This window comes from Kribbella sp. NPDC051936 (assembly GCF_040680955.1).
Taxonomy (GTDB): domain Bacteria; phylum Actinomycetota; class Actinomycetes; order Propionibacteriales; family Kribbellaceae; genus Kribbella.
The window spans coordinates 1-226,549 of sequence record NZ_JBFAXS010000009.1 but is presented as its reverse complement, the minus strand read 5'-3'; the positions used below and the strand labels follow the sequence as shown (position 1 = coordinate 226,549).

Sequence of the window (226,549 nt, the reverse complement as noted above, 5' to 3'; positions counted from 1 at the left end):
GCGAACAGCGCGGCCGCGCCGCGGTCGACGGTGTCCTTGCGCGCGTTGCCGCTGCCGGGCCCGGCGCCGGCCGCGAAGATCGCCACGTCCGCGCCGGACAGCACCTCGGCCACGGCGCCTGCGTCGGCCTGTTCGAGGTCCAGGACGGCGGCCTGCCCGCCGGCGGCGGCGATGTCGGCCTCGTGATCCGGGTTCCGCACCACGCCGACGACCTGGTGCCCGTCGGCGCTCAGCAACCGCGTCAACCGCAGGGCGATCTGACCGTGTCCACCAGCAATCACGACTCGCATACCTGCACACTATCTCTGTGCCACACGCGGCAGCTGTTGACGGGACGAAGATCGCCTATCAGATTCGTGGCGAGGGGCAACCACTTGTCCTCCTGGCCGGTCAGTCGAACAACCACACGTGGTGGGATCCGATCCTTCCCGATTTCGGAGGACGGCGGCTGATCACCCTGGACTGGCGCGGGACGGGTGACAGCGACAAACCCGACGAGCCGTACAGCACGCGCGGGTTCGCGCAGGACGTGATCGCCGTACTCGACGCACTCGGCCTGGACCGCGCGGACATCTACGGGACCTCGATGGGCGGCCGTGTCGCGCAGTGGCTCGCCATCGATGCGCCGGATCGGGTCGGCACGCTGGTCCTCGGCTGCACGTCACCAGGCGCCGAGCACGGGTACGAACGCAGCCAGCAGATCCGCAAGGCGCTGGCCGATCCGGCGCGCAGCGACCGTGTCCTGCTCGAGCTCATGTACACACCGGAATGGCTCGCCCACAACCCCGGCCCGTACTACGTGCTCGGTGACACGGGCATGCCGCCGTACGCCAAAGGCCGTCATCTGGTGGCCAGCAACCGGCATGACGCGTGGGACGGGCTGCCGAGCATCACGGCGCCCACGCTGATCCTGCACGGCACCGACGACAGCTTCAGCCCGGTCGCGAACGCGCAACTGCTCGCCGACCGGATCCCGGGCGCACGGGCCGAGCTGATCCCCGGCGCGCGGCACGCCTACTTCCACGAGTTCCGGTCGGTGGCGAGTCCCGCCGTTCTAGCCTTCCTGGCCGCGCAGGACCGGGCGTAGCGCGTCGAGCACCGCGGCGTCCTCGATCGTCGACGGGACCGGCTCGTCGCGGCCGTCCGCGATCCCGCGCATCGTCCGGCGCAGGATCTTGCCCGAGCGGGTCTTCGGCAGCGCGTCGACCACCGACACGTCCCGGAACGCGGCGACCGGCCCGATCTCCCGGCGTACGGCGGCCACGAGCTCGTCGCGCAGCACCTCCTCGGGGACCGTCGCACCGGCCTTCAGTACGACGAACGCGCGCGGCAACTGACCCTTCAGCGGGTCGTGCACGCCGATCACCGCGCACTCGGCCACCGCCGGGTTCGCCGCCACGACGGCCTCGATCGATCCGGTCGACAACCGGTGGCCGGCCACATTGATGACGTCGTCGGTGCGGCCCATCACGAAGATGTAGCCGTCGTCGTCGATGAACCCGCCGTCACCGGTCAGGTAGTAGCCGTCGTACTCCTTCAGGTAACTGTCGATGTAGCGCTGGTCGTCGCCCCACAGCGTCGGCAGCGCGCCGGGCGGCAGCGGCAGCTTGATCGCGATCGCGCCTTCCTCGTGCGGCAGCAGCTCCTTGCCGTAGCCGTCGAGGATCTGCACGTTCCACCCCGGCATCGGCACCGTCGCCGACCCCGGCTTGGTCGGCAGCGGCTCCAGCCCGCGCGGGTTCGCGGCGATCGGCCAGCCGGTCTCGGTCTGCCACCAGTGGTCGACCACCGGTACGCCGAGGTGCTGGTGCGCCCAGTGGTACGTCTCCGGGTCGAGCCGCTCCCCCGCCAGGAACAGCGTCCGGAACCTGTCGATCGGGTACTTCGCCAGCTCGGCGGCCTCCGGGTCGACCTTCTTGATCGCCCGGAACGCGGTCGGCGCGGTGAACAGCGCCTTCGCTCCGTGCTCGGAGATCACCCGCCAGAACGCGCCCGCGTCCGGCGTACCGACGGGCTTGCCTTCGTACAGGATCGTGGTCGCGCCGACCAGCAGCGGTGCATAGACGATGTACGAGTGCCCGACCACCCAGCCGACGTCGGAGGCGGTCCACCACACGTCGCCCGGGCCGATGTCGTACACGTTGCGCATAGTCCAGGCCAGTGCGACCGCGTGGCCGCCGTTGTCGCGGACGACACCTTTCGGCCTGCCCGTCGTACCGGAGGTGTAGAGGATGTAGAGGGGGTCGGTGGCCGCGACCTGCACCGGTCCGGCCGGCTGGGCCCTTGCGGTGAGCGTGGTCCAGTCGATGTCGCGCTCACCGAGCTCGGCCGGGGCCTGCTCGCGCTGGAACACGATCGTGTGCTCCGGCTGGTGGGAGGAGATCGTCAGCGCTTGGTCGATGATCGGCTTGTACTCGACCACGCGGGTCGGCTCGATGCCGCACGACGCCGCGACGATCACGCGAGGCCCGGCGTCCTCGATCCGGGCCGCCAGTTCGCGTGGCGCGAAGCCGCCGAACACCACCGAGTGGATGGCACCGAGGCGAGCGCAGGCCAGCATCGCGACGACTGCTTCCGGGATCATCGGCATGTAGACGATCACGCGGTCGCCCTTGCCGACCCCGAGCGACGCGAGCGCGCCGGCGAACTCCGCCACCTCGTCCCGCAGTTGCGCGTAGGTGTACGCGCGGCCGCTGCCGGTGACGGGCGAGTCGTAGATCAGGGCGGTCCGCTGTCCGTCACCGGCCTCGACGTGCCGGTCGAGGGCGTTGTACGACGTGTTCAGCTCGCCGTCGGGGAACCAGCGGAAGATCGGGGCGTGGGCGGCGTCGATCGCGCGGGTCGGCGGCCGCGTCCAGGTGATCGCCTCCGCGGCTTCGAGCCAGAATCCGTGCGGGTCGTCCAGGCTCCGCCGGTAGCTCTCCTCGTACGCGCCCATCCCAGCCATTGCCTGGCCTCCCAACCGTCGGCTGATTCCCATCGTGGCAGGGTTGGGGCATGACAGTAAGCCTCGACGACGTCCAGCGCGCCGCGGAACGGATCGCCGGACGGGTACGGCGTACCCCGGTGATCCCGCTGGCGCCCGGCCTCACGTTCAAGCTCGAACTGCTCCAGCACACCGGCTCGTTCAAGCCGCGCGGCGCGTTCAACCGCCTGCTGACCGCGAAGGACAGCGGCGAGCTGACCGGCCAGGGCATCGTCGCGGCCTCCGGCGGCAACCACGGGCTGGCCGCGGCGTACGCGGCCCGCGAACTCGGCGTACCTGCGCGGATCTTCGTACCGGAAACGACGCCGGCCGCGAAGCTCGGCAAGCTGCGCACGCTCGAGGCGGACATCGTGCAGGTCGGATCCGAGTACGCCGAGGCGTACCAGGCGGCGCTCGCCGAGCGGGAGGAGACGGGCGCACTGCTGGTGCACGCCTACGACCAGCCCGAGATCGTCGCCGGCCAAGGCACCGTCGGTCTCGAACTGCTCGAGCAGGCCGGCGGCTTCGACACGGTCCTGGTCGCCGTCGGTGGCGGCGGCCTGATCGCAGGCATCGCCACCGCGATCGGTGCCAACGCCCAGGTGATCGGCGTCGAGCCGGCGCAAGCACCCACGATGCACCGCGCCCTGCGTGCAGGGCAGCCCGCGGATGGATCGGTCGGCGGGGTCGCTGCCGACTCGCTCGGAGCCCGCCGCTTGGGCGATCTCGCGTTCGAGGCAGTCCAGGGCCATCGCGTGCAGTCCGTCCTGGTGGACGACGAGGCGATCATTGCCGCCCGCAAACAGTTGTGGCACACGTACCACCTGGCGGCCGAACACGGCGGCGCCACGGCGTACGCGGCCTTGACCTCGGGGGCCTACGAACCAGCGGCCGACGAGCGGGTCGTCGTGGTGGTCTGCGGGGCCAACACGGACCCGAGCACGCTTATTTGACGCGCTGCTGCTTGTCGTCCGCCAGCACCCAGGCCGCGAGCACCCCGGCGATACCGCCGAACAGGTGGCCCTGCCAGGAGATCCCGTCCTGCGGCAGCAGCCCGCCGAGCAGCGCGCTGCCCCACACCATCACGACGAGGATGCCCAGCAGCACCTGACCGAGCCGCCGGTTGAACAGCCCGCGGAGGATCAGGTACGACGCGTACCCGAAGACCAGGCCGCTGGCGCCGATCGTGATCGTGTTCGGCGGTGAGATCAGCCAGGTGCCGAAGCCGCCGATCACGGTGACGATCGCGGTCACCGCGAACAGCCGGGCCGCGCCGCTGACCGCGATCAGCGCGCCGAGGGTGACCAATGGCAGCGTGTTCGAGATCAGGTGCCCGAACCCGAGGTGCAGGAACGGCGCAGTGAGGATGCCGACCAGGCCGCGCGGCTCACGGGAGATGATCCCGTACTGGTCCAGCGCGCCGTTCATCGCCGTGTCGACGACCTCGGACAGCCACATCAGCCCCACCAGCGCAACGAGCAGCTTCAGCCCGCTACCGATCCTGGCGGCATCCACACTCCGCCCAGATCGCTTCGCCGGGGTCTGAAAGCTCATGTCTCTACGATGCCGTACTCCCCCAAGTCTCAGCCCGAGACAGGCGCGGCGACAGCGGACAGTGATATCTGTGATACTGCGAGTGGCACTCGTCGCAGTGAGGGGGAACGATGCCGATCGCTGTCTATGTCCTTGGGCTGAGCATCTTCGCGCAGGGCACGTCCGAGCTGATGCTCGCCGGACTGCTGCCCGAACTCGCGAGCGATCTGCACGTCTCGATCCCCCGGGCCGGGCTGCTGATCTCGGCGTTCGCGCTCGGCATGCTCGTCGGCGCGCCGGTCCTCGCGGTCGCCACGCTCACCTGGTCCCGCCGTACGGCGTTGCTCGTCTTCCTCGGGGTCTTCGCGCTCACCCACGTCGCCGGCGCGCTGACCTCGAGCTACGCGGTGCTGCTCGCGACCCGGATCGCCGGCGCGTTCGTGTACGCCGGGTTCTGGTCCGTCGCCGCGGTGACCGTCGTCAACCTCGTACCGGCGACCAGCCGCGCCCGCGCAATGAGCATCGTGACGGGCGGCCTGACGATCGCAACCATCGTCGGGCTCCCGCTGGGCACTGTCCTGGGTCAGCATCTGGGGTGGCAATCCGCGTTCTGGACCGTCGCCGGCCTGTGCGTCCTTGCGATGGCCGGCGTGCTGGCCACCGTCCCGGCCGACCGGCTCGATCCCGCGAGCGCACCCCGGCTGGCCGACGAACTCCGGGGCCTCCGCAATGCACGACTCTGGCTGGCCTTCGCCACGACAGCCCTGGTCACCGCCACGATCCTCGTCGTCTTCAGCTACCTGGCGCCGCTGCTCACCCGGACCACCGGCCTGCCGGACGGCGCGGTCCCCGCCGTCCTCGCGCTGTACGGCCTCGGCTCCTTCATCGGGATCACCATCGGCGGCCGATTCGCCGATGCGCTGCCGTTCCACACGTTGTTCATCAGCATCACAGGGCTGATCCTGCTGTCCGCCGTACTGGCGCTGGCCGCCGGCGTCCCGGCCGCGGCGATCACGGTGACCGCGCTGCTCGGCGGCTTCGGGTTCGCTGCCAACCCGGCTCTGAACGCCAGGGTGTTCGGCCTGGCCGGTGACGCGCCGACGCTCGCGACCGCGACGAACTTCTCCGCGTTCAACGTCGGCATCACGGCCGGGCCGTGGCTCGGCGGCCTGGCGATCGACGCCGGTGCGGGCTACCCCGCACTCGGCTGGATCGCTGTCGCCACCGGAGCCCTGGCCCTGGTGACCGTGGTGGTCGCGGCGTATCTGCCGGTCAGTTCACCGGCCCCTGTTGATCGAGGTGCGACGGGTCGAAATCGGCGTGCCGGTTGAACACGTACTTGTTGAGCAGCCACGTGAGCGCCCACAGCCCGACGCCGACCAGCATCAGCCAGCCGGCGATCTTGTAGTCGGCCGACGCCCGGCCGGACAACGGGCTCGCCAGGTAGACGCACAGCACGGCGCCCAGCACCGGCAGCGCGGTCGGCGCATGGAAGTGCTTGTGCTCGACCGGGTCCCGGCGCAGCACCAGCACCGCGACGTTCACGATCGCGAAGACGCAGAGCAGCAGGAACGCCGTCGTACCGCCCAACGCCGCAAGGTCGGCGTACCCGATCAGGGCGAAGGCGAGCAGCGTTGTGAACAGGATCGCGATGTACGGCGTCCGGCGGCGGCGCAGCACCCGGCCGAGCGGACCGGGCAGCACCTGCTCGTGCGACATCCCGTACAGCAGCCGGCTGGCCATCAGCATGTTGATCAGCGCCGAGTTCGCGACCGCGAACATCGTGATCCACGCGAACACCTCGAGCGGGAACCCTGGCGCACCGGCCTGGACGACCTTCAGCAGCGGCGTGGCGCCCTTGTTCAGCTCGTCCGGCGAGACCAGCGCGACCGCTGAGATCGCGACCAGCACGTAGATGACACCGGTGATGCACAGGCCGATCAGCATCATCCGCGGGAAGATCCGGACCGGGTCCTTGGTCTCCTCGGCCATGTTGACCGAGTCCTCGAAGCCGACCATCGCGAAGAACGCCAGCGCGGTCGCGGCGGTCACCGCGCCGAACCCCGACTCGCCCTCGGGGACGTGGAACTCGGTCAGCCGGGAGGTGTCGCCGTCGCCGCCGATCAGCGCCCAGGCGCCGATCCCGATCACGATCAGCAGACCGCTGAGCTCGACGCAGGTCAGGACCACGTTCGCCTTCACGCTCTCGCCGACGCCGCGCAGGTTCACCAGCGCGATCAGGGTCATGAACGCGAGCGCGGTGATCATCAGCAGCGCGCCGCGGTCGGGGTCGATGTGCGCCGCGGAGAAGAAGTTCGCCGCGAACGCCTTGGACGCGCTGGACGCCGAGGTCAGGCCCGAGCACATCACCGCGAACGTCAGCAGGAAGGTCAGGAAGTGGATGCCGAACGCCTTGTGCGTGTAGACCGCGGCGCCGCCTGCCTTGGGGTACTTCGTGACGAGCTCCAGGTAGCTGGTCGCGGTCAGCAGGGCGACCACGAACGCGCACAGGAACGGCAGCCACACCGCGCCGCCGACCTCGCCGGCCACCTTGCCGGTCAGCGCGTAGACGCCGGTGCCGAGGATGTCGCCGACCACGAACAGCAGCAGGAGCCCGGGCCCCATCACCCGCTTCAGCTCGGGACGCTCGCCGGCCTTCGGCTCGGCGGCAGCCGTACCGTCACTCATTGTGCCTCCCTGGATCCGGTGCGTCAGTGGACCATATCCGGGGGTGCATGGGCGAGGCCATGACCGGAAGGTGACCGGCGGCCTGACAGCATGTGGCCCGTGATGCACCTTCGTCTCATCGTCCCATCGGACCGCAGCGAGCGCGTCCTGGACACGCTCGTCGCCGATCCGCGGGTCACCAGCATCGTCCGCCTGCCCGGGGCCGCGCACCGGCCAGAGGGCGATGTCATCGAATGCGATGTGACCCGCGAGGCCACCTCGGACGTCCTGGCCTTCCTCAAGTCCGAGGGCCTGTACGACGACGGCGCGGTCGCGGTCAGCGTGGTCGACGCGGCGCCGTCGCGGAACGCACAGGCCGCGGAGAAGGCGGCGCCCGGGGCGCCCGACGACGCGGTCATCTGGGACGCCGTCGTCGACCAGGCCTACAACGAGGCCGGCGGGTCCTGGTCGTACTACGTGTTCCTCACGCTGGCGACGATGATCGCGTCGGTCGCCGTGATCACCGACTCCTCGATCCTCGTCGTCGGCGCCATGGTCGTCGGCCCCGAGTTCGGTGTCGTCGCCGCGCTCGCGGTCGGCCTGTTCCTGCGCAAGAGCGGTCTGACCCGGCGGTCCCTGGCACTCCTGGTCAAGGGCTTCGTCATCGCGATCGCCATCACGGTGGTGGCCGCCTTGGTGGCGCGGGCCGTCGGCTGGGTCGACACCGGCGACGTGACGGCGGACCGGCCGCTGACCGGCTTCATCTGGCGACCGGACCGCTGGTCGGCCGTCGTCGCCGTCCTGGCCGGGTGCGCCGGCGTCCTGTCGCAGACCGCGGGCCGGGGCAACGCCCTGGTCGGTGTCTTCATCTCGGTGACGACCGTCCCGGCCGCCGGTGACCTCGCCCTGTCGATCGCGCTCTGGGCGCCGCACCAGATCGGCGGATCGGCGGCGCAGCTCGGTATCAACCTGGCCGGGATGACGGCGGCCGGGGTGGTCACGCTGATGCTGCAGCGGATGATCTGGCGCAGCTACCTGCGGGTGAAGCGAAGGTCGGGCGCGCGCGTTGAGGCTTGACCGGACGTCCCCTGTCCGATCCGCGCGCGCCCGGCACCGTCAGACATACCCCACCTGAGGGGTCCGTGCACCTGGCAGCACCGGACAGTGCGCTGACGTATCCCAGACATGGCGCGAAGTCGCCAAACCGGTCGAGGCCGTCCAACCGACGAGATAGCCTGTTCGAATGCTGGAGTCGGTTGGGGTGGACGGCCCCGATGAGGAGGCCTACCGGGCGCTGCTGTCGGCCCCGGGCTGCGACATCCGTGAGCTCGCCGAGCGCCTCGGCCGGGACGAGCAGGACGTCGTCGCCACCGTCGGCCGTCTCGAGAAGCTCGGTCTGCTGACGAGCACCTCCGACGACCCGGTGCGGCTGTTGCCGACCCGTCCGGACGTCGCGGTCGACGCGCTGGTCGCCGTACGGCGGGCCGAGCTGGACCGTGTCCGCGCCGAGGCTCGGGTGCTGCTGTCCGAGCTGAGCACCCAGGAGCAGTACCGGCCGGAGAATCTGGTCGAGGTGATCGTCGGGCAGGAGGCGATCGCCGCCCGGTTCGCACAGCTTCTCAACGGCACCAGTCATCAGCTCCTGGTCCTGGACCGGCCGCCGTACGCCGCTCAAGCCGACGAGTCGGACAGCACCGTACGAGGACTCCTCGGCGAGGGCGTTGTCGTGCACGGCATCTACTCCCCCGACTCGCTCGATATCCCGGGCGGTGTCGACGAGGCGTACAGCGCGGCGGACGCCGGTGAGACGTCACGCGTGCATCCGCAGGTGCCGATGAAGCTGGCGGTGTTCGACCGGAAGATCGCCCTGCTGCCTCTCTCAGTTGACCAACTGGTCGACAGCGCGCTGGTCGTGCATCCGTGTGCGCTGCTGGACGCGCTGATCGAGATGTTCTGGCTGCTCTGGGACCAGGCCGTGCCGGTGGTCCCAGCCGCGAAGGCCGACCCGACCGACGCCCGGCTGATGACGCTGCTGGCCGCCGGGTTCAAGGACGACGCGATCGCGCGGCAGCTCGCGTTGAGCAGCCGCACGGTCGGCCGGCGGGTGGCCGAGTTGATGGAGACGCTGGGCGCGCGGACCCGTTTCCAGGCCGGCATCCACGCCCAGCGCCGCCACCTTCTCGAGGACTAGCAGGTGCCGAGCATCTGCGTGAGGGCCGTCTTCTCCGCGGACTGCAACGACAGGCCGTAGGTGTACTTCACCCAGATCCACTCGCGCGCGTAGATGCAGTGCACCGACGTGTTGGTCGGCTTCCACTCCGACGGGTCCGAGTCACCCTTCGAGCGGTTGCTGGACGCCGAGACCGCGATCAGCTGCGCGATCGTCAGGTCGTTCGCGAACTGCTGCCGCCGGGCGGTCGTCCAGGCGTTCGCACCGGACTTCCAGGCCTCGGCCAGCGGCACGATGTGGTCGATGTCGACCGACGAGGAATCGGTCACCCACACCGCGTCGTACACGCTGTACCACTTCCCGGCGGTCGGGTGACAGCTGCTGTCGACAGTGACGCCGGTACCGTCGCGCTTCAGCACCTGCTCGCGGGTGTCGCAGGTCCCGGACTGGATGATCCAGTGCGGGAAGAGGTCCCGGCTGTAGCCGCTCGTCGAGCCTTCCGTCTTCACGGTGAGACTGGCGAGCTGACTGGCCGCGGTGCTCGCCGACGGCGGGGTCGGCGGGTAGGCCGGCGCCGGCTGGACGCCGACAGCCCAGGCGGTGGTTGCCACCACGAGGGTGAGCACAAGTGTGATGATGCGTCGCATCGGTCAGGCCTCCGAGGTAGGGCGGAATCCCCCCTGAACGTTGCTGCCCTCAGCCTTCCCCGGTCACGCACCGTAGAAAACCACTCACCAGTTACAGTCCAGTGAACGTCAGTCGTGTTCGACGACGGTCAGGGTCCACCCGGCCGCCGCGCGGTCCAGCTCGGCGTTCCACCGCTCACCGATCAGCTTGTGCAGCGACTTCGGCGTACCCGGGTCCTTGCCGGACTCCAGCAGGTGCCGCGCCACCAGACCGCGGGTGTGCTTGGCGTTGTGCGAGACGACCGAGCGCACGCCGCCGCGTTCCCGGACGACGTTCACCGACACCCACTTCTCCGCCTGGTCGCCGCTCGGCCGCCATGCCGCGACGTACGTCGAGGAGCGGCAGTCCACGATCACGCCGTCCAGGTCGGCCAGCGCGGCGCTCAGCGGATCGCGCCACACCGACGCGAGCGGTCCGTGGCCGGGCAGCGTCGTCCCCATCGAGAGCCGGTACGGCGGGACGCGGTCGCCCGGTCGCAGCGCACCCCAAGCGGCCGAGATGACCAGCAGCCGATTCGCGGCCCGGCGCTTCGAGCCCGCCGACAGCGTCGAGTAGCCGAGGGCGTCGTACAGCACACCGGAGTACAGCTCGGACACCGGCACGGACGGCTCGGTACGCCAGCGGGTGTTGCGCTCGACCTCGTCGCGCAGCGAGGCGCCGACCTCGAGAACATCGTGCGCGTCGGCCGACGCGGACACCTTCGCCAGGGTCTCGAGGACCTGCTCGCGGACCGGGTTCAGCTCCGGGAACGACAGCGTCGCGAAGTCCACCGCACGACCGCGCGACTGTCCGGTCTTGCCCTCGGACGGCGGCAGGAGAATCAGTGTCACGTCAGGTCGTCCAGCGCGGCGAGGTCGGCGGCCGTCGGCTCCCACAGGCCGGCCCGGACGTTCTGCGCGATCTGCTCGGGGCTGGTGGCGCCCGCGATCACCGAGGCCACCGCCGGCTGGGCCGCGAGACCGCCGATCGCGACCTCGATCATCGTCAGGTCGCGCTCGGCGGCGAACGTCTCGAGGGCCTCGATCTTGTCGAAGTCCGCGTGCGCCAGTCGCTCGGGCTGTGTCGCCAGCCGGGTGCCTTCCGGCGCCGTCGTACCGCGCTTGTACTTGCCGGTGAGCAGACCCGACGCGAGCGGGAAGAACGGCAGGATGCCGAGGCCGAGGTGCTCGCAGGCCGGGACCAGTTCGTCCTCGACGTCGCGCTCGAGCAGCGAGTACTGGTTCTGGGCGCTGACGAAGTGCTCCAGACCGTTCGTCCGGGCGGTCCAGTCGGCGTCGACGACCTGCCAGGCCGCGAACTGCGAGCTGCCGATGTACCTGACCTTGCCTTCGGCAACCAGCTCGGACAGCGCCGCCAGGGTCTCCTCGATCGGCGTCACCGGGTCGGGGAAGTGCAGCTGGTAGAGGTCGATCCAGTCGGTGCCGAGCCGCTGCAGGCTCGACTCGACGGCCTTGCGGATGTACCGGCGGGAGCCGCGGACGCCCCAGTCGGGGCCGTTCACCCCGCCCATGTCGCCGCCGAACTTGGTCGCGATCACGACCTCGTCGCGGCGCGACCCGAGCGCCTTGCCGAGCAGTTCCTCGCTGAACCCGTGCTCGCCCCGGTAGATGTCCGCGGTGTCGAACAACGTGATGCCCGCGTCGACCGCGGCGTTCACCACGGCCTCGGTCCGGCCCGCGTCGAGTCGCCGGCCGAAGTTGTTGCAGCCCAGCCCGACAACGCTCACCGTGAGACCGGAGTCGCCCAACTGCCGGTACTCCATAGCACTCATCCACGTCCTCGCTTCGCTCCGGGCGCGGATGAGGCACGAAGCCGCCTGTGCTTGATGATGACCTCGCTCCGCTCGCTCATGTGCTCAGCCTAATCACGGCATACAGTGACCCCCATGCCGAGTCTCACCGTCGACGGCGCCCGCACTCGGGCCGCCGCGCTCTCCGTCCAGTCGTACGACGTCGATCTCGACCTCACCCAGGGCGATCGGACGTTCGGGTCCACCACCACGATCAGGTTCACCGCGTCGGACGCGTCGAGTTGGGTGGACGTGAAACCCGACGAGCTGATCTCGGTGACGCTGAACGGTACGGCGGTCGACGTCGCCGGACTGAACGACGGACGGCTCGAGCTCACCGGCCTGCAGCCGGACAACGAACTCGTCGTGGTCGCCTCGATGCTGTACTCCAACGACGGCGAGGGGCTGCACCGTGCGGTCGACGCCGCCGACGGCCTCGCGTACACCTACGCGATGTCGTTCCTCGACGCCGCACCGCGGATCTTCGCGTGCTTCGACCAGCCCGACCTCAAGGCGCCGTACCGGTTCAAGGTCACCGCGCCCGAGGAGTGGCTGGTGCTCGGCAACGGCGCCGCGACGCAGGTCTCCCCCGGACGCTGGGAGCTCGCGGAGACCAAGCCGCTGTCGACCTACTTCGTCACCGTCGTCGCCGGCCCGTACCACCAGATCACCGACGCGCACGACGGCATCAACCTCAGCGTCGTCTCGCGGCAGTCGCTGAAGGATGCCCTCGAGCGCGAGGCCGCGGACATCTTCGAGGTCACCAAGCAGTCCTTCGACGCCTACCACCGGATGTTCGGCTACCGGTACCCGTTCGGCGAGTACCACCAGGCCTTCGTGCCGGAGTTCAACGCCGGCGCGATGGAGAACCCGGGCTGCGTCACGTTCCGGGACCAGATGGTGTTCCGCTCCGCGGTCACCGACGGCGAGCGCAGCAGCCGGGCCCGGACGATCGTCCACGAGATGGCGCACCAGTGGTTCGGCGACACCGTGACGATGAAGTGGTGGAACGACCTCTGGCTGAACGAGTCGTTCGCCGAGTACATGGCGCACCGGGTCTCGACCGAGGCGACCCGGTACACCGACAACTGGATCGACTTCGCCTACATCCGCAAGTGGTGGGGCCTGCAGGCCGACCAGCGGTCCTCGACGCACCCGGTGGCCGCCGACGCGGTCAAGGACGCGCTCGCGTCGCTCGACGACTTCGACGGCATCTCGTACGCCAAGGGCGCCGCGGTCCTCAAGCAGCTCGCGGCGTACCTCGGCGACGACGTCTTCCTGGCCGGCGTCAACGCGCACATCGCCGCCAACGAGTTCGGCAACGCCACCTTCGCCGACCTGCTCGCGAAGTGGACCGAGGCCGGCGCGACCGGTCTCGACGACTGGGCGCAGGCCTGGCTGCGCACGCCTGGCCTCGACACGATCAGCGTGTCCCGGACCGCCACCGGCATCAAGCTGCACCGCAAGGCGCCCGCGGCGTACCCGGCGGCGCGGCCGCACAAGCTCACCGTCGGCGGGTACGACGCCGATGGGAACCGGACGACGGCCGACGTGCTGATCGACGCCGACGAGGTGGACGTCGACCGGGACCCGGCGCTCGCGGTCGTGATCCCGGACTCGGGTGACGACAGCTGGGCGAAGATCCGGCTCGACTCCGTCAGCCTGGAGAACCTCGCGGCGCTGCTGCCGAAGATCGACGACGGCGTCACGCGCGCCGTCATCCTGAACAGCGTGCGGGACGCGGTCGCCGACGCGGAGCTGGATCCGAAGATCGGATTCGACGTCGTGCTCGGGATGCTGCCGACCGAGACCAGCGACATCGCGGTCGGGACGCTGCTGAACTGGTCGAGCACCCACCTGCTCGGTGTCTACCTGCCGTACGAGCCGTACCGCGGGCAGCTGGCCGACGTACTGCGTGCGCGGCTGGAGACCGTCGAGGCCGGCAGCAGCGTGCAGCTGTCGGTGGCGCGCGGGTTCACGCGGTTCACCGACGACGCCGACCTGCTGAAGGGCTGGCTCGCCGGTGACGGCGTACCCGATGGCGTCACGATGGACGCCGACCTGCGCTGGATCGTGACGCTGCAGCTGGCCCGGCTCGGCGCGATCGGCGAGGCCGACATCGACGCCGAGCTCGAGCGGGACTCCTCGTCCGAAGGTGTCGTGCACGCCACCCGGTGCCGGTCCGCGCTGCCGACGGCCGAGGCCAAGGAGCAGGCCTGGACGCAGATCACCACCGATGCGGACCTGGCGAATTACGAGCTGTACGCCGCGTGCGAGGGGTTCTGGCATCCCACGCAGGCCGCGGTCACGGCGCCGTACGTCGACCGGTACTTCGCGGAGATCGCCGGCACCGAGAAGCTCCGCTCCGGCTGGGTCGTCGCGACCAGCGCGAAGCTCGCGTTCCCCCGGTACACGGTCGAGCAGCGTGTCGTCGACCGGGCCGCCGACCTGATCGCCGACGAGTCCGTGGCGGCCGGCATCCGGCGGTCCGTCGGCGACGGTGCGGACGACCTGAAGCGTGCGCTTGCGGTGCGTTCGGCCTTCACGAACTGACAAGTCGGTTAGCTGTCACACCGTGTTGTGACTAGTGTGACTGGTGTGATCAGGAGGACCCTGGTGACCAGGCAAGATGTGTTTTCGTGACGTAACCTCCACAATGACCGCGCGGCACGGCGCGCCGGTCTTGGTCAGGCCCAGCGTCCGGGAGAGACTGTCTAGAACCGCACAGGAGAACAAGGTCAATGCGCGAGGCGAGGCTCGTCGGTCTGAGCCAGGACGGAACCCAACTCGTCCTGGCGATGGCAGAGACGGGTGAGGAGTTCGCCGTTCCGGTCGACGACCGGTTGCGTGCGGCCCTCCGCGGCGACCGTGCCCGACTCGGCCAGCTGGAGATTCAAATGGAGAGCGCGCTGCGCCCACGAGACATCCAGGCTCGTATCCGCGCCGGCGAAAGTCCCGAGGCGGTCGCAGCCGTCGCCCAGATGCCGATGGAACGCGTGATGGCGTTCGCCGGCCCGGTCCTCGCCGAGCGCGATCACATCGCCAGCCTCGCGCAGCGCGCGTCCGTCCGCCGTCGTGGCGGGGGCGACGCCCCGACCCGCAACCTCGGTGCCTGGGTCACCGATCGGCTGCGCACGCGCCAGATCGACCCGGCGTCGGCCGAGTGGGACGCGTGGCGCCGCGAGGACGGCCGCTGGGCCGTCCGCGTGTCGTACTTCGTCGAGTCCGAGGACAGCGAGGACTCCGGGACGGAGCAGAAGGAAGAGAAGATCGCCATGTTCGCGTACGACGCCCCCGGGCGGTACGCGGTGCCTGACGACGACGAGGCGCGCTGGCTGGTCGGCGAGCAGGCGCAGGTGATGCCGACGCCGGTTCAGCCGCAGCCCGGTGAGCGGCGGCTGGCGGCGGTCGCGGACATCGACCCGCTGATCGCCCCTGACCACGGCGCCGACAGTTACGAGGCGGGCTTCGAGGACACCATCGCGCTACGGCGTCGAAACCACCCGGTTTCCCGCGACGGCCGCGAGTTCGGTCTGGAGACCCGTGAGGTCACTCGCGACAACGGTCGAGAGCAGCCGCGCGAATTCCCCCGGGAGGTCGCGCGGGACGCTTCACGGGAGGTGGAGCGCGGCCCGCGGCGCGTGCAGTCGGTTCCGGACCCGGACGAGGAGCCGACCCTGATCGACGTACCTGTCGACCAGCCTCCGGCGCCCCGGCCGTCCGTCCGCGCCGTCGAGCGTCCCGCGGAGCCGCCGGCGTTCGCCTCCCCCGCCACCCCGGACGACCGGGCCTCGGAGGAGCGAGCCGCGGACGAAGAGCCCGACGCACCGCAGGCGCCTCGCCCCGCAGAGCCGCGACCTGCTCCCGCTACTCCCGCTGCTCGCGCGGAGCAGCCGCGCCGTCCGCAACCCGGCCCCGAGGAGCGCTCGCCTCGCCCAGAGCCCGTTCGCAGCCCTTCGCCAGAGGCGCCGCGTCCCGAGCCTGTCGCCGCTCCGGCGGCACAGGAGGCCGTGCCCGACGCCGCCGAGCACGCTCAGCCCGCTGACGACACCCCGGTCGAGCCGAAGAAGAAGCCCGCCCGCCGCGGCAAGCGCGCCAGTGTCCCGAGCTGGGACGAAATCATGTTCGGCAAGAAGGCCGACTGAACCCCTGATCCAGTAGCTTCGCGGACCGTGCGCCCGGACCTCGAGCAAGCTGCCCTGACCGCAACCGAACTGGCTGTACGACACGACCCGGCAGCCGCCGACGCTGTCGAGAAGTGCCGCGAAGCGCTGGCCGAGCGCGTTCCTGATGGGCTGGGCCTCCCTGGCGCTCGACGAACCCGCCTCGGCATGGGAAGGAAGCCTTCCGCGCCGCCGCCAGCTCCGACCGAACCGTCGACTCCGGTCCTGACGCCGAACCGTCGGTGCTCGGCCGCGCCGCACTGCTCGCCGGGCTGATCCCCTTCCGTGTCGGGCCCGAGGTCTACGGCCTCGTCTGGCCGGACAACGAAAAGCTCCGATCCGGCGACCCGGTCCTCGCTCCGCTGCTGTCGGACTTCGACACCGCTCACCGGTCCCGGGCCGCGCTCGGCCTGCACACGCTGCACCTGATGCAGGACGAGGAGGAAGCCGCGGCCCGGACCGCCCAACAGGTCGTCGCGATCGATCACCCCGACTTCGTGGGCGCTGCCTGGCTCGGTCTGGCCGAGGTGCTGGTCTCGGCCGGTGCCAAGGCCGCCGCGGCGGAAGCCTGCGAAAGGTCCGCTGCCACCGCTCCCGGCGGGCGGCCGGTGTCTGCGATTCTCGGCGTCGAGGACGACTCGACCGCCGACGTACCCACACGCGCCAAGACTCTCCTCGGCATCCTGCAGCGCGAAGCGGGCGACGACGACCTGGCCGTACGGACGCTGACCGACGCCGCGCGCGGTGACGACCCAGAAGCCGTGTTCGCGTTGGCGCAGACGCATCCGCTGGTAGGGGTACACCTTGGCCAACACCGAAGTGCCCGAACTCGTCGAGGAGGCCGAGCAGCGTACCGCCGAGCTAACTGGCTAAGCGCCGATACGGCTGAGCGCCTGCATGGCGTTGCGTTCGACCTGGGCGACGTCGTGGAGGGCGGCGCCGGCTTTCACGAGGTACTGCGGGTCTTCTGATTCGCCGGCGCGGGTGATCAGTGCTGCGACCTCGGTCCACACGGTGGCCGCCTCGGCGTACAACTTGTGGCCGGTGCGGAGGTCGTTGTTGTCGAGGATCTCGGTGCACTCGCCGAGGAAGTCGCGGTAGAGATTGCGGAACAGCGCGCCGCCCGTGCCCGCCTTCTCCATGAGGAGTGCGGCTTGTGGCAGGTCCCGCTCCGGGGTGTCGGTTCGCTGCAGCCACGTCCGCACCAGCTTGCCGGCCTTCTCGATGCCTCGGTGCCCCACGTTGGCGATCGGGGGATGCAGGAACGCGTCCGCGCACGCGGTGATCGCCGGTACGATCCGGTCGGGTAGGTCCGGCATGCCTCTCGGGGCGATGAGGGTGAAAGATCTGTGTCTGGCCGTCATCGGTCCTCGCGCGGCCCTGGCCTCGGCGAGGCTGGTCAAGCTGGTGGTCACCTCGCCGCCCTGCTGGCGCGTGTCCACCAGATGTGCGGAGTGGTCGTCGTAGCCGTACATGGCCACGACATGACCGCCGAAGTGCACCTTCGAGCTGAAGTACTCCAGGTAGTAGCTGTCCAGCTGCAATCCCACCGGCTGACCGTCGTCGATCGACGCGGCGACGTTCTCCCAGGCCTTCCGCGGCGACGCCGTCTCCCGGACCACGAGCTCCAGCCCGAGCCTCTCAGCCAGGTTCCTGGTCAGCTCGAACGGCTTGATCCGCCCACCCAGAAAGGGAAAGTCCAGTTGCTTGCTGTCCCAGTAGATGAAGGACAGCGCGGATCCCAGGCCGAAGATCATCGGCTCGGACAGCGCGAGCCCCTGATGCCTGAGCAGCACACCCAGCGTTGTCGTCTCGCAGTGCTCGTCACCTGACACACCGGCATCATGGACCCTCCGGCAACCGGAGAGTCCAGCCCCCTCGCACCGTGCGGTGCTGTGCCGACACTGTGCCTGACACATCACGGACAGTCGTCCCAGATCGCGGACGGTGTTTGGTGCTCGGCCGTTCGTGCTGTCATGATCTTCGGCATGCAGATGCTGTGTTGTTGCTGTTGTCGCTGACGAGCGCCGGCTCCCGGCGCACGAGGCCCTGACCTTTCCGTGGCCCGCCCGCCGACACAGCACACACAGGAACATCGCATGAATCTCCCGGCTCTCGCCGATCTGCTCGCCTCTCGTGGTCTCCGGCTCCTCCCCGGCTCGTACGCCGTACCGGTCGAGCTGCTCGTCCAGTTGCCCGACGCCACGATCGCCCGCTTCACCGCCCGCGGCACGACTCTGCGCCTGCGCACCTACGCGCCGGACGCACTGACCGCGATCACGATCCCCGCCGAGTGCGGCTGCGGCGACCACCACCCGCAGACCGGCCCGTCCCGCGTGACACTCAGCCGGTACGCCGTACCGCTCGCGGAGCGCACGCTCGACGGCGAACTCGAGTTCGGCTGGCGCCGGAACGAAGCTGGCCTCCTCCGCCTCCCCGACGCGACCACCCACTTCCTCGCCCTGCTCGCCACCCTCCCCACCCGCGAACTCGTCGGCGTCGCCTGACCAGCCGGGCGGGACGGTGTGCACGGACGACAGGTAGTGCACCGGCGAGACACTGTACGCGCGGACGGATTCACGCTCAGGTGCACTACCTACCGGACTGATACGTCCTGTCCAGCTGACACGGCGGGGGTTCTCAGCTGGTACGCGACGGAAGAACCCCAAAGTCAGCGGATATCCCTGGCACGCAGCGGGGCGGAGCCGCGGCTCGCGGCGTGGGCCAGGAACGCCCGGCTCATCGGCGGCACAGGTCAAGGTGCGCGGATCAAGCCTGGGAGGCGGAGTGGGGCGCCGGCGATCCGACGCACGCGGCACGACCAAGACCGCGCGGGTCAGGTGCACGGCGGGTCAGGGGCACGGCGGGTCAGGGGCACGGCGGGTCAGGGGCACGGCGGGTCAGGGGCACGGCGGGTCAGGGGCGGCGGTGGGCGGGTTCGTGGGTGTCGAAGTGGTGGCGGGCTTCGGCTACTTTCGCCAGGTTCGGGGACCACTCGGCGAGGGAGTGGAAGAGCGGGGCGAGGCTGCGGCCGAGAGGGCTGATGTCGTACTCGACGCGGGGCGGGACCTCCGCGTAGTACGTGCGGGTGATCAGGCCGTCGCGCTCCAACTGCCGCAGGCGTTGGGTGAGCACCTTCGGCGTGATCACCCCGATCCGCCGCTGCAGCTCGATGAACCGCTGCCGCCCGTCCTCGTTCAGCGTCCACAGGATCGGCGTCGTCCACCGGCTGAAGACCAGGTCCACGACCGGCGCGATCGGACAGGCTGCGACCGGATCGACTGCTGTGTTCTCCTTCACAAACCCAATACTATCCTCTAGGTACCTACTATCCCGAGACCAGTAGCGTCCTCGTCATGATCGTGATCACCGGAGCAACCGGCAACGTAGGCCGCCCACTCGTCCAGACCCTGACCGCCGCCGGCGAAGACGTCCTCCCCGTCTCGCGGCACGGCGACGGACACCAGGCCGACCTGACCCGTCCCGAAACCCTGACCCCGGCCCTCGACGGCGCGAAGGCCGTCTTCCTCCTCACCTCCGCCGACTTCCTTGCCGGCGGCAACCTCCAGCCCGTCGTCGACGTGATCCGCGACGCCGGTGTCCCGCGCGTCGTGCTGCTGTCGTCGCAGGGCGTCGGGACCCAGCGCCACCCGGCGATCCACGAAGACGCCGTCACCGGGTCCGATCTGGAGTGGACGATCCTGCGTCCCGGCAACTTCGCCAGCAACGCGTTCGCGTGGGCGGAGTCGATCCGCACCCGGCGTGCGATGGCCGCGCCGTTCGCGGACGTCGGTCTGCCCGCCGTCGACCCGCAGGACATCGCCGAGGTCGCCGCTGCGGCTCTTCGCGAGCCCGGTCACGCGAACGCCGTCTACACCCTGACCGGCCCCGCCGCCATCTCACCCCGCCAGCAGGCCGAGGCGATCCAGACCGCGATCGGTACGCCGATCAGCTTCACGGAACTGACCCGCGACCAGGCACGCGCCGGCATGCTGACCTTCATGCCGGAGCCTGTTGTCGAGGCCACCCTCAACGTCCTCGGCACACCGACCCCCGCCGAGCAACAGCCGAGCCCCGACATCGAGACAGTCCTCGGCCGCCCACCACACACCTTCGCCGACTGGGTCGACCGAAACATCCACGCATTCCGCTAAACAAGCACAGCCGCCCCACGCCCCGCCGTCTGCCACCACCTCCCCGCTTCGTCCTTGCCACGGTTGGCGGCGGGACCGGAGCGGAGGGCAGTCCCTCGACGACCCGCCGCTCCCTGCCTGCCACAACCTCCCCCACTCCGCACCTGCCGCGGGAGGCAGCGGGACCGAGGCGCACGGCCAGCCTTGCGCTCCGTTGCCTGCCACACCCTCGCTCCCACCCCGTGCTCGCCGCGGGAGGCGGCGGACCGGAGCGGAGGGCGGGCGCTCGACGAGCTGTCGTTCCGTCGGCTGCCACAAGCTTCCCCGCCCCGTGCTTGCCGTGGGAGGTGGTGGGAGCGGAGTGCGGGCCTGTTGTTCAGTTGGCTGGGAGAACCTCTGCGGTTTCTTCCTTGCTGTGGGGGGAGGACGGGGCCGGGGTGGGGCGGGTTTCTAGTTGGTGGCGGAGGGTTTCGGCTACCTGTTCTGCTGCTCGTTGGGCGGCGTTGAGTGCGGCGAAGCGGTCCTCGGCGGCCTTCTTCACGTCGGCCAGCTGGGACTGATGATCGGCGCGTAGCTGCTCGCGGTCGGCACGGAAGTCGCTCCGGACCGCGTCGAGCTCGGCGCGGTGCCGCTCGCGTTCCTGGCGCAGCTCGGTGCGCAACTGGTCGGCCGACTGTTGCGCCGTCTGCCGCTCGGCTTCGGCCGCAGCGTGGGCGATCCGCGCGGCCTCGGCCTCGCCGCGCGCCTGGCGGAGCTGCTCCTCGGCCGTGGCCTGCAGGTCGCGGATCCGCTGCTCTGTCTCGGCGCGGACCAGCTCAACCTCCGCGGCTGCGGCCTCACCGGCAGCCGCGATCTCTTGCCGGGCCTTCTCCAGGTCAGCCGCCGCGCTCTCACGGACGGCCGCCGCGTCCAGCCGAGCCTGCTGTGCCGCTTCCTCGGCGACGGCTACATCGGCACGTGCTTCGTCGAGCGCGGCAACAGCTTCCCGTGCAGCCTCATCGGCCTCATCCCGGGCGTCCTCGGCCTCGGCCGCGAGCTGCTCCGCTTGGCGACGGCGATGCTCCTCCTGACCTCGCTGCCGCTCGACGTCAGCAAGCTGTGCGCGCGACGACGCCTGCAGTTGCTCTACCTCGGCCGCGACCGCTTCCGCATCGCCGTACGTGCGGACTGCTTCCGCGATCTGCGCGAGGTATCCCTCCAGCTCCTCCACCAGACGCGGCAGGTTGCCCTTCATCAGCTGCTCGAGCGTCATCCGGGCCGCAGTCACCGGACCCGTCGCCGGTTCGGAGCCGGCCGGCGCAGAGGTGTCACGCCGCACCGGCTGTCTGGCCAGACGGTTCTTCGCGGCCCACGCGTTCGCCTTGTTGTGCAGGACAGGCTTCCCGTCGACGCCCGCTCCCTCTCGCCCGCAGTACTTCGGCGGGCGGCCCGGCGTCCCGGGGTCCACCTGCTTCGGGTTCGCACAGCTCACACCCGGGAACTCGCACAGCCCTTGCCGACGCTGCGCGCCGAGATCCGTCTCCGTCATGACGCCACCCTACCGGTTTACGTCGATAAAGTTGCTCTTTTCGTTTGGTTTTCGCCCTCTACTTTTGACTGAACGAAACGGAACTGAAGTAGCGCATAATCCCCGTTATGCGCTAGTTTCTCTGTGTGGACGATCTGCCGAAACCGCTCGTATTTCGCCCAGCCGAGACTGCGGTCGAGCTGCCGGCGCCGGACCCGATCACCGAAGCTGCCGTACGGCGCTCCCTCGGACGACGCCGTCCGCTGCACGGCCAGGGGAACGAGCAGGTCGACCGCCTCGACCTGCTTGCCGAGGCACTCACCCCGGAGCTGACCGCGTTGGTCGTGCTGTGGCTCGGCGGCTCCCGGCGGGCCAGCCACGACACCCGGATCGGGTATGCCGACGACCTGCTGCTGTGGGCCGACTGGGCCCGTCGCGAGCTCGGCCGCGAGCGGTTCGGCCTGGATCTGCATCGCGGCGAGGTGACGATGTGGCTGACCTGTCAGCAGGACGTGGGAGCGGCCGCGTCGTCGATCTCCCGCCGGCTGTCGACGCTGTCCAGCCTGTACCGGTACGCCGCGGGCTGGGGTCTGCCGGCGGTCTGCCCGATTTCCGACGACGACCACCGGCCGAAGTTCCATCGCGGCCGGCGAGCCACGTCCGCGCGGGTGCTGGACGCCGACCAGGTTGAGGCGCTGATCGCGGCAGCGGGAGATGTTCGTGACGCGCTGATCGTCGGCCTGCTCTACACCGGTGCCCTGCGAGTCTCCGAGCTGTGCGGGGCCGATGACACCGACCGCCACGACGAGGGCCGGAGGACGTGGCTGGTCGTGACTCGCAAGGGCGGGAAGTCGGTTCGGGTTCCGCTCGAGACCACGGTCGCCGAGCTTCTCGATCTGTATCGCGCGACGCGCCCGGCCTGGACCGGCACGGGACCGGCTCCCCTCGTCGCCGATGCCAATGGAGGTCGGCTCGACCGGCACGACGTCACCCGACTGCTGCGCCGCCTGGCCCGGGCAGCCGGTATCCCCCGGCCGGAGACCGTTGGTCCGCACGCACTACGCGCTACCGCGATCACCGACCAGAAGCGCCGCGGCCACGGCGCCGAGGAGCTCCAGGAGCTGTCCGGTCACGCCGACGTCCGCACGGTCATGATCTACATCGACGACGACGGCCGCGCCGAGCGGGTCGCCGCCCTCACCGACGACCTCGGCCGCGTCATGACAGCCGTCCCCCGCCACCTCAAGTCCCCCGGCTGACCCCGACGAGCCGCTGCCCCATGGGGTTCGTGGGTGTGGACCGCGCGGGCAAATCGGCCGTCGCGAACTCACCGCGTCCGCTGCACGATCATCGCCGTCACGCCGGTCGTGCGGCTAATACACCTCCGGACCGACGTCCGGTGCCTCGGCCGTCAGCCCGCGGATCGTGTCCGGTCCGAGCTGGGTGAACAGGTCCGGCCTCTGCTGCAGCACTCCGCGCACATCACCGCTCGGGGACTCGATGTCCACCTGCGGAATGCGCTGCGCGACCAGCACGATCGGACCAGGCGTTCTCGTTGTGCACCGTCGGCGTCAGGCTGCGCAACGAGAACGCACGTGAGCAGCAGCACCCGGATCGTGGGCCAGCTCGGCGGAGCGTTCGGTGGGGGCGACGCTCGTCGTCCTGCAGAGCAGGCCGCACCCGGGATCGCCTCCCTGCACGGCTTCGCATCGGCCGTCGGATTCAGCGTGCTTGGCCTCTTGTTCCCGGCCCTTGAATTAGTAACACGCTTGGTTTAACTTATCCGCGCAGCTGCAGACGCATGTACTTCCGGTCCGCCACCTGGAGGTTTCGACATGTCCAGACGCCTGCTCGCGCGGGTTCTCCCTGCCGTGTTTCTCGGCACCTTCCTCGTCGTCCCGGCGGCACACGCCGCCGTCATGTATCCCAGCGGCGTCGGCGCCGACCTCGGGCCGACGCCGACAACGCTCGGCGTGCAACCCGCCGCCGGCGACGACCCGGCCGGGCTGCGGACCGGCACCGAACAAGGCCGCACCTACTGGCAGACCGACCGGGCGGCCGGCACCGGCTACCTCGAGTTCGACGTCGACCACGACTATGTGGACGAGATCGGCACCGACGACGTCCTGGTGACGGTGACCTACCTCGACAGCGGCTCCGGCACGCTCGAACTGCAGTACGACGCCGCGACCGATCCGCAGCAGGACGCGACCGATATCCAGCTCACCAACACCGGAGTCTGGAAGACCGGCGTCTTCGCGCTCACCGATATCGCGTTCACCGATCGGCTCGGTGACGCCGACGTCCGGCTGTTCGGGGGCAGCAGCGACATCACGGTCGCCGGCTTGCGGATCAGTACGGCGGGCGCCTCCGTGCAGCTCGGCGCGGCGCCCGTACAGAACGGGATCAGCCCGCGGGCCGGCGACGACGCCTCGCACCTGATCACCGGCGTTCAGGGCGGTCGCCCGTACTGGCAGACCGACCGCACCGCGCCGTCGCCGGGGACGAACTTCTTCTACATGAACGTCGCCGACACGTATCTGTACGACAACCGCGCTCTCGTCCTGGTGAGCATCGACTACTTCGACGAGGGCAACGGCCAGTTCGGGCTGCACTACGACTCCCCCGGCGAGACGATCCCGGAGAAGTTCAAGAATTCCGAGGTGGTCCGGTACGGCGACACGAAGACCTGGAAGACGTACACCTTCGCGCTGCCCGACGCCGTGCTGACGAACCGCTCCAACGGCGGCGACTTCCGGATCCACAACGGCGACGGCGCTGTCGACCTCAAGGTCGCCGCGGTCCGGGTCGCCAAGGTCGCCACCACACTCGACGTCACCGAAGGCCTCGTCGACCTGATCGCCGAGGCCACCCGGACCGAGAAAGCGGCCCGCGAGGGGACACGCGACGGCCAGTACCCGGCGGGCAGCCGGGCCACGCTGCAGGACGCGATCGACAACGCTCAGGCGATCGCGTCCACTCCGGGCGTCACCGACGGACAGGTCAAGGACGCGCTCAAGTCGCTGCAGACCGCCCTCGACACATTCACGGCGTCCGTCGTGGACACGAACTTCGCCGACGACGGTACGGCGACCGCGAGCGGCGGAATCGGCGCTGCGAACGCGAACGACAACAACCACCAGACCAGCTGGACCGGTGCGGCCGACTCGTGGTTGCAGGTCGACCTCGGTGCCCCGCGACCGGTCAACGACGTACGCGTCGAGTGGGCCGAGGCGTACTCCCCCGACTACACCGTGCAGGTCTCGAACGACGGCAAGAACTTCGTCGACGTCGGACGGACCGGCTCGCCGGGCGGCAACCAGTTCAGCCGCACGCGGTTCGCGACGGTGAGCGCGCGCTACGTGCGGGTTGCGATGACCGGCGCCGACTCGTTCGGCGTCAAAGAGCTGCAACTGCGGCTCGTGCCTGTCGTGACGCCGGCGCCGCGGCTCGTGACCACCGGCAACCCGACCGAGGACGGTGTGGTCGCGGACTTCGACGCCACCCAGTACGGCGCCGACCGCAGCGGCCGCCGCGACTCCACGAAGGCGATCCAGCAGGCGATCTACGCCTGTCAGGACGCGGGCGGCGGCACGGTCTGGCTGCCGGCCGGGCGGTACAAGGTCACCGACACGATCGAGGTCCACGCGTTCTGCAGCCTCCGCGGCGACCACGGCCAGAAACTCGGCACGGGCACGGTGATCGTTGCCGACCTGCGATCCGGTGACGACGGGCCGAGCCTGTTCCGGATCGGCGGCAGCGCGGGCGTCCTCGGCGTGACGACGTACTACCCGAACCAGAACGCGACAGCCCCGGTCCCGTACAACTACACGTTCGAGATCCCCGGCGGCGCCTGGATCGGCAACGAGAACTACATGATGGCGACGGTCTCCGACGTCACGATGCTGAACTCGTACCGCGGTATCGGCGTCAGCACGATGCCGAACGACCACGGCAACGCCCCGAGCTCGGGGCAGGTGCACGAGTCCACGACGATTCGCAACGTCCGCGGCACCGCGCTGTTCGAGGGTGCTCGTGCCTACAACGGCGCCGACGTCGGCACCTGGGAGAACGTGGCGTTCAGCAACTCGTACTGGTCGGCCGCTCCAGCCGAGTTCCACCCGCCGGCCCGTGCGGCGCTGGACACGTGGACACGGACGCACGGCACCGGTCTGGTGCTCGGCGACCTCGAATGGGACCAGTTCTACCGGATCGCGTTGTCCGACTACGCGGTCGGCATCCACGTGGTCGCGGGCCAGCGGGCCCAGTTCACGGGCAGCTTCCTCGAACCCGACGTACGCCGCACCACGCTCGGCCTCAAGGTCGACGTGATGGACGACCGGTGGGGCCTGACCCTGGCCGGCGGCCACGTCGACGGCGGCATCACGAACAACTCCCGTGGCTACGTCAAGATCACCGGCACCGAGGTCACCGGCGCGCAGACCGGCATCATCCACCACATGTCCGGCACCGCCCCGACGTACACGCAGAAACCCCTGCCCAAGCCGGTGCAGAAGTTGTACGTCGTGGACGCGCCGCACGGAGTCGGCTACCTGCCGGCCGCGGACGCCACGCGTGCGGTGCAGAAAGTTCTCGACCGAGCCGGGCGTGAGGGCGGTGGGCTCGTCTACCTGCCCGCCGGGTGGTACCGGATCAGCACGCACCTGAACGTCCCGGCGAAGGTCGAGTTGCGCGGCGCTTCCGCCGTACCGAACCGGGACCAGGGCGGTGCGAGCGGCGGGACTGTGCTCCAGGCGTTCGAGCGGAACACGGACACGGCGTTGATCACGCTGCAGAACCGCGCCGGAGTGCGCGGACTGCGGGTCTTCTACCCGGAGAACAACCCCGGCCGGGCCGAGGGCGTGCTGCCGTACCCGTACGCGATCCGCGGGCACGCCGGAGCGAACTACGTCGTCAACGCCGGCTTCCCGAACGCCTGGAACGGCATCGACCTGAGCGGTGACGACGTGGTCGTCCGCAAGGTCGCGGGCGCGTTCTTCGACCACGCGATCGCGATCGGCCCGGGCCGCAACGGCCGCGTCGAGGGTGTGCTGTCGAACGGGAACGCGGTCACCCGGGTCGGCTACCAGCAGCCGTACTGGATGAACGAGGGCCGCATCTTCGAGCTCGTCATCGACAAGTACATGCGCCAGACCGCGAAGATCGTCACCGTCGACGGAGCCCGCGGGCTGACCCTGCTGAACGTGTTCGCGTACGGGTTCCACGACGGTCTCGTGGTGAACTCCGGCCAGGTGGACGCGTTCAACCTCGGTACCGACAACCTCGGCGGCGACGGGCACACCGTGCGGGTGGCGAGCGGCGACGTCGAGGCGACGAACCTCGCGCGCTACAACGGCGCCACGCTGAGCGGGCCGGCCACGCTGCGCAACGTGATGGTGATCAACGTCGTACAACGCAGCGTGTCCGTCCGGGCGGCCGGCAACGGCACCGTGGCGATCGCGGGAAACGAGTCCGAGCCCGGAACGTACGAGGTCGGCGCGCAGGTCACCGTGACGGCGGCGCCAGGATCGGATAGCGTTTTCCAAAACTGGACCGTGGACGGGACCGTGGTGTCGACAGCGCCGTCGTACACCTTCACGGTCGGCACGGACCAGATTCTGACCGCTAACTTCACCCCGAAGTAGGAGCGAGATGGCTGACACACAACAGCAGGTCGCGATCGTCGGGTGCGGCATCATCGGCCGCACCCACGCCCAGACCGTCGCGGAACGGCCGGACGCGATCGTCACCGCCCTGGTGGACGGTGACGCCGCGGCCCGGGAGGCACTCCGGGCGCACCTGGTCGAACTCGGCGAGCCCGAGCCGAAGGTGTACGACGACCTGACTGCGGCGCTGAGTGGGTCGGACGTCTCCCTGGTGGCGATCTGCACGCCCAGCGGCACGCACGCGGCGCTGGCCGAGCAGGCGCTGAACGAGAAGAAGCACGTCGTCATCGAGAAGCCGCTCGACGTCGACCTGGTCCGGGCCCGCCGGCTCGGCGCGGCGGCCACCCGGGCCGCGAACCACGGCGTGGTGTCGTCGGTGATCAGCCAGCACCGGTTCGACGCCGGCAGCGCGGTGGTCAAGCAGGCGATCGACGCCGGCCGGTTCGGGCAGCTGACGTCGTCGGTCGCGACGGTGGCCTGGTGGCGCAGCGACGAGTACTACGCGTCCGCGGGCTGGCGCGGGACCTGGGAGCAGGACGGCGGCGGCGCGCTGATGAACCAGGGTGTCCACACCGTCGATCTGATGCTGTGGTTCATGGGCCGCCCGGTGACCATCCAGGCCCAGGCGCTGCGCGCGGCTCACCACGCGATCGAGGTCGAGGACACCGTCGTCGCGACGCTGACGTTCGAGAACGGCGCCGTCGGAACGCTGCACGCCACCACGGCGGCTTTCCCCGGTGGCCGCACCCGCGTCTCCGTCCACGGCACCGAAGGCGGGGCCGAGGTAGAGGACGACCGACTTCGCCGCCTGAATGTGGACGGCGACAAGAACGACGCCCCCACCGACGCCGGTGACCCGGGCGGCCACAAGGCGCAGTACGACGACATCCTCACGGCCATCACGGACGGTTCCCAGCCCGCGATCACCGTTCAGGACGCGATCGACGCGCTGGCGACGGTGCGAGCGGTCTACATCGCCTCCACGCTCCAGCGCCCGGTCAAGTTCATCGACGTCCTCGAAGGTAGGTACGACGACGTCGACGTGTCCCGGGGTATCGGTCTCCCGCCCAACTGACGCTGAACTGATGCACCGGGCGAGCCGTCTCAGGCCGGCGGCTCGCCCGGTGCGCGCTTGTTGAGGATCCGGTGGTAGAGCTTGCTGTCGCGCCACTGGCCGTTGATGTGCAGGTACTCCGGTGCGAAGCCGTACTGCTCGAACCCGCACTTCTGCAGCACCCGCTGCGACCGGGTGTTGTCGTGGTTGGTGCTGGCCGCGATCCGGTGCAGCAGCAGCACCTCGTCGGCGAGCCGGCACACCTCGGTGAGCGCCGCCGTCGCCAGCCCCTTGCCGGCCTGCGCGACGTCGACCCAGTAGCCGATGTCGCCGTTGCGCCAGGCGCCGTGCACGATGTTGGTCAGCGTCGCCGTCCCGATCACGCGATCGCCCTCGGCCAGGACCCACGGGACGGCGTTGTCGAGCTTCAGCTGATCGGCGAAACGCGTCGCCTGGAACTCCGGGGTGTACCAGTGCTCCGGCCGCCGGGGCTCGTACGGCGCGACCTGCTCGCGGCTGCGCCAGATCGCCTCGCAGTACGAAGCCGCGTCCTCGGGGCGGACCGGGCGGAGGGTGACCGTGCCGGTGAGCGGAGCGGTCAGGGCATCGGTGAGGGTCGGATCCACCCGGGCATCCTAGATCGGCGCCGGGCGACCTCTACTTGGGCAGTCTCCGCGCCTGGCTGGAGCCCGACACCCGCGGCGTGAACGCGTCGTGGAAGATCGTCGACGCCGCGCCGACCGCGGCCGCGTCGGTCTGCAGCATGGACTCCTCGACCAGCACCGGCCGGGTCTCCCGTGCCACCGGGTGCGCGTTCACCGCACGCCCGATCTCGGTCAGGAAGATCTCCGAGATCTCCTGGCCGAACGCCGGTCCACCGAGGACGATCAGGTCGATGTCGAGCAGGTCCACGAGCCCGACCGCGCCTTGCCCGATCACCCGCGCGACCTGCGCGACCGCCTTCACGGCCGCCTCGTTCCCGTCGGCCGCCGCCTTGCACACGGCGCGGTACCGCTTGGCCTCGTCGGTGGCTCCGGCATCGGTCTCGACGTACCCGAACTCGCCCGCGATCACCGGCAGCGACGCCGTGGGGTTGCACTCCGGCACCATCCGCGGGCCGTTCTCCGGGTCCCACTCCCCCATCCGGAGTGCCGCGATCTGCCCGAACTCGCCCGCGTTCGCGGTGCCGCCGCGATAGATCGAGCCGTTCAGGATCAGGCCGCTGCCGACTCCGGTGCCGAGATAGAGGTAGGCGAAGTCGCGCGCCCGCGCCGACCGCCCGATCCAGCGCTCGCCGATCGCAGCCGCCGTGCCGTCCTTCTCCACCAGCACGGGGTGGTTCAGCTTCTGCTGCAGCAACTCACGGATCTTCAGCCCGCGCCAGGCCGGCTGCAACGGCAGCGCGAGCAGGGTCCCGTCCGCGTCGATCGGGCCCGGCACCGCGACGCCGACGCCGAGCATCGAGGCGAGGTCGATCTGGCTGATGCTGAGTGCCGCGGTGACCGTCGCCGCGGTCAGGTCGATCAGCTTGTCGGCCGCGAGACCGTCGGCGAGGTCGACCGTCTCGCGGCGCACGATCGTGCCGTCCAGGTCGACCACGGCGACGGTGAGCAGCTCGGGATCGATGTGGATGCCGACCGCGTGCGCGGCGTTCGACCGCAGCCGGACCGGCGTCCGCGGCTTGCCGAGCCGTTCGGCGCGCTCCTGCGCCTCCTCGACCAGCAGGCCCTGCTGGAGGAGGATGCGCAGGATCCGCGACACCGACTGCTGGGTGAGACCGGTCCGGCGGGAGATCTCGGTCCGGCTGATGATGCCGGCCAGCCGGATCGTCTCGATGATCACGGCCTCGTTGAACGAGCCCAGGTCGTACTGGTTCGCGCCCGCGCGCCGCAGCTCCGCGAGTCCCTCGACCGAATCGCTCATCGCCACCTCCCCGTCTCGTCCCTCACTGGCCGTGATCGTACTGCCGGACCGCCCGGATCACGGTGCCTCGAGCGCTCCGTCGATCCGCCGCACGCCGGCCGCCCACTCGTCGTGACCGGACAACTCCGCCGGATAACGGGCCGCCGCCTCCAGGTCGACGTCGATACCCCAGCCGGGCGCCTCGTTCGGCCGCAGCCAGCCGTCCTCGATCCGCAGCGTGCCGGGGAACACCTCGTACGTCGCCTCGTTGTAGAGGTGCCCCTCCTGGATGCCGAAGGCAACGGAGGTGACGTCCAGCGCCACGTTCGCCGCGGCGCCGATCGGCGAGGTGTCGCCCGGTCCGTGCCAGGCCGTCCGGACGCCGCAGAGCTCGGCGAGATCGGCCAGCTTCCGCGCCGGGGTGAGACCGCCGATGTCGGACACGTGCGAGCGGATGAAGTCGACGCCGTGCTCGCGGACCAGCCGGACGGCGTCCGTCATCGACGTGGTCAACTCGCCGACCGCCAGCGGCACCGGCGACGCCGCCCGCACCTCGGGCAGCCGGTCCCAGTGCTCGGGCGGCAGCACGTCCTCGAGGAAGAACAGCCCGTACGGCTCGAGGGCCCGCGCCAGCATGACCGCTTCCTTGGGCGTCAACCGCGAGTGCACGTCGTGGAGCAGCTCGATGTTGTCCGGCAGCGCCTGCCGCGCCTCCGCGAACAGCTCCGGCGTGGTGCGCAGGTAGTCGCGGGCCGACCAGCCGTTGCGGTACGGCGAGTCGGGGTAGAGCGTCGGCACCTGCGGAGCGCCGTACCCGCCGCCGCCCGGGGTGGAGACCTGCAGCCGGATGTGCCGCCAGCCCTGCGCGATCAGCTTCTGCGCGTGCTCGATCGTGTCCTCGATCGTCTTGCCGCTGGCGTGGATGTAGGTGTCGGCGGCGGCGCGGACCTTGCCGCCGAGCAGCTCGTACACCGGCATCCCGGCGCGCTTGCCGGCGATGTCCCACAGGGCCTGGTCGATACCGGAGATCGCGTTGTTGGTGACCGGACCGCCGCGCCAGTAGCCCGAGTACGACGCGAGCCGGGTGAGGTCGCCGATGTCACCGGGGTAGCGGCCGACGAGCAGCCGCGCCAGGTGCTCGTCGACGAATGTCTGGACCGCCTTCCAGCGCTGCGTGAACGTGGCGCAGCCGAGCCCGTACAGGCCCGGTTCGGTGGTGTCGATCTTCACGACCACCAGCGGGATGCCTTGCGGTGCCGTGACGATCGCCTTCACCTCGCGGATCCGGATGTCGTCGCGGACGGGCCACGGCTGGTCGAAGTTCGAGGGCATTCAGAGCTCCAGAGGAAGGGTGGGTAGGTCGAGTTCGTGCCGGGCCTCGAAGCCCAGCACGGTCCGTACGGCGGTCAGGTCGATCGGCACCTCGCGCCCGGCGAACGAGCGCGACCGCGGCACGTCCGGCGCGTACGCGTCGAGCAGGTCCTCGGTCGGGTACGGCGCGATCGTGGTGCTCGCGGTGACGAAGAAGGTGTGGGCGCCGGTCAGCGGCGCCGTCAGTCCGAGCTCGGCGGCGTACGCCGCGTCCCGGGTGTCGAGGTAGCTCCACGCCTCCCGCAACCCGCCGGCCGGGTGCTTGCGGACATGCTCGGACATCTCCTGCAGCACGTCCGGCGAGTTCACGTGCGGGAACCGGAACGCGACCACGTCGATCCCCCACCGCCGCCACGCCATCCGCGCGGTGTTCTCGTCGTTCTGCTTCGACAGCGAGTACGCGTCGCCGACGTCGCTCGCCGCCTGCTCGTCCCACGGGAAGTACGGCGGCCGGATCTCGTGCGGGTTGAACGGTACGCCGGTGGCGTTGATGCTGCTCGCGATGACGGCCCGGTCGATGCCGAGGGCGCCGGCCTGGGCCAGCACGTTGAACGTCGACACCACGTTGATCGAGTACACCTCGTACGGCGTGCCGGCCGACGGGTGCGGGAGCGCCGCCAGGTGGACGACGTACTCCGCGCCCTCCAGCGCGTGCGCGACGTCGGTCTCGGACCGGGTGTCGCCGATCAGCACCCGGTCGGCCTTCAGGTCCGGGTGCTCGACATTGCTCAACGCGGTCACCTTCGCACCCAGTGCGTTCAGGTGCTCGACCGTCGTCATCCCGATCCGCCCGGCGGCCCCCGTGACCAGCACGCGCCGCCCGTTCAGTTCGGAGGTGGATGAAGGAGTGATGCGTTGGCTCTGCTGGCCAGGCCGGAGATCATCCACGGGTACTCCGATCCGAGATCAGAAACTGTCCGTCCCTCGTGCTTGGCTTTCTGTCATGAGCCGGTTTCGGATGTACCCGACGCTTGCACAGCAAGTTGCCTTGCGCGAGCAGTGCGGGCATGCGCGGTACGTGTGGAATCTGGCGCTCGAGCAGTGGTCGATGTGGCGCAGGGACAAGGGCCCGACGCCGAGCTTTGCTGAGCAGTGCCGACAACTGACCAGCGCGCGGGCCGCGTCCGACTGGCTCCGGTCGGGTTCGCAAACCGTGCAACAGCAGGCGCTGCGCGACCTTGATCGAGCCATCAAGAACTTCTCTGCCGGGACCCACAGACGACCGACCTGGCGCAAAGCCGGGAGACGCGAAGGATTCCGGATCGTCGGTGGTCAGGCAACCCGGGTGGTCAGGGTCAGCCGGAAATGGGGGCGCGTGCTGGTGCCGAAGGTCGGCTGGGTCCGGTTCCGGCTGTCCCGCGCCGTGCCGACCGCGAAGTCGTACCGCATCAACCTCGATCCCGCAGGCCGCTGGCATATCGCGTTCGCTGTTGTTCCCGAGCCGATAGCTGCACCGGGCACCGGCGAGGTTGTCGGCGTCGACCGCGGCGTGGTCGTATCTGCTGCCCTTTCCACCGGTGAGCTCTTGTACTGTCCTGGTCTCTCGGAGGGCGAGGAGGCCCGGCTGAATCTGCTGCAACGCCGGATGTCCCGCAGCCGACGTGGTTCCAAACGGCGCGAGCGGGCCAGGGCCTCGATCGCCAGGCTTGCTGCGCGCGCTCGGGACCGGCGCAAGGATTGGATCGAGAAGGTCAGCACCAGCCTCGCGCGACGGTTCGACACCATCCGCGTCGAAGGTCTTCAGATCCCACAGATGACCAGGCGCCCCTATCCGAAACCCGATCCCGAGCGGCCCCGGGAGTTCCTGCCGAACCGGCGCCGCGCCAAAGCAGCACTCAACCGCGGTATCCTCACCAACGCGTGGGGCGCCGTTGTACGACGGCTCACGCACAAGGCCGCGGGGCGAGTCGAGAAAGTCAACCCTGCATTCACATCGCAGACCTGCAGCGACTGCGGGCACTGCGCACCGGAAAGCCGCGAGAGCCAAGCGGTGTTCCGGTGCGTCGCCTGCGGACACCGGGCTCACGCCGATGTGAACGCGGCAGTCAACATCGCGGCCGGACGGGCCGTCAGCGCACGCAGAGAGACTCCCGCGCGGGTCTCGCTGAAGCGTGAACCTCAACTCGCTACCTCTCCGTAGTAGTTGGAATCCCCGTCAGTACAGACGAGGAGGACGTCAATCCTTGATTCCTCCGGCCATTCCCACCCCGCGCAGGAATTGTTTCTGGAACAACAAGAACAGCACCACGGGGATCAGCACTGCGAGGAACAGGGCGCTCATCTGCAGCGAGATCTCTGTGGTTTTCTGCACCCGCGGCAGCGCCACCGAGATCGGTTGCAGCCGTGGATCCGGCAGCACCAGCAGCGGCCAGAGGTAATCCTTCCACGAGCCGATGACGGTGAGCAGGGCGACCACTCCGACGATCGGCTTCGACAGCGGCAGGATCAGTGCCGTGAACAGCCGCAGGTTGCTCGCGCCGTCGATCCGGGCGGCCTCGATCAGCTCGCGCGGGATCGAGTCGAAGTACCGCTTCATCACCAGCACGTTGAACGCGCCGGCCGCCGACGGCAACCAGACCGCCCAGAAGGTGTTCTGCAGGCTGATCCCGAGCAGCGGCAGCTTCAGCACCGTCATGTAGAGCGGCACCAGCGAGATGACACCGGGCAGGAACAGCGTCGCCAGCACCGCGCCGGTGATGATCGGTCCCCACTTCGGCCGCAGGATGCTCAGCACGAAGGCGCCCGTCGTACACACGAACAGCGTCGAGATCATCGAGCCGATCGCGATGAACGCGGTGTTGCCCAGGTACGCGCCGATCTGCACGCGGTTCCAGGCGTCGGGGATGTTCTGCAACTGGATGCCCGACGGCCACAGCTGCATCGGGCCGCGCACGATGTCCTGGCTCGTCGAGACACCGGACTTCAGCAGCCACAGCAGAGGTCCGACACCGGCGATCACCACGCCAATGAACAGCAGCACCTGGATCGCCGGCAACCCGTAGCGGACCGCCGAAACTTTCCGGTCGGCGAAGGAGATGATTCCACGTTCCGCGGAATTGTCACGGGTCATGTCGTACTCCAGCGGCGGGTGACGAAGTGGTAGACGACCGACAGCACGCACAGCACCCCGGCGAGCAGCACGCTGAGCGCGGTCGCGGCGCCGAAGTCGCCGTTGATGAACGCGTACCGGTAGATCAGCAGCAGGATCGACAGGGTGGCGTTGTTCGGGCCGCCGCCGGTGAACAGGAACGGCTCGGTGAACACCTGGAACGTGCCGATCAGCTGCAGCAGCATCATGATCAGGATGATTCCGCGGATCTGCGGCAGCGTGACGTGCCAGACCCGGCTCCAGATCCCGGACCCGTCCAGCTCGGCCGCCTCGTACAGCTCCGTACGGACGCCGGTCAGCGCCGCCAGGTAGATGATCGAGGTCGCGCCGGCGCCGGCCCAGGTCGCCTCGAGCACGATCGCGGGCATCGCCAGCGACTGCGAGTTCAGCCAGCCGAACGGCCCGATCCCGAACCAGCCGAGGATCGAATTGAACACGCCCGTCGTACTCGGGTCGTAGAAGAACTTCCACAGCAGGATCGCGGCCACCGGCGGTACGACGGCCGGCAGGTACGACAGCACGTTGTAGAGCCAGCCGGTGCGGCGCAACTCGCTGATGAACACGGCCAGGAACAAGGGCACCGGGAAACCGAAGACCAGTGCCAGGAAGGCGAAGTACAGCGTGTTGAGCGCGGCCTGCGGAAGCTGCGGGTCGGTCAGCACGTAGCTGAAGTTCGCCATCCCGACCCACTCCGGCGCCTGGACGAGATTGTTCTTCTGGAAGCTGAGCACCAGGCCGCGGACGATCGGGCCCCAGGAGAAGTACAGGAAGATCAGCACCAGGGGCACGGCGAACAGCACGGCGCTGAGCCCGCCGGAGCGGTACCAGGTGGCAACACTCCGGCCGGACTTCTGCGTTCTTTGCTGGAACATGGGGCTACCGCGCGAGGCGGGCGTCGATCTTCGAGGCGGCGTCGCTCACCAGCTTGTCGATGTCCGCGTCCTTCTTCGTCAGCACCTGCTGGACGACCGGATCGAGCAGCGAGTAGACCTCCTGGCCCTTGTTCGACGGCTCGGGCAGCAGCTTCAGGCTCGTGGTCGAGTCGATGTAGCCCTGGAACTGCTTGACCGGGACGTTCACGTACGGCTCGCGCCACTTGTTGTACTGGTCGTACGTCTCCTGGCTCAGCGGCGTGATGCCCGGTCGCCCGACGAAGCCCTTGTCCGCGATCGTGGTCTTCGCGTCCTGCACGGCGAGCGCCTCGGTCGTGTACTTGTCGAACTGGTCGAACTTGATCCACTTCAGCGCCGCGACGACCTCGTTCTTGGTCGCCTTCGGGCTGATCATCTTCAGCGAGCCGCCGGTCAGCGTGCCGTGCGGGCCGCCGTCCTGCGGCAATGCGCCCTCGCCGAAATCGGCGGGCTTCATGCCGAAGTTCTTGACGCTCATGTCGTATGCGTCCGGCGCCTGCAGGACCATGCCGATCTTCCCGGCGGCGAAGTCCTGCCGGATCTCCTCCTGGTTGTAGAGGAAGTTGCTGCCCATCGAGTTGTCGGTCCAGCGCATGTCCTTGAGCAACTGCAGCGCCTTCTTGGTCGGCGCGTCGTTGAACGTGCTCTTCTTCCCGTCCTGGCTCTCGACGGTGCCGCCCATGCTGTACGTCATCGTGGTCAGCATCCAGCCGCCGGTGTTGTTCGTGGTCAGCTGCGCGTAGCCGGCCTTGCCGGTCTTCTCGGCGATCTGCTTGGCGTACTGCCGGACCTCGTCCCAGGTCGTCGGCGGCTTGTCCGGGTCCAGACCGGCCTGCGTGAACAGCGCCCGGTTGTAGGCCAGGCCGACCGAGAACACGTCGATCGGGACGCCGTAGATCCGCCCGTTCGCGTCCTGGACGATCTTCAGCACGTTCGGATTCAGGTCCTTGGTCAGGTCGACCAGCTTCAGCTCGTCGGTGATGTCCGGGAGCTGCTTGTTCGGGATCATGTTGGCCGGCTCGGTGAAGCTGATGTTCATCACCGTCGGCAGCGTCCCGCCGGCCACCTGGGCCTGGAAGGTCTGCGCCTCCCACTTGGTCTCGGTCGACTTCACCGTGATGTTCGGGTACTTCGCCGTGAAGTCCTTGATCTTCTGCTCGAACGCCTTGATGTCGTTCGGCTTGTCAGGGGTCGGGCGGTCGCCGATCGTGATGGTGACCGGCGCCTTCTCGTCGATCTCGCCGCCGGCCGCTGCAGCGCCGCCGGACGACGGGTCCGTCGCCTTCGCGCAGCCGGCCGCCGCGAGCAGCAGCCCGGCCACCCCCAGGGCTGTCCCGTACCGGCCCCACCTGCTCACTCTCGTCATCGGAACTCCTCAGGTTTCCGGATGCCGCCGATGTGCTCTGAGCCACACACCGGCCAGGTCCCGAGTAAGTTAAACCAAGCGTGTTACTAACTCAAGACCTGACGCCCGGCTTTTGCCACAACGCTTTCGCAACATGTCGAGCCGCCGGCCCGGACACCGACGTACCAGGGACGAAAGGAGCCAGACATGGCCAACCAGATCGTGCACTTCGAGATCACCGGTACCGATCCCGCCCGGCTGCAGGCGTATTACCGCGGCCTCTTCGGGTGGAGCTTCGAGCTCGGCGACACCGTGTCCGGAAAGGTGTCGGAGCCGGGCCGGTACGGGTTCGTCGACGCCGGGGTCGCCGGGCTCAACGGAGGTGTGGGAGGCGGGGCGTCGCTCCGGGCGAAGGTGCTGTTCTACGTCGGGGTGGATGACGTCGAGGCGGCGCTGGGACGGGCCGAAGAGCTTGGTGGACAGCGGGTGTTCGGGCCGGAGGGCGTACCCGGGAAGCTGGTGGTCGGGCAGTTCACCGACCCCGAGGGCAACCTGATCGGGGTCGCCGGGGCGCAGTAAATCGGATGCAGGTCGATGCAGCCGGCGGGAAGGATGGGCGCATGAAGCTGCGACCGGCGACCGCTGCCGACCTTCCGTTCCTGCTCGAGATGTTGCTCGAGGCGTGCAACTGGGACGGGACGCCCTGGTACGACGAGGAGAAGGCGCGGGCCGACGACCACGCGTGGCGGTACCTCGACGGCTGGCCGCGCGAGAGCGACTTCGGCGTGATCGCGGAGCTCGACGGCTCCCCCGCGGGTGCCACTTGGGCCCGTCAGCTCACCGCGGACCGCCCCGGCTACGGATACGTCGGCGACGACGTACCCGAGCTCACTCTGGGCGTCTCCCCCGCATTTCGCCGGCGCGGTGTCGCGCGAGCAGTCCTCGCCGAGCTGATCACGCAGGCGCGCGCAGCGTCGTACAAGCGCCTCTCACTCAGCGTCGATCCGGACAACCCGGCCCGCGGCCTCTACGAGTCCCTCGGCTTCCGCAAGACCGGTGTGGTCGGCACCTCGGACACCATGGTCCTCGAGCTTCAGCCGAAGCCGCGGACGCGGAACTGCATGACTCGGTAGGGCCAGCCGTTCGCCGTGTTCCACTGGCTGACGGACAGGTGCATGTCCGAGAGCGTGGATCCGGGGATGACGTACCCGCCGTACAGCTGGGCGACGTGGTTGCCGTCCTCGGAACCCCAGGCGCCGCCGTAGATCAGGGTCTGCCGGTACGCCGTGTAGAGGTTGGACGTCGGCGTGTCCATGATCATGCCGTCGATCCGGTAGTCGCCCGCGTTGAACCAGGTCAGCACCCATTTGCCGCCGAGCGGACGCAGGCTCATCTCGCCGAAGCTCCCGGTCAGGATCGGCGTCGCGGGGTTGCCCCACGCCCAGACGCCGTCGCGGTAACCCCACGGCTCGTACGCCGCCGGGTTCGCGATCTGCTCCTGGCGGACGCGCTTCAGGATGATCGGCTTGTTGCGCTGGAAACCGGTCGAGTAGACGTACACGTACCCGTCGTTCCCGAGACCCCAGGTCAGCAGCTGGAACATCCCGCCGTCGATGTTCGGATCGAACTTCGCACCGGTGTGGTACCAGCTCGCGCCGGAGTTGTCCGACCGCCAGATCTCGGTCCAGACCACGTTGCCGAGCCCCTTGTTGACCATCGCGTGCAGGTACATCGACCCGCCGATCGTGATCACGTCCGACGGCAGCACGGTCGAGAACGTCGGGTTGTCGTGCGGGTAGTCCCACAACTGCTGCGCGGCGTCCCCGCCCACCGCGCCCGACCACTTCACACCGGTGCTGAGGTTCGAGGTCGTCGACCAGAGCGCGACGGGCGATCGCCACCAACCGCCGCCGACCCGCGCCTCCTCGAACGTGTCGCCGAACATGAACAGCAGACGCCCGTCCGGCGTCCGCGCCGGGATCCCGAGATCCGTGGCCGCCATCCGGAACCGATCAGTTAGGCCGGGCCCGGTCAGATCGGCGACCTTGTTCGTGAGCACGGCCTGGCTGCCTGCGAAGGCGCGGCCCGGTACGGCGGCCAGCACGCCGGCGCCGAGCGCGCCGCGGAGGAACGTGGATCGCTTCATCATCAGAACTCCCAACGGGGCGGTAGATGGGAAATCGATTTCTGGCTCACCCTCCCGCAGGTCCGATCCGAAGTCAACCCTTGAATCGGGCGCCGAAAGGCGTGGTGCAGCTCACGGTCACACGGGGCAGCGCGCCGGCATCTCTTGGGCATGACGAACACGACAGCGCTCATCACCGGCGCGAACAAAGGACTGGGTTACGAAACGGCTCGCCGGCTCGGCGAGATGGGATGGAAGGTCTTCCTCGGCGCACGCGACGAGCACCGAGGGCGAGAGGCCGCAGGGAAGCTTGCCGCTGACGGCATCGACGTCGTCTTCGTCCAGCTCGACGTCACCTCCGACACCTCGGTGGCCGGCGCGCTGGACGCCGTACGGCGGCACACCAAGCGCCTCGACGTACTGGTCAACAACGCCGGCGCACCCGGACAGGTGACCCACCCGTCCCAGGCTTCCGCCGACGAGCTCCACGCGGTGTACGACGCGAACGTCTACGGACCGGTGCGGGTGACGCGGGCGTTCCTGCCGTTGCTCGAAGCGGCGGACAACCCGCGGGTGGTGATGGTGTCCAGCGCGGGCGGCGCCTTCAGCGTCGTACAGGACCCGGAGCAGCCGGTCTCGAAGATGCACGAGCTCGCCTACAGCTCGTCCAAGGCGGCGCTGAACATGCTCACCGTCCGGTACGCGCAGGCGCTGCCGGGCATCAAGTTCAACGCCATCACCCCGGGCGAGGTCGAGAAGCAGACGTTCGCCGCCACGGACATGAACCAGCACAAGGGTCAGCTGACCGTCACCGAAGGCACCGACTCGATCATCCGGCTGGCGACGATCGGCCCGGACGGCCCGACCGGAACCTTCGAGGACCGGCTGGGGCCGATCGCCTGGTGATCAGTCCTTGCCGGTCGCTACCGGGCGGGTGGGGTCGGTGATCCACTCGGACCAGCTGCCGATGTAGACGGTGGCTGGGATGCCGGCGGATTCCAGTGCGAGGGCTTCGTGGGCGGCGGTGACACCGGAGCCGCAGTAGACGGCCACGTCGGCGCCTTCCGTGACGCCCAGCGCGGTGAACCGCTCGCGGAGCTCGGCGGGCGTCCGGAAGTGCCCGCTCTCGGTGACGTTGGCGCCGGTCGGCGCGTTCACCGCCCCCGGGATGTGCCCGGCCACCGGATCCATCGGCTCCACCTCCCCCGCAAACCGCTCCGGAGCCCGCGCATCCAGCAGAATCCCCTTCGCGGCCACCGCGGCGGCCCCTTCGGCATCCAGAACAGGAATATGCCCAGGAGTCGCCACGAACCCACCTGGCACACCTCCTGACGGGACCTCGGTTGTCAGGTGTTCGCCGGCGGATTGCCAGGCGGCGCGGCCGCCGTCGAGGACTCGGACGTTGGTGAGGCCGAAGTAGCGGAAGGTCCACCAGGCGCGGGCGGCCGACATGGCGTTGTTCGCGTCGTAGACGACGACGGGGGTGTCGGCAGAGGTGATGCCGAGGCGGGCGAAGGTGGCTGTCACGGTGGTTGCGGTGGGCAACGGGTGACGGCCGGGGCCGGGCGGGGCGGCGAGCTCGGTGTCGAGGTCGACGAAGTACGCGCCGGGCAGGTGACCGGCGTCGTACGCCTCCTTGCCGGGCGGACCGGCCAGGTTCCACGTCACGTCGACGAGCACCGGAGCGGTCTCCAGCGCGCGCAGCTCGTCCACTGTGATCAATGGGCTCATGAGGCAGCTCCTCCGAACGGCAGGACTTCGGGTGACAGGGTGGCTCGGGCGCGGGCCTGGGTGAGGCGGCGGCGGTGGTGCCGGCGGCAGAGCACCTCGTACGCGACCTCGTGGTCCCGTGTCTCGATGTCGCCCACCACCAGCTGCTCGCCCTCGGTCACCATCTCTCCACCGATCGTACGGGCGTTGTGCGTGGCCCGTTCACCGCACCAGCACAGCGCCTCGACCTGGAGCAGTTCCATCCGGTCGGCGAGCTCGACGAGCCGCGCCGACCCCGGGAACAGCGACGCCCGGAAGTCGGTCAGGATGCCGAAGCAGAACACGTCGATCTGCAGCTCGTCGACCAGCCGCGCGAGCTGCTCGATCTGCAGCCGGCTGTAGAACTGCGCCTCGTCGCACACCACGTAGTCGATCCGGCCGCCGCGGGTCAGCTCGCCGACGACGTAGTCCCAGAAGTCGAACTCGGTCCGCACCTCGACCGCGTCCGCGGACAGCCCGAGCCGCGACGAGAGCACCGACTCCCCCGCCCGGTCGTGGCTGGTGAAGATCCTGCCGAGCCTCCCGCGTGCCTTGTGGTTGTGATCCATCTGGAGTGCCAGGGTCGATTTCCCACAGTCCATCGTCCCGGTGAAATACAGGAGCTCCGCCACGGGCGAACATCCTGCCAAGTCAGAGGTCCGCACCGCACCCCGGGGTGTGTCGGAGGGGTGGCTTGGGTTCTGAGCCCCGGTTCAGCTTGAATGGATCGTGCGCAAAGCTCTGCTCGTCGTCCTCGCGGCCGTCCTGACGGTCGCCTCCGCCATGCTTCCGGCCGGTGCCGCGCCGGTCCGGTCCGAGGCGGGTCTGCGGGCGTACTTCGTGATCACCGCCCCCGGGCAGACCGGCAAGGTCACCGGCGCGATCACGCAGAACGGCGGCACGGTCTACGCGACGTACGACGCGATCGGCGTGATCGTCGCGCACTCGGCGACGGCCGGTTTCGCGGACCAGCTGCGCGGTGTCGACGGTGTCGAGAAGGCCGGCGCCACCCGGACGTCGGACCTGCCCGCGGACGTCGCGAACCCGGCGATCCCGCAGGCGGTCCCGGAGACCCAGACGACGCAGGCCGAGACCGACCGCTCCGACATGACCCAGATCGGGGCGGACCGCGCCTGGGCGAAGAACCCCGGCTCGAAGAACATCACCGTCGGCGTGCTCGACACCGGCGTCGACGACCTGCACCCGGACCTGAAGCCGAACTTCGACGCGACCCGGTCGGCGTCGTGCGCGTACGGCAAGGTCGACACCCGGCCCGGCTCGTGGCGGCCGGTCGGCGAGCACGGGACGCACGTGGCCGGCACGATCGCCGGTGCGAAGAACGGGATCGGCATGATCGGGGTCGCGCCCGGTGTGAAGGTGTCCTCGATCCGGGTGGCCGAGGCCGGCAGCCAGTTGTTCTTCCCGGAGAACACGGTGTGCGCGTTCATGTTCGCCGCCGACAAGGGCGTGTCGGTGACCAACAACAGCTACTACGTCGACCCGTGGCTGTTCAACTGCCCGAACGACAAGGACCAGGACGCGATCGCGGAGGCGGTCCGCCGCTCCGTCGCGTACTCCGACAGCAAGGGCGTCGTGAACGTCGCCGCGGCCGGCAACGAGGACTACGACCTCGCGAACAAGACCGACGACGTGTCCAGCCCCGACGACTCCACCGCGACCGACCGCGAGGTCACCAACGACTGCATCAGCCTGCCGACCGAGCTGCCGAACGTGACCGTGGTCGCGTCGGTCGACCCGACCAGCGCGAAGTCGCCGTTCTCGAACTTCGGCGACAACAAGATCAACCTCGCCGCCCCGGGCCAGGCCGTGTACTCGACGGTGCCCGGCGGCGGCTACAAGATCCTCGAGGGTACGTCGATGGCGTCGCCGCACGTCGCGGGCGTCGCGGCCCTGATCCGCAGCGCCGACCCGAAGCTGTCGCCGGCCCAGGTCCGCGCCCGGCTCGCCCAGCAGGCCAACGACCTGGCCTGCCCGCCGGCTGCCTCCGGTGAGTGCACCGGGTCCGCGGGCAACAACTCGTACTACGGTGAGGGCCTCGTCGACGCGGCCGAGGCGGTCGGCGCCGCGGAGGCCCAGCCGCAGGGCGCGATCTCGATCACCGAACCGTCCGAGCAGCTCGGTGTCGGCGGCATCCCGGCGATCCCGCTGCTGATGAAGGGCACCGGCGGCACGGGCGACATCAGCTACTCGGCGACCGGCCTGCCGCCCGGCCTGACGATCGACCCGGAGCGCGGCTGGATCACCGGCGTGCTGACCCCTGGCGCCGGTCGCTACAAGGTCACCGTCACCGCCCGCGACGGCGAAGCGAAGACCGCCAGCACGAGCTTCTTCTGGGACGTCTGGAGCTTCTAGTAGCCCGCGTCGACGAGGAGCGGGATCTCCATCTCGTCCGCGGTCAGTGAGCCGTGCAGGCCGATCAGCCCAGCCTCTTGCGCGGCGCGCTTGCTCGCGACCAGCGCGACCGGTCCGAGCGTCGCCACGATGACATCTCCGAGTCGTGGCGTCACCCGGTCCTCGACGAGCGGACCGAACCAGCCGCGCGCGATCGCCTCGGAGCGCGGGAGCACCAGCGCCTTCTCGCCGAGCCGCTCCCGGTAGACGGCGAGGACATCGGCCTCGGCGCCGGGCACGCAGTACAGGTGCCGGAACCGCGACTCGCCGCCGACGAGGGACACACCCTCGGTCAGTGCGGGCTCGAGGTCCAGGTCGACGCGGTGCTCGGGTGCGACATCGACCATGCCGTGGTCGGCGACGACGAGCAGCACGGCGTCCCGGGGCAGCGCCGACCGCACCTGCTGCGCGAATGTGTCGGCCGCGGTCAGCTCCTTCTGCCACTGCCAGGAGTCGCAGCCCTGCTGGTGGCCGATGTAGTCCAGCTGCGAGTCGTACACGTAGACCAGCGACGACTGGCCTTCCCGGCTCGCGAACCGGGTGGCGTCCAGGCGGTCCTCGACCGTGTCGGCCCCGCGGTGCGCGCTCCCCCGGAACGCGGCGGCCGTCAGCCCTGAGCTGTCGAACCGCGCCTTGCTCACGTTGCGCGTAGCGACGCCCGCCGCCGCGGCGCGGTCGAAGACCGTCCCGTGCGGCTGCCAGCGGCGGGGATCCACCGGGGCGTCCCAGGCCAGCGCATTCAGCAGCGCGCCGGTCTCCGGGACGATGGACGTGTAGCCGACGATGCCGTGCGCGCCCGGCGGCAGCCCGGTGCCGAGGCTCGTCAGGCTGACAGCGGTCGTCGACGGCACACCGGCGGTCAGGCTGCGGCCGGCAGGCATCAGCGACGACAAGTACGGCGCGGCGTCGCCGTAGCGCTTCAGGAGGTTCCAGCCGAGGCCGTCCAGCAGCAGAACGGCATACCGTGAGGCGGGTGGCAGGTCGAGCAGGTTCGTCTCGCCCGGCACCGACAGCGCGCCGGCCACCGAGGGCAGGACGTCGGCGAGCGCGCCACCGCCGTACTGCGGGGCAACCGGCAGGATCACGGCATTACCTGCTGGTCGCGAACGAAAGGGCCTTCGCGAACTCGAGCACCTGCTGGATTCCCGCCGGGCCGTCGGCCGCGGCGCTGATCCGCAACGAGATGTCGTCGGCGGCGACGGACCCGGTGTAGCCGTGGTCGGCCTCGCAGTTCGGGTCGGCGCAGACGGCCGGCTCCAGGTCGATCCGGTTCACCATGCCCCAGCCGATGGTCAGCACGACCTCGCCGCTGCCCGCCACCGCCGGATCGGCCTTGCCGGTGGCGTAGCCGGCCGGGTTCGGCACGACGCGGTTCACGACGACGGCGTTCACCCGGTGCAGCGGGATCGCCTCGGTCGAGGTCGACGCATACGGCGCGCGGATCAGCTCGTCGGCCGCGTGCTCGTCGGTGTGGCCGACGATCAGCCGGGTCGGGGTGAGCGCCAGGATCGTGATGTGCCGCCGGACCTCGTCGCGGTCGAACGTCGGCTCGTGCTGCAGCACGTAGGCCCGGATCGGCTCGCCGGCGATCGCCACCTCGAGCGAGTCGGTCACCACATCGGGGTAGTAGCCGCACCGATCGATCGCCGCGCGCAGGTCGGCGGACGCATCGGTGAGCTCCGGTGCATTCAGGTCACGCATACCCTCATCCTTGCACGACCGCGCCCCGGAGCGTTTCACCCAACACCTGCACCTGTGGACAACCGCGATCAGTTCGCACTTGCCTTCCGCAGCACGGGTGCACCGGCCGTACCGGCGAGCGTGACCAGGACGAGGCCCGCGACGACCTGTCCGAGCAGCAGCAACACACCGGAACTCCCGTCGGTCATCACCTTTCCGCCGCTCAGCGCCAGCCCGCACAACGCGCCGAACCCGACGACGGGCAGACCGACCCCCACGACCGGTACGACGGCCGCCAGCCGCGCGGCCCGCTCGATCACCGACAGCGGCACACCCGAGCGCCGCAACGCCCGTGCGGGAGCCGCCTGGTCCAGCGCCGTACCGACTGCGCCCGCGGCGGTCGAGGCGGCCACGGTGAGGAACACCAGCGACAACAGCAATGCCACACCGATCCGCATGTCGTCGAAGCTCGGGTCGTCCTTACCGGGCGGCATGAACACCGAGATGAAGCCGGTGACGAAACCGGACAGCACGAGTGCGGCCACGGGCCGGAAGGCGCCCTTCGGGTCGTCGACCAATCGCCGGCCGGCCAGCAACATCACCGGACCGTTCGCCGCCTTCGCCATTGCCTTGCCGACCAGTTGCACCGCCCACGGTCCGATGACGCGTACGGCGAGTGCGGCGAACCCGACACCGATCAGCAACGGCAGAACGGCCGCCTGCATGCCGTAGTACGCCAGGATCACCGGGCCGATGACCAGGAGCCCCAGCCGCAGCACGCTGAGGCCCTTGCGCGTCTGGCCGCGTACTACGCCCAGCGGGGTGATGCTGACGCGCCCGAGCCCGATCAGGGCGCTGATCACGGACAGAACGGGTACGGCGGCGAGTACGACGAGCACTGTCCACCACCGGACCGTGATGTCGCCGACGTACCAACGGCCGCCGCCGAGTGGGATCCGCGCGATCAGCGGACTCAGGACCGTGTAGCCGACCAGGCCGACGACGGCACCGGCCAGACCGAGCACGGCTTGTTCTATTGCGCTCAGCCACAGCACCTGGGTGCGAGTGGCGCCGGCGAGACGCAGTGCGGCCAGCCGGTGCTCGCGACGCTTCGCCGCGACACCAGCGGCCTGTCCGACGAGGCTGAGGATCGGGAACAGCACCAGGGTGATGCCGAACGCCACTGCGATGAGCAGGCCGAGCATGCGACTGTCCCAGACCTTCTCGTGCCAGCTGCTCACGTACTGCGGGTGCTCGTCGGCGGGGATGGTTTCGACGCCGCGGATGACGATGAACTCCTCCGGCGACGACAGTCCCTTGTCGCTGATCACACCGGTCGGCTTGTCGACGCCGTACTCCTTGCTGAGGCTGGACCAGTGCTTCGCGACCTCCGGGGACACGAAGACCTCTCCGGCCTTGGGTGTGTGGTCGAGGCCGGGCGGCGGCGCCAGCTCGTTGGGCTTGAGCGTGGCCAGTTCCAGGACTGTGAGGCGGTGGCCGTCGACGCGCTGGTCGTCGTCGAGCTTCATCGTTCCGATAGCGGTCGCCGGATCGGCCTTGTCACCGCTGCGCCACCCGATCCGCTCGGAACGCTGCGACAAGCCGAGCGATCCGGCGATCAGGAACGTGACGAGCAGCGCGACCACCGCGGTCGCCCCGAACGCGGCGAGGTTCGCGGCCCGCCCGCCCGGCCCTGGCCGCCGTACGAACCGCAGCCCCAGGTCAGTCATCGGGTTCACGGCCGCACCCCCGGCCCAAGCGGTCCGGCCGTCGGAGCGAAGCCGGTCCCGTCGCTGACGCGGCCGTCGACAATGTGGAGGGCTCGGTGGCAGCGAGCGGCAACCGCGTTGTCGTGGGTGACGACGACTACCGCGGCGCCGCGGTACGTGGCCGCCCCGACGAGCAGGTCGATGACCTGGGAGCCGGTGGCGGCGTCCAGTGCACCCGTCGGCTCGTCGGCGAACACCACTTGCGGCTCCCCGACCAGGGCCCGCGCGATGGCGACCCGCTGGGCCTGACCGCCGGACAGCTCACCGGGCCGACGGCCCACCTCGGCAGCGAGCCCGACCTGAGCCAGCGTCGTACGCGCCCGTCCGATCGCCTCATGCCGGCTCAGACCGTCCACCATGAGCGGAAGGGCGACGTTCTCGTCCGCGGGCAGCTCGGCGAGCAACTGGTTGTCCTGGAACACGAAGCCGAGACGACGGCGGCGCAGGACCGTCCGGGCCGCGTCGTTCAGCTGGTCGACACGTTCGCCGCCCAGCCACACCTCGCCCTGGTCGGGCGTGAGGATGCCGGCGAGCACATGCAGCAGGGTGGTCTTGCCGTTACCGCTCGGGCCCATGACCGCGAGCGCCTCGCCGGACCGTACGGCGACGTCGACACCGGCCAGGCCGACCACGCTGCCGTAGTACTTGACCAGGCCGTGACCGCTGAGCACGACCTGGGGCTGGGGACTCTGAAAGTTCATACCGCAGAGCCTTCCGGGAACGGCGACGGCGATCGTCGGCCCGCGGACCGGTCTTGCCGTCGCCTTCCGGCGCCTTTCGGCTGTGTGGCGTACGACCCAGGTCGTACGTCAGTCGGTCCGAAACGCCGACGGGTAGGCGTCGCGGTAGCTCGGGATCGCGCCCGCCGGCGTCTGCACGGACTCGGCGTTGAGCATCGCGTGCACGATTGCCCGCGACAGGGTCCGCGCGCCGGCGGCGAACAGGGTCTCCAGCTGACCGATCGCGGCCGGATCGGTCACGCCCAGCCGCGGCTCGCCGGCCGCACCCGTCGACAGCGCGAAGATGCTGTCGCCGTCGACCAGCGTGTGGATCGGGTCGATCGCCCGGGCCAGACCGTCGTGCGCGATCATCGCCATCCGTTGCGCGGCGGCCTTGTCCAGCGGTACGTCGGTCGCCACGACCGCGATCACCGTGTTCATCGAGGGCCCCGGGATCAGGTTGCGCCCGGGCGCGGCGGGCGGCGGCGGCTCGACCGGTGTCCGCAGGTGAGCGAACTCGGCGCCGAGACCGAGGCGGGCGCCGTACAGGTTGCCGTCGGCATCCACCGTGGAGCCGGCCGCGTTCACGATCACCAGCGCGCCGACCGTCGTGCCGTCGTCGAGCCGGACGCTCGCGGAACCGACGCCGCCCTTCAGGGACCGGGCCCGGGCACCCGCCCCGGCGCCGTGGTTGCCGAGGGCAACCGGTCCGGCGGTGGCGGCGTCGAACGCGTCCGCTCCCCAGGACGGCTCCGGGCGGGCCTTGAAGTCGCCGCCGCGGGCGAGGTCGAAGATCACCGCGGCCGGCACGATCGGCACCACGTCGTACTCGCCCTGGCCGACGCGGACGCCTTCGCCGCGCTCCTCGAGCCGGTGCATCACGCTGCCCGCGGTGTCGAGCCCGTACGCGCTGCCGCCGGTCAGGACGACCGCGTTCACCCCGTCGTTGGAGTTCACCGGTGCGAGCAGGTCTGTCTCGCGGGTGCCGGGCGCGCCGCCGCGGACGTCGACGCCGGCGACGGCCGTCCCGGGGGCGTAGACGACCGTCGTACCGGTCAGGTACGGCGGGTCGACGCGCTCGACCTGGCCGACCAGGATTCCGGGGACATCGGTGATCGCGTTGTGCGGGCCAGGTTGCATGCCGACGATCCTAAATCCGGTTGCGGGCCGCACTAGCGTGAAAGCATGAACGCCGATCAGCTCTGTGGTCTGCTGGCCGAACCGTCGAGGTTGCGGACGTACTCCGCGATCGTCCTCGGCGCCTCCACTCCCGAGCAGGTCGCCGGGAGCACGGGGCTCGCAGCGCCGGTCGTTGCGAAGGCGTTGCAGCGGCTGACCAAGGGCGGGCTGATCGCGGCGAGCAGGGACGGCTTCACGGCCGACGAGGGCGCGTTCAAGGACGCCGTGCGGGACAGCCGGCCGGAGTGGGTGCCGCTCGATCCCGACCCGGCGCGGGACAACGTGCTGAAGTCGTTCATCCGCGACGGGCGGTTGACGCACTTCCCGACGTTCCCGGACAAGTACCGGGTCCTGCTCGAGTACATCGTGCAGGACTTCGAGACCGGCCGCGCGTACCCCGAGCCCGAGGTCAACGAGATCCTCAACCGCCGGCACCCGGACCACGCGGCCCTGCGCCGCGGTCTCGTCGACGCCCGGCTTCTCAGCCGGAAGAACAGCATCTACACCCGGTCGGCCTGATCTGGGTGCCAGCTCGACAGGACGTATCCGCCCACGACGCCGGATCGCCCGTGCCGCTGAGCGTGAACTCGGGCGGGCCGGCCGGACACGTCCTGTCGAGCTGCCACATCAGGTGAGGCGGCGGGCGGGCGTGTCTTGCCTGGGCTTTTCGTTCGGGGCGATGCGGACTCTCGTGTCCAGCACGGTGGCGCCCTGGGCGGAGACCAGGACCGAGCGGAGGTCGAGGCGGACCACCTCCTCGAGGTCGAGGGTGAGCCTGGAGACGCGGTGCAGGAGGTTCTCGATGGCGGAGATGTCCACCGGGTCGGAGCCGCGGTAGCCGTACAGCAGGGGGGCCGCCTTGACCTCGCGGACCATCTCGGCCGCGTCCCGCGTGGTCAGCGGCGGCATCCGGTACGAGCGGTCGCCGAGCAGGTCGGTGGCCACGCCGGACAGGCCGAACGTGACGACCGGCCCGAACGACACGTCCTCGATCGTCGAGATCACCACCGGCACGCCGGGCGGCGCCATCTTCTGGACGACGAACTGCGCCCGCCCCGGGTCCGACGCGACCCCGAAGGTGTGGGTCATCTCGGCCCACGCCGCGCGCATGTCGTCCTCGTCGTGGATGTGCCGCCAGATGTCGGCGAGGTCCGGCCGCATCCGCCACTGCTCCGCGGTCGCCTTCAGGATCACCTCGAACCCGAGGTCCGCGGCCCGGTCGACCGCCTCGTCGGCGCTCAGCACCGGGAACGCCGGCAGCACCGAAATGCCGTAGAAGCTCAGCAGCCGCTGCCGATCGGCGTCATCGAGGTCCGCGCCGCCCGGGTGCCGCTGCAGGAACTCCGCGACGAAGTCCTCTCCCCCGGCGGTGTCGATGTCCGGCAGGTCCGGGATCCGGCTGTCCGAGCGCCGCCGCCACTCGGCGTACTGGGTCGCCTTCGCGAGCGCGCCGACGGCGTACTGCGGGTTGAGGAACGACGGGATCGAGCCGCGGGCCGCGCCGCCGTCCTCGTCCGGCACCCGCAGCTGTTCGGGCACGCTGCGGGAGGCGAGGAACGTCGACACCACGGGCTTGTCCGAGCCCGCGGCGGCCGCGGCGAGCACCTGTGCGACCTCGCCGCCGTTCGACTGCACCGGCGGCGTGTAGATCACCACGACCGAGTGCACCTTGTCATCGGCGAAGACCTCCGACAGCGCGAGCCCGAAGTCCGACGCGGTCGCGTCGGGGCTCAGGTTCCGCGGCTCGCCCGCCACGTCCAGGCCGCAGCCGGCCATGGTGTCGAGCGCGAGCAGGGTCAGCGCGTCGGAGTTCGAGACGATCGCGACCCCGCGGCCCTTCGGCAGCGGCTGGTGCGCGAGCAGCTGGGCGACGTCGAACAGCTCGCCGGTGGTGTCCACCCCGATCAGGCCGCTCTGCCGGAACATCGACTCGATCGTGGCCGGCGGCAACTGGCTGCGCCTGACCAGCTGCCCGACCGGCACACCCTGGGTCGCGCGGCCCGACTTCAGCGCGATCACCGGCTTGCGGCCGGCGAGCCGCCGGGACACCCGGCTGAACTTGCGCGGGTTGCCGAGCGACTCCAGGTACAGCAGGACGACCTCGGTGGCCTCGTCGGAGTACCAGAACTGCATCAGGTCGTTGCCCGACACGTCGGCCCGGTTGCCGGCCGAGACGAAGCTCGACAGGCCGAGGCCACGACCGACCATGTCCGCCAGGATCGGTACGCCGAGCGCGCCGGACTGGCAGAAGAACGCCACCCGGCCCTTGCTCGGCATCAGCGGTGACAGCGTCGCGTTCAGCGAGACGCCGCTCGCGGTGTTGATCAGCCCGAGCGCGTTCGGCCCGATCACCCGCATGCCGTACGAGCGGGCGAGGCCGACCAGGTACCGCTGCCGTTTGCGCCCCTCGTCGCCGATCTCGGCGAATCCGCTCGAGACCACGACCAGCCCGCGGACACCCTTGGCGGCACAGTCCAGAACGACGTCCGCGACCATCTCCGCCTTGACCGCGACCACCGCAAGGTCGACGGTGCCGTCGACCTCCCGGATCGTCGGATAAGCCGGCACGCCTTCGATCTCGGCTGCCTTGGTGTCAGTGTTGACGGCGTACAACCGGCCCGGGAACCCGCCGTCGCGCAGGTTGCGCAGCAGCGCGTTGCCGATCGTGCCCTCGCGGCGGCTCGCGCCGATCACCGCGACGCTCTGCGGCGTCAGCAGCCGAGCGATCGACAACGCCTCCGAGCGCTGCTCGCGGGCCTGCATCACCCCGAACGACGTGTCGGTCGGCGCGATGTCGAACTCGACCATGATCACGCCGTCCTCGAACTCGCGCGCGACCTTGTAGCCGGCCTCGGTGAAGACCGTGATCATCTTCCGGTTGTCGGGCAGCACCTCGGCGACGAAGCGGTGGATGCCGTTCTCGCGGGCGGCCTGGGCGAGGTGCTCGAGGAGCAGCTGGCCGAGCCCGCGGCCCTGGTGCGCGTCCTCGATCAGGAACGCGACCTCCGCCGTCCGGCGGCCGGTGCCCTCGTAGCGGCCGACGCCGATCATCTCGTCACCGACGGTCACGATCAGCGCCAGGCGCTGGTGGTAGTCGACCTGCGTGAACCTCGCCACATCCCGCTCGGACAGTTCGGGATACGGGGCGAAGAAGCGGTAGTACTTCGACTGTTCGGACACCCGGGCGTAGAACGCCACCAGCAGGCCCGCATCGGCCGGGGCGATCGGGCGCAGGTGCGCGGTCGCGCCGTCCCGCAGGACGACGTCGGCCTCGTACTCCGCCGGATAGCCGTCCGGCAGCTGCTGGTCATACTGGTCCGGCACCTGGCAAGCGTACTCAAACCCACCCGGTGGAGGTGATGAATTTGGTCGAGCGGATCGCGCCCGTGCTGGTGTTCCTGATCGCGGTGACCGTCATCGCCGAGCTGGCCGACCAGGCCAAGGTCTTCGACGTCGCGGCCCGCGAGGCGGCGCACCTGGCGCGCGGCCGGGTGTGGCGGCTCTGGCTGCTCGTCGTCGCGCTCGCCACCGGCCTCACGATCGTGCTGTCGCTCGACACCTGCGCGGTGCTGCTGACACCGGTCGTGCTCTCGATGGCCCGCCAGCTCGACGTCCCGCCGAAGCTCTTCGCGTTCACGACCGTCTGGCTGGCCGGGACGGCGTCGCTCCTGCTGCCGGTGTCCAACCTCACGAACCTGCTCGCCTTGCATCCGTTCCGCCGCCTCGACGTCAGCTACCTGTCGGTGAGCTGGCGTCCGGCGATCGCGGCGATCGTGATCACCGTCGCGGTGCTCGCGGTGCTGTTCCACCGCGACCTCCCACGCCGGTACCTCGTCCCGCCGACGCCCGCGGTCGACGACAAGGTCCTGTTCTGGGGCTCCGCGGCCGTCTGTGTGCTGCTCGGCCCGGCGTTCGTCTCGGGTATCGAGGTCGCGTGGCCGGCGAGTATCGGGGCGGTCGTCCTCGTCGTGCTCTTTGCGGTTCGGCGGCGCAGCGTGCTCAGGTGGTCGCTGATCCCGTTCAAGCTCGTCGGCACCGTCGTGGTGCTGTTCACCGTCGTCGGCTTCCTGAGTTCGCACGGGCTCGAGGACATCCTGCGCCGCATCGCCGGGACCACCTCCGAGCTGCGGCTGAGCGCGACCGCCGCCCTCGGTGCGAACCTCTTCGACAACCTCCCGGCGTACCTCGCCATGGAGCCGGTCGCCTCGGACAGCCCGCACCGCATGCTCGCACTGCTCATCGGCGTCAACTGCGGCTGCCTGCTGACCCTGTGGGGATCGCTCGCCACGCTCCTGTGGCGGGCACGCTGTGACGCCGCCCGGGTCGACATCTCCTGGTGGTCGTTCCTGTGGCGCGGACTGATCCTCACGCCACTCGTGGTGACCGGCGCCGTTCTCGCGCTGAATGGGTAGTGTGCGACTCATGGCGACGGAGCAGAGCACTTCGGAGGTCACCCGGGAGTTCCGGGCCGCGCGGGACTTCCTGGTGGCGCATCGCGACGACTACGAGACGGCGTACCGGGACTTCCGGTGGCCGGTGTTCGAGCGGTTCAACTGGGCGCGCGACTGGTTCGACGCGCTCGCCGTCGAGCAGCCCGAGGTGGCGGCGCTGACGATCGTCGAGGAGGACGGCGAGGTCAACCGGCGGACGTACGCCGAGATGGCCGAGCGGTCCCGCCAGGTGGCCGGCTGGCTGACCGAGGCCGGCTTGCGGCCGGGCGACCGCGTACTCATCGTGCTGGGCAACCAGGTCGAGCTGTGGGAGACCATGCTCGGCTGCATCCGGGCGGGGGCCGGCATGATCCCCGCGACCACGCTGCTCACCGACGCCGACCTCGCGGACCGGATCACCCGCGGCAACGTCCGCGCCGTCGTCACCAGCGGCGCCGACGCCGACCGGTACGCCGGGATCGCGGACCACTGCATCCGGGTAGCCGTCGGCGAGCCCGCCCAGGGGTGGCTGCACTACGCCGACTCGCTGACCTACGACGGCCCGGTCCCATCGGTCGACACCGCGGCCGACGACTCGCTGCTGCTGTACTTCACGTCCGGGACGACGAGTCAGCCGAAGCTGGTCGAGCACACGCAGGTCAGCTACCCGGTCGGTCATCTCTCGACGATGTACTGGATCGGTCTGCAGCCCGGCGACGTCCACCTGAACGTGTCGTCGCCCGGCTGGGCGAAGCACTCGTGGAGCAACGTGTTCGCCCCATGGAACGCCGGCGCCACCGTCTTCCTCTACAACTACACGCGGTTCGATGCCGAGAAGATGCTGCAGGTGCTGCAGGAGTACGTCGTCACCACGTTCTGCGCACCGCCGACGGTGTGGCGGATGCTGATCCAGGCGGACCTGTCCGCGGTCGAGGTCCAGATCCGCGAGTGCATCTCGGCGGGCGAGCCGCTGAACCCCGAGGTGATCGAGCAGGTGCGGGCCGCCTGGGGAGTCACGATCCGGGACGGGTACGGCCAGACCGAGACGACCGCGCAGATCGGCAACCCGCCCGGCCAGCCGGTGAAGCTCGGCTCGATGGGCCGCCCGCTGCCCGGGTACAGCATCGCGCTGATCGACCCGGCGACCGACGAGATCGGCGACGACGGCGAGATCTGCATCGAGCTGGCGCCCCCGCCGGTCCCGCTGATGCGCGGCTATCGGGACGCCGACGCGATGACCGCTGAGGTGATGCGGAACGGGTACTACCACACCGGCGACGTCGCGAGCCGGGACGAGGACGGCTACATCACCTACGTCGGCCGCTCCGACGACGTGTTCAAGGCCAGCGACTACCGCATCTCGCCGTTCGAGCTGGAGTCGGTGCTGATCGAGCACCCGGCGGTCGCCGAGGCCGCTGTCGTGCCGTCGCCCGACCCGGTGCGCCTCGCCGTACCGAAGGCGTACGTCGTGCTCGCGGCCGGGCACGAGCCGTCCCGGGAGCTGGCCGGGGAGATCCTCGCGTTCTGCCGCGAGCACCTGGCGCCGTACAAGCGGATCCGGCGGCTCGAGTTCGCCGAGCTGCCGAAGACGATCTCAGGCAAGATCCGCCGGGTCGAGTTGCGCGCGGACGAGGCGGCGAAGGTGGAGAGCGGGACCGGCGGCCAGACGTACGACGAGTCCGACTTCCGGTAAGTGTCCTTTCACACCGGACTCGGCTGGGCCGCCGTCGTCGTCCTGCCGCTGCTGATCGCGCTCGGCGTCGGGGCGTCGCGGTACGCCGGGCTCCGGCACGACAAGGGCATCGTCACGGCGGCGTTGCGCGCTGTCGTGCAGCTCGCCGCGGTCGGGGCCGTCGTCGGGGTCGCACTGCAGCACACCCTCGGCGCGATCGCGTTCGTCCTGCTGATGTTCGTGGTCGCGACGGTGACGAGCACCCGGCGGATCCAGCACACCGTGCGCGTCCCCCGCCAGTGGGCGTACTGTGCGGCGTCGATCGGCGGCGGCGCGTTCGTCGTACTGCTGCTCCTGATCCTGCCCGGTGTCGTCCCGCGGAACCCGGCAAGCATCCTGCCGATGGGCGGGATCATCGTCGGCGGGGCGATGACCGCGACCACCCTCGCCGGCCGCCGGGTGCTCAGCGAGTACCGCAACCGCTACGGCGAGTTCGAGGCGGGACTGTCGATCGGGCTGCTGCAGCCCGACGCGTTCAAGCTCGTCGCCGGGCCGGTCGCGGGTGACGCGTTGCTGCCCGCGCTCGACCAGACCCGGACGGTCGGCCTCGTCACGCTGCCCGGCGCGTTCGTCGGCATGGTCCTCGGCGGCGCCTCACCGACGCAGGCGGCCGCGCTCCAGCTGGTCGTTCTGATCGGGCTGGTGGCCGCCGAGGCGCTGGCGATCCTGGTGCTCACCGAGCTGCTGTCACGCTCGGCCCTTCCGGACGGGCGTACGGTTTCCTCATGAACGACGACAAGAGCATCTTCAGCCGGATCGACGAGCTGGTGTCGGAGGAGCACGAGCTGCGCTCCAAGCACGCCGCGGGACAGGTCGACAACTCCGACGAGCAGACCCGGCTCCGGGCGCTCGAGGTCGAGCTGGACCAGTGCTGGGACCTGCTCCGCCAGCGCCGCGCCAAGCGCGAGTTCGGCGAGAACCCCGACGACGCGCAGGCCCGTTCGAGCGACACCGTCGAGGGCTACCTGAACTAGAAACCCCTCAGTTTCCCGGGAGTGATCCGGACCAGCACCGAGTAGTCCTGGTGGAACTGGTCCGGAGTCATTCCGAGGCCGGCGATGTCCGCGGCGTACTTCGTGTTGTACGCCGTCAGCGCCGCGCCGTCGATCGGGTCCGTCTCGATCACCGCCGTCCCGGAGATCACGCCCACGTCTCCCCCGGTGTGCGTCGCGTTGAAGTGCACCGCGACCTGCGGATGGGCGGCGATGTTGCGCAGCTTCGCCGTGCCGGGCTGACTGCTGATCAGCAGCTCGTCGTCGTGCCAGAGGAACCACACCGGTGTCGGCGCCGGCGTCCCCGACGGAGCCACGGTGGTCAGCCAGATCACCCGCTCGTCACCCAACTGCCGCGCGATCCGCCGGCCGAACCCGGTAGAGGTGTCGATCGTGAACATCGGTACCCTTCAGGAGGTCGGTCCGAGACGGCCCCACTCGATCGCCGGGCAGTGATCCATCACCATCATGAGACCCGCGGCCGTCGTCCGTGCGTAGGCGTCCTGATCCACTACATCGAGCTGGAACCACACCGCCCGGGCGTTGATTCCCACCGTCTGGTCCGCGATCGCCCCGGCCAGCTCGGAGCGCACGAACACGTCCACACAGTCCACCGCGAACGGGATCTCCGCGAGGGTCGCGTACCCCTGCTCGCCGTGGACCGTCTCCGCGGCGGGATGCACCGGCACGATCCGCTTCCCGTGCCCCTGCAGGAACCGCGCCACGCCGTACGCCGCCCGGCTGGTGTTGTTCGAGAGCCCGACCACGGCCCAGGTGTCGCACTCGGCCAGGATCCTGCGGATCGCCTCGTCCATCACTAGCCCCTCAGGTAAGTCAGTACCGCGGACACGCGCCGGTCCAGTCCATCATCCAGCTGCAGCTTCGCGAAGATGTTGCCGACGTGTTTGCGGACGGCGGCCTCGCTCACCACGAGCTGCTCGGCGATCGACGCGTTCACCCGCCCCTCGGCCATCAGCGCGAGCACCTCCAGCTCGCGCGGTGTGAGCGCCGACAGCGGCCCGTCGTTGCGCCGCCGGGCCAGCAGCTGCCGGACCACCTCGGGATCGACCACGGTTCCGCCGTCCGCGACCCGGTCCAGCGACTCGAGGAACTCCGCGACATGGCCGACCCGGTCCTTCAGCAGGTACCCGATGCCGCCGGTCGTTGTCTCGAGCAACGACGAGAGGTAGGCGTCGGCGACGTACTGCGAGAGCACCAGGATGCCGATCGCGGGGAGCTCGGCCCGGATCGCCGCGGCCGCGCGCAGCCCTTCGTCGCTGTGCCCGGGCGGCATCCGTACGTCGGTGATCACGACGTCGGGCGGATCCTTGCGGACGACTGCCAGCAGGGTGTCCGCGTCCCCCACGGTGTCCCGTACCTCGTGGCCGGCGCGATCCAGGATGCTGGCCAGGCCCTCGCGAAGGAGCAGCGAGTCTTCGGCCAGCACGATGCTCAGTCGCCGAGTCGGCACGGGCACTCCATTCGCAGTCGGGTCGGCCCACCGGGTGGGCTGTCGACGTCGAGTGTGCCTCCCAGGGCGTCCAAGCGGGTCACGAGCCCGGTCAGACCGGTCCCGGCGCCGAGTCGCGCACCCCCGACGCCGTTGTCCTGGATCGTGATGACGAGCCGGTCGCCGTCCACCCGGCCGGACACTTCGCACGTGGACGCCCGGGCGTGCTTCGCGACGTTCGCCAGTGCTTCGCTGACGACGAAGTACGCCGCGGCCTCGATCGGGCCCGGCAGGCGCGCCGGGATCGACAGCTGCAGCGTGACCGGCAGCGGCATCCGGTCGGCCACCTCCTGGACGGCAGCCTCGAGCCCGTGATCCACCAGCACCCGCGGATGAATGCCCCGGACCGCGGCCCGCAGGTCCGCCAGCGCCGCCTCCGCCTCGGCGTGCGCCTTCATCACCAGTCGCCGCCCCTCGCCGTCCGGCAGGTCCAGCTCGGCCAGGCCCAGCGTCATGGTGAGCCCGACCAGCCGCTGCTGGACGCCGTCGTGCAGGTGCCGCTCGATCCGCACCCGCTCGGTCTCGAACGCGTCGACCAGATCCAGCCGGGAACGGCGCAGCTCGGCGAGATTGCGTTGCAGCTCTTCCTGCCGCGGGCCGAGCATGGCCTTCGCGAGGGACGCCTGGGCGCCCGCGACGACCCCGATCAGGTACGAGCTGACGACGTAGAACACCGGTCCGAACAGCAGCAGGAACAGCAGCCCTTCCCGCGCCGTGTCCATCGTCCACGGCCCCATCCCCATCTGGTCCCCGTCGGCGATGACCGGCGCCGCGAGCGTCGTCACCAGCACGGTCGCGCTGATCCCGGCGAAGAGGGCACTCAGCGGCCAGACGACGGTGCCGAGCACGAAGCCGTACCCCAGCGCCCGCATCGACGCCTGCTCGCGCCTGCGGAACGTCAGCTTCGCGCGGGCCGTCAGCCCGGCCGGCAGCTTCGCGTGCGGGCTCTTGATGCCGTCGATCAGCATCAGCCCGGCGCGCCGCCGCTCCACCGAGCCGATCGCCGCGCCGATCAGCGGGAACGCCGTCAGCATCAGGATCCCGATCAGGATCGGGCTCAGCAGCGCGCTCAGCCCGGCCAGCCCGACCAGGACCACGATCGACACCACACCCATCGGCACGGACGTGAACAGGTACGCATAGCTCCGCCAGGGCCACGAGGAGATCAGGTAGCGCGGCGACGCCAACGCGGCCCACACGGTCATGCCTCAACCCTAGGGCGGCGGCCGTCCGCCGGGCGGTAGCGTGCGCGCTACTCCAGGTCTCCCGCGCAGGCCAGGGCGCGAACCGTCGTACGGCGGTTGGCTGGCACCATGACCGCTACCGCGCCCATGTACACCTCCGCCGCGCCGATCGAGCCGCCTGCTCTGGTGCTGGACGGAATCACCAAGACGTACCGTTCCAAGGCCGGAGCGGTCGACGCGCTGCGCGGGGTGACCTATCACTTCGCGCGGGGCTCGTTCACCGCGGTGATGGGCCCGTCGGGCTCCGGCAAGTCGACGCTGCTGCAGTGCGCGGCGGGGCTCGACCAGCCGACCACGGGGACCGTCGTGCTCAACGGAGTCACCCTGCTCGGGCTGAACGAGGTCGAGCTCACGAAGCTGCGCCGGGCCGAGATGGGGTTCGTGTTCCAGGCGTACAACCTGCTGCCGTCGCTGACCGTGTACGACAACGTGGCGCTGCCGCTGCGGCTCACCGGTCGTCGCCCGGCGCGCAGCGACGTACTGCGTGTGCTGGAGCAGGTCGGTCTGGACGGGAAGGCGAAGCGGCGGCCGGCCGAGTTGTCCGGCGGGCAGCAGCAGCGGGTCGCGATCGCGCGGGCGCTGATCACCCGGCCGTCGGTGTTCTTCGCCGACGAGCCGACCGGCGCGCTCGACAGCGGCACCAGCCGCCAGGTCCTCGGACTGTTGAGAGAGGCAACCGACCGAGCCGGGCAGACCGTCGTGATGGTCACCCACGACCCGGTCGCGGCGGCGTACGCCGAGCGGGTGCTGTTCCTGTCCGACGGACTCCTCGCCGGCCACCTCGACCGTGCCACGCCCGCGCAGATCGCGGCGGCGATGAGCGAGCTGGAGCGGTGATGTTCTCGCTCAGCCGGCAGACCGTCCGCCGGAACTGGTCGCTGTACGCCGGATCGTTCGTCGCGCTGGCGGTCGGGGTGTTCCTGCTCGGGCTGGCCGCGACCGCGACGGCCGCGACGATCGCGTACCACGGACCCGCCTCGGCGAGTATCGCCGTCACCACGCTCGGCGGCGACGGTACGCCGCCCGAGCGGGTCAAGGTGCCGCTGTCCGACGCGGACGTGTCCGGTCTGCAGACCCTGCTCAGCATGGTCGGGACGCTCTGCGGGTTCATCACGATCTTCGTGATCGCCAGCACGTTCGCGTTCGCCGTCGCGTCGCGGCGGCGCGAGCTCGGGCTGCTGCGGCTGATCGGCGCGACGCCGCGGCAGATCCGGCGGATGGTGCTCGGCGAGGCACTCGTCGTCGCGCTCGTCGCTTCGCTCACCGGGGCGTTCTTCGCCCAGCTCGCGACGCCGTTGCTGCTGCGCAAGGCGTCGTACACCGAGCTCGCGCCGGTGAAACTGGAACCGGCGTCGCCCTGGGTTCCGCTCGCCATCGCAGTCGGGGCCGGGTTGCTCGTTGCCATGCTCGGCGCCCGTTCGGCCGCGCGGCGGGCCGCGCGGGTCGCACCGGTCGACGCGCTCCGCGAGGCCGCGCTGGAGCCGCCGCGGATCGGGCCGGTGCGGATCGTGTTCGGGGTGGTGTTCCTGGCCGGCGCGATCGCGATGCTGACGCTGATCCGGCCGTCGAGCGGCGAGGGCGCCGTACCGCTCGCGATGTTCACGCCGATGGTGCTGGTGATCGCGCTGACGCTCCTCGCACCCCTCGTCGTGCCGCCTGTGGCGCGCCTTTGGGCAGTCCCCGTCGTGGCGTGGACCCAGGTGTCCGGCCGGTTGGCGCGCAGCAACGTGCTGGCCGCACCGCGCCGGAGCGCCTCCCTGGCCGCCCCCATCCTGGCGATCTCAGCGATCGCCGGCTCGATGGTGCTCAGCCTGAGCTTCGCCGCGGACAGTGCCGAGGCGACGATCCGTGATGCTGTTCGCGCCCCGATCGTGGTCACCGGAGCGCCACCTGCTGACGGCCCCGGGCTGAAGGCGGTGGATGCCGGGCTGCCTGTTCAGCTGGTGCGAGTTGCGGTGGATTACGCGCAGCTGGAGGACGCGGAAGGGATCGATCCGGCGATCGCCTCGCAGGCGCGGGATCTGCGTGTGCTGTCCGGTGACCTCGGGAAGCTCTCCGGCAACACCGTTGCCGTCAGCAAGGAGATGTCGGGGTTCGAGGGGTATCGGGTCGGGGACGAGGTCTCGGTGGTGTTCCTGGACCGGGCGGCGGTCAAGCTGCGGGTGGTCGCGGTCGTGAAGGACGCGTTCGGCGTGAACCCGTCGTTCCTGATCCCGCTCGACGTCGCGCGTCAGCACTCACCGGCCGCGCAGGTCGAGCGCAGCTTCGTGCTGCCGGCCGACGGCACCGACCCCGCCGAGCTCGTACGGCGCATCCCCGGCGCGCAGCTGGCGACCGGCTGGGAGGCGGACCAGGCGGTCGGCGTACGGAAAGGAAACCAGCTCGGGCTGGTCATGCTCCTCGGCCCGGCCGCGCTCTACAGCGCCATCGCGATCGCCAACACGCTGCTCATGGGGAGCCTGCAGCGCCGGCAGGAATTCGTCACGTCCCGGTTGCTCGGAGCGACGCCGGCGCAGATCCGGCGGATGGTGCTCTGGGAGTCCGCCCTGGTCGGCGCGGTCGCGCTGAGTCTCGGGACCGCGATCACGGTCGCCGTCGGGATCCTGATCCGGCACGCGATGACGGCGGGCGTGGCCGACGTACCCGTCACGGTCCCGTGGGGCGTGCTGCTGGGGATCGGCGCGCTTTGTCTGACCCTGGCGGTAGGGTCCGCTCTGGCCCCGACGACGTACATCCTGCGCCGCTCCCAGCCCGCTGCCGCGGTCGAGTAATTTCTGGACCAGACCGCTCAGCGGGCGGAGATCGGACGCCGGGCGGGTCGTGGCCGGGCAAATCGCCGTTCACCAGGGACAATGGGCACGGCGCCGACCGTCGCGGCGCCGGACCGCTTGATCGAGGAGTTCGTAGACCCGTATGGCACGCCGTACCAGCACCGCCGAACCCGAGGACTTCGAGGAGCACATCCTCGACATCGACGTCTCCGACGAGATGCGCACCAGCTACCTGGAGTACGCCTACTCGGTGATCTACTCCCGGGCGCTGCCGGACGCGCGGGACGGGCTGAAGCCGGTCCAGCGGCGGATCCTGTTCTCGATGGCGGAGAACAACATCCGCCCCGACCGCGGCCACGTGAAGTCGGCCCGCGTCGTCGGCGAGGTGATGGGTAAGTACCACCCGCACGGCGACGGCGCGATCTACGACGCCCTGGTCCGGACCGCGCAACCATGGTCCATGCGCGTTCCCCTCATCGACGGACATGGCAACTTTGGAAGTCTGGACGATGGTCCGGCGGCCATGCGCTACACGGAATGCCGGATGGCGCCGCCCGCGATGGCGATGACGACCGGGCTGGACGAGGACGTCGTCGACTTCAAGCCGAACTACGACGGCCAGGAGACCGAGCCGTACGTACTGCCGGCCGCCTTCCCGAACCTGCTCGTCAACGGCGCCGCCGGGATCGCGGTCGGGATGGCCACCAACATGGCCCCGCACAACCTGGTGGAGGTGATCCAGGCGCTGCGGCACCTGATCAAGACGCCGGAGGCCGACCTCGACGACCTGATGCGGTTCGTCCCCGGGCCGGACCTGCCGACCGGCGGCAAGATCGTCGGCCTGGAAGGCATCAAGGACGCCTACGCGAGCGGCCGCGGCAGCTTCAAGATGCGCGCCACCGCCCGGATCGAGAACGTCACCCCGCGCCGCAAGGGCATCGTGGTCACCGAGCTGCCGTACTCGGTCGGCCCGGAGAAGGTGATCGAGAAGATCAAGACCCTGGTGCAGAGCAAGAAGCTCCAGGGCATCGCCGACATCAAGGACCTCACCGACCGCACCCACGGCACCCAGCTGGTGATCGAGGTCAAGAACGGGTTCGTCCCGGAGGCGCTGCTCGAGCAGCTCTACAAGCTGACCCCGCTCGAGGACGCGTTCCACGTCAACAACGTCTGCCTGGTCGAGGGGCAGCCGCGCACGCTCGGTCTCAAGGAGCTGCTCGAGGTCTACCTCGAGCACCGGTACGACGTGACCCGGCGGCGCAGCGAGTTCCGCCGGAAGAAGGCCCAGGACCGGCTGCACATCGTCGACGGCCTGCTGATCGCGATCCTGGACATCGACGAGGTCATCCAGGTGATCCGCAGCAGCGAGGACTCGGCCGAGGCGCGGTCCCGGCTGATCGAGATCTACGACCTGTCCGAGATCCAGGCGAACTACATCCTGGACATGCCGCTGCGCCGGCTGACGAAGTTCTCCAAGCTCGAGCTGGAGACCGAGAAGGGCGAGCTGGAGCGCGAGATCGAGGCGCTGACCGCGATCATCGAGGACCCGAAGCTGCTCCGCAAGATGGTCTCCGACGAGCTCGCCGAGGTCGCGAAGACGTACGGGACGCCGCGCCGGACCGTGCTGCTGGAGTCCTCCGGTGCGGCCAAGACGGCCGCCGTGCCGCTCGAGGTCAGCGACGACCCCTGCTGGATCCTGATGAGCTCGACCGGGCTGCTCGCGCGCACGAACGGCGTGGAGCCGTTCGGTTCCAGCGAGTCGCGCGCGAAGCACGACGCGATCGTGTCCGCGGTGAAGAGCACCGCCCGCGGTCAGTACGGCCTGGTCACCAGCGCCGGCCGGTTGATCCGGCTCGAGTCGCTCGACCTGCCCGCCGTACCGACGACCGCGAACGCGCCGAACCTGCAGGGCGGTGCGCCGATCGCGGAGTTCGTGTCGCTGGAGCCGGGTGAGCGGGCGCTGGCGCTGACGACGATGGATCCGGACTCGGTCGGTGTCGCGCTCGGGACCGCGGGCGGCGTCGTGAAGCGCGTCGTGCCGGACCACCTGAGCAACCGCGACTCGTGGGAGATCGTCGGGCTGAAGGACGGCGACCAGGTCGTCGGGGCGGTCGAGCTGACCACCGGCGAGGAGGAGCTCTGCTTCATCACGTCGGACGCCCAACTGCTGCACTTCCCGGCGTCCGCCGTGCGGCCGCAGGGTCGGACCGCGGGCGGTATGGCCGGCGTCCGGCTCGCAGCGACGGCGAAGGTGGTCTTCTTCGGCGCCGTCGACACTGCCCGCGAGGCACAGGTGGTGACGATCGCCGGCTCGTCGTCGGCGCTGCCGGGGACCGAGGTCGGCGCGGTGAAGGTGACGCCGTTCAGCGAGTACCCGGGCAAGGGCCGCGGGACCGGCGGAGTGCGCTGCCAGCGGCTACTGAAGGGCGAGGACGGGCTCCTGCTCGGGTACATCGGCACCGCGCCGGTGAAGGCCAGCGCGAGCAGCGGCGCACCGGTGGAGCTGCCGCCTGTCGACATGCGGCGGGACGGCTCCGGCGTGCCCGTGGCGCAGCCCATCGCTGCGTGCGCTTCCGATCTGGCAGGCTGAGTCCGTGAAGAGAGTGCTCGCGCTCGGCGCGATCGTTGTACTCGCGGTGGCGGGCTGCACCGACAAGAAGGAATCGGGCGGCGGGGGCCAGTCCGGTGGTGACGCGGTCGCGCTGCTGACGGACGCCAAGAAGACCATCGACGAGGCCTCCAGCGTGCACATCGTGCTGACCGGGCGCGACCTGCCGGACAACGCGCAGACGCTCGCCAGCGGTGACGGCGTCGCGACGCACGCACCGGCGTTCAAGGGCAAACTGACGGTCCGCTCGTCCGGTTCGCCGATCGACGCCGACGTGGTGGCGGTCGGGAGCAAGGTCTACGCGAAGGTGTCGTTCGCGCCGGCCTTCATCGAGCTCACGCCGTCGCAGCTGGCCGGGCTCGGCGCACCGGACCCGGCGGTCCTGCTCGATCCCGCGAAGGGCCTGACCGCGGTCCTGCCGGGCCTGAAGGACCCGAAGGTGAAGGGCGAGACCCGCGAGGGCTCGAAGGTCCTCACCGAGGTCACCGGCTCCGTCCAGGGCAAGTCCCTGCAGGGCATCTTCCCGAAGGCGCCGGCCGACCAGGACTTCCCGAGCACCTTCAAGATCGACAAGGACACCAAGCAACTGGTCTCGGCCACCATCACCGGCCCGTTCTACTCCGGTGCGACCAGCAGCTACGACGTCACCCTGGACAAGTACGGCGAGAAGGTCGAGATCACCGCGCCGTGAGCACGGCGAGGACCCGTCTCACGCTGGCGTCGGTCGCCGTCGCGTTCGCGGCGGCGGACACGTACGTCGTCGTGCTCGCGCTGCCGGACATGATGGCCGGGGTCGGGTTGTCGGCCGACGAGCTGCAGCGGGCGGCGCCGATCATCTCGGGGTTCCTGCTCGGGTACATCGCCGTTCTGCCGCTGATCGGCCGGATCGCGGACGTCGCCGGGCGCACCCCTGTGCTCGTCGGGTCGCTGTTGCTGTTCGCGGTCGGGTCCTTGATCACGGCCGGCGCCTACGACCTGTCCCTGGTGGTAACCGGTCGGTTTCTCCAGGGCGTCGGCGGTGGCGGGCTGGTTCCGGCCACGTTGGCGCTGGTCGCCGACCTCTGGCCGGCGGAGCGGCGCGGGTTGCCGCTCGGTGTCGTCGGAGCGGTGCAAGAGCTGGGCTCGGTGCTGGGTCCGCTGCTGGGTGCCGTCGTCCTCGCGGTGGCCGACTGGCGCTACATCTTCTGGCTGAATCTGGTGGTCGCCGTCGTCCTCGCGCTCCTGCTCCGCGGCCGCTGGCGCGCGCGAGTCTCGGAGGCGGTCGGCCTGCTCGCCTGTATCGCTCTCGGCCTGACGCTCACCGCGCCTGATCGACTCGCCTCCGGCGTCACGCTCGGACTGCCCTTCGTACCGTTCACCGGCACGTCCCGACTGCTCACGCCGATCGGAGTCGCCACGCTGGTGCTGGCGCTGATCTGGCTCGGCCTCGTGCTGCGGCGGGCTCGCGGCCACTTGGCGGAGGTGCTCTCGCAGGTCGATCTGGTCGGCGCGGTGCTGCTCGCGCTCGCACTGGCCGGTGTCGTGCTGGCGTTCGCGACCGCCGATCCGGAGCGGGAGCTGATGTCTCCCGCGGGGCCGTGGTTGCTCGTCGCGGCCGCGGTGTTCGCGGCCGGTTTCGCCTGGTGGCAACGGCGTACGGCGGCTGCGATCGTGCCGCGTGGGTTGTTGGGCGGTCGTCCCGCATGGGGTGCGCTGGTGGTCAGCTTCCTGATCGGCTGCGCGTTGATCGCGGCGCTGGTCGACGTACCGGTGTTCGCTCGCACGACCCAGGGCGGCGGACAGTTGGCGGCCGCGCTGGTGCTGCTGCGGTTCCTGATCGCGCTGCCGGTCGGCGCGGTCGTCGGCGGATGGCTGACCCGGCGGTACGGGCTCGGGCTGATCACGGGCGCCGGGCTCGGGCTGTCCGGGGCCATGTTCGTGGTGATGGCGTTCTGGAGCCGTACGGCGCTCGATCACTGGCCGGCGACCGTCGTCCTGCTCGTCTGCGGTTTCGGGTTCGGGCTGGCCTTGTCGCCGGTGAACACCGCGATGCTCGGCGCGACGCCCGCCGACAGCCACGGACTGGTCAGCGCGCTCGTGGTGGTCGCACGGATGGTCGGGATGCTCGTCGGCGTCTCGGCCCTTACCGCCATCGGCCTGCGCCGGTACTACGCGATTGCCGAGGGCATCAGATCGCCGAACGAGCTGTGCCCGGACTCCCCCGGCAACTGCCGGCCGTTCGTGGACGCGCTGCGCGACGCCGCCGTTTCACAAGTTCACGCGATCTTCGCCGGCGCCGCGGTCTGCGCGTTCCTCGCCGCCGTCCTCGGGGTCCTGCTGCTCGGCCGGCGCGGCGCCGGGCCTGGCGCCCGGCGTGGTGCAACGCACACATGATGATCATCATGAGGGACGGGCGTCTCAGGTCGCGTACCGTAAAGCCGTGACCGCTGCCCCTGGCCCCGATCTGTGCTCGACGTACTGTCGGGTGCTACGGGAGCCGTTACCCGGCACCGCGGTGGTGGCGACCGGATGGGTCGTCGTCGAGCAGCCCGGCCCGTGGGGCGCGAAAGCGCCGACGCAGAGTCACCTCGATCCCGCTTTCGGTGGATCCTTCGACGACAAGTGCAAGAAGGTCGACGTCCGCTTCGGGCTGATCCGCTCCCCCGGCCGGCACGCGGACTCGGTCGAGCGGTCGCACCAGGTCTTCGTGGCCTCGACGATCCCCGGCAGCACCTGGCTGCTCGGCGGACAGGTCGCGGACCCGTCCGAGCTCGCGGCCCTCGACCTCGGCGCGGTCGCACGTGGTGACCGTGCGGCGGTCGCCGCGTCACTGCCCGCGCTGGTGCCGGTCGACGAACCGATCGTGCTGGTCTGCACCAACGGCAAGCGCGACGAGTGCTGCGCGATTCTCGGCCGGCCGCTCGTGTCCGGGCTGGCCGAGCGGGCACCGGGGCGGGTGTGGGAAGCCAATCACCTCGGCGGGCACCGGTTCGCGCCGACCGCGACGTACCTCCCGGCCGGCACCATGCACGGTCACCTCACGGTCGAGACGGCGGTCGAGGTGCTCGCCGCGGCCGACCGTGGCCGGACGGTGCTGACCGGGTTGCGCGGCCGGTCCACGTGGACCAAGCGCGGCCAGGCCGCCGAGGTCGCAGTGCGTGAACTCACCGGGGAGCTCGCCCTGGACGCGTTGCGAGTCGTCGGTGAACGCGCCGACACAGTCACCGTCCAGCACGTCGACGGCCGGTCCTGGACCGTGCCGGTCACGAGTGCACCAGCTGATCCACCCCGACCTGACTCCTGCGGAAAGGAAGCATTCGCCATGTCTGTCCTGCAAGCCGGTACCCCCGTGTCAGGATCCGTGCGATGAGCGGCGGCTTCGACGACGTGCTCGCCGCCAACGCCGAGTACGCCGCGGACTTCCACTACGGCGGGTTCGACGGGATCGCCCATGCGGGGATCGGCGTGGTCACCTGTATGGACTCGCGGATCCCGCCGCTGGAGATGCTCGGCCTGAAGCCCGGCGACGCGAAGGTCCTGCGGTCCGCCGGCGGCCGGGTCACCGAGGTCACGATGACCGGCCTGGTGCTCGGCGTGCAGCTGCTCGGCGTCCGCCGGATCATGATCATCCCGCACACCCGCTGCGCGATGGCCGCGATGTCCGAGGACGATCTGCGCGCCAAGGTCGAGCTCGCCGCCGGCAAACCGGCAGGCTACCTGCCGATCTCGGTCATCCCCGACCAGCACGAGGCCCTCCGCCGCGACGTCGCCGCGGTCCGCGAACACCCCCTGATCGGCGACGAGATCCTGGTGGGCGGCTTCATGTACGACGTCGACACCGGCCGCCTCAGCCAGATCGACTGATCAACTCAGCACGACTTTGCCGGTGTCGAGCTCGTAGTACGCGCCGGCGAGCTCGACCTTGCCTGCCTTCTCGAGCGGGGCGATCACAGGTGACTGACGGAGCTTGGCCAGAGTCAGGTCGACGTTGGTCCGGATCGCGTTCGTCAGTCGGTCGCCCGGTTTGCCGGTGGCGCCCTGGACCGCCGGTGTGAGGGCCTCGACGACGTAGTCGATCTCGCCGTGGTCGGCTGTGCGGCGGGCTGAGTCGACGGCGTTCATCGCGGCGGTGAGGGCGCCGCACCGTTGGTGGCCGAGGACCATCAGGAGCGGGGTGTGCAGCTCGGCGACGCCGAACTCCACACTGCCGATGACCGAGTGGTCCAGGGCCTGACCGGCGCTCCGTACGACGACCAGATCGCCGAGGCCCTGGTCGAAGACGAGCTCGATCGGCACCCGGGAGTCGACGCAGCCCAGGATCGTCGCGAACGGGTGCTGTCCCTTGCTCACCGCGATCCGGCGGGCGATGCCCTCGTCCAGATCCTGTTCCTGAGCGGCGACGAAGCGCGCGTTGCCGGCCAGCAGTCGCTCCAGCACTGCGTTGCCATCAGCAACCACCGGCGGGGTTGCTGGGCTTGGCGCTCCGCCGGGCGCAGAACCCGAGGCGCCGCAGCCGGCTCCCAGTGCGGCCGGAATCGCCGTGCCGAGCACAGCAGCGAGAACTCGCCGCCGTGACCAGGCGGGCGTCGGGAGGCGGAAGGGGGAAGGCGTCATCGGGGAGCTCCTCACGCACAGACGGCGGGGCGGGACCGTCTCCTCGACCGTAACAGATTGCATACAGTCTGCAGTACCCACGACCGGTGAGGATCTCTCGGATCGCGGGCGAAAATCTGATAGACAGCCCTTATGAGACTCCGCCCCAGCTCATTCCATAGTTCCCTGGTCGCCGGCGCCTTGGCGTTGACCGCAGTCCTGTCCGGCGCGCCGGTTGCCCACGCGGCGTTCCCCGACGCCGCGCCCGCGTACCGCGGCGGCCCGGTGACCGGATGCCTGGATCAGTCGATCGTCGGTACCGTCGAGGAGCAGCGGCTCAGCCGGGGCGTCAACGGCGGTCCGTCAGTACCCGTCGAGATCCTCCGCCGCTCGGGCTTCGATCGCCAGATCGACCTGTTCACACAACTCCTGTGCCGGGTCCCCAACCACCAGGCCGCCACGGTTCTCGTGCGCACCCACGGCGAGGCCCTCTGGCGTGCGGCGACCCGCCGCGCGCAGCAGGCACCGCAGGGCTCCGACGCGCTACCGTCCACCGACGACCGCGGGCTGTACTGGGCGCGCATCTCGATGGCCCTCGCCCTCCGCCAGTGGCAACCCTCCTTCGGTCTCGGCACGGCAGAACGCGACAGCCTGATCCGCTCGTTCGAGTACGCCTCCCGCGGCATCACGAGCACCCGCTTCACCCCGGGCGTCCGGAAGATCCTGGTCACCGGATTCGACCCGTTCACGCTCGACGCGGACATCCGGATCGGCAACCCGTCCGGCGCCAACGCGCTCACCCTCGACGGCCGGCGCTGGACCGTGAATGGTACGACGTACGAGATCCAGACCGTGGTCTTCCCGGTCCGGTACACCGACTTCGACGAGAACATGGTCGAGAACGCGCTCGCGCCGCACTACCGCCCAGGTCCGCAGCACGCGGATCTCGTGATGACCGCGAGCCAGGGCCGGGTGGGCATCTTCGACCTCGAGGTCTTCAACGGGCGCCGCCGGTCCGTCAGCTCGATCGGCGACAACAACAACCTCTGGGGCGGCGGCACGATCAGCGCTCCGGTCGTCTCCCCCAGCATGCCGGCGGGACCGGAGTGGATCACCTCCAGCCTTCCGCTCGCACGGATGGCGCAGACCGACGTCACTCCGTTCCGAACGCGCGTCAACACGTCCGTCCTCGAGATCCCCGCCGGCCAGACCACGCCGGTGCGGCGGCCGGACGGCCCGACCGCCGGCTCGATCGCGTCGGAAGGGGCCGGCGGCGGCTACCTCTCCAATGAAGTTGCCTACCGCAACACTCTGCAGCGCGACCTGCTCGACCCGTCGATGCCGGCCGGCCACCTGCACGTCCCGGTGCTGTCCTTCGATCTCGCCAACAAGACCGCGATCACCGACCCGACGTACGAAGCCAACCGGGACGCAATCGTCGCCGGTGCACACGCGATCCTCCACAGCGCCTTGTGATGCTCAGAATAGTGGTCATGTGATCACTCTTCTGATCACAGCCTGAGCAGGTCGGACGTGTCGACGGGCAGGCCTGTCTCGAGGGAGCGGTTCGCAGCCAGGCCGGCTGGTAAATGTCGACTCTTCTACATTCAGTGCGAGCCGGCGCCCGGATCCGTTGAGCATCAGCCCACGCAGGAAGTGACTACCAAAGTGATCACCACCACGCCCAGGTGATCAGAATTGTGTTCATGAAGTACCGGCTGAACGGCGCCTCTGCCACGCGTTCAGGCCCCGACAGCCACGCCGAGCCCACCTACTCGATTCAGGCTCTACGGCGATCACCGTCGACGGCCGTGAGTTGGCACCTGGCCAGGTCGTCCCGCCGCGTGTCACTGAGTGACACGCGAGCCTGGTCAGCAGGCCCGCGACTCCCGGACATTTGGGGGACGCCCGCCGTCCGACGGGCACGCCTGGCTCGAGGACGCCTGGGGGAAGCTTGGCCACACGAACGTCCACCGACCTGCAACTGGGTCGGCAGGTCCGCGCTACACATGCCCTCGGGGCTCTCCAGCTGCTCCTCGCCGTCGCCGCGTCCGTGGTCGGCACCCTGCTCAGCAGCTTCTTCGACATCGGGCGTCCGGGCACGCTGATCGGCGCCGGGATCGCGCCGTTGGTGACTGCGGTCTTCACGACCCGGGGCAGTGGAGTCGCTCGGAGCATCGGCATCGGCGTACTCACGACGCTTGCACTGCTCATCACCGTCAGCGGCTTCACGATCTCCGACCTGCTGCGGGACGGCAAGTCTCCGGTCGCGAGCCGCGAGGGCACGTTCTGGAAACCTCCGCTACCGGGGCCGTCCTCGAACACGTCTGGGTTGTCGGTGCCTGAGGAGGTCACGTGCCCGGCAACCGAGGTGCACCACACCGCCGACTGCCGTTTCGGCGTGAAGCCCGCCGGCAGTTCGACCGTCAGCGTGAACGGCGCGGCGCTCGACGGGCGCGACCAGGACGACTTCCGCATCACGAAGCAGTGCAAAGGCACTCTCAAGCCCGGGACCGCCTGTTCCATCCGGCTGAAGTTCACCCCGTCCGCGGCGGGTGACCGGGAAGCCGAAGTCACCGTGCGGTTCGGGAGCGGCAGCACAGTGGTTCAGCTTGTGGGCAAGGGTGTCGACGGCGCGAACGGCTGCCGCGACGGGTTCGAACCGCGGCGCGCGACCGAGTCCGACACCGTCTGCGTGACGCCTGACGAGAAGGCAGCGGTACTCCAGCAGAACCAAGCGCACCAGGACGAGCATCGCGATCGCGGCGACGGCTACTGCGTCGACGGCTTCGTCTGGCGCGAAGCGACGTCGGCAGACCACATCTGCGTCACGCCGGCCGAGCGAACCGAGGCCGCACAGCAGAACGCGCAGAATTCCGAACGCTCGGCAGGTTAGGCGTTCTCGGCGAGGATCACCGCGAACGCCTCCACGACGGAGTCGACGTGGTGATCCGCGACCGGCGGATCGGCGGCGTGCTGGTTCCCGACGCGGATGGTTCGCAGGCCGGCCGCGATGCCACCCGCGACGTCGTACGCCGGGTGGTCGCCCACCATCCATCCGCCGTCGAGCTCGGCGCCCGCGCCGGCCGCCGCTCGCTCGAAGATCTCCCGCTGCGGTTTGCGCACGCCGACCGCGGACGAGATGCAGCAGTAGTCGACGGCCTGAGCGATCCCGGTGTGCTGCAATTTGCCTGTCTGCTGCAGCACGGTCCCGTTCGTCACCACGGCGACGCGCCACCCGGCCGCCCGCAGCCGCGCCAGTCCGTCCAGCACCGCGGGCTCCACCCAGGTGAACAACGGGTGCTCCCGGTCGTACTCCTCCACCGAGATCTCCACGCCGAACCGCTCCGCGAACCCGGCGAACAACTCCGGCCGCGGGCGGAACCCGCCGTTGTCATGAGCAACCAGCCACTCGACCGCGTCGCTCGCCAACCCGGCGCGCGCCACGAACCACCGGGCCCACGCCAGGAAGGCGCCGTCCCGATCGATCAGCGTGTTGTCGAGATCGAAGCAGACCAGGGCCACAGGCGTCAGACGTCGATGCGGTTCTCGTCGAGCTCGTAGGCGCCCTGGACGAGGAACTCCTTGCGCGGGGCCACGTCGTTGCCCATCAGCAGGTCGAAGACCTGGGCGGCTGCCTCGGCGTCGTCGACGGTGATCCGGCGCAGGGTGCGGTGCCGCGGGTCCATGGTGGTTTCGGCCAGCTGGTCGGCGTCCATCTCACCGAGACCCTTGTAACGCTGCGGCGGCTCCTTCCAGCGGACGCCCTTCTTCATCAGCTCGGCCGTCTTCCGCTGGTACTCCGCGTCGCTGTAGGTGTACAGGTACTTGTCCTGGCCCTTCTTCGGGTTCGTCAGCTCGAACCGGTGCAGCGGCGGGACGGCGGTGTAGACCCGCCCGGCCTCCACCAGCGGCCGCATGTACCGGAAGAACAGCGTCGCGAGCAGGCAGCGGATGTGTGCGCCGTCGGAGTCGGCGTCCGCCATAAAGATGATCTTCCCGTAGCGCGCCTGCTCGAGGTCGAACGTCCGCCCCGACCCGGCGCCGACCACCTGGATGATCGACGCGCACTCGGCGTTCTTCAGCATGTCGCCGACGGACGCCTTCTGCACGTTCAGGATCTTGCCGCGGATCGGCAGCAGCGCCTGGAACTCCGAGCTGCGCGCCAGCTTCGCCGTACCGAGCGCCGAATCACCCTCGACGATGAACAGCTCGGACCGGTCGACGTCGTTGCTGCGGCAGTCCGCGAGCTTGGCCGGCAGCGCCGACGACTCCAGCGCGGTCTTGCGCCGCTGCAGCTCGCGGTGCTGACGCGCGGCCACCCGTGTCCGGGACGCGGCGACGATCTTCTCCAGCACCGCGCGGGCCTGCGCCTTGTGCTCCCGTTTGGTCGAGGTCAGGAACGACTCGAGCTCGGTCTGCACAACCTTCGCGACGATCCGTGAGGCCGCCGGCGTGCCCAGCACTTCCTTCGTCTGCCCGTCGAACTGCGGCTCGGCCAGCCGCACCGTGACGACCGCGGTCAGACCCTCGAGGACGTCGTCCTTGATGATCTCCTCGCCGCTCTTCAGCAGCCGCGTGCCGTCGAGCGCGCTCGTGAAACTCTTCGACAGCGCCCGCTCGAAGCCGTTGACGTGGGTGCCGCCCTTGGGCGTCGCGACGATGTTCACGAACGAACGCAGCTCGGTCTCGTACCCGTCGCCCCAGCGCACCGCGACGTCGACGTCCAGGTCCCGCTCGACGTCGGTCGGGGTCATGTGGCCGGCGTCGTCGAGCATCGGCACGGTCTCGGTGAAGTGGCCGGTCCCGGTCAGCCGGACGACGTCGGTCACCTTCTGGTCGGTGGCCAGGAACTCGCAGAACTCCGAGATGCCGCCGTCGTGCTTGAACTTCTCCTCGGTGACCTCGTCGCCGCGCTCGTCGCGGATCACCAGCTCCAGGCCCGGCACCAGGAACGAGGTCTGCCGCGCGCGGGTGACCAGCTCGTCGTAGTTGAAGGTCGCGTCCTTGGTGAAGATCTGCCGGTCCGCCCAGTATCGGATCCGGGTGCCGGTGACGCCCTTCTTGGCCCGGCCGGCCTTCCGCAGGCCCTTGGCCGGCGTGAACGACGCGTTCGCCCCGTCGCCGTCGAACTCGCCGGCCACGCCGCGCCGGAACGAAGTGGTCCAGACCGTGCCGCCGCGGTCCACCTCGACGTCCAGCCGCGCGGACAGCGCGTTCACCACCGAGGCGCCGACGCCGTGCAGACCGCCGGACGCGTTGTACGACCCGCCGCCGAACTTGCCGCCGGCGTGCAGCTTGGTGAAGACGACCTCGACACCGCTGAGCTTGGTCTTCGGCTCGACGTCCACCGGGATGCCGCGCGCCCGGTCGATCACCTCGACCGAACCGTCCTGGTGGAGCACGACGTCGATCCGCTCGCCGTGCCCGGCCAGGGCCTCGTCGACGGCGTTGTCGATGATCTCCCACAGGCAGTGCATCAGGCCGCGACTGTCGGTCGAGCCGATGTACATCCCCGGCCGCTTCCGGACCGCCTCGAGACCTTCGAGGACGAGCAGGTGGCGGGCGTTGTACGTCGGGTCGATCTCGGTACTGCGAGGCGTCGGGGCGGCCACAGGGCTCCTTCACTGGTTCACACGCTGACGCGTACAGCCTATGCGGCCGCACCCCCAAAACGCCGCAGGCATGCCCTCGGCTGACATGCGGCCGGGTACCGGAGGTACGTGTCGCGGCAGGTATCGATCCGGACTCGATTCGAAGTGGTGTACGACACTCCGATTCCGAGCAGACGGTGACGGTTCCATGGCGCACAGTGAGAGAAGAAGCACTGCTCCTGCGTGACTCACCAGAAATCCGCCACTACCCGAAACGATTCCGCGTCAGCAAGCGTCATACGAGGACAGGTGGTTCGTCTCACATACGGACACGTTGTCCCCACCGGGAAGCGATCCGCATGTCAGGATGTTGCTATCTGGTGAGTACGGAACTAGATGAGATGAGGCCTCAATGACTACAGCACTCGCCCCGAGTTCGGCCCTGTCGGCCGCGGATCGTTGTGACCGCTGCGGTGCGCAGGCCTACGTCCGAGTCACCCTGACCAGCGGTGGGGAGCTGCTCTTCTGCGCCCACCACAGCCGGGAGCACTCGGAGAAGCTGCGCGACATCGCGATCACGATCCACGACGAGACCGGCCGGCTCGAAGCCACCCCCGCGATCGCCACTGAAGACGAGCGGTGACCCACAGGCTGTTCTAAACGCGCCAACGGCGGCGCCAAAGTCAGACAGGCTTCGATGGCGGTTCACCCGGAAGGGTGACCGCCATCCTTTTGTGCGCGAACAGTCCCTTACACGACAGGTACTCCGGGGCCGGGGCCGTGCCGCCGCAATTCCTGCCAGGCTCGTGACAGCCGGGCGACCGCATCGTCGAGCACTTGCTCCGAGTAGGCGAACGGCAGTCGCAGGTAGTCGTCGTGTGCACCCGACGGATCCATCGCCTGGCCGGCGACCACCTCCACCCCATGCCGCAACGCCACCTGCGCGAAGACCCGCGCGTCGGTGTCCGGCAGGCGGATCCACAGCGCCGATCCACCGGTCGGCAGCGACCACTCCCACTCCGGTAGCCGCTCGGTCAGCAGCTCCCCCATCAGCTTCTTCCGCGTGGTCGCGACCCGCGCCCGGGCCGCGGTCAGCTCGCCGAGCCGCGGCAGCAGCCTGGCCGTCAACGCCTGGTCGATGACCGGACTGCCGAGGTCGGCCAGGGCCTTGTGCCGGGCCAGCCGCTCGGCGACCGGCCGCGACGCCCGGATCCAACCGATCCGCAGCCCGCCCCAGACCGCCTTCGACACCGATCCGATCGTCAGGACCTCCGCGTCGTCCGGCGCGTACGCGGCGAGCGGCGGCGGGATGTCCGGGCCTGCCGGGTCCCAGGCCGAGTACGCGTTGTCCTCGACCACCACGACGCCGTGCCGCGCGGCCAGCTCGGCGACCTGGCGGCGCCGGTTCGCCGACATCAGCCGGCCGGTCGGGTTGTGGAAGGTCGGCATCACGAACAGCATCGCCGGCTGGTGCTCCGCGAACGCGGCCGCCAGCAGGTCCGGCCGGATCCCGGCGTCGTCCAGCGGTACGCCGGCCACCCGCCCGCCGGCCGCGCCGAACAGGTCGAAGCACCCCGGCCAGCTCGGCTGCTCGATGGCGACCGCGGCACCGGTGCGCAGGTACATCTGCGTCACCAGCGCGATCGCCTGATGCGCGCCGGTCGTCACCACGATCTCGTCCGCGGACGTCGGCAGTCCGGACTCGGTGAAGTGCTCCGCGATCCGCTCGCGCAGCACGGGCAGGCCGCGCGGGTGATAGCCGACGTCGCCGAGCAGGTCCGGCAGGTCGGTGGACGCCAGGTCGATCAGCTCCGACGCCAGCTCGGGCAGCCCGGGGTCCACGGCGTACGTGAGCGAGATGACCTCGCCCGGCCCGACCGTGATCCGGTGGAACAGCGAGTCGCCGTACCCGGACGGCATCCGCTTGTCCGCTCGTGAACGGCCACGACCCGCCGCGCGTGCGACCGTCGTACCGCTGCCGCGCCGGCTCTCGACCAGGCCGCGGGCGCGCAGTTCGTCGTATGCCGCGACGACCGTGGAGCGGCTGATCGCCAGCGCGTCGGCCAGCCGCCGCTCGGCCGGGAGCCGGGCGCCGACCGGAAGCTCGGCGGAGCCGATCAGCGCGGCGATCTCGTCGGCGAGCCGCCGGTACAGGCCGCCGCTGCGGCCGCTCAGCCGGTGGCCGATCAGGTCAGCCAGCGCGGCCGGGTCTCCAGAACGGTCCACTTCTCCTCGGATTGGCTCGGGTGGACTGCTTCCGACGCCGCCAGGCTAGTACGGCAACGCAGTCCAGTTCGAGGAGAAGACGATGGGTACCGGTCAGTTGGCGGGATTCGCGGGCGCGACGGCGGTGCTGGTCGGAATGCCCGGGCCGAACAACCTGTACATCTCGCTGCGCAGCCTCACCCAGGGCCGCCGGGCCGGTGTCGTCTCGGCCCTCGCGATCGAGACCGGCACGCTGGTCTACATCGTGGTCACCGCGCTCGGCCTCGCGACGCTCGTGCAGACGTCGCCGACGCTGTTCGCCGCGATCACCGTCGCGGGCGCGCTCTACCTGGCGTACCTCGGCCTCAAGATGCTCAAGGCGTCGGCGGGCGATCATTCGGCCGGCCTCGAGGTGGCACCGCTCGGGCGGGTGTTCCGGGACGGTGTCGTGGTGAACCTGCTCAATCCGAAGGCCGCGCTGTTCTTCCTCGCGTTCCTTCCCCAGTTCGCGACCCGCGGCGCCAGCGCGGACCAGCTGCGCAGCGAGCTGCTGCTGCTCGGCGTCGGCGCGCTGCTGATCGGTCTGGTCTTCGACCTTGGCTACGCGGTGGGCGCCGACGCCATCGGTCGGCGCTTCCGCTCGGTCCGTACGACGAGCCGCTGGCGAAACCTGACCGTCGCGGCGATCTACCTGGGGCTGTCGGCGTTCGCGCTGATCACTGCCCTCTGACGACGGTCGCCTCGCCGCCCTCCCACCGCACGGACAGCCGCTCGCCGCCGACCAGCAGTCCGTCGAGCTCGAGCTTGTCCCACGGCACCGACTCCGCCGGGTTGACCGCGAGCGTGCCGCCCGGGACGTCGGGCTCGATACCGAGCGCGGCCACGAGCACCGCGACCGCCGAGGCCGCGGCCCACGCCTGCGGGCGGCACGAGAGCGGGTACGGCGTCGGCGTGCTCTCCTCGCCCGTCCCGCGGCCGCCGTACAGCTCCGGCAGGCGGTACCCGAACGCCTCGGCGGCGCGCACCAGCCCTTCGACGTACGACGACGCCACCTCGGACTGCCCGCTGGCGAACAGGCCTTGCACTGTCATCGCGGTGTCATGCGGCCACACGCTGCCGGTGTGATAGCCGAGCGGGTTGAAGCGGGTCATTGCCGTCGACAACGTTCGCAACCCGAAGCCGCTGTTCAGGTCGGCGCCGGCGAGGATGTCGGCGACCGTCTGCTCCTCGTCCGCGTCGAGCAGTCCGGTGCCGAGCAGGTGGCCCATGTTCGACGCGCGGCCGATGACCGGGTTCTTCGCACCGTCGAGGGCGATCGCCGGGTAGCCGTCGACCCAGAACGCAGCGCGGAAGCGCTCCTGCAGTGCGGCTGCCCAGGCCCGCCACTCGTCGCCGGACTCTCCGTGCGCCTCGAGCAGCTCGGCGCCCTTGATCGCGGCGGCGTACGCGTATCCCTGGACCTCGCACAGCGCGATCGGCGCGACCGCCAGCGTCCCGTCGGGCCACTGCACCGCGTCGTTCGAGTCCTTCCAGCCCTGGTTCGCCAGACCGTGCCCCGACTCGTCGATGTACTCGAGGAAGCCGTCGCCGTCCGGGTCGGCGTACTCCTTCATCCAGGCGAGGGCGCGCCGTAGGTTCGGCAGCAGGTCACGCACCTCGTCGGCGGGCATGCCCCAGCGCCACGCCTTGTGCAGCGTCACGACCCACAGCTGGGTCGCGTCGTGTGTGCCGTAGTACACCGGCGGGAGGACGAGGCCGCCGCCGTGATCCGCGACCTCGGCGCGCAGCTCGTGCGGGATCTTGCCCGGCTGTTCCGCGGACCCGGCGTCGACCTTCGTGCCCTGCCTGGCAGCCAGCGCGCGCAGCGTGCCCGCGGCGAGCGTGGGATCGACCGGAATCATCATGCCGGACGAGATCAGCGAGTCGCGGCCGAAGAGCGTCAGGTACCAGGGCGGGCCGGCGCCGAGGTAGCGGTCGTCGTCCGCGGCCAGCTGCAGTGCGCGAACGTCGTCCAGTGACCGGTCGAGCCAGCGCCCGACGCGCTTGTCGTCACAGCGGACGCTGACGTCGTACGGCGCGCGCTCGGCCGGCGGCTCGATCGAGAAGCCGGTGTTCGACTTCGGGAAGTCCGCGGTCACGCGCAGGGTGATCGTGAACTCCTCCCCCGGCTCGACGTGCGGCGTCGCCGAGACCCCCGGGTCGGCGGTGACCACGACGCGGGTGTCGTCGTTCTCCCAGCGCGTCCGCTGGGGACCGTCGGGAAGCGGCGCGAGCTGCGGCAGGGTCGCGGCCGCGCCGCTGCGCACCGCGGCGGTCCCCGCGAGATCGGTGCCGAGGGCAACGTCCAGGCGGCAGTCGACGGCCGCCCGGGAGCGGTTGACGAGCGTGATCCGCTCGGTCATGCCCTCGGAGTCCACGGTGCGGGTCCGGTACAGCATCACGGTCGGGTCGTGCCGGGTGTCGCCGAGGCCTTCGAGCATCGCGACGTACTGATGGGTGGCCGCGTCCTGCTCGTCGACGTGCACCGGGAGCGGCTCGTGCCCGTCGACCGTCACGCTCAGCCGGGACAGGATCCGGCGGTCCCGGGCGTACACGCCCTCGGCGCCGGATCCGGTGAGCTGCCCGGAACGCGGCGACAGCACCACCCACGGAGCGGCGAGCGCGGTGACCAGTTCATGCAGTGGGGACGACATGTCTCCACCCTAAACGGCGCCGCGATGCGGTTAAGTAGGACTGTGGAGACTGGCGTGAACCTTCTGGTCGGCATCGCGATCTTCGTCGGGATCGCGGGCATCGTCGTGCCGATCCTGCCCGGCGCGATCCTCAGCCTCGCCGCGATCCTGGTGTGGGCGATCGTCGAGCACAGCGCGACCGGGTGGGTGGTGTTCGCGATCGCCGCGGTGCTGATCGGTGCCAGCCAGGTGGTCAAGTACGTCGTACCGGAGCGCCGGCTCCGGGAGGCCGGCGTACCGCGGCGGTCGATGGTCGTCGGGGTGCTGCTCGGCATTATCGGGTTCTTCGTGATCCCGGTGGTCGGCATGTTCGTCGGCTTCCCGGTCGGCGTGTACCTGTCCGAGCTCCAGCGCCAGCGCACGCACGCGGCCGCGTGGACCTCCACCAAACACGCGCTTCGCCAGACCGGCGTCTCCATCCTCATCGAGCTCATCGGCACATCGCTCGCCGCGGCTGTGTGGCTGGCCGCGGTCCTGTTCGTCGTCTGAACTGCCAGGGACCCAGAAGGCGCCCGATCACGACAGGGGCCCGCGGGACGGCCTGTTCGGTGCGTTGCACGGCGAGTTCGTCGTCCAGAAGGACGGCGGCGGGTACCAGACGGTCGGCACGCAGTCCGGCTCGGTCACGGCGGTCAGCAACACGACGATCACCGTGAAGAGCGCCGACGGGTACACCCGGACGTACGTCGTCAACGCGGACACCAAGGTGAACCGGGACGGCAAGATCGCCGACATCAAGACCGGCGAGAGCGTGCGGATCCGGGCCGTCGTGTCCGGGGACACCGCGACCGCGAGTTCGATCGACGACGGCAGCAACCGCCCGGCCCCGCCGGACGGCGCCAAGCCCGGCACGTCGAAGTAGTTCGAGCACACGGTGATGGCCGGTTGCAGCCGGTCCTCACCGCAGGCGACCTCGAAGGTCAGGTCGTCCATGCACGGTTCTTAGGTGATTGCCAGCTTCTTCTTAGGCCTGACGGAGGTTGGTCCAAGCTGGGTCGGTCATTGTGAGAAGCATCAGTGCCAGGTGACGTCCCGGCACGCAGTACGGAAGGCACAGCAGGATGAAGCTCTCACAGAAGCGGTGGCGGCTGCTCGGCACCGTCGCCGCCGTGGCCGTGACCACCACGGCCGGCGGGGTCGCCTGGGCGGCCAGCAACGCGGACCCGACGCCGTCACCGTCGGCCTCCCCGTCCAGCCCGTCGACGCCGGGTCAGCAGAAGCCGGGCGGACCGGGCAAGGGCGGTTTCGGGCATGGCGAGTTCGGGCTGGGCGGCGCGCTGCACGGCGAGTTCGTCGTACCGAAGGACGGCGGCGGGTACCAGACGGTCGCGACACAGCGCGGCGAGGTGACCGCGGTCAGCAAGGAGTCGATCACCGTCAAGAGCGAGGACGGCTACAGCCGGACCTACACGCTGACCGAGGACACGCTGGTCAACGCTGCCCGCGACGGCATCGACGACGTGAAGACCGGGAACACCGTGCGGGTGACCGCCGTGGTCACCGACGGCAAGGCGACCGCCAGCTCGGTCAACGACGGCACCGTCCGCGACGCGGCCGGTCAGAAGTGGGGCTTCAAGCACGGCCCGCGTTGAGTCACGTCGCGGACGACTCACAGCTGATTGCCAGGAACCTTCCAGGCTTCGCACGGTTCCCGGCTGCACACTGAGAGCATGAGTCCGCATCTGCTGGTCGTCGACGACGAACCGAACATCGTCGAGCTGCTCTCCGCGAGTCTGCGTTTCGCCGGGTACGACGTGACCACGGCGACGCACGGCGCGGAGGCGCTGCGCAAGGCCCGGGACGTGGAGCCGGACCTGGTGGTGCTCGACGTGATGATGCCCGGGCTGGACGGGTTCGAGGTCGTACGCCGGCTGCGCGGTGAGGACCGGCATGTGCCGGTGCTGTTCCTCACCGCCCGGGACGCGGTCGAGGACAAGGTCCTCGGGCTGCAGACCGGCGGGGACGACTACGTCACCAAGCCTTTCAGCCTCGACGAGCTGGTTGCCCGGGTGCGCGCGCTGCTGCGCCGGTCCGGTCATCGCGAACAGACCGCGACCGAGGCCGCCGTACTGCGCTATGCGGACCTGGAGCTCAACGAGGACAGCTATGAGGTGTTCAAGTCCGGCCAGGCGGTGCAGCTGTCGCTGACCGAGTTCAAGCTGCTGCGATGCCTGCTGGAGAACGCCGAGCGCGTGATGTCGAAGGGACAGATCCTGTCCGCGGTGTGGAACTACGACTTCGCCGGGGACGCCGGCGTGGTCGAGTCGTACATGTCGTACCTGCGCCGTAAGGTCGACACCGGCGACCAGAAGCTGCTCCACACCGTCCGCGGGGTCGGCTACGTCCTGCGTACCCCCCGAGGCCCCAACTGATGCAACTGAACCACCGGCGGTTCGCCGACCGGTACCCGTTGCGCGTCACGATCGTCGTCGTCCTGCTGACGCTCGTCGCACTCGCGCTGGTCGCGTCCGGGGTCCTGGCGACCACAATCATGCGCGGCTACCTGCTCGACCGCGTCGACGACCAGCTCCGGCAGGCCGCGATGCCGCTGTCGCACGTCGAGACGGACCGGCGTCCCGTGCCGCGCCCCGGCGGCGGACCGGGACCGCGACAGCTGCCGAGTGAGTTCGTCGTGCAGTTCAACGACTCCGAGGGCACGAGCGACAAGGGCCCGGTCGGTTCCCGGCTCGCCGAGGCCGAGCCGCTCCCCAAGCTGCCGACGCTCAACCTGAACCAGGTCCGCGCACTCGACGGGAAGTCGTTCGAGGTCGACGCCGAGTCCGGCGGGGCGACCTGGCGGGTGCTCGCGGTCCCGACCGAGGACCAGCAGGGCTCGGTCATGGTGGCGCAGAGCTTGAAGGACATGGACCACACCATCCAGCGGCTGATCGGCATCCAGGCCGCGGCCGGGGTGATCCTGCTCGTACTGCTGGCCGGCGTCGGGACGTACGTCGTACGGCGAAGTCTGCGCGGGCTCGAGGACGTCGAGCACACCGCGGTCGCCATCGCCGGCGGGGACCTGAGCCGCCGGGTACCGCAGCGGGACCCGCGGACCGAGGTCGGGCGGCTGTCGCTCGCGCTGAACCAGATGCTCGGACAGATCGAGACCGCGTTCGCGCAGCGTACGGCGTCCGAGTTCGCCGCGCGCCGGAGCGAGGACGCGGCCAGGCAGTCGGAGGAGGCGGCCCGGCAGTCCGAGGACCGGATGCGGCGGTTCGTCGCCGACGCATCGCATGAGCTGCGTACGCCGTTGACGTCGATCCGCGGGTTCGCCGAGTTGTCCCGGCACCGCGGTGATGTCGCGGACCCGGACACGATGCGCCGGATCGAGGACGAGGCGAAGCGGATGGGTCTGCTCGTCGACGACCTGTTGCTGCTCGCGCGCCTCGACCAGCAGCGCCCGCTGCGCGCGGAGTCCGTCGACCTGCTCCCGATCGCGGCCGACGCCCTGCACAACGCGCAAGCTGTGCAGCCCGACCGCCACATCTCGCTGCTGATCCTGCCCGACTCGGAGGCGCCAGTTGTCTCCGGTGACGAGGCTCGGCTGCGGCAGGTGCTCGGCAACCTGGTCAGCAACGCCCTCCACCACACCCCCGTCGACGCACCCGTCACCGTCTCCGTCGGCACCCGCGGCACCGAAGCCATCCTCGAAGTCAGCGACACCGGCCCGGGGCTCACGGATGAGCAGAAGGCCCGCATCTTCGAGCGCTTCTACCGAGTAGACACCGCCCGAACCCGCTCCACCGGCGGCTCCGGACTGGGCCTGTCCATAGTCGCCGCCTTGGTTGCCGCCCACAACGGCCACGTAACCGTCACCGACACGACTCCCCACGGCGCAACCTTCACCGTCCATCTCCCCCTCAGCACCTAAGCCCACCCACGCTCGGCTGATAGATCCGACCCACGCTCGCTACGCGGCCGCTACTTCGTCGCTCCGCTCCTCAACGCGCCCACTCCGCAAGCTCCCACCCACCCCCGCTTAGCGCGGTGCATTTGCTTCCGGCTGGCGCCGGGAGTTTCCGGCTAGCGCCGGGGTGCTGCCAGCTTGCGCCGGGAGTCTCCGGCTGACGCCGGGGTGCTTCCGGCTACCGCCGGGATACTTCCGGCTGACGCCGGGGTGGTTCCGGCTTGGCCCGGATATTTCCGGCCAGCGCCCGGACGTCTCCGGCTACCGCCGGAGGCCTTCGGCTGGCGCACCGCCTCGCGGGCCCAGGTGCCATACCCCGGGGTCGTGCCCCAGGTGCCACGAACTCAGGTCTCGTCGCCCACGGGTGCTGTGGCCCAGTGTGGCGCTCGGTGGGGGACGGGGCCCGGCTGGTCAGCATTCTCCGCGCGTTCTTAATCCGAGCGACAGTGCAAGACCACGCCGGTAGCCTGGCGAGGCCATGGAGATGACTGAAATCACGCGTGCGATCGCGGCTACGACGTCCATCGCCTCATCGCTCGGTCTGCCGGTCGAGGACGCAGTTGTTCTGCACAACTCGAACAAGTTGGCGCTGCGATTGACGCCGTGCGAGGTCTTCGCTCGGGTAGCACCAATTGGGCAAGAGGTTGCGCAGCTCGAGATTGAGATCGCTCGGCAGCTGACGGACCTCGGGAGCCCGGTGGTTGCGTTGGAGCCTCGGGTCGACCCGCTCGTGTACACGCGCGACGGCTTCGCAGTGACGCTGTGGACCTACCACGAACCCGTGACCCCCAGCGTCTCCCCGCCCGACTTCGCCAACGCGCTCGAGCGCCTGCACGCGGGTATGCGCAAGATCGACGTACCGACCCCACGGTTCACCGACCGAGTCGCCGAGGCCGAACAGCTCGTTGCCGACCCGGACCTTTCGCCCGAGCTGGCCGACGCCGACCGCGAGTTGCTCACCACCAGACTGGCAAGCCTGCGCCGAGCGATCGACGACCGAGGCGCCCCGGAGCAGCTGCTTCACGGGGAGCCGCATCCGGGCAACGTGCTCAGCACGAAGAGCGGCCCGTTGTTCATCGACTTCGAGACGTGCTGCCGCGGGCCGGTCGAGTTCGACCTCGCCCACGTACCGGAGGAGGTCTGCGCGTCGTACCCAGGCATCGACCACGAACTGCTGGACGACTGCCGCCAGCTGGTCCTCGCGATGATCGCCGCCTGGCGCTGGGATGCCGGCGACCAGTTCCCGAACGGAAGACTCTTCGGCGACGGACTCCTGCACATCCTGCGCGAAGGCCCGCCCTGGCCGACCCTCGACCAGGTGACCACTCGGCTGGGCGTTCTGTAGATCAAGCGACTTCCACCACCGCTGAAGCAGGCTGTGAGTCGAGCACCATCTGGGGCCGAACCGCCGCGATCGACACCGACCAGCTGTCCCTCATGGTCGACCCCGGCTGGGACCTCCCGTACGACAACGCCAGCACCGCACTCGTACGAGCTGACCCCGGTGCTCCCTGGAAACACTCGAGAAGCTCGCTCACCTGGTGCATCCAGGTGAGCGAGAGATCCACGGACCGCTGGCTTCGTGAGCTCGTCAACAGCCTCGCGGACGTCACCAAGGAGCGAGCCGAAACCGCCCTGCGGTAGCCCCATGACCCCTAACGAGGCTCGAAGTACTTCCAGGTTTTGCCGTGGTCGGTGCTCGTGATGGTCTGGTTGCCGTTGTACTGCATGCCGTAGACGAAGTCGCCTACCGCGGACAGGTGGCCCAGATCGGGCGGCGGAGTGTACGGGGCGCCGGCACCGGGACGGAGGAGTTCTCGCTTCTTGCCCTGATAGAGCGCGAGCCCCGTCCCGTTGCCGAAAGCAACCGGAGAGGACAGGTACGGAGCGTTCCGGCCGGCCACCGTCGTCCACTGCCGGCCGCCGTCGGTCGACAAGCGCACCGGCAGCAGGTCACCCGGCGTGCCAGGTTTGCCCGCGCGGGGCTTCATGCCCGGGATCACGACCAGCGTCTTGCCGTCGGGGCTGACGGCCAGTTGGCCGCCGGTCCGACCCGCGCCGATGATCGAGTGGTCCCAGGTCTTGCCGCGGTCATCGGTCCAGTAGATGCTGCCGACCCCGCTGTTCTTGGCGCCGACCATCCACCACCGTCCGGTGCTGTCGCGGAACGGCTCGTAGGCGTTGTCGACCCCGGGGATCTTCACCTCCCGCAGGACGCCGGTCTCCAGGTTCAAGGCTCGCAGGGTGCCGTACGCCAGCAGCACCTCGCCGTCGTCGAACTCGCTGGTCGGCGGAGCCCAGCGCAGCTGCTTCTCGATCCGGCCCTGATCGGTCAGGCGGACCATGACGGACTGCGGCCAGGTCGGATCGGTCCCCTTCATGCTCGTCGGCATCGACAACGCCAGGGCCTCGTCACCGGCCCGCAGTACGACGTACTGGTTCTTGCGCACCGGCGCTGTCGTACGGACACCGTCACGGCTGAGCACCGCGGCGTAGTTCCAGGTGTATCCCGGCTGAGGCAACAACCAGCCCGCCGCCCACCGCGTCGGTGTGACGAACGCGATGCCGGAAGCGCCCGACTTCTTGTTGTGGATCAGCTTCTCGGCCGCCTGGTCGACCGGAATCGACGAAGGGGTGCCGGCTGTCTTCTCCGTACCGGTCACGTTTCCCAGTGATAGAACGGCTGCCAGTACTGCGAGGGTCACCGCCGCGACGACTCCCAGCCCGGTCAGCGCGTGCCGACGGCGACGGCGGCGAACGCCACGCCGTTCCAGAGCCTCGAAGGGCAACGGCTGGACGGTCTCCTGGACGTCCCAGGACAGTTCTTTCAGCTCAGACATGGTTGACCTCCTCGACGTCGTCGGCGAACTCGTGGACCAGCGGGGCCAGGCGGGACCTGCCGCGCGACAGGCGGGCTTTCACTGTCCCCTCCGGGACCCGCAGCTGTACGGCGATCGCGCTCACCGGCAGGTCGACGATGTGGTGCAGCACGATCGCTTCACGCTGTTCGTACGGGAGCTGGCGCAAGGCCTCGACCAGAGCTACGCGGTCCGCGGAGAGTGCGCTCAGAGTGGTTTCGGGGACGCCTGCGCGGGAGAGCAAGCCGTGGAAGCGGTTCGCGCGGCGGTAGCGCCGGCGTACGGCGTTGAGCGCGACTGTGCGCAGCCACGCCTCCGGGTTGTCGAGCTGAGCGAACCGGCGGGGCTTCTCGACCGCCTGCACGAAGGCTTCCTGTACGGCGTCTTCAGCCTCGCCCAGGTTTCCGCAGATCGCGAACAGCTGCCCGACAAGCCGCCGGTAACACCCCTCGTACAACTCGCGCACCATGTCGCCGTCAGCCATCACCACTCCCCAGATCGGACCTTTGCCAGCACGAGTCCTGGCAGAACGATCCGGTTGCATCACCCGAGCACAATGCCCGAGATCCGGGTCTACACGGGGTCAGCGCCGGCGGAGCTTCACCGTGGAGTCGCGCCGGGTGATCGGTACGCCGTCACGCAGGACCTGCGCGCGGTCGTGTTCGCGGCTGACCAGCGTGTCCCACTCGCCGGCGGGCAGGGCGAGGCTGTCGATGACCTCGTCCGGTGCGGGAAAGTGGATGTCGGGGTGCGCGTTGTGCTCGCCCGACGGGAACCCCATGTGCCCCTCGATCAGCAGCACTCCCCCGGGTGCGACGGCGGCGGCCGCGCTGCGCAGGATGCCGTCGCGCGGCAGTTCCGTCTTCGAGTGCAGGAACTGCGCCGACACGAGATCGAACTCGCCGTCCGGGAACGACGTCCCGAGCTCGTGCTGCTGCCAGTCGATCCGGCCGGCCACGCCGGCGTCCTCGGCATGCTGTACGGCACGCCGCAGCGCGACCGACGAGATGTCGACCGCGGTCACGGTCCACCCGCGCTGCGCGAGCCAGATCGCGTCGGCGCCCTCGCCGCAGCCGAGGTCGAGGGCCCGGCCCGGCGTCAGGCCGGACACCTCGTCCACGAGGACCGCATTCGGTTTGCCGCTCCAGATCTGGTCGTGCTCCGCGTAGAACGCGTTCCAGTAGTCCTCGGGGAGTTGTTCCGTCGTCATGCCGACGATCGTGCGCCGGAACCACCGCAAAGAGCAAAGAAGTTTGCCAAGTCGGCAATCAGGTGTCGCGGACCGGCAGTGGTTCCGCGTTGCCGACCACGAACGCGTACGTCAGCGCGCCGATCACCGCCACCACGCCGGCACGCGCCGAGGATCAGGCCCTTCTCGGCGTTGCTCAGGTCGACGTGCAGGTCGTCCTCGATGAACGGCAGCGCCACGCTCAGGTTCGCGCGATCCAGGTAATTCAGTGAGAGTCCGACGAACGCCAGCCTAGGATCAGGTACCTCGTCCGGCTGGCTCCGGGTGGAGCTTTCACAGTTGTCATGGCGGTCACTCTGTGCCTCCGATCGACAGCGGATCGTGGCACGCTACCCCGGACGCCATCTTTGTGCAGACAAACGTTTCAGCCAGTGGAATGAGGGTGGAGTGATCGAGGACGGCGAGGAGATCCCGCTGCTCGGCGGCGACGTGACCGAGGGCCTGGTTCGCGTCGGCGACACCGTACGGCGGCCGCCCGGCGAGCGGGCCGAGCTGGTCCGGGACGTGCTGCTGTACCTGGAGAAGGTCGGGTTCGACGGCGCGCCACGGTTCCTCGGCATCGACTCGGCCGGCCGGCAGGCGCTCACGTACGTCGAGGGCGAGGTCGCCGGCCGCCCGCGGCCGTCCTGGATCGCGGACGAGGAGCGGATGGTTTCGGTCGCGCGGCTGCTGCGTGCGTACGACGACGCGGTGGAAGGGTTCGGCATCCCGGAGAAGCTGCCGGCGCCGATCGAGCCGCCGGGGCTGCCGGAGCTGGACGACCCGCCGGAGCTGGTCGGGCATCAGGACGTCACGCCGGAGAACGTGGTCTTCCGGGACGGTCGCGCGTACGCCCTGATCGACTTCGACCTCGCCCGCCCGGTGAGCCGGGCCCGCGAGTTCGTGAACCTGATGCTGTGGTGGGCCCCGCTCGGCGCCGAGGAGGATCTCGATCCCGAGTTCCGCGGGCTCGACCGCCCGCGTCGGTGCCGGCTCCTGGCCGACTCCTACGGACTCGCCCCGGCCGATCGCGTACGGGTGATGGATCTCGCGATCGCGCTGAACGAGCGCGCCTGGCACACCATGAAGTACCGGGCCGAAACCCTCGGCGGCGGCTGGCAACGCATGTGGTCCGAAGGCGTAGGCGACAAGATCCGCAACCGCACAACCTGGCTCGAGACCAACGCCGACTCCGTAACTTCAGCTCTGCTCGGCTGACCCACGCCGCCGGCGGGTGGTTGGCCCGCACCATCCCGCCGGCGTGCAACAGCCGTCAGCCGGCAGCGACGCTCTCGGGCTGCTCGGTGGTCGAGGTGGTCTTCTTCTCCCGGAGGAGGCCGAGTGCAATGACCGCGGATCCGAGGACCGCCAAGGCGCTCACCACGAACGTGCCGGACATCGCCTGCGCGAAGGCGTTGCGCGCGACCTGCGCCAATCCCGCGTCTCCCCCGGCCACCGCGAGCGCCTCGCCGATCGACCGACGTGCGGCCGTGGGCGCCGACTCCGGCATGTTCGCGGTGAAGTTGCTCGCCAGCGCCGACCCGAGAATCGCGATCCCCAGTGCCGCACCCGCCTGCTGCACCGTGTCGTTCAACGCCGACCCGACGCCCGCGTGCTCGTGCGGCACCGCACCCATCAACGCCGCGGTCGCCGCCGGCTGCGCCAGTCCCGCGCCGGCACCGAACACGCCGAGCGCCAGCGCGACCATGCCGAACCCGTCGCTCGCGGACAGCGTCGACATCACCCAGAACCCACCCGCCAGCACGACCAGGCCGGCAACGGTCATCGGCCGGTTCCCGATCTTCTGGCCGAGCGTCGCCCCGACGCCGTTCACCAGGATGACCGCGACCGCCATCGGCGCCATCGCCAGACCGGCCTTCGTCGGCGAGAAGGCGAGTACGAACTGCAGGTACTGCGTCAGCGCGAGCACCAGCCCGCCGTTCGCGATCTGCAGCAGGACCAGCGACAGGCTGCCGCCGCTGAAGTTCCGGTTCCGGAAGAGGGCAAGTGGCACCATCGGCGCCGGCGTCTGCAGCTCCCACCACACGAACAGTGCGAGCCCGGCCACGGCGACCGCCAGCACCGGCCACGAAACGCCGTGCTCGGGCAGCTCGATGATCACCCACACGAGCGCCACGAGCCCGATCATCGACAGCAGCGCACCGACCGGATCCGGCTTCCGCCACGGCCCCTTCGACTCCGGCATCAGCACCACCGCGGCGACGATCGCGATCACCACCACCGGAACGTTGATCAGGAACACCGAGCCCCACCAGAACTTCGCGATCAGCGCGCCGCCGAGCACCGGGCCGCCGATCAGCCCGACCATCAGCACCGAACTCCAGATCGACATCGCCGTCCGGCGCTCCGCGTCGTCGAAGACGGTGATCACGACCGACAGCGTGCTCGGCATCACGATCGCCCCGCCGATCCCCATCAGCACCCGTCCGGCGATCAGCATTTCCGGGGTTCCGGCGTACGTCGCGACCAGCGAGGCGGCACCGAAGATCGCCAGGCCGACGATCATCACCTTCTTGCGCCCGTACCGGTCGGACAGGCTGCCGGCGGTCAGCAGCAGACCGGCGAACACCAAGATGTAGCTCGCGACGATCCACTGGATCTCCTGCGCGGTCGCGCCGAGGTCCTCGGTCAGGACCGGGATGGCCACGTTCAGGACGCCGTTGTCCAGCACCAGCACCATCGTGCTCAGGCAGAGCACGACGAGAATCAGCCATCTGCGCGGCTGCCGAGCGGTCATCGCTCAACTCCTCGAATCGTTGTCCTGAACAGTGTTCAGCTTGCCTGAACAGTGTGCAATTTGAATTGAACACTGGTCAAGTCCTGCACGCTGTTCAGGAATCGGCTAGAGTCGGAGCGACGAGGAGGTACGACGATGGCGACCGAGGAGTACACGTCCGTCTGGACGCGGCCGAAGCGTGGCCGGCGCCGTGAGCAGCCCGCCCTCACCCAGGAGCAGATCGTCACCGAGGCGATCAGGCTGCTGGACGCCGACGGGCTGGAGGCGCTCACGATGCGCAAGCTCGGCGCGGCGCTCGGCGCCGTCGCGACGGCGGTCTACTGGCACGTCGCGAACAAGGACGAGCTGCTCGAAATGGTCGTCGACGAGGTGTACGGCGAGATCGAGGTACCCGAGGTCACCGATCCGGAGCAGTGGCGCCCGGCGGCGGAGGCGGCGGCGCGGAGCATGCGCGCGATGATCGTGCGGCACCCGTGGGTGGCGCCGACGCTCGCCGACGTCGGCATGAACTACCTCGGCCCGAACCTGATGCGGATCTCGGACGAGATGCTCGGTGTGTACCTGGCCGCCGGGTTCGAGCTCACCGAGGCGGACCAGGCGGCGAACACCGTGCTCGGCTACGTGATCGGCGTCGCGTCGGTCGAGGCTGCGACGATCACCAAACTCAAGCGCAGCGGCAAGGACATGGCCGCCTGGCAGGCCGAGGTCTGGCCGGCGGCGGTGAGGGCCGCCGAGCCGTACCCGCACACCCGGGCGCTGTACGCCGCCTACAGCAACACCGATCTCGAAGCCGGCGGCGAGGACAACTTCAGCTACGGCCTGGCCAGGACCCTGGACGGTCTCGAGGCCCGACTGGCCTAACCCGCCGGGTTGGTTGCCCGAGGCTACTACCTCGGGCAACCAGCCTGATCAGCGGGTGATCTTCACCTCGGCGCCGGTCTTGGCGCTCTCGTAGATCGCGGTCAGCATCCGGGCCATCTCCAGGCCCTGCGCCGCGGTGGCGTCGGCCGGGATCTCGCCCCGGCAGATGCTCAGGAAGTGGTCGATCTGGTTCGCGAACCCGACCTTGAAGTCGAACCCGAGCGAGTCGATCTGCGGCTGGACGTGCAGCAGCGTGTCGTGCCGCTCGGTGATCATCAGCAGCTGTGGCTCGATCTCCGCGCCGCCCTTGTCACCGTGGATCCGGACGCTGATCTCGTTGCGCGCGTGCAGCGAGAACGACGTGTCCACGTCGAGGACCGCCCCGCCCTCGAAGCGAATCTGCGCGGTCGCGTAGTCCTCGACCGTGTTCGGCCGGGCCGCCGACGCGGCCTTGTACCGGGTCAGGTTCTGGATGTTGTCGCGGGCGCCCAGCGGGGCGAACGTAGCGCCGGACGCCGACACCGCCTTCGGCATCCCCATCAGGTACCAGCACAGGTCGATGATGTGGACGCCGAGGTCGATCAGCGGACCGCCGCCGGACAGTTCCACGTCGCCGAACCAGCCGCCCGGGTTGCCGGCCGTCCGCAGCAGCGTGGCCCGCGCTGCGTAGATGTCCCCGAACTCGCCCGCGTCCAGGAACCGCTTCGTGACCAGGGCGTTCGGCGCGTACCGGCGTACGTACCCCACCTGCAGCGCCTGGCCGGTCTCCTCGACCGCCTTCACCAGCGCCTCGGCCTCCGGCACGTTCACCGTCATCGGCTTCTCGACCAGCACGTTCTTGCCCGCCCGCAGCGCCGCCTCGGCGATCGGGGCGTGCAGGGTGTTCGGCACGCAGACGCTGACCGCGTCCACGTCAGGGTCCGCGAGGATCTCCTGGAAGTCCCCGGTCACCCGCGCCACGCCGAACTGCTCGCCGCGCGCCTTCGCCCGCTCGAGGTCGACGTCGCAGACGGCGACCAGCTCGGCCCGGTCGTTGGCCTGGTACGCCTTCAGGTGCTCGACGGCGATCGAGCCCAGCCCGATCACCGCAATCCGCGTCGTCATGTCACGCCACGCTTTCGTTCAGTCGGATGATGTTCGCGAGCGAGCGCTCGATGGCGGGCAGCGGCGCCTCCATACCCTCGAACTCCAGGCTCACCGGTACGTCGGGCTTGGTCGCGACGAGCGCCAGCAGACCGGGGATGTCGACGTCGCCGTGGCCGGTGACCGTGCCGAGCAGGTAGTCGCCGGCCAGCGTTTTCAGCCAGCCCTCCCCCGCCGAGCGGCGGATGTGGAAGTCCTTGATGCCGATGGACGCGGCGACGTCGATCAGCCCGGCGGCGGTCTTGCCCGGCACCTCGCCGACACACAGGCCGTTACCGAGGTCGAGCGTGACCCGGAAGTTCGGGCGGTCCACCGCGTACACGAGCCGGGCCAGCCGCTCGCTGCCGTTCATGAAGAAGCCGTGGTTCTCGATCGTCGACACGATGCCCAGGTCCGCGGCGTGGTCGGCGACCGCGCGGCAGCCTTCGACGACCTGCGCGAAGGTCGACTCGAACTCGCCCGGGTCCTGCTCCCGCCACGCCCACGGCGCGACGTCGTGCCGGAAGACCGTGGCGCCGAACGCATGCGCGACGTCCAACTGCCGGCGAAGGCGGTCGACCTCGTTGCTGTCGGCGGACCGCAGGTCGCCGCTGACCAGGTAGTTCACGATCGGTACGCCGATCTCCTCGGCGTGCTTGGCCGTGTCGCGAACGACGGCCTCGTTCTCCAGGTAGTACTCACCGTCCATCGCGGCGATCTCGATATGCCCGGCCGGCGAGGCCGCGACCCAGTCGAGGACGCCGATCAGGTCCATCTCGCCGCTCGTCATGAGTTGGCGGAAACAGTACGAACTGACTCCGAGCTTCACGTGGTGGTCCTCTCCACTTCGTGAGTGATGTGGGTCCACGGACCGGGATAGTCGTGGACCCCGTAGATCGCTGAGCTGCACCGGTCGAACGCGTTGCCGACCGCCCCGAGCACCACTGCTTCCCGCCCCAGTGCGGAGGCGACGAAGGGTGGGCGCTCGGGGAAGACCAATTCCTTCTCGACCGCGGCGGCCAGGGGACGCAGCAAGGCGCCGCTGTCCTTCGCCGCTCCGCCGCGGACGACGACGACCTCTGGGTCGATGACCAGCAGGACGGTCGCGATCCGTGCGGCGATCTGCGCGCAGAAGTCCTCGAGCTCCGCCTGCGCGTCGGCGTCGCCGGCGGCGGCCGCGCTGAGGACCTCGGCGCTGGTAGGTCGCACCGACCACACCAGTTGCCCGCGCTGCGCGTTGCGCGTCCAGCGCATGCCGCGCTGCGCGCCGAGCTCGCCCGCCAGGCGGTGCCGGCCCTGCCGGATGACGCCGTTCAGCACGATCGACATCGACAGCCGGTGGCCGATCTGGAGGTAGACGACATCGGAGTACCCGCGGCCGGCGCCGCCGCGTTGCTCCGCGAGCGCGGCCAGCTTGATGTCGTTGTCCACGACGACGGGCTGCCCGAACTCCTTCGCCAACAGCTCTGAGACCGGAAGACCGACCAGTTCGGGCATCGCCAGGCTGGCCCGCAACTGACCGTCCGCCTCAACCACGCCCGGCAGCCCGACACCGACGGCCCGCAGCCGACCGAGGTCAAGTGCTCCTGCCCGTACCCCCGCAGCACGGTGGTCAGGTATGGGGGAAGCGGCGGCCGCTGCCAGCGCTCGGGGGATCAGCGAGAGTGCGTCGGGCTTGCGGGCCACGTCGGCGTCGCGGCGGGAAGTGCCGCCTGCGCCGGGTGCCCTGTGGGCGCGCAGCGGGCGGCGGGTGGCATCCGCCGGAAGTTCGGCGTACCCGACTCGGCGGCCTGACAGGTCGCAGATGATTGCGCGTGCACCGCGGGGGCCGAGGTCGACGCCGGCGACCAGACCAGCCTCGCGTACGAAGCGAAAGGCGCGGGCGGGCCGCCCCGGGCCGGCTGCCGCCGGGCTGGTGGACTCGACCAGCCCGGCGTCGGCCAGGTCGTCGAGAACAGCGTGCACGGTGGGTCGCGACAGACCGGTGGCCTCGCTGATCGCCCCGACCGTGCGCGCCTCGTCGGCGTCGGCCATGAACCGCAGGCACGCGACCTGATTGGCCGCCCGCTCTGCCTGGGCGGCTCCGCGTGCAGTGTCCATCGACCCCAACCTATTATGGAACCGGCTTTAATAAAGACGGTAACAGAACGCCCCACGCAACGGCAACGCCCATCTCGGCCCGACCACCACGAGTGGATATCCATCCGTGGTGGGGGTTCTCCGCTGGTACAAGAGCGAAGAACCCCGCAGCCCGACGGATATCCACTCGCGTTGCGGACTTCGGGTCGGCAACTACCGCTGGAGGATGGTGCGCTCGACGACCGTCCAGGTGGTGGTGGTCAGCACGTACAGTCCGGCCGCCAGCGGCACAAAGGCTGCCGTCAGCAGCGTGCCGTACGGCAGCAACTGCGCGAGCCGCCGCGACAACCGAGGCGCCGCCGGATCCAACTGCCGCAGTTGCAGCCGCGCCGAGAACCAGGCGACCACAGCAAGTAGCAAGGCGATCACGATGTACGCCGGGGTGCCGGTGACGATCGGCCAGTGCACACCGAGCGGCGCACCGAGCAGGCTCCCGCTGATCAACTGGTTCGACTCCCCCGCCACCATCGTCCGCGAGAACAGCGTGTACATCAGCCAGAAGAACGGCATCTGCGCGAGCGTCGGCAGGAACCCGGCGAACAACGACGTACCGGACTCCGTCTGCAGCTTCGCGACCTCACGCTGCAGGCGCTCCGGGTTGCCCTTGTGCCGCTCGGTCAACTGCTTCAGTTGCGGCATCAACTCCGCGCGGGCGCGCAAACCGCGATGCGCCCGGACACTGAGCGGCAGCAAGGACAGCCGAACGACGAGGGTGCACAGCACGATCGCGACAACGGCGGCATACGCACCGGCGAGCGGCTCGAGGACGGTGACGAGGGACGTGAGCAAGTGATAGGCACCGGCGACCGGTGCCTCCAGGAAAGAAGGCACAGCAGAACTCCACGAGTGAGAAGGAACGAGTAGGCGTGCGCGCTACCCGAACCGGCCGCGGAGGCGGTGGCTCGGCAGCGCGGGCGCTACAGTCCCGGTGCTCGTGGTCGGGGTCTCCCGGCTGCGTCGGGATCCCGGAGGGAGAGATACGCCGTACGCCGGGCGTTGGCCCGGGCGGCGCTGGAGCGAGCCGGCAGCGGCGAGGCGATGGGCGTGCGCGCTGCCGACCGGGCGGCCTGGAAGGCCACGAACAGCACGGCCGCCGCCGTGAACACGGCGACGGCCATCAGACCCGATTGCGGGCCGAGGGCAGGCATCGCCAGCGACCACACGCCGGCGAACACCTGCCCCATCGTCATCAGTCCAGGTAGTCCCGCAGGACCTGCGAACGCGACGGGTGCCGCAGCTTCGACATGGTCTTGGACTCGATCTGGCGGATCCGCTCGCGGGTCACGCCGTACACCTTGCCGATCTCGTCGAGCGTCTTCGGCTGGCCGTCGGTCAGGCCGAAGCGCATCGAGACCACGCCGGCCTCGCGCTCGGACAGCGTGTCCAGGACCGCGTGCAACTGCTCCTGCAGCAGCGTGAACGAGACCGCCTCGGCCGGCACGATCGCCTCGGAGTCCTCGATCAGGTCACCGAACTCGGAGTCGCCGTCCTCGCCGAGCGGGGTGTGCAGGGAGATCGGCTCGCGACCGTACTTCTGCACCTCGATGACCTTCTCCGGGGTCATGTCGAGCTCCTTGGCGAGCTCTTCCGGAGTGGGCTCGCGGCCGAGGTCCTGCAGCATCTGCCGCTGCACCCGGGCCAGCTTGTTGATGACCTCGACCATGTGCACCGGGATGCGGATGGTGCGGGCCTGGTCGGCCATCGCGCGGGTGATGGCCTGCCGGATCCACCAGGTGGCGTACGTCGAGAACTTGTAGCCCTTGGTGTAGTCGAACTTCTCCACCGCGCGGATCAGACCGAGGTTGCCCTCCTGGATCAGGTCCAGGAACAGCATGCCGCGGCCGGTGTAGCGCTTGGCCAACGACACCACCAGGCGCAGGTTGGCCTCGAGCAGGTGGTTCTTCGCGCGCCGGCCGTCCTCGGAGATCCACTCGTACTCGTCGCGGACCTTCTCCTTGAGCTTGGCCGCCTCGTCGGCGATCTGCTCCTCCGCGAACAGGCCGGCCTCGATCCGCTTCGCGAGCTCGACCTCCTGCTCGGCGTTCAGCAGCGGGACCTTGCCGATCTGCTTCAGGTAGTCCTTGACCGGGTCCGCGGTGGCACCGGCGACCATCACCTGCTGCTCGGGCTCGTCGGTCTCGTCGGCCTCGGAGACGATGAAGCCCTGGTCCTCGGTGAGCTCCTTCTCGAGCCCCTGGACCTCGCCCGGCTTGAAGTCGGCCTCGTCCACCTCGTCGAGCGCGCGCGGCTTCCCGGTCTTCGGGTCGATCGACAGACCCGCCTCGGACACTGCCTTCTTCGCCGGAGCCTTCTTGGCAGCGGCCTTCTTCGCGGGGATACCGTCCTCCTTGGTACCGGCGGGCTTCACCGCCGCCTTCTTCGCCGCCGCCTTCTTGGCAGCGGGGTCGGTCACTCGGGCGCTGGTCCTCGGAGCCGTGCTACGGGCCGTGGCGGCCACGGCCCGGGCCGGCTCGGCGGGAAGATTCTCGGACGAGCTGGACGACACGAATTACCTCTCGTCTGACGCAGGGTTTGTACGACGGTACGACGTTGTGTTGCTGAGTCTTTGGGTACTGCTGTTCGCGGCTGCTCGCTGGTCAGGCGGCGGCAACAGTCCATTGTAATCCGCGAACCAAGCTCAGGCGTCGCACGACCCCCCAGAGAGCCCCATTTCAGCCGGTCGTCCGTCGGTCCCGCTCACCCGTTCCGAGTCTGCCGCAGCGGTCTGGCCACCACCGGCCGCCGGACGAGTTGCTGCTCCTGCTTGAACTGCCGCACCTTCACCAGTGACGCGACATCGATGACGTCCGCGACGGACTTGAAGGCACCATCCTCACCGTACGGCTCGGAGGCCTCCCGCCAGCCGCGCGGCCGGACCTTCAGCTGCTTGCCGAGCAGTGCGACGAAGATCTTCGCCTTCTGCGCGCCGAACCCCGGCAGCGCCGACAGCCGGGCGAGCAGGTCGTCACCGGACTTCACGTCGGACCACAGACCCGAGGCGTTGCCGCCGTACTGGTCGTCCAGGTGCTTGGCCAAGGTCTGGATCCGGGCGGCCATCGCGGTCGGGAAGCGGTGCACGGCCGGCGGGCCGGCGACCACCTCGACGAACGCGTCCGGGTCGTAGTGCGCGACCGTGGCCGGGTCGAAGGGACCGATCATCCGCTTCGCGATGGCGACCGGGCCGGCGAACGCCCGCTCCATCGGAATCTGCTGGTCGAGCAGCATGCCCACCAGCAAGGCGAACGGATCTCTGCTCAGCATCTCGTCGGCGTCGGGCTGCTGGGCCAGGCACAACTTCCTGCTGCGTGTCGAAGTCACCTCAGTCCTCCCCTTCCTCGGCCTTGACGGCCAGCACCGGACACGGAGCATCGAGCAGCACCCGCTGCGCGTTGCTGCCGAGGATGAGCTTGCCGACCGGGGACCGGCGCCGGAGCCCGATCACGATGAACTCCGCGTGCACCTGCTCGGCGACGGCCACCAGGTCCTCCGCCGGGTCCAGGCCACGCACCAGCTGCCGCACCTCGTACGGCACACCGGTCGAGTCGAGCTGCTCCCGTACTTCCGTCAAAGCGGCGTCACTCGCCGCAGCCTCGTCGCTGTCGAAACTGCGCCCACCTCGATGCGAGTTCACCACCACCAGCTTGGCGTCCCGCAGCGTCGCCTCCTCCGCTGCGCGCCGAAGGGCCGCACGGCCTTCCGCCTTCGGCACATAACCCACGACGATGGTCGTCATCGCCCTGCCTCACCTCCGGGTGTGTGTCGACCCGTCTCGAACGATACTGCTCCCGACCGCGGTCGGCATCCGCTGCATTTGCACCTGTTGTGTCGCACCGGTGACGGAGGGCTGCCGGTGCCCGTGTACTACCCGCGGCGGGCCGACCTAACCTTCCGGTGGCCACACCTTTGCAGGGCTGTCACCGAAAGCGCCACCCCTGTAGTCCGGGTCGTTATCGAACTCGCCCGGGAAATCGCCGATCCCGTTGCCCAGGGCAAGATCGAAGCCGCCGCCCGAGGGTTCCGCCCGGAGGACCCGGGTTCCGCCGGCGGCTGTCCTACGTTGTCGTGCGGACGCCGGAGCACGCGAACCGGTTCAGTCCACCGGCCATTCGTGCACCGGCGTGTTGTCGTGCATGTGGTCGCGATACCGGCCGAGCATGCCGCGCAGGGCGTCCCGCCGGCCGTGCGACCCCTTTGTATACAGGCGGTGGAACTCCTCGGCCTGCCACGACGCGCCGTTGCGCCCGGTGAGGCAGCGCTGCTCGATGATCCCGAGCAGCCGGTCCCGCACCGCGACGTCCACGCCCCAGGCGTCCAGACCGCGAACCGCCAACGGCAGCAGGCGTCTGAGCACCAGCTCGGTCGCGCGCGCCGTACCGACGCCCGGCCAGAACACCTCGGCCTCGATGCCGTTGCGGGCCGCGGCGTGGAAGTTCTCCTCGGCTGCGCTGAACGACATCTGCGACCAGATCGGCCGCTCGTCGTCGGCGAGCGCGCGGACCAGGCCGAAGTAGAAGGCGCCGTTGGCAATCGTGTCGACCACGGTCGGGCCGGCCGGCAGGACGCGATTCTCCACGCGCAGATGCGGCTTCTCCCGGACAACGTCGTACACAGGGCGGTTCCAGCGATAGATCGTCCCGTTGTGCAGCCGCAATTCCGAAAGGGCCGGCGTGTCACCGCGGTCCAGGACCGCGATCGGATCCTCGTCCGAGGTGACCGGCAGCAGCGCCGGGTAGTAGCGCGCGTTCTCCTCGAAGAGGTCGAAGATCGAGGTGATCCAGCGTTCACCGAACCAGACGCGCGGCCGGACGCCCTGCGTCTTCAGCTCGTGGGTGCGGGTGTCGGCGGCCTGCTCGAACAGCGCGATCCGGGTCTCGCGGAGCAGCTCCTTGCCGAACAGGAACGGCGAGTTCGCGCCGACGGCGAGCTGGACGCCGGAGATCGCCTGCGCCGCGTTCCAGTACCGCGGGAACGCCTCCGGTGTGACCTGGAGATGGAACTGCGTCGACGTACAGGCGGCCTCCGGGACGATGGTGTCGGCGGTGACCTGCAGCCGCTCGACGCCGTCGATGGAGATCTGCACGTCCTCGCCGCGGGCGGCGAAGATCTGGTCGTTGAGCAGCGTGTACCGCGGGTTGGTGCTGAGCGACTCGCGGCGGATGTGCTCGGTCAGCAGCGTCGGCAGGATCCCGACGATCACCATCGACGACCCGGTCCGGGCCGCCTTGTCCTCGGCCGCGTTCAGGCTGTCGCGGATGTTCGACTCCATGGTGTCCAGCCCGAGTCCGTCGATCTGGCCGGGCGGCACGTTGATCTCCACGTTGAACTGGCCGAGCTCGGTCTGGAACGCGTCGTCCTCGATCGCGCTCAGCACCTCGGCGTTCTTCATCGCCGGGTCGCACCGCTCGTCGACGAGGTTCAGCTCGATCTCGATCCCGGTCATCGGCCGGTCGGGCGCGAACCGGTCCTCGCGCAGCATCCGCGCGAAGGCGTCCAGATTGCGATGGACCTGCTCGCGGAACGCGGTCCGGTCCGCCCGGGTGAACTCGACCCGGTCGACTTCCTCGCCCATCAGCGCCTCCCCTGGTGGCTCCTGTGCTCAGTGTGCCCGAAGGTGCCCTTCCGCGTACGGATCATTCGCGTCGCGGTTCAGACCGGGTACACGACGAAGTCGTCACGCACGATCCGCGCCGGTACGTCGCCCGCCGCGTCCAGCACCTGCAGCAGCTCGGTGAGTACGCCGGGCCGCAACTGCAACGCGTGCTCGTCCGGGTGCCGGTCCGCGCCCATCGCGTAGTCCCGGCCGGGCTGCCCGGTCATCTCGATGTGCGCTCCCAGTACCCAATCCACCGGATTGCCCTCAGCAACGAACGCGGCGAGCCGCCGGATGCTCGCCCGGTACGCCGCCCAGTCCTTCACGTACAGCCGTCCCGGGTAGAGCGAGTCCCCGGTGAACAACAGCCGGGTGGTCCGGTCGTACAGCGCGATGTCCGCGCCCTGGTGTCCTGGGATCGGGACGACGTCGACGGTCCGGTCGCCCAGGTCGATCGTCGCGCGTCCGTCCGGCCAGTCGAGGCCGAAGTACTGCGCGACCTCCTCGGCGGTCCGCCCGACGACGGCGTCGAACTCTCCGTCGCCGCCGACGTGATCCGAGTGCCCGTGCGTGTGGGCGACGACGAGCTCGTGTCCGGGCCGCGTGCGGTCCGCCAGGAGGTCGTCGACCAGCGAGCGGAGTGGAGCGTGGCCGGTGCCGGTGTCGAGGAGGAGGGCTCGCTCGGTGCCGAGCAGCAGGTACAGGAACGGGCCCTCGAAGTTGGTGCGGAGCGACTGGCGGATGATCGCCGTGCGGTCGTCGTACCAATGGACCTGATGGTCCGGGGCGGCCGGGTCGGTGCCGTCGGCCCAGTGCTCGGGGAAGGTCATCAGGCAATTGTCGGTGACGGCAGGGACACTGGTCGGGTGCGAAATGATCCGTCGGTGCTGCACGTCGACCTGGACGCGTTCTTCGCGGCGGTCGAGCAGCGGGACAAGCCGTCACTGCGGGGCAAGCCCGTGGTCGTCGGCGGGATCGGCGTGCGCGGAGTCGTCTCGACCGCGTCGTACGAGGCGCGCAAGTACGGCGTCCGCTCGGCGATGTCGACCGCCGAGGCCCGCTCGCGGTGCCCGCACGCGGCGTACCTCGGTCCCCGCTTCGAGGTGTACCGGCGCAGCAGCCGGGCGGTGATGGCCGAGATGCGGGCGCTGTCGCCGCTGGTCGAGCCGCTGTCGCTCGACGAGGCGTTCATCGACCTCGCGGCCAGCGGGCTGTCCGGGCTCACGGTCGACGACGTGGAGGCGATCGCCAACGACCTGAAGGCCGCGATCCGGAAGGTGTCCGGCGGTCTCACCGCGTCGGTCGGCGCGGGGACGTCGAAGCTGATTGCGAAGATCGCCAGCGACCTCGACAAGCCCGACGGCGTGGTCGTCGTGCCGGCCGGCACCGAGGCCGAGTTCCTCGCGCCGATGCAGGTCACGGTGATCCCGGGCGTCGGCCCGGCGACCGCGCAGCGGCTCGGCATGGCCGGCGTCCGCACGGTCGCGGACCTGCAGCAGCTCGACGAGGAGGAGCTGATCCGCCAGGTCGGCTCGGCGCACGGCACCAGCCTGCACCGGCTCGCGGTCGCGGCCGACGACCGTCCCGTGGTCAGCGACCGGGAGACCAAGTCGGTCAGCGTCGAGGACACCTTCGAGACCGACCTCATCGACCGCGCGCTGCTGACCGCGATCAGCGACCGGATGGCGCACCGGGTCGCCGAGCGGCTGCAGAAGGCGCAGCTGTCCGGCCGGACCGTCACGGTCAAGACGCGGATGCACGACTTCACCACGCACACCCGCTCGTCGACCCTGGCCGGACCGACCGACGACGCGCGGGTGATCGCACGGGTCGCGCGCCGGCTGCTCGACGACAGCGACATCGGCGGCGGCATCCGCCTGCTCGGCGTCGGCGTCTCGTCGCTCGCCGACTGGATCCAGGACGACCTCTTCACCGAGGACGAGCACGCCGAGAACCCCGTCGAGGTGATCGAGCTCCCGACCCGGCCACGCGACCAGCTCGGCTTCCACCCGGGCCAGGACGTCACTCACCCCGACTACGGCCACGGGTGGGTCTGGGGCTCCGGCCGCGGGCGCGTCACGATCCGCTTCGAGACCGCGGACACACCACCGGGCCCGGTCCGCACCTTCTCCGTCGACGATCCGGCGCTGACAAAAGTGCGGCACACCGGCACCGATGCAGACGACGAACCCCCGACTGACCACAATGTCTCGGGTGAATGAGGAGCGGCGGGGAGTCTACCCGTTCTGTGCGCCGTGTACGGCGACGTCCGAGGCATCGGAGGCTTGGCGGGCCGTGGCGACGGCGGGGCCGATCGGGACCAGGTTCTACGGGCACCGGAGTGTGTGCGAGAGCTGCGGGTCCTCGGTGCGCACGCTGTACAACACGGTGCTGTGGCTGCCGGTCGCCAAGGTCGGGCGGTTCCGGATCATCCCGACCGGCGGCCGGACGTACGTCGGCCGCAAGGTGATCGACCAGCCGGTGCACAGCGTCGTACGGCGGGTGCCGGCGTCGGCGATCGTGGAGCATCTGGAGCTCGAAGGCGCGCCGGACTACCGGCAGGCCGAGGCGCACTGGGACGAGCACGAGCCGGGACGGGCGCTGCCGTACTACCAGTCGGCGCTGGCCGAGCGGGAGAAGGTGCTGGCGGCCGACGATCCGGCGACGCTGCGCGTGCGGCTGCGGGTCGCGCAGGGGCTGCTCGCGACGGCGAACTACGGACGGGCGATCGCCTGGCTCGAGCTCGTGACGCCGCAGCTGGTCGAGGTGTTCGGGCCGCATCACGAGCTGACCCGGGCCGCGATCGAGGCCGGCACCGGCGCGCGGTTGATGGTCGGCGGTCCGCGGTCGGAGGCCCAGCTGCTCGCGGACATCGTCGCGGCCGACAGCCTCGGCACCGACGACCGTCAGCTGCTCCGGGACCGGGCCGCGCTCGGGAAGGCGTTGCTCGCGTGCGGAGACATCGCGGAGGCGGTCGACGAGTTGACCAAGGTCGTCCGCGACGCCACGCCGGGGCATCCGGACACCGCTGTCTACCGCGCGGCGCTGAGGGCGGCGTGCGAGGTCGCCGAGGCACGTGGCAAGCGGCGCGACGTACAGCTCGCGGCGGCGGCGCGGCAGTTGCTCAGCGGCGTAGACGTACCGACAAGCAGGTAACACAGCCCTCGAGCTTCTCGAACTCGCTGATGTCGACGACGACCGGCCGATAACCCAGGCCCGCGAACAACTCCGCCGACTTCGGCGCGGACGCGGCCATCAGCAGCCGGTCGTCGTCGAGCAGGACGACGTGTGCGCCCGCCTCCTCGGGCACCGGACGGAACGCTTCGAACGCGGCCGCATCGTCGACGAGCGGCTCGTATCCGATGACCGTGCCGTCCGGCAGGGCGGTCACAGCGGACTTCAGGTGCAGCACCTTCCGCACCGGAACGGCACGTACGTCGGCCCCGAGCGGCGCGAACGCGGCCCGCAGTTGCTCGAGCCCCGCCGCGTTCGTCCGGCCACCCTGCCCGACGTAGATCGTCGAGCCGATCTTCAGGACATCGCCGCCGTCGAGTGTGCCGGGCTCGACGATCCGCACGATCCGGTAGCCCTGCCCCGCGACGGTCTCCTCGGCCGCCGCCGCTTCCGCGCGCCGCTCGTCCGCGCCGGCCCGGGCGATCACCGCGACGTCGCCGTACACGACCATCGTGTCCTCGACGAACACGCCGTCCGGGCAGTCGTCGATCGCCGGGACCTCGACCGTTCGCCAGCCCGTGGCGTGCAGCGCGTCGACGTACTGCTGCCATTGCCGCAACGCCAGCGCGACGTCGACCGGGGTGCGCTCGATGTGCGTGACAAGGCCTTCGGCCAGGCGCGGGCTCGGAGGGCGGATCAGGGCTGACGGCATGTCCGCAGAGTATCCGGGGTACCTGCACGCATCCGAGAAAGGAGACGACGGATGCCGAAGATCCTTCCGGCAACGGGTGGAGACGTGGTCGAGATCATCCTCGCGGACCACCGGTGGTTCGAGGAGGCGCTGCGCGAATTGCGCGACGTCCGCAGTGACCGGGCGGCCGTGCTCGCCGACCTGGCCACGGTGCTGGTCGCCCACGCCGAGGCGGAGGAGTCGAAGGTCTACCCCGCCCTGCGGCGCAAGGACGCGATCGACGCCGACGAGGTCGAGCACTCCGAGCACGAGCACGCCGAGGGCAACGAGGCTCTGCTCGCGCTGATGGAGGTCGCCGACACGGCGAGCGAGGAGTTCAGCGAGAAGCTGCACGAGCTGTCCGAGGCCCTCACCCACCACCTCGACGAGGAGGAGCGGGACGTCCTCAACCCGGCGCGGACCGAGGTGGAGGAAGACGTCCGCCGCAAGCTCGGCGACACGTTCGCCGAGGAGCGCTCCCGGTTGATCGACTCCGGCTGCGGCGAGCTCGCGAACGTCCGGAAGATCGTGGCGGCCGAGCAGCACACCTAAGGTGGTGGCCGTGCGCGAACTCACTGCCCGGATTGAGCTGACGGTGCCGTCCGACGTCGCCTTCGAGATCTTCACCGACGAATTCGGCCGCTGGTGGCCGCCGGAGTTCTCCTGGTCGGGCGCCGGGCAGCTGACCGACATGGGCATCCTGGACGGCGTGCTGTACGAGCTGGGTCCGCACAACCTGCAGTGGGACTGGGGCCGTGTCCTCACCTGGGAGCGCGGCCGGCGGTTCGTGTTCAGCTGGCAGATCGGCCCCGATCGAGTACCGGTCCCCCGTGCCGAGGACGCGACCGAGGTGGAGGTCACCTTCGACGGGTCGGCCGTTCACGTCGTGCATCGCGGCTGGGAGCGGCACGGCGACGCCGGCGAGGAGTACCGCAAGAGCTTCGAGGAAGTCTGGCCCTACGTGCTCGGCCGGTTCGCCGAGTACGTAGGGCTCAGAACGTCAGCGTGAGACCTTCCTCGGCAGCGATCACTTCGCCGTCGAACACGCGCCGCGCCTCCGCCACGGACACCGACCGATCGGACCCGGGCCAGAAGTGCGTCAGCAGCAACCGCTCCGCCCCTTTGGCGCCTTGGGCTGCCTCGCTAGCCGTCATGACATAGCGGGGCTGGGTCTGCGGCGACTCGCCTTGAAGCGTCGCATCCGAAATGAACAGGTCAGTCCCGTCGGCCAGGCGCGCCAAGTCCGGCGACGGCCCGCTGTCACCTGTGTAGGCAACCGACACACCCGGCGCGCTCAGCCGCACCCCGAGGTTCGTCTTGTAGTGCGGCAGCTCCACCGTCTGTACGTCGAACGGGCCGATCCGCGTCGTCGACGCCAGCTCGTGGACGGCGAACACGTCTGCCGGATCCGGGTGCGGCTCCAGGGCCCGCAGTACGTCGAGGACGCCCGGAGCGCAGTGCAGCGCGACGGGAGGCTCGCCGGGCGCCTCGTAGTACCGGACCCTGGCCAGACCGCTCACGTCGACGCAGTGGTCAGGGTGCTGGTGCGTGACCACAACCGCATCGACCGCGCCCTTCGGGCAGTGCTCGAGCAGTCGCGGCAAGGCGGCGTACCCGAGATCGAGGACGACGCGGAAGCCGTCGTACTCGAGCAGGAAACCCGCGCACGCCCGGCCCGCTTCCGGCCAGGCGCCGCAGGAGCCGAGAACCGTCAGCGCCCTCACGCGAACGGCCGGTCGGTCGGCACGATCGTCTTGCCGAGCGGGACCAGCGACACCGGGATCAGCTTGAAGTTCGCGATGCCGAGCGGGATGCCGACGACGGTCAGGCACAGCGCGATCCCGGTGGCCAGGTGACCGAGCGCCAGCCACCAGCCGGCGACCAGGATCCAGATCAGGTTGCCGATCAGCGCGCCCGCGCCGGCGCTGCGCTTGTCGACGATCGTCCGGCCGAACGGCCACAGCGTGTACGCCGCGATCCGGAACGACGCGATACCGAACGGGATCGTGATGATCAGCACGCAACAGATGATCCCGGCGACCGCGTACCCGACCGCCAGCCAGAATCCGGCCAGCACCAGCCAGATCAGGTTGAGGAGCGTCTTCATGTCTCCCAGCGTGCCACCTTGCGGGTGTGATCCCGTACGAGGCCGGCGACAAGTCCGGGATCGTTCCGGGGCATCCAGTGGCCACCCCTGATCACCTTGACGGTGAGGTTCGGGGCCCAGGCCTCGATGCCGGTCTGCAGCGGGGTGGTGACGAACGGGTCGGCGTCGGGCGAGACCGTGAGCACAGGTACGCCGGTACGGCGCGGCGCCGGGCGGAGGAGCCGCGGGACGACGTTCGCGCGGTACAGCTTGATGCCGTGGACGCAGACCAGCACCGGGGCGCCGCTTTCGCCGTACGTGTAGATCGCGAGGCGCGTCCCGTCGGAGCTAGTAGCTGTCGACTTCGAGGGTGGCAAAGGTCAACCCCGCTCTCACCAGCCGCTCGCGCAGAGCGGGTCCCATGGCCGCGGCCGTGGTGGTCTGGCCGGCCGTCTCCGGCAGGTCGTCGAGCGCCAGGCACAGGGCGCTCTCGCCGAGCATCTTCGCGGTCTCGTCGTACCCGGGGTCCCGGCCGGCCACCTCGGCGATCACCTGCTTGCCGCCGCCACGCCCGACGAACCGGACGTTGAACCACGACCGCGCCCGCTGCTCAGCGCTCGGACCGTCACCTGGCTGCAGCCGGCCCAGCAACGCCTTGCGGACCGGCGGGATCTGCGCGCCCGCGATCAGCAGACCGACACCGCCGATGCCGGCGGCAACCGTCGGGAGGTGCTTGACCGCGGCGTAGTGCGAGTACCGGAAGTCCGGTCCGTAGCGGTCGAGCAGCCGCGCCGAGTACCCGACGATCTGCGGGTCGATCGTCGGCAGCGGAACCGCCCAGAACCCCTGCTGCCGGTGCATCGTCCCGGCGACGGCTCGCGCCGTGCGGCCGGTCAGACGCGGCTCGGCCGAGCGTCGCGCGCGATGCGCGTCCAGGTTCTGCTTCGGCCGGGAGAAGGCGGTGATCGCGGTGTGGAACGTGCCGCCGGACGGACGGCCGCCGGCGCGCAGCAGGCCGTCGACCTTGATCGGCACGTTCTGCGGCAGCTGTTCGACGGTGTACTGCACGCCGAGGTCGTACGGGATCGAGTCGAAGCCGCACGCGTGGATGATCCGGGCGCCGGTCTGCGTCGCGCGCTCGTGATGGCGCACGTACATCCGGTCGAGGAACTCCGGCTCGCCGGTGAGGTCGAGGTAGCCGGTCCCGGCCTCGGCGCAGGCCGCGACGAGCGGTTCGCCGTACCGGATGTACGGCCCGACCGTGGTGGCGACGACCTTCGTCGACTCAGCCAGTTCGCGCAACGACTTCGGGTCGGTCACATCGGCGTACAGGATGTCCTCACCGAACTGCTCCAGCTTGGACTTGTTGCGTCCGGCAACCGCCCAGCTCAGGCCCTCGGGCGCGTTCTTCCGCAGGTACTCCGCGGTGAGCGCTCCGGTGAACCCGCTGGCGCCGAGCAGGACGACGTCGTACTCGCGGCTCACCGGCGCGCAGCCTTCTCGGCGTCGGCGAGCCCGCCCGCGCCCGTAGGCCGGGACGACTCGGCGGCGCCGCGCGCCCGGACGTCGGCGAGCGCGGCCGCGTCGGCCTTCGGCACGCTGAACCGCGAGCCGGCCTCGATGACGTGCGGGATCACCCAGCGGAACACCTTCAGCGCGCCGATCCAGCCCGGCACGTGCACGGTCCGCGAGCGCTTCTTGATGCCGTCGACGAACTTCCCGACGGCGAAGTCCAGCGGATACGTCTTGCTCACCATCGGGATCCCGGTCCGGACCTTCCCGAACACCGGGTGCGTGTCGACCCCGCGGACCATGTCGGTGTCGACGAAGGTCATGTGCGCGACGCCGACCCGCACACCGAGGTGCTTCAGCTCCGGCCGCAGCGTGTCCCCCATCGCCTCCACGCCGGCCTTCGACACGTTGTACGACGCGAGGCCGGGGATGTGCACGATCGCGGCCAGGGACGAGACGAGCAGCAGGTAGCCCTTGCTCTCCAGCAGGTAAGGCAATGTCAGGTGGACGGTACGCCAGACGCCGAGCAGGTCGACGTCGAGGACGCGCTCCCACACCTGCGGGTCCATGCTCCGGGTGAAGCCGGGCGCGGCGATCCCGGCGTTGGCCATCACGACGTCGATCCGCCCGTACCGCTCGGCGATCCCCTCGACCGCCGTCCGCAGCGAATCGGTGTCAGTGACGTCGGCCTCCCACCAGCCGGCGTCCGGGCCGCAGTCCTCGGCGACCTTCTTCAGCTCGTCCGGCTCGAGGCCGACCAGCGCGAGCTGCGCGCCGTCCTCCGCCAGCTTCCGGGCGACCGCGGCGCCGATCCCCCGCGAGGCGCCGGTGATGAGCACGACTTGACCGGCCAACGGACGCATCTGGGACCTCCAGCTTGTTGAGTGGATACTCAACAGTAAGTGCTTGTTGACCGATTACTCAATAGACTGGCCGGGTGAGCCAGACCTCTTCGTCCGGGGCCCGCCTGCGGCCCGAGCAGCGGCGTACCCAGATCCTGGAGGCCGCGCGCCGGGTGCTGGTCGCGGACCCGCACCGCGAGCTCACCGTGGAGCTCGTCGCCGCCGAGGCAGGCGTCTCCCCCGCGCTGCTGTTCCACTACTTCGGCTCGAAGAAGAAGTTCCAGTACGCCGTCATCGAGGAAGCGGCCGCCGAGGTCATGCTGCGCACCGCGCCGGACCCGTCGCTGCCGCCGGACGAGCAGCTCCGGTCCGGGATCCGCGCCTTCGTCCGCGCCGTCCTCGAAGCGCCCCAGCTCTACCGGGCGACGCTGCTGATGTCGGCGGCCGGCGACCCGGAACTCCGGGCGCTGCACTCCGAGCTGCGCCGCGTCTTCAGCCAGTGGGTCATCGGCGCGGTCGCTGAGCGTGGCATCGAGGTCACCCCCGTCGTCGAGCTCGCGTGCCACGGCTGGCAGGGTTACGTCGAACAGACCCTGCTGGTGTGGATCGACAACCCCGACGTCTCGCCGGAGGCCCTCGAACGCCTCTGCGAGGAGTCGCTGGACGCGATCCTCTCGACGACCTCCGAGTGAGCGTGATGAACAAGTTCTTCCTGACGGTCCACATCCTCGCGGCCATCCTCTGCGTCGGCCCGGTCACCGTGGCGGCCAGCATGTTCCCGCCGATCGCGCGCCGGATGCTGCAGTCCGACGCGCCGGACGCGGGCGGGCTGGACGTCCTGCACCGGATCACCCGGGTGTACGCGTGGGCGAGTCTCGCCGTTCCCGTGTTCGGCTTCGCGGTCGCCGGCGGCATGCACGTGATGGACGAGGCGTGGCTGATCGTCTCGATCGTGCTGACCCTGGCCGCGGCGCTGGTGCTCGCGTTCCTCGTCGTGCCCGCGCAGTCCGCCGTACTCGCGGCCGCCGGTCAGCCGGCCGAGGTGCGCAGCGGTGTGCTGTCGAAGGCCAAGCTGTTGTCGATGACGAGCGGCATCTTCGGGCTGCTGTGGCTGGTCGTCCTGGTCCTGATGGTCGTCAAGCCCGGGCACACCAGGGGGTAGGGTTCGGCCGTGCTGACGGTTGCCACGGTGAATGTGAACGGGATCAGGGCCGCGTTCCGGCGCGGGATGACGCCGTGGCTGGAGAGCACGGATCCGGACCTGGTGCTGATGCAGGAGGTCCGCGCCTCCGACGACGTACTGCGGGGACTGCTTGGCAGCGAGTGGAACATCGCGCACGCCGAGCCCGCCATCGACGGGCACAAGGGCCGCGCTGGTGTCGCGGTCGCGAGCCGGCGGCCGATCAAAGACGAGCGCGGCGACATCGGGCCGGAGCGTTTCGCCGGGAGCGGGCGCTGGGTCGAGGCCGACGTCGTCCTGGACGACGGGTCGACGTTGACGGCGGTCAGCACGTACGTGTTCACGGGCGAGTTCGAGACGCCGCCGCGGCAGGCGGAGAAGTACGCGTTCCTGGACGCGATCACGGCCCGGCTGGCTGAGCTGCGCGCGGACGGGCGGCACGTGCTGATGTGCGGCGACCTGAACATCGCGCACCGCGAGGTCGACCTGAAGGCATGGAAGGCGAACCGCAAGAAGAGCGGCTTCCTGCCCGCGGAACGCGCCTGGCTGGACCGCCTGTTCGAGACCGGCTGGGTCGACCTCGGCCGCCGCTTCGGCGGCGAAGGCCCCGGCCCGTACTCCTGGTGGTCGTGGCGCGGCAAGGCCTTCGACAACGACGCCGGCTGGCGCATCGACTACCAGATCGCCTCCCCCGAACTCGCCGCCGCCGCGACCGGCTGCGTCGTCCACCGCGCCCCGACGTACGCCGAACGCTGGAGCGACCACGCCCCGGTCGTCGCGACGTACGACATCTGAATAGTCCTTGTCCGACGGCGCGGGTAGTCTCGCCGCATGGCTGAGACTTCTTCCGTCACGCCGCCGGTTGCTGCCCGGAAACCGGTCGAGCGGGTGCATCACGGCGATACCTTCGTCGACGACTACGAGTGGTTGCGGGACAAGACCGACGACGAGGTGCTGGCGTACCTGCGGGCCGAGAACGCCTACACCGAAGCCCGCACGGCCCACCTCGAATCGTTGCGCGAGGCAATCTTCAAGGAGATCTCGGACCGCACGCTGCAGACCGACCTGAGCGTGCCCGCGCGGCGCGGCGAGTACTGGTACTACACCCGCACCATCGAGGGTCAGCAGTACTCGCTGCACTGCCGGGTCAAGGTGGACGGCGACGAGCCGCCCGCCACCGACGGCGAGATCGCCGGCGAAGAGATCATGCTCGACGGCAACAAGGTGGCCGGCGACTCGGAGTTCTTCTCGCTCGGCACCGTCGACGTCTCCCCCGACGGCCGCCTCCTGGCGTACTCCGTCGACCTCAATGGCGACGAGCGGTTCACCCTGCGGATCAAGGACCTGGACACCGGCGAGCTGCTGCCGGACGAGCTGCCCGAGGTGCACTACGGCTCGGCCTGGTCCGCGGACGGCTCGACGATCTTCTACACCAAGGTCGACGACGCCTGGCGGCCGTACCAGGTCTGGCGGCACGCGCTCGGCGCGACCGACGACGTGCTGGTCATGGAAGAGCCCGACGAGCGGTTCTGGGTCGGCGTCGACCTGACCCGCAACGAGCAGGCGATCATCATCGCGCTCGGCAGCAAGCTCACCAGCGAGGCCTGGCTGCTCGACGCGCACAACCCGGCCGGCGAGCCCGTCGTCGTCGCGGCCCGCCGCGAAGGCGTCGAGTACGACGTGGAGCACGCCGGCGACCGGCTGCTGATCACGCACAACGCGGACGCCGCGAACTTCTCGCTCGCCTCCGCGCCGCTGGACGCCCCGGGCGACTGGACCCCGCTGATCGAGGGCGACAAGACCAGCCGCCTGCTCGGCACGGACGCCTTCGCCGACCACGTCGTGCTGCACCGGCGCCGCGACGCCCTCACCGAGCTCGCGATCATGCGGCGCACCGCTGACGGCTTCGATGACCCCGAGCTCCTGGAGTTCGACGAGCCGATCCACACGGTCTCCCCCGGCCGCAACGACGAATGGCACGAGACCCGCTACCGCTTCGGGTACACGTCACTGGTCACGCCGGGTTCGACGTACGACGTGGACGTCGCGACCGGCGAGCGGCGACTGCTGAAGCAGCAGCCGGTGCTCGGCGGGGTCGACCTCGGCGACTACACCCAGTACCGCGAGTGGGCGACCGCGCCGGACGGGACCAAGGTTCCGCTCTCGATGGTCGCGCGCAAGGACGTCGCCAAGGACGGGAACGCGCCGGTCGTGCTCTACGGATACGGCTCGTACGAGAGCTCGATGGACCCGTGGTTCTCGATTCCGCGGCTGTCGCTGCTCGACCGCGGCGTGGTGTTCGCGATCGCGCACATCCGCGGCGGCGGCGAGCTCGGGCGACACTGGTACGACGACGGCAAGATGCTGACCAAGCGGAACACCTTCACCGACTTCGTCGCGGCCGCCGAGCACCTCGTCGAGGCCGGCTGGACCCGCCCGGAACGGATCGTCGCGCAGGGCGGCAGCGCCGGCGGCCTGCTGATGGGCGCGGTCGCGAACCTGGCCCCGCGGGCCTTCGGCGGAATCGTCGCCGAGGTCCCGTTCGTGGACGCGCTGACCACGATTCTGGACCCGTCGCTGCCGCTCACCGTGATCGAGTGGGAGGAATGGGGCAATCCGCTCGAGAACGCCGACGTCTACGCGTACATGAAGTCCTACTCGCCGTACGAGAACGTCACCGCGCAGCACTATCCGCGCATCCTCGCGATCACCAGCCTGAACGACACCCGGGTGTTCTTCGTCGAGCCGGCGAAGTGGGTGGCGAAACTCCGGGCGACCGCGGCCGGCGATCCCGACGTGCTGCTGAAGACCGAGATGGAGGCGGGCCACGGCGGCCGCAGCGGGCGGTACGACGCCTGGCGCGAGGTCGCGTTCGCGCTCGCCTGGGAGCTGGACACCCTCGGCCTGAGCTGAAAAAGGTGGAATATCCGTCCCCGGACGTGTGTTGTGCAACACATCCGGGGCACCGGAACGGCGGATTTCTGTACGGATTCTCAGGTTGTGTCCCGGAGTGTTACGCCGAATAGGCCGTCAACGCCCCGGGACACCGGTTTCCACGGCGGATTCGCTGCCGGGAACTCTCAGGGAACCTTCAGGGTGTTTACACACTGGTACCGGAATCTTGAACCCTACTCGAGCGTTGCTCTCCATGTAACGACGAAGGGAGTTTCGGTGGCTCGCACGACTCGTGTCCGGAGCACGGACGACGGTATCGACGGCAAGGACAGTGTCGGTCTCTATCTCGAAGAGATCGCGCGCACACCCCTGCTGACGGCTGAGGAAGAGGTCGAGCTCGCTGAGACGGTCGAGGCAGGACTCCTCGCGGAGCAACTGCTGGCCGAGGGGCGGGTTGGACGCAAGAAGGGCGGAGCGCCCAAATATGCCACGGAAGAGGAGCTGGAGTGGCTGGCCGAAGAGGGCCGGCGCGCACAGCAGCGGTTCGTGACCGCGAACCTCCGGCTCGTGGTGTCGATCGCCCGCCGGTACGGACGTTCCCAGATGCCGCTGCTGGACCTGGTCCAGGAGGGCAACACGGGACTCATCCGGGCGGTGGAGAAGTTCGACTACCGGAAGGGTTTCAAGTTCTCGACGTACGCGACCTGGTGGGTGCGGCAGGCCATCACCCGCGGTATCGCGCAGCAGGCCCGCGTGGTCCGGCTGCCGGTGCACGTGGTGGAGCAGCTGAACCAGATCGGGTCCGCACGGCGCACGCTGGAGCGCAAGCTCGGGCGGGAGCCGGAGATCGACGAGATCGCAGCCGAGCTGAACCTGGACGCGGAGCGGGTCACCGAACTGATCCGCATCGGCCGGGACCACATCAGCCTGAACAGCCCGGTCGACGACGAGGGTGAGACCTCGCTGGGCGACCTGATCGCGGCCGAGACCGCGCCGGGTCCGGACCAGCTGGTCGCCGACGCGTCCGACCGCTCGGGACTGTTCAGTCTGGTCGACCAGCTCGACCCGCGGTCCGCGGACGTGATCCGGCGCCGTTACGGCCTGCACGACGGCCGCCAGGCCAAGCTGGCCGACATCGGCGCCGTGCACGGTATCTCGGCGGAGCGGGTGCGCCAGATCGAGCGTGAGGCGCTGGGCCGCCTGCGCCTGCTGGCCGACCCGACGCTCGCCGCGTAACACACCGACCGAAACCCCTCAGGACCCCCGGGCCACGATCTGGCCCGGGGGTCCTTCGGTTTTACCGGCCGAGCTCGATCCAGGACTCGACCGGCAGATGGTCGCTCGGGAACTGGCCGTCCTTGCTGAAGGTGTTGATACCCGCCTTCGGGACCCGCAGGCCCGGTGTGGTGAGGATCCAGTCGATTCGGTCACCGTTGGGCGTCAGCGGCTTGTAGCCGTGGAAGGTGGCGTAGAGCGCACTGCGGCGCTCGGCGGTCAGCCAGGTGTCCTGGAAGGTCCCGCTCGTCACGAGCTTGTCGTAGACCGTCAGACCGGGCTTCGCCGCCTCGTTGAAGTCGGCCGTCATGATCACCGGCAGGGCAGGGTCGAAGCCGGCGATCCGCTGCAGGATCAGGTCGGCGGACTTCGACCGCGCCGTCGCGTCGTACGCCTCGAGATGGGTGTTGACCGCGTAGAACTGCTTCGACGTCGCCTGGTCCTCGAACCGGACCCAGGTGACCATCCGTGGGCAGCACCCGCCCCAGGTCTTCGAGCCGATCACGTCCGGGGTGTCCGACAGCCAGAAGTGGTCGAACTCGAGCGGCCGAAGACGGCGCTGGTCGAAGAAGATCATCATGAACTCCCCCTTGCTGCCGCCCTCCCGCCCCAGGCCGATCGAGCCGTACGACGGACCGAGGTCCGCGGCGATGTCCTGGAGCTGGGAGTACAGCCCCTCCTGGGTCCCGAGCAGCTGCGGGCGCGCCTGCCGCAGCTGCTCCCGCATCACGGGACGCCGGTCCGCCCAGGTGTTCGGCGGGGTGTCGCTCGCATACCGCAGGTTGTACGACATCACGTGCAGCGGGCCGCTGGTGGCAGCGGCCCGCTCCGAGGCTGGGGCGGCCTGCGACACCCCACTGGCGAACGTCAGGCCGGCAACGGCGGCCGCAACGAGCGCGGCGAGCCGACGGCGCGTGGTGAACATGTCAAAAACCTCCAAGGGCGGATGACAAGGAGGTTGGACGTTAACCAGATCCGGTGAACGGTTGCCAGCCGTAGCGCGTCGCGCACGTGAGGTCAGGCTGCCGCTTCGTTCCAGGAGTCGATCAGCGGGGGCAGCTCGGCCAGGCGCTGGACAGTCGCGTCCGGCGTGCCTTCGGTGTGCCCGATCTGCTCCTGCGGGATCGCGCTGTGCGGCAGGTGGGCGGCACGCATGCCGGCGTTCTGCGCGCCCCAGACATCGTCGAAGAGCCGGTCACCGACGAACAGGCATCGAGACGGCTCGGACACCCCGACCGCCCGCATCGCGGCCAGGAAGGCCTCCGGGTGCGGCTTGGTGTGCGCGATCTCGCTGGTGTAGACGGCGCCGTCGAGCAGGTCGAGCACGCCGTCGCGCGCGAAGACCTCCTCGTGCCGTCGCCGCGGCCAGAGCGTGTTCGACAAGACGCCGACCTTCAGGCCGCGATTGCGCAGCGCCTGCAGTGTGTCGACGGCGTCCGGCTCCAGCTCGGTGTGCGGGTCCCATTGCCGCTCATACTCCGCGAGGGCCGCCGGGGTCATCACGACCTCGGCCAGCGCGCACACCTCCTCGAGCGTGCTGCTGCGGTGCTCGTCGCGGGAACGCCGCCAGACCGTCCCCTCGGCCGCGACCAGCCGGGCCGCGAGCTCGTCGGCGTTGCCGGGGTTGTCGGGGTGGAGCAGCGCAGTCACCGCCCGCCAGGTCTCGTACAGAGAAATGTCGTGCCAGGTCGCCAGCGTGCCACCCCAGTCGAACAGGACGGCTTCGATCTTCGCGTTCGTCACCCGGCACAGCCTGCCAGAGCCGACCGACAGTTCTCGCCTGCTTTTCAGCTCAGCCGGGCGATCTCCTGCCGGCGGGCCAGCCAGGCGACGGCGATCGCGTAGAACGCCAGGCACGGGATGTCCGCGACGAACAACGTCCACGGCGCGCCGCCCTGCACGTCCCACTGGTCACCCCGGCCAGTTGCCGCGGGCAACAGAAAGGCGATCAGGTTGTTCAGCGCGTGCAGCGCGATCGCAGCTTCCAGTCCCCCGGTCCGGACCGTCAGCCAGCCGACCGTCACCGCGAACAGGAAGATGTCCGCCATCGCCCACCCGCTGTACCCGTGTGCCGACACGAACGCGGCGCCACCGATCACGATCCCGGGCCACGGCGAGCGGAAGACGGTCCGCAGCCAGTGTGCCCGGCCGTTCGGGTCGTCCGGGCCGTACGCGCCGACCGCCTGGATCAGCCAGCCGCGGAACACGAACTCCTCCGCCGCCGACTGGAACGGCACCAGCAGCACGATCACCAGCGCCGGAACGACGAACGCGCTCCAGCCGATCCAGTCCCCGCCGCTGGTCCCGATCGCGTCCTCGGGCGGGAACACGGCGTCGACCAGGAGCCCCATCGCGAACGACAGCACGATGTACCCGAGCGCCGGCAGGCAGCACCACAGCAGCCAGCGCCAGCGGATCCGGTTCAGCACCGAGGCGACACTCCAGAACGGCCGGCGCTGCACCAGCCACGCGGTCAGGCCGACGAGCGGCGTCAGGACGGCGAGCATCACCAGCGTGACGGCGAGGTTCTCGGTGTCGCTCGGGAAGATGTCGGCGCCACTCGGCGCCGGGAACGGACCGGCCAGCAGGCGGTGCGCGATCGCCCAGACGACAGCGACGAGCGATGTCACGAAGAAGCCGAGCGCGCCGAGCAGCAGCGTCCCGACGACAGGCCGCCACCAGGCGTGCTTCGGCGTCCGGGCGAGGCGGTGGAACGGCGTCCCCGCGGGCGCCGGGACGATGCGCGGCTCGCGGTACGCCGCCGGCGGGTAGCCGCCGTACGGCTGGGGGTACGGCGGTGGGTACGGCGGTGGGTACTGCTGTGGGTGCGGCGGCGGGTACTGCGCCGGATACTGGGGCGGCTGCTGACCCGGATCTTGCACCGGCCGGCCGTACGGACCCGGAGGTGGGTAGGGGCCGGGGTGGGGCGGCGGCGGTGGAGGCTGCCCCGGCTGGGAGTATGGGCCCGGTTGCGGAGACGGCCCGGGCTGCTGCGGGTCCATGACTGGACTCTAGAAGATCGGGCCAACTGGACGGAGGGAGAACACGGTGGTTACTGAACCGACGCCGGACACGAGCCGGGCGACGAGCGCTCTGCCGCAGTCCGTGCTGATGCCGTTGAGCGGTTCCGCCATCTTCCTGGTGGTGCAGGTCGAGCCGGGCGGCGAGGAGCGCACCCGCGACCTGCTGGAGCGGTTGAGCGGCCTGGTCCGCTCGGTCGGTTTCCGGGTGCCGGCCGGCAACCTGTCCTGCGTCACCAGCATCGGCTCGGAGGTCTGGGACCGGCTGTTCAGCGGCCCGCGCCCCGCCGAGCTGCACCCGTTCGCCGAGCTCAAGGGCGCCACCCACCACGCCCCGTCGACGCCCGGCGACCTGCTGTTCCACATCCGCGCCGCCCACCAGGACCAGTGCTTCGAGCTCGCCGCCCAGATCATGAACGCCCTGGACGGCGCCGCGACGGTCGTCGACGAGGTGCACGGCTTCAAGTACTTCGAGATGCGCGACCTGCTCGGCTTCGTCGACGGCACCGAGAACCCGGCCGGTGACGAGGCCCGCGACGCCGTACTGATCGGCGACGAGGACCCGGACTTCCGCGGCGGCAGCTACGTGATCGTGCAGAAGTACCTGCACGACCTGAAGGCCTGGAACGGGCTGACCGTCGAGCAGCAGGAGCTCGCCGTCGGGCGGACCAAGCTCGACGACATCGAGCTCGACGACGCGCGCAAGCCCGGCAACGCGCACATCGTGCTGAACGTGATCGAGGACGAGGACGGCAACGAGCTGCAGATCCTGCGCGACAACATGCCGTTCGGCACCGTCGGCACGCAGGAGTTCGGCACGTACTTCATCGGGTACGCCAAGACGCCGGCGGTGACCGAGCTGATGCTGCGGCGGATGTTCATCGGAGTGCCCGAGGGCAACCACGACCGGCTGCTCGACTTCTCGACCGCGGTCACCGGCGGCCTGTTCTTCGCCCCGCCGGCGGACTTCCTCGACGACCTGCCGCCGGCGCCCTGACCGTACTTCGCCTATTCGCCGAACAGCGGCGCGTCGACGACGCTGCCCCAGCTGTAGTCCACCGGGTCGGTGAAGGTCGCCGGCACCTTGCCGAGGCTGTTGATGACCGTCGCGGTTCCGTTGGCGTGCCCAACGGCGTACAGATATCCGGAGCCGGAGTCCTCGTCGATGCCGAGCAGCAGCGTGCCGTACTGACCGCAGCGGCTCGCCATCAGCGTCTCGAACCCTTGCCAGGTGCCGGTCCGCACCGGCTTCACGACGGGCTTCATCGGCTGGCTGAGCGGAATGTGGATCGTGTAGAGCGCGCCGCCCCGCGTCGTCGCCAGCAAGGTGTCGTACGTCGACGTACGGCTGAGCAGGGTGACGGCCTTGACGGCGGAGAAGCCGGGATACGAACCGGCGGCCTCCCAGTGCTCGACGCCGTCGTTCGTCGGGTTGACGTGCCAGCGGAAGAGCGTGCCGTCGTTGCGAAGGGCGTACACCCGCCAGCTCGGATCGTCGAGCGACCAGGACTGCGTCAGCGTGCGGAACACGTCCCAGCCGCCGCCGATCCGGGTCATACTGCTTCTGAGGACCTTGCCGCCGGTCCCCTTCTCGACCCACTGGTTCGCCTGGTACATCGCGCCGCCGCTCACGACATGGCCGTTCAGCGACATCTCGTCGCCGAAGTCGTCGTCCCACACCCACTGGCTGCTGAGTGAGATGCTGCGACCGCCGAAAGCCTGCTTGGCCATGACGGTTGCCGGGCTCGCCGTGACCGGCGACGTCGCGACCACGTACCGGTTCACGGTGTCGCCGCCCGCCGTCAGCGCACCGGCCTGCACCTGACAGGTGCTCGCCGTTGGCGCCGCTGACGCCGGAGCCATGCTCGTCAGGACCGGAACAGCCAATGCCAGGCCCGCCGCTACTGCAATCGTCCGCCGCATCTCGACTCCCCCTTCGACAACCGCTCTCCCGGACAACGATGCGCACCGCTGCGTGGAAGTTGCGTGATCGGGGATTGTCGGCGCGATGCGACAGACTGGGAGCATGTTGCTCACCGAGGTGGTCCAGACGTCGGCCGCGCTGGCCGGGACCCGGTCGCGGCTGAAGAAGGCCGAGTTCATCGCCGACGTGTTGTCCAAGGCCACGGAGCCGGCCGAGATCGAGATCGTGGTGACGTACCTGTCCGGTGAGCTGCGGCAACGGCGGACAGGGGTGGGCTGGCGGACGCTGACGGAGGTTCCGGAGCCGGCCGCCACGCCGTCGTTGACGGTCGAGGAGGTCGACGCGGCGTTCGCCGGCCTCGCCGAGATGTCTGGCACCGGCGTGCAGGCTCGGCGCCGAGCGGCTGTCGACGCGCTGTTCGGTCGGGCGACGGCCGACGAGCAGCGGTTCCTGCGGCTCCTCGTCGGCGGCGAGCTGCGGCAGGGCGCACTCGACGGCGTGATGGCCGATGCGGTCGCCCGCGCGACCGGCATCCCGCTGGCCGGGATCCGGGCCGCGACGATGTTGCGCGGGGCGGCTGCTCCGGTCGCCGTCGCCGTACTGACCGAGGGCGAAGCGGGGCTGGCGCAGTTCGGGCTCGAGGTCGGGCGCGGCGTGCAGCCGATGCTGGCGCAGTCCGCGACGAGCGTCGCGGAGGCCCTGGCGAAGACGGGGACGCCGGCCGCGCTCGAGTGGAAGCTGGACGGGATCCGGATCCAGGCGCACCGCGACGGCGACCAGGTCGTCGTCTACACGCGGACGCTGGACGACATCACCTCCCGCGTGCCGGAGGTCGTCAGCGCCGTCCTCGCGCTCGACGCCCAGCAGGTCGTCCTCGACGGTGAGCTGATCGCGCTGCGGGCCGACGGTCGGCCGGAGCCGTTCCAGGTGACCGGGTCGCGGACGGCGACGCGCGCCGCGACGGGGCCGGATTCGGTGCCGCTGACGCCGTACTTCTTCGACATCCTGCACCAGGACGGGCAGGACCTGCTCGGGCTCGACGGGGCGGCGCGGCAGGAATGGCTGGCGAAGCTCGTGCCCGAGGAGCGGCGGATTCCCCGGCTGGTGACCGAGGACGCCGAGGCCGGGCAGGCGTTCTTCGCGGACGCTGTGCGCCGCGGCCACGAAGGCGTGGTGGTGAAGTCGCTGACCGCGCCGTACGAGGCGGGCCGGCGCGGGTCGGGCTGGGTCAAGGTGAAGCAGACCCACACCCTCGACCTGCTCGTGCTGGCTGCGGAGTGGGGCCACGGACGGCGGACAGGCTGGTTGTCGAACCTGCATCTCGGCGCGCGGGACGAGGAGACCGGCGAGTTCGTGATGCTCGGGAAGACGTTCAAAGGGCTGACCGACGAACTGCTGCGATGGCAGACCGAGCGGTTCCAGGAGCTCGCCGTCCGGCAGGACGACTGGGCCGTCTACCTCCGGCCGGAGGTTGTCGTGGAGATCGCGTTCGACGGGGTGCAGACCTCGCCGCGGTATCCCGCCGGGATGGCATTGCGGTTCGCCCGGGTGCTGCGATATCGCGAGGACAAGAAGCCCGCCGACGTCGATACTGTCCAGACGGTCCGGGACATCCACCTGGGTACTGGGGAGAGCGTGGGCAACGATGAGTGAGGACCCCGATGTCGTCTCGCGGCGGATCGCGCGCGAGTCGCTGGACCGCGACGACCCGACGGGCTGGTTCGAGAATCTGTATGCCGCGGCCGCCGACGGCTCCGCGGTCGTCCCGTGGGATCGCGGGACGGCGCATCAGTTGCTGCGCGAGTGGGTCGAGGAGTCCGAGCCCGACGGCGCCGACAAGACCGCGCTCGTCGTCGGCGCGGGTACCGGCTGGGACGCTGAGCTGATCGCCGACCGCGGGTACGACACGACGGCGTTCGACATCTCCCCGAGCGCGATCGAGGCCGCCCATCGCAACCACCCGGACTCCAGGACGCACTACCGCGTCGCCGATCTCCTCGCGCCACCGGCAGCCTGGCACCACGCGTTCGACCTCGTCGTCGAGATCTACACCGTGCAGGCCCTGCCGATCACCCTGCAGCCCGAGGCGGTCAAGCAGGTGACGGAGTTCGTCGCCCCGGGCGGCACCCTGCTGGTGATCGCCGCAGCCCGCGCCGACGACCAGCCGGACGATGCGATCGAGGGCCCACCCTGGCCACTCACCCGAGCCACCATCGAGTCCTTCGCCACCCCAGACCTGCACCGGATCCAACTGATCCAATCCCCCAGCCCTACCGACCCCAGCGTCCTGCGGTGGCGCGCGGAGTACCTGCGCGACTGAGCCGCGGTATTACGGTGTGTCCGATGGGCGCACGCGGTCGCGATGCGCGAGGACCGACCTCCCTTGGGGGAACAGTTGGCCAACTGGCTTACTGACGGCCGCGTGCCGGAGTGGCCCGCGCCGGTGATGCGTGCGCGGGAGGCGGCGCTCGCCGTCGGGATGCCGCTGACACGGGCCGGCGGCGGGCCTTCATGTTGCCTGCCGGCGGTCGGGCAGTTCCTCGCGGTGCTGGCGGCTGGATGCAAGGGCGGATTGATAGGCGAGGCGGGTACGGGCGTCGGCTTCGGGACGGCATGGATGGCCGCGGCGATGCCCGCCGACTGCCGGCTCGTGACGGTTGAGCTCGACGAGACCAGGGCGGCTGCCGCACGGCAGGTCTTCGCGGACGAACCACGCGTCGAGGTGGTTCACGGGGACGCGTTCGAGGAACTGGCGCGCCGGGCGCCCTTCGACCTGCTGTTCGCGGACGGCGGCCGGCAGCCGGCAGCCGGCGGAAATGATCGACCTGATCCGGGTCGGCGGCCGAGTGGTGAACGACGACGTGACGCCGGTGGGCCTGCTGCCGCCCGATTCGCCGTACCTCACGCACGATCCGAAGCGGGACTTCTTCTTCGACGATCCCCAACTCATCTCCACCGAGGTGGTGCTCCCGGACCTGCGGAACTCGCCGCTGGTGGGGACCCGGGTGTGTGATGTCTCAGGACCTCGGTGACACTCATGGCCAACCAAGGCATCTGCTCGGCCTGACCGGACGCGCTCGCTCAGCGGCAAATCCGGACGGTCCATGCGGGAGACTCCACTGGTGCGGACTGAAGTGCAGAACCAGATCAGGATGCTTGGCAGCGCCGTTGTTGCGGAGATCGCCAAGCGACGCGACTCTCACCGCCGTTGGCTCCGGCTCGGCCCAGTCGACGGCGGGTGCACCTGCTGGATGTCGAGGTCCCGGTCGGCGTCGACCCGGCCAACTGGCCTTGGGACGATGGGGACTACTTGCGGTTCAATCGGTCGTGCTTCGGAGGCGTTCGATCGCCTTCAGGATCTCGTCGCGATGCTTCGTCTGCTTCATCCAGGACGGGAGCCTTTCGACAGGGCTTGACCTTGCGGCGGGCGGGCGTAGCCCTCGTTCCCGCAGAGTGGCCGAAACGAAGGACTCCAGCAGATCGAGGTGCGGGACGTTGTACGCCCAAAGCACATGACCCACGCAGTCCGCCGTGAGCCAGAGCCGGAGTCCGCAGTATGGATCCCCCCTGCCATCGCGATAGATCGTCCACCGTGAGAGGGCGGGCCGGTCGACGAAGTATCCGCAACTCAGACAGGAGACGCGCCGCGGCGTAAAGACTGGCCTCTCGTCCGAGGTCTCAGTCGACACCGGGGCCACACGAGCCTTGTGACCGCAGCTCGGGCAGCGAACGAGAATCTCGCCCATGTAGTCCCAGATTTCGCTACGTGGGTCCTGGAACCTCTCCGGGCCAGGATCCTGTGGGGCCTTCACGGAGACACTCTAGACGGGCCAACAGTCCTCACATTGGCCGTTCCGTGCTTCACGGACAGCGGCAGAGGAGTGCGTTCGGGATGCCATCATCAAGGGATGGCGAAGCACTCGATTGAAGTGGCGGACTACGACGCATCCCGCGGAGTTGTCGTCCTCACTGAGGAGGGCGGGGACATCGTCGTCCGCCTCGGTTCCGACGGTGTGAAGATCGAGGCGAACCCCGCCGGTCTGCGCGATCTAGCCCGATGGTGTCTCGCGCTTGCAGATCCCGACGCACCTACCGGCGCGCACATCCACATGGACCCAGGCCAGTACCTACTGACTGGGGACAGCGAAGCGTTGACGCTTGGGCGCTCAGACACGCTCCGCGCCCAGTAAAAGCGTCGGCCGCTCGATGCGCCCAATCTTCGGCATGAACGTGCGGATTGCGGCAAATCAGTGCGTTCTTGGTTGCTACCGGCGCAAGGTCGACGGTGATGGCGAGCATGCTGGAGCGGCGCCGGTCGACGCTGCTCACGGCGTGACGGTGATCCCCAGCGGCGCCGTCAGCGTGACGCCGCTGTCCGTCGCTAGGGCGATGTCCAGCCACCATTGTCCGGGCGGGACGGCGTAGCCCAGGTCGGGAGCCACCGAGGCTGTGCCGATCAAGACGGGCACAGGGCGGCTCTGGTGAGGCTCGATCGCGAACCCCACCGGGCCAGCGGCCGCGGGCCGACGTAGAGACCGACGACGGTGCCGGAGTTGTCGGTCACCGCTGATGCCAGGGCGCCGTTGGTGAGGAGCACTTGCTCGTCTGCGGCTCGATTCGTGACCAGTACGTCCTGGTACACGAACCGGCCGGTTCGGACCGTCAACGGAGACAAGGGTTCCACGTCGAGCCCGGCGGACTCAGCGGCAGCTCCGCGTACCTCGTGCCAGCGCTCGTATCAGCTCGTCTTCACCGACAGCTGTCCGCCCGGAACGGTCATCGCCCCGACATGCAGATCCACAAAGCTTCCGTACTTCGCGTTCACCGCGGCCGCGATGTCGGTTGCCCAGGCGGCCAACTCGATGTGGATCGGCCGCCCTCCCCGCTGCTCGCTGACGGGGTCTTGAAGGACCATGAACGCGTCCGGTGACTCCTCGAGCAACTGGCGCAGATCAGCGCGCAGACTCTCCCAGCCGGCCATAGCCTGACGGTATCGGAATCGCGCACCCTGTCGCCGCTCGCGGAAGCGCGATCTAGTCCGCTGAGCAACTTCCTGAATTCGGCTCTTCCGTGCTTCACGGACAGCGGCAGATGAGGTCCGCTGAACAACAGGTAGCGGTGCGGGCCGCGGTTCGACCCCGTATCGGACCTGCCGGAGCGCGACGACTTCCCCTCGGCCGTCAATACACCCCGCAAGACCTTGCCGGCCTCAACTGGCCCTTCACCCATGACCTCCCCGAAGACTGGGCCGCCATCTCCAAGAACCCCGATCTTCAGGCGTGCTCGACCATCTCGAGGAACTCGATTAGCTCCGGATCGCCCGAGATCCGGAGCCGCGCATCCGTGAGCACCCAACGCCTGATGTCCGCAGTGACGTCGATCATGCCCGACCACCCGACAGCCAGCTCTCCGTTCAGCAGGTCGCCCCACCACCAGCGGAACAACTCCTGGGCGTGCAGATCCGCAGGGCCTGGCGGTTGAGCGTTCCACACGTCGAGCCATTGGGTGAGAGGTACGGGCGTCGTCGCGAGGAAACTGAGTACGACGTGCGCGTCGGGAGTTCGCGGGAACGACGCCAACGTGTCGGACCACCACTCCCGGCAGACGGCGAGCAGCGCATCACGCTCATCGTCGGCCCACGTGGTCCAACACCCAGCCTCGACGAGGCGGCTCGCGATCAGTTCCCCGTCGACGTGCAGATCGCCGTACACGAGCAGAGCCATGATCCGCGGCGTCAGCTTCCGGTACAGGTTGACGAAGCCACCCCAGTGATCCGGCCCCTCGAACGCCGCGTACGACAGGAGCTCCGTCGGAATCGCGCCGACCGGTCCCGCTAGAAGCACAGCATCTTCCTCGGTGTAGCAGAAGCCGCAGTAGTCTGCCAGGTCCGCTTCGACCCCTGCGAGCACCTCAGCCAGCCGCAGCAACGCCCCGTCGACCGTAGTCATCCCGACATCATCCCCGAGCCCAGGACCGGCCGCGACTGTTCGGGCGCGACCTGGGCGGACTGAGACTGCATGGGAACATTTGTTCGAAAATCATGTAGACTTGGGGTATGGCGGGGCGGAGTGTGGTGGGGCCGACGGCTCTGCGGATGATGTTGGGGGGTCATCTGCGGGAGCTGCGTGAGCGCGCCGGTGTCTCCCGCACCGATGCCGGCTGGGCGATTCGGGCGTCGGAGTCGAAGATCAGCCGGCTCGAGCTCGGCCGGGTCGGGTTCAAGGAGCGCGACGTCGCCGACCTCCTCAGCCTGTACGGCGTGCAGGACGCGCGCGAGCGGGACCGCCTGCTGGCGCTCGCCCGCGAGGCCAACGACCCGGGGTGGTGGCATCGGTACGGCGACGTGACGCCGGAGTGGTTCGACGCGTATCTGGGGCTCGAGGCCACCGCCGAGCTGATCCGAACCTACGAGATCCAGTTCGTCCCGGGCCTGCTGCAGACCGCGGAGTATGCGCGCGCCGTCGCGCAGCTGTCCCCCAGCGGCCCGCGCGCCGGCAGCGAGATCGAGCGGCTCGTCGCCCTGCGCAGACGACGGCAACGGGTGCTCGACCGCGAGCCGCCGCTCAAGCTCTGGGCCGTCATCGAAGAGGCCGTCCTGCACCGTCCGATCGGCGGCACCGCGGTGCTGCGCGACCAGCTCGACGCCCTGCGCCAAGCCATCACGCGGCCGAACGTGACCGTCCAGATCATCCCGCTGGAAAGTTCAGGTCATGCAGCCACCGGAGGCGCGTTCAGCCTGCTCCGCTTCCCGCAGCGCGACCTGCCCGACATCGTCTACCTGGAACACCTCACCAGCGCGCTGTACCTGGACAAGCGCGACGACGTCGAGACCTACACCCAAGCCCTGGACCTGCTGGCCTCCACCAGCCCGTCGCCACAGCGCACCGAGCAGCAGTTGACCCGCCTGCTCGAGCGCTTGCCGGCCTGACTATTGCTCGGTCTCGTGCTCGGTCTCGCCCTTCAGATGTTCGACCCGCCCCTGGTCCTCTCCCGCGTCCAGCAGCTTGCCCCCAGGCGTCGCGTTGTGCGCGTACTCGGCGAGCGCGAGTGATGGATGGTGGAGGTCGAACGCCGGGGACTCCGAGCGGATCCGGGGCAGCTTGACGAAGTTGTGCCGCGGCGGCGGGCAACTCGTGGCCCACTCGAGCGAGCGGCCCCAGCCCCACGGGTCGTCGACCTCGACGCGAGGCGAGCGGCGGGACTTGTAGATGTTGTAGAAGAACGGCAGCGTCGAGATCCCGAGGATGATGGCGCCGACTGTCGACACCTGGTGCAACACCGTGAAGCCCTCGTTCGCCCGGTAGTCGGCGTAGCGCCGCGGCATCCCTTCGACGCCCAGCCAGTGCTGCACCAGGAACGTCGTGTGGAAGCCGATGAACAGCAGCCAGAAGTGCAGCTTGCCCCACTTCTCGTCCAGCATCCGCCCGGTCAGCTTGGGCCACCAGAAGTAGAACCCGGCGAACATCGCGAACACCACCGTGCCGAACACCACGTAGTGGAAGTGCGCGACCACGAAGTACGTGTCGTTCAGCTGGTAGTCCAGCGCCGGCGACGCCAGGATGATCCCGGTCAGACCGCCGAACAGGAACGTGACGAGGAAGCCGACCGCCCAGAGCATCGGCGTGTCCAGCGACACCGAGCCGCCCCAGATCGTGCCGATCCAGTTGAAGAACTTCACACCGGTCGGCACCGCGATCAAGAACGTCATGAACGAGAAGAACGGCAGGTTCACGCCGCCGGTGACGAACATGTGGTGCGCCCAGACCGCGATCGAGAGCGCCCCGATCGCGAGCGTCGCCGCGACCAGGCCGTAGTACCCGAAGATCGGCTTGCGGCTGAACACCGGGAGGATTTCGGTGATGATGCCGAAGAACGGCAGCGCGATGATGTAGACCTCTGGATGCCCGAAGAACCAGAACAGGTGCTGCCACAGCAGCGGTCCGCCGTTCGCGGGGTCGAACACATGCGCGCCGAGTGCACGATCCGCCTCCAGCACCAGCAGCGCCGCCGCCAGGATCGGGAACGCGATCAGCACCAGGATTGACGTGACCAGCACGTTCCAGGTGAAGATCGGCATCCGGAACATCGTCATACCCGGGGCGCGCATCGTGATGATCGTGGTGATGAAGTTGACGCCGCCGAGGATCGTGCCGAGGCCGGCCATCCACAGACCCATCACCCACAGGTCCCCGCCGACGCTCGGCGAGCGCTCCCCGCCCGACAGCGGCGCGTACGCCGTCCAGCCGAAGTCGGCCCCGCCGCCCGGGGTGCCGAACGCACTCAGCGTGATCAGCCCGCCGAACAGGAACAGCCAGTAGCTGAACATGTTCAGCCGCGGGAACGCGACGTCCGGCGACCCGATCTGCACCGGCATGATCACGTTGGCGAAGCCGACGAACAGCGGGGTCGCGAACAGCAGCAGCATGATCGTGCCGTGCATCGTGAAGAGCTGGTTGTAGACCTCCTCGTTGACGATCTGCAACCCCGGCTCGGCCAGCTCGGCGCGAATCACCAGCGCCATCACACCGCCGATCAGGAAGAACGCGAACGACGTGACCAGGTACAACTGGCCGATCACCTTGTGGTCGGTCGTCGACAACAGCCGGCCGATCACCTTCCCCAGCGGCCGCCGGCTCCCCTGGACCGCGGCGGTTCCGGTGCGCTCGGTGACCCCGGCATGCCCGCTGACACTGGCCATGCACCCTCCCGAACTACAGCATTCCTTCGATTAGACACCTATGGTGCGAGGAGCAACACCCCGTCAGCCGAGTGCGCTCAGTAGCGATTTGCTGAAGGCCGGCAGGTCGTCGGGCTTCCGGCTGGTGATCAGGTTGCCGTCCGTGACGACGGATTCGTCCACCCAGTCGGCGCCCGCGTTGCGCAGATCCGTCCGCAGACTCGGCCAGGACGTCATCCGCCGCCCGCGCACGACGTCCGCCTCGACCAGCGTCCAGGGCGCGTGACAGATCGCCGCGACCGGCTTGCCCGAAGCCATGAAGTCCCTGACGAATCCGACCGCCTTCTCGTCGGTCCGCAGCGCATCCGGGTTCGCCACTCCCCCGGGAAGCACCAGCGCGGCGAAGTCGTCGACCGACGCATCACCGACAGCCTGATCGACCGGCGCCGTCTCCGCGGCGGTCAAATGATTGAAAGTCTGTACCTGACCGGTCTCGGGGCTGAGCAGGACGGGCTCGTAACCAGCGTCCTGCACGGCCTTCCAGGGCTCGGTGAGCTCCACCCGCTCGATCCCCTCGGCAGCGACCAGGAACGCGATCTTCGGCATCGTGAACTCCTCTCGGGTAGCAGGGACGTCATCCGGTACCCGAGGAGCCGGCCGGCACACGCGCTATTTCGGCGGACCCGCGGCGATCAGTGCGCGGACGTCGGCGAGCTGCAGCGTCGCCGGGTCGACGTCCATCAGGCACCAGGTCGCGCCCGCATCGGCGTACGGACGCGGATCGACGTCCGGCTCCAGCGCGACCGCGATGTCGAAGGCGTCCAGGTCGCCGCGCAGTTCACGCAGTACGGCGGCCGGTGCCGCCACCTGCTCCGGTGAGGTGAGATTGACCGGGAAGAAGCCGTCGTACCGTGCGGCGCGCCGGACTGGCTTCGCGTTGCCCGGGAAACCCGCGAGCCACACCGGCACCCGGCCGGCGACCGGGCGCGGCAGGAACTGCACGTCGTCGACCAGGAAATGCTTGCCGTGGTGGCGCACCGGCTCGCCGGTCCACCCTGCGGTGAGGATCTCGAGTGACTCGTCCATCCGCTCGGCGCGGATCCGGTCGTCGAGCTCCTCGCCGGTCTTGGAGTACTCCTGCGCGAAGCGGTCGCTGCCCAGCCCGACTCCGAGGATCAGCCGTCCGCCCGAGAGCCGGTCCAAGGTCGTTGTCTCACGCAACAGCTTGGTCGGCCGCCGGCGGGCGATCGGCGAGACCATCGGACCGATCCGCAGCTGTTCCGTGGCGGTCGCCATCGCGCTCATCGTGATCCACGGATCCGAGACCTCCCGCACCGGCGGCCGCCACCACAGCTGGTCCCAGAGGAAGAACCCGTCCCACCCGGCCTCCTCGGTCGCCGCCGCCAGCTGCGCGACCAGCAGCGGGTCGGACAACTCGTCGAACAGCGGCAACCAGATCGCGTACTTCATCGCGTCACCTCGTCCACGAACGTCTTCCAGTACGGCGCCGACAGTCCGTGCCCCATGCCGTGCAGGACGACGAGCCGGGCCCCGGGCACCGCGTCACGGATCGACTCACCGTGCGGCAGTGGCAGCAGCGGGTCGGCGTCCCCGTGCAGGACGAGCACCGGCACCGCCAGGTCGCCGAAGCCGCCGTTGCGCGGGGCATCGAAGTCCATCGCGAAGTGGTTCGTCAGCGCGGCCTCGTAGTCCTTGGTACGAGCCATGTCCTCGCGGACCAACGCCCGGGCGGCCGATTCGTCGAAGTGCCCTGCCGCCTCGGCCTCGATCGAGCGTACGACGTACTCCTCGACCTCGGCCGCGTCGCCGAAGTCCGGCGTACCCAGCCGCGGCATGTCCGCCGACGGCGGCGGCAGGCCCTCGTCGCCGCTGCTGCTCGACACGAACGTCAGCGACGCGACCCGCGACGGGTGATCGAGGCCGACCATCAGCGCCGTCCCGCCGGACATCGACTGCGCCACCACGTGCGCCTGCGCGACGCCGAGCGCGTCGAGAAGGCCGACGGCGTCCGCAGCCAGGTCGCTCATCGCGTACCCGGGCGCGCCGACCGGGAACGAGGTCGAGCGACCGGTGTCGCGCTGGTCGTAGCGGATGACGAAGCGGCCGCGGCTCGCGAGCTCGGCGCACAGCTCGGTGTCCCACCACAGCATGGACGCCCCGGCGCCGTGGATCAGCAGGATCGCGGGGTCGGCCGGGTCGCCGTACGTCTCCGCGCAGAGCTCGATGTCATGGACTCGGTAGATGGTCATGACACGACCGTAGAATCCGGCGCATCATCGTGAAAAGCGATTGATTCTTATCAAAGCGATCGCCATTGGCGATAGAGTGCGGCGCATGTACGAATTGCGTCATCTGGCGACGCTGGCCGCCGTCGCCGACGAGGGGTCGTTCGGACGGGCCGCGAGCCGGCTCGGGTACACCCAGTCGAGCGTCAGCCAGCAGATCGCCGTCCTCGAGAAGACCGCCGGCGGTCCGCTGTTCGACCGGCCGGGCGGTCCGAAGCCGGTCCGGATCACTCCGCTCGGCGCCGTCGTGCTGCGGCACGGCCGCGAGTTGTTGCGCCGCGCGGACGACATGCGCGACGGGATCGAGCGGTTCCGGGCGGGCGACAGCCGGATCGACATCGGCACCTTCCAGACCGTCTCGAACACGTTGCTGCCGCAGGTGATCCGGGAGCTGCGCGACGCACATCCGGGCTGCGACATCCGGCTGTTCGAGGAGGAGACCGACGATCCCGACCTGACCGGGCTCGACCTGATGTTCTTCGACGGGCGGACCGGCGACAGCATCGAGGACCTGAAGTTGCTCGACGACCCGTACGTGCTCGTGGCGCGCCCCGGCGACTTCCCGGCCGGACCGATCCCGCTCGAGAAGCTCGACGGGCTTCCGCTCGTCGCGCACCCCGCGATCTGCCACCAGGCCGTCGTCGAGGACTTCCTGAACGCCCGCGGCATCCACCCGCAGTTCGTGTTCCGCACCGAGGGCAACGAGGCGCTGCTGGCGATGGTCCGGGCGGGTCTCGGTGCGGCTCTGGCACCGAGACTCGCCGTACTCCGGGACGACGAGAGCCTGGCGTTGCACGAGCTCACGCCAGAGCTCCCGCCGCGGGAGATCTTCTTGCTGTGGCAGGCCGGCCGCACCCACTCACCGCTCGCGGCGCACGCGATCGAACTCGCGCGACGTGCGGCGGCCGACCTCGCCGGTTAGCCGACCGTCAGCACCTTCGACGCCGTCTGCGTGCCCTGGTGGTCCGCGTCGGCCAGCCACACCACGCGGTAGGTGTATGTGCCACGGGCGGTCGGCTTGAGGCTGAACGCGTACTTGCCGTTCGTCGTCAGCTTCCCGGTCGTCACCGCGACCCACGACGTACCGGAACGACGCTGCAGGTACGCCGTCGTACCGGCGTGTGCCGGGTTCAGGTAGCCGTACAGCAGGCTCGATCCGCCGAGCGTGATCGCGCCCGGCACGAGGTACGCCGACATTGCCGGGTGGACCTGCACCAGCGCCGTGGCGCTCCGCGTCCCGAGCAGGCCGGCGCCACCGTTGTAGCCCCACATGTAGTAGGTCGACACAGCCGGCTTCTGCGACGTCGAGACGACCCCGTTGGCGTCGGTCGTGAAGGACCCGACCGTCGACCACTTGGTCGCGTTCTTGGCCTTCGAGTACAGCACCACCGGCACGCCGGCCATCTTCGCCGCACCGTCCAGCCGCGAGACGCCCATCGACAGCGTCACCGCACCGGTGTACATGATCGACGCCGAACTCGCGCCGAACGTCGCCTTCGTCCCGACCAGCCGGACATCGACGCCCGGGCTGATCTTGCCGGCGCTGTTCTTCACCCACACGCGATACGCGTAGCTGGCCGAGTTCGCGAGCCCGGTGTGCGTGAAGAGGCTCGCCGTGCCGTTGTAGATCGACGTACCCGCGGTCGGCAACTGCGGCGGGGTCGAGCCCGACGCGGCGCGGACCATGATCTGCCCGAGCGTGACGTTGGCAGGCTGCGTCCAGCGCAACGTGGCGGCCGCGACGCCACCCGTCACGGTGAAGCTGGTGACCGGCGGCGGCGGAGCCGTCAGGTTCAGGTAGTCCTTGTCGATGTTCAGCGTCACGCCGCCGTTGGTCTCGGTGACGTTGTCGTACTGATGGACGCGCTGGTGGTTGCTCCAGTACGTCGCCGGGATCGACATCGTGCCCGGCGTGCGGTTCCACTGCGCGACCCAGATGTTGTCGGGACGCGTGTACGCCGTGTTCGCGTACGCGCCGACCAGCGCCTTCGCGCCGGAGGTGGCGCCGACGTACGCACCGCCGACGTACCCGCGGGCGTTGAGCTCCTGCGTCCACCCGCTCAGGTAGGACAGCACCGCGGCGTCACAAGCGGCCGTCGACGTGTACGCCTCGATGTCGCTGTAGATCGCGCTCCGCTGGGCGAATCCCAGCGCCTGCGCCGCCGCGACCGCGTTGATCGCCGCGTTCCTGCCCTGGATCAGCGCGGTCGACGCGACCGAGGACATCCGGCTGTTGTACGTCGTGCACGGCGCCTGCAGGCCGACGTCGATCAGCAGGAACTGCCAACCCTTGCTCGCGTTCGTGGCGACCCAGCTGGACGTCAGGTTCGGCTGTGCGCACGCCCGCAGGCCGCCGCTGATGTAGATGCCGATGCCCTGGTACTTCGGGCGCCAGGCATCCATCGTGCTCTGCGAGGGCGCCGTGCAGGCGTCGAAGCCCTCGCCCGCGTAGTTGCCCGTCGCAACAATCGTCGGGGTCACCGCGGCCTGCTGGGCGACCCGCGCCGACGAGGTCTTCGTCACCACCCGGCCGGTGGCGAGCAGGTCGCTCGCGGTCTGCTCGGCGCCCGGCGCGTAGTACGCCGTTGCCAGGACGCCGGCATCTGCGACCGCGCGCCGGAGCAGGCCGTCGGTGGACGGCTGCGCCGTGGTCAGCGGCTCCAGGATCAGGCCGGTGCTGCGGCCGACGCGGTGCGCCGGGCAGTCGGCCTGCGCCGCGCTGTGGCCGAGGTACACGGCCGGCTGGTCGAGCCGGACGCAGGCGGACGGAGTCGCGGCCAGGTCGACGACCGGCCAACTGGCCGGCACGGTGACCTGATAGCCGCGGTAGGAGACGGTCTTCGTGTCTTCAGCGGTGGCCGGTGCGCTCGCGGCGACTCCGGCGACCAGGCCGAGGGCAAGTGCCAGCACCCCAGGTCTGAACAACCTCACAATGCTCCTCAGTTCATCGATGGAACGGTGCCCCCAAGTGAAGGCGAGCGCCGCCGCACTGTCGAAGAGCTTCCGGCACTCGCCTCGATGCGCAGATGCTATCGGCGCTGCGAGATCACCCGCCGGGCAGGATGTTTTGGATCAATCGGTCCAAAACGTGCTAGGCTCGGCGGCATGCCGAGACCGAGGACGTTCGACGAGGACCGTGCCGTGGACGCCGCGATGCGGGTGTTCTGGAGATCGGGCTACGAGGCCACCTCGACCCAGGACCTCTGTGCGGCGACGGGCCTCGGCCGGAGCAGCATCTACAACACCTTCACCAGCAAGCGCGACCTGTTCGACCGCGCCCTGCGGCGGTACGCCGATCGCTTCACCGCCGCCCAGCTCGAGGTCATCCAGGACGCGACGCTTCCGATCCGCGAGCGGGTCCGGCGGATCCTGTGGACCGCGGTGGAGCCGGATCCCGACGACCCGGCGGGCTGTTTCGTGATCAACACGATCGTCGAGCTCGGCCCCAAGGACGCCGAGATCGTCGAGCTCCTCGACCGCGACCACAACGTCAAGCTCGCCGCCCTGACCACTGCTCTCCGGGCGGCACAGGCCACCGGCGAGCTCGACCCGGAGCAGGACGCGGCCGGCCTGGCGACGTACGTCTTCACCGTTCTCGGCGGGCTCCGGGTGGCCGCCCGGCGTGGCGCGGCCCCCGAGAGCCAGCGAGTGGTCGTCGAGGCCACCCTGCGCAGCTTCTGAACCGCATCTCCCCCGGGTCAGTCATCTGCCCGCTTTTTGCACCGATCGATCCATTATCAGCTTGATCTCCGAGAGGACCCTCATGCCTCGCGCTGTCTATCTGCTCGGGCTCGCGATCTTCGCCCAGGGCACGTCCGAGCTGATGCTCGCCGGTCTGCTGCCCGAGATCGCGACCGACCTGGACGTCTCGATCCCGGCCGCCGGGCTGCTGATCTCCGCGTTCGCGGTCGGCATGCTCGTCGGCGCCCCGATCCTGGCCGTCACCACGCTGCGCTGGTCCCGGCGCGCCGCGATGCTCGCCTTCCTGACCGTCTTCGCGCTCACTCACGTGGCCGGCGCGCTCACCTCGTCGTACGGCGTGCTGGTCGCGACCCGCGTGGCCGGGGCGTTCGTGTACGCCGGATTCTGGGCGGTCGCATCGGTGACCGCGATCGAACTCGCGGGACCGGCGGCGCGGGCCAAGGCGATGAGCATCCTGGCCGGAGGTCTGACCGTGGCCACGATCGTCGGGCTCCCCGCCGGCACGCTCCTCGGTCAGCACCTCGGCTGGCGATCAGCGTTCTGGGCGGTCGCCGTACTGTCGGTCGCCGCGATCGCCGGCGTCGTCGCCACCATCCCCGGCGGACGTGCGACGGAGACGCCGCGGTTGCGGCTCGAGCTGCGGAGCATGGCGAACCCGCAGCTGTGGCTCGCGTACGGGACGACGGCGTTGTCGACCGGCGCGATCCTGGTGATCTTCAGCTATCTCGCTCCGCTGCTCACCGAGACGACCGGCCTGTCCGCGACCTGGGTGCCGGTGATCCTGGCGCTGTACGGCGTCGGCGCGCTGGCCGGGATCACGATCAGCGGACGGACCGCGGACCGGCGACCGTTCCGCACGCTCGTGATCAGCCTGGCCGGGGTGATCGCCGCCGCGGTCGTCGTCGCACTCGCGACCGCGACGCCGTGGCTCGCCGTACCGGCGATCATCGGCGTCGGCACCTTCGGCTTCGCCACCAACCCGGCGGTGAACTCGCGGGTGTTCAGCGTCGCCGGCTCCGCGCCCACGCTCGCGGCCGCGTTCAACATCTCGGCGTTCAACGTCGGCATCACGGTCGGGCCCTGGCTCGGCGGCCTGGCGCTGGACGCCGGCGCGGGCTACTCCGCCGTCGGCTGGATCGGGGCCGCGCTCGGAGTCCTTGCCTTCGGCACCGTTCCGCTCGCCGCCCGGGCCGCGGGCAGGACCCGCGCCGCGGCCGATCAGGCGGCGTACGAGACGGCCAGCTCGATCACCGGCGCGTAGGCCGCGCGCCGGGCTTCGGTCCAGGTCGCGGCGCCACCGGCGAGTTCGTCGGTGGTCAGGCGATAGATCAGCGCCCGGACAAGCATCTGCCCCCACTCCGGCAGGTGCGCCCAGCGCGCGGCGAGATCCGGCGTCGCGGCGTACCAGCACAGGGCGTCCGCGACGGCGACCGCCGCAGCCCAGGACGGTGGACGCCAGTAGACCGGCCAGTCGATGATCGCCGGCGGGAGACCGTCGGCGAACATCACGTTCCCCGGCAGATCGCCGTGCGCCAGCTGCGACCTCAGCTCCACCGGCCGCCACGCCGCGGCGAGCGGCCCGACCAGGTCGACGTACGCCGGACTTCCGTCGGCCGACTGCTCGCGCCAGGCCACCCGGTCACCGTCGGCCCACGGGTCACGGCGCGTCTCGAGGAACGACGGCCGCGGCAGGTCGGCAACGGCTTCGTGGAACGCGGCAGCTGCCGTGAGTACGTCGTCCTGCCGGCTGACGTCCGTCGCTCCGGCGAGCAGCTCCGTGGCCTCCCACCCCAAGGCGACCCACTCACCCTCGCGAGCCCGCACCGGCCGGGGCACGCGGAAATCCCCGGACTCCGGCAACGCGTCCAACACGTCGGCGCGCCACGCGGCCTCGGCGTCAGCGCGCTTCAGTACGACGTCACCGGACCGCCAGGTCTCCCCCTGTCCACCCGCCAGCCGGACGGCGGGCTCGGACAAACCGAACGCCGCCAGCACATGACTTCCCGGTCCGTCCACAGCTCCACCCTTTCATGGGCAGGGTGCTCTAGGATTTCGCGGTGACTGATCTCGACCTGTTCGGCGACCTGGACACCGGCGCGCTCCCGGAGCGGCAGCAACGCATCCTGGTGGTGATCCGGGACTGGGTGACGCGGCACGGATACCCGCCCAGCAGCCGGCAGATCGGCGATGCGGTCGGGCTGCGCTCCTCGTCGTCGGTTTCGAAGCACCTGGCCAGCCTGGAGGAGAAAGGGTTCCTCCGTCGCAGCCCATCGGTCTCCCGGCCGATCGACGTGCGGATGTTCCTGCAGGAGCCGGCCGCGCGTGCCACGGGCGACGAGAACGTGCCGGTGCCGGTGGTCGGCGACATCGCGGCCGGTACGCCGATCTCCGCGGTCGAGCACGTCGACGACGTCCTCCAACTCCCCCGCGGGCTGACGGGCCGGGGCACCGTGTTCGGGCTGCGTGTCCGCGGTGAGTCGATGATCGACGCCGCCATCTGCGACGGGGACATCGTCGTGGTCCGCCAGCAGTCCGAGGCCCACTCCGGCCAGATCGTCGCCGCGATGATCGACGAGGAGGCGACCGTGAAGGTGTACCGCCGCCGCAACGGCCACGTCTACCTGGAGCCGCGCAACCCGGCGCACGAGGTCATCGACGGCGACAACGCCACCATCCTCGGCATCGTGGTCTCGGTGCTGCGCAGCGTCTAAATCCTGTTCAGGGTCTTCTTGACCCCGAACAGCTGCGAGACGCCCGGGACGGACGAGAGCAGCCAGGCGAGCAGTGCGGAGACGGCGAAGGCGGCGGGCAGGAGTACGGCGTACTTCGGCCCGATGCCCGCGTCCCAGGTGACGACGAAGTACGCGATCGCGAGGATCACCGGTTGGTGGACGATGAAGTACGGCATCGCGGCCCGCGCGAGCGTAGGCGGTAGCGGACGCTGGAGCGCGGGCGCGCGGAGACCGAGGCCGAGGATCGCGACGAGCCATCCCCACACGGCGAGCGTGATGAGCGGCGAGTACCACAGGTACGCCCACGAGTAGCCAGGGTCCGGCCACCAGCCGTCGAGGAACTCGATGATGCCGGTCACGACGCCGAGCAGGAACGCACCGGCGCCGAGCAGCAGTCCCGGTACGGCGTCCCGTCGTACCGCTGCCAGCAGGCGCTCGTCCGACATCACCAGGTAGCCGACGACGAAGAAGTCGAAGAAGAACACGAACTCGCCCCAACCGTGCTCCGGACCGGGCGCGGCGAGCAGCAGCAGATGGACCGGCACGAGCGGTACGGCGAGCAGCAGGATCGACCCGCGCCGCCGGCAGCGCCGCGCGATCCAGTCGGTCTTGCCGCGCAGGAGCAGGAACAGCGGTAGCCCGAGCACGGCGAACTGGATCAGGTAGACGAGGAACCACAGGTGGTACGTGTCGCGCAGCCACAGCGGCGCATCACCACCGAGGTCGCTGAAGAACGTCTGGACGTCACCGAAGAACGACGCCGTCGAGCGTCCCTTGTGGTGCTCCTCGATGAAGTACTGCAGCGGCGAGAGCAGCACGTAGGCGACGACGAACGGGACGAGTAGTCGCAGTGACCGTTCGCGGAGGAACTGCGGCGCGGCCCGCCACCGCAGGGCCAGCCACGCGGCGCAGCCGGAGATCATGAAGAAGAACGCCAGCCCCCACAGTCCCAGGAACGCGATCCCGATCGAGATGCCTTCGCTGGTCTTCGCGTTCTTCACATGCCAGTCGCCGTCGTCGAACGGCCGCAGCGTGTGGAACACGAACACCCCGAGCACCGCCAGCACCCGCAGCCAGTCGAGAAACCACAGCCGTTCCCCCTGCCCCTCCGCACCCATGGAGCAAGGATGCTCGGTCAGCGGGCCAGCCGCTCGTTGAGCAGGCCAAGCTGTGCCGGGTTGGTGGTCAGCTCCGCCGCGCGTCCGTCGGCGGTCCGGGCCTCGCTGTCGCGGCCGAGGTCACGCAGCAGCTGGGCCCGGGTCGCGTGGAACAGCGGGTAGTGCTCGAGATCGCCCGCCAACCCGTCGAGTTCAGCGAGAGCGTTCGCAGGCCCACGGACGTACGACAGCGCGATTCCTCGGTGCAGTCGGGCGACGGGTGTCGGCTGCAAGGTGAGCAGCATGTCGTACAGGACAAGGATTTGCGGCCAGTCCGTCTCGGACCAGGTGCGCGCCTCGCTGTGACAGGCCGCGATGGCGGCCTGGAGCTGGTACGGGCCGGGTGCGTGGTGACGGCGTGCGGTGCGGGTCAGGAGGGTGGTCGCTTCGGTGATCGCGGCGTGGTCCCACAAGGTGCGGTCCTGGTTCTCCAGCAGGACGATGTCGCCGTCCGGCGTGAACCGCGCCGCCGTGCGGGCCCGGTGCAGGCGGATCAGGGAGAGCAGGCCGCCCACCTCGGGTTCGTTGGGCAGCAGGCCGTGGAGCAGTGCGGTCAGCCATTCGGCGTCGTCGACGAGGTCCCGCGAGTGCGCACGGTCCGCCGTACTCGACAGGTAGCCCTCGTTGAAGAGCAGGTAGATGACGGTCAGCACTTCGTCGAGACGTTCGGGCAGGTCGTCGGCGCGCGGGATGCGGTACGGGATGCCCGCGTCGGTGATCTTGCGCTTCGCCCGCGTGATCCGTTGCGCGACCGCGGACTCCGACGCCAGGAACGCCGCCGCGATCTGGGCGGTCGTCAGACCGCACACCACGCGGAGCGTCAACGCGACCTGCGCCTCCCGCGCGAGCGCCGGGTGGCAGCAGGTGAAGATCAGCCGCAACCTGTCGTCCGGCGGCGGCTGCACCGGCGGCTCGAGCGCGGCCAGCTTGGCGCGGTAGTTCTGCTGCCGGCGCAGTACGTCGAGACCGCGCCGCTTCGCGACCGTGAACAACCAGGCGTCCGGCCGCTCCGGGATGCCTTCGACGGGCCAGCGCTTGAGCGCGATCTCGACCGCGTCCTGGACCAGGTCCTCCGCGGCGGCGAAGTCGCCGAGCAGCGTGACGAGCGCACCGGCGAGCCGGCCGGCGTGGTCCCGGACCACGCGGGCCAGCTCGTCCTCGGCTCTCATCACATCTGCTCGACCGGCCGGATCTCGACCACCGGGCAGGCCGGCCAGGTGCGCACCATCCGCAGTGCCTCGTCGAGGTCCTCGACCTCGATCTCGGTGAACCCGGACACGACTTCCTTGCCCTCGATGAACGGCCCGTCAGTGGTCATCACCCGTCCGCCGTCGAGCCGGACCGTGGTCGCGGTCTCCGGGCCCTGCAGCTTGGAGCCGCGGTCGGTGATCTTGTCCTTGTGGTCCTCGAACCACTGGTACACCCGCCGGTACGCCTCCTCCTGCTCGCCCGGTCCCAGCGCCGCGAACTCCTTCGCGAACTCCTCGGTCTCGATGAACATCAGCACGTACTTCACCCACGCACCTCCTTTCCGGACAGTCTGGCTCACGAAGCGGGCAGGGCGGCGTAGAGATCGACACCATTGCCGGACGGATCCGCGACGGTCGCGTAACGCATCCCCCACGGCGCGTCGAACGGTTCCTGCAGGCTCGGTACGCCGGCCCCGACCAGGTCGGCGTACGCCGCGTCGAGCTCCGCCGGGCTGCCGTACTCGAAGGTCAGGAAGATCCGGCCGGTCGCCGGCGGTGTCCAGCCTGCGGTGATCTTGCCGCGGGCCTCGTCGGTGTCCAGCATCAGGTGCAGGCCGTTCGGCAGGTCGCAGCCGGCGTGGTCGTCCGGCATGTACCGATCGCGCTCGAACTCGAGCCCGAAGCGGCGGTAGAACTCGATCGCGGCGCCGAGGTCGGACACGACGACGTCGATGATCTTCACGGTGCCTGGCACGGTGGTAGGCATGGTCTTCTCCTCGTGGTGACGAACAGCGGTCACTCTGGAGACGATCGGCGGGTGCCAAGATCCGACACTCTGGATCCGGCACTCTGAGAGGGTGGAGAGCATGAAACATCCGCTCTTCGCCCGGATTTACACCAAGGCCCGGCCGGCGCTCGACCAGCAGGGCGCCGCCGAGCACCGTCGCCGCCTCCTGGCGGGCGCCGCGGGCCGGGTGATCGAGGTCGGCGCCGGGGACGGCGGCAACTTCACGCACTACCCGCCCGAGGTGACCGGCGTGCTGGCCGTCGAGCCCGAGCCCTACCTGCGCGCCCAGGCCGAGCGGCAGGCCGAGTCCGCGCCGATCGACGTCGAGGTCGTCGAAGGTACGGCGGACCGCCTGCCTGCCGCTGACGCGTCGGCCGATGTCGTCGTGGTCTCGCTCGTCCTCTGCTCCGTACCGGACCAGCAGGTGGCGCTCGCCGAGGCCCGGCGGGTCCTGCGCCCGGGCGGAGAGCTCAGGTTCTACGAGCACGTCGCAGCCGAGCCCGGCACGCGGCTCGCGACCGTGCAGAAGGTCGCCGACGCGACTCTCTGGCCGTTGTTCGTCGGCGGCTGTCACACCCACCGGGACACGCCCGCCGCGATCACCGCGGCCGGCTTCGACATCGAAGCCCTCGACGAGTTCCGCTTCCCGCCCGACCGCGTCACGCCGGCCGGCCCTCACGTCCTCGGCCGCGCGCGGCTCAGGGCATGAGGTCCATCGCGGCGGTTCCGGATTCGAAGTTGGTCGGCACGGAGACCTGGTCGTGGACGATCAGCCACTGGTCGTCGATCTTCTGCCACGCGGCGGTCCAGCGCAGCCAGTAGTCGATCTTGCCGCCGGGCTTCAACGCGGCGTTCATGTGGTTGAGGGAGTAGACGACGGCCAGGTCGCCGTCGACGAGGACGGTGAGGTCGCGGACCTCGTACTCCAGCGGGGTCTCGAAGACGGTGAAGACGCGCTCCCAGTTCGCCCACTTCTTCTCCGCGCCGAGGTGCCGCAGCGGCGGCTCGATGTCGAAGGAGACCAGGCCGGGCGCGAAGATGGTCTTGACGGCGTCCAGGTCGCCGGTCCGGACCGCGTCGAGCAGGACCTCGACGCGCTCGCGGATCTCGACCTCGGAGACAGCGTTGTGTGACGTGGTGTGTGTGGTCATGTTCCCTACGACGAGACGCCGCCGCGAACTGTCAGACCTCACACTTCGCGGGCCTGTTCCGTCGTACGGGGTATGGACGAGAGGACCGACATGAGTGAGCCCGGGCTGAGCGCGATCATGAGCGAGCGGCGGCAGCTGATCAACCTCGCCTACCGGCTGCTCGGCTCGCTGGCCGATGCCGAGGACGTGGTCCAGGAGACCTACGCGCGCTGGTACGCGATGACGCCGGACGAGCAGCGGGCGATCGAGAACCCGGCGGCGTGGCTGACCAAGGTCGCGAGCCGGATCTGCCTGGACCAGCTGCGGTCCGCGCGCGCCCGCCGCGAGCGGTACGTCGGTGAGTGGATCCCGGAGCCGCTGCCGGAAACCGCCGAGTGGCAGTCCGGGCAGACCGGCACCGCCGACCCGGCCGACCGCGTCACGCTGGACGAGTCGGTGAACATGGCGTTCCTCGTCGTCCTCGACGCGATGACGCCCGCCGAACGGGTGGCGTTCATCCTTCACGACGTGTTCCGCTACCCGTTCCCGGAGGTCGCCGAGATCGTCGGCCGGACACCGGCGGCCTGCCGCCAGCTGGCTTCGTCGGCCCGGCGGCGGATCCGGGACGCCGAGCACCCCGCGGCGCCGTCCGCGCGCCGGGCGGAGCTGATCCGCGAGTTCAAGGCGGCCTGGGAGGCGACCGACATCGCCGCGCTGGTCACGCTGCTCGACCCCGAGGTCACCGCGGTCGCCGACGGCGGCGGCATCGTGGCCGCCTCACTCGCGCCGGTCCACGGCGGCGCCGACGTCGCGCAGTACTTCGCCGACCTGCCCGTGTTCCGGCTCGGCAGGACGCTCCTCGAGCGCACGGTCAACGGGCAGCCGGGCCTGGTGATCCAGTTCGACGGCGTCATCGAGACCGTGATCGCCTTCGACGTGGCCGACGACCGCATCACCAACATCTGGGCGATCAGGAACCCGGAGAAGCTGAGCCCCTGGCAGAGCTGACCAGCGTCCGCACGGTCTCCTGGGCGCAGGCCTTGTTGACCCCGATCCCGCCGCGCGCGCCGCGTTTGATCCAGCCCGCCACGTAGTGACCGGGCCGGTCGACGACGGCGCCGCGGACGTTCGGGACGATACCGCGGCTCGCGTCGAACGGCAGCCCGTCGATCGGCCGCCCCTCGAATCCGATCGCGGTGAACAGATGGCTCGCCGCGATCGTCTCGCCGGTGTCGAGGACCAGGCCGTCGCCGGTCCAGGCGGCCGGCCTGGCGTGGTACCGGAACTCGACGCGGTCACCGACCGCGGCCTGCAGCTCCCGCAGGGCGGACGGCGTATACGCCGCCTCGTCGGGCCCGCGTCTGCCGACCAGTACGACCTTCTTCACACCGCTCGCAGCCAGCGCCGCGCGCACCCCTGACGGAAGCTCCATCGAGCGCAACCGCTGCTCGTCGCTCAGCAGGATCCGGGCGACGTCGAGTGCGACGTTACCGTTGCCGACGATCACCGCACGCGGGCCGGCCAGGTCGACGAGAGCCGCGGCGCCGGGGCGTCCGTTGTACCAGGCAACAAAGTCCTCGGCTGCGATGGCGGCCTGCTCACCGGCGATGCCGAGCTGACGGCTCCGCCGGGCGCCGACCGCGTGAACCACGGCGTCGTATCCCGCCGGCAACGCGCCGTCGTACCTGTGCAGTGCTGCCGCATCCGTCCCGGGCCGCCACCGCACCCGGCGGTGTGCGGCGATCCGCTCGAAGGTGTCGATGATCTGCTTGGTCTGCGGATGGTCCGGCGCGACGCCGTACCGCACCAGGCCGCCGACGTGCTGGAGCCGGTCGACGAGTGTGACCTCGGCCGCTGTCCGCAGCAACAGTTCGCGGGTCGTGTAGATACCGGCCGGCCCGGCACCGACCACCAGCACGCGCCGCGGCCCGCCGCCGCGCACCTCGTACGACGGCGGCTCCCAGCTGTCCAGATCCATGGCCTCCAGTGGCTCGCGCTCCGCGAAGTGCGCCGCGTTGCGCTGCACGTCCTCGGGCACCGACCGGTCGGAGGGCTTCGCGGCGTCGACGGGGCAGATGTCGGCGCACGCGCCGCAGTCGATGCACGTGCGCGGGTCGATGAACAGGCTCGCACCGGTACCGAACCCGGGCTCGCCCGGCGCCGGGTGGATGCTGTTCATCGGGCAGACCGCGACGCAGCTCGCGTCCGAGCAGCACTCCCCCGAGATCGCGTAGCTCACAGCAGACCGGTCCGCCGGTACATCCGGGCCGCTGCGGGCGTGAGCAGCCCGACCGAGCCGAGGAAGTCCATCAGGTTCGCGCAGCTGGTCCTCAGCAACGACCGGTGGTACTCGTTGTGCCGAGCCTCCCGGACTGCGCGGTCGACGTCCAACCCGACGTTCGCGTACACCTCCCGGCCGACCATGCTCGACACGATCATGTCGGCGGCGATCGCGATCACCAGCGCACTCACCCAGCGCCGTCCGCGTCCCGCACCGGCCAGCCGCTCGCGGGTCTCCTCGCGCGCGAACACCATGTGCCGCGACTCCTCCACGACGTGGATGTGGTTCACCGTGCGCACCAGCGGCTCGACCCGGCGGTCGCGCATCCAGTCGCGCTGCATGACGTCCAGCACCTCCTCCGCCACCAGGATCGCGGCGTACGCCGACTCGCCGGTGGCCACGGTCTTGAACATCCGGCCGAGCTCGCGCGCCGCCAGTCGCGGCCGGTACGACGGCTCGACCATGCGCTCGGTCGCGCGGGCGAACATGATCGAGTGCCGGCACTCGTCGGCGATCTCGGTCAGCGCCCACTGGAACTCGGCGCTGCGGGCCGGCTTGTCGTACACGTCGCGCAGGATCAGCTGCTGCAGGATCAGCTCGAACCAGATCCCGGTCGTCGCCACCGACGCCGCCTCGTGCCGCGTCAGCTCCCGCCGCTGCGCCTCGGTCAGCTCGTCCCAGTACAGCGTCGCGTAGAGCGTGCTCCACTCCGGCGACATCCCGTACCCGTCGCCGATCGGCGCGTCCCAGTCGATCTCCGTGTCCGGGTCCCGCGACAACCGGCCCGCCGACCCCAGCAACCGCTCAGCGGTCTCGTTCATCGAGCACACCTCCGAAGCGATATGACATCGTCTATGTAACATAATCGATGTCCGAAGTCGTGTCGAGGTTCCCAGCTGGTGTAACAGCCGCTACATTTGCTGCTGTGACGGATCGATGGCTGGTGCTTGTGGTGCGGATTCCCGCGGAGCCCTCGCGGCACCGCGTGGCAGTGTGGCGGGAGCTGCGGAAGGCGGGGGCGCTGTCCCTCGGGCAGGGCGTCTGGGCGGTGCCCCAGCTTCCCGTGTTCGAGGCCTCGATGCAGCGGACGGCCGAACTGGTGGCCCGTGCGGACGGCGAGGTCACGGTGCTCGACGCGGCCGGCCGGAGCGCCGACGACGCGGCCCGGCTGCGCCGGCTGTACGACGAGGCGCGGCGCGCGGACTGGACCGAGTTCCTGGCGGACTGCACGAAGTTCGAGGAGGAGCTCGAGAAGGAGATCCGGATCGAGAAGTTCACCCTCGCCGAGCTCGAGGAGGAGGAGCAGAGCCTCGAGCGTCTCCGCCGCTGGCACCGCGACCTGACCGGCCGCGACGTCTTCGGTACGCCGGAATCCGCACAGGCGACCGCCCGGCTCAAGGACTGCGTCGCGCGCTGCGAGGAGTTCGCAGAACTCGTGTTCCGCGCACTGCATCAGCTTCCGGGGCACGCGTGAGGACAATGTGGCCGCTGTATGCGGCCGGTTTCACGACCGCCTTCGGCGCCCACGCGGTCGCGGCGAACCTCGGTGGATCGTCCGAGGATGCCGTCACGTCGCTGCTCACGCTCGGTCTCCTGCTCGCGCTGTACGACGGGGCCGAGGTGCTGCTGAAGCCGGTGTTCGGCACGATCGCCGACCGGATCGGCGCGCGCCCGATGCTGTTGTTCGGGCTCGCCGGCTTCGCCGTTGCCTCAGGCACCTATGTGCTCGTGGACCGGCCTGGCTGGTTGTGGGTCGCGCGCCTCGGCCAGGGTGCCGCGGCCTCGGCCTTCTCCCCTGCCGCCTCCGCACTGGTGGCGCGACTGAATCCTTCGGGCAAGCACGGACGCGCCTTCGGGAGCTACGGGTTCTACAAGAGCATCGGCTACACGGCCGGCCCGCTGCTCGGTGGTGGGCTGGTGTGGGTCGGCGGCTTCCGGTTGCTGTTCGCGGTGATGACAGTGCTCGCCGTGGGCGTTGCCGTTTGGGCGCTGATCGCCGTGCCGGTTGTGCCCCCGTTGCCGCGGACGCGGCAGACCGTGCTGGACCTCGCGCGCCGAATCACCGATCCGCAGTTCCTTCGCCCGACGACGGCACTCGCTGCCGCGACGGCCGCGTTGTCCGTCGGCGTCGGGTTCCTGCCGGTGACCGGCGCCGCGGACGGGCTCGGCACCATCGCGACCGGAGCGGCGGTGTCGCTGCTCGCCGCGACCGCGGCCGTCGTACAACCACGCAGCGGCCGTGCGCTCGACGCCGGCCGGCTGACGACCCGCGCCGGCATCGCACTCGGATTGATCCTCGCGGCGGCCGGTTTTGTGTGCGCGGCCCTGCCCGGCGTCGCGTTCCTCCTGATCGCGGCCGCGTTGATCGGTGCGGGGACCGGCGTGATCACGCCGCTCGGCTTCGCGGCGCTGGCGGCGAGTACGCCACCGGAGCGGCTCGGTCAGACCATGGGTACGGCCGAGCTCGGCCGCGAACTCGGCGACGCGGGCGGTCCGCTACTCGTCGCCGCGATCGCGACGGTCGCCGTACTCGACGCCGGGTACCTCGCGCTCGCCGCACTGCTGCTGCTCGGGCTGCTCATGCTCCGCCCGGGACGAAGCTGAACAGGCTCCGCCCTGTCACCAGCGGCTCCGGTACGCCGGTGAAGCGGTGCACGCCGACGCCGAAGCCGGCGTCGGCGTCGGAAAGCCAGACCCTGTCGAAGCCGCGCGCCTCGAACCAGTCGCAGATCGTCGGCGCCAGGTCCGGCTCCTCCCGGTGACGGGTCCAGATCACGGTGCCGCCGGTTCGGCAGAATTGCGGCATCGCCTCGACGGTCCGCTTGATGTCCGCGTCCGACACGTTGCCGAAGATCCCGCACAGCAGCACCAGCTCGGCCGGGACCATGCCGTCGTACTGATCGGTCAACGACGCATCACCGGTGACTACATCAACCTGATCGCGCGCCCGCTCCCGGGCGGTGGCTGCGAGCTCAGGGTCCAGCTCGACGAGCCGCGCGTGGACGTCTGCCCCACGCGGGTGGTCCTCGATCACCTCAAGGAGGTCCCGGCCTTGTCCTGCGCACAGGCTGACCACAGGCACCGGCCCAGCCGGAGCACGGTCGAGCGCCGCCCCCACCTGTTGCTGCACCGCCGCCAGCCGCCGCGACAGCTCCGATCCCGGGACGTCGTACTTCGCATGCCACGCTCGCCAGTCCATAGCGCGCAACACTAGTTACGACCTGAGGTCAGGTGCCGATCTGCCGGTCTGTAACCTCACGGTGACGGAGAGGTAGGAACTTCCGGGCCTGATGGATAGTTGATCTTCAGGAGCACGGGCACGATCAGAGGAGAGTCATGGCACGGCGCGTCGAACAGAAGGCTGCGGCCCGCGAGCGGATCGCGGCGCAGCTGGCCGCCCAGCAGCAGGCGGAGCGACGACGACGCCTCCTGTTCGCGGTCGGTGCGGTCGTCCTGGTCCTGGTGATCGTCGGCGGCCTGGTGACCATCCGCCTGGTCGGCGGCGGCAAGAAGACCGCGACCGGTCCGTCCGGCGCGGCCGACTCCGGGCTGGTCACGGCGCTCTCCTCGATTCCGGACTCGACGTTCGCCGCCGTCGGGAGCGCGGACGTGAAGGCCGCGCCGTCGGCGATCACCGCCCCCGCGCTGACCGCGGGCGGCAAGCCGAAGGTGCTGTACATCGGCGCCGAGTTCTGCCCGTACTGCGCCGCGGAGCGGTGGCCGGTCACGGTCGCGCTGTCCCGCTTCGGGACGTTCAGCAACCTCGGCACCACCCACTCGGCGTCCGAGGACGTCTTCCCGAACACGGCGACGCTGTCCTTCCACGGCGCGACGTACACGAGCCAGTACCTGGCGTTCACCGGCGTCGAGACGACCACGAACGAGATGGTCGGGAATGGATACAAGCCGCTGGACACCCCGACCGCCGAGGACCAGAAGACGTTCGACACCTACAACAAGCCGCCGTACGTCGAGAGCGACGGGTCGATCCCGTTCATCGACCTCGGCGGCAAGTTCGTCAACTCCGGGGCGACGTACAGCCCGGAGGTGCTCGCCGGGAAGACGCAGACGCAGATCGCCGACGCGCTCAAGGATCCGTCGAGCCCGATCGCGAAGGCGGTCCTCTCCTCGGCCAACGTCTACACCGCGGCGATCTGCAAGCTGACCGACAACCAGCCGGCGAAGGTCTGCTCGACCGACACGGTGACCGCCGCGGCGGCGAAGCTCGGCAGCGCGAAGGGCTGAGGCGTGGCCAGCACTGCACAGCAATCCGCCCGGACGTCGCTCGGCGTGATCCCGTGGGCCACGCTGGCCGTCTCGGTCGCCGGGCTCGCGGTCGCGGCGTACCTCACCTACGAGCACTTCACCGCCGGTTCGACGCTCGCCTGCCCGGACACCGGGGTGGTGAACTGCGCCAAGGTGACCAGCAGTCAGTACTCGAAGCTGTTCGGGATCCCGGTCGCGCTGCTCGGCCTCGCGTTCTTCGTGGGCATGACCGCGCTGTCGGTGCCGCCGATGTGGCGTACGGCGTCTCCGTGGCCGGGGCGCCTGCGGCTGGCCGGCGTACTGACCGGTGTCGTGTTCGTCTGCTACCTGATCTGGGCCGAGCTGTTCCAGATCAACGCGATCTGCCTGTGGTGCACGGTCGTTCACGCACTGACGCTCGTCCTGTTCGCCCTCGTCATCGTCCGCCTGGCGCTCGTGCCGCCGGCGTCATGAATCAGGCTGCGTGAGCGTGTAGTCGACCAGCGACACGGTCGTCACGACCCGGCCGTCGGTCCGGGTCTCTTGCTGGATCGGCATCCCCGGCAGGCTGGTCGCGAACCAGAACACCTCGTCGGCCGCGCCGTCACGCACGGTGTAGCGCAGGCAGTCGAGGTCACCGATCGCGGTCCGGATCCGCTCCGGCTCGATCGTCGTGTCCGCGGCCGGGAACGAGGCGTGGCCCTGCAGGTCCAGCCAGGTCGTCGTGAACACCTGCGGCTCGCCGAGCGGTTCGCCGTCGAGCGTCAGCCGGGAGCGCTCCAGCGTCGCGCCGTCCGCGTCGCACGCGAGGTACGTGCTGATCAGCAGGAACGACTCGGCATCCTCCGAGTCGACGCGACGCGTGATCGACTTCCCCACCGTCGTCGCGTCCCGGATCTGACCGGCCGTGAACGGCGTCGGGGCCCGCCCTGGGCCGAGCACATACGCATCCCGCGAGTCAGCTGCCATCTGGTGCCTCCGTGGCGAGGAATGGAGCCACTGTAGACGTCGTGTGCCGCGTCATGAAACGAGTCGGCAGGGGTACCGGAGCGGCATGCGATGGCTACGACCGCGAGCGTTGCTGCTGGCCAACCTGGCACTGTTCTTCGGGTTCCTGGTCGGACTGGCGTTCGTGGGTCACGCGCAGCAGAACTCCGAGCTCGCCGATCACGGCCGGCCACCGGAGAGCCTCGGGCAGTACGTCGGCTCCTCCTCCTTCGGCGAGGCGCTCTTCGAGAACTGGGAGTCCGAGTTCCTGCAGATGTTCATGTACGTACTGCTCACGGCGTACCTGGTGCAGAAGGGCTCGGCGGAGTCCCGGCCGATCGACGAACCGGCGCCGCAGGACGAGGACCCGCGCGGGCACCGCACCGACCGGAACGCACCCTGGCCGGTCCGGCGCGGCTCGGAGCTGATCCTGAGGCTGTACGAGAACTCGCTGGCGATCGCGTTCGGGGTGGTGTTCCTGCTGTCACTGTGGTTGCATGCGGCAACCGGTGCCGCGGCGTACAGCGAGGAACAGGAGCTGCACGGCGGCGCCGCGGTCACGACCTGGTCCTATCTCGGCACGAGTCAGTTCTGGTACGAGTCGCTGCAGAACTGGCAGAGTGAGTTCCTGGCCGTCGCGGCGATCATCGGCGGTTCGATCTACCTACGGCAGCGGCGCTCGGCCCAGTCCAAGCCCGTCCATGCGCCACACTCGGAGACAGGTGGCTGATGACCAAGTACCCGGGAGCGCAGGAATGGGTCCCTCGCGACGGCGGGATGCGGAAGGTCCGTGCCGTGCTCGGCGACTGCCGGGGCTGCGACCTCTGGGAGGACGCCGAGCAGGCGGTGCCCGGCGAGGGGCCGGTGCGGGCCCGGATGATGCTCGTCGGCGAGACACCCGGTGACCACGAGGACAAGGAAGGGCACGTGTTCGTCGGGCCCGCGGGTCACCTGCTCGACAAGGCGCTCGTCGAGGCCGGGATCGACCGGTCGGCGGTGTACCTGACGAACGCGGTGAAGCATTTCCGTTTCGAGCGGCAGGGAAAGCGGCGGATCCACAAGACGCCGGCCGCCAGTCAGATCACCGCGTGTCATCCGTGGTTGCGGCGCGAACTGGAGATCGTGAAGCCGTCGCTGGTGGTCGTGATGGGATCGGTGGCCGCGAAGGCCCTGCTCGGCTCGACGTTCCGGGTCACGCAGGAGCGGGGAAAGCGGTTGGAGCTTCCGGGCGGCGGCCTCGCGGTGGCGACCGTGCATCCGTCCGCGGTGGTCCGGTCGGACGAGTTCCGGCGGGACTTCGCGCGGTTCGTCGACGATCTCCGGGTCGCGGTCGGCCTACTGGACTGACCACCGCCAGCCCCGCACCTCCGGCAGGTCCTCGCCGTACCGGGTGACATAGGCGTGATGCCGCGTGCGCTGGTCGATGAAGTACTGCCGCGCGGACACCGCGCGCGACCGCAGCGACGGCACCCGGTCGATGACGTCCATCGCCAGGTGGTACCGGTCCAGGTTGTTGCGGACCACCATGTCGAACGGCGTGGTCGTCGTCCCTTCCTCGAGGTACCCGCGCACGTGCAGGTTGGCGTGGCCGTGCCGCCGGTAGGTGAGGCGGTGGATGAGCCACGGGTAGCCGTGGTAGGCGAAGATCACCGGCTTGTCCGTGGTGAACAGCGCGTCGAAGTCGGCGTCGGGCAGCCCGTGCGGATGCTCGGCGGCGTCCTGCAGGCGCATCAGGTCGACCACGTTCACGACCCGGATCCGCAGGTCCGGGACGTGGTCGCGGAGCAGGTCGACCGCGGCCAGCGTCTCCATCGTCGGTACGTCGCCCGCGCACGCCATCACCACGTCCGGGTCGCCGTCGTCGTTGCTGGCGAAGTCCCACACGCCGACGCCCCGGGCGCAGTGCACCGCGGCCTGGTCCCAGTCCAGCCAGTTCGGCTGCGGTTGCTTGCCCGCCACAACGACGTTGATGTAGTTCCGGGTCCGCAGGCAGTGGTCCATCGTGGACAGCAGCGTGTTGGTGTCCGGCGGCAGGTAGACGCGGACGACCTCGGCCTTCTTGTTCACGACATGATCGATGAAGCCCGGGTCCTGGTGCGAGAACCCGTTGTGGTCCTGCCGCCAGACGTGCGAAGTGAGCAGGTAGTTCAGCGACGGGATCGGCCGCCGCCACTCGAGCTGGTTGATCGTCTTCAGCCACTTCGCGTGCTGGTTGACCATCGAGTCGACGATGTGGACGAACGCCTCGTACGACGAGAACAGGCCGTGCCGCCCGGTCAGCAGGTACCCCTCCAACCAGCCCTGGCAGGTGTGTTCGCTGAGGATCTCCAGCACCCGGCCGTCCGGCCCGAGGTGGCGGTCGGTGTCGCGCCGCTCGGCGAGCCACAGCTTGTCCGTCTCCTCGTAGACCGCGCCCAGCCGGTTCGACTCGGTCTCGTCCGGCCCGAACAGCCGCAGGTTGTCCGGGTTCCGCCGGAAGGCGTCCCGCAGGAACGTGCCGAAGACCTTCGTCGGCTCCCCGTCCTCGGCGCCCGGCGCCTTCACCGGTACGGCGTACTCCTCGACCGGCGGCAGCTCGAGGTCGCGGCTCAGGAGGCCGCCGTTGGCGTGCGGGTTCGACCCCATCCGCAGCCGGTCTCCCGGCGCGAGCTCGATCAGCTCCGGGACCGGACGCCCGTCCTCGTCGAACAGATCCTCGGGCCGGTAGCTGCGGAGCCAGTCCTCCAGTTGCCGGAGATGGTCCTCGTTCGTCCGTACGCCGGACAGCGGCACCTGATGCGACCGCCACGTGTCCTCGACCGGCTCGCCGTCCACGGCCTGCGGGCCGGTCCAGCCCTTCGGCGTCTTCAGCACGATCATCGGCCAGACGGGCCGCGGCGGCGCGTCGCTCGCCGACCGTGCCTCGCGCTGGATCTCGTCGATCCGGTCCAGGCAGGCGTCCAGGGTCGCTGCCAGCGCCTGGTGGACCGCGGCCGGCTCCGACCCCTCGACCAGGTACGGCTCGTATCCGTAGCCCCGCATCAGCGCGGTCAGCTCCTCGTCGCCGATCCGGGCGAGCACCGCCGGATTCGCGATCTTGTATCCGTTCAGGTGCAGGATCGGCAGGACGGCGCCGTCGCGCGCCGCGTTCAGGAACTTGTTCGAGTGCCAGGACGCCGCGAGCGGACCGGTCTCCGCCTCGCCGTCGCCGACGACGCAGGTCACGACGAGGTCCGGGTTGTCCGCGGCCGCGCCGTACGCGTGACTGAGCGAGTAGCCCAGCTCGCCGCCCTCGTTGATCGACCCCGGTACGTCGGCCGCCACGTGACTCGGGACACCTCCGGGGAACGAGAACTGCTTGAACAGCCGCCCCATCCCGGCCTCGTCCAGCGTGGTGTTCGGGTACGCCGCGGTCCAGCTCCCCTCCAGCCAGGTGTTGGCCACCAGGGCCGGGCCACCGTGGCCGGGGCCGGTCACGAACAGCATCTCTCGGTCCCGCTGCCGGATCACCCGGTTCAGATGCGCGTAGATCAGGTTCAGGCCCGGCGTCGTACCCCAGTGGCCGAGCAGCCGCGGCTTGATGTGCTCGGGTCGCAGCGGCTCCCGGAGCAGCGGATTGGCAAGCAGATAGATCTGCCCGACGGACAGGAAGTTGGCCGCGCGCCAGTACGCGTCGATGCCCTCGAGTTCGTCGTCACTCAGTGCCTTGGCCTCGATCCGCTCCACGGTCGCCCCTCGGGATTCGCCGACGATCTTCGTGCGCCAGCACTGGTACCCGGTGCCGGTCTCCAACATTCGGGAGAGTGCGGGTAGCATGGTTTCTCGATCGCGCACACAGGAGCGGTGCATTCTGAGCCGCTTTCCTGGAGGACCCTCTGAACGGCCCTCTGGACGACACCGGGTGGTATCTCGTCGGCGGGTCGGTCCTCGCGTGGTCCGGTATTCCGTCACGGCTCCGCCGTGGCACGACACAGGAGGAAATGTTGGCCCGACGAGGTCAGCGCCAGCCCGGCGCTACCCGTTCCGCTCCCCGTCGCCGGCGCCGTGTCCGCGAGGGTGAGTCCGACGGTCTGATCCAGGTCCTCGCGCAGGCCGTGCGTGAGGTCGAGGCCGCGGTCACCCGCGCCGCGATCAAGCCGTCGACCCGGACGAAGTTCCAGGTCGTCGCCCTGCTGGTCCGCGAGGAGCGGTCCCGGGTGAACGGCGCCGAGTCCGCCACCGAGGCGTACCGCACCGAGCAGCTCCGGCGGCTCGACGGGATCGCGACGATCCTGGCCAAGACCGCCGCTCTGGAGCCCTCGCTGCTCGGCCTGCTGGCCGAGGACGCGGTGATCTCCGAGGCCGCGGCCGCGCTCCGGCGGCAGATGCTCGAGGACGCCGGTATGGAGGCGCCCGAGGAGCCGGAGCCGGAGCAGCCCGTCGCTCCCCCGGAGACCCAGACCCGGCGGGTCGTGCCGCAGGCGGTCGTCTCCCGGCAGCTCGCCAACCCGTTCCTGGCCCCGGACTTCTCCAACGCCCCGTCCCGGCCGGCCCGGCCGAGCCGGCTCGGCGGCTGGGAGCTGATCGGCCCGCTGCTGCGGTCCTTCGAGCACGCCGCGGCCTCGGCCAGCATGACCCTCCCCGACCCGACGTCGCTGCGGCTGACCGGCGGCATCGACTCGCTCCGGCTGCGCGGCCTGGAGCTGATGCCGCACCAGGCCCGGCTGATCGCCGCCGCCGCTGCCGGTCACCGGACCTTCCTGCTCGCCGACGAGCCCGGCCTCGGCAAGACCGCCCAGGCGCTGCTCGCCGCCCAGGCCGCCGACGCGTACCCGCTGCTGGCCGTCGTGCCGAACGTCGTCAAGACGAACTGGGCGCGCGAGGCCGGCCTCTGGACCCCGCGCCGGACGCCGACGGTGATCCACGGCGACGGCGACACGATCGACGGGTTCGCCGACATCGTCGTGGTCAACTACGAGGTGCTCGACCGGCACGTCGGCTGGCTCGGCGAGCTCGGCTTCCGCGGCATGGTCGTCGACGAGGCGCACTTCATCAAGAACAAGAAGTCCCAGCGGTCGCGGAACGTGCTCGAGCTGTCGGACCGGATCCGGTCGCGGACCGCGCGGCCGCTGCTGATGGCACTCACCGGTACACCGCTGATCAACTCGATCGAGGACTTCACCGCGATCTGGGAGTTCCTCGGCTGGATCGACGAGAAGGCGCCGCGCGCCGAACTGATGGACAAGCTCGACGACACCGACCTGACGCCGGCCGACCCGGGCTTCGCCGCGGCCGCGCGGGCCAGCGTGATCGACATGGGCATCGTCCGGCGCCGGAAGGTGGACGTCGCCGCCGACATCCCGGCCCGCCGGATCGCCGACCTCCCGGTCGAGCTGGACGGCGCCCTCGGCCGCTCGATCCGGGACGCCGAGCGCGAGCTCGCCGACCGGCTCGTGGCGCGCTACCGGACCGCGCTCGAGACGCGCCGGCTGGGCATCGTCGTGGACGGGATCGACCACGACCTGGTGCGCCAGGTGGCCGGCTGGGAACGGTCCGAGATGGCCACCAAGAAGACCGGCGACAACGTGTTCAGCCTGTTCCGCCGGATCGGTCAGGCCAAGGCCGGCCTGGCCGCCGACTACGCGGCGCAGCTGGCGCAGAACGTCGGCAAGGTGGTGTTCTTCGCCCGCCACATCGAGGTGATGGACACCGCCGAGGAGCTCTTCGCCGAGCGCGGCATCCGGTACTCGTCGATCCGCGGCGACCAGACCGCGCGCACCCGGCAGAAGAACATCGACGCGTTCGTCAACGATCCGGACGTGGCGATCGCGGTCTGCTCGCTGCTCACCGCCGGCGTCGGCCTGAACCTGCAGGTCTCGTCGAACGTCGTCCTCGCCGAGCTGTCCTGGACGAACGCCGAGCAGACCCAGGCGATCGACCGGGTGCACCGGATCGGCCAGGACGAGCCGGTCACCGCGTGGCGGATCATCGCCGCGCAGACCATCGACACCCGGGTCGCGGACCTGATCGACGCCAAGGCCGGCCTGGCCGCGATGGCGCTCGACGGCTCCGACGAAGAGGTCGGCTCCTCGGCCGACTTCCAGCTTGAGGCGCTGGTCGCCCTGCTGACCCGGGCGCTGGAAGCCGCGGCCTGATTCAGCCTGACATCTCCCCCACCGGCAACTCGACACCCAGCGTGTTGGTTGCCGGTGCGAGGGGGCAGGTCCAGTCCGGGCTGTAGGCGCACGACGGGTTGTAGGCGAAGTTCAGGTCGACGACGAACCGGCCGGTCGCGAGGTCACCGCCCAGGTCGGCGCCCTTGACCGTGTCGATCAGGTAGCGGCCGCCGCCGTACGTGGCGCTGTTCGGGTCCTTGACCGGGACGAACAAGCCGCCGCCGTACGACTCCAGCCACCAGACGTCGAGGTCGCCGATCGGGAGACGCAGGACGCCGACGCGGGAGAACGGGATCACGCCGTCGGTCGCCGAGAGGAACTCCCAGTTGTGGGGTTTCACGTCGGTGTCGATGGTCGCTTCGAAGCGGTACTGCGGGTCGTACGGCGCGACGGGTGCGCCGGAGTATCCCTCGCGCTGTTCGACCGGGACCGGTGAGGCGGGGTGATGTCTCAGGAGTTCGTCGCGGGTGGCCTGCCACCGGGCGTGCGCCGCGGCGGGGTCGCTCTCGGCGCGGACGGATCGGTACAGCGCGAAGACCTGTTGGCGCCAGTCGGCGACGGCCAGGGTGGGTGCTGCGAAGGTCACAGGGGCTCCTGTCAGCTCTCGAGGGCTTCGGCGGACTTCGCCCAGTTGCCGTGCAGGCGGTCGAGGTACGACTGCGCCTGCGCACCGGCCTTGCGGCCGCGGGCGAAGATCCGCATGTTGCCGCCGCCCGCGTTGTAGCCGAGGGCAAGCAACTCGTCCTTGGTGTAGAGGTCCGAGCGGTCGGCGGGCAGCCGTCGCGCGAGGTCGTGCAGGTGCCAGGCCGCCGCCTGGATCGCCAGCGCGGGGTTGTCGGGCAGCTCCTCCCACTTCCGCTTCGCGAAGGGGCGGCCGCGTTTGGTCTCGTCGAACGCGGGCTTGTGCATGTTCGCGATCCCGAACGCCGGGTCCGAGTCGACCTCGGCCCACTGCCGCTCGAACTTCGGGTCGTGCGGCTTGTACGACTCGTTGTACAAGATTGCCATCAGCAACTGTGGGTTGATCCCGGCCTGCTTGGCGTAGCGCCGGACGTCGGCGGCGAAGTGTGCCGGGTCGTAGTCGTCGTACCAGGGCTTCGAGGTCGTCGCCGTCGGCTTGGCGGGAACCGTCGTGCTGACGGTGGGTACCGGCGCGGTCACCGGCTTGGTGGTGGCGCCGTCGTCCGAGCACGCCGCCCACACCCCCGCCACGAGGACCCCGACCGCGACCCACGCCCACCGCTTCGCCACCTGCACCCCTCAAACCTAGCCGTACGGCGAACACCGGCCTGTCCGCAGAACGCAAATTGTGCGGGAAACGGGACAGATCGCAGCGAAACCGGTCATAGCAGCCGCATGATGTCACCACGGCAGCCCGACGGCGGCCAACCCCCGCCGGACCGCCAGGAGACGATGAAGAGATGGCCATGATCGACCCGATGAGCGACACGACGGCCTCGGCCTTCGCGCGCCTCGCCCTCGAGCTCCACGACGCCGCGAGCGTCGAGGAGACCGTCGACGCCGTGGTGCAGTTCGCCCTGCAGGCCCTGAACTGCACCTACGCCGGAGTCGCGTTCGCGACCCGCGGCGCGCGTGCGCAGGTCGCCGCCGTCACGGACCCGGTGGTCGCCGAGATCTTCGAGCTCCAGATCGGCAGCCAGAACGGTCCCCTGGTCGAGTCTTTGCAGAGTCACGCGCCGGTCCTGATCCGGGACACCGGCTCCGACGACCGCTGGCCGGTGTGGGCCGAGAAGGTCGCGGCGCTCGGGGTCCGCAGCGTCCTCGACGTACCGATGGTGACCGGCGCGGCATCCCGCCGCGCGGTCGGTGTGCTCGGGCTGTACAGCCCGGACCCCGACGCGTTCGGGCCCGACGACGAGGCGGTCGCGCACATCCTGGCCCGGCACGCGTCCGTCGCGCTGGTGTCGGCGCGGCACGAGGCGTCGCTCGCCCAGGCGATCGACGCCCGCAAACTCGTCGGGCAGGCGATGGGCATCCTGATGGAGCGCTTCGACATGGACGCCGACCGCGCCTTCGCCGTCCTCAAGCGCTACTCGCAGGACACCAACACCAAGCTCCGGGACGTCGCCCAGCAGCTCATCGACACCCGGAAGCTTCCCTAACGCGCCAGGGTCGTGCTCGGCAGTTCGCCGTACTGCTCGCGGTACGCGGCGGTCATCCGGCCGTGGTGGTGGAAGCCCCACCGGGCGGCCACTGCCGCAACTGTCTGCTGCGACGGGTCGGCGGCCACGAGCTCCGCACGCACCTCCTCCAGTCGCAGCCGGCGCAGATAGGCCAGCGGCGTCGTACCGAGGTGCCGCTGGAAGGCCGTCTGGAGCGCACGCACGGTGACCCCGGCGGCCGCCGCGATATCGGCGATCGCGAGCGCCTGGTCGAGGTTCGACTCCATGAACGTGAGCGCCCGGCGGACCGTCGTGGGCCGGGCGTCCCGGCTGTCGGCGCCGATCTGCTGAGGGTCGGCGTCGGCCGTGTTCGGGAACGCGGCCAGGACGCTCGAGGCGAGCAGCTGCGAGACGGACGCGAGCACGAGCGGCGAGTTCTGGACGGCCGGGTTGGGCAGCGTGTCGGCGAGGTAGGCGATCGTCTGCGACAGGTGGCGGGCGGCCTGACGGGACCGCGGCCGGTGGGCGAGCAGTCGCACCGGCCCGTTGATCTTCCGGCCGATGCCGGCCACCCGGGTCAGCAGCGCCGGGTCGAACATCGTGATGCTGTACGACGACGTGCGGATCTTCCCGGCGTACGGCCGGTCCGGCGGCGCGAACGACACCACGTCCCCCGGCTGGAACGCGTCCTCCCAGCCGTCGGTCGCGTGATCCGTGATGCGGCCGGTGTACACCTCGCACAGGCAGATCTTGCCGAGCGGGTCGGCGTCGTAGCTCATCTCGAACCCGATGTCGATCCGGTCGACGGTGATCGACTCGGCGGCCGCCCGCGCGATCCGCGTGCGCACGCCGGCCGGGCCGCCCCCGATCTGCATCTTCGTGTACGCCCGGTTCAGGAATTCCTCGGTCCGGCCGAGATCCTGGCTCTCGAACACCAGTGACTCCATGCCCCCATCCTGCACGCCACCGGCACTCGTTGGCGACCAGCAGCCTTGGAAAGCGCTTGCTACAGTGCTGGGGTGATCTACGAGCTGAACCATGTCGGCGGTCGGGTGCGGGATCTCGAGGCGAGTCTGGCGTTCTACGGCGGGCTCGGGGCGGAGGTGGTCGACCGGTTGTTCATGGCCGGTCCGCGCGTACATCGGGTGCACATCCAGCTGGCGACCGGTCTGGTGGAGCTGCTGTACCACGAGGAGCCCGACGCGCAGGCGTCGTACGGGCTGAACCACATCGGCTTCATGACCGACGACCTGGACGGCGACTACGCGCGGCTGACGGCGCTCGGGTACGCCGAGATCTCGTCGCCGCGGGTGGCCGGCAGCGGGCAAGGGCGGCTGGCGTTCCTGTCCGACCCGAACGGCGTTCGGGTCGAGCTGCTGCAGCGCTCGGAGGAGTTCCGCGTCACGCCGATCACCGCCGGCCCGGTCCAGGCGTTCACCCACGTCGCTGTCGCGGCCCCCGACCTGGACGCGGCGGCCGAGTTCTACGGCACGCATCTCGGCATGGAGCGCGTCGGCGACAACACCTTCCGTCTCGGCGCCGACGCACTCGAACTCGCACCCCCGCCGGCCGCCTCGATCGCCCACCTTGCCTTCGCAACGACCGCCCCGGGTCCCGACACCCAGGACCCCGACGGCAACTCGATTCGCTTCGTCCCTGCCTGATCTAGCCTTGGCGGCGTGTTCGACTACGACGCCGAGATGCGGTTCCTGCAGGCGCGCTTCCGGGCCGCGTGTGGTGTGCAGAGCGGGGACCGGGTTCTGGATGTCGGGTGCGGGGGCGGGCAGACGACCCGGGAGGCAGCCGCGGACGCCCGGCCGGGGCGGGTGGTGGGGGTGGATGTGTCCGAGCGGATGCTCGCGCACGCACGACGGCACACCTCCGAGGGGCACGTCAGCTATCTGCTGGCCGACGCGGCGACGTACGATTTCGGGCCGGCGGCGTTCGAGGTGGGGATCAGCCGGTTCGGGGTGATGTTCTTCGCCGACCCGGTGCGCGCATTCGCCAACTTGCGGCGGGCCTGCGAGCGACTCGTGATCATGGTCTGGCAGCCCCGGGCAGCCAACGAGTGGGCGCGGGTGATTCCGGAGACGATCGGCGGCGACTTCCGCGACGACTCGCCGTTCACGCTCGGCGACCGCGATGTCGCGCGGGACGTGCTGACGTCCGCAGGTTTCGCCGACCCCACCTTCACCGCGGTCCACGAACGGCTGTACTACGGCCCCGACGTCGAGTCGGCGTACGAGAACCTGCTCCGGCTCCGCGAGCCGCAGGCCCTTCTCGCCGAGCTCGCTCCCGCTCAGGCCGACCGCGCCCGGGAGGCGTTGCGTGCGATGCTCTCCGCGCACGACAACGACGACGGAATCCTGTTCGACTCCGCGGCCTGGATCATCCAGGCTGTGTGACCGGCGTCACATTCAACGCATGTCGAGCCGCTCGGCACCCGCACGACGCACAGGCACAAGCACCAGACACCACTGAGCACCACTGATCCAAGGAGCACCAGATGCGTACCCTCATCACCACCGCGTTCATCTCCCTCGACGGCGTCGTGGAGGGCCCCGGCGGCGAGCCCGGCTACCGCAACTCCGGCTGGACCTTCAAGGACATCGCGTTCGAGGAGGCGGCCTACGCGCTCAAGGGCGAGGAGCAGACCGAGGCCACCGCACTCCTGCTCGGCCGGGTCAGCTACCAGGCGTTCTCGCCGGTCTGGCCGGGGATGACGCAGGAGTTCGCCGGCTACAACGCGATGCCGAAGTACGTCGTGTCGACCACGCTGCAGGACAGCGACCTCGTGACGAACTGGGGCGAGACCACCATCCTCCGGTCCCTCGACGACGTCGCGGCCCTGAAGGAGACCGACGGCGGTCCGATCATCATCAACGGCAGCGCGACGCTCAACCGCAACCTGTCCGACGCGGGCCTGATCGACCAGTACAACCTGCTCGTGTTCCCGGTCCTGCTCGGCGCCGGCAAGCGCCTCTTCAGCGACGCCGACCGCGACAAGACCAACCTCGAGCTCGTCTCCAGCGAGTCCTACAAGAACGGCATCCAGAAGCTGGTGTACTCCGTCCAGCACTGATCGCTGTACTACGGTTCGGGGCATGGGTGTCGACGTCGTAGCACTCGCCCGCGAGCGGCTGGGGTTCGAGTCCCTGCGGGCCGGCCAGGAGGACGCCGTACGGGCTGTGCTCGACGGGCGGGATGTGCTCGCCGTCCTGGCCACCGGCACCGGGAAGACCGCGATCTACCAGTTGGCCGGCCTGGCGCTGGGCGGGGTGGCGGTGGTGGTCAGCCCGCTGGTGGCGTTGCAGCGGGATCAGCTACGGGCACTGCGTCCGGCCGGTGTCGAGGTCGCGGAACTGAACGCGACCGATCGCGCCGGCCGGCACGCCGCCCACGAGCTGCTGACGAGCAACCGGCCCGGCTTCGTCCTGCTCTCCCCCGAGCAGCTGACGCATCCCGACGTACTGGAGTTGCTCGCTGCGTCCCGGCCGACGCTGGTGGCCGTCGACGAGGCACATCTGGTCAGCGAGTGGGGAGCGGACTTCCGGCCGGACTACCTGCGGCTCGCGACCGCGATCCGCGCGATGGGACGGCCGCCGGTCCTCGCGCTCACGGCGACCGCCGCGCCGCCGGTCCGCAAGGAGATCGTGCATCGCCTGGAGCTGAACGAACCCGCCGTCGTGGTCGGCGGGTTCGACCGCCCCAACCTCAACCTCGCCGTGTTCGCCTTCGCCGACGACGACACGAAGAACCGCCGGCTGCTCAGCCACGTCCGCTCGTCGCGCGGGCCGGGCATCGTGTACGTCGGCACGCATCGGCATGCCGAGGAGCTCGCGCACGAACTCGACACGGCCGGCGTCGCCGCACAGGCGTACCACGCCGGGCTGCCGGTGAAGCAGCGCCGTGAGGTGCAGGACAGCTTTCTCGCCGGCGGCTGCCGGGTCGTGGTCGCCACGATCGCGTTCGGGATGGGGATCGACAAACCGGACATCCGCTGGGTCAGTCACGCGGAGGCGCCGGCGTCGGTCGACGCGTACTACCAGGAGATCGGCCGTGCCGGGCGGGACGGCGAACCGGCCGACATCGAACTGTTCTTCCGGCACGCCGACCTCGGTCTGAACCGCTTCTTCGCCTCCGGCGGCGTCACCGACGAGGACCTGCTCGCGGTCGCCACCGCCATCCACGACCACCGGCCGCAGGACGTCGCCGCGCTGGCCCAGGCCACCGGTCTGAGCACGGCCCGGGTCGAGCGTGCTCTCGGCCGGCTGACCGACGCCCGAGTCGTTGCCGTCGGACACCAGTTCCGGCTGACCCGCTCGGTGGACGCCGCCGTCGCCGCGGCCTCGGCGGTCGAGCACGACCGTCGCGAGGTGGCCCGCTCCCGGGTGGAGATGATGGCCGGCTACGCGGAGTACGGCGGCTGCCGGCGCGAGTGGCTGCTCAGCTACTTCGGCGAGCGGTACGACGGCCCGTGCGGCAACTGCGACAACGACCTCGCGGGCCGGACCGCGGCGCCGCCCGAGGACCAGCCGTTCCCGGTCGGCAGCCGGGTCGTGCATCGCGCGTTCGGAGCCGGGCTGGTCGAGCACTACGACGGCACGGCGATGACGGTCCTGTTCGACCGGGTCGGCTACAAGGAGCTCCGGACCGCGTTCATGATCCACAACCAGCTCCTGCAGGCCGAGGTGGCGCCATGAGTATCGACGTACGGCCGGCCAGTGTCTTCGAGGACGTGCGGGCGGTGATCGGGCCGAAGTCGCCGACGGCCAACGTCTGCTTCTGCCTCAGCTACCGCATCCCGTCCAAGCTCAACAACGCGCTGCGCGGCCCGGAACGCGCCGAGTACGTCGCGGGCCTGTGCGCGGCGACTCCGGCGCCCGGCGTGCTCGCGTACGACGGTGACACGCCGGTCGGCTGGGCCGCCATCGCACCGCGCGCGGAGACGACGTTCGCCCGCAACCGAAGGATCCCGCACGTGGACGACCTGCCGGTGTGGTCGTTGTGGTGTATCCGGGTCCGGCCGGGGCATCGCGGTCAGGGGATCTCGCACGCGCTGATCGCCGGCGCCGTCGACTTCGCCCGCGCGAACGGAGCGCCGGCCGTCGAGGCCTACCCGCTCGACAACGGTGGCAGCAAGGTCGACCTGACGATGGCGTACGCCGGTATCCGCAAGAACTTCGAGCGCGCCGGGTTCGCCAAGGCCGCAGACACCACGTCGACACTGGCCGGGCATCCCCGCATCCTGATGCGCCTCGACCTCAGCTGAGATCGAAGCGCAGCAAGGTGATGCTGTGCGGCGGGAAGTCGTAGTCGCCGTCCGCCAGCTCGGCGGTTCCCAGATCCCGCAGGCCGACGGCGTCCGGTGTGCTCAGGGTGTTCGTCGCGAGCACCTCGTCCGCGCTCAACTGCGTCACCGCCGCCCGGGCCGGAAGGCGGCCGCCGTCGAGCGTCAGGGCGGCGCGGATCGCCGTGTCGCGGTGACGGTTGATGACGGCGACGCGGAGCGAGCGGCCGTCGGTCGTCTGCGTCGCGGAGACGTCGAGGTCCGGCACGGTCGCCGGGTAGCTGCGGAACTCGCCCCGGCGGTCGCACTCGTCCCCCTGCCGTACGGCGGTCAGCCTGCCGGGCGACCGGACATCGGCGGACAGCGCGACCGGGCCGAGGTGGTTCTGGTACAGGTCCCAGACGTGGTACGTCGCCGCGCGCACCGCACCGCCGGGCCGCGCGACGATGACGCCGTTCGCGTTGAGCAGGTTCACCGTGTTCGCCATCGCGACCGGGACCTGACGGCCGCCGGCGCGGTGCAGGGCGTGGAAGACACCGGCGTAGAAGAGCGCATCGGCGAGCGTTCTCGGGCTCCACCGGTTCACCCGGTGCGCCGGCGCGGTCGGCAGGCCGTCGACGTCGCGCGCGACCGTGCCGCCGTCGGCCGACGGCTGCGGGTCCGGCCAGCCGGCCGGTTCGACGTGCCGGATGTTCCACTCGTCGAGTGACAACGCGAGCGGGCGGTCCCCGGCGAAGCGTTCGACCAGGTCGGAGTAGTCGGCGATCTGCTGCTCGAAATAGAGCGACTGGGCAACGATCGCTTCGTACTCGGCGGCGCCGTCGACCAGCTGCGTCGTCGCGCCGTACAGGTGGAACGACAGGTAGTCGATCTGGTTGCCTACAGCCCCTAGTACGGTCTCGGTCCAGCCGTCCCGGTCGTCGGTCTTCCCGACCGCGACGAACTTCAGCGCCGGGTCGACGGCTCGCATGAAGCGGGCGTGCTCGGCCGCGTCGGCGGCGTACGCGGCGGCGCTGCGGTGCCCCATCTGCCCGGCGCCGTACACCTCGTTCCCGAGGCCCCAGTACTTCACGCCGTACGGCGCCGGGTGGCCGTTGCGGGCCCGCTGCCGGGTGTACTCGGTGTCGCCGCCGTAGTTGGTGTACTCGACCCAGCGGACCGCGTCGTCGACGTCCCGGCAGCTGTGGGCGAGGTACGGCTCGGTCCCGACCTCGGCGCACCAGGCGAGGAACTCGTCCGTGCCGAAGCGGTTGGTCTCCTCCGAGCCCCAGGCCGGCTCGAGCCGCCGCGGCCGGGACTCCCGCGGGCCGACGCCGTCCTCCCAGCGGTACGGCGACGTGAAGTTGCCGCCCGGCCAGCGGACCACCGGGAGCCCGAGTTCGCGGCAGAGCTCGATCACGTCGCTGCGCAGGCCGTTGCGCGCGCCGTCACCGCCGTATGCGAGCGGCGAGCCCTCGTCGAACACGCCGCCCTCGATGTTGCCGAAGAACGCGGACTCCAGGAAGTGCCCGTAGATCATCGGGTCGATGGTGTGGCGCCGGTCGCGGTGGATGTCGATCGTGGCGGCGGATGTCGCGGGAGGCCTCCGGTGGCGTTGTCGTGAGGACGAGGGCGATGCCGCCGCGGGCCGCGGCGTCGGGACCGAGCGCCGCGCGGGTGATTCGCGCGGTCCGGCGGACCTGGCTGTGGGTGTACCGGCCGAACGCGGCTCGCAGCGGGGCGAACAGGTGGTCGCCGGTGTCGGCCAGCTCCCCGCCGACCACGACGACCTCTGGGTTGACCGTGTTGCAGGCAGCCGCCAGCACTTCGCCGATCCGCGCGCCGGCTTCGGCCAAGACCTCATGAGCCCCGGCATCGCGCGCTTCGAGAACGTCTGGGCATCGCTCTTGCAGGGTCGTCAACGAGACGTACCGTTCGAGGCAGCCCCGGCCGCCGCACTGACATGCCGGTCCGTCGCGATCCACGCTGATGTGCCCGAGCTCCCCCGCCGCGCCGCCCGCGCCCGCGAACAGCCGCCCGCCGAGGACCAGCCCGCCGCCGACGCCGTACGACAGTCGCAGATACAACGCACTGCTCACACCCGCGCCGGCGCCCCAGACCGCCTCGGCCAGCGCGGCCAGGCGGGTGTTGTTGTCGACGACCACCGGTACGCCGAAACGCGCGCCGAGAGTGTCGTGCACCAAGTCCGCATCCGGCTCGGGCCGGCTCTTGTCGGCCGTGACGGGCCCGACGATGCCAACCCCGATCCCGGCGAGCGCGGCCAAAGAGATCTCGTGCCTGCTGGTCAGGTCGTCGACCAGATCGAGCGCAAGCTCCAGGCGGCGCGCCGGCGGCGTCCGTTCCGCGCAGGCGACCGCGCCCGAGGCGACCACCTCGTGCGCGACGTTCGCGATCGTCACCTGGACGCCGCGGTGGCCGAGGTCCATACCGAGTGCGAGCCCGCCGGCCGGGTTGAGCGTGAGCATCGAGACCGGCCGTCCACGCCCCCGACCGGTGGTCGCCTCCTCGCTCGTCTCCGTCAGGGCCTGCCGGCCCAGCAACGTCTGGACGATCGACGAGAGCGTCGCGCGCGACAAGTTCGTCTGCTCGACGAGTTGGGCACGGGTCAGCGCGCCCCGAGTGCGGAGTGCGGTGAGCACTCGTTCCTCGTGTGTCTCCCGGAGCAGCCGCAGCGGCCCGGACGGTTCCGTCCCCACGGCACCCGACTCTGACCGGCACGCCCTCTTTTTGTCAATGCTCCAGATTTAATAGACTGATCCGCATGCCGCCCAACGTCCTCGTTCTGTGCACCGACCAGCAGCGGTTCTCCGCGCTGGGTGCCGCCGGCAACGACGAGATCGACACGCCGAACCTCGACCGGCTCGCGAGCCAGGGCGCGCTGTTCGGCAACTGCTACGTGCAGAACCCGGTCTGCGCTCCCTCCCGCGCCAGCCTGATGACCGGCCGTTACGTCCACCAGCACGGCCTGTGGGCCAACGGCGTCGGCCTGCCCGACGAGGCGCGGCTGTTCAGCAAGGACCTCGCCGACGCGGGCTACGACTGCGGCCTGGTCGGCAAGTTCCACCTCAACGCGTGCTTCGGCGGCCGCTCCGAGAAGCGGCACGACGACGGCTTCCGGGTCTTCCGCTGGGCCCACGATCCGTACCCCGGCTCCTCCGAGAACGAGTACCACCGCTGGCTCCGCACGCTCCGCCCCGACCTCGCGGACGCGGACATCGACTACGACACGCTGCCGACCGAGCTGCACTACAGCCACTGGATCGGCGAGCAGACGATCGACTTCCTCACCCACTCCCGCGAGCGCGGCAAGCCGTTCCTGTTCGTCGCGAACTTCTTCGATCCGCATCACGGCTTCGGCGCCCCGGAGGAGTACGTCCGCCGGTACCGCGACCGGGAGCTCAGCCGCCCGCTGCCCGACGACCTGTCCGGCAAGCCGCCGATCCAGACCGAGGCGTCGCACGCGTCGTACGCCGGCCACGCGCGCGGCTTCACGTCGTACAGCCCGGAGGGGTTGCAGGAGGTCAAGGCGGCGTACTACGCGATGGTGACGCTCGTCGACGACGAGGTCGGCCGGATCCTCGCCGCGCTCGACGCCGAAGGGCTCACCGAGGACACCTTGGTGATGTTCACCAGCGACCACGGCGAGATGCTCGGCGACCACCGGCTGATGCTGAAGGGCCCGATGCTGTACGAGCAGGCCGTGCGGGTTCCACTCGTCGTGCGCTGGCCCGCGGCCGTCCCGGCCGGCACCCGCTGCGACGAGCTCGTCCAGTGGATCGACCTGTCCGCCACGATCCTCACCGCCGCCGGGCTGCCCGTCCGCGGTGAAGGGCAGGATCTGTTGCCGCTGGTCATCGAGCGCGCCGCAGGTCGCGGTTGGGCGCTGAGCGAGTACCGCAACAGCGGGCATCCGTACCCGGCGCCGGTGCACCTCACGATGCTCCGGCGCGACCGCTGGAAGCGCGTCGTCCAGCACGGCTCCCCCGCCACCTCCAGGCAGCGAACCGGCGAGCTGTACGACCTCGACGCCGATCCGGACGAGCAGCAGAACCTGTGGGACGACCCGCTGCACCGGGACATCCGCACCGACCTCCAGGAGTTCCTCCTCGATGTCCTGGTCGCCACCGAGGACCGCGGCCAGGAGCGCGTCGCGGACTGGTGAGGCTCAGGCGGTCGTGAAGCGCTGTTCGACCGTGTCCAGGAAACCTTCGACCTGGCGGTACGTCTCGGAGCTGTAGGCCCCGATGCTGCGTTCGTTCCCGAGTGCCTCCCGCATCGCGTCGAGGTAGCGGCGCTGCAGGATCTCCATCTGTTCCCGGGTGTCCGCCTTGGTCTCGCGCAGCTGCCGGCTGCCGGAGACCAGGCGCGGCACGATCCGGTCCTTCAGCGTGCTGACCACGACCGGGTCGAGCGGTTCGCCGTCGACGGTCTGCTCCTCGAGCGGGCCGACGGCGTCGATCGCGGACTCGCCGATCCGCCGCATCAGCGCCTGCACCGAGTCGCGCTTGTCCTCGGCGCTCTCCGGGCGGAACCGCATCCGCGCGATCACCGCGGGCAGCGACAGCCCGAACAGCACCAGCGTGATCAGCGCGACGATGAACGCGGCGAGCACAACGGTCGCGCGGTGCGGCGTACCGGCGGGAATCGTCTGCGCGGCGGCGACCGTCACGACGCCCCGCATCCCGGCCCAGGCGAGCACCAGCAGGCCGCGGCCGGTGATCGGCTCCCGCTCCTCGAAGTCGGCGTCCGCCCGGCCCCGCGCCAGCCGCTTGCGGGCCCAGGCGAGCCTGTTCTCCTCGCGCGCGCCGGACGGCTCCATCGAGTCCAGATGCTCCTCGAACTGGTCCAGCTGCGCGCGGACCTGCTCGGTGCGGTCGTTCCGCCCGAACCGGCCCTGCAGCGCCGGCCACGCCAGACCGAGGAACCGCAGCACGATCAGCAGGCCGACCACCAGCAGGACGAGCGCGGTGATCTCGCCGAGCGTCGTCTCCGCACGGGCGTCGTCGACGAGCTCCGGCAGCTGGTACCCCATCGCGAGGAAGACGCCGCTCTCCAGGATGAAGCTGATGGTCGTCCAGGTGGTCGCCTGTGTCTGCCGGTCCCGGGCGCTGAACTTACGGCTGCCGAGCGCTCCGGTCAGCAGCCCGGCGACGACCACCGCGAGTACGCCGGACGCGTGTGCTTCCTCGGCCGGGAAGTACGCGAGGAACGGCACGGCGAACGAGATCGTCGTGTTCAGCACCGGGTCGTCGAGCCGCTGCCGCAGGACGACGGTGAGCAGCCCGACGGCTGCCCCGATCAGGATCGCGCCGACGACCGCCCAGGCGAAGTCCAGGACGGTGTGGCCGAGGCTGAAGTGGGCGGTGACGGCGAGCGCGGCGACCGCCGTCCGCAAGACGACCAGCGCCGAGGCGTCGTTGACGAGACTCTCGCCTTCGAGCACGGTCATCAGGCGGGGCGGGAGTCCGACGCGGTGGCCGATCGCGGTCGCCGCCACCGCGTCCGTCGGGCTCACGACCGCGCCCAGCGCCGTGGCGAGCGCGAACGAGATGCTCGGGAACAGCGCGTGCACCAGCGCGCCGATCACCAGCGCCGACACGATCACCATCACGATCGACAGCCACGCGATCAGCCCGAAGTTCCGCCGTACGTCGAGCACCGGGAGCTGGACCGCCGACGCGTAAAGCAGCGGCGGGAGGACCCCGGCGAGGATGATCTCCGGCTCGAGGTGGATGGCCGGCGTACTCGGCAGGTAACTCGCCCCGATCCCCAGCGCGACCAGCAGCAGCGGCGCCGCGACGCCGGTCCGCCGCGCGAACACCGAGGCCGCGATCATGATCGCGAGCCCCGCTCCGGCAATCAGAACGATCTGGTGGTCCACATGACAGCACTCTAGGGCCGGGCACCGGGGTGCCCAGGTAATGACCAGGGATTCTCACTGGTGTCACGGGGGCCGCGGAGCGGCAGATTGGTGATCAGCGAAGAACGTCGATCCCAGGAGGAAGTCATGAGCAGCACCGACCTGAAGCTCGAAGCCGTCGTCGTCCCGGTCGCCGACACGGATCGCGCCAAGGAGTTCTACACCGGCCTCGGCTGGCGGCTGGACGCGGACTTCGCGTTCGACAACGGGTTCCGGGTCGTCCAGTTCACCCCGCCGGGCTCACCCGCCTCGGTCCAGTTCGGCACCAACATCACGACGGCCGCACCGGGCACCGCGCAGGGCCTGTACCTGGTCGTCACGGACGTCGAGGCGGCGCGGGCCGAGCTGCTCGCGCACGGCGCCAAGGTCAGCGAGGTCTTCCACCCGGCTGCGCCGGGCGCCCAGTTCGAGCCCGGCGACAGCGGCGCGCGGGTGACCGGCCCGGCCGACGAGCGGTCCAGCTACGGCTCGTTCGCGACGTTCAGCGACCCTGACGGCAACACCTGGCTGCTGCAGGAGGTCACCAAGCGGCTGCCCGGGCGCGTCGAGGACGCGACGTACAGCTCGGTCGACGACCTCGAGGCCGCCCTCAAGCGCGCCGCCGCAGCGCACGGCGAGCACGAGGCCCGCACCGGCAAGGCCGACGCGAACTGGCCGGCCTGGTACGCCGCCTACATGGTCGCCGAGCGCACCGGCTCCGAGCTTCCGCAGTAAACCTGTCCGTGGCCGCCTCTAGCCTGCGGGTATGAACCGGATCGATCGGCTGTACGCGCTCGCGGAGGAACTGCGCGCGGCGGGGCCACGAGGGCGGACGGCGCGGCAGTTGGCGGCGCGGTTCGAGGTGAGCGTGCGGACCATCGAGCGCGATCTCAGCGCGCTCGGGCAGGCCGGCGTTCCGCTGGCGACCAAGCAGGGCCGCACCGGAGGGTATTCGGTCGACCGGTCGATGAGCCTCCCGCCGCTCAATTTCAGCGCGCGGGAGGCGATGGCGGTCGCGGTCGCGCTGAGCCGCGGCGACCACGTGCTGTTCGCGCAGGACGCGCGGACCGCGCTGCAGAAGATCGTCGCCGCGATGCCGCAGCGCGATCTCGACGAGGCGCGGGCGGCGGCGGCCAAGGTCCGGCTGCTGGTGCGGCCGGTCCCGGATCCGGACGTCGCGATCGCCGAGCAGGTCTGGCGGGCGGTGCGCGACAACCGCGTCCTGCGGATCCAGTACACGAACGGCGACGGCGTCGAGACGCTCCGGGAGATCGAGCCGCAGCACGTCGTCGTCGGGCCCAACGGGTCGTACCTGACCGGCTGGTGTCAGCTGCGTCAGGAGGAGCGGGTGTTCCGGATGGACCGGATCACCAAGGCCGAGCCGTCGGCGACGCTGCCGCAGCACCCGCCGGCGTCGGACCGCCTGCAGGTGGACGGGTACGAGACCAAGCTCCCGGCCGCCGCGCTGCGTCCCGAGGATCTTTTTCCAACACCGACATAGGGCTGTCGCGAACCGCTGGGAGCGTGGTTCTCGTTGACACGTTCTACGTCGAAGGAGAGATCCATGAGTACTCCCGCCCCTGGCACGCTGGCCTGGTTCGAGGTCGCGAGCGACGACCCGGAGACCGCCGAGAAGTTCTACGGCGGGTTGTTCAACTGGTCGTTCGAGTCGTCCGGGAGCCTGACGTCCGGCGGCCTCGACTACCGCAACATCACCGCACAGGGCGCGCAGCAGCCGATGGGCGGCCTGTTCGCCACCAACGGCGAGCTGCCCAACCACGCTGTCTTCTACATCCTGGTCGCGGACGTCGAGACGACCTGCGCGGAGGCCGAGCAGCTCGGCGGCACCGTGGTGAACAAGCGCATCGGCACCGGCGGCGGCACCCCCGACTTCGCCTACCTCCGCGACCCGTCCGGCAGCCAGTTCGCGGTCTTCACCCCTCGCCCCGAGTGATGCAGGTCCCCCGCCGGTGTGTACCGGCGGGGGCACCTGTCGTCGACTGTCAGACGGCCAGGCGGCCGCCGTCCACGGGGAGGGTCGCACCGTGGACGAGGGAGGCGGCGTCGGAGGCGAGGAAGACGATGCCTGCGGCCACTTCGTCGGGCGTGCCGACGCGCTGGAGCGGCGTCGTGCCGGCCAGGTTGTCGAGGTTCTCGCCCATCACGGCGGTGCCTTCGGTCCGGGTCGGGCCGGGGCTGACCGCGTTCACCCGCACACCGGCGGGCCCGAACTCGGCCGCCCAGGCCCGGGTCAGCAGCTCCACCGCCGCTTTGCTCGAGCCGTACGCCGCCATCCCGGCCATGCCGATGGACGCGACCATCGTGGTCACGTTGACGATCGCGCCGGCTCCGCGCGCCGCCATCAGCGGGGCCAGCTCGGCGACCAGGTAGAACGGCGCCCGCACGTTCACGGCGTACACGGCGTCGAAGTCACTGTCCGGCACCTCGGCCGTCGGCCCGAACGGGAAGATCCCCGCGTTGTTGACCAGCACGTCGACGTGCCCGCCGCCGAGCTCGATCGCCTGCTTGGCCAGCGACCGCACACTCGCCAGGTCGGTCAGATCCGCCGGCACGAAGTCCGCCGTCCCGCCGCCGGCCCGGATCTCCTCGACCGCCCTGCTCCCCCGGGCGGCGTCCCGCCCGCTGATCACCACGTGCGCGCCACGCCGCGCGAGCTGCCCCGCCACGGCGCGGCCGATGCCGCTGTTGCCGCCGGTCACGAGCGCGGTCCGGCCGGCGAAGTCCTGCGTCATATCGGTTCCATCCTCTGGTTCGGAGTTGACGATCCGATAGTTCGCCGACGAAATTGGAGTATCAACTCCAAAATCCGTACGGTGGGTGGTATGACCGAGACCGCCCGGCGACTGACCAGGAAGGGCCAGGCGACCCACGACCGGATCGTCGCGGCCGCGGCGCGGCTGATGCTCGAGCAGGGCGTCGCCCGCACCACGATCGAGGACATCCAGGCCGCGGCCGGCGTCAGCCCCTCGCAGCTCTACCACTACTTCCCCGGCAAGGACGCCCTGGTGACGGCGGTGGTCGACCACCAGGCGACGCAGGCGCTCGACGTCCAGCAGACCTGTCTGCAGCGGCTGGACACGATCGACTCGCTCGGCCGGTGGCGGGACGTGATGGTCAACATCCTGACCGAGATGCAGTGCGTCGGCGGCTGCCCGCTCGGGTCACTGGCCAGCGATCTGTCCGAGAGCGATCCGGTCGCGCGGACCCAACTGGCCGCCGCCTTCGCGCGCTGGCAGGACCTGATCCGGGAGGGGCTGGCCGACATGCAGGCGCGCGGCGAGCTCGCTTCGGAGGCGGACCCCGGCGAACTCGCGGTCGCGATGCTTGCGGCCGTCCAGGGCGGGCTGTTGCTGAGCCAGGTGAGCCGCGACCCGGCGCCGCTGCGGATCGCGGTCGACACGATGATCGACCACCTGCACGCCTTGACGCGACCCGCGGTTCCGTAGGGTTCGCGGTATGGGTAGCAGTGTCTACGTTGCTTCGGTGGAGGGGACGACCGGCAAATCGACGGTCGCGCTCGGCGTGCTCCATCAACTGTCCCGCCGGGTCGGGCGGGTGGCCGTGTTCCGGCCGATCGTGCGGGCGGACGCCGCCACCCACGGTGGCCGCGACTACGTCCTCGACCTGCTGACCGCGCAGGACGCGGTTGAGCAGTCGTACGAGGACGGCGCCGGCGTCACGTACGAGGAGGTGCACGCGGACCCCGAGGCCGCGCTGGACACGATCGTCCAGCGGTACCACGCGGTCGCCGAGCAGGCGGACGCGGTGCTGGTCGTCGGCAGTGACTACACCGACGTCGGCACGCCGACCGAGTTCTCGTTCAACGCCAAGATCGCGGCGAACCTCGGCGCGCCGGTGCTGCTCGTGGTCAACGGCTTCGGCCGGACGCCGTACGAGGTCCGGGCGATCGCCGACATGGCCGCGGCCGAGCTGACCGCGAACCACGGCTCGCTGTTCGCCGTGATCGCCAATCGCGTGGACGGCCAGAGCACTCCGGTGGTCGCGGCACTCGACGGTATCGGCGCGCCGGCGTTCGCGATTCCCGAGCAGCCGGTGCTGAACCAGCCGCTCGTCGCCGACCTGCTCGCGCCGATCGACGGCTCGCTGCTCAGCGGCGACCCGCAGCTGCTCACGCGCGAGGTCACCGGGCTGATGATCGCCGGGATGACGATGCCGAACGTCCTGGACCGGCTCTTCGACGGCGCCGCGGTGGTCACCGCCGGCGATCGTCCGGAGGTCGTGCTCGGCGTCCTGATGGCGCATGCCTCGCGAACCTTCCCGCAGATCTCGGCCATCGTGCTGAACGGCGGCTTCGAGCTGCCCGGCCAGGTGCAACGGCTGATCGAGGGCCTCGGCGTCACGCTGCCGATCATCGAGACCGGCCTCGGCACGCAGGCCACGTCCGCCAGGCTCACCGCCGTCCGCGGCCGGCTGACGAAGGATTCGCCGCGCAAGGTCGACACCGCCCTGACGCTCTTCGACCAGTACGTCGACGGCCCGGCGCTGCTCGACCAGCTCGCACTCGCCCGCAGCAGCGCGGTGACGCCGCTGATGTTCGAGCACCGGCTGGTCGACCGCGCCGTCTCCGACCGCCGGCACATCGTGCTGCCGGAGGGCGACGAGGAGCGGATCCTGCGCGCCGCCGACGTCCTGCTCCGGCGCGGCGTCGCCGACCTCACCCTGCTCGGCGATCCGACCCTGATCAGCGCGAAGGCCGCGAGCCTCGGCGTCGACGTGACCGCGGCCCAGGTCGTCCATCCGGAGCACAGCGACCTGACCGAGCGGTTCGCCGCCGAGTACCACCGGCTGCGGCAGCACCGCGGCGTCGACCTCGACCGGGCCCGCGAACTCGTCCGCGACGTGTCGTACTTCGGCACGATGATGGTCCAACTCGGGCTCGCGGACGGGATGGTGTCGGGCGCCGTGCACACCACCGCGCACACGATCCGGCCCGCGCTCGAGGTCGTCAAGACCGTCCCGGACGTCTCAGTGGTCTCGTCGGTGTTCTTCATGTGCCTGCAGGACCAGGTCCTGGTGTACGGCGACTGCGCGGTGAACCCGGTCCCGACGGCCGAACAGCTCGCGGACATCGCGATCTCGTCGGCCGCGACCGCGACCGCCTTCGGGGTCGAGCCGCGGGTCGCGATGCTGTCGTACTCGACCGGCTCGTCCGGCACCGGCACCGACGTGGAGAAGGTGTCCAAGGCAACGAACATCGTCCGGGAGCGGGCCCCGCGGCTGCCGGTCGAGGGCCCGATCCAGTACGACGCCGCGATCGACGCGGCCGTGGCGCGAACGAAACTGCCGGACTCCCCCGTCGCCGGGCGCGCCACCGTGTTCGTGTTCCCGGACCTCAACACCGGCAACAACACGTACAAAGCCGTGCAGCGGTCGGCCAACGCGGTCGCGGTCGGTCCGGTGCTGCAGGGTCTCCGCAAGCCGGTCAACGACCTGTCCCGCGGCGCCACCGTCCGGGACATCATCAACACGGTCGCGATCACCGCGATCCAGGCCCAGCAGGAGGCGGCCCGATGAGTGAGCACGTGCTGGTGATCAACGCCGGGTCCTCGTCGCTGAAGTACAGCCTGGTCGACGCGAAGTCGGGCGAGGCCGCGGCGACCGGGCTGGTCGAGCGGATCGGTGAGGACCAGAGCCACCACGTGCACCACGGGCCGCACGGCGACGCCGACGACGACCACCCGGTCGCCGATCACGAGGCCGCACTCGAGGCCGCCGTCCGGGCGTTCGAGACGCACGGCCCCGCGCTCGGTGACGTCGACATCGTGGCTGTCGGGCACCGGGTGGTGCACGGCGGCGATCAGTTCGCGGCCCCGGCGCTGGTGGACGACGATCTGATCGCGGCCGTGACCGACCTGGTTCCGCTGGCTCCGCTGCACAACCCGGCGAATCTCGAAGGCATCGAGGTGGCGCGCCGGCTGCTCCCGGACCTCCCGCATGTCGCGGTGTTCGACACCGCGTTCCACCAGACGCTGCCGCCGTACGCCTACACCTACGCGGTGCCCAGCGCCTGGCGGGAGGAGTACGGCATCCGGCGGTACGGGTTCCACGGCACGTCGCACTCGTTCGTGGCCGGTCAGGCCGCGCGGCTGCTCGGCCGCGACGTGCGGGACGTGAACCTGATCGTGCTGCACCTCGGCAACGGGTGCTCCGCGACCGCCGTCCGCGGCGGGACGTCGGTGGACACGTCGATGGGTCTGACGCCGCTGGAGGGTCTCGTCATGGGGACCCGGTCGGGCGACCTCGACCCCGCGATCCACGGACACCTCGCGCGGGTCGCCGGCCGCTCCGCGGAGGAGACGGACCGCGCGCTCAACTCGGAGTCGGGCCTGAAGGGCCTCAGCGGCGCGAACGATTTCCGCGAGGTGTCGCGCCGGCGCGCGGCCGGTGACGAGCGGGCCCGGCTCGCGTTCGACGTGTACTGTTACCGGCTGAAGAAGTACGTCGGCGCGTACTACGCCGTCCTGGGACGTGTCGACGCGATCGTCTTCACCGCCGGTGTCGGGCAGCATGCGGCCGATGTCCGGGCCGCCGCACTGCACGGTCTGGAGGGCCTGGGCATCCACGTCGACCCTGTGCGGAACGCCGACCCCGACGACGGCTTCGCCTCCACCGAGGACAGCCCGGTCGCCGTGCTGGTCGTCCCCACCAACGAGGAATGGGAGATCGCCCGCCAGGCGGTCGAGGTGCTAGCTTCCCGGTGACTCCTTCTTGAAGGCCTCGACGGCGGTCGGGAGGGTGTAGAAGACGCGGCCCGGGCCGAGGCGTTCGAGGAAGCCGGCGGCATCGAGGTCGTCGCGAAGGTCCTGCTTGACCCGGGCCAGCGCGAGCACGATGCCGCGCGCCGCCAGCTCCTCGCGCAGTGCGTCGAGCGCGTCGATCGCGGTGATGTCGATCTCGACGTTCGCCTCGGTGTTCAGCAGCAACCAGCGCACCGGGGTGGGCGAGTCGTCGGCGGCGGCGAGCGCACGGCGGTGGAAGTCCTCGGCGTTCGCGAAGAACAGCGGCGAGTCGTAGCGGTAGACGACCAGGCCGGGCACCGGCCGCGCGTCCGGGTAGTCGTCGATGTCGTGCATCCCGGCGATCCCGGGCACGTAGCCGAGGATCCCGTCGTGCGGCCGGGCCACCCGCCGCAGCAGGTCGATGACGGACAGCCCGACGGCGACGAGGACGCCGTACAGGACGCCGAGCGCGACCACGCCGATGGTCGTTGCCACCGCCAACAGCAACTCGCTGCGCCGGAACGACGCGATCCGGCGGAACTCGGGGACGTCGATCAGGCGCAGCGCGGCGTAGACGACGAGGGCGCCGAGCGCGGGGATCGGGAACGTCTCGAGCAGCGGCCCGGCGAAGAGCAGCGTCGCAACGATCGTCAGCGCGGCCACCAGCGAGTAGACCTGGCTCTTGGCGCTGGAAGCCTCCGCCAGGGCGGTGCGGCTGCCGCTGCTGCTCACCGGGAAGCCCCGCAGCAGGCCCGCGGACACGTTGGCGAGTCCGAGGACGAGCAGCTCACGACCGGGATCGATGTTCCCACCGCCGCGGCTGGCGAAGGCGCGGGCCGTGAGCACCGTGTCGGTGTAGCCGACGAGCGCGACGCCGACGGCGGGTAGCGCCAGCATCGCGACGTCCTGCGGATCGATCGAGGGCACCTGCGGGACCGGCAGGCCGCTGGGCACCGAACCGACCAGAGCCACGCCCTTGTCGCCGAGTCCGGCCATCCAGGTCACCAGCGCTGCCAGCGCCACGACGATCAGCGGGCCGGGCAGACGCGGCGTCCACCGCGCTAGGGCGAGCAACAACGCCAGCGCCGTCACCGAGAGCAGCACCGGGGCGAGCTCCCATTCAGGGATCAGGCGGATCGCCGACACCACCTCGGCCACCGGTGAGTCACCCTCGACCGGAGCCCCGGTCAGCCGTCCGAGCTGGCCGGTGATCATCAGAACCGCGATGCCGGCCAGGTAGCCGATCAGCACCGGTTTCGACAGCAGGTCCGCGAGGAAACCCAGTCGCGCGGCCCATCCGGCGACGCAGATCGCGCCGACCATCAGCGCGAGTACGGCGGCCAGCCCGGCGTACCGCGCCGGGTCTCCGGCTGCGAGCGGGCCGATCGCGGCGGCGGTCAGCAGCGCGGTCGTCGACTCCGGTCCGATCGACAGCAGCCGCGAGGTGCCGAGCAGGAAGTACAGCACGAGCGGACCGAGCGAGGCCCACAAGCCGGCCACCGCGGGCAGACCGGCGAGTTGGGCGTACGCCATCACCTGCGGCACGAAGTACGCCGCGACCGTCAGCCCGGCGACCACGTCCGACCGCAGCCAGCCCCGCTGATATCCCCGCAGCGTCTCGAGTCCGGTAATCGTCAACCCAGGCCCCCTTTCGCAGAACTGCTGCCCTTCAGTGTCCGCCACACGGAGGACCTTCGGCCCTACTGCCACGCCCGGGACGGACGGCAGGCTGCTGAACCATCACGGCCTTTCATCGGCTGGTTCGAAAATTGCCCGTAGCGGGCACAGAGATCGACACAACGGCGTCCGGCGGGAGCACGATGACAAGGGGATCCGCCCGACAAGGAGAGCTGATCATGGACAGCACCGGCGGCGACAGGACCGCAGTACGTTCCCCGTGGTTGATGCTCGCCGTCGCTACGATCGGGTTCGCGGTCAACTTCTGGGCCTGGGCGCTGCTCAGCCCGCTCGGCCCGCTCTTCCGGACCCAGGGCACGCTCGGCACGTTGACCGAGTCCGATGTGGCGCTGCTGGTCGCCGTGCCGGTGCTCGTCGGCTCGCTCGGGCGGATCCCGATCGGCGCGCTCACCGACCGGTACGGCGGCCGGGTGATGTTCCCGCTGGTGTCCGCGGCGACGATCGTGCCGATCCTGTTCATCGAGTTCTTCGCGCTGGACTCCTACGCCGCGCTACTGGTCGGCGGGTTCTTCCTCGGCATCGGCGGCACCGCGTTCGCGGTCGGCGTGCCGTTCGTGAACGCGTGGTTCCCGCCGGAGCGCCGCGGCCTGGCGATCGGAATCTTCGGCGCCGGCATGGGCGGTACGGCGATCAGCGCGCTCACCACGGTGAAGCTCTACAGCAACGCCGGGCACCAGATCCCGTTCCTGCTCACCGCGATCAGCCTCGCGGCGTACGCCGTCATCGCCTGGTTCGTGCTCCGGGACGCGCCGAACCGCCGCCCGGCGCAGGGCGGGTTCGTGCAGCGGCTGGTCGCGAACGCGAAGCTCCCGATCAGCTGGCAGGCCTGCATCCTGTACGCGGTCGCGTTCGGCGGGTACGTCGCGTTCTCGGTGTACCTCCCGTCGTACCTGAAGACCGCCTACGACCTGAGCGCCGCGGACGCGGCCAACCGGATGGCCGGTTTCGTCGTCGTCGCCGTCGTGATGCGCCCGGTCGGCGGCTGGCTGTCGGACAAGTTCGGCCCGATCCCGGTGCTGGCGTGCTGCTACGGGGTCGTGGTCGTCGGCGCCGCGGTGGCCGCCACGACACCACTGCTCCAGCCTGTCGGGACGATCGCCTTCCTCGGGATGGCCGCCGCGCTCGGCGGCGGCAGCGGCGCCACCTTCGCGCTGGTCGCCAAGGTGACGGACCCGGCCCGCGTCGGCGGCGTCACCGGACTCGTCGGCGCCGCGGGCGGCCTGGGCGGCTTCGTGCCGCCGTTGATCATGGGCTACGTCTACGGCCGCACGCAGTCGTACGGGATCGGCCTGACGCTGCTGTCGATCACGGCGGCCTTGACGCTGCTGCTCACGCTGACCATCGTGAGGAAGACCGCTCAACCGAGTCCCCAGGAGTCGCGCACCACACCGATCGAGGGAGCCGCATGAGTCTGGACGGCGAGCTGACCGAAGCTCTGATCCGTACCCGTCGCTACTTCACCAAAGGCACCGTTTCCGACGACCTGCGCACCCTCACCAAACGCGGTGGCCGCGGCGCGGACGACTTCTACCGCGACCGCTGGAGCCACGACAAGGTGGTCCGGTCGACGCACGGCGTGAACTGCACCGGTTCGTGCTCGTGGAAGGTCTACGTCAAGGACGGCATCATCACCTGGGAGACCCAGCAGACCGACTACCCGTCGGTCGGTCCGGACAAGCCGGAGTACGAGCCCCGCGGTTGCCCGCGGGGCGCCGCGTTCTCCTGGTACACCTACTCCCCCACGCGCATCCGCTACCCGTACGTCCGCGGCGTCCTGCTCGACCTGTACCGGCAGGCGAAGGCGCAGTACGGCGACCCCGTGGCGGCGTGGGCGCACATCGTCGACGACCCGGAGCTCGCGCACCGGTACAAGTCCGGGCGCGGCAAGGGCGGGCTGGTCCGCTCGACCTGGGACGAGGCGACTGAGCTCGTCGCGGCGGCGTACGTACACACACTGAAGAAATGGGGGCCGGACCGGATCGCCGGGTTCTCCCCGATTCCGGCGATGTCGATGGTGTCGCACGCGTCCGGCGCCCGGTTCACGTCGCTGATCGGCGGGACGATGCTGTCGTTCTACGACTGGTACGCCGACCTGCCGGTCGCGTCGCCGCAGGTGTTCGGCGACCAGACCGACGTACCGGAGTCCGGCGACTGGTGGGACGCCGGCTACCTGATCATGTGGGGCTCGAACCTGCCGGTCACGCGGACGCCGGACGCGCACTGGATGGCGGAGGCCCGGTACCGCGGGCAGAAGGTGGTCGCGGTCGCGCCGGACTACGCCGACAACGTGAAGTTCGCCGACGAGTGGTTGCCGGCAGCACCCGGTACGGACGGCGCGCTGGCGATGGCGATGGGGCACGTGATCCTGCAGGAGTTCTTCGTCGACCGCGAGACGCCGTACTTCACGAAGTACGCCAAGAGCTACACCGACCTGCCGTACCTGATCCGCCTCGACGAGACCGACGGCAGCTACCGCCCCGGTAAGTTCCTCACCGCGGCCGACCTCGGCAGCACGGAGGAGAACGCCGCGTTCAAGCCTGTGGTCCTCGACACGACCACAAATCAGCCGGTGGTCCCGAACGGCTCCCTCGGCCACCGCTTCGGCGAAGCAGGACAAGGCCGGTGGAACCTGGACCTGGGCTCCACCGATCCCCTCCTGACGCTGCAGGGACGTGAGAGCGTTCCTGTGACGCTGCCGAGATTCGACGCCGACGGCCACCTGCTACGGGGCGTTCCGACCCGGCGCATCGGCGATCACCTGGTCACGACCGTGTACGACCTGATGCTCGCACAGTACGGCGTCGCGCGCCCCGGCCTCCCCGGGGAGTGGCCGGCGTCGTACGACGACCTCGCGCCGTACACCCCCGCCTGGCAGGAGCCCATCACCGGCGTACCGGCCGCCGCGGCAGCCCGGATCGCCCGCGAGTTCGCGCAGAACGCCGAGGACTCCAAGGGGCGGTCGATGATCGTGATGGGGGCCGGAACCAACCACTGGTTCCACTCCGACACGATCTATCGGGCGTTCCTCGCGCTCACCACGCTGACCGGCTGCCAGGGCGTGAACGGCGGCGGCTGGGCGCACTACGTCGGTCAGGAGAAGTGCCGCCCGATCACGGGCTGGGCGCAGCTCGCGTTCGGGCTGGACTGGGTGCGGCCGCCGCGACAGATGATCCAGACCGCCTACTGGTACCTGCACACCGACCAGTTCCGCTACGACTCGTTCGGCGCGGACGCCTTCTCGGACCTGCCCGGCAGTATGAGCGGCAAGACCACCGCGGACCTGATCGCGATGAGCGCGCGGCTCGGCTGGATGCCGTCGTACCCGACCTTCAACCGCAACCCGCACGACCTCGCCGACGAGGCCGCCGCCGCGGACCGGCCGGTCGCCGAGCACATCGTCGAGCAGCTGAAGTCCGGGGATCTCCGGTTCGCCTGCGAGGATCCGGACGCGCCGGAGAACTTCCCGCGCATCCTCTCGATCTGGCGCGCCAACCTGCTCGGCTCGTCGGCCAAGGGCAACGAGTACTTCCTGGAGCATCTGCTCGGTGCCGGGTCCTCGCTGCGCGCGAGCGAAGGCGTGCATCCGCAGGACGTCGAATGGCACGACGAGGCTCCGCGCGGCAAGCTCGACCTGCTGCTGACGCTGGACTTCCGGCAGACCAGCACGACGCTGTTCTCCGACGTCGTCCTGCCCGCCGCGACGTGGTACGAGAAGCACGACCTGAACACCACCGACATGCACCCGTTCGTGCACTCGTTCAACCCGGCGATCGCGCCGCCGTGGCAGACCCGGACCGACTGGGACGCGTGGCAGACGATCGCCGAGAAGTTCAGCGCGCTCGCGGCCACCCAGCTCGGCACCCGCCGCGACGTGGTCGCCGTACCGCTGCTGCACGACACGCCGGACGCGCTCGCCACCCCGCACGGCACGGTCCGCGACTGGAAGGCCGGCGAGTGCGAACCGGTGCCGGGCGTCACGATGCCGAAGCTGATCGAGGTCGAGCGCGACTACGCGGCCGTCGCGGCGAAGATGTCCGCGCTCGGTCCGCTGATGGAGAAGCTGGGCGCGACGACGAAGGGCGTCACGTACGACGAGACCGCCTCGGTGGAGTACCTGCGCGCCAAGAACGGCGCCGTCCGCGGCGGGCCGGCCGACGGTCGTCCGTCGCTGAAACGTGACGTGCACGCCTGCGAAGCGATCCTGGCCCTGTCCGGTACGACGAACGGACGGCTCGCCACCGAGGGCTTCAAGACGCTCGAGCGCCGCGTCGGCAAGCCGCTGCACGACCTCGCGGCCGAGCACGAGGGCAAGCAGATCACCTTCGCGGACACGCAGGCCGCACCGGTCCCGGTCATCACCTCGCCGGAGTGGTCCGGCTCGGAGTCGGGCGGCCGCCGGTACTCGCCGTTCACGATCAACGTCGAGCGGCTCAAGCCGTGGCACACGCTGACCGGCCGCCAGCACTTCTACCTCGACCACGACTGGATGACCGAACTCGGCGAGAACCTGCCCGTGTACCGCGGGCCGCTGGACATGGGCGCGATGTTCGCCGAGCCCGAGATCGGGTCGGTCGGGGAGCTCGGCGTGACGGTTCGCTACCTGACACCGCACAACAAATGGTCGATCCATTCGGAGTACCAGGACAACCTGTTCATGCTGTCGCTCAGCCGCGGCGGGCAGACGATCTGGATGAGCGACCAGGACGCCGCGAAGGTGGGGATCGTGGACAACGACTGGATCGAGGCGGTGAACCGCAACGGCGTGGTGGTCGCGCGGGCGATCGTCTCGCACCGGATGCCCGAGGGCACGGTCTACATGCACCACGCGCAGGACCGGCTGATCGACGTACCGCTGGCCGAGACGTCCGGGAAACGCGGCGGGATCCACAACTCGCTGACCCGGCTGCTGATCAAACCGTCGCACCTGATCGGCGGGTACGCGCAACTGTCCTTCGCCTTCAACTACCTCGGGCCGACCGGGAACCAGCGCGACGAGGTCACCGTGATCCGCAAGCGCTCGCAGGAGGTGACGTACTGATGCGGGTGATGGCGCAGATGGCGATGGTCATGAACCTGGACAAGTGCATCGGGTGCCACACCTGCTCGGTGACCTGCAAACAGGCGTGGACGAACCGCAGCGGCACCGAGTACGTCTGGTTCAACAACGTCGAGACGCGGCCGGGGCAGGGGTACCCGCGCACGTACGAGGACCAGGAGACGTGGAAGGGCGGCTGGGCCCTCACCAAGCGTGGACGGCTGACGCTGAAGTCCGGCGGCCGGCTGAAGAAGCTGCTGACGATCTTCTCGAACCCGAAGCTGCCGTCGATCCACGACTACTACGAGCCCTGGACGTACGACTACGCGAACCTGACCGACGCGCCGGCGCAGCAGCACACGCCGGTCGCGCGGCCGAAGTCGTTGCTGTCCGGCGACGACCTGAAGATCACCTGGTCGGCGAATTGGGACGACGACCTCGGCGGGTCCGCCGCGACGGCCGAGCGGGACCCGATCCTGAAGAAGGTCGGCGACAAGGTCCGGTTCGAGTTCGAGCAGACCTTCATGTTCTACCTGCCGCGGATCTGCGAGCACTGCCTGAACCCGTCCTGCGCCGCGTCCTGCCCGAGCGGCGCGATCTACAAGCGCACCGAGGACGGCATCGTGCTGGTCGACCAGGACCGGTGCCGCGGCTGGCGGATGTGCGTCTCCGGCTGCCCGTACAAGAAGGTCTACTTCAACCACCGCACCGGCAAAGCGGAGAAGTGCACGTTCTGCTTCCCGCGCGTCGAGGTCGGTCTCCCGACGGTCTGCTCGGAGACCTGCGTCGGCCGGCTGCGCTACATCGGTCTCGTGCTGTACGACGCCGACAAGGTGCTCGCCGCCGCGTCCGTGCCCGACGAGCAGGGCCTGTACGAGGCACAGCGGGACGTGTTCCTCGACCCCTTCGATCCCGCCGTCCAGCGGGAGGCCGAGCGGGCCGGGATCCCGGCGGACTGGATCGAGGCAGCCCGGCGATCGCCGGTGTACGCGCTGATCAACCGCTTCCGCGTGGCGTTGCCGCTGCATCCGGAGTACCGGACGCTGCCGATGGTCTGGTACATCCCGCCGCTGTCGCCGGTCGTCGACGTGGTCCGCGAGACCGGTGAGGACGCCGAGCGCAAGGACAACCTGTTCGCGGCCATCGACGCGCTGCGGATCCCGATCGAGTACCTGGCCGAACTGTTCACCGCGGGCGACGTGGCACCGGTCGACCAGGTGCTGCGCAAGCTCGCCGCGATGCGCTCGTACATGCGCGACATCAACCTGGGCCGTGATCCGGACGGCAGCATCCCGGCGGCGGTCGGGATGAGCGAGGAGGACGTGTACGACATGTACCGGTTGCTCGCCCTCGCGAAGTACGACGAGCGCTACGTGATCCCGGCGGCCCACGCCGAGCAGGCCCACGACCTCGAGGAGCTGGCCTGCTCGCTCGACTACGAGGGCGGACCGGGGATGGGTGGATCGGGGCCGTTCGGCGAGGGCTCCGGCGTACCGACGCCGATCGCCGTCGAGAACTTCCAGATGCTCAAGGATCGCCAGACGTCGGAGGGGATCGCCTCGCCGGAGGACAAGCAGGCGCGGGTCAACCTGCTCAACTGGGACGGCAAAGGCAAGCCCGACGGCCTGTTCCCGCCGCGGCCGGACGACGAGGAGCACACCGGATGAAGCATCCCGCCCCGGCCCTGCCGGCCGGGCAACTGACGATCGCCTGGCAGTCCGCGTCCCTGCTGCTCGACTACCCCGACGAGATCCTGATCGAGCGTCTGCCGCTCATCCGCCGTGCCCTCGACCGGCTCCCGAGCAGCCTCGCCGAACCGCTCACGGCCACCCTCGAACAGCTTGCTGCCGGCCACCTTCCGGACCTGCAGGCGCGGTACGTCGAGACGTTCGACAGCCGGCGTCGGCACAACCTCTACCTCACGTACTTCGCCCACGGCGACACCCGCCGCCGCGGCGTCGCGCTGTTGCGGTTCAAGCAGACCTACCTGCGATCCGGTTTCGTCCTCGACGACTCCGAGCTGCCCGACCACCTCTGCGTCGTCCTGGAGTACGCCGCGACGGTCGACCAGAAGCTCGGCCACCAGCTGCTGCTCGACCACCGTGCAGGGCTCGAACTGCTCCGGATCGCGCTCGCCGACGGCGACTCGCCCTGGTACGGCGCGGTGCTCGCGGTCACCGCGACGCTGCCGCCGCTGCAGGGCGACGAACGGGACGCGATCGCCCGGCTCGCCGCCGAGGGCCCGCCGCAGGAGGAGGTCGGGCTCACGCCGTACGCGACCCCGGCCTTCGATCCGGCCGTCCTCCCGATGCCGACCTTTCCCGGAGCGCGCTGATGGACGAGATCCTGTGGGTGGTCTTCCCGTACGTCTGCCTGACCGTGTTCGTCGTCGGGCACATCTGGCGGTACCGGTACGACAAGTTCGGCTGGACCACGCGGTCGTCGCAGCTGTACGAGGACCGGCTGCTGCGCTGGGGCAGCCCGCTGTTCCACTTCGGCATCCTCGCGGTGTTCCTCGGGCACGTGATGGGACTCGGCATCCCGAAGTCGTGGACCGACGCCGTCGGCGTCTCCGAGGGGCTGTACCACTTCTTCGCCGTGTCGATCGGCGCGATCGCCGGGTTCTGCACGCTCGTCGGCCTCACGATCCTCATCTATCGCCGTCGTACGGTCGGTCCGGTCTTCTCCGCCACGACGCGGATGGACAAGTTGATGTACGTGTTCCTGGCGACGGTGATCCTGCTCGGTCTGGCCAACACGGTGGTCGCCAACCTCGTCGGGGACTACGACTACCGCGAAGGCGTGTCGATCTGGTTCCGCGGCATCTTCCGCTTCGATCTGCACCCGGATCTGATGGCCGAGGCTCCCTTGACCTTCCAGCTCCACGGTCTCGTCGCGATCGCGCTCTTCGCGCTCTGGCCGTTCACCCGCCTGGTCCACGTCTTCAGCGCGCCGCTCGGCTACCTCACCCGTCCGTACATCGTCTACCGCAGCCGCGACGCCCGCCCGACCACACACTCACCCCGCCGCGGCTGGGACGCCCGCTGACTCATCCCTTGATCGTCTGCGCCGCCTCGGCCAGCTCGGCGAGGCGGTGTGCGCGGGCCGACTCGGCGGGCGTGAACGGCTCGCCCGGACGACTGAACACGAACAGGCCCGTCCACGGCGAGGGCACCTTGAGCACCGTCGCGTCGCCTGGAAGCTGACCGGCGAGTGTCGCCCGGTCGGTGACCAGCCGCGCGCCGAGCAGCTCCGCGACCGCGTGCGGCAACTCCCCCGGGTCCGCGACCACACGCGCCGACAGGCTGAGCGCCTTCGTCTGCCCGTCCACCAACGCCAGCGCGGTCGTCGGCCAGACATGCGTCTCCCGCCCGCCGCCCGACTCCACGGCGACCTCCAGGTCGGCCGCCGTCACGTCGTCCGGGGTCGAGACCACCAACTCGTCGCGGACACCGTCGTCGATCGGATGGACGTGCAGCCCCAGGATGTTCGCGTCGAGCACCGCGAGCCGCCGGGTGACATTCTCCAGCGCTCCCGCCCGGTCGTCGAGCGTGACACGGATCCGCCACAGCGTCCCGATCCCGTGCCGTGGACGGACCCTCGGGGCGTGCAGCCAGGACCGCAGCAGCCGCATCGTCGACGGCTCCACCACCCAGATCACCAGCGCCGTCGTCACGGTCGCGAGCACGGCCACCGAGATCAGGTACGGCGGGTGCGCCGCCAGCACGGCGGCGTGCAGGGCCAGCTCGACGGGTGCGACCGCCACGAGTTTCGCCAACGTCAGGCGGAGGCGCCGCGGGTGGGGCAACCGTCCACACACCTCACAGGCCGTTCCGCCGGTGAGTGTCGTCCGTAACGAATCCATGCGTGACAGCGTCCCGGGCCCAGATTGCCCGGCTGTTGCGCCGGTGTGAAATCACGGCTCGATCAGACCGGTCACGCGCGCGACGGCGTTCGTGTCAGGCTCGGTCGGCGGAGAGTTCTTCGGCGATTCGGTCGCCGATGACCAGGCACGCGGTGGCGGCGGGTGACGGTGCGTTGAGGACGTGCAGTGCGCGGCCGTCGCGGAGGAACAGGAAGTCGTCGACGAGCTTGCCGTCCCGGGTGACGGCCTGCGCGCGAACCCCCGCACCGGACCGCCGTACGTCGGCGACCTGGAGCTCGGGCAGCATCCGCCGCGCCTCGCGGACCAGCGCCCGGCCGGTGAGCGACCGGACGATCTCCTTCGCGCCGGTCCGGGCGTACCGGCGGGCAAGCTTCCAGGACCCGCGGTACGTCGCGGACTCCCAGACGTCCCGGACGACGATCCGCGACCACGAGTACCCCTCGCGGGACAGCGCAGGTACGGCGTTCGGGCCGACGTGGACGCTGCCGTCGATACCCCGCGTCAGATGGACGCCGAGGAACGGCAGGTCGGGATCGGGCACCGGGTAGACGAGCCCCTTCACCAGATGCTCCCGCCCGGGCACAAGCTCGCTGAACTCGCCGCGGAACGGGAGGATGCGCACGCCGGGTTCGAGGCCGGACGCGCGCGCCAGCCGATCGCTGTGCAGCCCGGCGCACACCGCGACCCGATCGGCCTCGATCACGTCGTCCGCCGTCCGGACCCGCACCACCGAGCCGGCGTTCTCGACAGTCGTCACGGACACACCGGTACGGATCTCGCCGCCTGCCGCCCGCACATCGTCGGCGAGCGCGGCCGCCACGAGCTTGAAGTCCACCCGGCCCGTGGAGTCGACCGCCAGGGCGCCCTTCACCCGCAGATGCGGTTCCCGCTCGGCGACCTCGTCCAGGCTCAGGCGGCGTACGGGCACCCCGTTCTCGCGGCCGATCCCGAACAACCGGTCGAGCTGCGGCAGCTCGGTGTCGGTCGTCGCGACGACCAGCTTCCCCGGTACGTCGAGCGGGACGCCCTTCTCCGCGCAGTACTCGCGCAGCGCCGCACCACCGGCCACCGCGAACCGCGCCTTCAGCGACCCCGGCCGGTAATACAGCCCGGAGTGCACCACGCCCGAGTTGTGCCCGGTCTGGTGCGCCCCGACCGCCGGCTCCTTCTCCAGCACGATCACCGGCGTACCGGGGTCGAGCCGCTGCAGGCTTCGCGCCACAGCCAGCCCCACGATCCCGCCGCCGACCACCACCGCAGATCTCGTCACCTGTGAAAAGAGCCGCGAAGACGGTCAGAAATACAGCCACTCCCGCAGCGCGGTCGCCAGCGCGACCGGTGCGTCGTATTGCATCAGGTGGCCCGCGTCCGGCACCTCGGCGTACGACGCTCCGGGGATCAGCTCCGCCAGCCGCCGTCCGGTCGCGGGCGGGATCCAGGCGTCGTCCCGGCCCCACAGCACCTTCACGGGTATCGACAGATCGCCCAGGCTGCGCTCGTTCTCGGCCAGGAATTTCTCGTCGTACTGCGCGATCTGCCGGTAGAACGCGGGCTGTCCCGCCTCGGTGCGCCACGGCGCGACGAGCTCTGCCAGCTCGTGCTCCCGCAGACCGCGATGACTGGCGGCACTCACGTAAGCCCGCAGGATCGCTTCGTGGATGTACGGCGGCAGCTCGTCGAGCGTCGTCGGGTACCGCTTCACGAACTGGAAGAACGGCGAACCGCTCGGCGGGATCGCCACCACGTCGACGAGCATCAACGACGCGTACGCCGCCTTCTCGGCCAGCGTGGCGCGCAGCGAGACCGCACCGCCGAAGTCGTGCGCGACGACATGCGGCCTGTCCTGTCCCCAGTGCTCCAGCAAGGCCGCGAACGCCTTGGCCTGTGCTCCGAAATCCACCGCGTGATCCGGGTGCATGGACGATTCCCCGTACCCGGGCATGTCCCACAGGTGCACCGTGAAATCGGCACTCAGCGCGTCGGCGTACCGCGACCAGACCCGCGAGGAGAACGGCGTCCCGTGACAGAACACCACCGGCGGACCGCTGCCGGCACGGCCCCACGCGATCGATCGGCCTTCCCAGTCGAACCGCTCGTCGACATCCATACGCCACCCTAACCATTGCAGTGGTTCACAACGGTTAGCGACCCAGTCGGCCGGCTTGGAGCCCGTCACCCGAGTCGAGCCACCTCGCCGAGTCGTGCGTATTGGTCCGCACCCGATTCACCGAGTCGTGAAGAACGGCGCCGATCCACAACCACTCTCCACGACTCGACGACCAAGCAGCCGGCTAGTCCGGGAGGTCCAGGTGCTCGGCGTGGAACAGTGCCTGATCGAGGAGGCGCTGCACGTGGTGGTCGGCGGCCGAGTAGTAGACGAACGTGCCTTCGCGACGGCCTTTGACCAGGCCGGCCAGGCGGAGCTTTGCCAGATGCTGGCTGACCGCGGTCGGCGCGGCGCCTGCCAGTTCGGCGAGGCAGGCGACCGACGACTCGCCCTGGAGCAACGCCCACAGAACCTTGATCCGGGTCGGGTCGGCGAGCAGCCGGAACGACTCCGCGGCGAGGTGCACCTGCTCCTCGTTCGGCATCTCGAAGTCCTCGATCGACGAGTGCATACCGCCGAGCCTAACCGCTACCTGCCTACTTGCGTACCTGCATGCTTGCGCAGATAGTATGCGCAAGGTGAAGACATCACACGGACACGGTCATGGGCATGGTCACGGTCACGCGGCGCTCGAGACCAGCCGGCAAGGCATCCGCTGCCTCCAACTGAGCTTCGCCGGACTCTTCCTCACCGCGGCGATCCAGACCGTGATCGTCGTCCGGACCGGATCGGTCGCCCTGCTCGGCGACACCCTGCACAACTACGCCGACGCATTCACCGCGATCCCGCTCGCGATCGCGTTCCTGGCCGGGCGCCGCGTCGCGACCCGCTCGTACACCTACGGATTCGGGCGCGCGGAGGACCTGGCCGGCGTGGTCGTCGTACTGCTGATCGCGGCCTCGGCGGCGTACGCCGGGTACGAGGCGATCTCGCGGCTCGTCCATCCCGCCGACGTCCGCCAGGTCGGCGTGCTGGCGGTCGCCGGCGTCGTCGGGTTCGCCGGCAACGAGCTCGTCGCGCAGTACCGGATCCGCACCGGGTGCCGGATCGGCTCGGCCGCGCTGGTCGCGGACGGGTTGCACGCCCGCACCGACGGGTACACCAGCCTGGCCGTCGTGCTGAGCGCCGTCGGCGCCTGGCTCGGCTTCCCGCTCGCGGACCCGATCATCGGCCTGGTGATCACGGTGGCGATCCTGTTCGTGCTGCGCGACGCTGCCCGCGAGGTGTACCGCCGCCTCATGGACGCGGTCGATCCCGCGCTCGTCGACCGGACCGAGCAGGTCACCCGCGCCGTTCCCGGCGTACTGGACGTGACCGGCATCCGCCTGCGCTGGCTCGGTCACACGCTCCGCGCCGAAGCCCGGATCACCGTCCACTCCAGTACGCCGCTCATCGACGCCCACCACCTCAGCCACCAGGTGGAGCGGGCCCTGATCGACACCGTACCCCACCTGACCGCGGCCACCATCCACGCCGAGCCGCTGCCCCACGACGCGTCCCCGGCCCACGATCTCCTCAGCGGCTGAGGACTCACACCGCCAGGTCGCTAGAGGAAGGTGGACAGGAGCAGGGTCAGCGCCAGACCCATCACTGAGATGATGGTCTCCATCACCGACCAGGTCTTGATGGTCTCGCCGACGGTCATGCCGAAGTACTCCTTGACCAGCCAGAATCCGGCGTCGTTGACGTGCGAGAAGAACAGCGAACCGGCGCCGATCGCCAGCACCACCAGGGCGAGGTGCGTCGTGCTCTCGCCGGCCGCCAGCGGCGCGACGATGCCGGCCGCGGTGACCGTCGCGACCGTTGCCGAGCCGGTGGCCAGCCGGATCAGGACCGCGACGATCCAGCCGAGCAGCAGGGCGGACAGGTTCGCCGCGATCGCGATCTTGGCGATCGCCGTGCCGGTGCCGCCGTCCACCAGGACCTGCTTGAACCCGCCGCCGGCGCCCACGATCAGCATCACGCCGGAGATCGGGAGCAGGCTCGTGCCGATCTTGCGGCTCAGCTCCGGGACGCCGAAGCCGACCGCGGTGCCGAAGGTGTACATCGCGAGCAGGACGGCGATCAGCAGCGCGACCACCGGATCGCCGATGAACTGCAGGGTCGGGTAGAGCGGGTTGTCCTTGCTCATCCACACGTCCGACGCGGCCTTGAGCAGCATCAGCGCGACCGGGAACAGGACCGTCACGATCGTCGCCGCAAAGCTCGGCGTCCGGGTCCGCACCGATCCGGCCGGCGCGTCGTCCCCGTCCATCACCGATGCCCCGGACGAGCCGGCCGACCCGGCTGAGCCTGACGGCCCTGACGACCCCGACGACCCCGACGACCCCGACGACCCCGACGACCCCGACGACATGGTGGGCGGACCGCCTGGATGTACCTCGGCCTCCTGGTGACCGGCGCCGACCTCGAGCGCCGCACCGGCGGCGCCGATCGGCACCCACTGCGCGGCCAGCCGCCCGAACAGCGGCCCGGCGACGATCACCGTCGGGATCGCGACCAGCAGACCCAGCGCCAGCGTGATGCCGACGTTGCCGCCGAGGACGCCGATCGCGGCCAGCGGACCGGGGTGCGGCGGCACGAAGCCGTGCAGGACGGACAGGCCCGCGAGGGCCGGGATCCCGAGCAGCATCGCGCGGGCGCCGGTCCGCCGGACGGCGAGGACCACGACGGGGATCAGCAGGACCAGGCCGATCTCGAAGAACATCGGGATCCCGATGATGAAGGCGATCAGCGCCATCTTCCACGGCAGCCCGCCGGCCCGGCCGCGCAGCAGCGTGTCGACCACTTGATCGGCGCCGCCGGAGTCGGCGAGCAGTTTGCCGACCATCGCGCCGAGGGCGATCAGCACACCGACGTACCCGAGGACACTGCCGACGCCGTTCTCGTACGACTTCGTGACCGCGCCCGCGCCGATGCCGGACCCGAGGCCGACGAACAGTGCTCCGATCGTGAGCGCCAGGAACGCGTGCACCTTGAACGCGACGATCAAGACGACGATGAGCGCGATTCCCAGCACGGCGACGACCAGCACCCGGGTGTCGTGACTGTTCCAGGGTGCGTTGACGTCCGCTTCAGCCATCAGCGGAAGCCCGACTTCGTAAGCGATACCCATACCTTCACCGCTCCCTTCCGTGACCCCGCCCTTCCGCAGTGTCCCACCGCGCCCCGGATCACACCTGCCGACGCGCGATCCGCCTCGACGGACCTCGTCCGCGATCAGGTCTTGCGAGGATGTTATCGATCACTTACGGTCTGGGTGATCGATAACACGGCACCGCGACCCCGCTCGCGGAGCAGCTGATCGCTGTCAGACCTCCCCCGCCCAGTGAGGACCTGCTGTCATGCCTCGAACCGTGTCGTTCCGTCTGCTTCTCGCCGGCCTCGTGGCGGCGCTGATCGCCGGTGTGGGACTGCCACCGGTCGGCGCCGCGCCTGCGCGGAGCACCTTCACCAATCCGCTGATGAGTGACATCGCCCAGGCGTTCTCCGACGTCGGGCTGATCCGCGCCAAGGACGGCGCCTGGTACTCCTACGCCACCAACACCAGCCTGACCCGCGAGAACGCCGACAACGGCGGTCCGCAGCACCTGATCCCGATGGTGCGCTCCGCCGACCTCGTGCACTGGGAGTTCCTCGGCGACGCGTTCAGTGCCGAGAACCATCCGGAGTGGGCGCCCTGGCCGCAGAAGGGGTACTGGGCTCCGGACGTCCGGTACATCGACGGCCAGTACTACATGTACTACTCCGCGCCGAGCTCCACGCCGCTCGGCGCCGCGATCGGGCTCGCGATCGCCGACTCGCCGGCCGGCCCGTGGAAGGACATCGGCCATCCGGTCGTGGACTTCGTCGCCGACAGCGAGGTGATGGAGATCGACCCGATGATGTTCATCGACGACGACGGCACGAAGTACCTGTACTACGGCTCGTTCCGCCGCGGCGGGCTGCACGTCGTACGGCTCGCGCCCGACGGCCGCAGCACGGTCGGTACGTCGCAGCAGGTCGTCGCCGGTGAGCGCGGCGAAGGCACCTGGGTGACCAAGCGCGGTCCCTGGTACTACCTGTTCTACTCGGGCTACGGCTGTTGCATCGGCAACGTCGGCGGCGGAGGCTACCCGGTGCTCGTCGGCCGCTCGACCTCGCCGACCGGTCCGTTCGTGGACGAGAGCGGCGTGTCGCTCACCGCCACACGGCCCGGCGGCACGATCGTGAACTCGTTCAACGGCAACTCGCTCTCCGCGACCGGGCACAACGCGGTCACGGTGGACCGCTCCGGACAGCAGTGGAATCTCGTCAACTCCGACATCCGCGCCGACCACACGTGGGGCGGCCGCCCGCAGTCCATGGACCGCCTCGACTGGATCGGCGGCTGGCCGACGGTCCGCGCCGGCCTGTGGACCTCCGACCAGCCGCAGCCCGCGCCCGCCGCGACGCCAACCATCGGCAGCTCGTTCAACGAGTCCTCGTCGTTGTCCGACTGGCGTGCGCTCAGCGGCGAGTGGACGGTCGGCCAGGACGCATCCAGCGGCGGGTACGCCGAATCCGCCGACGCCTCGTCGCTCCTGGTGAGCCGTACGGGCGGACCGGCCGACTACCGCGTCGAGGGCGATCTCCGGACGTCGACCGGCCGGGCAGGACTCGTCTTCGCCTACCACTCGCCGCGCAACTACTCCGTCGCCTGGCTCGATCCGTCCCGCGGCTCGCTCCGCGTCGAACAGCGCGTCGGCGGAAAGCTCGTCAACTCGGCGCAGACCGCGCTCTATCCGGGCTTCCGGTACGACACCTGGCACTCCGTGAGCGTCGAAGTACGCGGCGACCGGGCGACCGTCCAAGTCGCCCCAGCACTCGGCGACAACGCGCTCGCCGAACTGAACATCCGGCTCGCGAACGGGCTGGCCGGCGCCGCCCAGATCGGCCTGACAGGTTCCGCACAGGGCGACAACCTCGCGATGACGAAGCTCTACGAGCCGGTCACGCACAAGGTCCCGGATCCGCGGATCGGCAAACTCCTCCCGGACTTCAGCGACGAGTTCGACACCGCGGACTCGCGCTGGCAATGGACCGGTCCGAACCAAGGCCGACTCGAGAACGGTCAGCTGGTGTGGGACACCCAGGCCAACGACCTCAGCAAGGAAGACAACCTCGCCACCGTCCTGCTCCGCGACGCACCGCAAGGTGACTACACCGTCGAGACGCGGCTGTCGCTGCCGTTCGCAGGCAGCACCGGCAATGCCCGCGCCGGCCTGATCGCCTGGGCCTCGCGAACACAATCGCTACAGCTCGCTCCGACGCGCACAGGCGCCGTACAACAGGCCTTCCTGTGGCCTGGAGCAGACGCGACCCCTTGGGCGGAGGCGATCCAGCTCGGGCCGAGCGCCGACACCATGTGGCTGCGGCTGCGCCACACCGCCCAGCTGGTCACCGGCGAGCACTTGTTCCAGGCAGCGACCAGCCTGGACGGCCGGCACTGGCAATGGGGCAGCTATTGGTACCTGCCCGCCGACGCCGGACCGCTGAAGCTCGGTCTCATGTCGATGGGCGGCACCGGCACGACGGCCCGGTTCGACTACGTGCGGACGTACCAGTCATGACAAGGGAGCAGCCGATGACGATCACTCGCCGCACGCTGTTGGCCGCCGGTGCAGCCAGCGCGCTGGCTGCCAGTCTCCTGCCGGGCGCCGCGTTCGCCGTACCGCCCAACGAAGACGGCTACGACCTTTGGCTTCGCTACCGGCTCGTCGACGACAGCGCAGTGCTGTCCCGGTACCGCGCCGCGTTCACCCATGTCGTTGTGCTCGGCAACCACGCCGTACTGCGATCCGCGGGCGCCGAGCTGGCCCGTGGACTGTCGGGGCTGCTCGGGCGATCGACACCGGTGCGCGATCAGATCGGCAACGGCGCGGTTGTCGTCGGTGTCGGTGCGGACAGTGCCCTCGGTCCGGAGGGGTTCACGATCAAGCGTCGCGCCGATCGGCTCGAGATCACCGGGTCCGGCGAGAGCGGAGCGCTGTACGGCGCGTTCCGGTTCCTGCAGCAACTGCAACGCCGCCGCCCGCTCGACCGGCTGGACCTGACCGACCGGCCGGCCGCCCCGCTGCGCATGGTCAACCACTGGGACAACCTGAACGGCAGCATCGAACGCGGGTACGCCGGCAAGTCGATCTTCGCCTGGGACGAGCTCCCCGGGCTCCGCGAGCGGTACGTCGACTACGCCCGGATCCTCGCGTCCGTCGGGATCAACCACACCGTGGTCAACAACGTCAACGCCAGCGCCGAGTTCCTCCGCTCCGAGCGGCTGCCGGGGCTGGCGGCGCTGGCCGGCGTCCTGCGGTCGTGGGGTGTGCGGCTGTGGCTGTCGGCGAACTACGCCGCGCCGATCACACTGACCAAGGACCAGCCGGCACCGATCACCGTTGCCGATCCGCTCGACGCCCGGGTCCAGCAGTGGTGGCAGGACAAGATCGCCGAGATCTACCGGCTGATCCCGGACTTCGGCGGGTTCCTGGTGAAGGCGAACTCCGAGGGGCAGCCGGGCCCGCTGGACTACGGGCGCACCCATGCCGAAGGCGCCAACATGCTCGCCGACCGGCTCGCGCCGTACGACGGGCGGCTGGTGTGGAGGTCCTTCGTCCACGAAGGGTTCGACGACTGGGCGGAGTACCAGTACCGGGTCTTCCATCCGCTCGACGGGCAGTTCCACGGCAACGCGGTCGTGCAGACGAAGAACGGGCCGATCGACTTCCAGGTCCGGGAGCCGGTGAACCCGTTGTTCGGCGGGTTGCCGCACACCAACCAGATGATCGAGCTGCAAGTGACGCAGGAGTACACCGGACACTCGACACACCTGTGCTACCTGGTCCCGGAGTGGAAGTCGATCCTGGGCTTCCAGACACACACCGGTAAGGCGTCGACCGTCGCGGACATCGTGACCGGAGTCGCGTACGACCAGGACAACGTCGGTCTGGCCGGGGTGATCAATCTGGGCGACGACCGGGACTGGACCGGTTATCAGCTCGGCGCTGCGAACACGCACGGGTTCGCGCGGCTGGCGTGGAACCCGGGGCTGTCCGCGGACGAGATCGTGTCGGAGTGGATCGAGCTCACGTTCGGCGGCGACCCGCAGCTCAGGTCGGTGCTGAAGGCAATCATGTTGCAGTCGTGGCAGACGTACGAGAGCTACACGTCGCCACTGGGCATGGGCTATCTGACGTACCCACTCGGCGCGCACTTCGCGCCGGCGCCGACGACCACGCAGAACCTGTCGCACCACACCACCGCCGAAGGCACCGGATTCGACCGGACCGCGACCGGATTCACCGGGATGTACGCCCCGCCGTGGCAGGAGATCTGCAGTTCGCTGGAGAAGTGCCCGGACGAGCTCTTGCTGTTCATGCACTGGGTGCCGTACACGCACCGGCTGCACTCGGGGAAGACCGTCATCCAGCACATCTACGACAGCCATTTCGACGGCTACGACAAGGTGGTTGCGTTCCGGCGAGCGTGGGAGCGGCTCGCGGGCCGGGTGGATCAGGCGCGGCACGGCGACATCGCCGCCACCTTCGACGCGCACGTGATCGAGGCGGAGCGCTGGCGGGACACGATCGTGTCGTACTTCTACCGTTTCTCACGGATCGTGTCGGGCGGGACGGGATGGCTTCAGCTCGGCTATCCGGGCGGGCAGTTGCTGTTCGGGGGGAAGCCGAACAACCTCCCGGTCGAGGTCACCAACGCGAGCAGCAGGTTGCGGTCCTTCGCGGCAACGGTGCATCCGGTGGACCCGGGATGGCAGGCCGGTACGGCGAGTGCGACCGTCGGACCGGGCGCCGCGGCCACCGTCGTACTGCCCGTCACGCCGCCGTTGATCGCGGATCACGTGGACCTGTCGATCGACATCACACCGTCGCAGACAGCACTGAGCTCGCGGCACCAGACCTTCGTGGTCACGCCGGACGCCGCGCAGTGTCATCTCGCGCTGGACATCGGGACCGCCGACAGCCCGCTGGTGACGGGCTACGCGCGGGTCTCCCCCAGCACCACCTGGAACACGACCCTCGGCTACGGATGGGTCGGCACGGCACCACAAGGCCGCGACCGCGGCAACACGTGGGACCCGCTGCGCCGGGACTTCTGTGGCGACTACCCGGCCCGCACCCTACGGATCACGTTGCCACCCGGACCGGTCCGTCTCTCGGCACTCGTCGGCGACGGCGGCCCGGACTGTCCCCCGACGATCATCGCCGAGGGCAACAAAGTGCTCGCCACGTCCACCGACCTGCCCGGCGGCATCTTCACCTGGCTCCACGCAGACCTCGACGGCGGCCCCACAGGCCGCACCGCCGACCTGATCCTGGACAGCGAACCCGACCGCTTCTGGCACCTGGGCGCCCTCGTCCTCACCTGACCACGCCGCTGTCAACTCTGGCGTGACCGGCGGGGTGCGGCGGTGGTTTCGCGGAAGACGATCTCGGTCGGGGCCGCGGGCAGCGGGGCCGGTTCGGGTTCGTTGCGGATCGCGGCGATCAGGCGGCGCATGCCGTGCCGGCCCGAGGATTCGCGGTCTACGCGGACGGTGGACAACGCGGGGGTGCCGTACCGTACGAGGGTCAGGTCGTCCCAGCCGGTGACACTCAAGTCGTCCGGCACGCGCCAGCCGCGCTCGAACGCCGCGCGCAGCACCCCGGCCGCGATGTGATCGCTCGCCGCGACCACCGCCGTGACCGGTGTGTCGACGGGCAACGACCGCACCGCCTCGGCGCCGGTCTCCGGATGCCACGGACCGTCGTACACGCCGTGCGACCGCAGCCCGAGCCGGTCACAGGCCTTCAGGTACCCGGACTTGCGCAGCTGGGCCGACTTCCAGTCCTGCGGTCCCGCGGCGTGGAAGAAGTCGCGGTGCCCGAGCGCGGCGAGCCGCTCCAGGATCTCCTCCATCGTCGCCTCGTCCGCCGCGACCGCCTGCACGGCGTGCAGCCGGTGGTCGAACTCCGCAGTCTGTACGACGACGCCGGCGCTGTTCGTGGTGCCCGTCAGCGGTGTCACCGACAGCACACCGTCGACCTGACCGCGTCCGAGGATGTCGTCGGCCAGTCGGCTCAACGCGGCCGGGTCCTCGTCGACGCCGATCACGATCTCCACCTGGTACCCGAGCCGCTGCGCCTCCTCGCACGCCGCGGCGACGGTTCGCTCCGGCCCGGTCCACCCCGGAAGGATGATCGCGACCACCCCGGTGCTCCGCGTCCGCATCGCGCGGGCCATCAGGTTCGGCCGGTACCCCAGCTCGTCGATCGCGGCCTTGATCCGCACCTCCGTGTCCGCCCGCACGGCCGGATCCGACCGCAAGTACCGCGAGACGGTCTGATGCGAAACCCCCGCCAGGGCAGCCACGTCGTACATCGTCGGCCGCCGCTGCGCACTCATACCGCCACGATACTTGGATCAGTCGGGTTCGACGGTCAGCAGCCGGTCGAGCACCTCACCCGCCTCGTCGTACCCGGCGTCGGCGATGCGTTGCAGTTCCCGCAGGTCGCGCGCGGCGGCCGCGCGGCGGGTCAGCAGCTCGCCGGCGTACAGGCAGCCCTCGTCCAGCAGCTCGCTCAGTTCCTCGACGTCGTCGCGCTCGTCGGCCAGGTCCGCCAGCCGGTCCTGGGCGCGCTCGTTGCCCTCGTCGGCCAGGGCGCGGAGGGTTTCCCGATCGAAACTCGTCATACCGGCATCGTGCGACATTGCCCCAGGGGAAGGGTCAAGCTGGTGTCGTGATCACCATCGGCGAGCTGGCACGGTACGTCGGCGTCTCGACCAAGACGATCCGGGTCTACCACGACAAGGGGCTGCTCCCGGAACCGCCGCGCGACGAGTCCGGGTACCGCCGGTACTCCGCCCAGGACCTCGTGGAGCTGGTCAAGATCCGCACCCTGGCCGAAGCCGGCCTGCCGCTCGCGACGATCGCCCGCCTGTCCGCCGGATCACCGGCCGAGCTTCAGGACGCGGCCTCCGCGGCGGTGACCGAACTGACGGCGCGCATCGAACGGCTGACCGCCACCCTGTCCCGCCTGCAGCGCCTTGCCGCCGGCAGCAGCCCGTTCCTGCCACCCGAGGTCGAACAGCACCTCCTACGACTCCATGACCTCGGCTTCTCCGATCGCTGGATCGCGCTGGAAAGGGACCTGTGGATCCTCACCTTCGCGACCTACCCGGACACCGCCCGCCGCTACTTCGCCGACCAGTCCCAGGCCCAGAACGACCCGGAACTCCGCCGCCTCTACCTCGAGTACGACCGCGCACACGACCTGGACCCCGCCGACCCGACCCTCACAGACCTCGCCGACCGCATCGTCACCGCATCCCTCGCCCGCTACCCCGCCACCGACCTGCACGAGCCCCCGGACGACCTGGCAACACTCCCCCAACTCGTACAGTCCTCGATCAACGCATCCTCACCAGCCTGGGAACGCCTCGACACCCTCATCCGCCACGGCCTGCGGACCCGCCGGTGACCGTCAGCCGACGTGCACCCACGGCCGGTTCGAACGCCTGGGCTCGGCGCGCCGAAGAACCTCACGGGTGACGGGCGGTACGTCGCCCTCGCCCGAGATCAGGTAGCGCAGCAGGAAGTAGAACGGGTTGCCTTCGGCCCAGGCGAAGTAGATGTGCGGCATCACCGCCCACTCGTCGCGGATCTTCAGCAGCAGCGCGGCGATCGCGTTCGGCACGCTCGGGCTGTCGACCCGCAGGATCCGGTAGCCGTGCCGTTCCTCGCCGCGCACGTCCAGCTCGGTCTCGAACTGCGAGGCGTCGGTGAGCGTGACCTCGAGGAACAGGATCGGCAGGCCCTCCGGCAGGTTCCGCACCTCGCGCTGCTCGGCCTCCTTCTCCTGGTACTCCGCCGCGTCGCGGGCGTCCGGCTCGTTCGCGATGATCCGCAGCTCACCGTGTCGCGCGGCTTCGGCGATCAGCCGGCACGCCTCCGCGTCGAACCGGACCTCCGTGGCGCGCAACTCCAGTGAGCGCGTGGCGCGGGAGATCAGCGAGGTGAGGATGATCGCGACGATGAAGAGCGACGCGATCTGGACACCGTCCGGCCGCTCGATGATGTTCGCGACCGTCGTGTACAGCAGCACCAGGCTGATCACGCCGAAGCCGACCGTCCGGACGCGTTCCCCCTGGCGCCGCGCGGACAACGTCACCGCGATCGAGGCCGACATGATCAGCACGAGTACGCCGGTCGCGTACGCACCGCCCTGCGCGTCGACGTCGGCCTTGAACAGCAGCGTGATCACGAACGCGATCAGGCCGAACACGATGACCAGCGGGCGGGTCGCCCGGGCCCAGTCCGGAACCATGCCGTACCGCGGGAGATACCGCGGCACGATGTTCAGCAGGCCCGCCATCGCCGACGCCCCCGCGAACCACAGGATCAGGATGGTGCTGACGTCGTACACGGTGCCGAAGACGTTGCCGAGATGCTCGTGGGCGAGGTACGCGAGAGCCCGCCCGGACGCCGCGCCGCCGTCCTTGAACTCGTTCTCCGGGATCAGGACGATCGTCGTGAAGCTGCTCGTGATCAGGAAGCCGCTCATGATCAGCGCGGCCGTCGTCAGCAGCCTGCGGGTGTTCCGGATCCGCGTCGTCGGGCGTGCCGGGTCGTCGTCCGGCGACCCGTCGACCTGCGGCATCACCGCGACCCCGGTCTCGAAGCCGGACAGGCCGAGGGCGAGCTTCGGGAAGACGACCAGGGAGATGCCGATCATCACCCAGATGTTCGAGTGCTCGGTGGTCAGCATGCCGCGCCAGTTGGCGACCAGCTCCGGCGCGGTGACCACGTGCCAGAGCGCATTGGCGACGACGATCAGGTTCAGGCCGAGGTAGACCACGACCAGGGCGACCGCGATCCCGATCGCCTCGCCGAACCCACGCAGGAACACACCGGCGAGCAGCGCCAGCAGGACGAGGGTGATGATCACTTCCTTGCCCTCGAACCAGTGCGGCACGTACGGGTTCTCGATGACGTGCGCGGTGGCGTCGGCCGCCGACAGCGTCATCGTGATGATGAAGTCGGTGGCCATGAAGCCGAGCAGGACCAGGATGGCGAACTTGCCCTTCCAGCGGCCGAGCAGCCGGTCGAGCATCGCGATCGACCCCTCGCCGTGCGGGCTCTCGGCGGCGACCCGCCGGTAGACCGGCAGGGCGCCGAGCAGCGTCAGCAGGACCAGGATCAGGGTCGCGACCGGCGACAGCAGCCCGACCGCCGCCGCGGCGATCGCAGGCTGGTAACCGAGCGTCGAGAAGTAGTCGACGCCGGTCAGGCACATCACCTTCCACCAACGGTGCGTCGCGTGCGGCGCCGGCCGATGCGGCCCCGGATGCCCGGCGGGTCGATCATGCAGCAACCACCCCACCACCCGCCCACGGGCAGGCGGCAGCACACCAACGGCCTCGTCCTCACGCGTTTCCGTCACCGGCCGGAGCTAACCACGCCCCGACACCCACCCCGAGCTTTCTAACGCCTCTCTAACAGCACCGGATGGTGAGGGGAGATCGTGGTATTCGGGATCGCGGACGGCGTCAGCCTCGAGGTGTCACGGTGAACCACGTCCGCAGGCCCGGAACGCGGCGGAGCACGAAGTGATCGAGGAGGAGTACGACCAGGAGGGTCAGCCCGAAGAGGGGTAGGAAGAGGCCGAGCGCGACGACCAGCACAGCCAGGCCCGGGGTCGCGCGCAGCGGGAGGCGGCCGCGGGGTGCGCCGAGGCTGTTTCCCTTCGGGCGGCGGCGCCACCACATCAGCGGGCCGGTGACGCACATGAACATGAGGCCGAGACAGAAGGCCGTGGTCAGCCAGAAGTTCACGACGCCCACTCGGCGGCCCTCGTGCAGAGCGATGCCCTGGGCAACGACCTTCGCCGGCTTCGGATAGTCGCGATACCCGTACGTCGACACCACGCCTCCGCCGTACCGGTCGACATGCAGCGTGCGTTCCTTCCCGGGGTCGCTGAACGCGTAGCCGATCGCCGAGAACACGCCTTCGTCGCCGGTGGGCAGGGCGATCGTCATCGGGTGCTGCAGCCCGTTGCGCTCCCCGACCGCGATGGCCGTGTCGACCGTGGCCACCGACCGCGTGCGATTGGACGGGTCCGAGCGCGGTACCTCGGACTTGCCGAGGGCCCACGGCACCGAGTGGCTGTGCGGCAACGATTCGTCCAGCGTCGACGTCGGGTTCGACAGCGCGCCGGGGTCCTCGGCCCAGAACGATGTCCCTTGATGGGTCGCGAGCTGCTGGGTCTTCGCGCCCCAGAAGCCGGTCCACGGCAGGCCGGACACGACCAGGAAAAGCAGCCCGAGACCGAGGATCGCGCCGGTGCGACCGTGCCGCGACCGCAGTACGGCGCCCGCCGCACCAGCGGCTCGCCGGCGCGCTCGCGCGACCCTGCCGCGGATGAACAGGTAATAGCCGGTCAACGCCATCACGATCGCCCAGCAGGCGGCGATCTCGATCACGTAGTCGCCCCAGCGGCCGGCCATCAGCTCGCCGTGCAGCAGGATCGCGGCGCCCGACAACGTCCGGTCCGGGTCGAGCGAGCCCAGCACCTTGCCTTCGTACGGGTCGACGAACACGTCCCGCGAGCCGTCCGCGGTGTCGACCGAGAAGACCGTCGAGCGGTTCGGCGCGGACGGCTCGGTCATCGACACCACGGTCGCGTCGGGGAAGGCGCGCCGTACCTCGTCGAGCTGGGTCTCGTACGGCTGCGCGACCAGGCCGCCGGGCTGGTCGACCTTCATCAGGCCGGCGTGCAGCACCGGTTCGAGCTGGAACCGGAACAGGTAGATCAGCCCGGTCGCGGCGAGAATCAGCAGCACCGGGATCACCAGGAAGCTCGCGTAGAAGTGCCACCGCCAGAACGCCCGGAACAACCCGGTCCCCCGCGGACTGCCGCCGCCGGTCCGCTTCGCCGGGGCCTCCAACTCCTGTACTGCGCTCACGTCCACTCCTTCTCCGCACGATCCGGAACAGGAGTCGGTTCGCCGGCGCGTCCGGTTCCTGCCGGTGCATGTGGCGTGGGACACACGCTGGGACGGGATGCGACCATGGGTTCCGCCATGCAGGAGAGCCTGGGGTTCCGAGCCGCACGGGCCGCGATGTTCGCGGCCACCTGCGTGCTGCTCGCCGCGCTCGGCCACGTCCTGATGTCCGGTACGCCGGTCCCGTGGTGGGCGATGGTCGCGGGCGCCGGGTCGATCGGGACCGCCGCGTGGATCGTGGCCGACGGCGAGCGCGACGTACCGTTCGTCGTCCTCGCCACGCTGGTCGCCCAGGCGGCGCTGCACACCGTGTTCACCCTGGCCCAATCGATGGCGCAGTCGATGGCGGCACCGCCCGCGATGCACGACCACATGACGGGCCATACGACGGGCCATATGACGGGGACGTCGTCGCTCGGCATGCTCGCGGCCCACTTGCTCGCGGCGCTCCTGTGCGGCCTGTGGCTCGCGTACGGCGAGCGGGCCGCGTTCGCCGTCCTGCGATCCGTCGCCGGTCTGGTCCTGCTTCCGTTGCGCCTGCTCGCGTCACCACAGATCACCGCGCACCGGCCGCGGATCCAGGCCGTCCACTCCCCCACGCCGTACACCGACCTGCTGCTCGGCCATGCCATCACTTCAAGAGGTCCACCGCGCGGATCCGCTGCCTTCTGACAGCACGACCCATCCGGGCAGGTACTGCCCGGCCCTCCGCTCACCGACGACGCGCGCTGCCGTGCGCCGCCGGATCCTGGACTTCCGAAGGACTCAAGCCATGGCTTCTGCCTTGCTCGACGAAAACTCGACCCACCTGGCCCTCGCGGCCCGCGACGGCGACCTCGTTGCCCTCGACAACTTCATCCGCACGCTCCACCACGATGTCCGCCGGTATGTCGCGCACCTGAGCGCCGACCCGCACGCGGCCGACGACCTCACCCAGGAGACGTTCCTGCGGGCGTTGCAGAGCCTGCACCGCTTCGAGGGACGCTCGTCGGCGCGGACGTGGTTGCTGTCCATCGCCCGGCGTGCCGTCGCCGACGAGCTGCGCCGCAGGGCGGCCCGGCCGAGAATCTCCCGGTACGACTGGCAGCTCGCCGCCGAGCAGAGCCAGCCGCGGGACCTGCCCGGCTTCGACGACCGCATCGCGCTGACCGAGCTGCTCGACAAGATCCCCGGCGACCGCCGCGAAGTCTTCGTCCTCACCCAGCTCGCCGGCGTTCCGTACGCCCAGACCGCCGCCCAGCTCGGCTGCCCGGTCGGCACCGTCCGGTCCCGGGTCGCCCGGGCCCGCACGACCCTCGCCACCCTGCTCACCACCTGACGGCGGTCAGGCCGCGCAGCGGGTATTGCGGGGCGGGATCGTCAGGGAGGCCAGGTAGTCGGTGACGAGCCGGGTGATGCACGCGTTGCGCCCGACCGCGCCGTGGCCCTGGCCTTCCCAGGTCAGCAGTTGCGCAGTACCCAGGCCGGACGCCATGTCCACCGCTCCGCTGTACGGCGTGGCAGGGTCGTGACGGGTACCGACCACGAGGATCGGGTGTTCGGTGGCAGCGACCGGCGGCTGCAGGGTGTGCCGGTCCGGCTCCCAGAACGTGCACCCGAACAAGAACCATGACAGCCACACCCCGAACAGCGGGTACTGCTGGGCGAAGCGCGCCCCGGCCGCCCTGATCTCGGTCTCGGTCGGCCCGGGCGCGCTGTCGTTGCAGTTGATCACGAGCTGCGCGTCCGCGGCGTCCTCCCCGCTGCGGGCCGCGTCGGCCAGGTCCCGCAGCGTGCCCGAGTCGCCGGCCGTGGCCTCCGCCAGCCCGTCGGCGAGATCCGGCCAGCGCGCGTCGTCGTACAGCGCGCCGACCACCGCGTCGAGCACGTCGGTGCCGTACGTCGGTTCCTCGTCACCCGGCCTCCCGCTCGGGATGGGCGACTTCTCGGCTCTGCGAACCAGGTCGGTGACGAAGCCGCGGGTGGCGCCGAGGGCACGGCACCTGTCATGGCTCGCGCACCAGGCGGCGAACTGGTCGAAGGCGTCCTCGAAGCCCGCGACCTGACGCTCGACGGTCTCGATCCAGGTCGTCCGTGGGTTGCTCGGGGCATCGAGTACGGCCGCGCGCACGTTGTCCGGGTACAGGCGGGCGTACTCCGCGCCGAGCTTGGCTCCGTAGGACCAGCCGAGGTACGTCAACGCCGGCCGGTCGAGGGCCGAGCGAATGCGGTCGATGTCGACCGCGGTCGCGGTCGTGCTGAACAGCGCCGCCTTGGACCCCAGTGCTGTCGCGCACTCGGCGGTCCTCGCGCGCATCGTGTCCGCAGCCCGGGTGTAACCCGTGGGAGTCAGCAGATCCGGCAACCCGGGCGGGTCCGAATCCTTGTGCCCACACCGGATCTGCTGCGAATGGCCGACGCCGCGGGGATCGAAGCCGATCAGGTCGAACCGGTCCAGAAGCGCCTCCGGCAGCAGCCCGGCCGCGACTGCGGCGTACTCCACCCCGGACTGACCGGGACCGCCGGCGATCAGCAGCAGCGGCTCCTTCCCGGCACCGCCCGACTGATGGATCCGGATGAGCTGGACCGCGAGCGTTCCGGCCTCCGCATGGGCGGGGTCGAGGTCGACGTCCACCGCACCGCAGCGGAACTCGAGCCGGGCGGACCGCTCCGCAGGCAGATTCGCTGCGTGTACGTCGGTGACGCCCGCGCAGTCCCCCCACTCGATGGACGCCGTCTTGTCCGGCCGTGACGACGTACACGAGGTCAGTCCAAGGACCGCGGCCACCAGCACCGCGACCGCACCCGACGGACGCACATCCTCAGTAAAGCAGCAGGTCCGGGCGACCGGCACCGCCCAGACCCGCCCGCATCACGTCCCGTCGGGCTGCACGGCCGCCTTGGCCTTGCGCGCTCTCGGCTTGCGACCGGCCGGCTGCGAACCGTTGCCGTTCCCGTTGGTGCCGGGCTCGGCGGCGAACGGGACGAACGGCATCGTCAGCGGCAGCGCCGCGAGCCGCATCAGGAGCAGGACGTTGTCGTCACCGGCGGTCTTGTTGAGCCGGAGCCGGCCGCAGTTGGTGCACCGGTGGATGAGGACCCAGCGGCCCTCGCCGCGGACCGTGACCGCGATCGGCTCCATGCCGCCGGCACAGTCGGCCTTGCGATCGCCCGGCACGTTGCGGTCGAGATGCCGCGACCACAGACAACTCGGGCAATGGTTGCGATGGGTGGTTCCAGGGGCGTCGAGGGAAACCTCTACGCCGCAGTGTTCACAGCTGAACGAACGTGCGAATGCCAAACCGAAAGACCTTTCAGAGCAAAGCTACGGGACAGGACAGACATGGCCTTCCTCCTTCCGGTCCGCGCCGGCCCACCCGGCGCACGTCCTGACAGCAGACCAGTCCGTCGCCGGCATCGTCAATCGAATAACAGCCCGGTCGCGACGGCTTGACCTTGACGCAGGGTCAACCCTGCACGCTTCCGGTATGACAGTGACATCGACCGCCGGCCCGGCGATCCACGTACAGGGCCTGCAGAAGTCGTACGGACAGAAACCGGTACTCCGCGGCGTGGATCTCGACGTCGCGCGCGGCAGCATCTTCGCCCTGCTCGGCTCCAACGGTGCGGGCAAGACCACCACGATCAGGATCCTCTCGACACTTCTCGCGGCCGACGCGGGCACGGCCGAGGTCAACGGTTTCGACGTCGCCACACAGGCGGCCGACGTCCGGCGGTCGATCAGCCTCACCGGCCAGTTCGCCGCCGTCGACGAGATCCTCACCGGCCGGGAGAACCTCGTCCTGGTCGCGAAACTGCGGCACGTCCCGGACCCCGGCGCGGTCGCCGACGAGCTGCTCCGCCGCTTCGCGCTCACCGATGCGGCCGGCCGGCGCGTGGCCACGTACTCGGGCGGGATGCGCCGCCGGCTGGACATCGCGATGAGCCTGATCGGCGACGTACCCGTGATCTTCCTCGACGAGCCGACCGCCGGACTCGATCCGGAGGCGCGGATCGAGGTCTGGCACACGGTCCAGGAGCTGGCCGGCCACGGAACGACGGTGCTGCTCACCACGCAGTACCTGGAGGAGGCCGAGCAGCTCGCCGACCGGATCGCGATCCTGCACAACGGCCTGATCATCGTCGCCGGCACCCTCGGCGAGCTCAAGCAGCTCCTGCCGCCCGCCAAGGTCGAGTACGTCGAGAAGCAGCCGTCCCTCGAGGAAGTCTTCCTCGCCATCACGAGCAACGAGGCCCGATCATGAGCACCTTCTTCCTCAGCGACGTCGGCGCGCTGACCGGCCGGACGCTCCGGCACGTCACCCGCAGCCCGGACACGATCATCACCACCGTGCTGACGCCGATCGCGATGATGGTGATGTTCGTCTACGTGTTCGGCGGCGCGATCGACACCGGGGCCGGCGCGTACGTGAACTACCTGCTGCCGGGGATCCTGCTGATCACGGTCGCGTCCGGCGTCGCCTACACCGCGTTCCGGATCTTCATGGACCTGAAGAGCGGGATCTTCGAACGGTTCCAGTCGATGCCGATCGGCCGGTCCGGCGTGCTCTGGGCGCATGTCGTCACCTCGCTGGTGGCGAACCTGATCTCGCTGGTGGTCGTCGTCGCGGTCGCGCTGCTGATGGGCTTCCGCTCGGACGCGGGCGTGCTGGACTGGCTCGCGGTCGCCGGCATGCTGTTCCTGTTCACGCTTGGCCTGACTTGGATCGCCGTCATTCCCGGGCTGTCCGCGTCGACCGTCGAGGGTGCGGGCGCGTTCGCGTACCCGCTGATCTTCCTGCCGTTCGTCAGCTCGGCGTTCGTGCCCACGCAGACGATGCCCGGACCGGTGCGCTGGTTCGCCGAGCACCAGCCGGTGACGTCGATCGTCGACACGATCCGCCGGCTGTTCGCGGGGCAGCCGGTCGGCGACGGCATCTGGACCGCGCTGGCGTGGTGCGTCGGCGTCCTGGTCGTGGCGTACGTCGTCGCGATGGCCGCCTATCGCCGCAAGGTCGCATGAGGCAGGCTGTGACGCATGCTCACGATCAGCCGGCTCGCGGCGTACGCCGGGGTGACGGTGCGGGCGGTCCGGCATTATCACAAGATCGGGCTGCTGCCGGAGCCCGGCCGTGACCGGTCCGGGTACCGCTCCTACGACGCTGCCGCGGTCGTCCGCCTGATCCGGATCCGCACGCTCGCCGATGCCGGCGTACCGCTGGCGCGGGTGCAGGAGCTACTCGACGCCGCCCCGGACGAGTTCTCCGGCGGCGTCGAGGAGATCGACAAGGAGCTGCGCGCCGAGGTCCGGCGGCTGCAGGACACCCGCAGGCGTTTGGCCAAGCTCGCCGCCGGCGACCAGCTGGCCCTGCCGCAGAGCGTCGTCGACTACCTCGACCGGCTGCGCGGTCTCGGCATGAAGGAGCAGTACGTCGAGATGGAGCGGGACGCCTGGATCATGGTCGCGGCCCAGGTCCCGGACCAGATCGACGCGGTGATCGTCAAGAAGCACGAGGCGTTGCAGCATCCCGAGATGCTGAAGCTCTACCGCATCGTGAACGAGGCCCTCGACTGGTCCCTGGACGACCCACGGATCGTGGAGATCGTCGACATCCTGGAGCGCATCATGGTCGCCGCCGTCCAGGCCGGTGAGACCGGTTCGTACGGACTCGACGACAGCCTGGTCACGCTGATGGACACCGCCGTCCTCGAGGCCTCCCCCGGCGCGGAACGGGTGCTGGCGCTGCTGGAAGAGCGAGGCTGGAAAGGCTGGACCCGCATCGAACGCGTCCCGGCCGGCAGAGTCGACGAGCTGAGCCCCCGACCGTCATCGACGCCGGCGGACCAGCTTGGCGGCACTGTCGACGAGCAGTAGGACCAGCGCGCCGGCCGCGGCGAACAGCCAGCCCTGGTACGACGGCCAGCCGCCGCCCAACAGGTCCGCGACCGGCGGTACGCCGAGGAACACCATCAGCAGGCCGAGCTCGACGACGAGCGCGACCAGGAGCGGCCTGTTCGTCGTGAGGCCGATCTCCACGATCGTGCTGCGCTCGCTCCGGCAGGCCAGCGCGTTCGCCATCTGCATCATGACGATCACCGCGAACGCCGTACCGGAGGCGACCGCGAGCGCGGCCGCCGCCGGCTCGGTCCCGAAGGTCCATCCGTGGCCGCGCAGCACGAGCAGGAAGGCCGACATCGCCACCACGGCCTCTGTCATCCCCAGCACGCCGAACGCCCGGGTCAGCAGACCGCGGTCCACCAGCCGGCGATGCCGCGCCGGGCCGTCGAGCACCCGCGGGCCGGGCCGCTCGACACCGAGCGCGAGCGCGGGCAGCACGTCGGTCCCGATGTCCAGCGCGAGCACCTGCAGTACGCCGATCGCCAGCGGCACCGACCCGCCGGACAGCGCCCAAGCCACGAACGGCGCCAGCTCGGCGACGTTGTCGGCCAGGTGATAGGTCAGGAAACGCCGGACGTTCGAGAACGTGGCGCGGCCCAGCCGGATCGCGGTCACGATGCCCGCGAAGTGGTCGTCGAGCAGCACCAGGTCGGCCGCCGCGCGGGCCACGTCGCTGCCCGAGGCCCCCATCGCGACGCCGACGTCGGCCTCCCGGAGCGCCGGTGCGTCGTTGACGCCGTCCCCGGTCATCGCGACGACATGCCCGCGTGCCCGCAGCGCCCGGGCGATCCGCAACTTGTCGGCGGGCGTCACCCTGGCGACCACTACGCCGTCGTCGCGGTCGAGCAGTTCGCCGAGCGGCCCGTCGTCGGCGGGCAGTTGCTCACCCGAGACCACGAGCCCGCCGGGCCCGAGCAGGCCGACCTCGCGCGCGATCACTTCCGCGGTCGCCGCGTGGTCACCGGTGACGACCGCGATCCGGACCCCGGCCTGCCGGCAGGCGCTCAGCGCGGTGTGGACGTCCGGTCGTGGCGGGTCCTCGAGGCCGACCACAGCCAGCAGGTCGAGCGCGTCCGGCCGCAGGTCCAGGTCACCGTCGCGAACGAGCACCCCGGACGCCTCCGCCACCGCGAGCACCCGCCGGCCCTGACCGGCCAGGTCGCCGACTGCCGACGCGGCGGCGCCGTTCGTGCGGCAGTACGGCAGCAGCGCGTCCGGCGCGCCGATCACCATCGTGTTGCCATCGGCAACCACAGCGCTGTACCGCGTCTCGCTGGTGAAGGTGACCCGGTGCGTGATCGCCTCCGGACGCACCGGCGCCACCCCGAGGCGCCGCGCGAGGACGTCCAGCGCGACCTCCATCGGATCGCCTTCCGCGGCCCACCCGTTCTTCGACCGCACCGCACGGCCGCGAACACAGGCGACGGCCGACCGGGCGGCCCGCGCGGCCGCGTCGATCGCGGCAGAACCGCCTTCGGCCGAGCCGTCCGGGTCGTAGCCGTCACCGTGCATCAGCACGGATCCGTGCGGCGTCCAGACGTCGAGGACCTCCATCTGGTTCAACGTCAGCGTCCCGGTCTTGTCGGTGCAGACGAACGTCGTGGCGCCGAGCGTCTCGACCGCGTCCAGGCGCCGTACGAGCGCGTTGCCGTGCGCCATCCGCTGCGCGCCACGTGCCAGCGACAGCGTGACGGTCGGCAGCAGGCCCTCGGGGACGAGCGCCACCATCACTCCGACCCCGAACAGGAACGCCTTGGTGGCGCTCAGACCCAGCACCAGTGACACCGCCGTCAACGAGGCGCCGACGGTCACGGCGATGACCGCGATCACCCGGATCAGTCGGTGCAGCTCGATCGTCAGCGGACTGGGGCGCCGTACCGCGCTCTCGGTCAGCGACTGGATCCCGGCCAGCCGGGTCCGGCCGGCCACCGCGGTCACCACCGCTTCGGCTTCGCCCTGCACGACGAACGTTCCGGCGTACACCTGGTCGCCGCTACCCGGGCGGACCGGGACCGATTCACCGGTGAGCATCGACTCGTCCACGGCCAGGGCGTGCACCGTGACCAGGCGCAGATCGGCCGACACCCGGGCTCCGGCGCCGAGCAGGACCAGGTCGTCGCGGACCAGTTGGCTCGCGTCGACGGACCTGACCTCGCCGTCGCGGATCACCTGCGCCCGGACCGGCAGCAGGTCACGCAGCCGCTCGGCGGCGCGGTCGGCGCGGTACTCCTGGGCGAACGCGAAGACCCCGTTCAGGACGATGATCACGACGATCGCGATCGCCAGCGGCGCCAGCCCGCCGGCCAGGGCGAGCGCGGCCGCCACCCACAACATCACCGCGAACAGATGCGTCAGCTGACCGGCGAGCAGTTTCCAGGCCGCCGTACGACGGGGTGCGGGCAGCTCGTTCGGACCGTCGGCGGCGAGCCTTCGCGCCGCCTCCGCAACCGGCAAGCCGCGGACAGGCGATGTCTCCACACCAGGCATGACCACCTCCCCCACGAGCGTCCGGCTCGTGGGGGAGGCCGTAGCAGGGGCCAACGGCCCGACATCGGGGCCGGACGGCCCACGGCTGCGTCAAGCCGGAGGTCAGGCCAGGGCGAGGAAGAGCTTCTCCATCTTGGCCACGTCGACGTCGCTGTCCTCGTCGGTCAGGCAGCGCTGCAGGCCGGTCGCGACGACGGCGTAGCCGGCGCGGGACAGCGCCTTGTTGACAGCGGCGAGCTGGGTGAGGACCGCCTCGCAGTCCGCCCCCTCCTCCATCATCCGGATCACACTGCCCAGGTGGCCGTGGGCGCGCTTCATCCGCGCGATGACAGGTTTGATCTCGGCGGCCTCGAGCTCCATCGGTGCTCCTTCTCCCAGCGTCGGAGTCCTCAGTCTACATCCCCCCGGGGGGATGTGTTACGGTAGCGACAGATCCCCCTAGGGGGATGCGAGCAGGGAAAGGATCCTCGATGCCAGACACCGCCGCCGACCAGCAGCACACCGCACCGCTCCCCCGCGTGACCGTTCGGGTGATCGACACCGCCTCGCTGGGCGACCGTAGCTACCTCGTGCACGACGGCACGGTGGCGTTCGTCGTCGACCCGCAGCGCGACATCGACCGCGTCCTCGACCTGCTCGACGCCGACGGTGTCCGGCTGACCCACGTCTTCGAGACCCACATTCACAACGACTACGTCACCGGCGGCTTCGCACTGGCGCAGGCGACCGGGGCGACGTACCTGGTCAACGCCGACGACCAGGTCAGCTTCGACCGCACCCCGATCCACGACGGCGACACCATCGACATCGGCACCCGGATGCGGGTCCGGGCGATCCACACACCAGGACACACCTTCACCCACCTGGCCTACGCACTCAGCCACGGCGACGAGCCGATCGCGGTGTTCACCGGCGGCTCACTGCTGTACGGCGCCACCGGGCGACCCGACCTGCTCGGCCCGGAACACACCGACGCCCTGGTCCGTCACCAGCACGCCTCGGCCCACAAGCTCGTCGATGTGCTGCCCGACTCGACCGGCGTCTACCCCACCCACGGGTTCGGTTCGTTCTGCTCCGCGACCCAGTCCGAGGCCACCGAATCCACCATCGGGCAGGAGAAACGCGCCAACCCCGTCCTGACCAAGAACGAACAGGACTACGTACGTGATCTGCTGGCCGGGCTCGGCGCCTGGCCCGCGTACTACGTGCACATGGCACCCGCCAACGCCGCCGGCCCCGGCGCACCCGACCTCTCCCTGCCCAAGCGGGCCGACGCCACCGAACTGCGGCGCCGAATCGAGGCCGGCGAATGGGTCGTCGACCTGCGCACCCGCACCGCATTCGCCGCCGGGCACGCACCCGGCACACTGAACTTCGGGCTCGACGGGTCCTTCACGACCTACCTGGGCTGGCTGATCGAGTGGGGCACCCCGCTCACCCTGCTCGGCGACACGGCCGCCGACGTCGCCCAAGCCCAGCGCGAACTCGTCCGCATCGGCATCGACCGCCCCGCCGCGCACGCGACCGGCGGACCGCAGGACTGGACGCCCGACGTCCCGGTGTCGTTCCCGACGGCGACCTTCGCCGACCTGGAGCAGGTCCGGCACCACCGCGACGTCGTCGTCCTGGACGTCCGACGCGCGGAGGAACACCACGCCGCCCGAATCCAGGACGCGGTCAACATCCCCGTCCACGAACTCGTACGGCGACTGGCCGAGGTCCCGCCCGGCGAGGTGTGGGTGCACTGCGCCGCCGGTTACCGCGCCTCCATCGCCGCCTCGATCCTCGACGCCGCCGGACGCAAACTCGTCGCCGTCGACGACCAGTTCGAAAACGCGGCCAAGGCCGGCCTGCACCTCGTCGGGCCGGACGCCTGACGTATCACTCACCCCGAAGGAGAACCCATGTGCCGACCCGTCAACTGCAAGACCTGCGCCAAGACGACCTGGGCAGGCTGCGGCCAGCACGTCGCCCAGGTGAAGGCGATGGTCCCCGCCGATCAGTGGTGCCCCGGCCACCCCAAGGCCGAGGGGAGCGGCGGCAGCTGGCTCGGCAGACTCCTCGGCCGCTGACCTGACAGAACGCTGACCGGACAGAACGCAGACCTCCGGTTCGGCCGGCCGTCATCCAGGGTCGTCGTACCTCGCGCGGCGGGACCTCTCGCCCTACTGGTGCGCCACAGTGCGGGGGACGCTGGGCGCAAGATCTGGTGGACGGAGGAAGGTGAGGGCGATGCTGATCCGGGAGCTGATGACCAAAGAGGTCGTCGCCGTGGCGCCGGAGACCCCGATCTCGTCGGCGCTGCAGCTCATGGACGAGGCGAAGATCACCGCGCTGCCGGTGCTCGACCGGCACGGTGCGCTGGTCGGGATCGTGAGCGAGGCCGACCTGGTCGAGGAGGAGAACCTGATCAGCGACCGCGTCCCGGTCACCGTCGTACGGCTGCCGGGCCCGACGCCGCCGCGCCGGGTCGCCGAGGTCATGACGTATCTGGTCGTGACGGTGCGGCCCGACGAGGAGCTCGAGGCGGCGATCGACCTGATGCGCTCGACGATGGTCAAGAGCCTGCCGGTGGTCGAGCACGACCGGGTCGTCGGGATGATCAGCCGCAGTGACGTGGTCCACCTGCTCGCCGGTCGTGACCGCCGCGTCCAGGCCGAGGTGACCGAGCTGCTGCAGCCGGAAGGCCCGGACTGGCAGGTCCAGGTGCAGGACGGCATCGTCACCGTGATCGGCCCGAGCGACCCCCGCGAACGCCACCTCGCCGAAGTCCTCGCCGGCACGGTCCGCGGCGTCATCGGCGTCCAAGTCAGCCGCCTGAGCACCCTCTGACGGGAGCCCCGCTGTCAGAGGATCCGTGAAACGCCCGGCACCTTCTTGATCAGGAGCCAGGCAGCGCCGAACGAGGCGCCGATACCGCCGACCGCGACTATCGGCGCCTTGACCTCGGCGGGGAGGTCGACAGGGCGCAGAACCACGGCGAGCGCGAGCAGGAAGACGGTCTGGAGCATGAAGGCCGCGTAGGCGCTCCGGCTCAGCGCCGGGCTCCACCGATACTGCCGAGCCAGCCGGTGCTGGGCCACGCTCAACAGCCACACCGAGCCGAAGACGGTCAGGATCGCCTCGACGACCGCGAAGAGTCCCCCGAGCCAGTGCAGGCCTCCGAGCACCTCCTCGACGGCGTCCAGTGCGCCGGCAAGAAGCAGCAGCGCCGCCATCGCGCCGGCCGCGAGCAAAGTCACCACCCGGGATCGCCGAGCTATGTCTGCCGGGACCACTTCGCGCCAGCCGTCCCGCGAGCCGGCGATGCCCAGTGCGAACACCGCGACGCAGGCCGGCCACTCCCACAGGTTCAGGTCGGAGAAGCCGCTCTCCGAGCCGTACGGGTAGACCAGCCGGACGGCGAACGACAGCGGCGCGACGACGAGCGCAGTCAGCGTCAGAGTCTTCAGCGTGATCCCACGTGCGGCGCGGTGTGCGCTCCCCCGACGGCGCCAGACGGCGTACCCGAGCGAGTAGATCAGCAGCACACCGACGAACCACAACGGTCCGGTGTCGATCTGCCGCTCCGCCCCGAGATACTCGTCCCAGAAGGAACCTGGCGCGTGCCCCAGCGGATGCGCGACGGCGTACACGAGACTCGGCTGCACCACGAAGACGTAGACGACGAACGGTACGCCGAGGCGCAGCAACCGGTCGGTGACGAACCGCCGCGCGCCCTTGCGGTCGTACGACGGCGGTGTCAGCAGCCCCGCCACCAGGAAGAGCAACGCGATCAGGAAGAACCCGAACGGACTGACCAGCACGAGCAGGGTCATCTCGAGCGCCGGGTTCAGCGTCACCTCACGCAGTTCGGAGTACGTCCACGCCTCCACGATCCCGGCGTACCCGAGGACCGCGTGGAGCGCGATGATCACGGCGATCAGGACGACCTTGAGGTTGTCCAGATAGACCAGGCGCGTCGGGAGCCGGTGATCGACCACCTCCCCTAGTGCGGCCTCTCGTGCTGATGGACGAACGCGGCCGGGCAGGGTGCGCGGAGCAGGATGCCGTGGGCGGTTCCACCTGGCAGGATCGCTCGGACGCGGCCGTGCACACGTCCGCCCACAACCAGCAGTTGGGCACCGGCCTCGGTGGCGGCATCGGTCAGGGCGGCGACCGGCTGACCGCGTCTGAGCTCGGTCCGGAACCTGGCGCCGGGGTGCTCGCCGCGGCACCGGCCGAGGATCTCGTCCATGCGCCGGCTGTGGTGGATCCGCGCGATCTCGGCCGGCGGCAGCACCGCCGCTTCGTCGCGGGTGGACGTCTTGGAGACGTCCCAGACGTGCACCAGGCGGATCGGAGCGTCCCGTTCGGCGGCGAACCGGACGGCGAAGTCGACCGCCGCCGCGCAGCGATCGAGCCGGTCCACGCCGACCACGACCGGCGCCTGCGGGTCACCGGGCCGCCACTTCGGCGGTACGACGACCACCGCGGTCTCGGACTCGTGGGCCGCGGCCTCGGCGGTGGACCCGATCAGCAACCGGCTGAGGACGCCGTGGCCATGCCGCCCGATCACGAGCATCCGGTCCCGGCCGGCGGCACCCGCCAACGTGTGCGCCGGCGGACCGGACAGCACCAAGCCGGTGTGCAGTCCCGGACGGTCGTGATGATCGAGATACGCACAGACCTCGCGGACCAGAGCGTTGGCCGCGGCGTCGGCGCCGGGGAAGTCGAAGTACGCCCCGAGCGGCGGCCGGTCGTCGATCACGTGCAACGCGCGGATCGGGGCCGCGGTCAGCTCCGACTCGTGCAGCGCCCAGTCCACAGCGCCGTTGTCGGCCCAGCTCCCGTCCACGCCGACCGCAATCGTGGCCCGGCGCTTCATGACGCCGTCGTCCGCGCGAGATCGTGACCGCCGATCTCGAAATGAATCACCGGATTCGTCATCGAACCCACCCCCAACAGCGCAAAGCCGGTCGGGCGCCGTGCGGCCGGTGAGGTGACGGTCGCACGGCGCCCGGTGGTTGGAGCGGCGCGCCCCTGAACCCGCTCTCCGACACGTTGTTCGCTGCCCGTCGGACAGGGCCCAACATGACGAGGAGGATCCGGTTCCCTGGTGGTCCGAAGCCTCGGCGTCCGTTGCGGTGATCCGCTCGCGGGACCGGGGCTCCGCCGGGTCCTCCTCGCCACTTCCAGTGCACTGCGGAGGCTGGGCCCGTCGAAGGGCCGAAGGTCCCGACCGGCCCGGGACCTTCGCCCCGAAGCTGTGCGACAGGGACCAATGTCCCGGCTTCGGGGTCCAACGGACCTGCCCGCGCGCCCGGGCCGTTGCGAGCCTGAAGCCGTAGGAGCTACCGGAAGGGACCGATGACATGGGCAGGCTTGATGATCGGGTCGCGCTGGTGACCGGTGCGGCGAGCGGCATCGGCGAGGTGACCGCCTGGCGGCTCGCGGCCGAAGGTGCGGCCGTGCTGCTGACCGATATCGCGGTGGATGCCGGTGAGGCCGTGGCCGAAGGCCTGCGGGACTCCGGGGCACGGGCCCGGTTCGCCCGCCACGACGTCGCGAGTGAAACCGACTGGCAGGCAGTCTGCGAGCTCGCCGCCGAGGCGTTCGGCGGTATCGACATCCTCGTCAACAACGCCGGTATGGGCGATCTGGCGACGATCGAGGAGACGACGCTCAAGGACTGGCAGCACACCATCGACGTCGACCAGACCGGTGTCTTCCTCGGGATGCGCACCGCCGCGCCGTACCTGAAGGCGTCCGGCCACGCGTCGGTGATCAACATCAGCTCGATCTTCGGCACCAGCGGCGGCTTCGGTACGTCGCCGGCGTACCACGCGGCGAAGGGCGCGGTCCGGACCCTCACCAAGAACGCCGCGCTGCACTGGGCGACCGACGGCATCCGGGTCAACTCGATCCATCCGGGGTTCATCGACACCCCGATCCTGGACTCGACCCGGAACACGCCGTTCTGGGACGTGATGACCCAGCTGACGCCGATGGGACGCCTCGGCCGGCCGGAGGAGGTCGCGGCCGGTGTCGCCTACCTGGCCAGCGACGACGCGTCGTTCGTCACCGGTCTCGAGCTGTACATCGACGGCGGTTACGTGGCCCGCTGATGGCCATGCGCGGACGTGACACGGGCGCCGTGACCGACTGGGTCCTGGCGTTCGGCGGCTACGACCCGGCCGACGAGCGCCGCCGGGAGGCGCTGTGCACCACCGGGAACGGGTACTTCGCCACCCGCGGGGCGTGGGCGGGATCGGTGGCCGGCGACCATCACTACCCCGGGACGTACCTGGCCGGGTACTACAACCGCCTGACGGACACGATCGGCGACATCGCCCTCGAGAACGAGAGCCTGGTCAACCTGCCCGACTGGTTGCCGCTCACGTTCGCCGCCGACGACGGCGACTGGTGGACGCCCGACACCACCGAGGTGCTCGACCACGATCTGGAAGTGAACGTCGCCCGCGGGGTGGTGACCCGCCGGTTCCGGCTGCGGGACCCGGCCGGGCGCGAGATCCGTGGCGTCGAACGCCGCTTCGTCAGCATGGCCGACCCGCACCTGGCCGGGCAGACGCTCGCTGTCACCGCGGTGAACTGGTCCGGCCGGCTCCGGATCGGATCCGCGGTGCACGGCAACGTCACGAACGCCGGCGTCGAGAGATACCGCAAGCTGGCCGCGAGGCACCTGACCCGCGTCGCGCCGGTGGTTGCCGACGGCAACCTCATCGTGACGGCCGCGACGACCCAGTCACGGCACCGGATCTGCGTCGGCACCCGGCTCGCCGCCGCCCGGAACGGGTCGGTCCTGGAGGGGTGGACCACCCGCACGGACGACACCTCGGCGTACGCCGAACTCACGGTCGCGGTGACGCCGGGCGACACGGTCGGCGCCGAGAAGATCGCGGCGATCCACGGCTCGCGCGACGTGGGGATCTCCGAACCGCAACTGGCCACCGAGCTCGCCCTGCGGAGTGCGCCGTGTCTCGGTGATCTCCTCGAGCGTCACGTGCTGGCCTGGTCGCAGCTGTGGCGGCGCTTCAGCGTCGAACTCGAGGAGGCGTACGACGGGACGCCGGCCGCGCTCCGGCTGAACATCTTCCACCTGCTGCAGACCGTGTCCCCGCACAGCCCGGACAGCGACGCCGGCGTACCGGCTCGTGGTCTGCACGGCGAGGCGTACCGCGGACATGTCTTCTGGGACGAACTGTTCGTCTTCCCGGTCCTCACGCTGCGCCTGCCGGAACTGACCCGTGCACTCCTGCTCTACCGTTGCCGACGGCTACCCGCGGCCCGGCTCGCGGCGCGGCAGATCGGGCTCCAGGGCGCGATGTTCCCGTGGCAGTCCGCCTCCGACGGGCGCGAGGAGAGCCAGCGTGTGCACCTGAACCCGCTCTCGGGCCACTGGACCGACGACGTGTCGTTCCGGCAGCGGCACGTCGGCCTGGCCGTCGCCTACTCGATGTGGCAGTACGTCGAGACCACCGGCGACACGGACTTCCTGTCCGATCACGCCGCCGAGGTCATCGTCGAGGTCGCCCGCTTCTTCGCGGCGCTCGCCGAGTACGACGTGGGCCGGGACCGCTACGTGATCCGCGGCGTGATGGGTCCCGACGAGTTCCACACCGCGCACCCGGGTCACGCCGAACCCGGCATCGACAACAACGCCTACACCAACGTCATGGCCGTCTGGCTGTTCGGCGTCGCCGCGCGTGCCCTTGACCTGCTCCCGGCCTGGCGACGTACCGAGCTGATCGAGTCGCTCGGCCTGCGGCAGGAGGAACGCAACCGCTGGGACGAGCTCACCCGCCGCATGTTCGTGCCCTTCCACGACGGTGTCATCAGCCAGTTCGAAGGCTACGAACAGCTCACCGAACTCGACTGGCCGCAGTACCGGGACCGGTACGGCGACATCCGGCGCCTCGACAGGATCCTCGAGGCCGAGGGACGCGACGTGACGACGTACCAGGTGTCCAAGCAGGCCGATGTGCTGATGTTGCTGTACCTGCTCCCCCGGCGTGACCTGCGCGCGCTGATGGAGCGGCTCGGGTACCCGTTCACCGCCGAAATCGTCCGGAAGACCGTGGAGTACTACCTCGCGCGGACCTGCCACGGCTCGTCGCTGAGCGCCGTCGTCCACGCGTGGGGGCTCGCGGCCCTCGACCCCGATCGCGCCCTCGCGTTTCTCGAGCAGGCCCTGCACAGCGACGCCGGCGACGCACTCCGCACCGGCACGACCGCCGAGGGCGTGCACCTCGCGGCGATGGCCGGAGCCGCGGACCTCGTCCAACGCTGCTTCACCGGACTCACCACGACCGGTGGCGTCCTGCGCTTCCGCCCGCACTGGCCCGCCAGACTCGGCGCACTCGAGATGGTGCTGCGCTACCGCGGGCACCGCACGACGGTCACGATCACGAGCACAACCGTCGCCGTCACGATCGACCCCGGGCCGGGCCCGGCCGTCGCCGTCCGCTGCTTCGGTCGGACGCGGCAACTCAAGCCCGGCGACAGCCACCGCTGGACCCTCCCCGCGTGACGCGCCCGAAAGGCCTTGTTTCCGCGGCCGGCATACCGCCGCCGAACGCCCCGGATCGGCTAGGCTCGGAAGGTGTTCCCCAGTTGTCGCACGAGCTCATGAACCAGTCGCCGGAGCCCCCGCTGCGGGAGCACAGTGATCCGTTCGACATCGTCGCGATCGGGTCGTCCGCCGGCGGCATCCGGGCTCTGGGCCTCGTGCTCGGCGCGCTCCCGGCGAACCTCTCGGTGCCGGTGGTGGTCGTCCAGCATCTCGACCCGCGCCACGAGACCGTGATCGCCGACGTGCTCGGGCGGCGCACCGCCCTGGAGGTCAAGCTCGCCGAGGCGGGTGAGCAGGCACGTCCGGGGACCGTGTACGTGGCGCCGCCCAATCGGCACCTGCTCGTCGGCGGCAACGGCGAATTCACGTTGTCGAGCAGCGAACTGGTGCACTTCGTGCGGCCGTCGGCCGATCTGCTGTTCGAGTCGGTGGCCGGGGCTTACGGTGCGCGGGCGATAGCCTGCCTCCTGACAGGATCCGGCAGCGACGGGGCGATGGGAGTGAGTGCGGTCAAATCACGAGGCGGCACGGTGATCGTCGAAGATCCGGAGTCGGCGGAGTTCCGGGGCATGCCGGACGCGGCGGTCGGCACCGGATCGGTCGACTTCGTGCTGCCGCTGGACGAGATCGCGGGCGTCATCGTCGCCCTGGTCGACGCGAGGAGCGTGTGATGCCGGACGACACCGACGACGGCGTGGATCCCGACCTGGAGCAGTTGCTCGCCTTCATCCGGGACGCGCGCGGCTTCGACTTCACCGGCTACAAGCGGTCCTCGCTGGCTCGCCGGGTCCGCAAACGCATGCACGACGTCGGGATCGCGGAGTACCTGGACTACCGCGACCTGCTGGAGACCAGCGCGGACGAGTTCGGGTTCCTGTTCAACACGATCCTGATCAACGTCACCAGCTTCTTCCGCGACACCGAGAGCTGGTCCTATCTGCAGCAGGAGATCATTCCCGAGCTGCTGGGCAGCGCCGAGGCCGACCAGGAGATCCGGATCTGGAGCGCCGGATGCTCCAGCGGCGAGGAGGCGTACTCGCTGGCCATCATGTTCGCGCAGGCACTGGGTATCGAGGAGTGCGCCCGGCGGGTCAAGATCTACGGCACCGACGTGGACGAGGAGGCCCTGCGCGAGGCCCGCACCGGCGCCTACTCCGAGAAGGCACTCGAGGCGCTTCCCGAGGACCTGCGCGAGGACCTGCGCGAGCTGTACTTCGAGCAGAGCGGATCCCGTCTCGTCTTCCGGTCGGACCTGCGCCGCAGGGTCATCTTCGGCCGCCACGACATCACCCGGGACGCCCCTATCTCCCGGCTGCACCTGCTGGTGTGCCGTAACACGCTGATGTACTTCAACGTGGAAGCACAGTCGCAGATCATCGACCGGTTCCATTTCGCCCTGCGCCCGGAGGGCTACCTGTTCCTCGGCAAAGCCGAGATGCTGCTGTCCGACGGCGAGCGGTTCGACATCGTCAGCATGCGTCAGCGGGTCTTCCGCCGGCGGGCAGGCCGCGCCGAGCCGCCGCACCAGCCCAACCCGCTGAAGCTGACCGCGCCGACGGGTGGCGAGCGACGCGACGCCGCCCGCAAGCGGCAGTTGCGCGACCTGGTCCTGGAGACGGCGCCGAACGCGATGATCGCGCTCGATCTCGACGGCGCGATCACCCAGGTGAACAGTCAGGCCAGAGCGCAGTTCGGGCTCACCTCCCAGGACGTCGGACGGCCGCTGCGGGACCTCGAGGTCTCCTACCGGCCGACCGAGCTGCGCTCGCTGATCGAGCAGGCACACTCCGAGCGCCGCACCGTCCGGGTGAACGGCGTGGAACGCCGGTCGTCCGACCAGGACGTGCAGTATCTCGACATCATCGTCCAGCCACTGGCCGCCGACGACGGCATGGTCGTCGGATCGTCCGTCGCGTTCGTCGACACCACCACCCTCACCCGGCTGCAGCTGGAGGTGAAACGCAACCGGGAGGACCTGGAGACCGCGTACGAGGAGCTGCAGTCCACGAACGAGGAACTGGAGACCACCAACGAAGAACTCCAGTCCAGCATCGAGGAACTGGAGACCACCAACGAGGAGCTCCAGTCCACGAACGAGGAACTGGAGACCACCAACGAAGAACTCCAGTCGGGCAACGAAGAGCTCGAGACGATGAACGAGGAGATCCGGATCCGCAGTACCGAGCTCGACGAGGCCCGGACCTTCCTCGAAGGTGTGCTCGCGAGCGTGGCCGCCGGGGTGGTGGTGCTCGACGGAGAACTCCGGGTGCGCAGCTGGAACCGCGGCGCGGAGGAACTCTGGGGACTGCGCAGCGACGAGGTCCAGCGGCAGCCGTTCTTCCAGCTCGACTTCGGGCTACCGACGGATGCGCTCGTGGAGGTCGTGCAACGCTGCCTGACCTCCGGTCGCCGGACAGATCCGGTCGACCTGATCGCCGTGAACCGCCGGGGCCGCCGGATCAGGTGCTCAGTGATCTGTTCACCGCTGGACAGTCAGGCAGAAGGCGTGGTCCTGCTGATGGAGGACCTCCAGGAAGCCGGGGAACAGGACTAGAATCGCGACGTGGCGAATGGGCTGACCGCCTGGATCGGAGCCGCTCGGGAGCAGGCCGAGCTCGAGCGCGCCCGAGCAGGTCGTGCCGCGACGATCGCCCGGCGGCACGAAGAGCTCGTGACCACCGGACCGGACACGATGCGCGCTGTCCACGAGCGGCTGGCCCGCCTCCACCGCCGCAGCGAAGACCGGCATCTGACGGCTGCCAAACTGCACGACGCGCACATCCGCAGGCTCGGCCGATGGATCTCGCCGGACGCCTTGGAGGCCGAACGTCCGCGGCTGATCTCGACGGTCGCGGAGCTGCTCGGGACCCCGAGTGCCGGGATCACGCTGCTGGACTCGCGGCAGATCGAGGCCTCGGTGATCTCCTCCGACCCGCTCGCGGCGGCCGCTCAGGACCTGGAGCTCACGCTCGGGGAAGGACCGGTGCACGACTCCACCGCCACCGGCAGGCCGGTGTCCGTGGCCGCGCAGTCACTGCGGCATCGGTGGCAGTACTACTCACCCGCGATCGCCGCCCTCGGCGTGCGCTCGCTCGCCGCCGTTCCGCTCGGACCGCCGGAGCGATGCATCGGCGCGCTTTCGGTGTTCGATCCGCCCGGCCCGGCGGCCGCCGAGCCGCTCGTCGGCGAGCTCGAGGAGTTCGCCGACGCGCTCACCCATACGATGCTCCTGACCGAGGAGTGTCTCGCCCGGCTGCTGGAGGTGGGCGAGACCGCCGGCGCCGCGAACGTACTCGACTCGCCCAACCACCGGCTGGTCCTCCATCAGGCCGTCGGAATGGTCGCCGCTCAGTGCGACTGCAGTGTCGAGGACGCACTGATCCTGGTCAGGGCCCGGGCCTTCGCGCACGACGAATAGGTCACCGACGTGGCTCGGCGGATCGTCGAGAAGCGCCTGCGGCTGGACGTGCAGGAGGGGAGAATCCCCAATGAGTGAAGCCGAGTACGCCTGTGTCACGGCGCACGGCCTGGTCGCCCGCTTCGTGACGGACGAGAATCTGGTCGACGCCCTCGCCTGGCTCACGGCGCGGTGCGCGGAGTCGCCCGGTGTGACAGCCTCCGCGCTGATGCTCGCCGACCGCGACGGCGCCCTCGACGTCGTCGCAGCCTCGTCCGGCGCGGCACGCCGCCTGCAGGAGCTGGAGTACCGGGCCGCCGAAGGACCCGCTCATGACAGTTACGGCAGCGGTTCGCGGGTGGACTGCCCAGATCTGACCGATGCCGACACCCGGTGGCCCCACTTCGCGCCCGCGGCGCGGCGCCGGGACATCCGGGCGGTGCACGCCTTCCCGATGCCCTTGCCGGGGCGGACCATCGGGTCCTTGACGATGTTCCTGAGCAAGCCCGGCGCCCTCTCCGAGGGCTCGCTCGAGGCCGGGCAGATGCTGGCGAGCACAGCCGCGCTCGGCGTGGAGGCGCACCACTCGACCCAGCACGAGACCCGCGCCGACCAGTTGCAGGGGGCCCTGGACAGCAGGGTGCTGATCGAACAGGCGAAAGGGCTCCTCGCCGAGCGGCTCGGCCTCAGCCTCGACGACGCTTTCACGGTGCTGCGGCAGTACGCGCGCAACAACGGACGCCGCCTCGCCGACGTCGCGGCCGCCGTACTCGACGGCACGCTGGCCCTCACCTCGACCCGTCCCGGCTAGGTCCGCGCAGCCGAGCCCCCGTTCCGCTGCACGTGCGCCGTTTGCTGTGCAGCGGAACGGAAGCCGACCTCGCCGGGCTCCCCTCCGTTGCCGGACGAAGAGAGGAGCCTCGTCCGGCGACCCGGCGTTCCCGCACGCTCAGTGCGGAGTTCAGTGGGACATCACCCGCTCCCGTCAGCAGCGCGTTGGTCCAGCTCGCGTTGCAGGCGCTGCCGATAGATCTGGAGCCGGATGTTCAGGACCCTCGGCCCGCCTTGCCGCGGCGACCATCGCTCGTCGATCTCGGCGTCCAGCGAGGCCAGCGCGGCCGTCAGCTCTTCGGTCCGCCACGCGTCGAAGCGGGTCGAGCGCGCCAGCCGGTCCAGGTACACCGAGGTCATCGTGCTCACCCCTGCCTGTCGTCGCTGCGGCCTGCGGCCAGGTCGAGGGCCAGGTCGAGGGTGGCGATCGCTCGCGACTGGCGAACGGTGCTGCGATGCCGGGTGACGCTGCGCAGCTGCGCGTGCGCACGCCGGAGGACGGCCGGGTCCGGGATCCGCTCGACCAGCTCGGCGGCTGCCGACGCCGGCATCCAGTCCGGATCGACGACCGATCGCAGGACCCAGACGACGACCCATTGCGGCGACCGGGCCGGGACCATTCGACGGCGCGTCGCGCCGGGCGGGAACGCCGCATTCGCGGGAAGCAGCGAACGATCGGACGAAACGAACATAGGACCCCCTGTGCACGCAGCAGGTGCCGGGTCCGGGGCCCCTAGTTGGGGCCTGACAGTACCACCTCGTACGGTGCCCGAACAGGCTGTGACTTGCTGCCTGCGCCCGTCGTTCGCCGCCTCCGATCACCAACGAACACAGGCGAACACGGGCACTCTCAGGCGATCTCAGGCGATCACGGAGGTCGGGACCGATGCCCGGCGATCTCGGGACTTTCGGCCCACTGCCCGGCCGCGACGATGTTGCAGAGTGCTGCTGAGACCCCGTCGATCCCCTCTGGCCCGGTCTGGGGCTGCGTCAGAACTCCGATCAGGAGACCAGGCCCATGACCACGCACGAAGCCGCCGCCCCCGAGGACGGCACCGACTTGCACGCGGATGTCGAGACGTACTACGAGAACGGCGCATGGCACACGCGCCGCTGTGACTCACCGGAGCCGTTCGCGTCCGGCCCCAGCCGGGTCCGGCTGATCGCCGTCGGCGTCGAGGTGGCCCGCTGGAACGGGCTGTGCCACATCATCCGCGACATCGACGGCACCGTCGCCGAGGTCAACCGGTACGCCACCGGCCCGTACCCGAGCCGCTCCCCCGTTCCGACCGGGCGCTCCTGAGCCTGACGGTCAGGGGCGGCTTCGGTGCTCGGGTGACGGCGTGATACCCGGCGTCGACTCGGTGTCGTCGTACGCCCACCTGAGCTCGTTGTCGACGCCGACCACGCCGTCGACCTCGGCCGTCAGTTTTCCGGCGAGCTCGGCGGTGCTGCGCCGGTCGACCTGGCCGGACAGTGTCACGACTCCGTCCCGGACGGCGAGCTCGATGCCGGACGCCGCGTCACCGAGGGTGGTGACGACGACCTCCCGCCGGACCCGCTGCAGCAGGTGGTCGTCGGGCTCGAGGAAGGTCTTCAGCAGGTCGGACCTGGTCACGATCCCGGTCAGCACCTCACCGTCGGTCACCACCAGCCGGGTGATGCCCCGCGCCGCCATCAACTTGGCCGCCTCGGGAATCGTCGCGGTCTGATCGATCGTCACCGCCGGACGCGACATCAGCTCGGCGACCCGCACACCGGTCGCCCGCGAACGGGCCTGCCGCTGCCGCCGGCGCAGCGCCCAGGAACGTCGGCGCGAGCCCTGGAACTCCTCCTTGCGGAGCAGATCGGTCTCCGAGACGACACCGCCGACGCCGCCGTACGCGTTGATCACCGGCACGGCGGTGATGTGGTGCGCGGCCAGCACACCGACGACTTCCTTGTACGGCGTGTCCTCGGTCACCGTGACGACCTCGCGGGTCATCACCTCGGACACCTTCATCGGCTGCGTCATCGCTCCTCCAACGCACTCAGTCCGGATGGATCGAGGTGCCCATGCCGGCCTGGCGGATGAGGTCGGACACCAGGTCCTGGGCCTGCACGATCGTGGTCTCGAGCGTCTTCAGGCCGTCGTCGGGCCGGCCGGCCTCCAGCGCCCACCGGGCCGCCGCCATGCCTTGGACCAGCGAGTCGTTGATCTCGATCGCCTCGCGGTACAGCAACGCCCCGGACTCCAGCTTGCGCCGCTCGGCCTCGGCCCGGCGGAGCCGGTCCGACGCGTCGCCGAGCAGGAACCCGAGCAGCAGCTCGGGCAGGCAGCGAGCGATCCAGCCCACCGGACCCAGGTCCGTGCCGGTCGCCAAAACCCAGGTCACCACCATCAGCACAGCCAGCGCACCCGCGGCAACGCCGGCGCGCAGCCCGAACGCGACCGCGATCAGGGCGACCGGAAGCGTGAACAGCAGCATCGACGCGTCAACGGCATCGCCGTCGATCAGCCGTACGACCCACACCGAGGCGAACAGCATCCCCGCGACGACCAATGCCGCCGCCGGGTGCTGCCGGAACCACGGCTCCCGGGCCAAAGCTGTCGATCCACTGCCGAAAACGCTCATTTGCCCAGCGTGCGCCGCACCTGCCGCGAGCACACGGGCCGAAGGTCACCAGCCGCGGTGACAACCTCCCGACCACGAGGTCCCGGTGGTCCGGGACCTTCGGCCCTACTGCACACCGCCCGGTTCTCGCGAGAGTTGCTGCAGGCAGCCAGGAAGGCACTCCGATGACCCTCACCCACCACTTCGATCACTCACGGCTCGAGATCGTCGACCGGGCCGAGTGCCTGCGGCTGCTGCAGTCCGTGCCGATCGGACGTCTGGTCTACACTTCCGGCGGCCTGCCGGCCGTCCGGCTGGTCAACTTCCTCATGGACGCGGACACCGTCGTGTTCAGCTCGGGTCGCGGCGACAAGTTCCGGGCCGCGGAACGGGGTGACGTGGTGGCGTTCGAGGCGGACGACGTGGACCTCGAGCGGCACGTCGGCTGGACGGTGACCGCGATCGGTCACCTGTCCGTGGTCAGCGACGACGAGGCCGCCGAACTGCGGAGCACCCTGCCGGTGCGCTCCTGGCTGCCGATGGAGGATCCGCGACTGGTCCGGGTCGGCGTCGAATCGGTGCACGGGAGGCGTCTCGTGCCCTGGGGGAAGCGGCCGCGCGACGGGGCCTAGACCGCAAAGAGCTTCCCATGACACGCACCATTCCCTAGGCTGAGCGGGTGGTGGGCGACTCGCAGGCGGGACATGGAACCTGGGACGAGGGGGCGCTGGAGTACGCCGGGCTGTCCCGGGTGCGTCTCGATGCGCTCTTGCAGGAGCTGCTCGGCCGGGTCGACGAGATCATGGAGTACCAGGAACGCCTGCGCGCACTCCTCGACGCGGTCGTCGGCATCGGCGCGGATCTCGACCTGAACAGCACCCTGGACCGCATCGTCTCCGCCGCCTGTGAGCTCGCCGGCGCCCGGTACGGCGCACTCGGTGTCGTGGGGCCGGACGGCAGGCGACTGGTCCGGTTCATCACGCACGGCGTCACCGACGACGAGATCGCCGCGATCGGCCCGTACCCCGAGGGCCACGGCATCCTCGGCCTGCTCATCGAGCACCCGGAGCCGATCCGGATGCACGATCTCGCCGAACACCCCCGCTCGTACGGCTTCCCGTCGAATCACCCGCCGATGAAGAGCTTTCTCGGTGTCCCGATCCGGACCCGGGAGCATGCCTACGGCAACCTGTATCTGACCGAGAAGAACGACGGCGCCGACTTCACCGAGGACGACGTGCGCACGGTCACCGCGCTGGCCGCGGCCGCCGGTGTGGTGATCGACAACGCCAGGTTGTACGCCGACACCGAGCAACGCCGGCGCTGGCACGAGGTGAACGCCGAGATCACCCAGCTGATGCTCGGCGAGTTCGACGCCGACCAGGCCCTCCAGCTGATCACCCAGCGAGCCCGCGAGATCTCCCGTGCGCAGGTCTGCGCCGTCCTCATCGCCGATCACGACGAGCTCGTGGTGCGGGCGGTGGACGGTCCGCCGGAATACGGCCGGTACGTCGGCCGCCGGCTGCCGGCCGATCTGCCCTTGCTGCGCCAGGTGGTCTCCGACGACGGGCAGGTGGTGGTGCTCGAGGACCTCGCTCAGGTCCTCAAGGACGTGGGCGGCCTGACCGGCTTCCCGGAGGCGACCATGCTCGGCCGGACGACCATCGCGCCGCTGCCGGCCGGAGGTGGGGACACCGGCGGCCTGCTGGTGGTGGCACTGGAACAGGGCGCGAACAGCCGCCTGACCGAGGGGGCCGACCTGGTCCGGATGTTCGCCGGGCAGGCCACGCTGGCACTCGAGCGGGCCCAGGCACAGCACGACCGGGACATGCTCGCCGTCCTCGAGGACCGCGACCGGATCGCCCGCGACCTGCACGACCTCGTCATCCAGCGGTTGTTCGCGACCGGCCTGCAACTGCAGGGCATGCACCGGATGGCCCGCCCCGAGCACCAGGAGCGTCTCGGCCGTGCGGTCGAGGACATCGACACCACCATCCACGACCTGCGGGCCGCGATCTTCGAGCTGCAGCAGGCACCGGAGTCCAGTTCGCTGCGCAGCGACCTCCAGGCGCTCGTCTCGGAGTACGCCGAAGGTCTCGGCTTCCGTCCGCGGCTGATCTGCACCGGACCGATCGACACCGGCGTGCCGGCCTCCGTCCGGCCGCAGATCCTCGCGGTGGTGCGGGAATCGCTGTCGAACGTCGTCCGGCACGCCAACGCCCAGAATGCGCTCGTGGAGGTCACCGTCGGGGACGGCCAGGTCGTCGCGCGCGTCTCGGACGACGGCATCGGCATCGGCTCCAGCACCCGGCGCAGCGGTCTGCGCAACCTCACCGAGCGGGCCCAGTCCCTCGGCGGCACCGTCCGGCTCGCCGTCAACGACCCGCACGGCACGGTCGTGGAGTTCACCGCACCCACCGACTAGGTTCCTGTCTGGATCACCAGACAGGACCTAACCTCGATCTTTCGTGTGGCTGGTTGATGAGTGGTTGTGGGTTGGGGTTTTGAGGGGGGATCGGGCTGGGCAGGGCGGGGCTCCGGCGCTGTGTTC

Annotated in this window: 217 protein-coding genes and 1 pseudogene (1 of these 218 cut by a window edge); 111 read left to right on the top strand and 107 right to left on the bottom strand. The window is 70.0% G+C overall.

Annotation, left to right across the window (positions count from 1 at the left end):
• Nucleotides 1-290, bottom strand: the 5' portion of a protein-coding gene (locus tag AB0L64_RS31370; protein WP_363715958.1) for an SDR family oxidoreductase. It extends 361 nt beyond the left edge of the window; 290 of the gene's 651 nt are visible here — the first part of the coding sequence; its start codon is at nt 288-290; its stop codon lies beyond the left edge, outside the window.
• A gap of 17 nt (nt 291-307) precedes the next feature.
• Here AB0L64_RS31370 and AB0L64_RS31365 point away from each other — a divergent pair, with 17 nt between their 5' ends.
• Complete coding sequence (locus AB0L64_RS31365) at nt 308-1,087, top strand: alpha/beta fold hydrolase (RefSeq protein WP_363715956.1); 780 nt, start codon at nt 308-310, stop codon at nt 1,085-1,087.
• On the opposite strand, the gene AB0L64_RS31360 is transcribed toward AB0L64_RS31365, so the two are convergent.
• The gene (locus AB0L64_RS31360) at nt 1,055-2,947 is read right to left on the bottom strand and encodes a propionyl-CoA synthetase (protein WP_363715954.1); all 1,893 of its coding nucleotides are present in this window, start codon (nt 2,945-2,947) and stop codon (nt 1,055-1,057) included. The genes AB0L64_RS31365 and AB0L64_RS31360 overlap by 33 nt on opposite strands.
• 50 nt (nt 2,948-2,997) lie before the next feature.
• Here AB0L64_RS31360 and AB0L64_RS31355 point away from each other — a divergent pair, with 50 nt between their 5' ends.
• Entirely contained in the window at nt 2,998-3,918 is a 921-nt protein-coding gene (locus AB0L64_RS31355) for a threonine/serine dehydratase (protein ID WP_363715952.1), read from the top strand.
• On the opposite strand, the gene AB0L64_RS31350 is transcribed toward AB0L64_RS31355, so the two are convergent.
• Nucleotides 3,911-4,519, bottom strand: coding sequence for a rhomboid family intramembrane serine protease (locus AB0L64_RS31350; RefSeq protein WP_363715950.1), 609 nt, complete (start codon nt 4,517-4,519; stop codon nt 3,911-3,913). The genes AB0L64_RS31355 and AB0L64_RS31350 overlap by 8 nt on opposite strands.
• Before the next feature lie 110 nt (nt 4,520-4,629).
• Between AB0L64_RS31350 and AB0L64_RS31345 the strand changes: the two genes are divergently transcribed.
• On the top strand, nt 4,630-5,829 hold the full coding sequence (locus AB0L64_RS31345; protein ID WP_363715948.1) for a Cmx/CmrA family chloramphenicol efflux MFS transporter: 1,200 nt from the start codon (nt 4,630-4,632) through the stop codon (nt 5,827-5,829).
• On the opposite strand, the gene AB0L64_RS31340 is transcribed toward AB0L64_RS31345, so the two are convergent.
• Nucleotides 5,771-7,186 (bottom strand): APC family permease, encoded by a 1,416-nt coding sequence (locus AB0L64_RS31340; RefSeq protein WP_363715946.1) that lies wholly within the window; start codon nt 7,184-7,186, stop codon nt 5,771-5,773. The genes AB0L64_RS31345 and AB0L64_RS31340 overlap by 59 nt on opposite strands.
• 102 nt (nt 7,187-7,288) lie before the next feature.
• Between AB0L64_RS31340 and AB0L64_RS31335 the strand changes: the two genes are divergently transcribed.
• The gene (locus tag AB0L64_RS31335) at nt 7,289-8,242 is read left to right on the top strand and encodes a DUF389 domain-containing protein (protein ID WP_363716456.1); all 954 of its coding nucleotides are present in this window, start codon (nt 7,289-7,291) and stop codon (nt 8,240-8,242) included.
• Between the two features lie 166 nt (nt 8,243-8,408).
• Nucleotides 8,409-9,356: a MarR family transcriptional regulator gene (locus AB0L64_RS31330; protein ID WP_363715945.1), complete on the top strand. Its 948-nt coding sequence runs from the start codon at nt 8,409-8,411 to the stop codon at nt 9,354-9,356.
• Here AB0L64_RS31330 and AB0L64_RS31325 read toward each other — a convergent pair.
• From AB0L64_RS31325 to AB0L64_RS31315, 3 genes are all read right to left on the bottom strand, one after another.
• A complete protein-coding gene (locus tag AB0L64_RS31325) occupies nt 9,353-9,982 on the bottom strand; it encodes an HNH endonuclease family protein (protein ID WP_363715943.1) in 630 nt (209 codons plus the stop codon). The genes AB0L64_RS31330 and AB0L64_RS31325 overlap by 4 nt on opposite strands.
• 108 nt (nt 9,983-10,090) lie before the next feature.
• Nucleotides 10,091-10,852 (bottom strand): peroxide stress protein YaaA, encoded by a 762-nt coding sequence (locus AB0L64_RS31320; RefSeq protein ID WP_363715941.1) that lies wholly within the window; start codon nt 10,850-10,852, stop codon nt 10,091-10,093.
• The gene (locus AB0L64_RS31315) at nt 10,849-11,793 is read right to left on the bottom strand and encodes an aldo/keto reductase (RefSeq protein WP_363715939.1); all 945 of its coding nucleotides are present in this window, start codon (nt 11,791-11,793) and stop codon (nt 10,849-10,851) included. Before AB0L64_RS31315 ends, AB0L64_RS31320 begins: the two co-directional genes overlap by 4 nt.
• Before the next feature lie 114 nt (nt 11,794-11,907).
• On the opposite strand from AB0L64_RS31315, the gene pepN reads away from it, so the two are divergent.
• From pepN to AB0L64_RS31300, 3 genes are all read left to right on the top strand, one after another.
• Nucleotides 11,908-14,364: an aminopeptidase N gene (pepN, locus tag AB0L64_RS31310; protein WP_363715937.1), complete on the top strand. Its 2,457-nt coding sequence runs from the start codon at nt 11,908-11,910 to the stop codon at nt 14,362-14,364.
• A gap of 188 nt (nt 14,365-14,552) precedes the next feature.
• The gene (sepH, locus tag AB0L64_RS31305; RefSeq protein WP_363715935.1) at nt 14,553-15,956 is read left to right on the top strand and encodes a septation protein SepH; all 1,404 of its coding nucleotides are present in this window, start codon (nt 14,553-14,555) and stop codon (nt 15,954-15,956) included.
• A 260-nt stretch (nt 15,957-16,216) separates the two neighbouring features.
• Complete coding sequence (locus AB0L64_RS31300; RefSeq protein WP_363715933.1) at nt 16,217-16,945, top strand: hypothetical protein; 729 nt, start codon at nt 16,217-16,219, stop codon at nt 16,943-16,945.
• On the opposite strand, the gene AB0L64_RS31295 is transcribed toward AB0L64_RS31300, so the two are convergent.
• Nucleotides 16,844-17,809 carry a BtrH N-terminal domain-containing protein gene (locus AB0L64_RS31295; RefSeq protein WP_363715931.1) on the bottom strand — a complete coding sequence of 322 codons (966 nt, stop codon included), beginning with the start codon at nt 17,807-17,809 and terminating at the stop codon, nt 16,844-16,846. The two genes, AB0L64_RS31300 and AB0L64_RS31295, sit on opposite strands and share 102 nt — an antisense overlap.
• A gap of 264 nt (nt 17,810-18,073) precedes the next feature.
• Between AB0L64_RS31295 and AB0L64_RS31290 the strand changes: the two genes are divergently transcribed.
• A complete protein-coding gene (locus AB0L64_RS31290; RefSeq protein ID WP_363715929.1) occupies nt 18,074-18,481 on the top strand; it encodes a hypothetical protein in 408 nt (135 codons plus the stop codon).
• Nucleotides 18,482-18,890: 409 nt separating this feature from the next.
• Here the strand turns inward: AB0L64_RS31290 and AB0L64_RS31285 are convergent, their stop codons facing one another.
• Nucleotides 18,891-19,274: a helix-turn-helix domain-containing protein gene (locus AB0L64_RS31285; RefSeq protein ID WP_363715927.1), complete on the bottom strand. Its 384-nt coding sequence runs from the start codon at nt 19,272-19,274 to the stop codon at nt 18,891-18,893.
• Nucleotides 19,275-19,330: 56 nt separating this feature from the next.
• On the opposite strand from AB0L64_RS31285, the gene AB0L64_RS31280 reads away from it, so the two are divergent.
• Nucleotides 19,331-20,128, top strand: a complete 798-nt coding sequence (locus AB0L64_RS31280; RefSeq protein ID WP_363715925.1) for an NAD(P)H-binding protein — start codon at nt 19,331-19,333, stop codon at nt 20,126-20,128.
• A 355-nt stretch (nt 20,129-20,483) separates the two neighbouring features.
• On the opposite strand, the gene AB0L64_RS31275 is transcribed toward AB0L64_RS31280, so the two are convergent.
• Complete coding sequence (locus AB0L64_RS31275) at nt 20,484-21,635, bottom strand: hypothetical protein (protein ID WP_363715923.1); 1,152 nt, start codon at nt 21,633-21,635, stop codon at nt 20,484-20,486.
• A gap of 125 nt (nt 21,636-21,760) precedes the next feature.
• On the opposite strand from AB0L64_RS31275, the gene AB0L64_RS31270 reads away from it, so the two are divergent.
• Nucleotides 21,761-22,873: a tyrosine-type recombinase/integrase gene (locus AB0L64_RS31270; protein WP_363715921.1), complete on the top strand. Its 1,113-nt coding sequence runs from the start codon at nt 21,761-21,763 to the stop codon at nt 22,871-22,873.
• Nucleotides 22,874-22,987: 114 nt separating this feature from the next.
• Here the strand turns inward: AB0L64_RS31270 and AB0L64_RS31265 are convergent, their stop codons facing one another.
• Nucleotides 22,988-23,149 (bottom strand): hypothetical protein, encoded by a 162-nt coding sequence (locus tag AB0L64_RS31265; protein WP_363715919.1) that lies wholly within the window; start codon nt 23,147-23,149, stop codon nt 22,988-22,990.
• Between the two features lie 300 nt (nt 23,150-23,449).
• On the opposite strand from AB0L64_RS31265, the gene AB0L64_RS31260 reads away from it, so the two are divergent.
• Both AB0L64_RS31260 and AB0L64_RS31255 read left to right on the top strand, forming a co-directional pair.
• Nucleotides 23,450-27,259: a discoidin domain-containing protein gene (locus AB0L64_RS31260; RefSeq protein WP_363715917.1), complete on the top strand. Its 3,810-nt coding sequence runs from the start codon at nt 23,450-23,452 to the stop codon at nt 27,257-27,259.
• A gap of 7 nt (nt 27,260-27,266) precedes the next feature.
• The gene (locus AB0L64_RS31255) at nt 27,267-28,355 is read left to right on the top strand and encodes a Gfo/Idh/MocA family oxidoreductase (protein ID WP_363715915.1); all 1,089 of its coding nucleotides are present in this window, start codon (nt 27,267-27,269) and stop codon (nt 28,353-28,355) included.
• A 29-nt stretch (nt 28,356-28,384) separates the two neighbouring features.
• Here the strand turns inward: AB0L64_RS31255 and AB0L64_RS31250 are convergent, their stop codons facing one another.
• The 4 genes from AB0L64_RS31250 to AB0L64_RS31235 are packed head-to-tail and all read right to left on the bottom strand — an operon-like array spanning nt 28,385 to nt 32,420.
• Nucleotides 28,385-28,960, bottom strand: coding sequence for a GNAT family protein (locus AB0L64_RS31250; RefSeq protein ID WP_363715913.1), 576 nt, complete (start codon nt 28,958-28,960; stop codon nt 28,385-28,387).
• A gap of 31 nt (nt 28,961-28,991) precedes the next feature.
• Nucleotides 28,992-30,257: an ROK family transcriptional regulator gene (locus AB0L64_RS31245; protein ID WP_363715911.1), complete on the bottom strand. Its 1,266-nt coding sequence runs from the start codon at nt 30,255-30,257 to the stop codon at nt 28,992-28,994.
• 57 nt (nt 30,258-30,314) lie between these two features.
• On the bottom strand, nt 30,315-31,568 hold the full coding sequence (locus AB0L64_RS31240; protein WP_363715909.1) for an enolase C-terminal domain-like protein: 1,254 nt from the start codon (nt 31,566-31,568) through the stop codon (nt 30,315-30,317).
• Nucleotides 31,569-32,420: an NAD(P)-dependent oxidoreductase gene (locus tag AB0L64_RS31235; RefSeq protein ID WP_363715907.1), complete on the bottom strand. Its 852-nt coding sequence runs from the start codon at nt 32,418-32,420 to the stop codon at nt 31,569-31,571.
• A 130-nt stretch (nt 32,421-32,550) separates the two neighbouring features.
• Between AB0L64_RS31235 and AB0L64_RS31230 the strand changes: the two genes are divergently transcribed.
• Nucleotides 32,551-33,747, top strand: coding sequence for a transposase (locus tag AB0L64_RS31230; RefSeq protein ID WP_363715905.1), 1,197 nt, complete (start codon nt 32,551-32,553; stop codon nt 33,745-33,747).
• Between the two features lie 36 nt (nt 33,748-33,783).
• Here the strand turns inward: AB0L64_RS31230 and AB0L64_RS31225 are convergent, their stop codons facing one another.
• The 3 genes from AB0L64_RS31225 to AB0L64_RS31215 are packed head-to-tail and all read right to left on the bottom strand — an operon-like array spanning nt 33,784 to nt 36,993.
• Nucleotides 33,784-34,677, bottom strand: a complete 894-nt coding sequence (locus tag AB0L64_RS31225) for a carbohydrate ABC transporter permease (protein WP_363715903.1) — start codon at nt 34,675-34,677, stop codon at nt 33,784-33,786.
• Nucleotides 34,674-35,588, bottom strand: a complete 915-nt coding sequence (locus AB0L64_RS31220) for a sugar ABC transporter permease (RefSeq protein ID WP_363715901.1) — start codon at nt 35,586-35,588, stop codon at nt 34,674-34,676. Before AB0L64_RS31220 ends, AB0L64_RS31225 begins: the two co-directional genes overlap by 4 nt.
• Before the next feature lie 4 nt (nt 35,589-35,592).
• A complete protein-coding gene (locus AB0L64_RS31215; protein WP_363715899.1) occupies nt 35,593-36,993 on the bottom strand; it encodes an extracellular solute-binding protein in 1,401 nt (466 codons plus the stop codon).
• A 186-nt stretch (nt 36,994-37,179) separates the two neighbouring features.
• Here AB0L64_RS31215 and AB0L64_RS31210 point away from each other — a divergent pair, with 186 nt between their 5' ends.
• Together AB0L64_RS31210 and AB0L64_RS31205 are read left to right on the top strand one after the other, a co-directional pair.
• Nucleotides 37,180-37,551 carry a VOC family protein gene (locus AB0L64_RS31210; protein WP_363715897.1) on the top strand — a complete coding sequence of 124 codons (372 nt, stop codon included), beginning with the start codon at nt 37,180-37,182 and terminating at the stop codon, nt 37,549-37,551.
• 41 nt (nt 37,552-37,592) lie between these two features.
• Nucleotides 37,593-38,105, top strand: coding sequence for a GNAT family N-acetyltransferase (locus AB0L64_RS31205; RefSeq protein WP_363715895.1), 513 nt, complete (start codon nt 37,593-37,595; stop codon nt 38,103-38,105).
• Here the strand turns inward: AB0L64_RS31205 and AB0L64_RS31200 are convergent.
• Nucleotides 38,066-39,121, bottom strand: coding sequence for a DUF4185 domain-containing protein (locus tag AB0L64_RS31200; protein ID WP_363715893.1), 1,056 nt, complete (start codon nt 39,119-39,121; stop codon nt 38,066-38,068). The two genes, AB0L64_RS31205 and AB0L64_RS31200, sit on opposite strands and share 40 nt — an antisense overlap.
• Before the next feature lie 147 nt (nt 39,122-39,268).
• On the opposite strand from AB0L64_RS31200, the gene AB0L64_RS31195 reads away from it, so the two are divergent.
• Entirely contained in the window at nt 39,269-40,003 is a 735-nt protein-coding gene (locus AB0L64_RS31195; protein ID WP_363715892.1) for an SDR family oxidoreductase, read from the top strand.
• Here AB0L64_RS31195 and AB0L64_RS31190 read toward each other — a convergent pair whose 3' ends face one another.
• Together AB0L64_RS31190 and AB0L64_RS31185 are read right to left on the bottom strand one after the other, a co-directional pair.
• The gene (locus AB0L64_RS31190) at nt 40,004-40,828 is read right to left on the bottom strand and encodes a sulfurtransferase (RefSeq protein ID WP_363715890.1); all 825 of its coding nucleotides are present in this window, start codon (nt 40,826-40,828) and stop codon (nt 40,004-40,006) included.
• Nucleotides 40,825-41,478: a thymidine kinase gene (locus AB0L64_RS31185; protein WP_363715888.1), complete on the bottom strand. Its 654-nt coding sequence runs from the start codon at nt 41,476-41,478 to the stop codon at nt 40,825-40,827. The genes AB0L64_RS31190 and AB0L64_RS31185 overlap by 4 nt, the downstream gene beginning before the upstream one ends.
• A gap of 97 nt (nt 41,479-41,575) precedes the next feature.
• Between AB0L64_RS31185 and AB0L64_RS31180 the strand changes: the two genes are divergently transcribed.
• Nucleotides 41,576-43,219: a S8 family serine peptidase gene (locus AB0L64_RS31180; protein WP_363715886.1), complete on the top strand. Its 1,644-nt coding sequence runs from the start codon at nt 41,576-41,578 to the stop codon at nt 43,217-43,219.
• Here the strand turns inward: AB0L64_RS31180 and AB0L64_RS31175 are convergent.
• The 5 genes from AB0L64_RS31175 to AB0L64_RS31155 form a co-directional block, all read right to left on the bottom strand.
• The gene (locus tag AB0L64_RS31175) at nt 43,216-44,343 is read right to left on the bottom strand and encodes a nucleotide pyrophosphatase/phosphodiesterase family protein (RefSeq protein WP_363715884.1); all 1,128 of its coding nucleotides are present in this window, start codon (nt 44,341-44,343) and stop codon (nt 43,216-43,218) included. The genes AB0L64_RS31180 and AB0L64_RS31175 overlap by 4 nt on opposite strands.
• A 4-nt stretch (nt 44,344-44,347) precedes the next feature.
• Nucleotides 44,348-44,959, bottom strand: coding sequence for a DUF5998 family protein (locus tag AB0L64_RS31170; RefSeq protein ID WP_355700596.1), 612 nt, complete (start codon nt 44,957-44,959; stop codon nt 44,348-44,350).
• Nucleotides 44,960-45,027: 68 nt separating this feature from the next.
• A complete protein-coding gene (locus AB0L64_RS31165; RefSeq protein WP_363715882.1) occupies nt 45,028-46,668 on the bottom strand; it encodes an FtsX-like permease family protein in 1,641 nt (546 codons plus the stop codon).
• Between the two features lie 5 nt (nt 46,669-46,673).
• Nucleotides 46,674-47,408: an ABC transporter ATP-binding protein gene (locus tag AB0L64_RS31160; RefSeq protein ID WP_363715880.1), complete on the bottom strand. Its 735-nt coding sequence runs from the start codon at nt 47,406-47,408 to the stop codon at nt 46,674-46,676.
• A gap of 108 nt (nt 47,409-47,516) precedes the next feature.
• Entirely contained in the window at nt 47,517-48,566 is a 1,050-nt protein-coding gene (locus AB0L64_RS31155) for a P1 family peptidase (protein ID WP_363715878.1), read from the bottom strand.
• Nucleotides 48,567-48,611: 45 nt separating this feature from the next.
• Between AB0L64_RS31155 and AB0L64_RS31150 the strand changes: the two genes are divergently transcribed.
• Nucleotides 48,612-49,124, top strand: coding sequence for a DUF2087 domain-containing protein (locus tag AB0L64_RS31150; RefSeq protein WP_363715876.1), 513 nt, complete (start codon nt 48,612-48,614; stop codon nt 49,122-49,124).
• Nucleotides 49,125-49,232: 108 nt separating this feature from the next.
• Here the strand turns inward: AB0L64_RS31150 and AB0L64_RS31145 are convergent, their stop codons facing one another.
• Complete coding sequence (locus tag AB0L64_RS31145; protein WP_363715874.1) at nt 49,233-51,929, bottom strand: GNAT family N-acetyltransferase; 2,697 nt, start codon at nt 51,927-51,929, stop codon at nt 49,233-49,235.
• Between the two features lie 35 nt (nt 51,930-51,964).
• Here AB0L64_RS31145 and AB0L64_RS31140 point away from each other — a divergent pair, with 35 nt between their 5' ends.
• The 4 genes from AB0L64_RS31140 to AB0L64_RS31125 are packed head-to-tail and all read left to right on the top strand — an operon-like array spanning nt 51,965 to nt 55,741.
• The gene (locus AB0L64_RS31140) at nt 51,965-53,017 is read left to right on the top strand and encodes an SLC13 family permease (RefSeq protein WP_363715872.1); all 1,053 of its coding nucleotides are present in this window, start codon (nt 51,965-51,967) and stop codon (nt 53,015-53,017) included.
• A gap of 10 nt (nt 53,018-53,027) precedes the next feature.
• Nucleotides 53,028-54,728, top strand: a complete 1,701-nt coding sequence (locus tag AB0L64_RS31135) for an AMP-binding protein (RefSeq protein WP_363715870.1) — start codon at nt 53,028-53,030, stop codon at nt 54,726-54,728.
• Entirely contained in the window at nt 54,729-55,496 is a 768-nt protein-coding gene (locus AB0L64_RS31130) for an ABC transporter permease (protein ID WP_363715868.1), read from the top strand.
• Complete coding sequence (locus tag AB0L64_RS31125) at nt 55,493-55,741, top strand: DUF2630 family protein (protein ID WP_363715866.1); 249 nt, start codon at nt 55,493-55,495, stop codon at nt 55,739-55,741. The genes AB0L64_RS31130 and AB0L64_RS31125 overlap by 4 nt, the downstream gene beginning before the upstream one ends.
• Here AB0L64_RS31125 and AB0L64_RS31120 read toward each other — a convergent pair.
• Genes AB0L64_RS31120 through AB0L64_RS31105 form a run of 4 tightly spaced genes read right to left on the bottom strand, consistent with a single transcriptional unit; the run spans nt 55,738 to nt 58,474 of the window.
• A complete protein-coding gene (locus tag AB0L64_RS31120; RefSeq protein WP_363715864.1) occupies nt 55,738-56,160 on the bottom strand; it encodes a TIGR03667 family PPOX class F420-dependent oxidoreductase in 423 nt (140 codons plus the stop codon). The two genes, AB0L64_RS31125 and AB0L64_RS31120, sit on opposite strands and share 4 nt — an antisense overlap.
• Nucleotides 56,161-56,169: 9 nt before the next feature.
• Complete coding sequence (locus AB0L64_RS31115) at nt 56,170-56,574, bottom strand: CoA-binding protein (protein ID WP_363715862.1); 405 nt, start codon at nt 56,572-56,574, stop codon at nt 56,170-56,172.
• A gap of 2 nt (nt 56,575-56,576) precedes the next feature.
• Entirely contained in the window at nt 56,577-57,230 is a 654-nt protein-coding gene (locus AB0L64_RS31110) for a response regulator transcription factor (protein WP_363715860.1), read from the bottom strand.
• Nucleotides 57,212-58,474, bottom strand: coding sequence for a sensor domain-containing protein (locus AB0L64_RS31105; RefSeq protein WP_363715858.1), 1,263 nt, complete (start codon nt 58,472-58,474; stop codon nt 57,212-57,214). The genes AB0L64_RS31110 and AB0L64_RS31105 overlap by 19 nt, the downstream gene beginning before the upstream one ends.
• A 108-nt stretch (nt 58,475-58,582) precedes the next feature.
• Between AB0L64_RS31105 and AB0L64_RS31100 the strand changes: the two genes are divergently transcribed.
• The 7 genes from AB0L64_RS31100 to AB0L64_RS31070 all read left to right on the top strand — a co-directional run bounded on the left by AB0L64_RS31100 (nt 58,583) and on the right by AB0L64_RS31070 (nt 67,735).
• Nucleotides 58,583-59,350 (top strand): ABC transporter ATP-binding protein, encoded by a 768-nt coding sequence (locus AB0L64_RS31100; protein WP_363715856.1) that lies wholly within the window; start codon nt 58,583-58,585, stop codon nt 59,348-59,350.
• A complete protein-coding gene (locus tag AB0L64_RS31095) occupies nt 59,350-61,284 on the top strand; it encodes an FtsX-like permease family protein (RefSeq protein WP_363715854.1) in 1,935 nt (644 codons plus the stop codon). Before AB0L64_RS31100 ends, AB0L64_RS31095 begins: the two co-directional genes overlap by 1 nt.
• A gap of 142 nt (nt 61,285-61,426) precedes the next feature.
• On the top strand, nt 61,427-63,874 hold the full coding sequence (locus tag AB0L64_RS31090) for a DNA topoisomerase IV subunit A (RefSeq protein WP_363715852.1): 2,448 nt from the start codon (nt 61,427-61,429) through the stop codon (nt 63,872-63,874).
• Nucleotides 63,875-63,878: 4 nt separating this feature from the next.
• Nucleotides 63,879-64,583, top strand: a complete 705-nt coding sequence (locus tag AB0L64_RS31085; protein ID WP_363715850.1) for an LppX_LprAFG lipoprotein — start codon at nt 63,879-63,881, stop codon at nt 64,581-64,583.
• Nucleotides 64,580-66,265: an MFS transporter gene (locus AB0L64_RS31080; RefSeq protein WP_363715848.1), complete on the top strand. Its 1,686-nt coding sequence runs from the start codon at nt 64,580-64,582 to the stop codon at nt 66,263-66,265. Before AB0L64_RS31085 ends, AB0L64_RS31080 begins: the two co-directional genes overlap by 4 nt.
• 46 nt (nt 66,266-66,311) lie before the next feature.
• Entirely contained in the window at nt 66,312-67,241 is a 930-nt protein-coding gene (locus AB0L64_RS31075) for a sucrase ferredoxin (protein ID WP_363715846.1), read from the top strand.
• A complete protein-coding gene (locus AB0L64_RS31070) occupies nt 67,238-67,735 on the top strand; it encodes a carbonic anhydrase (protein WP_363715844.1) in 498 nt (165 codons plus the stop codon). The genes AB0L64_RS31075 and AB0L64_RS31070 overlap by 4 nt, the downstream gene beginning before the upstream one ends.
• Here the strand turns inward: AB0L64_RS31070 and AB0L64_RS31065 are convergent, their stop codons facing one another.
• Nucleotides 67,736-68,485 (bottom strand): carbonic anhydrase, encoded by a 750-nt coding sequence (locus tag AB0L64_RS31065; protein WP_363715843.1) that lies wholly within the window; start codon nt 68,483-68,485, stop codon nt 67,736-67,738.
• A 132-nt stretch (nt 68,486-68,617) separates the two neighbouring features.
• Here AB0L64_RS31065 and AB0L64_RS31060 point away from each other — a divergent pair, with 132 nt between their 5' ends.
• Both AB0L64_RS31060 and AB0L64_RS31055 read left to right on the top strand, forming a co-directional pair.
• Nucleotides 68,618-69,940 (top strand): hypothetical protein, encoded by a 1,323-nt coding sequence (locus AB0L64_RS31060; protein ID WP_363715841.1) that lies wholly within the window; start codon nt 68,618-68,620, stop codon nt 69,938-69,940.
• Between the two features lie 478 nt (nt 69,941-70,418).
• Nucleotides 70,419-71,360 carry a hypothetical protein gene (locus tag AB0L64_RS31055; protein WP_363715839.1) on the top strand — a complete coding sequence of 314 codons (942 nt, stop codon included), beginning with the start codon at nt 70,419-70,421 and terminating at the stop codon, nt 71,358-71,360.
• Here the strand turns inward: AB0L64_RS31055 and AB0L64_RS31050 are convergent.
• Complete coding sequence (locus AB0L64_RS31050) at nt 71,357-71,989, bottom strand: HAD family hydrolase (protein WP_363715837.1); 633 nt, start codon at nt 71,987-71,989, stop codon at nt 71,357-71,359. The two genes, AB0L64_RS31055 and AB0L64_RS31050, sit on opposite strands and share 4 nt — an antisense overlap.
• 5 nt (nt 71,990-71,994) lie before the next feature.
• On the bottom strand, nt 71,995-74,079 hold the full coding sequence (locus AB0L64_RS31045; RefSeq protein WP_363715835.1) for a DNA topoisomerase IV subunit B: 2,085 nt from the start codon (nt 74,077-74,079) through the stop codon (nt 71,995-71,997).
• Nucleotides 74,080-74,470: 391 nt separating this feature from the next.
• Here AB0L64_RS31045 and AB0L64_RS31040 point away from each other — a divergent pair, with 391 nt between their 5' ends.
• Nucleotides 74,471-74,701 carry a hypothetical protein gene (locus tag AB0L64_RS31040; protein ID WP_363715833.1) on the top strand — a complete coding sequence of 77 codons (231 nt, stop codon included), beginning with the start codon at nt 74,471-74,473 and terminating at the stop codon, nt 74,699-74,701.
• A 107-nt stretch (nt 74,702-74,808) separates the two neighbouring features.
• Here the strand turns inward: AB0L64_RS31040 and AB0L64_RS31035 are convergent, their stop codons facing one another.
• The gene (locus AB0L64_RS31035; RefSeq protein WP_363715831.1) at nt 74,809-76,284 is read right to left on the bottom strand and encodes a PLP-dependent aminotransferase family protein; all 1,476 of its coding nucleotides are present in this window, start codon (nt 76,282-76,284) and stop codon (nt 74,809-74,811) included.
• Nucleotides 76,285-76,366: 82 nt separating this feature from the next.
• On the opposite strand from AB0L64_RS31035, the gene AB0L64_RS31030 reads away from it, so the two are divergent.
• On the top strand, nt 76,367-76,993 hold the full coding sequence (locus AB0L64_RS31030) for a LysE family translocator (RefSeq protein WP_363715829.1): 627 nt from the start codon (nt 76,367-76,369) through the stop codon (nt 76,991-76,993).
• Here AB0L64_RS31030 and AB0L64_RS31025 read toward each other — a convergent pair.
• Nucleotides 76,980-78,956: a glycogen debranching N-terminal domain-containing protein gene (locus AB0L64_RS31025; protein ID WP_363715827.1), complete on the bottom strand. Its 1,977-nt coding sequence runs from the start codon at nt 78,954-78,956 to the stop codon at nt 76,980-76,982. The two genes, AB0L64_RS31030 and AB0L64_RS31025, sit on opposite strands and share 14 nt — an antisense overlap.
• A 54-nt stretch (nt 78,957-79,010) precedes the next feature.
• On the opposite strand from AB0L64_RS31025, the gene AB0L64_RS31020 reads away from it, so the two are divergent.
• From AB0L64_RS31020 to AB0L64_RS30995, 6 genes are all read left to right on the top strand, one after another.
• A complete protein-coding gene (locus AB0L64_RS31020) occupies nt 79,011-79,484 on the top strand; it encodes a DUF456 domain-containing protein (RefSeq protein ID WP_363715825.1) in 474 nt (157 codons plus the stop codon).
• A 64-nt stretch (nt 79,485-79,548) separates the two neighbouring features.
• Nucleotides 79,549-79,857, top strand: coding sequence for a hypothetical protein (locus AB0L64_RS31015; protein ID WP_363715823.1), 309 nt, complete (start codon nt 79,549-79,551; stop codon nt 79,855-79,857).
• Between the two features lie 199 nt (nt 79,858-80,056).
• Nucleotides 80,057-80,587, top strand: a complete 531-nt coding sequence (locus AB0L64_RS31010; protein ID WP_359928517.1) for a hypothetical protein — start codon at nt 80,057-80,059, stop codon at nt 80,585-80,587.
• Nucleotides 80,588-80,665: 78 nt separating this feature from the next.
• The gene (locus tag AB0L64_RS31005; RefSeq protein ID WP_355481297.1) at nt 80,666-81,367 is read left to right on the top strand and encodes a response regulator transcription factor; all 702 of its coding nucleotides are present in this window, start codon (nt 80,666-80,668) and stop codon (nt 81,365-81,367) included.
• Nucleotides 81,367-82,866: a HAMP domain-containing sensor histidine kinase gene (locus AB0L64_RS31000; protein WP_363715820.1), complete on the top strand. Its 1,500-nt coding sequence runs from the start codon at nt 81,367-81,369 to the stop codon at nt 82,864-82,866. Before AB0L64_RS31005 ends, AB0L64_RS31000 begins: the two co-directional genes overlap by 1 nt.
• Nucleotides 82,867-83,380: 514 nt before the next feature.
• On the top strand, nt 83,381-84,247 hold the full coding sequence (locus AB0L64_RS30995; RefSeq protein ID WP_363715818.1) for an aminoglycoside phosphotransferase family protein: 867 nt from the start codon (nt 83,381-83,383) through the stop codon (nt 84,245-84,247).
• 310 nt (nt 84,248-84,557) lie between these two features.
• Here AB0L64_RS30995 and AB0L64_RS30990 read toward each other — a convergent pair whose 3' ends face one another.
• The 3 genes from AB0L64_RS30990 to AB0L64_RS30980 form a co-directional block, all read right to left on the bottom strand.
• Nucleotides 84,558-85,742, bottom strand: coding sequence for a sialidase family protein (locus tag AB0L64_RS30990; RefSeq protein WP_363715816.1), 1,185 nt, complete (start codon nt 85,740-85,742; stop codon nt 84,558-84,560).
• Nucleotides 85,735-86,244, bottom strand: coding sequence for an RNA polymerase sigma factor (locus AB0L64_RS30985; RefSeq protein WP_363715814.1), 510 nt, complete (start codon nt 86,242-86,244; stop codon nt 85,735-85,737). Before AB0L64_RS30985 ends, AB0L64_RS30990 begins: the two co-directional genes overlap by 8 nt.
• 99 nt (nt 86,245-86,343) lie before the next feature.
• Entirely contained in the window at nt 86,344-86,970 is a 627-nt protein-coding gene (locus tag AB0L64_RS30980) for a class I SAM-dependent methyltransferase (protein ID WP_363715812.1), read from the bottom strand.
• 89 nt (nt 86,971-87,059) lie between these two features.
• On the opposite strand from AB0L64_RS30980, the gene AB0L64_RS30975 reads away from it, so the two are divergent.
• Nucleotides 87,060-87,221, top strand: coding sequence for a hypothetical protein (locus tag AB0L64_RS30975; RefSeq protein WP_363715810.1), 162 nt, complete (start codon nt 87,060-87,062; stop codon nt 87,219-87,221).
• A 175-nt stretch (nt 87,222-87,396) separates the two neighbouring features.
• Entirely contained in the window at nt 87,397-88,206 is an 810-nt protein-coding gene (locus AB0L64_RS30970) for a phosphotransferase (protein WP_363715808.1), read from the top strand.
• 55 nt (nt 88,207-88,261) lie between these two features.
• Here the strand turns inward: AB0L64_RS30970 and AB0L64_RS30965 are convergent, their stop codons facing one another.
• The gene (locus AB0L64_RS30965) at nt 88,262-89,746 is read right to left on the bottom strand and encodes an MFS transporter (protein ID WP_363715806.1); all 1,485 of its coding nucleotides are present in this window, start codon (nt 89,744-89,746) and stop codon (nt 88,262-88,264) included.
• Between the two features lie 135 nt (nt 89,747-89,881).
• Here AB0L64_RS30965 and AB0L64_RS30960 point away from each other — a divergent pair, with 135 nt between their 5' ends.
• Nucleotides 89,882-90,607 carry a TetR/AcrR family transcriptional regulator gene (locus tag AB0L64_RS30960; RefSeq protein ID WP_363715804.1) on the top strand — a complete coding sequence of 242 codons (726 nt, stop codon included), beginning with the start codon at nt 89,882-89,884 and terminating at the stop codon, nt 90,605-90,607.
• Between the two features lie 48 nt (nt 90,608-90,655).
• Here AB0L64_RS30960 and AB0L64_RS30955 read toward each other — a convergent pair whose 3' ends face one another.
• The 10 genes from AB0L64_RS30955 to AB0L64_RS30910 all read right to left on the bottom strand — a co-directional run bounded on the left by AB0L64_RS30955 (nt 90,656) and on the right by AB0L64_RS30910 (nt 100,288).
• A complete protein-coding gene (locus AB0L64_RS30955) occupies nt 90,656-91,711 on the bottom strand; it encodes a Gfo/Idh/MocA family oxidoreductase (protein WP_363715802.1) in 1,056 nt (351 codons plus the stop codon).
• Between the two features lies 1 nt (nt 91,712).
• The gene (locus AB0L64_RS30950) at nt 91,713-92,558 is read right to left on the bottom strand and encodes a TIM barrel protein (protein ID WP_363715800.1); all 846 of its coding nucleotides are present in this window, start codon (nt 92,556-92,558) and stop codon (nt 91,713-91,715) included.
• Complete coding sequence (locus tag AB0L64_RS30945) at nt 92,555-93,829, bottom strand: ROK family transcriptional regulator (protein WP_363715798.1); 1,275 nt, start codon at nt 93,827-93,829, stop codon at nt 92,555-92,557. Before AB0L64_RS30945 ends, AB0L64_RS30950 begins: the two co-directional genes overlap by 4 nt.
• 192 nt (nt 93,830-94,021) lie before the next feature.
• On the bottom strand, nt 94,022-94,699 hold the full coding sequence (gene yidC / locus AB0L64_RS30940) for a membrane protein insertase YidC (protein ID WP_359928551.1): 678 nt from the start codon (nt 94,697-94,699) through the stop codon (nt 94,022-94,024).
• Between the two features lie 86 nt (nt 94,700-94,785).
• Nucleotides 94,786-95,058: a DUF6412 domain-containing protein gene (locus tag AB0L64_RS30935; RefSeq protein WP_363715796.1), complete on the bottom strand. Its 273-nt coding sequence runs from the start codon at nt 95,056-95,058 to the stop codon at nt 94,786-94,788.
• A complete protein-coding gene (locus AB0L64_RS30930) occupies nt 95,058-96,374 on the bottom strand; it encodes an RNA polymerase sigma factor (RefSeq protein WP_355700640.1) in 1,317 nt (438 codons plus the stop codon). The genes AB0L64_RS30935 and AB0L64_RS30930 overlap by 1 nt, the downstream gene beginning before the upstream one ends.
• A gap of 191 nt (nt 96,375-96,565) precedes the next feature.
• Entirely contained in the window at nt 96,566-97,186 is a 621-nt protein-coding gene (locus AB0L64_RS30925) for an HhH-GPD-type base excision DNA repair protein (protein WP_363715794.1), read from the bottom strand.
• 1 nt (nt 97,187) lies between these two features.
• Complete coding sequence (locus tag AB0L64_RS30920) at nt 97,188-97,601, bottom strand: universal stress protein (RefSeq protein WP_131337975.1); 414 nt, start codon at nt 97,599-97,601, stop codon at nt 97,188-97,190.
• A gap of 357 nt (nt 97,602-97,958) precedes the next feature.
• A complete protein-coding gene (locus AB0L64_RS30915; protein WP_363715792.1) occupies nt 97,959-99,437 on the bottom strand; it encodes a glutamate--cysteine ligase in 1,479 nt (492 codons plus the stop codon).
• A gap of 77 nt (nt 99,438-99,514) precedes the next feature.
• On the bottom strand, nt 99,515-100,288 hold the full coding sequence (locus AB0L64_RS30910) for an MBL fold metallo-hydrolase (protein WP_363715790.1): 774 nt from the start codon (nt 100,286-100,288) through the stop codon (nt 99,515-99,517).
• Nucleotides 100,289-100,324: 36 nt separating this feature from the next.
• On the opposite strand from AB0L64_RS30910, the gene AB0L64_RS30905 reads away from it, so the two are divergent.
• Both AB0L64_RS30905 and AB0L64_RS30900 read left to right on the top strand, forming a co-directional pair.
• Complete coding sequence (locus AB0L64_RS30905) at nt 100,325-101,680, top strand: DNA polymerase IV (RefSeq protein ID WP_363715788.1); 1,356 nt, start codon at nt 100,325-100,327, stop codon at nt 101,678-101,680.
• Nucleotides 101,673-102,614: a tetratricopeptide repeat protein gene (locus AB0L64_RS30900; RefSeq protein ID WP_363715786.1), complete on the top strand. Its 942-nt coding sequence runs from the start codon at nt 101,673-101,675 to the stop codon at nt 102,612-102,614. Before AB0L64_RS30905 ends, AB0L64_RS30900 begins: the two co-directional genes overlap by 8 nt.
• On the opposite strand, the gene ddaH is transcribed toward AB0L64_RS30900, so the two are convergent.
• A complete protein-coding gene (gene ddaH / locus AB0L64_RS30895; RefSeq protein WP_363715785.1) occupies nt 102,583-103,344 on the bottom strand; it encodes a dimethylargininase in 762 nt (253 codons plus the stop codon). The genes AB0L64_RS30900 and ddaH overlap by 32 nt on opposite strands.
• Before the next feature lie 51 nt (nt 103,345-103,395).
• Between ddaH and AB0L64_RS30890 the strand changes: the two genes are divergently transcribed.
• Entirely contained in the window at nt 103,396-103,914 is a 519-nt protein-coding gene (locus tag AB0L64_RS30890) for a hemerythrin domain-containing protein (protein ID WP_363715783.1), read from the top strand.
• A 10-nt stretch (nt 103,915-103,924) separates the two neighbouring features.
• Nucleotides 103,925-104,371 carry an SRPBCC domain-containing protein gene (locus tag AB0L64_RS30885; protein ID WP_363715781.1) on the top strand — a complete coding sequence of 149 codons (447 nt, stop codon included), beginning with the start codon at nt 103,925-103,927 and terminating at the stop codon, nt 104,369-104,371.
• Here the strand turns inward: AB0L64_RS30885 and AB0L64_RS30880 are convergent.
• The 5 genes from AB0L64_RS30880 to AB0L64_RS30860 are packed head-to-tail and all read right to left on the bottom strand — an operon-like array spanning nt 104,355 to nt 107,823.
• A complete protein-coding gene (locus AB0L64_RS30880) occupies nt 104,355-105,086 on the bottom strand; it encodes an MBL fold metallo-hydrolase (protein ID WP_363715779.1) in 732 nt (243 codons plus the stop codon). The genes AB0L64_RS30885 and AB0L64_RS30880 overlap by 17 nt on opposite strands.
• Nucleotides 105,083-105,469: a YccF domain-containing protein gene (locus AB0L64_RS30875; protein ID WP_363715777.1), complete on the bottom strand. Its 387-nt coding sequence runs from the start codon at nt 105,467-105,469 to the stop codon at nt 105,083-105,085. Before AB0L64_RS30875 ends, AB0L64_RS30880 begins: the two co-directional genes overlap by 4 nt.
• The gene (locus AB0L64_RS30870; RefSeq protein ID WP_363715775.1) at nt 105,466-105,825 is read right to left on the bottom strand and encodes a hypothetical protein; all 360 of its coding nucleotides are present in this window, start codon (nt 105,823-105,825) and stop codon (nt 105,466-105,468) included. The genes AB0L64_RS30875 and AB0L64_RS30870 overlap by 4 nt, the downstream gene beginning before the upstream one ends.
• Nucleotides 105,797-106,933: a saccharopine dehydrogenase NADP-binding domain-containing protein gene (locus tag AB0L64_RS30865; RefSeq protein ID WP_363715773.1), complete on the bottom strand. Its 1,137-nt coding sequence runs from the start codon at nt 106,931-106,933 to the stop codon at nt 105,797-105,799. The genes AB0L64_RS30870 and AB0L64_RS30865 overlap by 29 nt, the downstream gene beginning before the upstream one ends.
• Entirely contained in the window at nt 106,930-107,823 is an 894-nt protein-coding gene (locus tag AB0L64_RS30860; protein ID WP_363715771.1) for an SDR family oxidoreductase, read from the bottom strand. The genes AB0L64_RS30865 and AB0L64_RS30860 overlap by 4 nt, the downstream gene beginning before the upstream one ends.
• Nucleotides 107,824-107,897: 74 nt before the next feature.
• Here AB0L64_RS30860 and AB0L64_RS30855 point away from each other — a divergent pair, with 74 nt between their 5' ends.
• The 5 genes from AB0L64_RS30855 to AB0L64_RS30835 all read left to right on the top strand — a co-directional run bounded on the left by AB0L64_RS30855 (nt 107,898) and on the right by AB0L64_RS30835 (nt 113,113).
• Complete coding sequence (locus AB0L64_RS30855) at nt 107,898-108,494, top strand: TetR/AcrR family transcriptional regulator (RefSeq protein ID WP_363715769.1); 597 nt, start codon at nt 107,898-107,900, stop codon at nt 108,492-108,494.
• Nucleotides 108,495-108,499: 5 nt separating this feature from the next.
• Nucleotides 108,500-108,964: a hypothetical protein gene (locus AB0L64_RS30850; protein ID WP_363715767.1), complete on the top strand. Its 465-nt coding sequence runs from the start codon at nt 108,500-108,502 to the stop codon at nt 108,962-108,964.
• A 9-nt stretch (nt 108,965-108,973) separates the two neighbouring features.
• The gene (gene xth / locus AB0L64_RS30845) at nt 108,974-109,777 is read left to right on the top strand and encodes an exodeoxyribonuclease III (protein ID WP_363715765.1); all 804 of its coding nucleotides are present in this window, start codon (nt 108,974-108,976) and stop codon (nt 109,775-109,777) included.
• A gap of 36 nt (nt 109,778-109,813) precedes the next feature.
• Nucleotides 109,814-111,895: a S9 family peptidase gene (locus AB0L64_RS30840; protein ID WP_363715763.1), complete on the top strand. Its 2,082-nt coding sequence runs from the start codon at nt 109,814-109,816 to the stop codon at nt 111,893-111,895.
• Between the two features lie 258 nt (nt 111,896-112,153).
• A complete protein-coding gene (locus tag AB0L64_RS30835; protein ID WP_359928601.1) occupies nt 112,154-113,113 on the top strand; it encodes a sigma-70 family RNA polymerase sigma factor in 960 nt (319 codons plus the stop codon).
• A 61-nt stretch (nt 113,114-113,174) separates the two neighbouring features.
• Here the strand turns inward: AB0L64_RS30835 and AB0L64_RS30830 are convergent, their stop codons facing one another.
• The 3 genes from AB0L64_RS30830 to AB0L64_RS30820 all read right to left on the bottom strand — a co-directional run bounded on the left by AB0L64_RS30830 (nt 113,175) and on the right by AB0L64_RS30820 (nt 116,034).
• A complete protein-coding gene (locus tag AB0L64_RS30830) occupies nt 113,175-114,077 on the bottom strand; it encodes an endonuclease/exonuclease/phosphatase family protein (RefSeq protein ID WP_363715761.1) in 903 nt (300 codons plus the stop codon).
• 92 nt (nt 114,078-114,169) lie between these two features.
• Entirely contained in the window at nt 114,170-114,895 is a 726-nt protein-coding gene (locus AB0L64_RS30825; RefSeq protein ID WP_363715759.1) for an HAD family hydrolase, read from the bottom strand.
• 44 nt (nt 114,896-114,939) lie between these two features.
• Entirely contained in the window at nt 114,940-116,034 is a 1,095-nt protein-coding gene (locus tag AB0L64_RS30820) for a CPBP family intramembrane glutamic endopeptidase (RefSeq protein WP_363715757.1), read from the bottom strand.
• Nucleotides 116,035-116,200: 166 nt separating this feature from the next.
• Here AB0L64_RS30820 and AB0L64_RS30815 point away from each other — a divergent pair, with 166 nt between their 5' ends.
• Nucleotides 116,201-117,169, top strand: coding sequence for a Dyp-type peroxidase (locus AB0L64_RS30815; protein WP_363715755.1), 969 nt, complete (start codon nt 116,201-116,203; stop codon nt 117,167-117,169).
• 11 nt (nt 117,170-117,180) lie between these two features.
• On the opposite strand, the gene AB0L64_RS30810 is transcribed toward AB0L64_RS30815, so the two are convergent.
• The gene (locus AB0L64_RS30810; protein ID WP_363715753.1) at nt 117,181-118,095 is read right to left on the bottom strand and encodes a hypothetical protein; all 915 of its coding nucleotides are present in this window, start codon (nt 118,093-118,095) and stop codon (nt 117,181-117,183) included.
• A gap of 103 nt (nt 118,096-118,198) precedes the next feature.
• Between AB0L64_RS30810 and AB0L64_RS30805 the strand changes: the two genes are divergently transcribed.
• The 5 genes and pseudogenes from AB0L64_RS30805 (at nt 118,199) to AB0L64_RS30785 (ending at nt 122,286) form a co-directional block, all read left to right on the top strand.
• Nucleotides 118,199-119,749, top strand: a complete 1,551-nt coding sequence (locus AB0L64_RS30805; RefSeq protein WP_363715751.1) for an ATP-dependent DNA ligase — start codon at nt 118,199-118,201, stop codon at nt 119,747-119,749.
• Nucleotides 119,742-120,416, top strand: coding sequence for a methyltransferase domain-containing protein (locus AB0L64_RS30800; RefSeq protein WP_363715749.1), 675 nt, complete (start codon nt 119,742-119,744; stop codon nt 120,414-120,416). Before AB0L64_RS30805 ends, AB0L64_RS30800 begins: the two co-directional genes overlap by 8 nt.
• A 42-nt stretch (nt 120,417-120,458) precedes the next feature.
• A pseudogene (locus tag AB0L64_RS30795) lies at nt 120,459-120,839 on the top strand (hypothetical protein); the annotation flags it as partial.
• Nucleotides 120,840-120,912: 73 nt separating this feature from the next.
• Complete coding sequence (locus AB0L64_RS30790) at nt 120,913-121,128, top strand: hypothetical protein (protein WP_363716468.1); 216 nt, start codon at nt 120,913-120,915, stop codon at nt 121,126-121,128.
• Between the two features lie 876 nt (nt 121,129-122,004).
• A complete protein-coding gene (locus AB0L64_RS30785; RefSeq protein ID WP_363715747.1) occupies nt 122,005-122,286 on the top strand; it encodes a hypothetical protein in 282 nt (93 codons plus the stop codon).
• Nucleotides 122,287-122,421: 135 nt separating this feature from the next.
• Here AB0L64_RS30785 and AB0L64_RS30780 read toward each other — a convergent pair whose 3' ends face one another.
• From AB0L64_RS30780 to AB0L64_RS30765, 4 genes are all read right to left on the bottom strand, one after another.
• Nucleotides 122,422-122,565: a hypothetical protein gene (locus tag AB0L64_RS30780; RefSeq protein ID WP_363715745.1), complete on the bottom strand. Its 144-nt coding sequence runs from the start codon at nt 122,563-122,565 to the stop codon at nt 122,422-122,424.
• Nucleotides 122,553-122,762, bottom strand: coding sequence for a hypothetical protein (locus tag AB0L64_RS30775; protein ID WP_363715744.1), 210 nt, complete (start codon nt 122,760-122,762; stop codon nt 122,553-122,555). The genes AB0L64_RS30780 and AB0L64_RS30775 overlap by 13 nt, the downstream gene beginning before the upstream one ends.
• Before the next feature lie 72 nt (nt 122,763-122,834).
• A complete protein-coding gene (locus tag AB0L64_RS30770) occupies nt 122,835-123,077 on the bottom strand; it encodes a hypothetical protein (RefSeq protein ID WP_363715742.1) in 243 nt (80 codons plus the stop codon).
• 292 nt (nt 123,078-123,369) lie between these two features.
• Nucleotides 123,370-124,044, bottom strand: coding sequence for a hypothetical protein (locus AB0L64_RS30765; protein WP_363715740.1), 675 nt, complete (start codon nt 124,042-124,044; stop codon nt 123,370-123,372).
• Between the two features lie 107 nt (nt 124,045-124,151).
• Between AB0L64_RS30765 and AB0L64_RS30760 the strand changes: the two genes are divergently transcribed.
• A complete protein-coding gene (locus AB0L64_RS30760) occupies nt 124,152-125,024 on the top strand; it encodes a helix-turn-helix transcriptional regulator (protein WP_363715738.1) in 873 nt (290 codons plus the stop codon).
• On the opposite strand, the gene ctaD is transcribed toward AB0L64_RS30760, so the two are convergent.
• From ctaD to AB0L64_RS30740, 4 genes are all read right to left on the bottom strand, one after another.
• Nucleotides 125,025-126,794: a cytochrome c oxidase subunit I gene (ctaD, locus tag AB0L64_RS30755; RefSeq protein ID WP_363715736.1), complete on the bottom strand. Its 1,770-nt coding sequence runs from the start codon at nt 126,792-126,794 to the stop codon at nt 125,025-125,027.
• 63 nt (nt 126,795-126,857) lie between these two features.
• The gene (locus AB0L64_RS30750) at nt 126,858-127,379 is read right to left on the bottom strand and encodes a type 1 glutamine amidotransferase domain-containing protein (protein WP_363715734.1); all 522 of its coding nucleotides are present in this window, start codon (nt 127,377-127,379) and stop codon (nt 126,858-126,860) included.
• A 63-nt stretch (nt 127,380-127,442) separates the two neighbouring features.
• Nucleotides 127,443-128,243, bottom strand: coding sequence for an LLM class flavin-dependent oxidoreductase (locus AB0L64_RS30745; protein WP_363715732.1), 801 nt, complete (start codon nt 128,241-128,243; stop codon nt 127,443-127,445).
• Complete coding sequence (locus AB0L64_RS30740) at nt 128,240-129,043, bottom strand: alpha/beta hydrolase (protein ID WP_363715730.1); 804 nt, start codon at nt 129,041-129,043, stop codon at nt 128,240-128,242. Before AB0L64_RS30740 ends, AB0L64_RS30745 begins: the two co-directional genes overlap by 4 nt.
• 85 nt (nt 129,044-129,128) lie before the next feature.
• Between AB0L64_RS30740 and AB0L64_RS30735 the strand changes: the two genes are divergently transcribed.
• Nucleotides 129,129-130,001 carry a LysR family transcriptional regulator gene (locus AB0L64_RS30735; protein WP_363715728.1) on the top strand — a complete coding sequence of 291 codons (873 nt, stop codon included), beginning with the start codon at nt 129,129-129,131 and terminating at the stop codon, nt 129,999-130,001.
• On the opposite strand, the gene AB0L64_RS30730 is transcribed toward AB0L64_RS30735, so the two are convergent.
• Nucleotides 129,998-132,010: a DUF1906 domain-containing protein gene (locus AB0L64_RS30730; protein ID WP_363715726.1), complete on the bottom strand. Its 2,013-nt coding sequence runs from the start codon at nt 132,008-132,010 to the stop codon at nt 129,998-130,000. The two genes, AB0L64_RS30735 and AB0L64_RS30730, sit on opposite strands and share 4 nt — an antisense overlap.
• A 174-nt stretch (nt 132,011-132,184) precedes the next feature.
• On the opposite strand from AB0L64_RS30730, the gene AB0L64_RS30725 reads away from it, so the two are divergent.
• Together AB0L64_RS30725 and AB0L64_RS30720 are read left to right on the top strand one after the other, a co-directional pair.
• Complete coding sequence (locus AB0L64_RS30725) at nt 132,185-132,760, top strand: TetR/AcrR family transcriptional regulator (RefSeq protein WP_363715724.1); 576 nt, start codon at nt 132,185-132,187, stop codon at nt 132,758-132,760.
• Between the two features lie 82 nt (nt 132,761-132,842).
• Entirely contained in the window at nt 132,843-134,042 is a 1,200-nt protein-coding gene (locus AB0L64_RS30720) for a Cmx/CmrA family chloramphenicol efflux MFS transporter (RefSeq protein WP_363715722.1), read from the top strand.
• Here AB0L64_RS30720 and AB0L64_RS30715 read toward each other — a convergent pair.
• Nucleotides 134,000-134,797 carry a TIGR02569 family protein gene (locus AB0L64_RS30715; RefSeq protein WP_363715720.1) on the bottom strand — a complete coding sequence of 266 codons (798 nt, stop codon included), beginning with the start codon at nt 134,795-134,797 and terminating at the stop codon, nt 134,000-134,002. The two genes, AB0L64_RS30720 and AB0L64_RS30715, sit on opposite strands and share 43 nt — an antisense overlap.
• A 41-nt stretch (nt 134,798-134,838) precedes the next feature.
• On the opposite strand from AB0L64_RS30715, the gene lexA reads away from it, so the two are divergent.
• Nucleotides 134,839-135,492 (top strand): transcriptional repressor LexA, encoded by a 654-nt coding sequence (gene lexA, locus AB0L64_RS30710; protein WP_363715718.1) that lies wholly within the window; start codon nt 134,839-134,841, stop codon nt 135,490-135,492.
• Here the strand turns inward: lexA and AB0L64_RS30705 are convergent.
• Genes AB0L64_RS30705 through AB0L64_RS30690 form a run of 4 tightly spaced genes read right to left on the bottom strand, consistent with a single transcriptional unit; the run spans nt 135,489 to nt 138,626 of the window.
• Nucleotides 135,489-136,631, bottom strand: coding sequence for an acyltransferase (locus tag AB0L64_RS30705; protein ID WP_363715716.1), 1,143 nt, complete (start codon nt 136,629-136,631; stop codon nt 135,489-135,491). The two genes, lexA and AB0L64_RS30705, sit on opposite strands and share 4 nt — an antisense overlap.
• A gap of 17 nt (nt 136,632-136,648) precedes the next feature.
• Nucleotides 136,649-137,839, bottom strand: coding sequence for a DUF6596 domain-containing protein (locus AB0L64_RS30700; RefSeq protein WP_363715714.1), 1,191 nt, complete (start codon nt 137,837-137,839; stop codon nt 136,649-136,651).
• Nucleotides 137,839-138,186 carry a YciI family protein gene (locus tag AB0L64_RS30695; protein ID WP_359928662.1) on the bottom strand — a complete coding sequence of 116 codons (348 nt, stop codon included), beginning with the start codon at nt 138,184-138,186 and terminating at the stop codon, nt 137,839-137,841. The genes AB0L64_RS30700 and AB0L64_RS30695 overlap by 1 nt, the downstream gene beginning before the upstream one ends.
• Nucleotides 138,187-138,215: 29 nt before the next feature.
• The gene (locus AB0L64_RS30690) at nt 138,216-138,626 is read right to left on the bottom strand and encodes a VOC family protein (protein ID WP_363715711.1); all 411 of its coding nucleotides are present in this window, start codon (nt 138,624-138,626) and stop codon (nt 138,216-138,218) included.
• Nucleotides 138,627-138,726: 100 nt separating this feature from the next.
• On the opposite strand from AB0L64_RS30690, the gene AB0L64_RS30685 reads away from it, so the two are divergent.
• The gene (locus AB0L64_RS30685; RefSeq protein WP_363715709.1) at nt 138,727-139,356 is read left to right on the top strand and encodes a methyltransferase domain-containing protein; all 630 of its coding nucleotides are present in this window, start codon (nt 138,727-138,729) and stop codon (nt 139,354-139,356) included.
• Here AB0L64_RS30685 and AB0L64_RS30680 read toward each other — a convergent pair.
• Nucleotides 139,346-139,798, bottom strand: a complete 453-nt coding sequence (locus AB0L64_RS30680) for a nuclear transport factor 2 family protein (protein ID WP_363715707.1) — start codon at nt 139,796-139,798, stop codon at nt 139,346-139,348. The genes AB0L64_RS30685 and AB0L64_RS30680 overlap by 11 nt on opposite strands.
• Before the next feature lie 90 nt (nt 139,799-139,888).
• Between AB0L64_RS30680 and sigJ the strand changes: the two genes are divergently transcribed.
• The gene (gene sigJ / locus AB0L64_RS30675; protein WP_363715705.1) at nt 139,889-140,785 is read left to right on the top strand and encodes an RNA polymerase sigma factor SigJ; all 897 of its coding nucleotides are present in this window, start codon (nt 139,889-139,891) and stop codon (nt 140,783-140,785) included.
• On the opposite strand, the gene AB0L64_RS30670 is transcribed toward sigJ, so the two are convergent.
• Together AB0L64_RS30670 and AB0L64_RS30665 are read right to left on the bottom strand one after the other, a co-directional pair.
• On the bottom strand, nt 140,748-142,016 hold the full coding sequence (locus AB0L64_RS30670) for an FAD-dependent oxidoreductase (protein ID WP_363715703.1): 1,269 nt from the start codon (nt 142,014-142,016) through the stop codon (nt 140,748-140,750). The two genes, sigJ and AB0L64_RS30670, sit on opposite strands and share 38 nt — an antisense overlap.
• Nucleotides 142,013-142,879 carry a diiron oxygenase gene (locus AB0L64_RS30665; RefSeq protein ID WP_363715702.1) on the bottom strand — a complete coding sequence of 289 codons (867 nt, stop codon included), beginning with the start codon at nt 142,877-142,879 and terminating at the stop codon, nt 142,013-142,015. Before AB0L64_RS30665 ends, AB0L64_RS30670 begins: the two co-directional genes overlap by 4 nt.
• 104 nt (nt 142,880-142,983) lie before the next feature.
• On the opposite strand from AB0L64_RS30665, the gene AB0L64_RS30660 reads away from it, so the two are divergent.
• Nucleotides 142,984-143,532 carry a Chromate resistance protein ChrB gene (locus tag AB0L64_RS30660; RefSeq protein WP_363715700.1) on the top strand — a complete coding sequence of 183 codons (549 nt, stop codon included), beginning with the start codon at nt 142,984-142,986 and terminating at the stop codon, nt 143,530-143,532.
• Between the two features lie 5 nt (nt 143,533-143,537).
• Nucleotides 143,538-144,662: an MFS transporter gene (locus tag AB0L64_RS30655; protein WP_363716454.1), complete on the top strand. Its 1,125-nt coding sequence runs from the start codon at nt 143,538-143,540 to the stop codon at nt 144,660-144,662.
• On the opposite strand, the gene AB0L64_RS30650 is transcribed toward AB0L64_RS30655, so the two are convergent.
• A complete protein-coding gene (locus tag AB0L64_RS30650) occupies nt 144,637-145,257 on the bottom strand; it encodes a class I SAM-dependent methyltransferase (protein WP_363715698.1) in 621 nt (206 codons plus the stop codon). The two genes, AB0L64_RS30655 and AB0L64_RS30650, sit on opposite strands and share 26 nt — an antisense overlap.
• A gap of 137 nt (nt 145,258-145,394) precedes the next feature.
• Here AB0L64_RS30650 and AB0L64_RS30645 point away from each other — a divergent pair, with 137 nt between their 5' ends.
• Both AB0L64_RS30645 and AB0L64_RS30640 read left to right on the top strand, forming a co-directional pair.
• Nucleotides 145,395-146,303, top strand: coding sequence for a DUF929 family protein (locus tag AB0L64_RS30645; protein WP_363715696.1), 909 nt, complete (start codon nt 145,395-145,397; stop codon nt 146,301-146,303).
• Between the two features lie 3 nt (nt 146,304-146,306).
• Complete coding sequence (locus AB0L64_RS30640; RefSeq protein ID WP_359928681.1) at nt 146,307-146,777, top strand: vitamin K epoxide reductase family protein; 471 nt, start codon at nt 146,307-146,309, stop codon at nt 146,775-146,777.
• Here AB0L64_RS30640 and AB0L64_RS30635 read toward each other — a convergent pair.
• Complete coding sequence (locus AB0L64_RS30635; protein WP_363715694.1) at nt 146,772-147,272, bottom strand: hypothetical protein; 501 nt, start codon at nt 147,270-147,272, stop codon at nt 146,772-146,774. The two genes, AB0L64_RS30640 and AB0L64_RS30635, sit on opposite strands and share 6 nt — an antisense overlap.
• An 85-nt stretch (nt 147,273-147,357) precedes the next feature.
• Between AB0L64_RS30635 and AB0L64_RS30630 the strand changes: the two genes are divergently transcribed.
• Both AB0L64_RS30630 and AB0L64_RS30625 read left to right on the top strand, forming a co-directional pair.
• Nucleotides 147,358-148,020: a DUF6766 family protein gene (locus AB0L64_RS30630; protein ID WP_363715693.1), complete on the top strand. Its 663-nt coding sequence runs from the start codon at nt 147,358-147,360 to the stop codon at nt 148,018-148,020.
• Nucleotides 148,020-148,637, top strand: a complete 618-nt coding sequence (locus tag AB0L64_RS30625) for a UdgX family uracil-DNA binding protein (protein ID WP_363715691.1) — start codon at nt 148,020-148,022, stop codon at nt 148,635-148,637. Before AB0L64_RS30630 ends, AB0L64_RS30625 begins: the two co-directional genes overlap by 1 nt.
• On the opposite strand, the gene AB0L64_RS30620 is transcribed toward AB0L64_RS30625, so the two are convergent.
• On the bottom strand, nt 148,626-151,064 hold the full coding sequence (locus AB0L64_RS30620; RefSeq protein ID WP_363715689.1) for a phosphoketolase family protein: 2,439 nt from the start codon (nt 151,062-151,064) through the stop codon (nt 148,626-148,628). The two genes, AB0L64_RS30625 and AB0L64_RS30620, sit on opposite strands and share 12 nt — an antisense overlap.
• A gap of 185 nt (nt 151,065-151,249) precedes the next feature.
• Between AB0L64_RS30620 and AB0L64_RS30615 the strand changes: the two genes are divergently transcribed.
• The gene (locus tag AB0L64_RS30615; protein WP_363715687.1) at nt 151,250-153,403 is read left to right on the top strand and encodes a DEAD/DEAH box helicase; all 2,154 of its coding nucleotides are present in this window, start codon (nt 151,250-151,252) and stop codon (nt 153,401-153,403) included.
• 1 nt (nt 153,404) lies between these two features.
• Here AB0L64_RS30615 and AB0L64_RS30610 read toward each other — a convergent pair whose 3' ends face one another.
• On the bottom strand, nt 153,405-154,010 hold the full coding sequence (locus AB0L64_RS30610) for a DUF1684 domain-containing protein (protein WP_363715685.1): 606 nt from the start codon (nt 154,008-154,010) through the stop codon (nt 153,405-153,407).
• 11 nt (nt 154,011-154,021) lie between these two features.
• The gene (locus tag AB0L64_RS30605; RefSeq protein ID WP_363715683.1) at nt 154,022-154,675 is read right to left on the bottom strand and encodes a transglycosylase SLT domain-containing protein; all 654 of its coding nucleotides are present in this window, start codon (nt 154,673-154,675) and stop codon (nt 154,022-154,024) included.
• A gap of 188 nt (nt 154,676-154,863) precedes the next feature.
• Here AB0L64_RS30605 and AB0L64_RS30600 point away from each other — a divergent pair, with 188 nt between their 5' ends.
• Nucleotides 154,864-155,547, top strand: a complete 684-nt coding sequence (locus AB0L64_RS30600; RefSeq protein WP_363715681.1) for a GAF and ANTAR domain-containing protein — start codon at nt 154,864-154,866, stop codon at nt 155,545-155,547.
• Here AB0L64_RS30600 and AB0L64_RS30595 read toward each other — a convergent pair.
• Nucleotides 155,544-156,494, bottom strand: coding sequence for a helix-turn-helix domain-containing protein (locus AB0L64_RS30595; RefSeq protein ID WP_363715679.1), 951 nt, complete (start codon nt 156,492-156,494; stop codon nt 155,544-155,546). The two genes, AB0L64_RS30600 and AB0L64_RS30595, sit on opposite strands and share 4 nt — an antisense overlap.
• A 72-nt stretch (nt 156,495-156,566) precedes the next feature.
• On the opposite strand from AB0L64_RS30595, the gene AB0L64_RS30590 reads away from it, so the two are divergent.
• The 5 genes from AB0L64_RS30590 to AB0L64_RS30570 all read left to right on the top strand — a co-directional run bounded on the left by AB0L64_RS30590 (nt 156,567) and on the right by AB0L64_RS30570 (nt 160,819).
• Nucleotides 156,567-157,211 carry a VOC family protein gene (locus AB0L64_RS30590; protein WP_363715677.1) on the top strand — a complete coding sequence of 215 codons (645 nt, stop codon included), beginning with the start codon at nt 156,567-156,569 and terminating at the stop codon, nt 157,209-157,211.
• Between the two features lie 15 nt (nt 157,212-157,226).
• A complete protein-coding gene (locus AB0L64_RS30585) occupies nt 157,227-157,952 on the top strand; it encodes a class I SAM-dependent methyltransferase (protein WP_363715676.1) in 726 nt (241 codons plus the stop codon).
• Nucleotides 157,953-158,053: 101 nt separating this feature from the next.
• Entirely contained in the window at nt 158,054-158,629 is a 576-nt protein-coding gene (locus AB0L64_RS30580; protein ID WP_363715674.1) for a dihydrofolate reductase family protein, read from the top strand.
• 22 nt (nt 158,630-158,651) lie between these two features.
• A complete protein-coding gene (locus tag AB0L64_RS30575; RefSeq protein WP_363715672.1) occupies nt 158,652-160,250 on the top strand; it encodes a RecQ family ATP-dependent DNA helicase in 1,599 nt (532 codons plus the stop codon).
• On the top strand, nt 160,247-160,819 hold the full coding sequence (locus AB0L64_RS30570; RefSeq protein WP_363715670.1) for a GNAT family N-acetyltransferase: 573 nt from the start codon (nt 160,247-160,249) through the stop codon (nt 160,817-160,819). Before AB0L64_RS30575 ends, AB0L64_RS30570 begins: the two co-directional genes overlap by 4 nt.
• On the opposite strand, the gene AB0L64_RS30565 is transcribed toward AB0L64_RS30570, so the two are convergent.
• Together AB0L64_RS30565 and AB0L64_RS30560 are read right to left on the bottom strand one after the other, a co-directional pair.
• A complete protein-coding gene (locus AB0L64_RS30565; RefSeq protein ID WP_363715668.1) occupies nt 160,812-162,356 on the bottom strand; it encodes an alpha-L-arabinofuranosidase C-terminal domain-containing protein in 1,545 nt (514 codons plus the stop codon). The genes AB0L64_RS30570 and AB0L64_RS30565 overlap by 8 nt on opposite strands.
• On the bottom strand, nt 162,265-163,533 hold the full coding sequence (locus tag AB0L64_RS30560) for an ROK family protein (protein ID WP_363715666.1): 1,269 nt from the start codon (nt 163,531-163,533) through the stop codon (nt 162,265-162,267). The genes AB0L64_RS30565 and AB0L64_RS30560 overlap by 92 nt, the downstream gene beginning before the upstream one ends.
• A gap of 65 nt (nt 163,534-163,598) precedes the next feature.
• Here AB0L64_RS30560 and AB0L64_RS30555 point away from each other — a divergent pair, with 65 nt between their 5' ends.
• Nucleotides 163,599-164,999 carry a sulfatase-like hydrolase/transferase gene (locus AB0L64_RS30555; RefSeq protein WP_363715664.1) on the top strand — a complete coding sequence of 467 codons (1,401 nt, stop codon included), beginning with the start codon at nt 163,599-163,601 and terminating at the stop codon, nt 164,997-164,999.
• 3 nt (nt 165,000-165,002) lie between these two features.
• Here AB0L64_RS30555 and AB0L64_RS30550 read toward each other — a convergent pair whose 3' ends face one another.
• Entirely contained in the window at nt 165,003-166,718 is a 1,716-nt protein-coding gene (locus AB0L64_RS30550) for a sodium:proton antiporter (RefSeq protein ID WP_363715662.1), read from the bottom strand.
• A 126-nt stretch (nt 166,719-166,844) separates the two neighbouring features.
• On the opposite strand from AB0L64_RS30550, the gene AB0L64_RS30545 reads away from it, so the two are divergent.
• From AB0L64_RS30545 to AB0L64_RS30535, 3 genes are all read left to right on the top strand, one after another.
• On the top strand, nt 166,845-167,471 hold the full coding sequence (locus AB0L64_RS30545) for a VOC family protein (RefSeq protein WP_363715660.1): 627 nt from the start codon (nt 166,845-166,847) through the stop codon (nt 167,469-167,471).
• Between the two features lie 31 nt (nt 167,472-167,502).
• Entirely contained in the window at nt 167,503-168,237 is a 735-nt protein-coding gene (locus AB0L64_RS30540; protein WP_363715658.1) for a YafY family protein, read from the top strand.
• 63 nt (nt 168,238-168,300) lie between these two features.
• Nucleotides 168,301-168,690 carry a VOC family protein gene (locus AB0L64_RS30535; protein WP_359928724.1) on the top strand — a complete coding sequence of 130 codons (390 nt, stop codon included), beginning with the start codon at nt 168,301-168,303 and terminating at the stop codon, nt 168,688-168,690.
• A 49-nt stretch (nt 168,691-168,739) separates the two neighbouring features.
• On the opposite strand, the gene AB0L64_RS30530 is transcribed toward AB0L64_RS30535, so the two are convergent.
• Nucleotides 168,740-169,489 carry an SDR family NAD(P)-dependent oxidoreductase gene (locus AB0L64_RS30530; RefSeq protein WP_363715656.1) on the bottom strand — a complete coding sequence of 250 codons (750 nt, stop codon included), beginning with the start codon at nt 169,487-169,489 and terminating at the stop codon, nt 168,740-168,742.
• A 90-nt stretch (nt 169,490-169,579) separates the two neighbouring features.
• Between AB0L64_RS30530 and AB0L64_RS30525 the strand changes: the two genes are divergently transcribed.
• From AB0L64_RS30525 to AB0L64_RS30515, 3 genes are read left to right on the top strand one after another with little or no spacing between them, the layout of a single operon-like run.
• Nucleotides 169,580-170,203, top strand: coding sequence for a TetR/AcrR family transcriptional regulator (locus tag AB0L64_RS30525; protein ID WP_363715654.1), 624 nt, complete (start codon nt 169,580-169,582; stop codon nt 170,201-170,203).
• A 10-nt stretch (nt 170,204-170,213) separates the two neighbouring features.
• A complete protein-coding gene (gene pta / locus AB0L64_RS30520) occupies nt 170,214-172,292 on the top strand; it encodes a phosphate acetyltransferase (protein ID WP_363715652.1) in 2,079 nt (692 codons plus the stop codon).
• Complete coding sequence (locus AB0L64_RS30515) at nt 172,289-173,479, top strand: acetate kinase (RefSeq protein WP_363715650.1); 1,191 nt, start codon at nt 172,289-172,291, stop codon at nt 173,477-173,479. Before pta ends, AB0L64_RS30515 begins: the two co-directional genes overlap by 4 nt.
• Here the strand turns inward: AB0L64_RS30515 and sulP are convergent.
• Nucleotides 173,465-175,135 carry a sulfate permease gene (gene sulP, locus AB0L64_RS30510; protein ID WP_363715648.1) on the bottom strand — a complete coding sequence of 557 codons (1,671 nt, stop codon included), beginning with the start codon at nt 175,133-175,135 and terminating at the stop codon, nt 173,465-173,467. The genes AB0L64_RS30515 and sulP overlap by 15 nt on opposite strands.
• 218 nt (nt 175,136-175,353) lie before the next feature.
• Here sulP and AB0L64_RS30505 point away from each other — a divergent pair, with 218 nt between their 5' ends.
• From AB0L64_RS30505 to narI, 5 genes are read left to right on the top strand one after another with little or no spacing between them, the layout of a single operon-like run.
• Nucleotides 175,354-176,604, top strand: a complete 1,251-nt coding sequence (locus AB0L64_RS30505) for an MFS transporter (protein ID WP_363715646.1) — start codon at nt 175,354-175,356, stop codon at nt 176,602-176,604.
• Complete coding sequence (locus AB0L64_RS30500; protein WP_363715644.1) at nt 176,601-180,233, top strand: nitrate reductase subunit alpha; 3,633 nt, start codon at nt 176,601-176,603, stop codon at nt 180,231-180,233. Before AB0L64_RS30505 ends, AB0L64_RS30500 begins: the two co-directional genes overlap by 4 nt.
• Nucleotides 180,233-181,897: a nitrate reductase subunit beta gene (gene narH, locus AB0L64_RS30495; RefSeq protein ID WP_363715642.1), complete on the top strand. Its 1,665-nt coding sequence runs from the start codon at nt 180,233-180,235 to the stop codon at nt 181,895-181,897. The genes AB0L64_RS30500 and narH overlap by 1 nt, the downstream gene beginning before the upstream one ends.
• On the top strand, nt 181,894-182,565 hold the full coding sequence (gene narJ / locus AB0L64_RS30490) for a nitrate reductase molybdenum cofactor assembly chaperone (protein ID WP_363715640.1): 672 nt from the start codon (nt 181,894-181,896) through the stop codon (nt 182,563-182,565). The genes narH and narJ overlap by 4 nt, the downstream gene beginning before the upstream one ends.
• On the top strand, nt 182,565-183,278 hold the full coding sequence (gene narI / locus AB0L64_RS30485; RefSeq protein WP_363715638.1) for a respiratory nitrate reductase subunit gamma: 714 nt from the start codon (nt 182,565-182,567) through the stop codon (nt 183,276-183,278). The genes narJ and narI overlap by 1 nt, the downstream gene beginning before the upstream one ends.
• Nucleotide 183,279: 1 nt before the next feature.
• Here the strand turns inward: narI and AB0L64_RS30480 are convergent, their stop codons facing one another.
• The 4 genes from AB0L64_RS30480 to AB0L64_RS30465 form a co-directional block, all read right to left on the bottom strand.
• Nucleotides 183,280-184,095 carry an amino acid-binding protein gene (locus AB0L64_RS30480; RefSeq protein WP_363715636.1) on the bottom strand — a complete coding sequence of 272 codons (816 nt, stop codon included), beginning with the start codon at nt 184,093-184,095 and terminating at the stop codon, nt 183,280-183,282.
• Nucleotides 184,096-184,189: 94 nt separating this feature from the next.
• Nucleotides 184,190-185,386, bottom strand: coding sequence for an L-2-hydroxyglutarate oxidase (gene lhgO, locus AB0L64_RS30475; protein WP_363715634.1), 1,197 nt, complete (start codon nt 185,384-185,386; stop codon nt 184,190-184,192).
• A gap of 24 nt (nt 185,387-185,410) precedes the next feature.
• Nucleotides 185,411-186,223, bottom strand: a complete 813-nt coding sequence (locus tag AB0L64_RS30470) for an alpha/beta hydrolase (RefSeq protein WP_363715632.1) — start codon at nt 186,221-186,223, stop codon at nt 185,411-185,413.
• Between the two features lie 184 nt (nt 186,224-186,407).
• On the bottom strand, nt 186,408-186,734 hold the full coding sequence (locus tag AB0L64_RS30465) for a metalloregulator ArsR/SmtB family transcription factor (RefSeq protein WP_355691163.1): 327 nt from the start codon (nt 186,732-186,734) through the stop codon (nt 186,408-186,410).
• Between the two features lie 67 nt (nt 186,735-186,801).
• Between AB0L64_RS30465 and AB0L64_RS30460 the strand changes: the two genes are divergently transcribed.
• Nucleotides 186,802-187,749 (top strand): cation diffusion facilitator family transporter, encoded by a 948-nt coding sequence (locus AB0L64_RS30460; protein ID WP_363715630.1) that lies wholly within the window; start codon nt 186,802-186,804, stop codon nt 187,747-187,749.
• A 20-nt stretch (nt 187,750-187,769) separates the two neighbouring features.
• Here the strand turns inward: AB0L64_RS30460 and AB0L64_RS30455 are convergent, their stop codons facing one another.
• On the bottom strand, nt 187,770-189,338 hold the full coding sequence (locus tag AB0L64_RS30455) for a gluconate transporter (RefSeq protein ID WP_363715628.1): 1,569 nt from the start codon (nt 189,336-189,338) through the stop codon (nt 187,770-187,772).
• 229 nt (nt 189,339-189,567) lie between these two features.
• Here AB0L64_RS30455 and AB0L64_RS30450 point away from each other — a divergent pair, with 229 nt between their 5' ends.
• Together AB0L64_RS30450 and AB0L64_RS30445 are read left to right on the top strand one after the other, a co-directional pair.
• The gene (locus AB0L64_RS30450; protein ID WP_363715626.1) at nt 189,568-191,814 is read left to right on the top strand and encodes a family 43 glycosylhydrolase; all 2,247 of its coding nucleotides are present in this window, start codon (nt 189,568-189,570) and stop codon (nt 191,812-191,814) included.
• A 14-nt stretch (nt 191,815-191,828) separates the two neighbouring features.
• Nucleotides 191,829-194,624, top strand: coding sequence for an alpha-glucuronidase family glycosyl hydrolase (locus AB0L64_RS30445; protein ID WP_363715624.1), 2,796 nt, complete (start codon nt 191,829-191,831; stop codon nt 194,622-194,624).
• An 11-nt stretch (nt 194,625-194,635) separates the two neighbouring features.
• On the opposite strand, the gene AB0L64_RS30440 is transcribed toward AB0L64_RS30445, so the two are convergent.
• Together AB0L64_RS30440 and AB0L64_RS30435 are read right to left on the bottom strand one after the other, a co-directional pair.
• Nucleotides 194,636-195,640, bottom strand: coding sequence for a LacI family DNA-binding transcriptional regulator (locus AB0L64_RS30440; protein WP_363715622.1), 1,005 nt, complete (start codon nt 195,638-195,640; stop codon nt 194,636-194,638).
• Between the two features lie 18 nt (nt 195,641-195,658).
• Entirely contained in the window at nt 195,659-195,928 is a 270-nt protein-coding gene (locus AB0L64_RS30435) for a hypothetical protein (protein WP_363715620.1), read from the bottom strand.
• A gap of 47 nt (nt 195,929-195,975) precedes the next feature.
• Here AB0L64_RS30435 and AB0L64_RS30430 point away from each other — a divergent pair, with 47 nt between their 5' ends.
• On the top strand, nt 195,976-196,716 hold the full coding sequence (locus tag AB0L64_RS30430) for a MerR family transcriptional regulator (RefSeq protein ID WP_363715618.1): 741 nt from the start codon (nt 195,976-195,978) through the stop codon (nt 196,714-196,716).
• 3 nt (nt 196,717-196,719) lie between these two features.
• Here the strand turns inward: AB0L64_RS30430 and AB0L64_RS30425 are convergent, their stop codons facing one another.
• Entirely contained in the window at nt 196,720-198,678 is a 1,959-nt protein-coding gene (locus tag AB0L64_RS30425; protein ID WP_363715616.1) for an amino acid transporter, read from the bottom strand.
• 106 nt (nt 198,679-198,784) lie between these two features.
• Nucleotides 198,785-200,200 (bottom strand): PepSY domain-containing protein, encoded by a 1,416-nt coding sequence (locus AB0L64_RS30420; RefSeq protein ID WP_363715614.1) that lies wholly within the window; start codon nt 200,198-200,200, stop codon nt 198,785-198,787.
• Nucleotides 200,201-200,317: 117 nt separating this feature from the next.
• Between AB0L64_RS30420 and AB0L64_RS30415 the strand changes: the two genes are divergently transcribed.
• A complete protein-coding gene (locus tag AB0L64_RS30415; RefSeq protein ID WP_363715612.1) occupies nt 200,318-200,911 on the top strand; it encodes a hypothetical protein in 594 nt (197 codons plus the stop codon).
• A gap of 100 nt (nt 200,912-201,011) precedes the next feature.
• A complete protein-coding gene (locus AB0L64_RS30410) occupies nt 201,012-201,557 on the top strand; it encodes a sigma-70 family RNA polymerase sigma factor (RefSeq protein WP_363715610.1) in 546 nt (181 codons plus the stop codon).
• Nucleotides 201,558-201,563: 6 nt separating this feature from the next.
• Here AB0L64_RS30410 and AB0L64_RS30405 read toward each other — a convergent pair whose 3' ends face one another.
• Complete coding sequence (locus tag AB0L64_RS30405; protein ID WP_363715608.1) at nt 201,564-203,036, bottom strand: alpha/beta hydrolase; 1,473 nt, start codon at nt 203,034-203,036, stop codon at nt 201,564-201,566.
• 54 nt (nt 203,037-203,090) lie between these two features.
• On the bottom strand, nt 203,091-203,519 hold the full coding sequence (locus AB0L64_RS30400; protein ID WP_363715606.1) for an RNHCP domain-containing protein: 429 nt from the start codon (nt 203,517-203,519) through the stop codon (nt 203,091-203,093).
• Between the two features lie 187 nt (nt 203,520-203,706).
• On the opposite strand from AB0L64_RS30400, the gene AB0L64_RS30395 reads away from it, so the two are divergent.
• Genes AB0L64_RS30395 through AB0L64_RS30385 form a run of 3 tightly spaced genes read left to right on the top strand, consistent with a single transcriptional unit; the run spans nt 203,707 to nt 206,093 of the window.
• Nucleotides 203,707-204,483, top strand: coding sequence for an ATP-binding cassette domain-containing protein (locus tag AB0L64_RS30395; RefSeq protein ID WP_363715604.1), 777 nt, complete (start codon nt 203,707-203,709; stop codon nt 204,481-204,483).
• On the top strand, nt 204,480-205,241 hold the full coding sequence (locus AB0L64_RS30390) for an ABC transporter permease (protein ID WP_363715602.1): 762 nt from the start codon (nt 204,480-204,482) through the stop codon (nt 205,239-205,241). Before AB0L64_RS30395 ends, AB0L64_RS30390 begins: the two co-directional genes overlap by 4 nt.
• A gap of 15 nt (nt 205,242-205,256) precedes the next feature.
• Nucleotides 205,257-206,093 carry a MerR family transcriptional regulator gene (locus AB0L64_RS30385; RefSeq protein WP_363715601.1) on the top strand — a complete coding sequence of 279 codons (837 nt, stop codon included), beginning with the start codon at nt 205,257-205,259 and terminating at the stop codon, nt 206,091-206,093.
• Here AB0L64_RS30385 and AB0L64_RS30380 read toward each other — a convergent pair.
• On the bottom strand, nt 206,046-208,604 hold the full coding sequence (locus tag AB0L64_RS30380; protein WP_363715599.1) for a cation-transporting P-type ATPase: 2,559 nt from the start codon (nt 208,602-208,604) through the stop codon (nt 206,046-206,048). The two genes, AB0L64_RS30385 and AB0L64_RS30380, sit on opposite strands and share 48 nt — an antisense overlap.
• Before the next feature lie 102 nt (nt 208,605-208,706).
• Entirely contained in the window at nt 208,707-208,964 is a 258-nt protein-coding gene (locus AB0L64_RS30375; protein ID WP_355691135.1) for a metal-sensitive transcriptional regulator, read from the bottom strand.
• A 110-nt stretch (nt 208,965-209,074) separates the two neighbouring features.
• Here AB0L64_RS30375 and AB0L64_RS30370 point away from each other — a divergent pair, with 110 nt between their 5' ends.
• The 3 genes from AB0L64_RS30370 to AB0L64_RS30360 all read left to right on the top strand — a co-directional run bounded on the left by AB0L64_RS30370 (nt 209,075) and on the right by AB0L64_RS30360 (nt 211,436).
• A complete protein-coding gene (locus AB0L64_RS30370) occupies nt 209,075-210,481 on the top strand; it encodes an MBL fold metallo-hydrolase (protein ID WP_363715597.1) in 1,407 nt (468 codons plus the stop codon).
• 27 nt (nt 210,482-210,508) lie between these two features.
• Nucleotides 210,509-210,676 carry a hypothetical protein gene (locus AB0L64_RS30365; RefSeq protein ID WP_363715595.1) on the top strand — a complete coding sequence of 56 codons (168 nt, stop codon included), beginning with the start codon at nt 210,509-210,511 and terminating at the stop codon, nt 210,674-210,676.
• A gap of 160 nt (nt 210,677-210,836) precedes the next feature.
• Nucleotides 210,837-211,436: a CBS domain-containing protein gene (locus AB0L64_RS30360; protein WP_359928798.1), complete on the top strand. Its 600-nt coding sequence runs from the start codon at nt 210,837-210,839 to the stop codon at nt 211,434-211,436.
• Nucleotides 211,437-211,450: 14 nt separating this feature from the next.
• On the opposite strand, the gene AB0L64_RS30355 is transcribed toward AB0L64_RS30360, so the two are convergent.
• Nucleotides 211,451-212,587, bottom strand: coding sequence for an acyltransferase family protein (locus tag AB0L64_RS30355; protein ID WP_363715592.1), 1,137 nt, complete (start codon nt 212,585-212,587; stop codon nt 211,451-211,453).
• A 5-nt stretch (nt 212,588-212,592) separates the two neighbouring features.
• A complete protein-coding gene (locus tag AB0L64_RS30350) occupies nt 212,593-213,471 on the bottom strand; it encodes a universal stress protein (RefSeq protein WP_363715590.1) in 879 nt (292 codons plus the stop codon).
• Between the two features lie 487 nt (nt 213,472-213,958).
• Here AB0L64_RS30350 and AB0L64_RS30345 point away from each other — a divergent pair, with 487 nt between their 5' ends.
• The 6 genes from AB0L64_RS30345 to AB0L64_RS30320 all read left to right on the top strand — a co-directional run bounded on the left by AB0L64_RS30345 (nt 213,959) and on the right by AB0L64_RS30320 (nt 221,384).
• Complete coding sequence (locus tag AB0L64_RS30345) at nt 213,959-214,711, top strand: glucose 1-dehydrogenase (protein ID WP_363715588.1); 753 nt, start codon at nt 213,959-213,961, stop codon at nt 214,709-214,711.
• A gap of 29 nt (nt 214,712-214,740) precedes the next feature.
• Nucleotides 214,741-217,134, top strand: a complete 2,394-nt coding sequence (locus tag AB0L64_RS30340; RefSeq protein WP_363715586.1) for a glycosyl hydrolase family 65 protein — start codon at nt 214,741-214,743, stop codon at nt 217,132-217,134.
• 83 nt (nt 217,135-217,217) lie between these two features.
• Entirely contained in the window at nt 217,218-217,847 is a 630-nt protein-coding gene (locus AB0L64_RS30335) for a chemotaxis protein CheB (protein WP_363715584.1), read from the top strand.
• Nucleotides 217,847-219,730, top strand: coding sequence for a CheR family methyltransferase (locus AB0L64_RS30330; RefSeq protein ID WP_363715582.1), 1,884 nt, complete (start codon nt 217,847-217,849; stop codon nt 219,728-219,730). The genes AB0L64_RS30335 and AB0L64_RS30330 overlap by 1 nt, the downstream gene beginning before the upstream one ends.
• Nucleotides 219,731-219,739: 9 nt before the next feature.
• The gene (locus AB0L64_RS30325) at nt 219,740-220,594 is read left to right on the top strand and encodes a GAF domain-containing protein (protein ID WP_363715580.1); all 855 of its coding nucleotides are present in this window, start codon (nt 219,740-219,742) and stop codon (nt 220,592-220,594) included.
• A gap of 70 nt (nt 220,595-220,664) precedes the next feature.
• On the top strand, nt 220,665-221,384 hold the full coding sequence (locus AB0L64_RS30320) for a GAF and ANTAR domain-containing protein (protein ID WP_363715578.1): 720 nt from the start codon (nt 220,665-220,667) through the stop codon (nt 221,382-221,384).
• 161 nt (nt 221,385-221,545) lie between these two features.
• Here AB0L64_RS30320 and AB0L64_RS30315 read toward each other — a convergent pair whose 3' ends face one another.
• Both AB0L64_RS30315 and AB0L64_RS30310 read right to left on the bottom strand, forming a co-directional pair.
• Nucleotides 221,546-221,764: a hypothetical protein gene (locus AB0L64_RS30315; RefSeq protein WP_363715576.1), complete on the bottom strand. Its 219-nt coding sequence runs from the start codon at nt 221,762-221,764 to the stop codon at nt 221,546-221,548.
• 5 nt (nt 221,765-221,769) lie between these two features.
• Nucleotides 221,770-222,096 carry a hypothetical protein gene (locus tag AB0L64_RS30310; protein ID WP_363715574.1) on the bottom strand — a complete coding sequence of 109 codons (327 nt, stop codon included), beginning with the start codon at nt 222,094-222,096 and terminating at the stop codon, nt 221,770-221,772.
• A 326-nt stretch (nt 222,097-222,422) separates the two neighbouring features.
• Here AB0L64_RS30310 and AB0L64_RS30305 point away from each other — a divergent pair, with 326 nt between their 5' ends.
• Nucleotides 222,423-222,707 (top strand): hypothetical protein, encoded by a 285-nt coding sequence (locus AB0L64_RS30305; RefSeq protein WP_363715572.1) that lies wholly within the window; start codon nt 222,423-222,425, stop codon nt 222,705-222,707.
• 9 nt (nt 222,708-222,716) lie between these two features.
• Here AB0L64_RS30305 and AB0L64_RS30300 read toward each other — a convergent pair whose 3' ends face one another.
• Both AB0L64_RS30300 and AB0L64_RS30295 read right to left on the bottom strand, forming a co-directional pair.
• Nucleotides 222,717-223,418 (bottom strand): CBS domain-containing protein, encoded by a 702-nt coding sequence (locus AB0L64_RS30300; protein ID WP_363715570.1) that lies wholly within the window; start codon nt 223,416-223,418, stop codon nt 222,717-222,719.
• Between the two features lie 16 nt (nt 223,419-223,434).
• Nucleotides 223,435-224,019: a hypothetical protein gene (locus tag AB0L64_RS30295; protein ID WP_363715568.1), complete on the bottom strand. Its 585-nt coding sequence runs from the start codon at nt 224,017-224,019 to the stop codon at nt 223,435-223,437.
• A 164-nt stretch (nt 224,020-224,183) separates the two neighbouring features.
• On the opposite strand from AB0L64_RS30295, the gene AB0L64_RS30290 reads away from it, so the two are divergent.
• Entirely contained in the window at nt 224,184-224,630 is a 447-nt protein-coding gene (locus AB0L64_RS30290; RefSeq protein ID WP_363715566.1) for a pyridoxamine 5'-phosphate oxidase family protein, read from the top strand.
• Between the two features lie 47 nt (nt 224,631-224,677).
• Nucleotides 224,678-226,423, top strand: coding sequence for a GAF domain-containing protein (locus tag AB0L64_RS30285; RefSeq protein ID WP_363715564.1), 1,746 nt, complete (start codon nt 224,678-224,680; stop codon nt 226,421-226,423).
• Nucleotides 226,424-226,549: the final 126 nt, after the last annotated feature.

Coding starts and splice junctions, on each gene's coding strand:
- AB0L64_RS31360 (WP_363715954.1), bottom strand. CDS start 2,947: ATGGCTGGGATGGGCGCGTACGAGGAGAGCTACCGGCGGAGCCTGGAC.
- AB0L64_RS31355 (WP_363715952.1), top strand. CDS start 2,998: ATGACAGTAAGCCTCGACGACGTCCAGCGCGCCGCGGAACGGATCGCC.
- AB0L64_RS31350 (WP_363715950.1), bottom strand. CDS start 4,519: ATGAGCTTTCAGACCCCGGCGAAGCGATCTGGGCGGAGTGTGGATGCC.
- AB0L64_RS31345 (WP_363715948.1), top strand. CDS start 4,630: ATGCCGATCGCTGTCTATGTCCTTGGGCTGAGCATCTTCGCGCAGGGC.
- AB0L64_RS31340 (WP_363715946.1), bottom strand. CDS start 7,186: ATGAGTGACGGTACGGCTGCCGCCGAGCCGAAGGCCGGCGAGCGTCCC.
- AB0L64_RS31335 (WP_363716456.1), top strand. CDS start 7,289: ATGCACCTTCGTCTCATCGTCCCATCGGACCGCAGCGAGCGCGTCCTG.
- AB0L64_RS31330 (WP_363715945.1), top strand. CDS start 8,409: ATGCTGGAGTCGGTTGGGGTGGACGGCCCCGATGAGGAGGCCTACCGG.
- AB0L64_RS31325 (WP_363715943.1), bottom strand. CDS start 9,982: ATGCGACGCATCATCACACTTGTGCTCACCCTCGTGGTGGCAACCACC.
- AB0L64_RS31315 (WP_363715939.1), bottom strand. CDS start 11,793: ATGAGTGCTATGGAGTACCGGCAGTTGGGCGACTCCGGTCTCACGGTG.
- pepN (WP_363715937.1), top strand. CDS start 11,908: ATGCCGAGTCTCACCGTCGACGGCGCCCGCACTCGGGCCGCCGCGCTC.
- sepH (WP_363715935.1), top strand. CDS start 14,553: ATGCGCGAGGCGAGGCTCGTCGGTCTGAGCCAGGACGGAACCCAACTC.
- AB0L64_RS31290 (WP_363715929.1), top strand. CDS start 18,074: ATGAATCTCCCGGCTCTCGCCGATCTGCTCGCCTCTCGTGGTCTCCGG.
- AB0L64_RS31280 (WP_363715925.1), top strand. CDS start 19,331: ATGATCGTGATCACCGGAGCAACCGGCAACGTAGGCCGCCCACTCGTC.
- AB0L64_RS31275 (WP_363715923.1), bottom strand. CDS start 21,635: ATGACGGAGACGGATCTCGGCGCGCAGCGTCGGCAAGGGCTGTGCGAG.
- AB0L64_RS31260 (WP_363715917.1), top strand. CDS start 23,450: ATGTCCAGACGCCTGCTCGCGCGGGTTCTCCCTGCCGTGTTTCTCGGC.
- AB0L64_RS31255 (WP_363715915.1), top strand. CDS start 27,267: ATGGCTGACACACAACAGCAGGTCGCGATCGTCGGGTGCGGCATCATC.
- AB0L64_RS31245 (WP_363715911.1), bottom strand. CDS start 30,257: ATGAGCGATTCGGTCGAGGGACTCGCGGAGCTGCGGCGCGCGGGCGCG.
- AB0L64_RS31240 (WP_363715909.1), bottom strand. CDS start 31,568: ATGCCCTCGAACTTCGACCAGCCGTGGCCCGTCCGCGACGACATCCGG.
- AB0L64_RS31230 (WP_363715905.1), top strand. CDS start 32,551: ATGAGCCGGTTTCGGATGTACCCGACGCTTGCACAGCAAGTTGCCTTG.
- AB0L64_RS31225 (WP_363715903.1), bottom strand. CDS start 34,677: ATGACCCGTGACAATTCCGCGGAACGTGGAATCATCTCCTTCGCCGAC.
- AB0L64_RS31220 (WP_363715901.1), bottom strand. CDS start 35,588: ATGTTCCAGCAAAGAACGCAGAAGTCCGGCCGGAGTGTTGCCACCTGG.
- AB0L64_RS31215 (WP_363715899.1), bottom strand. CDS start 36,993: ATGACGAGAGTGAGCAGGTGGGGCCGGTACGGGACAGCCCTGGGGGTG.
- AB0L64_RS31210 (WP_363715897.1), top strand. CDS start 37,180: ATGGCCAACCAGATCGTGCACTTCGAGATCACCGGTACCGATCCCGCC.
- AB0L64_RS31205 (WP_363715895.1), top strand. CDS start 37,593: ATGAAGCTGCGACCGGCGACCGCTGCCGACCTTCCGTTCCTGCTCGAG.
- AB0L64_RS31200 (WP_363715893.1), bottom strand. CDS start 39,121: ATGATGAAGCGATCCACGTTCCTCCGCGGCGCGCTCGGCGCCGGCGTG.
- AB0L64_RS31195 (WP_363715892.1), top strand. CDS start 39,269: ATGACGAACACGACAGCGCTCATCACCGGCGCGAACAAAGGACTGGGT.
- AB0L64_RS31190 (WP_363715890.1), bottom strand. CDS start 40,828: ATGAGCCCATTGATCACAGTGGACGAGCTGCGCGCGCTGGAGACCGCT.
- AB0L64_RS31170 (WP_355700596.1), bottom strand. CDS start 44,959: ATGCGTGACCTGAATGCACCGGAGCTCACCGATGCGTCCGCCGACCTG.
- AB0L64_RS31165 (WP_363715882.1), bottom strand. CDS start 46,668: ATGACTGACCTGGGGCTGCGGTTCGTACGGCGGCCAGGGCCGGGCGGG.
- AB0L64_RS31160 (WP_363715880.1), bottom strand. CDS start 47,408: ATGAACTTTCAGAGTCCCCAGCCCCAGGTCGTGCTCAGCGGTCACGGC.
- AB0L64_RS31155 (WP_363715878.1), bottom strand. CDS start 48,566: ATGCAACCTGGCCCGCACAACGCGATCACCGATGTCCCCGGAATCCTG.
- AB0L64_RS31150 (WP_363715876.1), top strand. CDS start 48,612: ATGAACGCCGATCAGCTCTGTGGTCTGCTGGCCGAACCGTCGAGGTTG.
- AB0L64_RS31140 (WP_363715872.1), top strand. CDS start 51,965: ATGAATTTGGTCGAGCGGATCGCGCCCGTGCTGGTGTTCCTGATCGCG.
- AB0L64_RS31135 (WP_363715870.1), top strand. CDS start 53,028: ATGGCGACGGAGCAGAGCACTTCGGAGGTCACCCGGGAGTTCCGGGCC.
- AB0L64_RS31125 (WP_363715866.1), top strand. CDS start 55,493: ATGAACGACGACAAGAGCATCTTCAGCCGGATCGACGAGCTGGTGTCG.
- AB0L64_RS31120 (WP_363715864.1), bottom strand. CDS start 56,160: ATGTTCACGATCGACACCTCTACCGGGTTCGGCCGGCGGATCGCGCGG.
- AB0L64_RS31115 (WP_363715862.1), bottom strand. CDS start 56,574: ATGGACGAGGCGATCCGCAGGATCCTGGCCGAGTGCGACACCTGGGCC.
- AB0L64_RS31105 (WP_363715858.1), bottom strand. CDS start 58,474: ATGACCGTGTGGGCCGCGTTGGCGTCGCCGCGCTACCTGATCTCCTCG.
- AB0L64_RS31100 (WP_363715856.1), top strand. CDS start 58,583: ATGACCGCTACCGCGCCCATGTACACCTCCGCCGCGCCGATCGAGCCG.
- AB0L64_RS31095 (WP_363715854.1), top strand. CDS start 59,350: ATGTTCTCGCTCAGCCGGCAGACCGTCCGCCGGAACTGGTCGCTGTAC.
- AB0L64_RS31090 (WP_363715852.1), top strand. CDS start 61,427: ATGGCACGCCGTACCAGCACCGCCGAACCCGAGGACTTCGAGGAGCAC.
- AB0L64_RS31070 (WP_363715844.1), top strand. CDS start 67,238: ATGAGCGGCGGCTTCGACGACGTGCTCGCCGCCAACGCCGAGTACGCC.
- AB0L64_RS31065 (WP_363715843.1), bottom strand. CDS start 68,485: ATGACGCCTTCCCCCTTCCGCCTCCCGACGCCCGCCTGGTCACGGCGG.
- AB0L64_RS31060 (WP_363715841.1), top strand. CDS start 68,618: ATGAGACTCCGCCCCAGCTCATTCCATAGTTCCCTGGTCGCCGGCGCC.
- AB0L64_RS31040 (WP_363715833.1), top strand. CDS start 74,471: ATGACTACAGCACTCGCCCCGAGTTCGGCCCTGTCGGCCGCGGATCGT.
- AB0L64_RS31030 (WP_363715829.1), top strand. CDS start 76,367: ATGGGTACCGGTCAGTTGGCGGGATTCGCGGGCGCGACGGCGGTGCTG.
- AB0L64_RS31025 (WP_363715827.1), bottom strand. CDS start 78,956: ATGTCGTCCCCACTGCATGAACTGGTCACCGCGCTCGCCGCTCCGTGG.
- AB0L64_RS31010 (WP_359928517.1), top strand. CDS start 80,057: ATGAAGCTCTCACAGAAGCGGTGGCGGCTGCTCGGCACCGTCGCCGCC.
- AB0L64_RS31005 (WP_355481297.1), top strand. CDS start 80,666: ATGAGTCCGCATCTGCTGGTCGTCGACGACGAACCGAACATCGTCGAG.
- AB0L64_RS31000 (WP_363715820.1), top strand. CDS start 81,367: ATGCAACTGAACCACCGGCGGTTCGCCGACCGGTACCCGTTGCGCGTC.
- AB0L64_RS30995 (WP_363715818.1), top strand. CDS start 83,381: ATGGAGATGACTGAAATCACGCGTGCGATCGCGGCTACGACGTCCATC.
- AB0L64_RS30990 (WP_363715816.1), bottom strand. CDS start 85,742: ATGTCTGAGCTGAAAGAACTGTCCTGGGACGTCCAGGAGACCGTCCAG.
- AB0L64_RS30985 (WP_363715814.1), bottom strand. CDS start 86,244: ATGGCTGACGGCGACATGGTGCGCGAGTTGTACGAGGGGTGTTACCGG.
- AB0L64_RS30980 (WP_363715812.1), bottom strand. CDS start 86,970: ATGACGACGGAACAACTCCCCGAGGACTACTGGAACGCGTTCTACGCG.
- AB0L64_RS30965 (WP_363715806.1), bottom strand. CDS start 89,746: ATGACCGCTCGGCAGCCGCGCAGATGGCTGATTCTCGTCGTGCTCTGC.
- AB0L64_RS30960 (WP_363715804.1), top strand. CDS start 89,882: ATGGCGACCGAGGAGTACACGTCCGTCTGGACGCGGCCGAAGCGTGGC.
- AB0L64_RS30955 (WP_363715802.1), bottom strand. CDS start 91,711: ATGACGACGCGGATTGCGGTGATCGGGCTGGGCTCGATCGCCGTCGAG.
- AB0L64_RS30945 (WP_363715798.1), bottom strand. CDS start 93,829: ATGGACACTGCACGCGGAGCCGCCCAGGCAGAGCGGGCGGCCAATCAG.
- AB0L64_RS30935 (WP_363715796.1), bottom strand. CDS start 95,058: ATGACGATGGGGCAGGTGTTCGCCGGCGTGTGGTCGCTGGCGATGCCT.
- AB0L64_RS30920 (WP_131337975.1), bottom strand. CDS start 97,601: ATGACGACCATCGTCGTGGGTTATGTGCCGAAGGCGGAAGGCCGTGCG.
- AB0L64_RS30915 (WP_363715792.1), bottom strand. CDS start 99,437: ATGGGCGAGGAAGTCGACCGGGTCGAGTTCACCCGGGCGGACCGGACC.
- AB0L64_RS30910 (WP_363715790.1), bottom strand. CDS start 100,288: ATGACCTTCCCCGAGCACTGGGCCGACGGCACCGACCCGGCCGCCCCG.
- ddaH (WP_363715785.1), bottom strand. CDS start 103,344: ATGCCGTCAGCCCTGATCCGCCCTCCGAGCCCGCGCCTGGCCGAAGGC.
- AB0L64_RS30890 (WP_363715783.1), top strand. CDS start 103,396: ATGCCGAAGATCCTTCCGGCAACGGGTGGAGACGTGGTCGAGATCATC.
- AB0L64_RS30875 (WP_363715777.1), bottom strand. CDS start 105,469: ATGAAGACGCTCCTCAACCTGATCTGGCTGGTGCTGGCCGGATTCTGG.
- AB0L64_RS30860 (WP_363715771.1), bottom strand. CDS start 107,823: ATGCGTCCGTTGGCCGGTCAAGTCGTGCTCATCACCGGCGCCTCGCGG.
- AB0L64_RS30850 (WP_363715767.1), top strand. CDS start 108,500: ATGAACAAGTTCTTCCTGACGGTCCACATCCTCGCGGCCATCCTCTGC.
- AB0L64_RS30840 (WP_363715763.1), top strand. CDS start 109,814: ATGGCTGAGACTTCTTCCGTCACGCCGCCGGTTGCTGCCCGGAAACCG.
- AB0L64_RS30830 (WP_363715761.1), bottom strand. CDS start 114,077: ATGTTCACCACGCGCCGTCGGCTCGCCGCGCTCGTTGCGGCCGCCGTT.
- AB0L64_RS30810 (WP_363715753.1), bottom strand. CDS start 118,095: ATGCGGCGGACGATTGCAGTAGCGGCGGGCCTGGCATTGGCTGTTCCG.
- AB0L64_RS30805 (WP_363715751.1), top strand. CDS start 118,199: ATGTTGCTCACCGAGGTGGTCCAGACGTCGGCCGCGCTGGCCGGGACC.
- AB0L64_RS30800 (WP_363715749.1), top strand. CDS start 119,742: ATGAGTGAGGACCCCGATGTCGTCTCGCGGCGGATCGCGCGCGAGTCG.
- AB0L64_RS30790 (WP_363716468.1), top strand. CDS start 120,913: ATGATCGACCTGATCCGGGTCGGCGGCCGAGTGGTGAACGACGACGTG.
- AB0L64_RS30785 (WP_363715747.1), top strand. CDS start 122,005: ATGGCGAAGCACTCGATTGAAGTGGCGGACTACGACGCATCCCGCGGA.
- AB0L64_RS30770 (WP_363715742.1), bottom strand. CDS start 123,077: ATGGCCGGCTGGGAGAGTCTGCGCGCTGATCTGCGCCAGTTGCTCGAG.
- AB0L64_RS30765 (WP_363715740.1), bottom strand. CDS start 124,044: ATGACTACGGTCGACGGGGCGTTGCTGCGGCTGGCTGAGGTGCTCGCA.
- AB0L64_RS30760 (WP_363715738.1), top strand. CDS start 124,152: ATGGCGGGGCGGAGTGTGGTGGGGCCGACGGCTCTGCGGATGATGTTG.
- ctaD (WP_363715736.1), bottom strand. CDS start 126,794: ATGGCCAGTGTCAGCGGGCATGCCGGGGTCACCGAGCGCACCGGAACC.
- AB0L64_RS30750 (WP_363715734.1), bottom strand. CDS start 127,379: ATGCCGAAGATCGCGTTCCTGGTCGCTGCCGAGGGGATCGAGCGGGTG.
- AB0L64_RS30745 (WP_363715732.1), bottom strand. CDS start 128,243: ATGAAGTACGCGATCTGGTTGCCGCTGTTCGACGAGTTGTCCGACCCG.
- AB0L64_RS30740 (WP_363715730.1), bottom strand. CDS start 129,043: ATGACCATCTACCGAGTCCATGACATCGAGCTCTGCGCGGAGACGTAC.
- AB0L64_RS30735 (WP_363715728.1), top strand. CDS start 129,129: ATGTACGAATTGCGTCATCTGGCGACGCTGGCCGCCGTCGCCGACGAG.
- AB0L64_RS30725 (WP_363715724.1), top strand. CDS start 132,185: ATGCCGAGACCGAGGACGTTCGACGAGGACCGTGCCGTGGACGCCGCG.
- AB0L64_RS30720 (WP_363715722.1), top strand. CDS start 132,843: ATGCCTCGCGCTGTCTATCTGCTCGGGCTCGCGATCTTCGCCCAGGGC.
- AB0L64_RS30705 (WP_363715716.1), bottom strand. CDS start 136,631: ATGGGTGCGGAGGGGCAGGGGGAACGGCTGTGGTTTCTCGACTGGCTG.
- AB0L64_RS30700 (WP_363715714.1), bottom strand. CDS start 137,839: ATGAGAGCCGAGGACGAGCTGGCCCGCGTGGTCCGGGACCACGCCGGC.
- AB0L64_RS30690 (WP_363715711.1), bottom strand. CDS start 138,626: ATGCCTACCACCGTGCCAGGCACCGTGAAGATCATCGACGTCGTCGTG.
- AB0L64_RS30685 (WP_363715709.1), top strand. CDS start 138,727: ATGAAACATCCGCTCTTCGCCCGGATTTACACCAAGGCCCGGCCGGCG.
- AB0L64_RS30680 (WP_363715707.1), bottom strand. CDS start 139,798: ATGACCACACACACCACGTCACACAACGCTGTCTCCGAGGTCGAGATC.
- sigJ (WP_363715705.1), top strand. CDS start 139,889: ATGAGTGAGCCCGGGCTGAGCGCGATCATGAGCGAGCGGCGGCAGCTG.
- AB0L64_RS30665 (WP_363715702.1), bottom strand. CDS start 142,879: ATGAACGAGACCGCTGAGCGGTTGCTGGGGTCGGCGGGCCGGTTGTCG.
- AB0L64_RS30655 (WP_363716454.1), top strand. CDS start 143,538: ATGTGGCCGCTGTATGCGGCCGGTTTCACGACCGCCTTCGGCGCCCAC.
- AB0L64_RS30650 (WP_363715698.1), bottom strand. CDS start 145,257: ATGGACTGGCGAGCGTGGCATGCGAAGTACGACGTCCCGGGATCGGAG.
- AB0L64_RS30645 (WP_363715696.1), top strand. CDS start 145,395: ATGGCACGGCGCGTCGAACAGAAGGCTGCGGCCCGCGAGCGGATCGCG.
- AB0L64_RS30635 (WP_363715694.1), bottom strand. CDS start 147,272: ATGGCAGCTGACTCGCGGGATGCGTATGTGCTCGGCCCAGGGCGGGCC.
- AB0L64_RS30630 (WP_363715693.1), top strand. CDS start 147,358: ATGCGATGGCTACGACCGCGAGCGTTGCTGCTGGCCAACCTGGCACTG.
- AB0L64_RS30625 (WP_363715691.1), top strand. CDS start 148,020: ATGACCAAGTACCCGGGAGCGCAGGAATGGGTCCCTCGCGACGGCGGG.
- AB0L64_RS30620 (WP_363715689.1), bottom strand. CDS start 151,064: ATGTTGGAGACCGGCACCGGGTACCAGTGCTGGCGCACGAAGATCGTC.
- AB0L64_RS30615 (WP_363715687.1), top strand. CDS start 151,250: ATGTTGGCCCGACGAGGTCAGCGCCAGCCCGGCGCTACCCGTTCCGCT.
- AB0L64_RS30600 (WP_363715681.1), top strand. CDS start 154,864: ATGAGCGACACGACGGCCTCGGCCTTCGCGCGCCTCGCCCTCGAGCTC.
- AB0L64_RS30595 (WP_363715679.1), bottom strand. CDS start 156,494: ATGGAGTCACTGGTGTTCGAGAGCCAGGATCTCGGCCGGACCGAGGAA.
- AB0L64_RS30580 (WP_363715674.1), top strand. CDS start 158,054: ATGCGTACCCTCATCACCACCGCGTTCATCTCCCTCGACGGCGTCGTG.
- AB0L64_RS30575 (WP_363715672.1), top strand. CDS start 158,652: ATGGGTGTCGACGTCGTAGCACTCGCCCGCGAGCGGCTGGGGTTCGAG.
- AB0L64_RS30570 (WP_363715670.1), top strand. CDS start 160,247: ATGAGTATCGACGTACGGCCGGCCAGTGTCTTCGAGGACGTGCGGGCG.
- AB0L64_RS30565 (WP_363715668.1), bottom strand. CDS start 162,356: ATGATCTACGGGCACTTCCTGGAGTCCGCGTTCTTCGGCAACATCGAG.
- AB0L64_RS30555 (WP_363715664.1), top strand. CDS start 163,599: ATGCCGCCCAACGTCCTCGTTCTGTGCACCGACCAGCAGCGGTTCTCC.
- AB0L64_RS30545 (WP_363715660.1), top strand. CDS start 166,845: ATGAGCAGCACCGACCTGAAGCTCGAAGCCGTCGTCGTCCCGGTCGCC.
- AB0L64_RS30540 (WP_363715658.1), top strand. CDS start 167,503: ATGAACCGGATCGATCGGCTGTACGCGCTCGCGGAGGAACTGCGCGCG.
- AB0L64_RS30535 (WP_359928724.1), top strand. CDS start 168,301: ATGAGTACTCCCGCCCCTGGCACGCTGGCCTGGTTCGAGGTCGCGAGC.
- AB0L64_RS30530 (WP_363715656.1), bottom strand. CDS start 169,489: ATGACGCAGGACTTCGCCGGCCGGACCGCGCTCGTGACCGGCGGCAAC.
- AB0L64_RS30525 (WP_363715654.1), top strand. CDS start 169,580: ATGACCGAGACCGCCCGGCGACTGACCAGGAAGGGCCAGGCGACCCAC.
- pta (WP_363715652.1), top strand. CDS start 170,214: ATGGGTAGCAGTGTCTACGTTGCTTCGGTGGAGGGGACGACCGGCAAA.
- AB0L64_RS30515 (WP_363715650.1), top strand. CDS start 172,289: ATGAGTGAGCACGTGCTGGTGATCAACGCCGGGTCCTCGTCGCTGAAG.
- AB0L64_RS30505 (WP_363715646.1), top strand. CDS start 175,354: ATGGACAGCACCGGCGGCGACAGGACCGCAGTACGTTCCCCGTGGTTG.
- AB0L64_RS30500 (WP_363715644.1), top strand. CDS start 176,601: ATGAGTCTGGACGGCGAGCTGACCGAAGCTCTGATCCGTACCCGTCGC.
- narH (WP_363715642.1), top strand. CDS start 180,233: ATGCGGGTGATGGCGCAGATGGCGATGGTCATGAACCTGGACAAGTGC.
- narJ (WP_363715640.1), top strand. CDS start 181,894: ATGAAGCATCCCGCCCCGGCCCTGCCGGCCGGGCAACTGACGATCGCC.
- narI (WP_363715638.1), top strand. CDS start 182,565: ATGGACGAGATCCTGTGGGTGGTCTTCCCGTACGTCTGCCTGACCGTG.
- AB0L64_RS30480 (WP_363715636.1), bottom strand. CDS start 184,095: ATGGATTCGTTACGGACGACACTCACCGGCGGAACGGCCTGTGAGGTG.
- AB0L64_RS30470 (WP_363715632.1), bottom strand. CDS start 186,223: ATGGATGTCGACGAGCGGTTCGACTGGGAAGGCCGATCGATCGCGTGG.
- AB0L64_RS30465 (WP_355691163.1), bottom strand. CDS start 186,734: ATGCACTCGTCGATCGAGGACTTCGAGATGCCGAACGAGGAGCAGGTG.
- AB0L64_RS30455 (WP_363715628.1), bottom strand. CDS start 189,338: ATGGGTATCGCTTACGAAGTCGGGCTTCCGCTGATGGCTGAAGCGGAC.
- AB0L64_RS30450 (WP_363715626.1), top strand. CDS start 189,568: ATGCCTCGAACCGTGTCGTTCCGTCTGCTTCTCGCCGGCCTCGTGGCG.
- AB0L64_RS30445 (WP_363715624.1), top strand. CDS start 191,829: ATGACGATCACTCGCCGCACGCTGTTGGCCGCCGGTGCAGCCAGCGCG.
- AB0L64_RS30440 (WP_363715622.1), bottom strand. CDS start 195,640: ATGAGTGCGCAGCGGCGGCCGACGATGTACGACGTGGCTGCCCTGGCG.
- AB0L64_RS30435 (WP_363715620.1), bottom strand. CDS start 195,928: ATGACGAGTTTCGATCGGGAAACCCTCCGCGCCCTGGCCGACGAGGGC.
- AB0L64_RS30415 (WP_363715612.1), top strand. CDS start 200,318: ATGCAGGAGAGCCTGGGGTTCCGAGCCGCACGGGCCGCGATGTTCGCG.
- AB0L64_RS30410 (WP_363715610.1), top strand. CDS start 201,012: ATGGCTTCTGCCTTGCTCGACGAAAACTCGACCCACCTGGCCCTCGCG.
- AB0L64_RS30395 (WP_363715604.1), top strand. CDS start 203,707: ATGACAGTGACATCGACCGCCGGCCCGGCGATCCACGTACAGGGCCTG.
- AB0L64_RS30390 (WP_363715602.1), top strand. CDS start 204,480: ATGAGCACCTTCTTCCTCAGCGACGTCGGCGCGCTGACCGGCCGGACG.
- AB0L64_RS30385 (WP_363715601.1), top strand. CDS start 205,257: ATGCTCACGATCAGCCGGCTCGCGGCGTACGCCGGGGTGACGGTGCGG.
- AB0L64_RS30380 (WP_363715599.1), bottom strand. CDS start 208,604: ATGCCTGGTGTGGAGACATCGCCTGTCCGCGGCTTGCCGGTTGCGGAG.
- AB0L64_RS30375 (WP_355691135.1), bottom strand. CDS start 208,964: ATGGAGCTCGAGGCCGCCGAGATCAAACCTGTCATCGCGCGGATGAAG.
- AB0L64_RS30370 (WP_363715597.1), top strand. CDS start 209,075: ATGCCAGACACCGCCGCCGACCAGCAGCACACCGCACCGCTCCCCCGC.
- AB0L64_RS30365 (WP_363715595.1), top strand. CDS start 210,509: ATGTGCCGACCCGTCAACTGCAAGACCTGCGCCAAGACGACCTGGGCA.
- AB0L64_RS30360 (WP_359928798.1), top strand. CDS start 210,837: ATGCTGATCCGGGAGCTGATGACCAAAGAGGTCGTCGCCGTGGCGCCG.
- AB0L64_RS30350 (WP_363715590.1), bottom strand. CDS start 213,471: ATGAAGCGCCGGGCCACGATTGCGGTCGGCGTGGACGGGAGCTGGGCC.
- AB0L64_RS30345 (WP_363715588.1), top strand. CDS start 213,959: ATGGGCAGGCTTGATGATCGGGTCGCGCTGGTGACCGGTGCGGCGAGC.
- AB0L64_RS30330 (WP_363715582.1), top strand. CDS start 217,847: ATGCCGGACGACACCGACGACGGCGTGGATCCCGACCTGGAGCAGTTG.
- AB0L64_RS30320 (WP_363715578.1), top strand. CDS start 220,665: ATGAGTGAAGCCGAGTACGCCTGTGTCACGGCGCACGGCCTGGTCGCC.
- AB0L64_RS30315 (WP_363715576.1), bottom strand. CDS start 221,764: ATGACCTCGGTGTACCTGGACCGGCTGGCGCGCTCGACCCGCTTCGAC.
- AB0L64_RS30310 (WP_363715574.1), bottom strand. CDS start 222,096: ATGTTCGTTTCGTCCGATCGTTCGCTGCTTCCCGCGAATGCGGCGTTC.
- AB0L64_RS30305 (WP_363715572.1), top strand. CDS start 222,423: ATGACCACGCACGAAGCCGCCGCCCCCGAGGACGGCACCGACTTGCAC.
- AB0L64_RS30300 (WP_363715570.1), bottom strand. CDS start 223,418: ATGACGCAGCCGATGAAGGTGTCCGAGGTGATGACCCGCGAGGTCGTC.
- AB0L64_RS30295 (WP_363715568.1), bottom strand. CDS start 224,019: ATGAGCGTTTTCGGCAGTGGATCGACAGCTTTGGCCCGGGAGCCGTGG.
- AB0L64_RS30290 (WP_363715566.1), top strand. CDS start 224,184: ATGACCCTCACCCACCACTTCGATCACTCACGGCTCGAGATCGTCGAC.